Annotated in this window: 210 protein-coding genes, 2 pseudogenes and 1 riboswitch (2 of these 213 only partly in view); of the genes and pseudogenes, 105 read left to right on the top strand and 107 right to left on the bottom strand. The window is 75.5% G+C overall.

The window, feature by feature from the left end:
* On the bottom strand, positions 1–80 hold the 5' end (the start) of the coding sequence (locus KPL60_RS06580) for an acyl-CoA dehydrogenase family protein (protein ID WP_226365235.1). 1,117 nt of this gene lie to the left of the window's left edge; the window shows 80 of its 1,197 coding nt (coding positions 1–80); it begins with the start codon at positions 78–80; its stop codon lies off the left edge, out of view.
* A 31-nt stretch (positions 81–111) separates the two neighbouring features.
* A complete protein-coding gene (locus tag KPL60_RS06575; protein WP_226357002.1) occupies positions 112–1,329 on the bottom strand; it encodes a CaiB/BaiF CoA-transferase family protein in 1,218 nt (405 codons plus the stop codon).
* A 57-nt stretch (positions 1,330–1,386) separates the two neighbouring features.
* Between KPL60_RS06575 and KPL60_RS06570 the strand changes: the two genes are divergently transcribed.
* From KPL60_RS06570 to KPL60_RS06560, 3 genes are all read left to right on the top strand, one after another.
* Positions 1,387–2,097, top strand: coding sequence for an IclR family transcriptional regulator (locus KPL60_RS06570; RefSeq protein ID WP_226357003.1), 711 nt, complete (start codon positions 1,387–1,389; stop codon positions 2,095–2,097).
* Positions 2,098–2,143: 46 nt separating this feature from the next.
* A complete protein-coding gene (locus tag KPL60_RS06565; RefSeq protein WP_226365234.1) occupies positions 2,144–3,241 on the top strand; it encodes a hypothetical protein in 1,098 nt (365 codons plus the stop codon).
* Between the two features lie 68 nt (positions 3,242–3,309).
* Positions 3,310–3,789, top strand: a complete 480-nt coding sequence (locus KPL60_RS06560; protein ID WP_226357005.1) for an SRPBCC family protein — start codon at positions 3,310–3,312, stop codon at positions 3,787–3,789.
* Here the strand turns inward: KPL60_RS06560 and KPL60_RS06555 are convergent.
* Entirely contained in the window at positions 3,786–4,214 is a 429-nt protein-coding gene (locus KPL60_RS06555; protein ID WP_226357006.1) for a hypothetical protein, read from the bottom strand. The two genes, KPL60_RS06560 and KPL60_RS06555, sit on opposite strands and share 4 nt — an antisense overlap.
* An 88-nt stretch (positions 4,215–4,302) precedes the next feature.
* Here KPL60_RS06555 and KPL60_RS06550 point away from each other — a divergent pair, with 88 nt between their 5' ends.
* The 6 genes from KPL60_RS06550 to crcB all read left to right on the top strand — a co-directional run bounded on the left by KPL60_RS06550 (position 4,303) and on the right by crcB (position 7,925).
* Entirely contained in the window at positions 4,303–4,590 is a 288-nt protein-coding gene (locus KPL60_RS06550) for a hypothetical protein (protein WP_226357007.1), read from the top strand.
* Positions 4,591–4,939: 349 nt separating this feature from the next.
* On the top strand, positions 4,940–5,407 hold the full coding sequence (locus tag KPL60_RS06545) for a MarR family winged helix-turn-helix transcriptional regulator (protein ID WP_226365233.1): 468 nt from the start codon (positions 4,940–4,942) through the stop codon (positions 5,405–5,407).
* Between the two features lie 85 nt (positions 5,408–5,492).
* The gene (locus tag KPL60_RS06540) at positions 5,493–5,933 is read left to right on the top strand and encodes a MarR family winged helix-turn-helix transcriptional regulator (protein ID WP_226357009.1); all 441 of its coding nucleotides are present in this window, start codon (positions 5,493–5,495) and stop codon (positions 5,931–5,933) included.
* Positions 5,930–7,177 carry an MFS transporter gene (locus KPL60_RS06535; protein WP_226365232.1) on the top strand — a complete coding sequence of 416 codons (1,248 nt, stop codon included), beginning with the start codon at positions 5,930–5,932 and terminating at the stop codon, positions 7,175–7,177. The genes KPL60_RS06540 and KPL60_RS06535 overlap by 4 nt, the downstream gene beginning before the upstream one ends.
* Positions 7,174–7,560: a CrcB family protein gene (locus KPL60_RS06530; protein WP_226357011.1), complete on the top strand. Its 387-nt coding sequence runs from the start codon at positions 7,174–7,176 to the stop codon at positions 7,558–7,560. Before KPL60_RS06535 ends, KPL60_RS06530 begins: the two co-directional genes overlap by 4 nt.
* Positions 7,557–7,925, top strand: a complete 369-nt coding sequence (crcB, locus tag KPL60_RS06525; protein ID WP_226357012.1) for a fluoride efflux transporter CrcB — start codon at positions 7,557–7,559, stop codon at positions 7,923–7,925. The genes KPL60_RS06530 and crcB overlap by 4 nt, the downstream gene beginning before the upstream one ends.
* Before the next feature lie 27 nt (positions 7,926–7,952).
* On the opposite strand, the gene KPL60_RS06520 is transcribed toward crcB, so the two are convergent.
* Positions 7,953–8,876 (bottom strand): LysR family transcriptional regulator, encoded by a 924-nt coding sequence (locus KPL60_RS06520; RefSeq protein ID WP_226365231.1) that lies wholly within the window; start codon positions 8,874–8,876, stop codon positions 7,953–7,955.
* Between the two features lie 27 nt (positions 8,877–8,903).
* The gene (locus KPL60_RS06515; protein WP_226357014.1) at positions 8,904–9,419 is read right to left on the bottom strand and encodes a DUF664 domain-containing protein; all 516 of its coding nucleotides are present in this window, start codon (positions 9,417–9,419) and stop codon (positions 8,904–8,906) included.
* A gap of 17 nt (positions 9,420–9,436) precedes the next feature.
* Between KPL60_RS06515 and KPL60_RS35065 the strand changes: the two are divergent.
* Both KPL60_RS35065 and KPL60_RS35060 read left to right on the top strand, forming a co-directional pair.
* Positions 9,437–10,966, top strand: a pseudogene (locus KPL60_RS35065) (molybdopterin-dependent oxidoreductase); the annotation flags it as partial.
* A gap of 75 nt (positions 10,967–11,041) precedes the next feature.
* Positions 11,042–11,776, top strand: a complete 735-nt coding sequence (locus KPL60_RS35060) for a molybdopterin dinucleotide binding domain-containing protein (protein ID WP_374228660.1) — start codon at positions 11,042–11,044, stop codon at positions 11,774–11,776.
* Here KPL60_RS35060 and KPL60_RS06500 read toward each other — a convergent pair.
* The 7 genes from KPL60_RS06500 to KPL60_RS06470 form a co-directional block, all read right to left on the bottom strand.
* Entirely contained in the window at positions 11,757–13,154 is a 1,398-nt protein-coding gene (locus tag KPL60_RS06500; protein WP_226357016.1) for a sugar porter family MFS transporter, read from the bottom strand. The two genes, KPL60_RS35060 and KPL60_RS06500, sit on opposite strands and share 20 nt — an antisense overlap.
* 44 nt (positions 13,155–13,198) lie before the next feature.
* Positions 13,199–13,681 carry a DUF4188 domain-containing protein gene (locus KPL60_RS06495; RefSeq protein WP_226357017.1) on the bottom strand — a complete coding sequence of 161 codons (483 nt, stop codon included), beginning with the start codon at positions 13,679–13,681 and terminating at the stop codon, positions 13,199–13,201.
* A 63-nt stretch (positions 13,682–13,744) separates the two neighbouring features.
* Positions 13,745–14,929 (bottom strand): CaiB/BaiF CoA-transferase family protein, encoded by a 1,185-nt coding sequence (locus KPL60_RS06490; RefSeq protein ID WP_226365228.1) that lies wholly within the window; start codon positions 14,927–14,929, stop codon positions 13,745–13,747.
* Positions 14,930–14,940: 11 nt separating this feature from the next.
* Positions 14,941–15,951 carry an IS481 family transposase gene (locus tag KPL60_RS06485; protein ID WP_226365102.1) on the bottom strand — a complete coding sequence of 337 codons (1,011 nt, stop codon included), beginning with the start codon at positions 15,949–15,951 and terminating at the stop codon, positions 14,941–14,943.
* Positions 15,952–16,113: 162 nt separating this feature from the next.
* Positions 16,114–17,385 (bottom strand): HNH endonuclease signature motif containing protein, encoded by a 1,272-nt coding sequence (locus KPL60_RS06480; protein WP_226365227.1) that lies wholly within the window; start codon positions 17,383–17,385, stop codon positions 16,114–16,116.
* 154 nt (positions 17,386–17,539) lie between these two features.
* Positions 17,540–18,172 carry a hypothetical protein gene (locus KPL60_RS06475; protein WP_226365226.1) on the bottom strand — a complete coding sequence of 211 codons (633 nt, stop codon included), beginning with the start codon at positions 18,170–18,172 and terminating at the stop codon, positions 17,540–17,542.
* 107 nt (positions 18,173–18,279) lie between these two features.
* Entirely contained in the window at positions 18,280–18,639 is a 360-nt protein-coding gene (locus KPL60_RS06470; RefSeq protein ID WP_226365225.1) for a YchJ family metal-binding protein, read from the bottom strand.
* A 129-nt stretch (positions 18,640–18,768) separates the two neighbouring features.
* Between KPL60_RS06470 and cobT the strand changes: the two genes are divergently transcribed.
* Genes cobT through cobM form a run of 3 tightly spaced genes read left to right on the top strand, consistent with a single transcriptional unit; the run spans position 18,769 to position 22,493 of the window.
* The gene (gene cobT, locus KPL60_RS34560) at positions 18,769–20,487 is read left to right on the top strand and encodes a nicotinate-nucleotide--dimethylbenzimidazole phosphoribosyltransferase (RefSeq protein ID WP_308016673.1); all 1,719 of its coding nucleotides are present in this window, start codon (positions 18,769–18,771) and stop codon (positions 20,485–20,487) included.
* Positions 20,480–21,691 carry a precorrin-6y C5,15-methyltransferase (decarboxylating) subunit CbiE gene (cbiE, locus tag KPL60_RS06455; protein ID WP_226365224.1) on the top strand — a complete coding sequence of 404 codons (1,212 nt, stop codon included), beginning with the start codon at positions 20,480–20,482 and terminating at the stop codon, positions 21,689–21,691. Before cobT ends, cbiE begins: the two co-directional genes overlap by 8 nt.
* Before the next feature lie 10 nt (positions 21,692–21,701).
* Positions 21,702–22,493, top strand: coding sequence for a precorrin-4 C(11)-methyltransferase (cobM, locus tag KPL60_RS06450; RefSeq protein WP_226357023.1), 792 nt, complete (start codon positions 21,702–21,704; stop codon positions 22,491–22,493).
* Here cobM and zwf read toward each other — a convergent pair.
* Entirely contained in the window at positions 22,487–23,983 is a 1,497-nt protein-coding gene (zwf, locus tag KPL60_RS06445) for a glucose-6-phosphate dehydrogenase (RefSeq protein ID WP_224402564.1), read from the bottom strand. The two genes, cobM and zwf, sit on opposite strands and share 7 nt — an antisense overlap.
* A 140-nt stretch (positions 23,984–24,123) precedes the next feature.
* A complete protein-coding gene (gene galK, locus KPL60_RS06440; RefSeq protein WP_226365223.1) occupies positions 24,124–25,260 on the bottom strand; it encodes a galactokinase in 1,137 nt (378 codons plus the stop codon).
* Between the two features lie 122 nt (positions 25,261–25,382).
* Between galK and KPL60_RS06435 the strand changes: the two genes are divergently transcribed.
* Positions 25,383–26,120 (top strand): GNAT family N-acetyltransferase, encoded by a 738-nt coding sequence (locus KPL60_RS06435; protein WP_226357026.1) that lies wholly within the window; start codon positions 25,383–25,385, stop codon positions 26,118–26,120.
* Positions 26,121–26,125: 5 nt separating this feature from the next.
* On the opposite strand, the gene KPL60_RS06430 is transcribed toward KPL60_RS06435, so the two are convergent.
* Positions 26,126–27,304 (bottom strand): ROK family transcriptional regulator, encoded by a 1,179-nt coding sequence (locus tag KPL60_RS06430; protein ID WP_226365222.1) that lies wholly within the window; start codon positions 27,302–27,304, stop codon positions 26,126–26,128.
* Positions 27,305–27,443: 139 nt separating this feature from the next.
* On the opposite strand from KPL60_RS06430, the gene edd reads away from it, so the two are divergent.
* From edd to nhaA, 3 genes are all read left to right on the top strand, one after another.
* A complete protein-coding gene (gene edd, locus KPL60_RS06425; protein WP_226365221.1) occupies positions 27,444–29,285 on the top strand; it encodes a phosphogluconate dehydratase in 1,842 nt (613 codons plus the stop codon).
* A 9-nt stretch (positions 29,286–29,294) separates the two neighbouring features.
* On the top strand, positions 29,295–29,912 hold the full coding sequence (gene eda / locus KPL60_RS06420; protein ID WP_226365220.1) for a bifunctional 4-hydroxy-2-oxoglutarate aldolase/2-dehydro-3-deoxy-phosphogluconate aldolase: 618 nt from the start codon (positions 29,295–29,297) through the stop codon (positions 29,910–29,912).
* Between the two features lie 97 nt (positions 29,913–30,009).
* Positions 30,010–31,242 (top strand): Na+/H+ antiporter NhaA, encoded by a 1,233-nt coding sequence (gene nhaA, locus KPL60_RS06415; protein ID WP_374228658.1) that lies wholly within the window; start codon positions 30,010–30,012, stop codon positions 31,240–31,242.
* A gap of 6 nt (positions 31,243–31,248) precedes the next feature.
* Here the strand turns inward: nhaA and KPL60_RS06410 are convergent, their stop codons facing one another.
* Positions 31,249–31,476, bottom strand: coding sequence for a hypothetical protein (locus KPL60_RS06410; protein ID WP_226357031.1), 228 nt, complete (start codon positions 31,474–31,476; stop codon positions 31,249–31,251).
* Positions 31,473–31,655: a hypothetical protein gene (locus tag KPL60_RS06405; RefSeq protein WP_226357032.1), complete on the bottom strand. Its 183-nt coding sequence runs from the start codon at positions 31,653–31,655 to the stop codon at positions 31,473–31,475. The genes KPL60_RS06410 and KPL60_RS06405 overlap by 4 nt, the downstream gene beginning before the upstream one ends.
* A gap of 223 nt (positions 31,656–31,878) precedes the next feature.
* Here KPL60_RS06405 and KPL60_RS06400 point away from each other — a divergent pair, with 223 nt between their 5' ends.
* The 4 genes from KPL60_RS06400 (at position 31,879) to KPL60_RS06385 (ending at position 38,291) form a co-directional block, all read left to right on the top strand.
* Complete coding sequence (locus tag KPL60_RS06400) at positions 31,879–33,105, top strand: DNA repair exonuclease (protein WP_226365218.1); 1,227 nt, start codon at positions 31,879–31,881, stop codon at positions 33,103–33,105.
* Complete coding sequence (locus KPL60_RS06395; protein WP_226365217.1) at positions 33,102–36,653, top strand: AAA family ATPase; 3,552 nt, start codon at positions 33,102–33,104, stop codon at positions 36,651–36,653. The genes KPL60_RS06400 and KPL60_RS06395 overlap by 4 nt, the downstream gene beginning before the upstream one ends.
* Before the next feature lie 26 nt (positions 36,654–36,679).
* Positions 36,680–37,612, top strand: coding sequence for an aldose 1-epimerase family protein (locus KPL60_RS06390; protein ID WP_226357035.1), 933 nt, complete (start codon positions 36,680–36,682; stop codon positions 37,610–37,612).
* Between the two features lie 79 nt (positions 37,613–37,691).
* Complete coding sequence (locus KPL60_RS06385; protein ID WP_226365216.1) at positions 37,692–38,291, top strand: malonic semialdehyde reductase; 600 nt, start codon at positions 37,692–37,694, stop codon at positions 38,289–38,291.
* Positions 38,292–38,312: 21 nt separating this feature from the next.
* On the opposite strand, the gene KPL60_RS06380 is transcribed toward KPL60_RS06385, so the two are convergent.
* The 9 genes from KPL60_RS06380 to KPL60_RS06340 are packed head-to-tail and all read right to left on the bottom strand — an operon-like array spanning position 38,313 to position 46,569.
* Positions 38,313–39,896: an ABC transporter ATP-binding protein gene (locus KPL60_RS06380; protein ID WP_226365215.1), complete on the bottom strand. Its 1,584-nt coding sequence runs from the start codon at positions 39,894–39,896 to the stop codon at positions 38,313–38,315.
* Positions 39,893–40,756 (bottom strand): ABC transporter permease, encoded by an 864-nt coding sequence (locus KPL60_RS06375; RefSeq protein ID WP_226365214.1) that lies wholly within the window; start codon positions 40,754–40,756, stop codon positions 39,893–39,895. The genes KPL60_RS06380 and KPL60_RS06375 overlap by 4 nt, the downstream gene beginning before the upstream one ends.
* On the bottom strand, positions 40,753–41,727 hold the full coding sequence (locus tag KPL60_RS06370; RefSeq protein ID WP_226357039.1) for an ABC transporter permease: 975 nt from the start codon (positions 41,725–41,727) through the stop codon (positions 40,753–40,755). The genes KPL60_RS06375 and KPL60_RS06370 overlap by 4 nt, the downstream gene beginning before the upstream one ends.
* Positions 41,724–41,888, bottom strand: a complete 165-nt coding sequence (locus KPL60_RS06365; protein ID WP_226365213.1) for a hypothetical protein — start codon at positions 41,886–41,888, stop codon at positions 41,724–41,726. The genes KPL60_RS06370 and KPL60_RS06365 overlap by 4 nt, the downstream gene beginning before the upstream one ends.
* Positions 41,843–43,273, bottom strand: a complete 1,431-nt coding sequence (locus KPL60_RS06360; protein ID WP_226365212.1) for an ABC transporter substrate-binding protein — start codon at positions 43,271–43,273, stop codon at positions 41,843–41,845. The genes KPL60_RS06365 and KPL60_RS06360 overlap by 46 nt, the downstream gene beginning before the upstream one ends.
* 51 nt (positions 43,274–43,324) lie before the next feature.
* Positions 43,325–43,786 (bottom strand): thioesterase family protein, encoded by a 462-nt coding sequence (locus tag KPL60_RS06355; protein ID WP_226365211.1) that lies wholly within the window; start codon positions 43,784–43,786, stop codon positions 43,325–43,327.
* Complete coding sequence (locus tag KPL60_RS06350) at positions 43,783–44,766, bottom strand: 3-hydroxyacyl-CoA dehydrogenase NAD-binding domain-containing protein (RefSeq protein ID WP_226365210.1); 984 nt, start codon at positions 44,764–44,766, stop codon at positions 43,783–43,785. The genes KPL60_RS06355 and KPL60_RS06350 overlap by 4 nt, the downstream gene beginning before the upstream one ends.
* Positions 44,759–45,652 (bottom strand): 3-keto-5-aminohexanoate cleavage protein, encoded by an 894-nt coding sequence (locus tag KPL60_RS06345; RefSeq protein ID WP_226365209.1) that lies wholly within the window; start codon positions 45,650–45,652, stop codon positions 44,759–44,761. Before KPL60_RS06345 ends, KPL60_RS06350 begins: the two co-directional genes overlap by 8 nt.
* The gene (locus KPL60_RS06340) at positions 45,649–46,569 is read right to left on the bottom strand and encodes a TetR/AcrR family transcriptional regulator (protein ID WP_226357044.1); all 921 of its coding nucleotides are present in this window, start codon (positions 46,567–46,569) and stop codon (positions 45,649–45,651) included. The genes KPL60_RS06345 and KPL60_RS06340 overlap by 4 nt, the downstream gene beginning before the upstream one ends.
* A gap of 208 nt (positions 46,570–46,777) precedes the next feature.
* On the opposite strand from KPL60_RS06340, the gene KPL60_RS06335 reads away from it, so the two are divergent.
* Both KPL60_RS06335 and KPL60_RS06330 read left to right on the top strand, forming a co-directional pair.
* Positions 46,778–48,259 carry a mannitol dehydrogenase family protein gene (locus tag KPL60_RS06335; RefSeq protein WP_226357045.1) on the top strand — a complete coding sequence of 494 codons (1,482 nt, stop codon included), beginning with the start codon at positions 46,778–46,780 and terminating at the stop codon, positions 48,257–48,259.
* Between the two features lie 80 nt (positions 48,260–48,339).
* A complete protein-coding gene (locus tag KPL60_RS06330; protein WP_226357046.1) occupies positions 48,340–48,885 on the top strand; it encodes a dihydrofolate reductase family protein in 546 nt (181 codons plus the stop codon).
* A gap of 12 nt (positions 48,886–48,897) precedes the next feature.
* On the opposite strand, the gene KPL60_RS06325 is transcribed toward KPL60_RS06330, so the two are convergent.
* A complete protein-coding gene (locus KPL60_RS06325) occupies positions 48,898–49,521 on the bottom strand; it encodes a TetR/AcrR family transcriptional regulator (RefSeq protein WP_226365208.1) in 624 nt (207 codons plus the stop codon).
* A gap of 144 nt (positions 49,522–49,665) precedes the next feature.
* Between KPL60_RS06325 and KPL60_RS34555 the strand changes: the two genes are divergently transcribed.
* Positions 49,666–51,090: a carboxypeptidase regulatory-like domain-containing protein gene (locus KPL60_RS34555; protein ID WP_226365207.1), complete on the top strand. Its 1,425-nt coding sequence runs from the start codon at positions 49,666–49,668 to the stop codon at positions 51,088–51,090.
* Here the strand turns inward: KPL60_RS34555 and KPL60_RS34550 are convergent.
* The 5 genes from KPL60_RS34550 to KPL60_RS33585 form a co-directional block, all read right to left on the bottom strand.
* Entirely contained in the window at positions 51,059–51,355 is a 297-nt protein-coding gene (locus KPL60_RS34550; RefSeq protein WP_308016670.1) for a hypothetical protein, read from the bottom strand. The genes KPL60_RS34555 and KPL60_RS34550 overlap by 32 nt on opposite strands.
* 46 nt (positions 51,356–51,401) lie before the next feature.
* Positions 51,402–51,800 (bottom strand): hypothetical protein, encoded by a 399-nt coding sequence (locus KPL60_RS34545; protein ID WP_308016669.1) that lies wholly within the window; start codon positions 51,798–51,800, stop codon positions 51,402–51,404.
* A gap of 419 nt (positions 51,801–52,219) precedes the next feature.
* Entirely contained in the window at positions 52,220–52,633 is a 414-nt protein-coding gene (locus tag KPL60_RS06310) for a hypothetical protein (protein ID WP_226365206.1), read from the bottom strand.
* A gap of 46 nt (positions 52,634–52,679) precedes the next feature.
* Complete coding sequence (locus KPL60_RS06305; RefSeq protein WP_308016668.1) at positions 52,680–54,068, bottom strand: cation:proton antiporter; 1,389 nt, start codon at positions 54,066–54,068, stop codon at positions 52,680–52,682.
* Positions 53,966–54,673 carry a cation:proton antiporter gene (locus tag KPL60_RS33585; RefSeq protein WP_255655546.1) on the bottom strand — a complete coding sequence of 236 codons (708 nt, stop codon included), beginning with the start codon at positions 54,671–54,673 and terminating at the stop codon, positions 53,966–53,968. The genes KPL60_RS06305 and KPL60_RS33585 overlap by 103 nt, the downstream gene beginning before the upstream one ends.
* Before the next feature lie 105 nt (positions 54,674–54,778).
* Here KPL60_RS33585 and KPL60_RS06300 point away from each other — a divergent pair, with 105 nt between their 5' ends.
* The 5 genes from KPL60_RS06300 (at position 54,779) to KPL60_RS06280 (ending at position 57,666) form a co-directional block, all read left to right on the top strand.
* Positions 54,779–55,312, top strand: coding sequence for a YbhB/YbcL family Raf kinase inhibitor-like protein (locus tag KPL60_RS06300; RefSeq protein ID WP_226357057.1), 534 nt, complete (start codon positions 54,779–54,781; stop codon positions 55,310–55,312).
* An 11-nt stretch (positions 55,313–55,323) separates the two neighbouring features.
* On the top strand, positions 55,324–56,301 hold the full coding sequence (locus KPL60_RS06295; protein WP_226357056.1) for a hypothetical protein: 978 nt from the start codon (positions 55,324–55,326) through the stop codon (positions 56,299–56,301).
* Positions 56,302–56,376: 75 nt separating this feature from the next.
* Positions 56,377–56,634 carry a nitroreductase/quinone reductase family protein gene (locus KPL60_RS34540; protein WP_226365205.1) on the top strand — a complete coding sequence of 86 codons (258 nt, stop codon included), beginning with the start codon at positions 56,377–56,379 and terminating at the stop codon, positions 56,632–56,634.
* A gap of 32 nt (positions 56,635–56,666) precedes the next feature.
* Complete coding sequence (locus KPL60_RS06285; protein WP_226365204.1) at positions 56,667–56,843, top strand: hypothetical protein; 177 nt, start codon at positions 56,667–56,669, stop codon at positions 56,841–56,843.
* A 40-nt stretch (positions 56,844–56,883) separates the two neighbouring features.
* Complete coding sequence (locus tag KPL60_RS06280; RefSeq protein WP_226357054.1) at positions 56,884–57,666, top strand: LLM class flavin-dependent oxidoreductase; 783 nt, start codon at positions 56,884–56,886, stop codon at positions 57,664–57,666.
* Here the strand turns inward: KPL60_RS06280 and KPL60_RS06275 are convergent.
* Together KPL60_RS06275 and KPL60_RS06270 are read right to left on the bottom strand one after the other, a co-directional pair.
* On the bottom strand, positions 57,650–58,798 hold the full coding sequence (locus KPL60_RS06275; RefSeq protein ID WP_226365203.1) for a class I adenylate-forming enzyme family protein: 1,149 nt from the start codon (positions 58,796–58,798) through the stop codon (positions 57,650–57,652). The genes KPL60_RS06280 and KPL60_RS06275 overlap by 17 nt on opposite strands.
* A complete protein-coding gene (locus KPL60_RS06270) occupies positions 58,795–59,349 on the bottom strand; it encodes an AMP-binding protein (RefSeq protein WP_226365202.1) in 555 nt (184 codons plus the stop codon). The genes KPL60_RS06275 and KPL60_RS06270 overlap by 4 nt, the downstream gene beginning before the upstream one ends.
* 144 nt (positions 59,350–59,493) lie before the next feature.
* Here KPL60_RS06270 and KPL60_RS06265 point away from each other — a divergent pair.
* A pseudogene (locus KPL60_RS06265) lies at positions 59,494–60,414 on the top strand (AbrB family transcriptional regulator); the annotation flags it as partial.
* 167 nt (positions 60,415–60,581) lie between these two features.
* Here KPL60_RS06265 and KPL60_RS06260 read toward each other — a convergent pair.
* Positions 60,582–61,463 carry an ABC transporter substrate-binding protein gene (locus KPL60_RS06260; protein WP_226365201.1) on the bottom strand — a complete coding sequence of 294 codons (882 nt, stop codon included), beginning with the start codon at positions 61,461–61,463 and terminating at the stop codon, positions 60,582–60,584.
* A 54-nt stretch (positions 61,464–61,517) separates the two neighbouring features.
* Here KPL60_RS06260 and KPL60_RS06255 point away from each other — a divergent pair, with 54 nt between their 5' ends.
* The 5 genes from KPL60_RS06255 to KPL60_RS06235 all read left to right on the top strand — a co-directional run bounded on the left by KPL60_RS06255 (position 61,518) and on the right by KPL60_RS06235 (position 66,414).
* Positions 61,518–62,843: a phosphoglucomutase gene (locus KPL60_RS06255; RefSeq protein ID WP_226365200.1), complete on the top strand. Its 1,326-nt coding sequence runs from the start codon at positions 61,518–61,520 to the stop codon at positions 62,841–62,843.
* 428 nt (positions 62,844–63,271) lie between these two features.
* Positions 63,272–63,526 (top strand): hypothetical protein, encoded by a 255-nt coding sequence (locus KPL60_RS06250; RefSeq protein WP_305080653.1) that lies wholly within the window; start codon positions 63,272–63,274, stop codon positions 63,524–63,526.
* 79 nt (positions 63,527–63,605) lie between these two features.
* On the top strand, positions 63,606–64,601 hold the full coding sequence (locus KPL60_RS06245) for an iron ABC transporter permease (protein ID WP_226365199.1): 996 nt from the start codon (positions 63,606–63,608) through the stop codon (positions 64,599–64,601).
* Entirely contained in the window at positions 64,598–65,365 is a 768-nt protein-coding gene (locus tag KPL60_RS06240) for an ABC transporter ATP-binding protein (RefSeq protein ID WP_226365198.1), read from the top strand. Before KPL60_RS06245 ends, KPL60_RS06240 begins: the two co-directional genes overlap by 4 nt.
* Positions 65,362–66,414: an ABC transporter substrate-binding protein gene (locus KPL60_RS06235; RefSeq protein WP_226365197.1), complete on the top strand. Its 1,053-nt coding sequence runs from the start codon at positions 65,362–65,364 to the stop codon at positions 66,412–66,414. Before KPL60_RS06240 ends, KPL60_RS06235 begins: the two co-directional genes overlap by 4 nt.
* Before the next feature lie 54 nt (positions 66,415–66,468).
* Here KPL60_RS06235 and KPL60_RS06230 read toward each other — a convergent pair whose 3' ends face one another.
* From KPL60_RS06230 to KPL60_RS06220, 3 genes are all read right to left on the bottom strand, one after another.
* Positions 66,469–67,230: a glucose 1-dehydrogenase gene (locus KPL60_RS06230; RefSeq protein ID WP_226365196.1), complete on the bottom strand. Its 762-nt coding sequence runs from the start codon at positions 67,228–67,230 to the stop codon at positions 66,469–66,471.
* Between the two features lie 19 nt (positions 67,231–67,249).
* The gene (locus tag KPL60_RS06225; RefSeq protein ID WP_374228656.1) at positions 67,250–68,065 is read right to left on the bottom strand and encodes an iron-siderophore ABC transporter substrate-binding protein; all 816 of its coding nucleotides are present in this window, start codon (positions 68,063–68,065) and stop codon (positions 67,250–67,252) included.
* A 273-nt stretch (positions 68,066–68,338) separates the two neighbouring features.
* Entirely contained in the window at positions 68,339–69,097 is a 759-nt protein-coding gene (locus tag KPL60_RS06220) for a class I SAM-dependent methyltransferase (protein ID WP_226365194.1), read from the bottom strand.
* A gap of 166 nt (positions 69,098–69,263) precedes the next feature.
* Here KPL60_RS06220 and fabG point away from each other — a divergent pair, with 166 nt between their 5' ends.
* Positions 69,264–70,022, top strand: a complete 759-nt coding sequence (gene fabG / locus KPL60_RS06215; protein WP_226357064.1) for a 3-oxoacyl-ACP reductase FabG — start codon at positions 69,264–69,266, stop codon at positions 70,020–70,022.
* Between the two features lie 67 nt (positions 70,023–70,089).
* Here the strand turns inward: fabG and KPL60_RS06210 are convergent, their stop codons facing one another.
* The 13 genes from KPL60_RS06210 to KPL60_RS06150 all read right to left on the bottom strand — a co-directional run bounded on the left by KPL60_RS06210 (position 70,090) and on the right by KPL60_RS06150 (position 89,685).
* Positions 70,090–71,541, bottom strand: a complete 1,452-nt coding sequence (locus KPL60_RS06210) for a hypothetical protein (RefSeq protein WP_226365193.1) — start codon at positions 71,539–71,541, stop codon at positions 70,090–70,092.
* Between the two features lie 188 nt (positions 71,542–71,729).
* Positions 71,730–73,433, bottom strand: a complete 1,704-nt coding sequence (cydC, locus tag KPL60_RS06205) for a thiol reductant ABC exporter subunit CydC (protein ID WP_226357066.1) — start codon at positions 73,431–73,433, stop codon at positions 71,730–71,732.
* Positions 73,430–75,202, bottom strand: coding sequence for a thiol reductant ABC exporter subunit CydD (gene cydD / locus KPL60_RS06200; protein ID WP_226365192.1), 1,773 nt, complete (start codon positions 75,200–75,202; stop codon positions 73,430–73,432). The genes cydC and cydD overlap by 4 nt, the downstream gene beginning before the upstream one ends.
* Before the next feature lie 5 nt (positions 75,203–75,207).
* Complete coding sequence (gene cydB, locus KPL60_RS06195; RefSeq protein WP_226365191.1) at positions 75,208–76,272, bottom strand: cytochrome d ubiquinol oxidase subunit II; 1,065 nt, start codon at positions 76,270–76,272, stop codon at positions 75,208–75,210.
* A 16-nt stretch (positions 76,273–76,288) separates the two neighbouring features.
* A complete protein-coding gene (locus KPL60_RS06190) occupies positions 76,289–77,794 on the bottom strand; it encodes a cytochrome ubiquinol oxidase subunit I (protein WP_226365190.1) in 1,506 nt (501 codons plus the stop codon).
* 110 nt (positions 77,795–77,904) lie between these two features.
* Positions 77,905–79,356 carry a M1 family aminopeptidase gene (locus KPL60_RS06185; RefSeq protein WP_226365189.1) on the bottom strand — a complete coding sequence of 484 codons (1,452 nt, stop codon included), beginning with the start codon at positions 79,354–79,356 and terminating at the stop codon, positions 77,905–77,907.
* Positions 79,357–79,413: 57 nt separating this feature from the next.
* Positions 79,414–81,156, bottom strand: coding sequence for a heparan-alpha-glucosaminide N-acetyltransferase domain-containing protein (locus KPL60_RS06180; protein WP_226365188.1), 1,743 nt, complete (start codon positions 81,154–81,156; stop codon positions 79,414–79,416).
* Positions 81,153–81,854 carry a BPL-N domain-containing protein gene (locus KPL60_RS06175; protein ID WP_226365187.1) on the bottom strand — a complete coding sequence of 234 codons (702 nt, stop codon included), beginning with the start codon at positions 81,852–81,854 and terminating at the stop codon, positions 81,153–81,155. Before KPL60_RS06175 ends, KPL60_RS06180 begins: the two co-directional genes overlap by 4 nt.
* A complete protein-coding gene (locus KPL60_RS06170) occupies positions 81,851–86,572 on the bottom strand; it encodes a Pls/PosA family non-ribosomal peptide synthetase (protein WP_305080673.1) in 4,722 nt (1,573 codons plus the stop codon). Before KPL60_RS06170 ends, KPL60_RS06175 begins: the two co-directional genes overlap by 4 nt.
* A gap of 242 nt (positions 86,573–86,814) precedes the next feature.
* Positions 86,815–87,744 carry an alpha/beta hydrolase gene (locus KPL60_RS06165; protein ID WP_226357073.1) on the bottom strand — a complete coding sequence of 310 codons (930 nt, stop codon included), beginning with the start codon at positions 87,742–87,744 and terminating at the stop codon, positions 86,815–86,817.
* Positions 87,745–87,811: 67 nt separating this feature from the next.
* A complete protein-coding gene (locus KPL60_RS06160) occupies positions 87,812–88,540 on the bottom strand; it encodes an FAD-binding oxidoreductase (protein WP_226365186.1) in 729 nt (242 codons plus the stop codon).
* 2 nt (positions 88,541–88,542) lie between these two features.
* Positions 88,543–89,139 carry a sulfite oxidase-like oxidoreductase gene (locus KPL60_RS06155; RefSeq protein ID WP_226365185.1) on the bottom strand — a complete coding sequence of 199 codons (597 nt, stop codon included), beginning with the start codon at positions 89,137–89,139 and terminating at the stop codon, positions 88,543–88,545.
* A gap of 51 nt (positions 89,140–89,190) precedes the next feature.
* Positions 89,191–89,685, bottom strand: coding sequence for a DUF3237 domain-containing protein (locus KPL60_RS06150; RefSeq protein ID WP_226357076.1), 495 nt, complete (start codon positions 89,683–89,685; stop codon positions 89,191–89,193).
* A gap of 259 nt (positions 89,686–89,944) precedes the next feature.
* On the opposite strand from KPL60_RS06150, the gene KPL60_RS06145 reads away from it, so the two are divergent.
* The 4 genes from KPL60_RS06145 to KPL60_RS06130 all read left to right on the top strand — a co-directional run bounded on the left by KPL60_RS06145 (position 89,945) and on the right by KPL60_RS06130 (position 96,367).
* On the top strand, positions 89,945–91,876 hold the full coding sequence (locus KPL60_RS06145; protein ID WP_226365184.1) for a methylmalonyl-CoA mutase family protein: 1,932 nt from the start codon (positions 89,945–89,947) through the stop codon (positions 91,874–91,876).
* Complete coding sequence (gene scpA / locus KPL60_RS06140) at positions 91,873–94,083, top strand: methylmalonyl-CoA mutase (protein ID WP_374203881.1); 2,211 nt, start codon at positions 91,873–91,875, stop codon at positions 94,081–94,083. Before KPL60_RS06145 ends, scpA begins: the two co-directional genes overlap by 4 nt.
* An 82-nt stretch (positions 94,084–94,165) precedes the next feature.
* The gene (meaB, locus tag KPL60_RS06135; RefSeq protein WP_226357078.1) at positions 94,166–95,149 is read left to right on the top strand and encodes a methylmalonyl Co-A mutase-associated GTPase MeaB; all 984 of its coding nucleotides are present in this window, start codon (positions 94,166–94,168) and stop codon (positions 95,147–95,149) included.
* 54 nt (positions 95,150–95,203) lie between these two features.
* Positions 95,204–96,367 carry a VanZ family protein gene (locus KPL60_RS06130; protein ID WP_226357079.1) on the top strand — a complete coding sequence of 388 codons (1,164 nt, stop codon included), beginning with the start codon at positions 95,204–95,206 and terminating at the stop codon, positions 96,365–96,367.
* A gap of 4 nt (positions 96,368–96,371) precedes the next feature.
* Here KPL60_RS06130 and KPL60_RS06125 read toward each other — a convergent pair whose 3' ends face one another.
* On the bottom strand, positions 96,372–97,112 hold the full coding sequence (locus KPL60_RS06125; protein ID WP_226365183.1) for an HpcH/HpaI aldolase/citrate lyase family protein: 741 nt from the start codon (positions 97,110–97,112) through the stop codon (positions 96,372–96,374).
* An 89-nt stretch (positions 97,113–97,201) separates the two neighbouring features.
* On the opposite strand from KPL60_RS06125, the gene KPL60_RS06120 reads away from it, so the two are divergent.
* Together KPL60_RS06120 and KPL60_RS06115 are read left to right on the top strand one after the other, a co-directional pair.
* The gene (locus KPL60_RS06120) at positions 97,202–98,224 is read left to right on the top strand and encodes an iron-siderophore ABC transporter substrate-binding protein (protein ID WP_226365182.1); all 1,023 of its coding nucleotides are present in this window, start codon (positions 97,202–97,204) and stop codon (positions 98,222–98,224) included.
* Between the two features lie 40 nt (positions 98,225–98,264).
* The gene (locus tag KPL60_RS06115) at positions 98,265–99,107 is read left to right on the top strand and encodes an NAD(P)-dependent oxidoreductase (protein ID WP_226357082.1); all 843 of its coding nucleotides are present in this window, start codon (positions 98,265–98,267) and stop codon (positions 99,105–99,107) included.
* Between the two features lie 43 nt (positions 99,108–99,150).
* Here the strand turns inward: KPL60_RS06115 and fdhA are convergent, their stop codons facing one another.
* On the bottom strand, positions 99,151–100,365 hold the full coding sequence (gene fdhA / locus KPL60_RS06110; protein WP_226357083.1) for a formaldehyde dehydrogenase, glutathione-independent: 1,215 nt from the start codon (positions 100,363–100,365) through the stop codon (positions 99,151–99,153).
* 234 nt (positions 100,366–100,599) lie between these two features.
* On the opposite strand from fdhA, the gene KPL60_RS06105 reads away from it, so the two are divergent.
* Entirely contained in the window at positions 100,600–101,808 is a 1,209-nt protein-coding gene (locus tag KPL60_RS06105) for an acyl-CoA dehydrogenase family protein (RefSeq protein WP_073574915.1), read from the top strand.
* A 16-nt stretch (positions 101,809–101,824) separates the two neighbouring features.
* Here KPL60_RS06105 and KPL60_RS06100 read toward each other — a convergent pair whose 3' ends face one another.
* Both KPL60_RS06100 and KPL60_RS06095 read right to left on the bottom strand, forming a co-directional pair.
* Positions 101,825–102,178, bottom strand: coding sequence for a GntR family transcriptional regulator (locus KPL60_RS06100; RefSeq protein WP_062394920.1), 354 nt, complete (start codon positions 102,176–102,178; stop codon positions 101,825–101,827).
* Positions 102,172–103,101, bottom strand: coding sequence for a hypothetical protein (locus KPL60_RS06095; RefSeq protein WP_226357085.1), 930 nt, complete (start codon positions 103,099–103,101; stop codon positions 102,172–102,174). Before KPL60_RS06095 ends, KPL60_RS06100 begins: the two co-directional genes overlap by 7 nt.
* A 93-nt stretch (positions 103,102–103,194) precedes the next feature.
* Here KPL60_RS06095 and KPL60_RS06090 point away from each other — a divergent pair, with 93 nt between their 5' ends.
* The 3 genes from KPL60_RS06090 to KPL60_RS06080 all read left to right on the top strand — a co-directional run bounded on the left by KPL60_RS06090 (position 103,195) and on the right by KPL60_RS06080 (position 106,051).
* The gene (locus tag KPL60_RS06090) at positions 103,195–104,133 is read left to right on the top strand and encodes an alpha/beta hydrolase (RefSeq protein WP_226357086.1); all 939 of its coding nucleotides are present in this window, start codon (positions 103,195–103,197) and stop codon (positions 104,131–104,133) included.
* 203 nt (positions 104,134–104,336) lie between these two features.
* A complete protein-coding gene (locus tag KPL60_RS06085; protein ID WP_226357087.1) occupies positions 104,337–105,209 on the top strand; it encodes a DUF742 domain-containing protein in 873 nt (290 codons plus the stop codon).
* A 56-nt stretch (positions 105,210–105,265) separates the two neighbouring features.
* A complete protein-coding gene (locus tag KPL60_RS06080; protein WP_179759880.1) occupies positions 105,266–106,051 on the top strand; it encodes an LLM class F420-dependent oxidoreductase in 786 nt (261 codons plus the stop codon).
* A gap of 2 nt (positions 106,052–106,053) precedes the next feature.
* On the opposite strand, the gene KPL60_RS06075 is transcribed toward KPL60_RS06080, so the two are convergent.
* A complete protein-coding gene (locus KPL60_RS06075) occupies positions 106,054–108,198 on the bottom strand; it encodes a bifunctional diguanylate cyclase/phosphodiesterase (protein WP_226365181.1) in 2,145 nt (714 codons plus the stop codon).
* A gap of 132 nt (positions 108,199–108,330) precedes the next feature.
* Positions 108,331–110,880, bottom strand: a complete 2,550-nt coding sequence (locus tag KPL60_RS06070) for an RNA helicase (RefSeq protein WP_226365180.1) — start codon at positions 110,878–110,880, stop codon at positions 108,331–108,333.
* 160 nt (positions 110,881–111,040) lie between these two features.
* Here KPL60_RS06070 and KPL60_RS06065 point away from each other — a divergent pair, with 160 nt between their 5' ends.
* The 5 genes from KPL60_RS06065 to KPL60_RS06045 all read left to right on the top strand — a co-directional run bounded on the left by KPL60_RS06065 (position 111,041) and on the right by KPL60_RS06045 (position 119,279).
* Positions 111,041–112,870, top strand: coding sequence for a histidine kinase (locus KPL60_RS06065; protein ID WP_226365179.1), 1,830 nt, complete (start codon positions 111,041–111,043; stop codon positions 112,868–112,870).
* Between the two features lie 73 nt (positions 112,871–112,943).
* Positions 112,944–113,678, top strand: a complete 735-nt coding sequence (locus tag KPL60_RS06060) for a beta-phosphoglucomutase family hydrolase (RefSeq protein ID WP_226357092.1) — start codon at positions 112,944–112,946, stop codon at positions 113,676–113,678.
* Complete coding sequence (locus tag KPL60_RS06055; protein ID WP_226365178.1) at positions 113,675–116,059, top strand: glycoside hydrolase family 65 protein; 2,385 nt, start codon at positions 113,675–113,677, stop codon at positions 116,057–116,059. The genes KPL60_RS06060 and KPL60_RS06055 overlap by 4 nt, the downstream gene beginning before the upstream one ends.
* 89 nt (positions 116,060–116,148) lie before the next feature.
* On the top strand, positions 116,149–116,760 hold the full coding sequence (locus KPL60_RS06050) for a hypothetical protein (RefSeq protein WP_226357094.1): 612 nt from the start codon (positions 116,149–116,151) through the stop codon (positions 116,758–116,760).
* Between the two features lie 230 nt (positions 116,761–116,990).
* On the top strand, positions 116,991–119,279 hold the full coding sequence (locus KPL60_RS06045; RefSeq protein ID WP_226366040.1) for an ATP-binding domain-containing protein: 2,289 nt from the start codon (positions 116,991–116,993) through the stop codon (positions 119,277–119,279).
* Positions 119,280–119,298: 19 nt separating this feature from the next.
* Here the strand turns inward: KPL60_RS06045 and KPL60_RS06040 are convergent, their stop codons facing one another.
* The 3 genes from KPL60_RS06040 to recQ form a co-directional block, all read right to left on the bottom strand.
* Positions 119,299–119,868 (bottom strand): DinB family protein, encoded by a 570-nt coding sequence (locus KPL60_RS06040; RefSeq protein WP_226357095.1) that lies wholly within the window; start codon positions 119,866–119,868, stop codon positions 119,299–119,301.
* A gap of 70 nt (positions 119,869–119,938) precedes the next feature.
* Entirely contained in the window at positions 119,939–120,700 is a 762-nt protein-coding gene (locus tag KPL60_RS06035) for a gamma-glutamyl-gamma-aminobutyrate hydrolase family protein (RefSeq protein WP_226365177.1), read from the bottom strand.
* Positions 120,701–120,707: 7 nt separating this feature from the next.
* Positions 120,708–122,534, bottom strand: coding sequence for a DNA helicase RecQ (gene recQ / locus KPL60_RS06030; RefSeq protein WP_226366039.1), 1,827 nt, complete (start codon positions 122,532–122,534; stop codon positions 120,708–120,710).
* A 369-nt stretch (positions 122,535–122,903) separates the two neighbouring features.
* Here recQ and fgd point away from each other — a divergent pair, with 369 nt between their 5' ends.
* Complete coding sequence (gene fgd, locus KPL60_RS06025; RefSeq protein ID WP_226365176.1) at positions 122,904–123,908, top strand: glucose-6-phosphate dehydrogenase (coenzyme-F420); 1,005 nt, start codon at positions 122,904–122,906, stop codon at positions 123,906–123,908.
* A complete protein-coding gene (locus KPL60_RS06020; protein WP_226357098.1) occupies positions 123,905–124,684 on the top strand; it encodes an enoyl-CoA hydratase/isomerase family protein in 780 nt (259 codons plus the stop codon). The genes fgd and KPL60_RS06020 overlap by 4 nt, the downstream gene beginning before the upstream one ends.
* A gap of 62 nt (positions 124,685–124,746) precedes the next feature.
* Here the strand turns inward: KPL60_RS06020 and KPL60_RS06015 are convergent, their stop codons facing one another.
* The 4 genes from KPL60_RS06015 to KPL60_RS06000 form a co-directional block, all read right to left on the bottom strand.
* Positions 124,747–125,616 carry a BTAD domain-containing putative transcriptional regulator gene (locus KPL60_RS06015; protein WP_226365175.1) on the bottom strand — a complete coding sequence of 290 codons (870 nt, stop codon included), beginning with the start codon at positions 125,614–125,616 and terminating at the stop codon, positions 124,747–124,749.
* 218 nt (positions 125,617–125,834) lie between these two features.
* On the bottom strand, positions 125,835–126,785 hold the full coding sequence (locus KPL60_RS34535) for an ATP-binding protein (protein WP_226357100.1): 951 nt from the start codon (positions 126,783–126,785) through the stop codon (positions 125,835–125,837).
* Complete coding sequence (locus KPL60_RS06005; protein WP_226357101.1) at positions 126,782–127,699, bottom strand: MEDS domain-containing protein; 918 nt, start codon at positions 127,697–127,699, stop codon at positions 126,782–126,784. Before KPL60_RS06005 ends, KPL60_RS34535 begins: the two co-directional genes overlap by 4 nt.
* A gap of 295 nt (positions 127,700–127,994) precedes the next feature.
* On the bottom strand, positions 127,995–128,522 hold the full coding sequence (locus tag KPL60_RS06000) for an OsmC family protein (protein WP_062394956.1): 528 nt from the start codon (positions 128,520–128,522) through the stop codon (positions 127,995–127,997).
* Positions 128,523–128,711: 189 nt separating this feature from the next.
* On the opposite strand from KPL60_RS06000, the gene KPL60_RS05995 reads away from it, so the two are divergent.
* The 5 genes from KPL60_RS05995 to KPL60_RS05975 all read left to right on the top strand — a co-directional run bounded on the left by KPL60_RS05995 (position 128,712) and on the right by KPL60_RS05975 (position 132,099).
* Complete coding sequence (locus tag KPL60_RS05995; protein WP_308016743.1) at positions 128,712–129,350, top strand: CDP-alcohol phosphatidyltransferase family protein; 639 nt, start codon at positions 128,712–128,714, stop codon at positions 129,348–129,350.
* A gap of 10 nt (positions 129,351–129,360) precedes the next feature.
* Positions 129,361–129,753, top strand: a complete 393-nt coding sequence (gcvH, locus tag KPL60_RS05990) for a glycine cleavage system protein GcvH (RefSeq protein WP_224388041.1) — start codon at positions 129,361–129,363, stop codon at positions 129,751–129,753.
* Between the two features lie 183 nt (positions 129,754–129,936).
* The gene (gene garA, locus KPL60_RS05985; protein WP_062394962.1) at positions 129,937–130,389 is read left to right on the top strand and encodes a glycogen accumulation regulator GarA; all 453 of its coding nucleotides are present in this window, start codon (positions 129,937–129,939) and stop codon (positions 130,387–130,389) included.
* 381 nt (positions 130,390–130,770) lie between these two features.
* Positions 130,771–131,247: a bifunctional nuclease family protein gene (locus KPL60_RS05980; RefSeq protein ID WP_010224693.1), complete on the top strand. Its 477-nt coding sequence runs from the start codon at positions 130,771–130,773 to the stop codon at positions 131,245–131,247.
* 273 nt (positions 131,248–131,520) lie between these two features.
* On the top strand, positions 131,521–132,099 hold the full coding sequence (locus tag KPL60_RS05975; RefSeq protein ID WP_208623102.1) for a MerR family transcriptional regulator: 579 nt from the start codon (positions 131,521–131,523) through the stop codon (positions 132,097–132,099).
* A gap of 10 nt (positions 132,100–132,109) precedes the next feature.
* On the opposite strand, the gene KPL60_RS34530 is transcribed toward KPL60_RS05975, so the two are convergent.
* On the bottom strand, positions 132,110–132,277 hold the full coding sequence (locus KPL60_RS34530; RefSeq protein WP_308016667.1) for a YiaA/YiaB family inner membrane protein: 168 nt from the start codon (positions 132,275–132,277) through the stop codon (positions 132,110–132,112).
* Positions 132,278–132,409, bottom strand: a complete 132-nt coding sequence (locus KPL60_RS34525; RefSeq protein ID WP_308016666.1) for a hypothetical protein — start codon at positions 132,407–132,409, stop codon at positions 132,278–132,280.
* A 73-nt stretch (positions 132,410–132,482) separates the two neighbouring features.
* Positions 132,483–132,577: riboswitch (glycine riboswitch) on the top strand.
* Positions 132,578–132,745: 168 nt separating this feature from the next.
* Here KPL60_RS34525 and gcvP point away from each other — a divergent pair.
* Both gcvP and KPL60_RS05960 read left to right on the top strand, forming a co-directional pair.
* Positions 132,746–135,637 carry an aminomethyl-transferring glycine dehydrogenase gene (gene gcvP / locus KPL60_RS05965; protein ID WP_226365174.1) on the top strand — a complete coding sequence of 964 codons (2,892 nt, stop codon included), beginning with the start codon at positions 132,746–132,748 and terminating at the stop codon, positions 135,635–135,637.
* Between the two features lie 53 nt (positions 135,638–135,690).
* Entirely contained in the window at positions 135,691–137,076 is a 1,386-nt protein-coding gene (locus tag KPL60_RS05960) for a chloride channel protein (RefSeq protein ID WP_226365173.1), read from the top strand.
* Between the two features lie 6 nt (positions 137,077–137,082).
* Here the strand turns inward: KPL60_RS05960 and KPL60_RS05955 are convergent, their stop codons facing one another.
* The 3 genes from KPL60_RS05955 to KPL60_RS05945 are packed head-to-tail and all read right to left on the bottom strand — an operon-like array spanning position 137,083 to position 140,731.
* On the bottom strand, positions 137,083–137,850 hold the full coding sequence (locus tag KPL60_RS05955; protein WP_226365172.1) for a PrsW family glutamic-type intramembrane protease: 768 nt from the start codon (positions 137,848–137,850) through the stop codon (positions 137,083–137,085).
* 45 nt (positions 137,851–137,895) lie between these two features.
* A complete protein-coding gene (locus KPL60_RS05950; RefSeq protein WP_374228601.1) occupies positions 137,896–139,779 on the bottom strand; it encodes a TIM barrel protein in 1,884 nt (627 codons plus the stop codon).
* Between the two features lie 19 nt (positions 139,780–139,798).
* Positions 139,799–140,731, bottom strand: a complete 933-nt coding sequence (locus KPL60_RS05945) for a shikimate dehydrogenase (protein ID WP_308016664.1) — start codon at positions 140,729–140,731, stop codon at positions 139,799–139,801.
* 142 nt (positions 140,732–140,873) lie between these two features.
* Between KPL60_RS05945 and KPL60_RS05940 the strand changes: the two genes are divergently transcribed.
* Both KPL60_RS05940 and KPL60_RS05935 read left to right on the top strand, forming a co-directional pair.
* Positions 140,874–141,530, top strand: a complete 657-nt coding sequence (locus tag KPL60_RS05940; RefSeq protein ID WP_226365171.1) for a TetR/AcrR family transcriptional regulator — start codon at positions 140,874–140,876, stop codon at positions 141,528–141,530.
* A 153-nt stretch (positions 141,531–141,683) separates the two neighbouring features.
* A complete protein-coding gene (locus KPL60_RS05935) occupies positions 141,684–143,048 on the top strand; it encodes an MFS transporter (protein WP_226365170.1) in 1,365 nt (454 codons plus the stop codon).
* 37 nt (positions 143,049–143,085) lie between these two features.
* On the opposite strand, the gene KPL60_RS05930 is transcribed toward KPL60_RS05935, so the two are convergent.
* Positions 143,086–143,991, bottom strand: a complete 906-nt coding sequence (locus tag KPL60_RS05930; protein ID WP_226365169.1) for a LysR family transcriptional regulator — start codon at positions 143,989–143,991, stop codon at positions 143,086–143,088.
* 81 nt (positions 143,992–144,072) lie between these two features.
* Here KPL60_RS05930 and KPL60_RS05925 point away from each other — a divergent pair, with 81 nt between their 5' ends.
* On the top strand, positions 144,073–145,821 hold the full coding sequence (locus tag KPL60_RS05925; RefSeq protein WP_226365168.1) for an acyclic terpene utilization AtuA family protein: 1,749 nt from the start codon (positions 144,073–144,075) through the stop codon (positions 145,819–145,821).
* Positions 145,818–147,341, top strand: coding sequence for a CoA transferase (locus KPL60_RS05920; RefSeq protein ID WP_226365167.1), 1,524 nt, complete (start codon positions 145,818–145,820; stop codon positions 147,339–147,341). The genes KPL60_RS05925 and KPL60_RS05920 overlap by 4 nt, the downstream gene beginning before the upstream one ends.
* Before the next feature lie 37 nt (positions 147,342–147,378).
* On the opposite strand, the gene KPL60_RS05915 is transcribed toward KPL60_RS05920, so the two are convergent.
* A complete protein-coding gene (locus tag KPL60_RS05915) occupies positions 147,379–148,476 on the bottom strand; it encodes a DUF368 domain-containing protein (protein ID WP_226365166.1) in 1,098 nt (365 codons plus the stop codon).
* A 150-nt stretch (positions 148,477–148,626) separates the two neighbouring features.
* Between KPL60_RS05915 and KPL60_RS05910 the strand changes: the two genes are divergently transcribed.
* The 4 genes from KPL60_RS05910 to KPL60_RS05895 all read left to right on the top strand — a co-directional run bounded on the left by KPL60_RS05910 (position 148,627) and on the right by KPL60_RS05895 (position 152,335).
* The gene (locus tag KPL60_RS05910; protein WP_226365165.1) at positions 148,627–149,307 is read left to right on the top strand and encodes a DUF4232 domain-containing protein; all 681 of its coding nucleotides are present in this window, start codon (positions 148,627–148,629) and stop codon (positions 149,305–149,307) included.
* Between the two features lie 85 nt (positions 149,308–149,392).
* Positions 149,393–151,096, top strand: coding sequence for an ABC-ATPase domain-containing protein (locus KPL60_RS05905; protein ID WP_226365164.1), 1,704 nt, complete (start codon positions 149,393–149,395; stop codon positions 151,094–151,096).
* Positions 151,097–151,150: 54 nt separating this feature from the next.
* A complete protein-coding gene (locus KPL60_RS05900; RefSeq protein WP_226365163.1) occupies positions 151,151–152,011 on the top strand; it encodes an NAD(P)-dependent oxidoreductase in 861 nt (286 codons plus the stop codon).
* Between the two features lie 126 nt (positions 152,012–152,137).
* Positions 152,138–152,335, top strand: coding sequence for a hypothetical protein (locus tag KPL60_RS05895; RefSeq protein ID WP_226357117.1), 198 nt, complete (start codon positions 152,138–152,140; stop codon positions 152,333–152,335).
* A gap of 4 nt (positions 152,336–152,339) precedes the next feature.
* Here the strand turns inward: KPL60_RS05895 and KPL60_RS05890 are convergent, their stop codons facing one another.
* The 3 genes from KPL60_RS05890 to KPL60_RS05880 are packed head-to-tail and all read right to left on the bottom strand — an operon-like array spanning position 152,340 to position 155,740.
* Positions 152,340–153,293, bottom strand: coding sequence for a 3-methyladenine DNA glycosylase (locus tag KPL60_RS05890; protein WP_374228600.1), 954 nt, complete (start codon positions 153,291–153,293; stop codon positions 152,340–152,342).
* Between the two features lie 27 nt (positions 153,294–153,320).
* On the bottom strand, positions 153,321–154,382 hold the full coding sequence (locus KPL60_RS05885; RefSeq protein ID WP_226365162.1) for a hemolysin family protein: 1,062 nt from the start codon (positions 154,380–154,382) through the stop codon (positions 153,321–153,323).
* Entirely contained in the window at positions 154,379–155,740 is a 1,362-nt protein-coding gene (locus KPL60_RS05880) for a hemolysin family protein (RefSeq protein WP_226365161.1), read from the bottom strand. Before KPL60_RS05880 ends, KPL60_RS05885 begins: the two co-directional genes overlap by 4 nt.
* Before the next feature lie 313 nt (positions 155,741–156,053).
* Here KPL60_RS05880 and coaA point away from each other — a divergent pair, with 313 nt between their 5' ends.
* Positions 156,054–156,983: a type I pantothenate kinase gene (gene coaA, locus KPL60_RS05875; protein ID WP_226357499.1), complete on the top strand. Its 930-nt coding sequence runs from the start codon at positions 156,054–156,056 to the stop codon at positions 156,981–156,983.
* On the opposite strand, the gene KPL60_RS05870 is transcribed toward coaA, so the two are convergent.
* Positions 156,955–158,070, bottom strand: a complete 1,116-nt coding sequence (locus KPL60_RS05870) for a M20/M25/M40 family metallo-hydrolase (RefSeq protein WP_226365160.1) — start codon at positions 158,068–158,070, stop codon at positions 156,955–156,957. The two genes, coaA and KPL60_RS05870, sit on opposite strands and share 29 nt — an antisense overlap.
* Before the next feature lie 77 nt (positions 158,071–158,147).
* On the opposite strand from KPL60_RS05870, the gene KPL60_RS05865 reads away from it, so the two are divergent.
* Complete coding sequence (locus KPL60_RS05865; RefSeq protein WP_226365159.1) at positions 158,148–158,639, top strand: MarR family winged helix-turn-helix transcriptional regulator; 492 nt, start codon at positions 158,148–158,150, stop codon at positions 158,637–158,639.
* 16 nt (positions 158,640–158,655) lie between these two features.
* Here the strand turns inward: KPL60_RS05865 and KPL60_RS05860 are convergent, their stop codons facing one another.
* A complete protein-coding gene (locus KPL60_RS05860) occupies positions 158,656–159,486 on the bottom strand; it encodes a DUF427 domain-containing protein (RefSeq protein WP_226365158.1) in 831 nt (276 codons plus the stop codon).
* 73 nt (positions 159,487–159,559) lie between these two features.
* Positions 159,560–161,431, bottom strand: a complete 1,872-nt coding sequence (asnB, locus tag KPL60_RS05855) for an asparagine synthase (glutamine-hydrolyzing) (protein ID WP_226357123.1) — start codon at positions 161,429–161,431, stop codon at positions 159,560–159,562.
* 314 nt (positions 161,432–161,745) lie between these two features.
* Between asnB and KPL60_RS05850 the strand changes: the two genes are divergently transcribed.
* Positions 161,746–162,213, top strand: coding sequence for a MarR family transcriptional regulator (locus KPL60_RS05850; protein WP_226365157.1), 468 nt, complete (start codon positions 161,746–161,748; stop codon positions 162,211–162,213).
* Between the two features lie 125 nt (positions 162,214–162,338).
* Positions 162,339–164,402: a serine/threonine protein kinase gene (locus KPL60_RS05845; RefSeq protein ID WP_226365156.1), complete on the top strand. Its 2,064-nt coding sequence runs from the start codon at positions 162,339–162,341 to the stop codon at positions 164,400–164,402.
* A 45-nt stretch (positions 164,403–164,447) separates the two neighbouring features.
* Here KPL60_RS05845 and KPL60_RS05840 read toward each other — a convergent pair whose 3' ends face one another.
* Entirely contained in the window at positions 164,448–165,188 is a 741-nt protein-coding gene (locus KPL60_RS05840; RefSeq protein ID WP_226365155.1) for a sulfite exporter TauE/SafE family protein, read from the bottom strand.
* Between the two features lie 115 nt (positions 165,189–165,303).
* Between KPL60_RS05840 and KPL60_RS05835 the strand changes: the two genes are divergently transcribed.
* On the top strand, positions 165,304–165,909 hold the full coding sequence (locus tag KPL60_RS05835) for a DUF4232 domain-containing protein (RefSeq protein WP_226365154.1): 606 nt from the start codon (positions 165,304–165,306) through the stop codon (positions 165,907–165,909).
* Between the two features lie 7 nt (positions 165,910–165,916).
* Here KPL60_RS05835 and KPL60_RS05830 read toward each other — a convergent pair whose 3' ends face one another.
* Positions 165,917–167,419: a PucR family transcriptional regulator gene (locus KPL60_RS05830; protein WP_226365153.1), complete on the bottom strand. Its 1,503-nt coding sequence runs from the start codon at positions 167,417–167,419 to the stop codon at positions 165,917–165,919.
* A 176-nt stretch (positions 167,420–167,595) separates the two neighbouring features.
* Between KPL60_RS05830 and KPL60_RS05825 the strand changes: the two genes are divergently transcribed.
* The 9 genes from KPL60_RS05825 to KPL60_RS05785 all read left to right on the top strand — a co-directional run bounded on the left by KPL60_RS05825 (position 167,596) and on the right by KPL60_RS05785 (position 176,759).
* Positions 167,596–169,929 carry a xanthine dehydrogenase family protein molybdopterin-binding subunit gene (locus KPL60_RS05825; RefSeq protein ID WP_226365152.1) on the top strand — a complete coding sequence of 778 codons (2,334 nt, stop codon included), beginning with the start codon at positions 167,596–167,598 and terminating at the stop codon, positions 169,927–169,929.
* A 24-nt stretch (positions 169,930–169,953) separates the two neighbouring features.
* A complete protein-coding gene (gene pxpA / locus KPL60_RS05820; protein ID WP_226365151.1) occupies positions 169,954–170,679 on the top strand; it encodes a 5-oxoprolinase subunit PxpA in 726 nt (241 codons plus the stop codon).
* Between the two features lie 15 nt (positions 170,680–170,694).
* Complete coding sequence (locus tag KPL60_RS05815) at positions 170,695–170,940, top strand: acetyl-CoA carboxylase (RefSeq protein ID WP_020625095.1); 246 nt, start codon at positions 170,695–170,697, stop codon at positions 170,938–170,940.
* The gene (locus KPL60_RS05810; RefSeq protein WP_226357130.1) at positions 170,937–172,289 is read left to right on the top strand and encodes an acetyl/propionyl/methylcrotonyl-CoA carboxylase subunit alpha; all 1,353 of its coding nucleotides are present in this window, start codon (positions 170,937–170,939) and stop codon (positions 172,287–172,289) included. Before KPL60_RS05815 ends, KPL60_RS05810 begins: the two co-directional genes overlap by 4 nt.
* A complete protein-coding gene (locus KPL60_RS05805; protein ID WP_226365150.1) occupies positions 172,286–173,158 on the top strand; it encodes an allophanate hydrolase subunit 1 in 873 nt (290 codons plus the stop codon). Before KPL60_RS05810 ends, KPL60_RS05805 begins: the two co-directional genes overlap by 4 nt.
* A complete protein-coding gene (locus KPL60_RS05800; protein ID WP_226365149.1) occupies positions 173,155–174,126 on the top strand; it encodes a biotin-dependent carboxyltransferase family protein in 972 nt (323 codons plus the stop codon). The genes KPL60_RS05805 and KPL60_RS05800 overlap by 4 nt, the downstream gene beginning before the upstream one ends.
* A gap of 104 nt (positions 174,127–174,230) precedes the next feature.
* Positions 174,231–175,142 (top strand): hypothetical protein, encoded by a 912-nt coding sequence (locus KPL60_RS05795; protein ID WP_226366083.1) that lies wholly within the window; start codon positions 174,231–174,233, stop codon positions 175,140–175,142.
* Between the two features lie 138 nt (positions 175,143–175,280).
* Positions 175,281–176,078: a hypothetical protein gene (locus tag KPL60_RS05790; RefSeq protein ID WP_226365148.1), complete on the top strand. Its 798-nt coding sequence runs from the start codon at positions 175,281–175,283 to the stop codon at positions 176,076–176,078.
* Between the two features lie 69 nt (positions 176,079–176,147).
* On the top strand, positions 176,148–176,759 hold the full coding sequence (locus tag KPL60_RS05785) for a hypothetical protein (RefSeq protein ID WP_226365147.1): 612 nt from the start codon (positions 176,148–176,150) through the stop codon (positions 176,757–176,759).
* A gap of 6 nt (positions 176,760–176,765) precedes the next feature.
* Here the strand turns inward: KPL60_RS05785 and KPL60_RS05780 are convergent, their stop codons facing one another.
* From KPL60_RS05780 to KPL60_RS05765, 4 genes are all read right to left on the bottom strand, one after another.
* Positions 176,766–177,434, bottom strand: a complete 669-nt coding sequence (locus KPL60_RS05780; RefSeq protein WP_226365146.1) for a pentapeptide repeat-containing protein — start codon at positions 177,432–177,434, stop codon at positions 176,766–176,768.
* A gap of 19 nt (positions 177,435–177,453) precedes the next feature.
* The gene (locus KPL60_RS05775) at positions 177,454–178,410 is read right to left on the bottom strand and encodes a triacylglycerol lipase (protein ID WP_226365145.1); all 957 of its coding nucleotides are present in this window, start codon (positions 178,408–178,410) and stop codon (positions 177,454–177,456) included.
* A gap of 98 nt (positions 178,411–178,508) precedes the next feature.
* On the bottom strand, positions 178,509–178,940 hold the full coding sequence (locus KPL60_RS05770; RefSeq protein ID WP_226357137.1) for a hypothetical protein: 432 nt from the start codon (positions 178,938–178,940) through the stop codon (positions 178,509–178,511).
* 501 nt (positions 178,941–179,441) lie between these two features.
* A complete protein-coding gene (locus KPL60_RS05765) occupies positions 179,442–179,897 on the bottom strand; it encodes a GNAT family N-acetyltransferase (protein ID WP_226365144.1) in 456 nt (151 codons plus the stop codon).
* A gap of 112 nt (positions 179,898–180,009) precedes the next feature.
* Between KPL60_RS05765 and KPL60_RS05760 the strand changes: the two genes are divergently transcribed.
* A complete protein-coding gene (locus KPL60_RS05760) occupies positions 180,010–180,663 on the top strand; it encodes an antibiotic biosynthesis monooxygenase (RefSeq protein ID WP_226357139.1) in 654 nt (217 codons plus the stop codon).
* 53 nt (positions 180,664–180,716) lie between these two features.
* A complete protein-coding gene (locus KPL60_RS05755; RefSeq protein ID WP_226365143.1) occupies positions 180,717–184,133 on the top strand; it encodes an arabinosyltransferase domain-containing protein in 3,417 nt (1,138 codons plus the stop codon).
* A gap of 36 nt (positions 184,134–184,169) precedes the next feature.
* On the opposite strand, the gene KPL60_RS05750 is transcribed toward KPL60_RS05755, so the two are convergent.
* The gene (locus tag KPL60_RS05750) at positions 184,170–184,697 is read right to left on the bottom strand and encodes an Lsr2 family protein (protein WP_308016662.1); all 528 of its coding nucleotides are present in this window, start codon (positions 184,695–184,697) and stop codon (positions 184,170–184,172) included.
* A gap of 69 nt (positions 184,698–184,766) precedes the next feature.
* A complete protein-coding gene (locus KPL60_RS05745) occupies positions 184,767–184,916 on the bottom strand; it encodes a hypothetical protein (protein ID WP_224402494.1) in 150 nt (49 codons plus the stop codon).
* Between the two features lie 364 nt (positions 184,917–185,280).
* On the opposite strand from KPL60_RS05745, the gene KPL60_RS05740 reads away from it, so the two are divergent.
* Entirely contained in the window at positions 185,281–185,760 is a 480-nt protein-coding gene (locus KPL60_RS05740; protein WP_226365142.1) for a hypothetical protein, read from the top strand.
* Between the two features lie 4 nt (positions 185,761–185,764).
* Here KPL60_RS05740 and serA read toward each other — a convergent pair whose 3' ends face one another.
* Positions 185,765–186,964 carry a phosphoglycerate dehydrogenase gene (gene serA / locus KPL60_RS05735; RefSeq protein ID WP_226365141.1) on the bottom strand — a complete coding sequence of 400 codons (1,200 nt, stop codon included), beginning with the start codon at positions 186,962–186,964 and terminating at the stop codon, positions 185,765–185,767.
* 161 nt (positions 186,965–187,125) lie between these two features.
* Here serA and KPL60_RS05730 point away from each other — a divergent pair, with 161 nt between their 5' ends.
* The gene (locus tag KPL60_RS05730) at positions 187,126–187,368 is read left to right on the top strand and encodes a hypothetical protein (protein WP_226365140.1); all 243 of its coding nucleotides are present in this window, start codon (positions 187,126–187,128) and stop codon (positions 187,366–187,368) included.
* A 10-nt stretch (positions 187,369–187,378) separates the two neighbouring features.
* Here the strand turns inward: KPL60_RS05730 and KPL60_RS05725 are convergent, their stop codons facing one another.
* Complete coding sequence (locus KPL60_RS05725; protein ID WP_226357144.1) at positions 187,379–187,606, bottom strand: DUF3072 domain-containing protein; 228 nt, start codon at positions 187,604–187,606, stop codon at positions 187,379–187,381.
* A gap of 113 nt (positions 187,607–187,719) precedes the next feature.
* Here KPL60_RS05725 and ligD point away from each other — a divergent pair, with 113 nt between their 5' ends.
* The 5 genes from ligD to KPL60_RS05695 all read left to right on the top strand — a co-directional run bounded on the left by ligD (position 187,720) and on the right by KPL60_RS05695 (position 194,328).
* Positions 187,720–189,708, top strand: coding sequence for a non-homologous end-joining DNA ligase (gene ligD / locus KPL60_RS34520; RefSeq protein WP_308016661.1), 1,989 nt, complete (start codon positions 187,720–187,722; stop codon positions 189,706–189,708).
* Between the two features lie 5 nt (positions 189,709–189,713).
* Positions 189,714–190,481, top strand: coding sequence for a glycerophosphodiester phosphodiesterase family protein (locus KPL60_RS05710; RefSeq protein WP_226365139.1), 768 nt, complete (start codon positions 189,714–189,716; stop codon positions 190,479–190,481).
* A 63-nt stretch (positions 190,482–190,544) separates the two neighbouring features.
* Positions 190,545–191,870, top strand: a complete 1,326-nt coding sequence (locus KPL60_RS05705) for an MFS transporter (RefSeq protein ID WP_226365138.1) — start codon at positions 190,545–190,547, stop codon at positions 191,868–191,870.
* Positions 191,871–192,111: 241 nt separating this feature from the next.
* Positions 192,112–192,453: an RNA polymerase-binding protein RbpA gene (locus KPL60_RS05700; protein WP_020627709.1), complete on the top strand. Its 342-nt coding sequence runs from the start codon at positions 192,112–192,114 to the stop codon at positions 192,451–192,453.
* A gap of 105 nt (positions 192,454–192,558) precedes the next feature.
* Complete coding sequence (locus tag KPL60_RS05695; RefSeq protein ID WP_226365137.1) at positions 192,559–194,328, top strand: DUF885 domain-containing protein; 1,770 nt, start codon at positions 192,559–192,561, stop codon at positions 194,326–194,328.
* 24 nt (positions 194,329–194,352) lie between these two features.
* Here KPL60_RS05695 and KPL60_RS05690 read toward each other — a convergent pair whose 3' ends face one another.
* The 5 genes from KPL60_RS05690 to KPL60_RS05670 all read right to left on the bottom strand — a co-directional run bounded on the left by KPL60_RS05690 (position 194,353) and on the right by KPL60_RS05670 (position 198,794).
* The gene (locus KPL60_RS05690; RefSeq protein ID WP_226357148.1) at positions 194,353–195,129 is read right to left on the bottom strand and encodes a polyprenol monophosphomannose synthase; all 777 of its coding nucleotides are present in this window, start codon (positions 195,127–195,129) and stop codon (positions 194,353–194,355) included.
* Between the two features lie 201 nt (positions 195,130–195,330).
* On the bottom strand, positions 195,331–196,137 hold the full coding sequence (locus KPL60_RS05685) for a PIG-L deacetylase family protein (RefSeq protein WP_226357149.1): 807 nt from the start codon (positions 196,135–196,137) through the stop codon (positions 195,331–195,333).
* 271 nt (positions 196,138–196,408) lie between these two features.
* Entirely contained in the window at positions 196,409–196,603 is a 195-nt protein-coding gene (locus KPL60_RS05680) for a PspC domain-containing protein (RefSeq protein ID WP_226357501.1), read from the bottom strand.
* Between the two features lie 115 nt (positions 196,604–196,718).
* Positions 196,719–197,846 (bottom strand): Xaa-Pro peptidase family protein, encoded by a 1,128-nt coding sequence (locus KPL60_RS05675; protein WP_226357150.1) that lies wholly within the window; start codon positions 197,844–197,846, stop codon positions 196,719–196,721.
* Between the two features lie 129 nt (positions 197,847–197,975).
* Positions 197,976–198,794: a GAF and ANTAR domain-containing protein gene (locus KPL60_RS05670; RefSeq protein WP_226365136.1), complete on the bottom strand. Its 819-nt coding sequence runs from the start codon at positions 198,792–198,794 to the stop codon at positions 197,976–197,978.
* Positions 198,795–198,901: 107 nt separating this feature from the next.
* Here KPL60_RS05670 and KPL60_RS05665 point away from each other — a divergent pair, with 107 nt between their 5' ends.
* On the top strand, positions 198,902–199,867 hold the full coding sequence (locus KPL60_RS05665) for a 5'-3' exonuclease (RefSeq protein WP_226365135.1): 966 nt from the start codon (positions 198,902–198,904) through the stop codon (positions 199,865–199,867).
* Positions 199,864–201,201: a M20 family metallopeptidase gene (locus KPL60_RS05660; protein ID WP_226365134.1), complete on the top strand. Its 1,338-nt coding sequence runs from the start codon at positions 199,864–199,866 to the stop codon at positions 201,199–201,201. Before KPL60_RS05665 ends, KPL60_RS05660 begins: the two co-directional genes overlap by 4 nt.
* A gap of 2 nt (positions 201,202–201,203) precedes the next feature.
* On the opposite strand, the gene KPL60_RS05655 is transcribed toward KPL60_RS05660, so the two are convergent.
* Positions 201,204–201,806, bottom strand: coding sequence for a helix-turn-helix domain-containing protein (locus KPL60_RS05655; protein WP_224402489.1), 603 nt, complete (start codon positions 201,804–201,806; stop codon positions 201,204–201,206).
* Between the two features lie 66 nt (positions 201,807–201,872).
* On the opposite strand from KPL60_RS05655, the gene KPL60_RS05650 reads away from it, so the two are divergent.
* Positions 201,873–202,652 carry a cyclopropane-fatty-acyl-phospholipid synthase family protein gene (locus tag KPL60_RS05650; protein WP_226365133.1) on the top strand — a complete coding sequence of 260 codons (780 nt, stop codon included), beginning with the start codon at positions 201,873–201,875 and terminating at the stop codon, positions 202,650–202,652.
* Between the two features lie 25 nt (positions 202,653–202,677).
* Here KPL60_RS05650 and KPL60_RS05645 read toward each other — a convergent pair whose 3' ends face one another.
* The 8 genes from KPL60_RS05645 to KPL60_RS05610 all read right to left on the bottom strand — a co-directional run bounded on the left by KPL60_RS05645 (position 202,678) and on the right by KPL60_RS05610 (position 212,344).
* Entirely contained in the window at positions 202,678–203,943 is a 1,266-nt protein-coding gene (locus KPL60_RS05645; RefSeq protein ID WP_226365132.1) for a GNAT family N-acetyltransferase, read from the bottom strand.
* A gap of 68 nt (positions 203,944–204,011) precedes the next feature.
* Positions 204,012–204,884, bottom strand: coding sequence for a DUF4333 domain-containing protein (locus KPL60_RS05640; protein WP_226357157.1), 873 nt, complete (start codon positions 204,882–204,884; stop codon positions 204,012–204,014).
* Between the two features lie 63 nt (positions 204,885–204,947).
* The gene (locus KPL60_RS05635) at positions 204,948–207,854 is read right to left on the bottom strand and encodes an RNA helicase (protein WP_226365131.1); all 2,907 of its coding nucleotides are present in this window, start codon (positions 207,852–207,854) and stop codon (positions 204,948–204,950) included.
* Between the two features lie 73 nt (positions 207,855–207,927).
* Positions 207,928–208,674, bottom strand: coding sequence for a UMP kinase (pyrH, locus tag KPL60_RS05630; RefSeq protein WP_062395067.1), 747 nt, complete (start codon positions 208,672–208,674; stop codon positions 207,928–207,930).
* A gap of 102 nt (positions 208,675–208,776) precedes the next feature.
* A complete protein-coding gene (gene tatC, locus KPL60_RS05625; protein ID WP_226357159.1) occupies positions 208,777–209,787 on the bottom strand; it encodes a twin-arginine translocase subunit TatC in 1,011 nt (336 codons plus the stop codon).
* 61 nt (positions 209,788–209,848) lie between these two features.
* Positions 209,849–210,163 (bottom strand): Sec-independent protein translocase subunit TatA, encoded by a 315-nt coding sequence (tatA, locus tag KPL60_RS05620; protein WP_226365130.1) that lies wholly within the window; start codon positions 210,161–210,163, stop codon positions 209,849–209,851.
* A 160-nt stretch (positions 210,164–210,323) separates the two neighbouring features.
* Positions 210,324–211,355: a YafY family protein gene (locus KPL60_RS05615; RefSeq protein WP_226365129.1), complete on the bottom strand. Its 1,032-nt coding sequence runs from the start codon at positions 211,353–211,355 to the stop codon at positions 210,324–210,326.
* Complete coding sequence (locus KPL60_RS05610; RefSeq protein ID WP_226365128.1) at positions 211,352–212,344, bottom strand: YafY family protein; 993 nt, start codon at positions 212,342–212,344, stop codon at positions 211,352–211,354. The genes KPL60_RS05615 and KPL60_RS05610 overlap by 4 nt, the downstream gene beginning before the upstream one ends.
* Positions 212,345–212,518: 174 nt before the next feature.
* Here KPL60_RS05610 and KPL60_RS05605 point away from each other — a divergent pair, with 174 nt between their 5' ends.
* The 4 genes from KPL60_RS05605 (at position 212,519) to glsA (KPL60_RS05590) (ending at position 216,056) form a co-directional block, all read left to right on the top strand.
* Entirely contained in the window at positions 212,519–212,758 is a 240-nt protein-coding gene (locus tag KPL60_RS05605; protein ID WP_073574845.1) for a hypothetical protein, read from the top strand.
* Positions 212,759–212,821: 63 nt separating this feature from the next.
* A complete protein-coding gene (glsA, locus tag KPL60_RS05600; RefSeq protein ID WP_226357162.1) occupies positions 212,822–213,871 on the top strand; it encodes a glutaminase A in 1,050 nt (349 codons plus the stop codon).
* A 63-nt stretch (positions 213,872–213,934) separates the two neighbouring features.
* Positions 213,935–215,023 carry a sugar-transfer associated ATP-grasp domain-containing protein gene (locus KPL60_RS05595; protein ID WP_226365127.1) on the top strand — a complete coding sequence of 363 codons (1,089 nt, stop codon included), beginning with the start codon at positions 213,935–213,937 and terminating at the stop codon, positions 215,021–215,023.
* A gap of 37 nt (positions 215,024–215,060) precedes the next feature.
* Complete coding sequence (glsA, locus tag KPL60_RS05590; protein ID WP_226365126.1) at positions 215,061–216,056, top strand: glutaminase A; 996 nt, start codon at positions 215,061–215,063, stop codon at positions 216,054–216,056.
* A gap of 42 nt (positions 216,057–216,098) precedes the next feature.
* Here glsA (KPL60_RS05590) and pafA read toward each other — a convergent pair whose 3' ends face one another.
* A complete protein-coding gene (gene pafA, locus KPL60_RS05585; protein ID WP_226357165.1) occupies positions 216,099–217,460 on the bottom strand; it encodes a Pup--protein ligase in 1,362 nt (453 codons plus the stop codon).
* Between the two features lie 42 nt (positions 217,461–217,502).
* Between pafA and KPL60_RS05580 the strand changes: the two genes are divergently transcribed.
* The 4 genes from KPL60_RS05580 to KPL60_RS05565 all read left to right on the top strand — a co-directional run bounded on the left by KPL60_RS05580 (position 217,503) and on the right by KPL60_RS05565 (position 222,542).
* Positions 217,503–219,080 (top strand): phosphatase PAP2 family protein, encoded by a 1,578-nt coding sequence (locus KPL60_RS05580; protein ID WP_226365125.1) that lies wholly within the window; start codon positions 217,503–217,505, stop codon positions 219,078–219,080.
* 5 nt (positions 219,081–219,085) lie between these two features.
* Positions 219,086–220,618 carry an amidohydrolase gene (locus tag KPL60_RS05575; protein ID WP_226365124.1) on the top strand — a complete coding sequence of 511 codons (1,533 nt, stop codon included), beginning with the start codon at positions 219,086–219,088 and terminating at the stop codon, positions 220,616–220,618.
* Positions 220,611–221,246, top strand: coding sequence for a methyltransferase (locus KPL60_RS05570; RefSeq protein WP_226365123.1), 636 nt, complete (start codon positions 220,611–220,613; stop codon positions 221,244–221,246). The genes KPL60_RS05575 and KPL60_RS05570 overlap by 8 nt, the downstream gene beginning before the upstream one ends.
* A gap of 63 nt (positions 221,247–221,309) precedes the next feature.
* Complete coding sequence (locus KPL60_RS05565; protein WP_226365122.1) at positions 221,310–222,542, top strand: MFS transporter; 1,233 nt, start codon at positions 221,310–221,312, stop codon at positions 222,540–222,542.
* A gap of 4 nt (positions 222,543–222,546) precedes the next feature.
* On the opposite strand, the gene KPL60_RS05560 is transcribed toward KPL60_RS05565, so the two are convergent.
* Positions 222,547–223,458 (bottom strand): SDR family oxidoreductase, encoded by a 912-nt coding sequence (locus KPL60_RS05560; protein WP_226365121.1) that lies wholly within the window; start codon positions 223,456–223,458, stop codon positions 222,547–222,549.
* Positions 223,459–223,549: 91 nt separating this feature from the next.
* On the opposite strand from KPL60_RS05560, the gene KPL60_RS05555 reads away from it, so the two are divergent.
* A complete protein-coding gene (locus KPL60_RS05555; protein WP_226365120.1) occupies positions 223,550–224,095 on the top strand; it encodes a pyridoxamine 5'-phosphate oxidase family protein in 546 nt (181 codons plus the stop codon).
* An 11-nt stretch (positions 224,096–224,106) separates the two neighbouring features.
* Positions 224,107–224,709, top strand: a complete 603-nt coding sequence (locus KPL60_RS05550) for a TetR/AcrR family transcriptional regulator (RefSeq protein WP_226365119.1) — start codon at positions 224,107–224,109, stop codon at positions 224,707–224,709.
* Here the strand turns inward: KPL60_RS05550 and KPL60_RS05545 are convergent.
* The 4 genes from KPL60_RS05545 to KPL60_RS05530 form a co-directional block, all read right to left on the bottom strand.
* Positions 224,660–225,853, bottom strand: coding sequence for a 2Fe-2S iron-sulfur cluster-binding protein (locus tag KPL60_RS05545; protein WP_226365118.1), 1,194 nt, complete (start codon positions 225,851–225,853; stop codon positions 224,660–224,662). The genes KPL60_RS05550 and KPL60_RS05545 overlap by 50 nt on opposite strands.
* Positions 225,850–227,736: an NAD(P)H-dependent oxidoreductase subunit E gene (locus tag KPL60_RS05540; RefSeq protein WP_226365117.1), complete on the bottom strand. Its 1,887-nt coding sequence runs from the start codon at positions 227,734–227,736 to the stop codon at positions 225,850–225,852. Before KPL60_RS05540 ends, KPL60_RS05545 begins: the two co-directional genes overlap by 4 nt.
* A complete protein-coding gene (locus KPL60_RS05535) occupies positions 227,737–229,662 on the bottom strand; it encodes a molybdopterin oxidoreductase family protein (protein WP_226365116.1) in 1,926 nt (641 codons plus the stop codon).
* Positions 229,663–229,724: 62 nt separating this feature from the next.
* Positions 229,725–230,123 carry the 3' portion of a molybdenum cofactor guanylyltransferase gene (locus KPL60_RS05530; RefSeq protein WP_226365115.1) on the bottom strand. Its footprint extends 390 nt past the window's final position, so the window shows 399 of its 789 coding nt (coding positions 391–789); its start codon lies beyond the right edge, outside the window; its stop codon occupies positions 229,725–229,727.

Below are 230,123 nucleotides of genomic sequence, written 5' to 3'. Positions count from 1 at the left end.
ACCCGGGCGAGGATCTGCTGCTCCTCGGGGGCGAGCAGGTCGACGTAGCCGAAGAGGTCGGCGGGAAGCGGTGCGGTCATGACTCCTCCAGAGTGGCGGGCACGGCGGTCGTCATCGGGCGAGCACCCCCTGCTCCTGCAGGGCGGCGATCTCGTCGTCGGTGCGGCCCAGCTCGCGCAGCACGTCGGCGCCGTCGGCGCCCAGCGCGGGGGCGGGGGTGCGCATCCCGCCCGGGGTGGCGGTGAACCGGACCGGGAAGCCGATGGACCGGTAGCGGCCCTCGGTGGGGTGCTCGGCCTCGGTGAGCAGGCCGCCGTCGGTGACGTAGGGGTCGGTCTCGGCGTCGTCGACGGCGAGGACGGGCGCGAACGGGACCGAGTGCCGCGCACACAGCCGCGCCCACTCGTCGGTGGTGCGCTGCGGGGCCAGCTCGCCGATCAGCGCGTACAGCTCGGGCTGGTGCGCGGCCATCGCGGGGGAGGTGGCGAACCGCTCGTCGGCGGCGAGGTCGTCGCGGCCGGCCGCGGTGAAGAAGTCGGCGATGTTGCGCGGGGTGTAGGGCAGGATGCAGGCCCAGCCGTCCTTCGTCGCGACGGCCTCGTGCCCGGCGGCCATCGACCGGTTGAACCCGGTCGGGCCCTCCGCGGGCACGAAGGTGTGCCCGGACAGGTGCTCCACCAGGTTGAACGCGAGCAGCGTGTCGGTCATCGGGACCTCGACCAGCTGCCCCTCGCCGGTGGCCCGCTGGTGGATCACCGCGGCCAGCGTGGAGTAGGCGATCGTCAGCGCGCACACCTTGTCGGCCAGGATCGTCGGCGCGTAGGACGGGGTGCCGGTCGCCCGGCGCATCAGGTCCACCATCCCCGACGACGCCTGCACGATCTCGTCGTAGGCGGCGCGGTCGGCGAGCTCGGAGTCGCTGCGGAAGCCCTGCGCGCGGACCTGGACCAGGCGCGGGAAGCGCTCGGCGACCCGACCGGGGTCGAGCCCGAGCCGGTCCAGCGCACCCGGGCGCATGTTCGTCACGAGGACGTCGGCGGTGTCGAGCAGGTCGTCGAGCACCGCGCGGCCGGCGTCGGTCTTGAGGTCGAGCGCCACCGAGCGCTTGTTGCGGTTCACGTTCAGCGCGAGGGCGCCCATCCCGGGGTTGCGCTGCGGCAGCGTGCGGCGGGTCATGTCCCCGGCCGGTGGCTCGATCTTGATCACCTCGGCGCCCAGGTCGCCCAGGATCTGGCAGGCGTACGGGCCCATGACCACCGACGCCAGGTCGATCACCCGCAGCCCGTCCAGTGCGCCACCCATGTCGTGCTCCCCTCGGTCGCTCGCCATCACGTTCTCCATGAGCATGGCTAACTTCTCTCGCTCCTGCGAGCTAGTCTTACCCATATGCGTAACCACCACCGGACCGTGGACCGGGTGGCCGGTCTGCTGGAGGCCGCCGCACGCCGACCCGACGGCAGCACCCTGTCGGAGCTGGCCCGCCGCGTCGGCGCCCCGGTGTCCTCGGTGCAGAAGCTCGTCGACGGCCTCGTCGCCACCGGCTACCTCGACGACCGCGACCGTCGGTACACCCTGGGCCCCGCGCCGTGGATGCTCGCGGCGAGAGCGGGGGAACCACCCGTCCCGGCGATCCCGCACGAGGCGCTCGACCAGCTCGCCCGGCACACCGGGCTGCCGGTGCTGCTCGCCGCCCGGATCGGCGACGACGCCGTCTACCTCGACTGGGCGGGCGCCGACGAGGGCTTCGACGTGGCGCTGTCGGCCCGGGTCCGCGCACCGCTGCCCGACACCGCGGCCGGCCGGGTCCTGCTCGCCCACCTCGGCCCGGCCGAGCGCAAACGGGTCGCGCTCGCCGCGCACGAGGGCGACCCCGGCGCTGCCGCCGCGCTCCTCGACGCCTGCGCCCGGATCCGCGCCGACGGGTTCGAACGCGGCGCGAGCGGCACCCTGCTGCCCGGCGCCGTCGCCGTCGCGGTCGCGCTGCGCCACGACGGCCGCGTCACCGGGGCGCTCTCGGCCGCCGACCGCGGGTCCGGGCCGCTGCCCCCCGGGGTCGCCGAGGCCCTCGCCGACGCCGCCCAGGCCTGGTCGACCTGAGCCGGCGCGACGTTTGCCCCCCGGTGTGCCGGGAAGGCGACGGGTGATGCGTACCGACTGGATCCGACCCCTGAACGACAGCGACGGCCCCTTTGCGACCGTCGTGCTCGACGCCACCCACGACACCTCCGACGCCACCGAGCAGTACCGCCTGCGCTGGCGCGACCTGCGGGAGCGCCTCATCGACGACGGAGCGGACGAGTCGGTGCTCGCCGTCCTCGACGAGGCCGTCACCGCCGCCGACGCCCCCGACGGCACGGCCGGGCGGGTCCTCGTCGCCGACGCCGCACGGGTCCTGCTCGACCGGCACACCGAGTTCCCGCCCGAGCGCGGGACCGCGGCCTGGGGCTCGGTGCCGGACCTGCTGGGCGTGCTCGGCGCGGTGGGGGAGGACGTGGCGACCGTCGTCGTCTCGGTCGACCGGACCGGGGGCCGGGTCCGCGGTGTGGACGGCACGGTCTCCGAGGTGTCGGCCGACTCCGGCGGCCCGGTCCACAAGGCGAGCACCGCGGGCCCCGGCGAGGGCTCCGCGGACGCCCGGGTCGAGGAGACCTGGAAGCGCAACGCCCAGGCCGTCGCCGAGCGGGTCGAGAAGTCCGTCCGCGCCGGCAACGCGGGCCTGCTCGTCGTCGCCGGGGACGCGGAGTCCCGGGCCCGCCTGCGCGACGAGCTCCCGCCGGCCTCGGCCGGGATCATGGCCGAGATCGAGAACACCGGCGGCACGGTGCCCGAGCAGGTCGACGACACCGTCCGTGCCGCCGCCGACGAGGTCCGCGAGACCCGCCGCGGCGAGGCCCTCACGAGCTTCGCGACCGCGTCCGGGCGCGGCGACGGGCTCGCCGTCACCGGGCTCGGCGACGTCACCGGGGCCACCCGCGCGCACGCCGTCGAGACGCTGCTGGTCGACCCGGCCGCGGTGCCCGGCACCGAGCTGGTCGCCGGCTCCGACCCGGCCGCGGTGGGGGAGAAGGCCGACGAGCTCGTCGGCGACACCCCGGTGCTGTCCGGTCCGGCCGCGAACGTCCTGGTCCGCGCCGCCGCCGCGACCGGCGCCGCCGTCGTGCTGATCCACCCCGGCGACGACGTCACGCTCACCGACGGCGTCGGCGCCGTCCTGCGCTTCCCGGTCGGCCCCGCCTCCTGAGCGCGCCACCGTCGTGCCCCGTCCCCGTCCCCGGGCCGGACCGGCCGGGACGGGGCATGATCGGGTCCGTGAGCGACCAGCGGATCGAGACCTCGCGCATCGTCGACGCGAGCCCGGCCGAGATCTTCGCCGTGCTCCGTGACCCGCGCGGGCACGTGGCCATCGACAGCTCCGGGATGCTGATGTCGGCCGAGGGCGAGCCGGTCTCGGCGGCCGGGGACACCTTCGTCGTGCACATGGACCGCGAGTCGCTCGGCGACCGCCCGATGGGCCGCTACGACGTCACCGTGCACATCGCGAGCTACGTGCCCGACCGCGAGATCTCCTGGACCATCGTCGGTGTCATGCGCCCGCCGGTCGGCCACGTCTACGGCTACCGGCTGGAGCCGGTCGGCGAGGCCGACGGCGGCGGCACCCGGGTCGTCTCGTGGTGCGACTGGTCCGACATCCACCCGCAGTACCGCGACTCCGGCCTGTTCCCGGTGATCTCCGCGGCGTCGCTCAAGGCGACCCTGGGCATCCTCGCCCGGACCGTGCAGACGTCCTAGGCGACGCGGCGGCGGCCCCGCCGCAGCAGGACGCCGGAGCCGCACGCCCACAGGGCCCACACCACCAGCAGCGGCTGGACGAGCAGCCGGGTCGCACGGGCGCCGTCGCTGTCCAGGCCGAACGCGTCGGTGCCGGTGACGTACTGCGCCACGTTGCCGGGGAACACCAGCACGAACAGCGCCGCCGCGACCAGCCCGGCGTGCGGCCGCAGCCGGGCCGGTGCGAGGAGCACCGCGGCCCCGACCGCGATCTCGACGAGCCCGGACACGAGCACCACCGCGCCGGGCGCGGGCAGGAACGGTGGCACCTGGGCCAGGAACCGGGCCGGGACGAGCAGGTGGGCGACGCCCGCTCCGACGAGGAACGCGCCCAGCAGCAGCCGGGCGGTGGTGCGGACCGCGTGCACGGCGCCTCCGGACGTCATCGATTCTGGGTATCCGCGGCCCCCGGCCGAACCGGGGACCGGACGGGGCGCGGACACCCCGGGACCACCCTTCCACGGAGGCCCCGACATGACCGCTCCCGAGACCGTCCCGCCACCCGGTGACTACGGCGACGGCCCGGTGTTCCTGCGCGTGCACCGCGCCCGAGCCGCCGGGCACTGGCCGGTACCCGGTTTCGACCGCGAGGTGAACGACCGCGTCCTGGCCGCCGACCCGGACCACGACTGGGTCCGCGTCCCGCAGGGCAACAGCCGGTGCGGGCACGCCGACCGCGACCGGCTGCTCGCCGACCACGCGCTCCCCGGTGACGCGGTCGAGGTGGTGCGGTTCCGCCCGCCACCCGGCCGCCGGCGCTGACGGGCGGTCGCGGTACCGCCGTCGTACCGACCCGCCGTCACCCCGTTGCCGCAGCGGGGTACCGGCGACCGGGTCACGGTGCGCGTCCGCACTGGGCGCTGCGGGTGAACCACAGCCGTTTGCGATTGAGTCGCGCAGAGTCGGGGAAACTGCATGACACGAGCTTCTGCACGGACCGGGCGCTGGGGAGCCTTCCGGTCCGTCGGCCCCGGGTCCGGGGTGCGACCGCTTCGGGGGTGGTCGCGCCCCGGACCCGTTCCTCGCCTCCCCGACCTGCGGGCGCCGTCGCGGCGAGCCCGATCCTGCGGGCTCGGATGAACTCCCGACATCGAGCGCTTACCCTGTGGGAATGACCGAGCCCGGAACCGTTGCGCCGCTGGCGCTCGACGAGCAGCTCTGTTTCGCGCTCCACTCGGCGTCCCGTGCGATGACCGGGTGCTACCGCCCGATCCTCGACTCCATCGGCCTGACCTACAGCCAGTACGCGGTCCTGCTCGTGCTGTGGGCCGAGGAGACGGTGCCCCAGCGGGAGCTCGGCGAGCGGATGTTCCTCGACAGCGGCACGTTGTCGCCGATGCTGACCCGGCTGGAGGGTCACGGGCTGGTCACCCGCGCCCGTCGCCCGGACGACGAGCGCACCGTGCAGGTGTCGCTGACCGAGAAGGGCAAGGCGCTGCGCGAGCAGGCCGCCGCCGCGCAGGACCAGGTCATCAAGGCCACCGGCATGTCGATGGACGAGCTGTTCCGCCTCCGCGACGACCTGCAGCGGCTCGCGTCCCGGCTCCGGTCCGCCGAGTCCGAGGCCGCTCCCGCCTGACCGGGGCGCCGCCCCGTCCGCCCGCGCCCGGCGCGGATCGTTGCACGGGTATATGCTTGCTGACAGGCAAACATATGGAGTGTGCATGAGCGGCCTCGACCCCGACGAGCTGGCGCGGCTGCGCACGGACCTGGCCCGGATCGCCCGGGGCCTGGACCGGGCCACCCGCGGCTCCGACCTCACCCGCAGCGCCCTGTCGGTGCTCGGCACCGTCGCGGTCCGCGGCCCGATCGGGATGGGGGAGCTCGCGACCGTCGAGGGCGTCAACCCCACCATGCTGTCGCGCCTGGCCGGCAAGCTGGAGGCCGCCGGGCTGCTCGTCCGCGACACCGACCCCGACGACGGGCGCGCCGTGCGCGTCGCGGTCACCGAGGCCGGTGCGGCCGAGCACCGCCGGCGCCGCGAGGAACGCACCCGGCTGCTCGCCGCACACGTCGACGCCCTGACCCCCGACCACGCCGCACGGCTGCGGGCCGCGCTGCCCGCGCTCGACGCGCTCGCCGGCGCCCTGCGGGACGCCCGGTGAGCGCCGGTCCGGACCAGGCGTCCCGCTCGACGCTCGCCCGCACCTTCGCCGCGCTGTCCGGCCACAACTACCGGCTCTGGATCGGCGGCCAGTCGATCTCCCTGGTCGGCACCTGGATGCAGTCGATCGCCCAGTCCTGGCTGGTGTACGAGCTGACCGGGTCCGCTGCGGTGCTCGGCACCGTCGTCGCCGTCCAGACCGTGCCCACCCTGCTCCTCGGGCCCTACGCCGGGGTGTGGGTGGACCGCCTCGACCGGCGACGGCTGATGGTCGGCCTGCAGACGATGATGGGCCTGCAGGCCGCGGCACTCGCCGTGCTCACCCTCACCGGCACCGTCGCGCTCTGGCACGTCTACGTGCTGGCCGCGGTGCTCGGGCTGAACAAGGCCGTCGAGAACCCGGCCCGGCAGACCTTCGTGCACGAGCTGGTCGGGCCCGAGGACCTGCGCAACGCCGTCACCCTCAACTCGGTCCTGGTCAACGCCGCGCGCGCGGTCGGACCGGCCGTGGCCGGGCTGGTCATCGTCGCGGGCGGGACCGGGATCTGCTTCGCGGTGAACGCGGTCAGCTTCGTCGCCGTCGTGACCTCGCTGCTGCGCCTGGACACCTCCGCGCTCATGCCCACCGCTCCGGCGCCCCGGGCGCCCGGACAGCTGCGCGAGGGGCTCGCCCACGTGCGCGGCAACCCCGAGCTGCGCGTGCCGCTGGTGATGATGGCGCTGATCGGCTGCCTGGCCTACGAGTTCCCGGTGGTGCTGCCGGTGGTGGCCTCGCAGACCTTCGGCGGCGACGCGGCCACCTACGGCTGGCTCACCGGCGCGATGGGCGTCGGCGCGGTCGTCGGGGGGCTCGTCGTCGCCGGGCACGGGCGGACCGGGGTGCCGATGCTGGTGCGCACCGCGCTGCTGTTCGGCCTGGTCCTGGGGCTCGCCGCGGTCGCGCCGTCGCTGTGGGTCGCGCTGGTCGCGATGGGGCTGGTCGGGATGGCCAGCGTCGCGTTCATGGCCGGCGGCAACTCGACGCTGCAGCTGGCCTCGGCCCCGCACATGCGGGGCCGGGTGATGGCGCTGTGGTCGGTGGCCTTCCTCGGGTCCACCCCGATCGGCGGCCCGATCGCCGGGTGGGTCAGCGAGCAGTGGGGCGGTCGCGGCGGGCTCGCCCTGGGTGCGGTGGCCTGCCTGGTCGCGGCCGCGATCGGCCTGCCCACGGCGCGCCGCGCCGCCCGGGCGGAGGCCGCCGGGTGAGCGCGCCCGGCCGGCCGGCGGTGCTCGCGGCGGTCGCCGCCGGCGGGGTGGTGGGTGCCGAGGCGCGCTGGCTGCTCGGGCTCGTCGGCCCGCCCGCCCCGTGGACGACGCTGATCATCAACGTCACCGGCTGCCTGCTGATGGGGGTGCTGATGGTGCTGGTCACCGAGCGGTTCCGGGCCCACCCGCTCGTCCGCCCGGCGCTGGGCGTCGGGGTGCTCGGCGGGTACACGACGTTCTCCACCTACGCCGTCGACGTCGCCGCGCCGGCCTTCGGCTCGCCGGGGTCGCTGGCGCTGATGGTCGGCACCCCGGTGCTCGCCGTCGCCGCGACGGCGCTCGGCGCGACCCTGACCCGCGCGCTCGCCGGGGGAGCCCGGTGACGGCGCTGTTCGTCGCCCTCGGTGCGGCCGTCGGGGCGCCGCTGCGCTACCTCGTCGACACCGCCGTGAAGGCGCGCACGCCCTCGGCGTTCCCGTGGGGCACCTGGGTGATCAACGTGGCCGGGTCCTTCGTGCTCGGCGGCGTGGTGGCGCTGACCCCGCTGTTCGGGCCGGGGTTCGCCGCGCTGCTCGGCACCGGGTTCTGCGGGGCGTTCACCACCTACAGCACCTTCGGCTGGGAGACGCTGTCGCTGCTCGAACGCGGCCGCACCGCGCTCGCCGTGGGCTATGCGGCGGCGAGCGTGGTGGTCGGTGTCGCGGCCGCACTGGCCGGGCACGCGCTGCTCACCGCCGTCGCCGCCTGAGCCGGGTCGCGCCGGGGTCCGGCCGGGTCAGCGGATCCGGCCGCCGGTGGCGATCCGCAGCAGGTCACGGGCGGTGCCGCGGGGCGAGGTGCCCTCCCGCCAGACGGCGCGGAACTCCCGGGTCAGGTCGAGGCCGCGGACGTCGACGACGACCAGCGACCCGGCCGCGACGTCGGCGCCGACCACCGCCCGCCCCAGCACCGCGGGGCCCTCACCGGCGCGGACCGCGGCCCGCAGGGCGGCGTCCGCGGCGTACTCGCGCCGCGGCGGCACGGGCCCACCGGCACCGGCGGCGTCGAGCGCGGCCTCCAGCGCGGGCCGGGCCCCGGCACCGGGCGGCCGGGTGAGCAGCGGGGTACCGGCCAGCTGTGCGGCATCGACGCCGTCGGACCCGGCCCACGGGTGCCCGGGGGCGACGACGAGGACCAGCGGGTCCGATCCCACCGTCGCCGCGTGCAGGTCCTCCAGCGGGCCGGGCGTGGACACCACACCGACCGCCGCGTCACCGGCCCGGACCGCCGCCGCCGGGTCCGGGGTGTCGCGCAGCACGACCCGCCCGCCCGGACCGTCGCGCAGCTCGACCAGCCAGGCCTGCAGCAGATTCTCGGCGACCACCGGGTTCGCGGCCAGGACGACGGTGTCCTCCCCGGCCGGCTCGTCGCGCAGCGCCGCGACCGCGACGTCCAGGTCGGACGCGGCGGCCAGCAGCGGGCCCGCCCACTCCACCAGCAGGACCCCGCGGGTGGTGAGCCTGCTGGACCGCCGCCCCCGGCGGGCACGTTCGAGCACCGGGCCCCCGACCTGCTGCTCGGCGGCCCGGATCCGCGCGGACGCGGCCTGCACCGTCAGCCCGAGCCCCTCGGCCGCGGCGGACATGCTCCCGGTGCAGGCGATGTCACGGAGCAGGGCGAGAGCGGTCATGTCGGGGACGCGTGCGGGTGCGGTGGCCATCGGGACCAGCCTAGGTGGCGGGCGGGGTCACACTCCGAGCAGCCCGCGCAGGTAGGCCGCCTGACCGGCGTGCTGGAGGTCGTCGCCGAGCACGCTGACCAGGCGTTCGCCGAGGGTCACGTTCTCCCCCCAGGTGGGCGGCAGGACGCGGGACAGGTCGTCGTCGGCGAGGCCCGCGAGGTGCCCGACGGTGCGCTCGTGCACCGCCGCGCCGTAGCCGGCCAGCAGGTCCGCGGTGGTGCGCACGGCGTCGACCTGCGACGACGCGTGCCCGAACCCGGTGTCGGCGACGTCGAGGTCCAGGCCGAAGCGCTGCGCCCAGCCCTCGCCGGTCCAGACCTGGTCGGACCCGAATGCCTCGGCGACGTGGTCGTCCTGCACCCGCAGCAGGTGCCACACCAGCCAGCCGATCGGGTTGCCGGGGCCGTCCGCACCCTCCGGGCGGCGGGCGAGGTCGGCCTCGGACAGGCCGTCCACCACCTCGCGCACGAGCTCGTCGATCCGGCCGAAGTGGTCGGTCAGCAGTTCCGCGGTCGTCGTCATGGGGCGGGCTTTCCCGTATGCGGGCCCCGGCATGCGGGTTACGGTGGTCGGTGGTGACCGAGAACGTGAGGACCCACAGTGCGCACTGGGGCGTGTTCCACGCCCGCTGGGACGGCAGCAGGCTGCGGGTCCGCCCGCATCCGGGCGACCCGGACCCGTCCCCGGTGCTGGACAACATCCCCGCGGCCGTCGGGCACGCCGCCCGGGTCGCCGCGCCCGCGGTGCGCCGCGGCTGGTGGGACCGCGGCCCGGGCCGTGACCCCGGTCGTGGGCGCGACGGCTACCGCACCGTGTCCTGGGACGCGGTGCTCGACCGGCTCGCCGAGGAGACCCACCGGGTCCGCTCCACCCACGGCGACGAGGCCGTCTACGGCGGCTCCTACGGCTGGGCGTCGGCCGGGCGGTTCCACCACGCCCAGGGCCAGCTGCACCGGTTCCTGGCGCTGACCGGGGGCTACACCCGCTCGGTCAACACCTACTCCGGCGGCGCCGCCGAGGTGGTGCTGCCGCACGTGCTGGGCACCTTCGACGCGGTGACCCGCTAGGCGGTGACCTGGGACCAGGTCGCGGCGCACACCGACACCGTCGTCGCGTTCGGCGGGATGGCGCTGAAGAACTCCGCGATCGCCGCGGGCGGGGTCAGCCGGCACGTCGAGCGCGGGGCCATGCGCGCCGCCCGCGACCGGGGCGCGGTGTTCGTGCTGGTCAGCCCGCTGCGCCCGGACCTGCCGGAGGAGGTCGACGCCACCTGGCTGCCGATCCGGCCCGGCACCGACGTCGCGCTGATGCTGGCGCTCATGCACACCGTCGTCGAGGCGGGGCGGGCCGACACCGACTTCCTCGCCTCGCACTGCGACGGCTGGGACCGCCTGCACGAGTACCTGTTCGCCGCCCCGGCGAAGGACGCCGCGTGGGCCGAGGGCGTCACCGGCATCCCGGCGGCGACGATCCGCGAGCTGGCCTGGCGGATCGCGCACGGCCGTACCCTGGTGACCGTCGCGCAGTCGCTGCAGCGCGCGGAGCACGGCGAGCAGCCGGTCTGGGGCGGGACGGCGCTCGCCGCGGTGCTCGGCCAGATCGGCCTGCCCGGCGGCGGCTTCAACTACGGCCTCGGGTCGCTCGGGCACTACGGGCGCCCGCGCAACGCGGTGCCGGTGCCGACGTTCTCCCGGGCGCCGAACCCGGTGACCTCGTTCATCCCGGTCGCGCGGGTCGCGGACATGCTGCTGCACCCGGGGGAGACGTACTCCTACCAGGGTGTCGGGCACACCTACCCGCACGTGCGGATGGCGTGGTGGGCCGGCGGCAACCCGTTCCACCACCACCAGGACCTGCGCCGGATGCGGCGCGCGGTCGCCGAGCTCGACACGTTCGTCGTGCACGACCCGATGTGGACGGCCACCGCGCGGCACGCCGACGTCGTGCTGCCGTCGACGACGACCCTGGAACGCGACGACATCGGCGCCACCAGCTCCGACCCGCTCGTCGTCGCGATGAAGCAGCTGGTGCCCCGGCACGGCGAGGCCCGCGACGACTACGACGTGCTCGCCGACCTGGCCGTGCGGCTCGGGCACGGCGAGGCCTTCACCGAGGGCCGGACGTCGCACGAGTGGCTGGTCCACATGTACGACCGCACCCGCAAGGGCCTGGCCGACCGCGGGCTCGACGCGCCGTCGTTCGAGGAGTTCTGGGAGCGCGGCGAGCTGGAGCTGCCCCAGCGCCCCGACGACGGCGGGGTGCTGGCCCGCTTCCGCGCCGATCCCGTCGCACACCCGCTGCCGACGGCGTCCGGCCGCGTCCAGGTCGGGTCCGGCCCGGTCGCCGCGCTCGGGCTGCCCGACCACCCCGGCCACCCGGCGTGGATCGAGCCGACCGAGGTCCCCGACGACCGGCACCCGTTCTGGCTGGTCTCCAACCAGCCGGCGACCCGGCTGCACTCCCAGCTCGACTTCGGCGCCCACTCGGCCGGGTCGAAACGCTCCGGGCGCGAGGTCGTGCGCATCCACCTCGACGACGCCGCCCGGCTCGGCATCGGCGACGGCGACGTCGTCCGCCTCCACAACGACCGGGGCGCCTGCCTGGCCGCGGCGCGGGTCACCGACGACATCCGGCCCGGCGCGCTGCAGCTGCCGACCGGGGCGTGGTGGGACCCGCGCCCCGACCCGGACCGTCCCGAGCTCGGCGACGACGGCCTCTGCGTCCACGGCAACCCGAACGCCGTGACCCGCGACCGGGGGACGTCTGGCTTCGCGCAGGGGTGCAGCGGTCAGCTGTGCGCGGTCGCGGTCGAGCCGTACCGCCACGAGGCCCCGGAGGTCACCGCGCACACCCCGCCGGTCACGCCGGCTTCGCCGTGACCGGCTGGGCCAGGTCCCGCTCGATCTCCTCCAGGCTGCGGCCCTTCGTCTCGGGCAGCAGCCTGGTCGCGTAGACGTAGGCGGCCGCCGTCGTCACCGCGAAGAACAGGAAGTTCCAGCCCGCGCCGAACGCCTCGAGCAGCGACGGGAACAGCAGCGCGACGGTCATGTTGAACAGCCAGTTGAACGTCACGCAGAACGCGACCGCGCCGGCGCGGACCCGCAGCGGGAACAGCTCCGGCAGCAGCACCCACTGCACCGGGCCCCAGGAGATCGAGAACGAGGCGATGTAGACGACGATCCCGGCCAGGGTCAGCCCGAGCAGCAGCGGCCCCTGCTCCAGCCCGACCAGGTTCGTCACCGCGAGGACGATCATCGCCACGCACATGCCGACCGCGCCCCAGCGCAGCAGCGGGCGTCGCCCGGCGCGGTCGATCAGCCACATCCCGGGCAGCGTCATCAGCATGTTCACCGCGCCGATGCCCACGTTGGCGCCGATCGCGCCGGTCGCCCCGAAGCCGACGTCGGTGAGCAGGGTCGGCGCGTAGTAGATGATCGTGTTGATGCCGACGAAGTTCTGGAAGAACACCAGCAGCATCCCGATGAGGGTCAGCCGCCGCAGCCGCGGGGAGAACAGCGTCCCGATCGCGACCTTCTCGGTGTTCTCGCGCTCGACGCGCACGCTCTCCCGGATCTCCGACAGCTCGGCCTCGGCCGCCTCCGGGGTGCCGCGCAGCCGCTGCAGGACGACCCGCGCGTCCTCCTCGCCGCCGTCGGGCTTCTGTGCGACCAGCCAGCGGGGGCTCTCCGGCTGGGTGTAGATGCCGATCGCGAGGATGACCGCGGGGATCACGCCGAGCCCGATCATCCAGCGCCAGTCCCGGGACTCGGCGAAGGCGAAGTCGGTGACGTAGGCCAGGAAGATCCCGACGGTCACCAGCAGCTGCATCAGCGACGTCAGCCGCCCACGGATGCGGGCCGGGGCCAGCTCGGACAGGTACATCGGCACGACCACCGACACGATGCCGACGCCGACGCCCATCACGAACCGGAACCCGACGAGCATCGCGACGTTCACCCCGAGGGCGGCGCCGAGCGTGCCGATGACGAACACGATGCCGCCGAGCAGGATCAGCAGCCGCCGGCCGAGGGTGTCGGCGAGCTTGCCGGAGACGCCCGCCCCGAGCATCGCGCCGACCAGCAGCCCGGACACCACGGTGCCCTGCTCCAGCGACGACAACGGTATGTCGTCGGGAATGAACAGGATCGCCCCGGAGATGACGCCCGTGTCGTACCCCCACAGGATCCCGCCGAGTGCCCCGAAGAACCAGATCGCCCACTGTGACGGCCGCTTCGCCGTCTGCGCCCCCGAACTCATCGGCCGATCCTCCGGTGGCCCGTTACGGGCCGCAACAGGAGGCGTCAGGCGGCGTGCCGTGAGGCGTCCAGCCGGCGGCGGCCGCCGTCGGTGGCGGCGTCGATCTCCCGCACGCCCAGTGCCTTCGCCAGCCCCGACGGCGGCATGTCGCCGTAGATCGTCTCGAACTCCCCGGCCACGAAGGTCTCGTGCCAGATCCCGACGGCGCCGGGGTAGCGGCGGGCGCGGCGGTTGAACGCGGCCCAGGCCGGCCGGTGCGTCGCCGCGGTGTCGCTCGCGTAGGCGTAGAGGGACTCGCGGTCGCGCCAGTACTGGACGAGGAACGGGCCGCCGGGGCCGATCCCCGAGCGGGTCCCGAGCAGCCCGTGGGCGGGGTCGCGCTCCAGCTCGCGCAGCATCCCGGACATCGCGCTCACCACCGGCAGCCAGGCCCGGACCTTCCAGGGCCGGTTGAAGCGCATGCCGATGAGGAACACGACGACCGGCCCGTCGGCCGGCTCGTTGGTCGTGCGGGTGTACGGCGCCATCGGTCCACTCCCTCGTCACGGTGCTGTGTGGATACCGAGACTATCCGATGGTGGCGAGTGGCGCTATCCGTTCTGGTCGAGCCAGGCCCGGACCTCGGCGGAGTCGGCGCCCAGCGGCGGGGGAGAGCGGCGGTAGGACGGTGGGGTCACCGACCAGGTGACCGGGTTGCGGACGGTCGGGACGGCGGCGGCGTCGTCGGCCCGGACGACCGGGTCGAGGCCGAGCTCCTCGGCGAGGGCGACACCGCCGTCGACGGTGTTGATCGGGCCGCAGGGCACGCCGGCGGCGGTGATCGCGTCGTACCACTCCTGGGCGGTGCGGGTGGCGAGGCGGGCGCGCAGCCGCTGCTCGATCTCCTCGCGGTGGCCGATCCGGTCGGACATGGTCGCGAAGCGCGGGTCCTCGGCCATGGCCGGGTCGCCGAGGACGGTCGCGAGCTTGCGGAACTGGCCGTCGTTGCCGGCGATGACGATGAGGTCGCCGTCCGCGGTGGGCATCGGCTGGTACGGGAAGACGCTGGGATGGGCGTTGCCCATCCGGCGGCCGACCGCGCCCGCGGCGACGTAGGCCTCGGTCTGGTTGACCAGGGTGGACATCGCGACCGACAGCAGGTTGGTCTCCAGCAGCTGGCCCTGCCCGGTCCGCTCGCGGTGCCGCAGCGCCGCGCCGACCGCGAGTGCGGCGTGGAGCCCGGTGAGGACGTCGAACACCGCGACCCCCGCGCGGAACGGCGGCCCGTCGACGTCACCGGTCAGGCTCATCAGCCCGGACACCGCCTGGACGAGCAGGTCGTAGCCGGCCAGGTGGGCGCCGCCGCGGGCGCCGAACCCGGTGATCGAGCAGTACACGACCCCGGGGTTGCCTGCCGAGACACTGTCGTGGTCCAGCCCGAACCGCGCCGCACCGCCCGGCCGGAAGTTCTCGACGACGACGTCGGCCCGCCGCGCCAGCTCGCGTGCCGCCGCGAGGTCGTCCGGGTCGGTCAGGTCGAGCACCACGGACCGCTTGTTCCGGTTGATCGACAGGTAGTAGGTCGAGATGTCGCCCTGCTCGGGGTCGCTGACCACCGGCGGCTTCCAGGCGCGGGTGTCGTCGCCGCCCGGACCCTCGACCTTGATCACCGTCGCGCCGAGGTCGGCCAGCATCATCGTGGCGTAGGGCCCGGCGAGGACGCGGGAGAAGTCGGCGACCAGCACGCCGTCCAGCGGTCCGCCGGTGGGGTCGTCGCCGAGCGGGGAATGATCCACGTCCCGGCACGCTAGCTGTGATGCCCAGCCAGGTTGTTCAACCTGGTGATGGGTGTGGCCTTTCCGATTGCCGAGTGGGGCCTGTGGTGGTTGTAGTCGTGGACCCATGCTGGCAGAGCCGCGAGTCGGGCTGACTCGGAGTTGTAGAGCTTCTTGAAGGCCCAGCCCTCGGCCAGGGTCCTGTGGAAGCGCTCGATCTTCCCGTTCGTCTGCGGCCGGTAGGGCCGTGTCTTTTTCGGGGTGATGCCCAGCTCGGCACAGGTGTCGCGCCAGAGATGAGACTTGTAGCAGCCGCCGTTGTCGCTGAGCACGCGTTTGACCGTGACACCGCGGCAGGCGAACCAGGCGACCGCGTTACGCAGGACCGCGGCCGCGGTCTGCTTGGTCTCGTCCTCGTGTGCTTCGACATAGGCGACTCGAGAGTGATCGTCGATGACGGTGTGCAGGTAGCAGGTGCCCAGCAGAGGCTGGTGGTACCGACTCCTGGGCAGACCGGTTCGTGTCGAGGTCACCGCACGGTTCTTCTCGCCTTGTCGACGACCGACGTAGCGCCATCCGCCTCCGTCGGGGACCTTGCCGAGCTTCTTGACATCGACGTGGATCAAGTCGCCGGGCGCCTCGTGCTCGTAGCGGCGGATCGGCTCGCCAGTAGCCCGGTCGATGTGGGTGAGCCGGTTGATGCGACAGCGCACGAGCACGGCGTGCACGGTCGAGGACGCCATGTCGAGCCGGTCGCCGATCTCGACCGGTCCCAGGCGCTGCTTCCAGCGCAGGTGCACGATCTTGCGGACCACCGGCGCCGGCGTGCGGTTCGGCTGGTGACGGGGGGCCGAGGACCGGTCGTGCATCCCGGCCGGGCCTTCATCGCGGTAGCGCTGGGCCCACTTGTTCGCAGTCCGCCACGAGACGTCGTAGCGCTCGGCGGCGCGGGCCACAGACCAGCCTAGATCGACGACCAAGCGAGCGAGTCGGAGTCGGGCACGACAGGTGAGCGCGGCATTGGAGTGGGTAGCGTGGGACACGAAGGCCTCCTGGGTGCGGAGCGGTTCCTCGACAGCTCCACTCCACACCCGGGAGGCCTTCGCCCATCTACAGATCAGACCGTGTCGTCACACGATCTCGACCAACGTGCCTGGGCATCACAGCTAGCCGCGTCGCCACACCGGCGACAGTCGCGACGCGGCTCACGGTGGGTCGGGTGCGAGGTAGGTGTGTCCGGTCGGGGTCCTGGTGACCACAGTCCCGTCCGGGGCTCGGGCGATGTGCCAGCCGGGTTGTTCGCGGACGTGGTTGTGGAACTCGCACACTCCGCGACCGTTGTCGAGCTCGGTGCGTCCGCCGTCGGCGTCGCGGTGGATGTGGTCGAGGTGGCGGACGGGAGCGTCGCAGTAGGGCTCGGTGCACCGGTTATGCGCCCGTGCCTTGACCAGGGTGGCGAGCAGGCCAGTGAAAGTGCGCTGCCGGGAGTCGCCGCCGATGATCAGACCGTGGTCGGTGAGCAGGCGACGCAGGGACTTGGTGCCCTCGGGGTTCGCGAGCAGGTCAGCCGGGACCGGTCCGAGGCCGGGGATCTCCGCGGGGAGCGGGGACTGCAGGTCGAGCAGGGCCTGGATCGGGACGGTGACCTGCACTTCCAGGTTCACCGCCGTCGCGGTGACCTGTCCGGTGACGCGTTCGACGAGGGTGTCGGCCAGGACCTGGCCGCGGGTACGGGTCAGCGGTTCCGGATCGACCTGGACCTCGACGAAGGCCTTCTGCAGTGCGGCCAGACAGGCGGCGCCCTGCTCGACCGGCACGTAGGCGGTCAGATAGCTCATCGCGTCCGGCGCGGGCCGCAGGGTGACCCGGCGCTCCGCCTTGGCGGCGTGGACCCGGGCACGGAAGCGGTCGGGGGCGATCTCGGCGACGAGCCGGCGGGTCATGGCGCGGAGCCGTCCGATGCCGAGCCGGGTCAGGTCGTGCACGGCGAGGCGGGCATCGACCTGCCTGCGCCGGCGCGCATCGAGGTCGCGGCATTCGACGGCGATCGCGGAGACCTTCGCGGCGCTGAGCTCGCCGGCGATGTGCAGGTCCCGGACACGACCGAACCCGGCGTACAGGTCCCGGGCGTTCGCCACCCGGGTGCGGGCCTCGGCCGTGGAGACGCGGCAGGCGAGCTGGACCTGCGCGACCACGCTGCGGTGGAGCCCGTCGACGTCGGCCCGGTCGTCGGTGAGGCGGTTCTCGACCTGTGCCTGCGCGAACGCCCGGATGCGCGTCGCCTGGAGCGCGGCGAGGGAGGCCTGCAGGGACTCGATCTGCCGGATCTGGTCGATCAGGTCGGCCTCGGAGAGCACGGTGATGTCGTCGTCGACGACCTGGTCGACCAGGAGGCGGAGCAGGGCCAGGTCACCGGACGTGAACCCGCCGCCCGGCACGCCGGTGGCGTGGACGGGTGGTTCCTGGGTCGCGGTCACGTCGCCGATGGTACTCGAACAGATGTTCGATATCCAGCCCCTTGCGTCGGCGTGGACTCCGCACCCGGCGCTCGCCGGTGCGCGGTGTCGATGGGGCCGCCCACGGAGCCCCCGTCGTGTGGGTCGCACGCCGTCGGCGACGCGGCCCGCCCCCTCACCCCAGGGAGAGCCGGAGGTCCCCGTCCCGGACGGCGGCGTCGGTGAAGGTCACCTCGCCGCGGTGGCCCACCTCCACGGTGTAGAAGTCCGAGACCGGGACGTCGTCCACCGTGAACGAGAAGGCGCACCCGTAGCTGCTCCCCGTCCCGCTGCCCAGCGCGCCGACGCCGGCGATCGTGCCGGAGGAGTCCCGGACGGTCACGGTCGTCCCGGCGGTGATGTCGTCGTAGCCACCGGACAGGGTGCAGGCACCGTAGGAGGAGCCCGAATAGAGCGACCCCGAGCCGCTCACGACCGTCATGACCCCGGAGACGGTGCGGGTCGACGGAGCCCCCAGATCGGCGATCGCCGCGATCACGATCATCGCCAGGACCAGGACGATCCCGGACGAGGCGGCCATCAGCAGACGCCGGGCGGTGCGGGAGCCGAGCTGCACGTGACGCGGAGTAGGTACCGGGGCGGCCGCCGCGGCCCAGGGCACCCGCTGCTGCGGGACCGGAGACTGCGTGACCCGGGACTGCGCGATCCGGGACTGCGCGAGCCGGGACTGTGCGTGCTGCCATTCCTGGAAGCGGGCCCACTCGACGCGCTCCCGCTCCGACATGGACTGCCACTGCTGCACGTTCATGGTCTCCCGATCTCCGCCGCCCGGCCGCACCCGACTGGTCCGTTCGGTCGGCATGTCGAGGGCGGTGACCGGCGTGTTGCAGGGAGTCCCCAGTTCTGATGAGGCGCCTACCCGACGTCCCCGTCGACGTAGAACCACCGCCCGTCCTCCCGGACGAACCGGCTGCGCTCGGCCAGCACCCCGTCCGTCCGGTGGGCCCGGAACTCGACGGTCCCGTCGGTGGAGAACATCGTCCCGCCCGAACGCGCCACGATCTCCAGCCCCGTCCACACCGACCCCGGCTCCAGCCGCAGCCGTCGCGGACGCGTCGACGGGTGCCACGACGCCAGCAGGTACGCACGGTCGCCCCGCACGAAGGCGGTGTAGCGGCTGCGCATCAGCGCCTCCGCCGTGGCGGCGGGGCGCCCGGCGAGCACGGGGGTGCAGCAGGTGTCCTCGGGGCGGCCGGTACCGCAGGGGCAGAGCACGGTCGTCGAGCATGCCCCATCCGGCACATGTGAGGTGCCCGACCGACCCGAAGGGACAGTTGACCACCTCTACGGACGTGTGGTCGTCTCATCCGTCGCCGAGCCGTGTACCGCAGGAGGAATGCCGACGTGACGGACTTCTACGACGTCCTGCACTCCCGCCGCGACGTCCGCACCGGCTTCCGGCCCGACCCGGTCGACGACGACGTCCTCACCCGCGTCCTGCAGGCCGCGCACGCCGCCCCGAGCGTCGGGTTCTCCCAGCCCTGGGACTTCGTCCTGGTCCGCGACGCGGGCGTCCGCGAGCGCGTGCACGCCCTCGTCTCCGCCCAGCGCGACCGCTACGCCGCGTCGCTGCCCGCCGCCCGCGCCGAGGCGCTGCGCGCGATCCGGGTGGAGGCGATCCGCGAGACCCCGCTGAACGTCGTCGTGACCGCCGACGCCACCCGCGGCGGCCGGCACACCCTCGGTCGCCACGAACGCCCCGAGATGGGCCCCTACTCCGCCGCGCTCGCGGTGCAGAACCTGTGGCTGGCCGCCCGCGCCGAGGGCCTCGGGGTCGGCTGGGTGTCGTTCTTCGGCGACGACGGCCTCACCGAGCTCGGCGCGCTGCTCGGGCTGCCCGCGCACGTCGAGGTCGTCGCCTACCTGTGCGTCGGCCACGTCGACGCCTTCCCCGACCGGCCCGAGCTCGAGCAGCACGGCTGGGCCCGTCGCCGCCCGCTGGACTGGGCGGTGCACCAGGACACCTGGGGCGCCCGCGGGCTGCCCGGCGCCGCGCCCACCGCGCTGCTGGAGTCCACCGTGGACGCCGTCGCACCGGTCGACGACGTCGCCCGGTCCGCGGCCCGCGACCGGCTCGACCGGATGACCAAGCCGCGCGGCGCGCTCGGCCGGGTGGAGGACGTGGCCGTCGCGCTCGCCGGGATCGCCGGGGCCGAGGTGCCGCCGGTGCCGTCCCCGGCCGCGGTCGCGATCTTCGCCGGCGACCACGGCGTGCACGCCCAGGGCGTCACCCCGTGGCCGCAGGAGGTCACCGCACAGATGGTCGCGAACTTCACCGCGGGCGGTGCGGTGGTGAACGCGTTCGCCCGCCAGCTCGGGGCGGAGGTGCTCGTCGTCGACGTCGGGGTGGCCGCCGAGCTCGACCCGGTGCCCGGCCTGCTGCCCCGCAAGGTCGCCCGCGGCACCGCCGACATGACCACCGGCCCGGCAATGACCCGCGAGCAGGCCCGCGCCGCGCTCGAGCACGGCATCGAGGTCGCCCGCGACCTGGTCGCCGCGGGGAACCGCTGCCTGCTCACCGGGGACATGGGCATCGCCAACACCACCGCCGCGGCCGCGCTGGTGTGCGCGTTCACCGGCGCCGACCCGGCCGTCGCGACCGGGCGCGGCACCGGCGTCGACGACGAGACCCTGGCCCGCAAGACCGACGTCGTGCGCCGCGCCCTGGAGCTGCACCGGCCCGACCCGGCCGACCCGCTCGGGGTGCTCGCCGCCGTCGGCGGGCTGGAGCACGCGGGGCTGGCCGGGTTCGTCCTGGGCGCCGCCGCGCTGCGCACCCCGGTGGTGCTCGACGGCGTCATCGCCGGCTCCGCCGCCCTGGTCGCCGCCGCGTTCGCGCCGGACGTCGTCGGCTACTGCCTGGGCGGGCACCGCTCCGCCGAGCCGGGCGGCGCGCTCGCCCTCGACCACCTCGGCCTCGCGCCGCTGCTGGAGCTCGACATGCGCCTCGGCGAGGGCACCGGCGCGCTGCTCGCGCTGCCGGTGCTGCAGGGCGCGGCGCGGGCGATGGCCGACGTCGCCACCTTCGACGCCGCCGGGGTCACGGACAAGACCGGTGGGTGACCCGCTCACCGTCGTCGGGGTCGGCGCCGACGGCTGGGCCGGGCTGCCGGAGACCCACCGCGACGCGCTGCGCGACGCCGAGGTGCTGCTCGGCGGGCCCCGCCAGCTCGACCTGCTGCCCGCCGACGTGGCGGGGGAGCGCCGGGCGTGGCCGTCGCCGCTGGTCCCGGCGCTGCCGGGGATCCTCGACTCCCTCGCCGACCGGCGCGTCGCGGTGCTCGCCTCCGGCGACCCGATGTTCTTCGGGATCGGCGCCACGCTGGCCCGCGTCGCCGGGCCGGACCGGCTGCGGGTGCTGACCCACCCGTCGTCGGTGGCGCTGGCCTGCGCCCGGCTGGGCTGGGGCTCGGAGCACGTGGCGGTACTGAGCGTCGTCGGCCGCCCGCTCGACGCGCTGCGCCGCGCGCTGGCCCCGGGCGCCCGGCTGGTCGTGCTCTCGGCCGGAGCCGGGTCACCCACCGAGATCGCCGGGCTGCTCGCCGGCGCCGGATGGGGCGGCTCGCGGATGACGGTGCTGGAGCGGCTCGGCGCGCCCGACGAGCGCCGGGTGTCGGCCACCGCCGCGGCCTGGCGGGGCGACGCGGACGCGCTGAACGTCGTCGCGCTCGAGTGCGTCCCCGACGCCGGGCTGGTCCCGCCGGGGGAGACGCCCGGCCTGCCCGACGACACCTACGACCACGACGGTCAGCTCACCAAGCGCGAGGTCCGCGCCGTCACCCTCGCCCACCTCGCGCCGCGCGCGGGGGAGCTGCTGTGGGACGTCGGCGCCGGGTCCGGGTCGATCGGCATCGAGTGGATGCGGGCGCACCCGCGGTGCCGCGCGATCGCCGTCGAGACCCGCCCCGAGCGCGCCGACCGGGTCGCCGCCAACGCCGCGGCGCTCGGCGTCCCCGGCCTGCGGGTGGTGACCGGTCCCGCGCCGGACGTGCTGGCCGGGCTGGAACGGCCCGACGTCGTGTTCGTCGGCGGCGGGCTGACCCGCGCGGGCGTCCTCGACGCCTGCCTGGCCGCGCTGGGCCCGGGCGGACGTCTGGTCGCCAACGCGGTCACCGTCCAGACCGAGGCGGCGCTGGCCGCCGCCCACGCCGCGCACGGCGGGGACCTCGTCCGGGTGCAGGTCGCCCGCGCCGTCCCCGTCGGCGGCTTCCACGGATGGCGCCCCGCCATGCCCGTGACCCTGTGGAGCTGGAGGAACGTGCTGTGAGGACCGAGCTGTGACGGTGCACTTCATCGGGGCCGGACCCGGTGCGGTCGACCTGCTGACGCTGCGGGCCCGCGACCTCATCGCGGCCGCGCCGGTCTGCCTCTACGCGGGCAGCCTGGTGCCGCCGGAGATGCTGGAGATCTGCCCGCCCGGCGCCCGCACCGTCGACACCGCGCTGATGACGCTCGACGAGATCCTCGACGAGATGGTCCGCGCCCACCGGCACGGGCTCGACGTCGCCCGGCTCGCCTCCGGCGACCCGTCGGTGTTCTCGGCGATGGCCGAGCAGATGCGCAGGCTCGAGGCCGAGGGCGTGCCCTACGACGTGTGCCCCGGCGTCCCCGCCTACGCGGCGGCGGCCGCGGCGCTGGGCCGCGAGCTCACCGTCCCCACGGTCGCCCAGACCGTCACCCTCACCCGGATCGCGGCGCGCGCGACGCCGATGCCGGAGAACGAGGGACTCGACAAGCTGGGCGCCGCCGGCGGCACCGTGGTGCTGCACCTGGCCGTGCACCGCATCGCCGAGGTCGTCGACGCCCTGGCCCCCTCCTACGGCGGCGACTGCCCGGCCGCGGTGGTGGCGCACGCGTCGCGTGCGCACGAGATCGTGCTGCGCGGGACCCTGGAGCAGATGCCCAAGGCCGTCGACGAGGCCGGGATCCAGCGCACCGCCGTGATCATCGTCGGGGAGGCGCTGGCGGCCCGGCACTTCCCGGACTCGCACCTCTACAGCGACGGCCGCTGCCGTGCCCCGGAGACCGCGGTGTGGCAGCCCGCGGGGCAGGACGTCCCCGGTCAGTAGTCCTCGTGCCAGGCCCGGCCGTCGCGCTCGATCAGCGCGGTGGCCGAGGCCGGGCCGTGGCTGCCCGCGGTGTAGGGGCGCGGCCGCTGGTCGGTCGCCTCCCAGGTCCGCAGGATCGGCTCGGCCCACCGCCACGCGGCCTCGATCTCGTCGCGGCGCATGAACAGCGTCGGGTTGCCGCGCAGCACGTCCATGAGCAGCCGCTCGTAGGCGTCGGGCAGTCGGTCGCCGAAGGTGCGGGCGAAGCTCAGGTCCAGCGGCGCCGGGATCGGGCGGATCCCGCCGGGGCCGGGCTGCTTGGCCGTCATGTGCAGGCGCACACCCTCGTCGGGCTGCAGCCGCAGGACGAGCCGGTTGGCCGGGATCTCCTCGCCGAACGCCGGGAAGATCGAGTGCGGGACCGGCTTGAACTGCACCACGATCTCCGACGCGTGCGTCGCCAGCCGCTTGCCGGTGCGCAGGTAGAACGGCACCCCGGCCCAGCGCCAGTTGGCGACCTCGGCGCGCAGCGCCACGAAGGTCTCGGTGGAGGACCGCTCCCGCTCGCGCGGGGTCCCGGCGCGGGACTCGGCCAGCTCGGTGGCGTAGCCGGGCACCGCGGTGCCGTCGACGAGGCCCTCGGCGTACTGCCCGCGCACGGTGTCGCGCACGACGTCGGGGCCGTCGAGCGGCCGTAGCGACTGCAGGACCTTCAGCTTCTCGTCGCGCACGCCCTCGCCGTCGATCTTGGCGGGCGGCTCCATCGCGACCAGGCACAGCAGCTGCAGCAGGTGGTTCTGCACCATGTCGCGCAGCGCGCCGGAGCCGTCGTAGTAGTCGGCGCGGTTCCCGACGCCGATCGACTCGGCGACGGTGATCTGCACGTGGTCGATCTGCGAGGCGTTCCACAGCGGCTCGAACAGGGAGTTGCCGAAGCGCAGGACCAGCAGGTTCTGCACCGTCTCCTTCCCGAGGTAGTGGTCGATCCGGTAGATCTGCTCCTCGGCGAAGACCGAGCCGACCTCGTCGTTGATCGCCTGCGCCGAGGCCAGGTCGGTGCCCAGCGGCTTCTCCAGCACCACGCGGGTGCGGTCGTCGACGATGCCGGCGGCCGCGCTGCCGACGCAGATCCGCCCGAACAGCTGCGGGGCGGAGGCGAGGTAGAGCACCCGGGTGCGCCCCGGGGAGGGCGCCCCGATCAGGCCCGACAGCAGCGACCAGTCGTCGTCGGCGACGTCGAGGGTCACGTGGTGGAGCCGGTCCAGGAAGCGGTGGTGCTGCGCGTCGTCGGCGCAGGCGTCGGGGCCGGCCCAGCGCGGCGCGGTGCGCCGCAGCTCGGAGTCGACCTTGTCGCGGTAGCCGGGGTCGTCGAGCCCGGAACGGGACACGGCGACGATGCGGGTGTCGTCGGCGAGCTGGCCGTCGCGGTCGCGGAGGTAGAGCGCGGGCAGCAGCTTGCGCATCGCGAGATCGCCGGTGCCGCCGAACACGACGACGTCGGCGGGGTCCATGACGGGAAGGGGGTGCGGCACGAGCCGTCTCCTCGGTAAGCGAACGGGTGCGGGTCGAGCGGTGCCAGGGCCCGCGTGACGGGGCACTTCCGTACTGTACCGATTCCGTTCCGCTCGCGAAAGGCGGAAGGGGTCCCCGGTCAGGCCAGCCGGCCCGCCCCGTCCGACGGCGTGCCCGGGAACACGACCGGCTCGGCCCAGCCGCGCTGCGCGTAGGCCTCCCGCACCGAGGCGGTGACCGCGGCCGCCCCGTCGGCCTCGACCAGCGCGATCACGCAGCCGCCGAAGCCGCCGCCGGTCATCCGCGCGCCGGTCGCGCCGCCGTCGCGGGCCGCCTCGACGGCCACGTCGACGTGCGGGACGGTGATCTCGAAGTCGTCGCGCATCGAGGTGTGCGACGCGTCGAGCAGCGGCCCGATCGCCCGCGGGTCCGCGCCGCCGGACAGCAGCCGCACGGTCTCGGTGACCCGGGCGTTCTCGGTCACGATGTGCCGGGCCCGGCGGCGGATCCGCTCGTCGGCGATCCGGGGCAGGTCGTCCGGGCCCGCGTCCCGCAGGGCCGGGACGCCGAGGGCGGCGGCCGCGGCCTCGCAGTCGGCGCGCCGGGCGCCGTACTCGCCCGAGGCGTGCGCGTGCGGCGCCCGCGTGTCGATGACCAGCAGCTCCAGGTCGTGCGCCGGCAGGTCGAAGGGGACCAGCTCGACGGTGTCGTCGCGGGTGTCGAGGAACACCAGCCGGCCGGCGCGGCCGTGCATCGAGGCCATCTGGTCCATGCCGCCGGTGGGGGCGCCGACGAACTCGTTCTCCGCGCGCCGCGCGATCCGGGCCAGCGTGGTCGGGTCGACGTCGGCCCCGGCGAGCCCGGCGAGCGCGACGCCGACCGCGCACTCCACCGCCGCCGACGACGACAGCCCGGCCCCGACCGGCACGTCGGAGTCCAGCTCCAGCTCCACCTCGCCCACCGGGTAGCCGGCCTCGCGGAACGCCCAGCAGGTCCCGGCCACGTAGGCCGCCCAGCCGGGCACCTCGCCCGGCACCACCGACGCCGCGGAGAACTCCACCGGGGCGCCCGGCTCCTGCACCGAGCGGACCCGGCTGCGGCCCCCGGTCGCGGGTGCCGCGGCGACGACGGCCCGGTGCGGCAGCGCGAAGGGCAGCACGAAGCCGTCGTTGTAGTCGGTGTGCTCGCCGATCAGGTTGACCCGCCCGGGGGCGAACCAGACCCCGGTCGGGGCCGCCCCGTGACGGGTGGCGAAGGCGTCGGCGACGGTGGACATGGCGGCTCCGGTCGAACGAGGGTGTTGGTCGGGAGGTGGGTGCGCGGCGGGTGGCCGGGGGCGCGGGCACGGTAGCCGACCCCTGCGCCGGACGGCCGGGGCGCCGGGGCACGATGACGGCCGTGCCCGACGCCCCCGACTGCCTCGACACCGCCCTGACCGACCCGGTGGCCTCCGCCCTGCGCGGGCGGCTGGCCGGCTTCGGCGCGACCCGCGGTGCCGCGGTGCGCTTCGACCCGGAGGTGTCGCCGTTCGCGGCGCTCCCGCTCGACGCCGACGGGCACGGCCGCGCCGGGGACTGGGCCGATCTCGCGGCGCTCTGCGCGCCGGGCAGCGAGGTCGTGGTGGTGCGCGCCGCCGCCGGGCCGCCGCGGATCCCGGCGGGCTGGGAGCTGCTGCGCGCGTTCCCCGGGGTACAGATGGACGGCGCCGCGGTGCCGGGCGCGGCCGCGGACGACCTCGTCGAGCTGGGGCCGCCGGACCGGGCGGAGATGGCGGAGCTGACCGGCCGCACCCGGCCCGGGCCCTGGCTGGCGCGCACCGCCGAGCTGGGCCGCTACCTCGGCGTCCGCCACGACGGCCGGCTGGTCGCGATGGCGGGGGAGCGCATGCGCATCGGCGGCGACGGCGCCGCCGGGGCGACCGAGATCAGCGCGGTCTGCACCGACCCGGAGTTCCGGGGCCGGGGGCTGGCCCGCCGGCTGGTCGACGCCGTCGCCGCCGGGATCGTCGCCCGCGGCGAGCGCCCGGTGCTGCACGCGGCCGCGGACAACCACGGCGCGATCCGGCTCTACGAGGCGATGGGGTTCACGCTGTCGCGCACGATGCGGTTCGACCTGCTCCGCGCGCCGCACCGCTGAGCGGCTCAGGCCGACAGGGCGGCGTCGACGGAGCCGGGGGAGAGCACCTCGTCGAGCACCAGGATCGCGCAGCCCATCACGCCCGACCGCCCGCTGAGCAGGCCCGGCTCGATGCGCAGGTTCTGGGTGGCCGCGGCCATCGAGCGCCGGTAGATCGCCTCCCGCACACCCGCGACGAGCGGGTCGAACGCCCCGACCAGGTCCCCGCCGATCGCGACCAGCGCGGGGTTGACCAGGTTCACCGCGGCGGCGAGGACCTCGCCGAGCCGGCGCCCGGCGATGCGCACCAGCCGCACCGCGTCCGGGTCGCCCTGCTTGACCAGCGCGACGACGTCGGCGATCGCGGTGACCGGCTGCCCGCACTCGGCGAGGTCGCGCACCAGGGCGCGGCCCGAGGCCAGCACCTCCAGACAGTCGATGTTGCCGCAGCCGCAGCCGATGCCCGGCCCGTCGTGGACCGGGGTGTGCCCGATCTCGCCCGCCGCACCCCAGGCGCCGCGCTGCAGCACCCCGCCGCAGACGAGCCCGGCGCCGACCCCGGACCCGATCTTGACCATCAGCAGGTCGTCGACGTCGGGGTGGGCGTCGTGTTCGGCCAGGGCCATGACGTTCACGTCGTTGTCGACCAGCACCGGGGCGGGGAAGCGGGCGGTGAGCAGCGGCGGCAGCGCGATCCGCTCCCAGCCGGGCAGCGCGGGGACGCCCACCGACCAGCCCTGCGCGCCGTCCACGGTGCCGGGGACCGACAGCCCGATGCCGCGGATCGTCGCGTCGTCGACCCCGGCGGTGAGCAGCAGCTTCTCCAGCCGGATGACCGCCTCGGAGAGCAGATGCTCCGGCCCGGCGGAGGCGGGGATGTCCACGACCTCCTCGGCGAGCACGGCGCCGGACAGGTCGCACACGGCGGCCTTGGACCGGCTGACGCCGACCGACAGCGCCAGCACGGTGCCGCCCGCGGCGTTGAACTCCAGGCGCGCGGCGGGCCGTCCGCCGGTCGCGGCGGCGCCGACCACCTCGGTGACCAGGCCGTCGGCGAGCAGCCGGTCGACGCGCGCGGCGACCGCGGTCCGGGACAGGCCGGTCTCGCGACCGATCTCGGTCCGGGTCCCGGCCACGCCGTCCCGGACCAGCCGGAAGATCTCGCCCGCCGTGGCGGGCGCGCTGGTCGGGGTGCGTCCTCGCATTCGTCCAGTGAACCACAGGGCTTCGACCTGGTAGAACGCTGATCGGGTCTCACTAACGTCTTGTGAGTACATAAGTCAGTCGGTAGAGTGCTTATCGAACGGTTCGCCACGCACCCCACCACCTGGAGATCGACGTACCGTGACCGCTTCCGTCCCGCTGCACCCCGTCGTCGACGCCGTCACCCGGCGGGTGACCGCCCGCTCGGCCACCACCCGCGCCGCCTACCTCGAGCGCATCCGCGCGGCCGCCGCCGCGGGGCCCGCCGCCGGCCCCGGCCGCGCCGACCTCGGCTGCGCCAACCTCGCCCACGCCGTCGCCGCGTGCGGGCCGGACAAGCTGACGCTCACCGCGTCGCCCGCCCGCAACATCGGCATCGTCACCGCCTACAACGACATGCTCTCGGCCCACCAGCCGTTCGAGACCTACCCCGCTCGGATCAAGGCCGCGGCCCGGGCCGCGGGCGGGGTCGCCCAGGTCGCCGGCGGGGTCCCCGCCATGTGCGACGGCATCACCCAGGGCCGCGCCGGCATGGAGCTGTCGCTGTTCTCCCGCGACGTCATCGCCCTGTCCACCGCCGTCGCGCTGAGCCACGACATGTTCGACGCCGCGGTGCTGCTCGGGGTCTGCGACAAGATCGTCCCCGGGCTGGTGATGGGCGCGCTGTCCTTCGGGCACCTGCCGGTGCTGCTCGCCCCCGCAGGCCCGATGACCTCGGGCCTGCCGAACAAGGAGAAGGCCCGCGTCCGGCAGGCGTTCGCCGCGGGCGAGGCCGACCGCGCCGAGCTGCTCGAGGCCGAGTCGGCCAGCTACCACGGCCCCGGGACCTGCACCTTCTTCGGCACCGCGAACTCCAACCAGCTGCTGATGGAGGTCATGGGCCTGCACCTGCCGGGGTCGTCGTTCGTCAACCCCGGCACCGCGCTGCGCGACGCCCTGACCGACGAGGTCGCCCGCCGCGCGCTCGACGCTGCGGGCGACCCGGACAAGGCGATGGGTGCGGTCGTCGACGAGAAGGCCGTGGTCAACGGGATCGTCGCGCTGCTGGCCACCGGCGGCTCCACCAACCACACGATGCACCTGGTCGCGATGGCCGCCGCCGCGGGCGTGCAGATCACCTGGGACGACTTCTCGGACCTGTCCGCCGTCGTGCCGCTGCTGGCCCGGATCTACCCCAACGGCAAGGCCGACGTGAACCACTTCCACGCCGCCGGCGGCACGGCGCTGCTGATCCGCGAGCTGCTCGACCACGGCCTGGCCCACGACGACGTCCGCACCGTCGACGGCCCCGGCCTGTCCCGCTACACCCGCGAGCCCTTCCTCGACGGGGACACCCTGGTGTGGCGTGAGGGCACCACGGAGAGCCTGGACAAGTCGGTGCTGCGCTCGGTCGCCGACCCGTTCTCCCCGGACGGCGGGCTGCGCGTGCTGCACGGCAACCTCGGCCGCTCGGTGGTCAAGACCTCCGCCGTCGAGCCCGACCACCGCGTCGTCGAGGCCCCGGCCGTGGTCTTCGACGACCAGGACGACCTGCTGGCCGCGTTCGCCGCGGGCGAGCTCGACGGGCGTGACCTGGTCGCCGTCGTCCGGTACCAGGGACCGCGCGCCAACGGCATGCCCGAGCTGCACAAGCTGACCCCCGCGCTGGGGCTGCTGCAGGACCGCGGGCACCAGGTCGCGATCGTCACCGACGGCCGCATGTCCGGCGCCTCGGGCAAGGTCCCCGCCGCGCTGCACGTCACCCCGGAGGCCGCGCAGGGCGGACCGCTGCGGAACGTGCGCGACGGCGACCTGGTACGCCTGGACACCCTGAACGGCACCCTGTCCCTGCTGGTCGACGCCGACGAGTTCGACGCCCGCGAGCCCGCCCGGCCCGCCGGCCCGTCCGGTCCGACGACCGGCACCGGACGCGAGCTGTTCGCCGCGTTCCGCGCCGCCGTCGGGCCCGCCGACACCGGCGCGACCGTCGCCCTGCCCTACTGAGAGGACCCCGTGAGCGAGAAGCTGCTGGAGCTGGCCCCCGTCGTCCCCGTCGTCGTGCTGCCCGACGCCGCGACGGCCGTCCCGCTCGCCCGTGCCCTGGTGGACGGCGGGCTGCCGGTCATCGAGGTGACCCTGCGGACCCCGGCCGCGCTCGAGGCCGTCCGCCGGATCGCGGCCGAGGTGCCCGACGCCGTCGTCGGCACCGGGACCGTCCGCACCCCCGACGACGTCCGCGCCTCGGTCGACGCGGGCGCCCGCTTCCTGGTCAGCCCCGGTGCGACGCCGCGGCTGCTCGACGCGATGGAGGACTCCGGGCTGGACTTCCTGCCCGGCACCGCGACGATCTCGGAGATGATGGCCGTCGCCGAGCGCGGCCACACCGCCTGCAAGTTCTTCCCCGCCGAGGCCGCGGGCGGGCGCCCGTTCCTGAGGTCGGTCGCCGGGCCGCTGCCGGACCTGCGGTTCTGCCCGACCGGGGGGATCACCGTCGACTCGGCACCGGGCTACCTGGCCCTGCCCAACGTCTCCTGCGTCGGGGGCTCCTGGCTGACCCCGGCCGACGCCGTCGCCGCGGGCGACGTCGACCGGATCCGCGGGCTGGCGGCCGCGGCCGCCGCCCTCGGCTGACCGGCGCCCGGGGGCGGGACGAGGGGTCCGCCCCCGGGGCCGCGACGGTAGGGTCCCCTCCGGTGTGCCGGGAAGTCTGGTCGGCGAGCGATGCCTCCTGCCCGCCCGACCTCCCCGGAGCCCCGTGAACACCTCCCGTACCGCCCGCCGCGTCGGCGACGTGCTGCGCACCGAGACCGTCGGGGGCGTCCTGCTCGTCGTGGCGGCCGCGGTCGCGCTGCTGTTCGCCAACTCGCCCTGGCGCGACGCCTACACCGCGCTGTCCGAGCTGACCGTCGGGCCCGCCGCGCTGCACCTGGACCTCTCGCTCGCGACCTGGGCCGCCGACGGCCTGCTGGCGGTGTTCTTCTTCGTCGTCGGGCTGGAGCTCAAGCGCGAGTTCCTGGCCGGTGACCTGCGCGACCCGCGCACGGCGCTGCTCCCGGTCGCGGCGGCCGTCGGCGGCATGGCGGTGCCCGCGCTGATCTACGTCGCGATCAACCTCGCGAACCCCGGGGCCCTGGTCGGCTGGGCGATCCCGACCGCCACCGACATCGCGTTCGCGCTCGCGGTGCTCGCCGTCATCGGGACGCACCTGCCCACCGCGCTGCGGACCTTCCTGCTCACCCTCGCCGTCGTCGACGACCTGCTGGCCATCACGATCATCGCCGTGTTCTACACCGAGCAGCTGTCGGTGCCCGCGCTGCTCGGTGCGCTCGTCCCGCTCGCGCTGTTCACCCTGGCCGTGCAGCGCGGGGTCCGGTCCTGGTGGGCGCTGGCGCCGCTCGCCGCGGCCGCCTGGGTGCTGGTCCACTCCTCCGGGGTGCACGCCACCGTCGCCGGGGTCCTGCTCGGGTTCGCGGTGCCGGTCCTGGGGCGGCACCGGGTGCACGGGGTGTCGCTGTCGGAGCACTTCGAGCACCGGTGGCGCCCGTGGTCGGCCGGGTTCGCGGTGCCGGTGTTCGCGTTCTTCGCCGCCGGGGTGACCGTCGTCGGCGGTGACGGCGGGGGGATCGGCGCCGCCCTGCTCGACACCGTCACCCTCGGCGTCGTCGCCGGACTGGTGGTCGGCAAGACCGTCGGGGTCCTCGGTGCGACCTGGCTGGTGCAGCGGTGCACCCGGGCCCGGCTGTCCGACGACCTGTCCTGGTGGGACCTGCTCGGCCTCGCACAGCTGGCCGGCATCGGGTTCACCGTGTCGTTGCTGGTCGGCGAGCTCGCCTTCGGGACCGGGACCCCGCAGGACGACCACGTCAAGATCGGCGTGCTGTGCGGCTCACTGCTCGCGGCGCTGCTCGCGACGGTGGTCCTGCGCGCCCGCAACGCCCACCACCGCCGCCGGGCGGGCTGAGCCGGGTCAGCGGTGGTCGGCGCGGGCGGCGGCGTGCCGCACTGCGGCCGGCGACAGGCCACGACGACCGCGGTCCCAGTCACCGGTGTCCGGGCGCACGCACGGCAGGGCGTGCACGAAGCTGCGGGCCGGTCCGCCGTCGGCCGCGGTCCCGCCGTGGGTCCTCAGCCGCAGCGGCTCGCGGGTGGGGTCGATCGGGTTGAGGCAGCGCTCGCACAGCGCGTCCCGGATCACGCGGCCCACCGCCCGGCCGGGACGACGGTGCCCGCGGGGACACACGCCGCGACGTGCACGACGGCCTCGCGCCAGGTCACCTCGCCGGCCGCGTCGGCCGACTCGATGTGGGACAACCGGTAGACGCGTTCGGTCGCGGCGTCGACGGGGGCGAAGCAGCGCTCGCAGAGCTGGATCATCGGGCTCGACCTCGCGGCTCTCTCTCGGGATCGGACGGCCAGGATCTACCCACCGGCCATCATCCGGACACCGGAACGTGACCGGCGCCGCTGTGTGGCCCGCCCCACCTGACCTGCGACGTCGTCATCGGTGAGCGGGCGGGCGGTGTCGCGGCGGGGAACGGTGGGGGCCCCGTCCTAGACTCGGCGGTTCCCCGTACCCGACCGCTCCGGGAGTTCCTCCGTGCGCTTCGTGCACGCCGCCGACCTGCACCTCGACAGCCCGCTGCGCGGCCTGTCGCGGCTCGGCGACTCCGAGCTCGCCGCGACGCTGCGCGCGGCGACCCGGCGGGCCTGCGAGAACCTCGTCGACGCGGTCGTCGACTCCCGGGCCGAGGCGCTGGTGCTGCCCGGCGACGTCTACGACGGCGACTGGAAGGACTACGCGACCGGCGCGTTCTTCGTCCGGCAGCTGTCGCGGCTGCACGACGAGGGCCTCCCGGTGTTCCTCATCAGCGGCAACCACGACGCCGAGTCCGAGATCACCCGGTCGCTGCGGCTCCCGCCCAACACCCACCGGCTCTCGGTGGACGCCCCCGAGACCGTCGTCGACGACGACCTCGGCCTCGCCGTGCACGGCCAGGGCTTCGCCCGCCGCGCGGTGCTGGAGAACCTCGTCCCCGCCTACCCCGACCGCATCCCCGGCCTGGTCAACGTCGGGATGCTGCACACCTCGGTGCAGGGCGACGACCGGCACGACACCTACGCCCCCTGCCGCCCCGAGGACCTGTCCGGCTGCGGCTACGAGTACTTCGCCCTCGGCCACGTGCACGAGCAGCGCGCCGTCTGCGAGGGCCCGCACCCGGCCTGGTTCTCCGGGAACCTGCAGGGCCGCCACCCGCAGGAGCGCGGCGCGAAGGGCGCCCTGCTCGTCGACGCCGCCCCCGAGCGGTGGGCGACGGTCACCCCGCTGGTCCTCGACGTCGCCCGCTGGGAGCTCGTCGAGGTCGACATCGCCGGGCTCGGCGGCGCCGACGAGGTCTACGAGGCCGTCGAGTCCGCGCTGCGCGAGCGGTGCGCCGCCGCCGCGCCGCGCACCGTCGTCGCCCAGGTGACGCTGCACGGTGCCGGGCCGGCCGCCGCGGACCTCACCTCCGCCGAGGGGGTCCGCACCGAGCTGGAGCTGCTCGCCGAGCGCTGCGGCGCGGTGCTGGAGAAGGTCCGCAACCGCACCCGCCCGCCCGCCGGGGCGCTCGCCGTCGACCCGGAGCTGACCGCCGCGGTGTCCGCCGCCGCGGCCGGCCTGGCCGCCGAGCCGGACCGGATCCGCGAGCTCGCCGCCCCGCTGGAACGCGAGGTCGGCCGCCGGCTGCGCGAGGCGGGCCTGCTGGACCTGCGCGACGACGAGCGCCTCGCCGCGCTGGCCCGCCAGGCCGAGCAGCAGCTGCTGGCCCGGATGGCCGGGTCGTGAGCACGACCGCGCGGCTGCGCACCCTGGTCCTGGAGCGCTACGGCGCCTACGAGGGTCGCGAGCTGACCCTCGGCGACGGTCTGACGATCGTGTCCGGGCCCAACGAGGCCGGCAAGACCACCCTGCTCGACGCCCTGTCCGACCTGCTGTGGGGGATGCCCCGCCCGGTGCGCCACGCCTACGCCGTCGGCCCGTCGCGGCTGGCCGTGTCGGCCCGGGTCGCCGGTCCCTCCGGCGAGACCGTGCTGCGCCGCACCACCCGCGGCCTGCACGACGACACCGGCGCCGTCGCCGACGCGCCCTGGGGCGAGTCCGGTGCCGACGCCCGGCGCCGCTGGCGGGAGGGCTTCGGGCTCGGCCACGAGGAGCTGCGCGAGGGCGGCCGGGCACTGTGCGCGGGGGAGGGGGACCTCGCCGAGCTGGTCTTCACCGCCCGCAGCGGCCGCGACGCCCGCGCCCTGATCGCCGCGCTGGACACCGAGGCCGACGCCCTGTTCAAGGACCACCGGGGCAACCGGTCGGTCGAGGTGCGCGCGGCGTTCGCCCGGTTCACCGAGACCGAGAAGGCCGTGGGGGAGCGGGTGTCGCGGGCCGGTGAGGTCACCGCGCTGGCCGAGGAGATCGCCCGGCTGGAGCGCCGCGCCGCGGAGCTGACCCGCACCCGTCGCGGGGCGGCGGGGGCGGCGGACCGGGCCCGGCAGGCCGTCCGCGGCCAGGACCCGGCCCGGGAGCTGGCCGCGCTGCGCGCCGAGCGCGCCGCCCTGTGCGCGACCGGCGCCGCCCTCGACGCGGCCTCGCTGGAGGAGTACACCCACGCCACCGCCGCGCTGGCCGACGCCGAGACCGCCCGCGACGAGCACCGCGCCACCGCCGACGCGCTGCGGGCCCGCCGCGCCGAGCTCGACCTCGACGAGGACCTGCTCGCCGACGCCACCCGGGTCCGCGAGCTGGAGTCCGCCGCCCAGGCCCGCCGCGCCGACGCCGAGCGGGCGGCCCGGCTGCGCGCCGACGCCGCCGAGGCCCACCGCCGTGCCGAGACCGCGCTGGCCGGGCTGGTCGCCGAGGACGGGCGCAGCCCCGCCGACCGGCTCGCCGCCGTCCACCTGCCGGCCGACCGGGCCCGCGACCTCGACGAGCACGCCCGCCGCCTCACCGAGGCGCTCGCCGAGCAGACCCGCGCGGAGCGGCTGCACACCGATGCGCTCGCCGAGGTCCGCGAGGTGGCCGACGTCCCGGGTGGTCTCGACGCCGACCGGGTCGGCCGGGTCGCCGAGGTCCGCCGCGCGATCGAGGCCGAGGGCTCCGCCGCCGCGCTGTGCCGCTCCGCCGTCGCCGACCGTGACGGCGCCCGCACCCGGCGCGCCGAGGCGCTCGCCGCGGCCGGGTACCGCGGCACTCCCGACGGCACCCCCGACGGCCCCCCCGGCACCCGGGGCGTGCTGGCCCCGCCGCGCCGCGAGGTCCGGGAGCTGCGGGCCGCACTGCGCACCGCCGAGCAGGACCAGCGCGGCGCCGAGCGGGCCGCCGCGGACGCCGCGGACCGCGCGCACCGCGCCCGGGCCGCCCGCGACGGGGTGGCCGCCGACGGCCGCCCGGTCGGCGCGGACGCGCTCGCCGCGGCCCGCGCCGCCCGCGACACCGCGCTGGAGCAGCTGCTCGCCGCGGGCCCGGACGGCGCCGCCGCGGCCGCGGGCAGGCTGTCCGCCGCGCTCGCCGGGGCCGACCGGGTCGCCGACGACATGATCGCCTCCGCGGACCGGGTCGCCGAGCTGGCCCACCGCGACGCCGAGCTCGACACCGCCGACGCCGAGGCCGCCCGCACCGCGGCCGCCTCCGCCGCGGCCGGGGAGCGCACCGCCGCCGCCGGCGCGGCCTGGGCGACGCTGTGGCGGGCGCACGGCGTCGCCGTCCCCGACCCGGACGACGCCGACGCCGTCGTCGCCGCGCTGGCCGAGGCCGCCCGCGCCGAGGACGACGCCGCCCGCGCCGACGAGCGCCTGGCCCGGCTGCGCGACCAGGCCGAGGTGCAGGAACGGGCGCTGGGCTCCGCGCTCGCCGCGGCCGGGCGCCCGCGCGACGGCGCCCCGCTGGACGTGCTGCTCGTCGCGGCCGCCGACCTCGCCACCGAGGCCGAGCACGCCCGGGACCGGCGGGTGCTGCTGGCCCGGCTGCGCAGCGAGGCCGAACGCGCCGGGGGAGCGGCCGACGCCGCACGCCACGAACGGGAGCTGGCCACCCAGCGCTGGCGGTTCGCGCTGCGCGGCGCCGGGCTGCCCACCGACCTGGAGCCCGCGGGCTGGGACACCCGCCGCGACACCGTCGCCGACGCCCGCACCGCGGGGGCGCTCGCCCGCCAGGACGACGAGGAGGCCCGCCGCCTGGAGCGCTCCGTCGCCGCCCACGGCCGGGCCGTCGTCGCGCTGGTGGAGCGGCACCTCGAGCCCGCACCGACCGGCACCGCGGCCGCGGACCGGCTCGGCGAGCTCGCCGACCGCGTCCGCGAGGTCACCAAGGCCGCGGTGTCGGCAGGCCACCTCGACGACGGCATCGCCGCCGCCGAGGACGACGTCACCCGGGCCGCCCGCAGCGCGGCCGCGGCCACCGCGGTGCTGGACCGGCTCGCCGTCGAGCTGGCGCTGACCGAGGCCCCGGAGCCGGGCGGGCTGGAGGCCGCGGCACAGCGCGGCGCGCACGTCGCCGGGCTCGACGTCCGCATCGCCGAGCAGGAGCGGCTGCTGGCCGCCGCCGCCCCCGACCTCGACGCCGCCGAGCTGGTCGCCGCCGCCCCGGACACCGAGCCCGGCGCGCTGACCGAGGCGCTCGACCGGGCCGAGACCCACGAGCGCGACCTCGGCGCCGAGCAGGACGAGGTGCGCGAGCAGCTGGGCGGGCTGCGGGCCCGGCGCCGCGAGCTGGAGGAGGCCGAGGGGGCCGCCGAGCTGCACGCCCGCGCCCAGTCCGAGCTGGCCGGCGTCGCCGACGCCGCGGAGCGCTACCTGGTGCTGCACCTGCAGCGCGAGATCCTGCGCCGCGAGCTGGAGGCCTACGAGCGCAGCCACGCCTCCCCGCTGCTGGTCCGTGCCGGGGTGGTGCTCGAACGCCTCACCGGCGGCCGGTTCGTCGCGCTGCGGCCCCCGGCCGAGGCGGGCGGCGCCGGACGCAGCCTGGTCGCGGTACGCGCCGACGGCGAGGAGCTCGCCCCGACCCGGCTCTCGGAGGGCACCGCCGACCAGGTGCACCTCGCGCTGCGCCTGGCCGGGATCGAGCAGCTGCAGGCCGACCGGGTCGCCGCCGGGCTGCCGACGGTGCCGGTCGTGTTCGACGACGTCCTCATGACCTTCGACGACGAGCGCGGCGCCGCCGCCGTCGCCGTGCTGGGGGAGCTGGCCGCCACCGCGCAGGTGCTGCTGTTCACCCACCACGAGCACGTCGTCGGCCTCGCCCGCGACGCGGGCGTCGGGTTCACCGTCGCCGAGCTGGGGCCGCCCGCCCCGGTCGAGGTCGTCGGCGACGCCGACACCGCCCGCGCCACCCCGCTGGCCGGCTGAGCGGGGCGATCACGGAGACTGCCGACGTGGACGCGTGCGGTGAACGGTTCGTGATCGTCAGCGGCGACTCCCGGGCCGAGGTCGACGAGGTCGGGGCGGCGCTGGCCGGGTTCTCCCAGGGCGGCCGGGTCCGGGTCGAGCCGCACCCGCCCACGGCCCGCCCGCCGAAGGGCTCCGGCGCGGTGCTCGCGCCCTGGCCGAACCGGGTCCGCGGCGGCGCCTGGACCCACCGCGGGACCCGCAGGCAGCTCGCGCTGACCGAGCCGGACGCCGGCAACGCCATCCACGGCCTGCTGCGGCACGTGACCTGGACCCCGGTGGAGCGGGCGGGGGACCGGATCACGCTGACCGCCGTCGCGCCGGTGCAGCCCGGCTGGCCGCAGCCGGTGCGGGTCACGGTGACCTACGCCGTCGGCCGCGACGGGCTCACCGTCACCACCGAGGTGGAGAACCTCGGGGACGCGCCCGTCCCGTTCGGCCTCGGCTTCCACCCGTACCTGCGGGTCGGTGACGTGCCGACCGACGAGCTGGAGCTGACCCTGTCCGCGCGGACCGAGCTGCCGCTGCGCGACCAGCTCCCGGACGGCCCGGCGCGGCCGCTGGACGGCGCGGTCTCCCGGACCCGGCTCGCCGGGCTGGTCCTGGACAGCGCGTTCGGCGGCTGCACCCCCGGCGACGGCCCGGACGGCGGCGCCGACGGCCGGGTCCGGCACCGCGTCGGGTCCCGGGACGGCGGCGGCACCGAGCTGTGGGCCGACGCGGCGTTCGGCTGGGTGCAGGTCTTCACCCCGTCGGACTTCCCGCGCCAGGGCCCGGACGGGGTCGTGACGCCGTCGCGGGCGATCGCGGTCGAGCCGATGACCTGCCCGCCGGACGCGCTGAACTCGGGCACCGACCTGATCGAGCTCGTCCCCGGCGAGTCCCAGGTGCTGCGCTGGGGCGTCCACGCCACCGGGTGATCCGGATCATCCCCGGAGCGGAATACCGGAGAGGTCGTTGAACGCTCTACCGATCGTGACTGTCCAGACCGCTTCCCCGGTGCTCCTGCCCCGTCTCGACGAGGCCGGTCGCGCCGCCCTGTTCACCGAGGCCCGCACCGCCAACACCTTCACCGACGAGCCCGTCACCGACGAGACGCTCCGCGCGGTGTGGGACCTGGCCCAGTGGCCGCCGACCGCGGCCAACACCCAGCCGCTGCGCGTGACCTTCGTCCGCAGCGACGAGGGGAAGCAGCGCCTGCTGCCGCTGCTCGCCGAGGGCAACCGGGCCAAGTCCGAGGCCGCCCCGGTCATCGCGATCCTGGCCGCGGACCTCGACTTCCACGAGCACTCGGACACCACGTTCCCGGTCAAGCCCGGCTTCCGCGAGGGCCTGGAGTCCCAGGGCCGTGCGGGCCGCGAGCCGATGGCGCGGTTCAACGCCTCGCTGCAGATCGGCTACGTCCTGCTCGCCGCCCGCGCGCACGGCCTCGCCACCGGCCCGATGGCCGGCTTCGACGCCGACGCCGTGACCGAGGAGTTCTTCCCCGGCGGCCGGCACCGTGCGCTGCTCGTGGTCAACCTGGGCCACCCCGGTCCGGGCGCCTGGCACCCGCGGCTGCCCCGCCTCGAGGCCGGGCAGGTCCTCGACTTCGCCTGAGCGGGCCCACCCCCGCGGCCGTCACCGCACGGCCGTCATCGAGGGGGTGTGCTGCAGCAGGGTGCGCGTGTAGTCGTGCCGCGGCGCGGTGAGGACCTCCTCCACCGTGCCCTGCTCGACGATCCGGCCCTGCTGCAGCACCGCGATCCGGTCCGCGACCTCCCGGGCCAGGGCGATGTTGTGCGTCACGAACAGCATCGCCGTGCCCAGCTCGCGGCGCACCGTCGCCAGCAGCTCGACGATCGAGGCCTGCACCGACACGTCCAGCGCCGAGGTGACCTCGTCGCACACCAGGACGTCCGGGGCGGTGACCAGGGCGCGGGCGATCGCCGCGCGCTGACGCTCACCACCGGACAGCCCGCCCGGGTAGCGGTGGGCGAAGGACTCGTCGAGCCGCACCTGGCGCAGCATGTCCAGCACCCGGTCCCGGCGGGCGTCGGCGTCGAGGTCGGTGAGGTGGCGCAGCGGCACCTCCAGCGAGCTCGCGACGGTGCGCCGCGGGTTCAGCGACGCGAACGGGCTCTGGAACACGTACTGCACGCTGCGCAGCTGGGCGTAGCTGCGCGGGGTGGCCAGCGCCTCGCCGTGCAGGCTCAGCTCCCCGGCGTCGAGGGTCAGCAGCCCGGACAGGCCACGGGCCAGGGTGGTCTTCCCCGACCCGGACTCGCCGAGCAGCATCAGGCACTCCCCGGCGGCCAGCTCCAGGTCGACGCCGTCGAGCACGGGGCGGTCGCCGTAGCGCTTCCCGGCGCCGCGCACCCGCAGCACCGGCTCCCCGGCCGTCGTCGGCTCCCGACCACTGGCCCGGTGCAGGTCCGGCACCGCCGCGATCAGCGCCCGGGTGTAGGGGTGCTCCGGCGCGGTCAGCACGTCGCGCACCGGCCCGGTCTCGACGACCTCACCGGCCTGCATGACCGCGACCCGGTCGGCCAGCCCGGCGACGACGGCGAGGTCGTGGGTGATGTAGAGCGCGGCGGTCCCCGAGCGGGTCACCAGCTCGCGCACGGTGTCGAGCACCAGGTCCTGGGTGGTGACGTCCAGCCCCGTCGTCGGCTCGTCGAGCACGACGACGTCGGGCCGGTGCACGAACGCCGCCGCGATCCCGACCCGCTGCTGCTGGCCGCCGGAGAGCTGGTGCGGGTAGCGGCCGAGGAAGGCGTCGTCGCCGGGCAGCCCGACGTCGGTCAGCACCTCCCGCACCCGGGCGGTCACGTCCCCCTCCCAGCCGTGCGCGGTGAGGACCTCCGCGACCTGCGGCCCGATGCGCAGCACCGGGTTCAGCGACAGCGCCGGGTCCTGCGGCACGTAGGACACCAGCCGCCCCCGGACCCCGCGCAGGGTCGCCGGGGGCAGGCTCAGCAGGTCGTCGTGGGACTCGGTGTGCCCGGCGAAGCGCATCGTCCCGCCGGTGTGGGCCAGCCCGGCCCGAAAGTGGCCGAGCGCGGCCAGCGCCGCGGTCGTCTTGCCCGAGCCGGACTCGCCGACCAGGGCCAGGATCTCGCCCGGTGCGACGGCCCAGTCCACACCGTGCAGGACCTCCCGGCCGTGGGTCGTCGCGACCCGCAGCCCCGTGCACTCGATCGTCGGTGTCGCCGTCGGCGTCATGCCCCGCCCCCCGTCGTGTCCGCGGACTCCTTCGCCAGCGCGTCGGTGATCATGTTCGTGCCGACGGTGAGCACCGCGATCGCGAGCACCGGCAGCAGCACCCCCCACGGGGTGACGATCAGCGCGATCCGGTTCTCGTTGATCTGCAGCCCCCAGTCCGCGGCCGGCGGTTGCACCCCCAGCCCCAGGAACGACAGCGACGCCACGTAGCCGATGGAGTAGGTCAGCCGCAGGCCGAGCTCAACCATCAGCGGGCCGGTGATGGTGGGCAGGACCTCGGTGGCGAGGATCCGCCGCCGGGGCATCCCGTACATCCGGGCGGCCAGCACGTAGTCCTGCCCGGCGACCGACAGCGTCGCCTGCCGGGCGACGCGCGCGACCCGCGGGATGTGGGTGATGCCGATGACCAGCACCAGCAGCCAGCCCGACGAGCCGAGCACCGCGACCGCGAGCAGGGCCAGGACCAGCTGCGGGAACGACAGCAGTACGTCGCCGCCGCGCATGATCAGCGTGTCCAGCCTGCTGCCGGTGGTGCCGGAGTAGCCGGCGAGCATGCCCAGCGCGGCGCCGCCGACGATGCCGATCGCGGTCGCGGCCAGCGCGTAGAGCAGCACCGGACCGCCGCCGGCGAGGAAGCGGGTGAACACGTCGCGGCCCAGGTCGTCGGTGCCGGCGACGCCCTCGGCGCGGAACGGCCGCCCGGCGAAGTCGTCGACGCCGTAGCCGGTCAGCAGCGGGCCGAGGACCGGTCCGAGCAGCGCGACCGCCACCACGACCACGGTCAGGACGGCACCGATCCGCGCCTGGCGGCGGCGGAAGGTCCGGCGCAGCAGGCCGGAGGGGACGGTCGGGGCGCTCATGCGGAACCTCCGGTCGAGGAGTGCCGGATCCGCGGGTCGGCCAGGATCCCGGCGACGTCCGCGGCGAGGTTCACCACGACGTAGAACGCCGCGATGATCAGCGTGATCGCCTGCACGACCTGCACGTCCCGGTTGGCGACGGCGTCGATCAGCGCCTGGCCGATCCCGGGGTAGCGGAACAGGAACTCCACGACGACGACACCCCCGGCGAGCCAGGCCAGCTGCAGCGCGATCACCTGGGCGACCGGGCCGATCGTGTGCGGTACGGCGTGCCGGAACAGCACGGTGCGCTCGGGCAGCCCCTTGAGCCGGGCCATCTCGACGTAGCCGGCGTCGAGGGTCTCCGACAGCGTCGCGCGGGTCATCCGCACCACGTAGGGGATCACCACCAGCGCCAGCGTCACGACCGGCAGCACCAGCTGCTCGGGCCGCGCCCACACCGGCTCGCCGGGCCGGGCGATCGTCACCGACGGGAGGATCTGCAGCACCGAGGTCGCGAACAGCACGACCAGCAGCACACCGATGACGAACTCGGGCAGCGCCGCCAGCACCAGCGAGGCACCCGACAGCGCGGAGTCGGTTCGGGTGCCGCGGCGGACCGCGGCCCGTGCGCCCAGCGCGAGCGCGATCGGGGTGGAGACGACCGCGGTCAGCACCAGCAGCAGCGCCGAGGCGCCGATCCGGCCGCCGAGCAGCTCCGACACGGGTCCGCCGGTGGCGGCGGAGAAGCCGAGGTCGCCGGTCAGGACACCGCCCAGCCAGGTCAGGTAGCGCTCGGGCGCGGGCCGGTCGAGGCCCAGCTGCGCGGTCAGCGCCGCCACCCGCTCCGGGGTGGCCTGCTGGCCGAGGATGGCCCGGGCGGGGTCGCCGGGCAGCAGCAGCGTCGCGGCGAAGATCAGCACCGACACGACGAGCAGGATCAGCACCGACAGCGCGAGGCGCCGCAGGATCATGCGGACGAGCGGGCTCATGCGTCCACCCACGCCTTCCGGAACTCGTAGCCGGACAGGGACAGCCCGGTGCGGTTCGGGACGAGCCCGCCGACGTAGGCCTGGTGGGCGTCCACCCGGTCCGGGAAGCCCCAGATCAGGTAGCCGCCGCGGTCGAACTCGATCCGCTGCGCCGCGCGCACCAGCTGGGCGCGGCGCCCCGGGTCCAGCTCGGACCGGGCCCGGCGGACCACGCCCTGGTACTGCGCGTCGGTCCAGTGCGTCTCGTTGAACGGCGCGTCGGGCATCGACGACTGCGAGGCCTGCGGCAGGTAGTTGCGGGTGTTCCAGAAGCTCTGCGCGAACTCCCACTGCAGGTACTGGTCGGAGAAGAACGTCGAGGTGTCGACCCGGCGCAGCCCGATGTCGATCCCGGCGCCGCGGGCCTGGGTCGCGAGCACCTGCGCGGCCTCGCCGTGCCGGCCTGGATCGGGGAGGTCACCAGCTCCACCGCCAGGTTCGGCTTCCCGGCCGCGGCGAGCAGGTCGCGGGCCCGCGCGAGGTCCTGCTCGCGGGACGGGTCGAGGTAGTCCGGGTCGAAGCGGGCGTAGAGGTCGACGCCGGCGGCGCCCTGCCCGGACAGCACCTGGTTGACCAGCTCGCCGCGGCCGGTGACCAGGCGCAGCGCCTGGCGGACCCGGACGTCGTCGAACGGGGCGACGTCGACGCGCATCGTGAACGGCAGCCACGACCCGGTCTCCGAGGTCAGCAGCCGGATCGAGTCGTAGGAGCCGACCACCTCGGTCAGCGACAGCGGGACCTGGTCGATCGCGTCGACCTGCCCGGACAGCAGGGCGTTGATCCGGGCGTCGTCCTCGGAGAAGTTGATCAGTTCGAGGCGGTCGACCCAGGGCTGGTCCGGGCGCCAGTAGCCGTCGTGGCGGACGAACGCGCTCTGCTGGCCCGGGGTGAATGACTCGAACCGGAACGCACCGGTGCCGACCGGGCGCTCCAGGGAGAAGTCGGCCGGGACGATCCCGCACGAGTACTCGGCCAGGTACTGGTCGAACACCGGGGACGGCTCGGACAGCACGAACCGCACCGACCGGTCGGAGGCGACGACGACGTCGTCGAGGATCCCGAACTGCGACGCCCCGGACTTCGGGTCGGCCGGGTCGGTGATCCGCGCGAAGGTGGCGACGACGTCGTCCGGGGTGACCGGGCGGCCGTCGTGGAAGGTGATGCCGGCGCGGATCACCGCGGTCCAGGCCCGCGCCCCGGGCTCCGGCGTCACCGACTCGGCGACGGCCGGCTGCAGGGTGTAGGCGTCGTCCCAGTGCAGCAGCGGCTCGTAGAGGCTGAGCGTGCGGGCGATGTCGGGGTTCGTGGCGGGACTGTGCGGGTCCAGGGTGTCCGACGATCCGCCGCCGGTCACCCCCACCCGCAGGACGCCGCCGCGGCGCGGGGGGCCGGCGTCGCGGGCCGCGGCGGGGCCGCCGCAGCCGGCGAGCACGGCCGCCGCGGCGAGTCCCGCCGCGCCGCCCAGCAGTCGCCGCCGGGACAGCGGCGTCAGGGTCGGGCTGGTCATCGAGCTGTCTCCTCGGGGAGGGCCCCGCACCTGCGGGGCCGCGGTCGCGGGTCAGGTCGGGGGCCGGGGCACCTCCTGCACCGCGCGCCCGGCGTGCTCGGGGGCGGGGTCGCCGGTGACCAGCGCGTCGAGGTCGGCGGCGACGCCGTCCGGGAACGGCGTGGCGCCGCCCGGGCCGACGTGCAGGCACATCAGCTCCTCGGTGGCGCAGAGCCGGCCCGCGCTGCGCAGCTCGTGCCACAGCCGCAGCCGCTTCGCGTCGCGGCCGAGGACCCGGGTGGTGACCTCCAGGGGTGCGTCCGGGCCGATCTCGCGCAGGTACCGGACGTGCGCCTCGACCGTGTACAGCGAGCAGCCGGTCGCGTCCCGGTAGCCGGCGTCCATCCCGGTGCGCTCCATCAGCGCCGTCGTGGCGTCACCGAACACGAGCACGTAGTACGGCTCGGACAGGTGGCCGTTGTAGTCGATCCACTCGGGACGGACGACGTCGTGGTGCACCGGCGGCCCGCTCACCGGGTGCTCTCCCGGGGTGCGGCCCCCCGGGCCGCGGCGACGGCCCGGCGGACCGCGATCACGGCCCGGTCGCGCTCGGCCACCAGCTCCGCCATCGGCCGCCCACCGGCGGAGACCTCGGCGCCGGCGACCATGTCGTCGCGCAGCTGCGGGGTCAGCTCCGGGGCCTCCAGACGCGTCCACGGCGCCTTCAGCGACGGTCCGAAGTGGTCCAGCATGTGCGCCATCCCGCCCTGGCCACCGGCCAGGTGGAAGGTCAGGCAGGGACCGTGCACCGGCCAGCGCAGCCCCGGGCCGTCGGTGATCGAGCGGTCGATCTCCTCCGGGGTGGCCTCGCCCGCGGCGACCATGTGCAGCGCCTCGCGCCAGATCGCCTCCTGCAGCCGGTTCGCGATGAAGCCGGGCAGCTCCCGCTCCATCTCGATCACCGACTTGCCGATGTGCCGGTAGAAGTCCGCGGCCCGCGACGCCGCCCAGGCCTCGGTCCTCTCGCCGCCGACGACCTCGACCAGCGGGATCAGGTACGGCGGGTTGAACGGGTGCCCGACGACGAGCCGGCCCGGCTCGGCCGCGGTGGTCGCCATGTCGGTCATCGGGAACCCCGAGGTCGACGACGCCACCACCACGTCCGGACCGGCCGCCACCGCGGCGTCGGCCAGCTCGGCCAGCAGGGCGCGCTTGAGCTCCAGGTCCTCCGGGGCGCTCTCCTGCACGAAGTCGGCGCCCGCGACGGCCTCGGCCGCGGTCGGGTGCACCGTCAGCGCGTCCCGGTCGGCGCCGGAGGCCAGGCCCAGCTCGGTGAGCGCGGGCCAGGCGGCGTCGACCACCCGGCGCAGCTTCTCCCCGGCGTCCGGGGCGGGGTCCCAGGCCCGGACCCGCAGCCCGCGGGCCAGGAAGTACGCCGCCCAGCCGGCGCCGATCACCCCGGCGCCGATGCAGGCGACGGTCCGGATCTCCGTGACGGGACGCGGCTCAGGCACCGGTGCGCTCCTTCAGGCCGAGGATCTCCCGGGCACGGTCCGGCGTCGCGATGGTCGCGCCGAGGTTCTGCACGATCTCCACCGCCCGCTCGGTCAGCTGCTCGTTGGTCGCCTTCACCCCGCGCGAGAGGTAGAGGTTGTCCTCCAGCCCGACGCGGGCGTGCCCGCCGGCCAGCACCGACTGCGCCACCCAGCGCAGCTGGTCGCGCCCGATCGCGAACGAGGCGAAGTTGGCCCCCTCGGGGAGCAGGTTCACCTCCGCCGCCAGCACGCCCGGGTCGGCCGGGGCGCCGTAGGGGATGCCCATGCACAGCTGGAACAGCGCCGGGGCGTCGATCAGCCCCTCCTCGACCAGCACGGTGGCGAACCACAGCTGGCCGGTGTCGAAGATCTCCAGCTCCGGCTTCACGCCGAGCTCCTGGACCCGCCTGGCGCCGGTGCGCAGCATGTCCGGTGTGGAGATGTAGAGCTGGTTGCCCTCGCCGAAGTTGAGCGAGCCGCAGTCCAGCGTGCAGATGTCGGGCAGCAGCTCCTCGACGTGCGGGAGCCGCTCCAGGGCGTTGACCAGGTCGGTGCCGTCGATCGGCTTCAGCGGGTCCTCGGCGTCGATCACCAGGTCACCGCCCATGCCCGCGGTCAGGTTCAGCACGACGTCGACGCCCGAGTTCCGGATCAGGGTGACGGTCTCGCGGTAGAGCTCCACCGCCCGCGACGGGCTGCCGGTCTCCGGGTCGCGCACGTGGATGTGCACCACGGCGGCGCCGGCCCGGGCCGCGGCGATCGCGTCCGCGGCGATCTGGCCCGGGGTGACGGGCACGTGCGGGCTGCGGCCCACCGTGTCCCCGGCCCCGGTCACCGCGCAGGTGATGATGACGTCACGGTTCATCCGTTCTCCGTTCGCTCCGTGCGTGCCGGCGCCGCGAGCACGGCCCGGTCGATGAAGTCGTGCAGCAGGGCGCGCATCCGGTCGGTACCGGCACGCGGGGTCATGGCGAGCACCTGGATGCCGAGCCCGTCCACCAGCGCGGTGAGCTGGTCGGCCAGCGCCTCGGTGCGGCCGGACACGAAGACCCCGGCCTCCGCCCCGTCGGCGATCGTCATCGCGATGCTGCGGTACCAGCGGTCGTAGGCGTCCCAGTACAGCTCGCGCCGGGCCGGGTCGATCGCCGACTCCGCCCACACCTGGATCCAGATCGACCATTCGCGGCGCAGCAGCGCGCCGTCGGGGAGCTGCAGGTCGATCAGCCGCAGCAGCCGCTCGTGCGGGTCGGCGATCGTGTCGAGCTCGGCGACCTGGCGGTCGAAGGCGAGGCGCACGTTGTGCCGCAGCGCGGAGTCGAGCAGCTCCGAGCGGGTGGGGAAGTGGTAGTGGATCGCCGCCGGGCTGGTGCCCGCCGCCCGCGCGACGTCGGCGGTGCGGACCCGGTGGTAGCCGTGGTCGGCGATCAGCTCCCAGGCCGCGTCGAGGATCCGGCCGCGGGTGCCGTGGGTGCCGCCGGGCTCGCGGCCGGGGTCGGGCTCGGCGGCCGCGGCGGCGGCCCCGGTGGGGACCGCGGTCCGGGCGCGGGCGCCGTCGCGGCCGTGCAGCAGCCGGGCCACGGTCTCGCCGGTGACGTCGGCGATGCGGACGAGCTCGTCGGCGGCGAAGCGGCGGCGCCCGGCGAGCGACTTGGACAGCTTGGTCTCCTCCAGCCCGACCGCGGCGGCGAACCGGCGCTGGGTCCAGCCGTCGCGCTCCAGCAGGGCGCGCACCCGCCCGGCCACCGCGTCCTCGGCGGTCCGGGGGGCACGGGGGTCGGTCACCGGGCGACCGTAGGCCGGTACTTGCGATTAGCGCAAGCATCGGATCGGGATCGTCGCAGCGCACGAGGGTGCGACCCGGGCACGTCCGGTGCGTCGGCCAGTTCGCGGCTGCCGCTCGCGGAAGCGCTTGCGTCGGACAGTGTGAGCGGTAGGGTCGGCCTCTCACCCGACGGCGCCGTGGGGCGCCGGGGACGTGGCGAGGGGGACCATGCGTTCGCTGGACGAGACCGGGATCTGGACCGACGGGATCGAGGGCGTGGAGGTCCCCGGCTACGACCGGGCCGCCGTGGGCCGCGGGATCGTCCACATCGGCGTCGGCGGTTTCCACCGCGCGCACCTCGCGATGTACGTCGACGCGCTGCTCGCCTCCGGCGGGGCGCCGGAGTGGGGGATCTGCGGGGTCGGGGTGCTCGCCGCCGACGACCGGATGCGCGACGTGCTCGCCGCCCAGGACGGGCTGTACACGCTCGTGCTGAAGGAGGCCGACGGGACGCTGACGCCCCGGGTCGTCGGGTCGCTCGTCGACTACCTCTACGCCCCCGACGACCCCGAGGCCGTCATCGAGCGGATCGCCCACCCCGACACCCGGATCGTCTCGCTGACGATCACCGAGGGCGGCTACGCGATCGACCAGAAGACCGGCGAGTTCGACCCGGACTTCCCCGGCGTCCGCGCCGACCTCGACGCGATGGCCGCCGGCTCCGCCCCGACCGGGGCGTTCGGGCTGGTCGTCGAGGCGCTGGCGCGCCGCCGGGAGCGCGGCACCGGCCCGCTCACGGTCATGAGCTGCGACAACATGCAGGGCAACGGCGACGTCGCCCGCCGGGTGTTCACCGGCGTCGCCCAGCTCCGTGACGCCGACCTGGGCGCCTGGGTCGCGGAGTCGGTCACCTTCCCCAACTCGATGGTCGACCGGATCACCCCGGCCACCGCCGACACCGACCGCGAGGCCCTCGCCGAGCGCTTCGGGCTGCGGGACGGCTGGCCGGTCGTGTGCGAGCCGTTCACCCAGTGGGTGCTCGAGGACCACTTCGCCGCGGGCCGCCCGGAGTTCGAGCGGGTCGGGGTGCAGGTCGTCGACGACGTCGTCCCCTACGAGTTCATGAAGCTGCGCCTGCTCAACGCCACCCACCAGGCGCTGGGCTACCTCGGCTACCTCGCCGGGCACCGCTACGTGCACGAGGTCGCCCAGGACCCGACGTTCGCGGCGTTCCTGCGCGGCTACATGGACGACGAGGCCACCCCGACGCTGCGCCCGGTGCCCGGCATCGACCTCGACGCCTACAAGGACACCCTGCTGGAACGCTTCGCGAACCCGGGCGTCGCCGACACCCTGATGCGGATCAACTACGGCAGCTCCGACCGGATCTCGATCTTCCTGCTGCCGGTGGTGCGCGAGCAGCTCGCCGCGGGCGGGCCGGTCGAGCGGGCCGCGGCCGTCGTCGCCGGATGGTGCCGCTACGCCGAGGGCACCGACGAGCAGGGGCGGGAGATCACCCAGCAGGACCGTCTCGCGGAGGAGATGACCGCGCTCGCGCGGGCCGAGCGGGACACCCCGGGGTCGTTCCTGTCCCACCGCGGGGTGTTCGGCGACCTCGGCTCCGACGAGCGGTTCGCCGGTGCGTTCCGCTCGGCGCTGGAGTCGCTGTGGTCCCGCGGCGCCGCGGCGACCGTCGCCGACCTCGCATGACCGGCGTGGGGAACCGATGAGTTCCCCACGCGTCTGCGGTCGTAGCCGATGACCCCTCGCCTCGACCCCGGGAGACCACAGTGGGCACGATCGACGTGCACGAGTTCATCAGCCTCGACGGGGTCGTGTCCGACCCGTCCTGGACGGCGGAGTACGGCTTCACCGACGCGATGGGGGAGGCGATCGGCCGGCTGACCGACGCGGCGATCCTGCTCGGCCGCAACACCTACGAGATGTTCCACCCGGCCTGGTCGGCCCGCGGGCACGACGTCGAGTCCGGTGGCGCGTTCTTCAACGGCGCGCCCAAGCACGTCGTCACCTCCACCCTGGCCGACCCGCTGGAGTGGGAGAACTCCCGGGTGCTCGGCCCGTACGACCCGGCGCGGATCCGGCAGCTCAAGGACGCGACCGACGGCGGCATCTACGTCTCCGGCAGCGTCACCCTGGTCCGTGCGCTGCTCGCCGACGGGCTGGTCGACACGCTCAACCTGTTCGTCTACCCGGTGTCGCTCGGGGCCGGGCTGCGGCTGTTCGCCGAGGGCGCGCGGGTGCCGTTGCGGCTGCGCGAGTCCGAGGCCTACGAGAACGGTGTGGTCCGGCTGACCTACGGTCCGCCGCTCGCCTGAGTCCGGGCGCGCTCAGTCCGGCAGTGCCGCGAAGGCCTCCCGGGCGGCCGCCAGCACGTCGCCGTAGACCCGGCGGGCCGGTCGGCCCGCCGGGTCGGCCAGCCAGCCGGCGACGGCGACCTGCATCACCGCCATCGCACCGGCCGCGGCGAGCCGGTGGGCCGTCGCGGGGGTGTCGGCGCCGTCGCGTTCGGCGAGCGCCTGCGCGACGGTCTGCTCCACGGTCCGTCCGACGTGGGCGATCCGCGGGTGCAGCTCGGGGTGGGTGCGCAGCAGCTCCATCTGCCCGTGCCAGGTCGGGCTGGTCGTCAGCGCCACGCTGACCTCGGCGAGCACCGCCGTCGCCGCCCCGAGCGGTGAGGCCTCGGTCCGGGCGCGGACCTCGGCGGCGAGCTCCTCGAGGGAGGCGGTGTCCCAGTCGAAGAGCACCGCGTCCTTCGACGGGAAGTGGTTGAAGAACGTGCGCGGCGCGACGTCGACGTCGGCGCAGATCTCCTCGACGGTGAACGCGTCCGGGCCCTGGGTGCGCGCGCGTTCCAGTGCCGCGGCGCGCAGCGCCTGGCGGGTCCGCACCTTCTTGCGCTCCCGCAGCCCGTGGCAGCGCGCCTCCTGGTCGGTCAGCATCTCGCCGATCATGCCTGTCCCACCTCTCCCTCTGGTCCCGGCGCGGCTCGCACCCTCGAAACGTGCGGGGAGTGCAGTCGTGCAGTCACTGCAGTGTGCTTGTACATTCGTGAGCACCGCAAACTATTGCACGGCGCAAGCCCGCATGGAGGACGCGTGTCACAGGAGCAGGTGCAGGAACCGGAGCGCTCGCGCACGGCGAAGGACCTGGCCCTGGCCCTGTGGTTCCCCGCCTTCTTCGTGCTGGGGTTCATGCTGTTCTACCTGCTGCCGTTCCACGCCCCGGCCCCGCACGGCATCCCGGTCGGGGTCGTCGGGCAGCAGGCCGCCGCGACCGTGTCCGCCGAGCTGGCGCAGGCGTCGCCGGGCGGGTTCCACGTCACCCCGGTCGCCGCCGCGGCCGACATCCGGGACGCGATCTTCCACCGCGACGTCGTCGCCGGGTACGACCCGGCGGGCCACACGCTCTACATCGCCCGCGCCGACGGCCTGCAGCTCGTCCAGGTCGTGCAGGGGATCTTCACGCCGCTGTCCACCGGGTCCGGGGCGCCGCTGCGGGTGGTGGACCTCGCGCCGACCGCGCCCGGCGACGGCTTCGGCACGTCGCTGTTCTACATCGCGATGGCCTGCAACATCTCCGGCTACATCGCGGTCATGATGATGATGCAGGCCACCGCGCTGTCACGGCGCACCAAGCTGACCGCGCTCGCCGGGTTCGGCCTGTTCGCCACCGTGGTGTGCTGGGCGATCGGCACCGCGATCCAGGCGATCCCGTTCCACCCGGCGGTGCTGGTCGTCGGCTTCCTGCTGTCCCAGGCCGTCGCCTGGACGACGTTCGGGCTGGCCCCGTTCGTGCGCCGTGCGCTGCCCGGCGTCGCGATGGGCCTGTTCGTGCTGATGTCGATCCCGTCCTCGGGCGGGGCGATCCCGAAGGAGATGGTGCCGGGCTTCTTCCAGGTCCTGCACCACGTCATGCCGCTCGGGCAGGCCATCGACGCCGCCCGCGGCATCCTCTACTTCGACGCCACCGCGATCACCGTGCCGGTGCTCGGGCTGCTGGCCTGGTGGGCGTTCGGTGCGCTGCTGGTCGCGCTGGGTGCGTGGCGGGACCGGCGCGCCGCCGGGCGCGAGGCCGCGGCCGGGCCGGAGGAGGCGGCCGTCGACGCCGAGCGCGAGCGGGAGCACGGGATCGCCGAGGCCGTCGCCGACGAGGCCTCGGTCGGCGGCGCGCACCCGGACGCCCTCGCCGACGCCCGGCTGCTCGCCCACCCGGTCCCGACGCTGATCGGCCGGGTCGTCGACGACGCGGGCCGGCCCGTGCCGCGGGCGCGGGTGACCGTCGTCGACCACACCGGCGGGCAGGTCGACGTCGCCGCCGGGTCCGAGGACGGCCGGTTCGCCGTCCGTGGCCGCGCCGACGGGTGGGTCACCGTGCTGGTGTCCGCGCCCGGCCACGACCCGGTGTCGGAACGGCTGCGCCTGCACGGCGCGGTGTCGCACCGCAGCGTGGTCCTGCGCCCGGCCGCCGCGCCGGCACCGGGGGAGCCGGTCAGCCGTGCGCCAGCAGCGCTGCCCCGATGATCCCGGCCTCGTTGAGCAGCCCGGCCGGGACGAGCTCGGTGCGGGTCCGCACGTAGGGCGACCACTTCTCGAACTTCTTGCTCACCCCGCCGCCGACCACGATCAGGTCCGGCCACAGCAGGTTCTCGACGTGGGTGAAGTAGCGCTGCAGCCGCCCGCCCCACTCCTCCCAGTCCAGGTCCTCGCGCTCGCGGGCGGAGTCGGCGGCGCGCGACTCGGCGTCGAACCCGTCGATCTCCAGGTGCCCGAACTCGGTGTTGGGCACCAGCCGTCCCGTGGTTGCCGCGCCGACCCGGTGCCGGTCCCGAGGGTCACGACGAGCGCGAGCCCGTGGTGGTGGCCGGCGGCCGCACCGAACTCGGCCTCGGGCGACGCCCGCGGCGTCGGCGCCGGTGACCAGCAGCGCGTCCAGGGCCGTGCCCGGCGCAGGACCGCGGCGGGTCGCAGTCGATCCAGGCCCGGTCCACGTTGGCCGCGGTGCGGGTCACCCCGTGCTGGACGACGGCCGGGAACGTGCAGCCGAAGGAGTCCCGCCAGTCGAACTCGTCGAGGATCTGCTTGACGGTCTCGGCGACCGCCTCCGGGGTGGACGGCTGCGGCGTCGGGATCCGCACCCGGTCCCGGCCAGCGGCCCTTGTGCAGGTCCACCGGGCGCCCTTGTGCGAGCCGCCGATGTCGATACCGAACCCGAGTGCGTGCTTGCTGCTCACGCGCCCGATCCTTCCAGGGCCGCCGCGACCACGCCGCGCGCCTCGTCCGGCGATGCGCGTCAGGTGCTCCGGTCCGCGGAAGCACCCGGCGTAGACCTTGTACACGTCCTCGGATGCCCGAGGGGGGGCGGGAACCACACCGGCGCGGTGATGACCTTCAGCCCGCCGATCGCGGCGTCGTTGCCCGGGGCGCGGGTGAGCTTCGCGGTGATCGCGAGCCCGGCGAGCCGGGTGGCGGGACGGGCGTCGGCGGAACCTGTCCCGCAGCACCGCCAGCACGGCGCGGAGCTCGAGGCGGGCGCAGGTGCGCACCGGCGCAGAAGTGCGGGCCGTGTCCGAAGGTCAGCGGGTGCCCGACGGCCGGGCGGGCGTCGATCCCCCGGATGTCGACCAGCACCGGTGCCCCGGCGGGCAGCGGCTCACCGCCGAGGTCGGTGTCGGTCCGGGGAAGCGCCACAGCGAGAACGGGGCGGGCGGGTGGACCCGCAGCACCTCGACGACCAGCGCGTCGAGCTCCTCGGCGGTGCGGTCGGCGAGCCCGGAGTCCAGGGCGGGGCGACGACGTACCCGAGCGCGGCGTCGGTGGTGAGCTGCCCGGCGAATACCAGCCCGAAGACGAGGTAGCCGACCTGGGCGTCGGTGAGGTCGGGCAGGCCGGCACGCAGTCCGGCCGCGACGCCGTCGCCGGTCCCGTCGGTGACCGCGGCCGTGCCGATCGCCTGCAGCCGTCCGAACGCCGCTCCCGCCACCGCCGGGTCGGGACTCCACATCGCCCGGCAGGCGGCGACGGCGTCGTCGAGGAGCCCGGGTGGGGCGCCCACGACCTCGAGCACGACGGCCAGCGGGTAGCGGGTGGTGAAGTCCTCGGTCAGGTCGACCTCACCGGGGCCGAGGCCCTCGAGGAGGGCGGAGGCGAGGGAGCGGGCGCGCCCGTCGTACCGGGCGAGCGCGCGGGCGGACAGCAGCGGTGCGTGCGCGCGACGCAGCCGGGCGTGCCCGTGACCGTCGGCGGTGGTGAGCGAGAGCCGCTCGGTGGCAGAGGGTTCGAGGTCGGTGACGCCCGGAGGGGCGAGCGCGGGGTCCTTCGCGAACCGCGGGTCGGTGAGCACCCGCCGGGCGAGCGTTTCGTCGGTGACCACCCACACCGCGGCCCCGCCGGCCGGCGCCGTGCGCACGACCGGCCCTCCGGGAACCGTGGGATCGGGCTCGGACAGGGATCGGGTGCGGGCGCTGAACGGGCACGTCATGCGGTGAGCGTGACCGTCGACGCGGACACGTCCGGTCCTCAGTCGAGCAGCACCGTGCGCAGGTCGAGGCGGCGCAGCACCGGTCGACGGCGTGCGGGTCGACGCCGGGCTCGCGCCGGGCGGCGAGCACCTCGGTCCGGGCCGCGGCCAGCGCCGAGGCCTGGGCCTCGGCGAACGCGCGCCGGGACTTCTTCACCGCCGCGATCCGGGACCGTTCCTCCTCCGAGGGCGTCTCCCCCGACAGCACCCGCTCCAGCCGCTCGACCCGCTCGCGCATCGCGGTGCCGACCTCCTCGGGCAGGCCCCGCACCGTGCGTTCGAACTCCAGGGTCGCGACGGCGGCGCGGCGCGCCCGCAGCACGATCTCGCGTTCGGCGCGCTCCTCGGCGTCGGCCTCGTCGTCGATGTCGAGGGCGCGGACCAGCATGCCGAGGGTGAAGCCGGGCACGAGCAGCGTCACGAACAGCACCGACACGGCGATGAGGACGAGCTGGTCGCGGGCGGGGAACGGCGCCCCGGACGCGGTCTGCACCGGCAGCGACAGCGCGAGGGCGAGCGTGGCGAGACCGCGCATGCCGCACCAGGACAGCAGCACCGCCTCGCGTCCGGTGAGCGGCGCGGCGCCGGCCGCGGCGGAGTCGTCGGCGCTGCGGGACAGCAGCCGCCAGGCGACGACCATCCACAGCACCCGCACCGCGACGACGACCACGCACACGACCGCCGCGTGCGCGAGCATCGTCGGCAGCTCGTCGCCCGCGGCGAGCACGACCTCGCGCAGGTCGAGCCCGATCAGGCCGAACGCGAGCCCGGTGACCAGCAGCTCGACGACGTTCCACAGCGAGGACTGGGTGAGCCGCTCGGCGGCCTCGTCGGCGTCGGCCCCGGCGCGCAGCTGCAGCGCGAGCACGACGACGGCGATCACCCCGGAGGCGCCGAGCTCGTCGGCGGCCAGGTAGGTGGCGAACGGGAGGACCAGGGTGAGCGCGCTGCGCCCGGTGGCGTCGGTGAGCCTGCCGAGCACCCGGCGCGCAGCCAGGCCACCCCCAGTCCGATCAGGACCGCGCCGGCGGCGCCGAGCACGAACCGCAGGCCCAGCCCGAGGGGGCTCAGCTCGTCGCCGGAGACGGTCGCCAGCACCGCGGCCTGGAACACGACCAGCGCGGTGGCGTCGTTGAACAGCCCCTCGCTCTGCAGCACCGCCACCACGCGGCGCGGGATCGGGACCTGCCCGGCGACGGCCTCAACGGCGACCGGGTCCGGTGGGGCGACCATCGCCCCGAGCGCGACGGCGGCGGTGAGCGCGAGCCCCGGCACGAGCAGCCAGACCGTCCCGGCGACCGCGGTGGCGGTGACCAGCACCAGGCCGACGGCGAGCAGCGCGATCGTCCGCCTGCGCGCCCGGAACAGCGCCCACGACGTGCGCTGCGCCGTGGCGAACAGCAGCGGCGGCAGGAACAGCGGCAGGATCAGCTCGGGGTCGATGACGAACGCGTCGGGCAGCCCGGGCAGCAGCGCGACGACCACGCCGAGGACCACCATCAGCGCGGGCCAGGGCAGCCGCAGCCGGTCCCCCACCCCGACCAGGACGACCGCGGCCACCATCAGCCCGACGAGCACGAGCAGCATCTCCACGGACCGACACCCTGCCCTCCTCGCCGTCCCACGGCAGCCGACGCGCCGTGCCAGGATCACGGCGAAACCCACCGCCACCGATCCGAGGAGGTCCGCCCCGTGCCCCGCAACCCCTACGACGAGCTGCCCCCGGTCCCGTCGTTCACCCTGACCAGCACCGACGTGAACGACGGCGCCGCGCTCGCCACCCCCCAGCTGTCCGGCATCTTCGGCGCGGGCGGCGAGGACGTCTCGCCGCAGCTGTCCTGGTCCGGTGCGCCGGAGGGGACGCAGTCCTACGCCGTCACCTGCTACGACCCGGACGCACCGACCGTCGCCGGGTTCTGGCACTGGGCGGTGTTCGACGTGCCGGCCTCGGTGACGTCGCTGCCGTCCGGCGCCGGTGACGACAGCGGGTCCGGCCTCCCCGAGGGCGCGGTCCAGCTGCCCAACGACGCGAGCCTGACCCGCTACCTGGGCGCCGCGCCGCCGCCCGGGCACGGCCCGCACCGGTACTACTTCGTGGTGCACGCCGTCGACGTGCCCACGCTGGACGTGCCCGCCACCGCGACGCCCACGTTCCTGGCCTTCAACCTGTTCAGCCACACCGTCGGCCGCGCCGTCCTGGTCGGGACGCACGCGAACCTGAGCTGAGGCCCGCCGGCGTGGACACGGATGCGGAGCTGGACCGGCTGTACCGGGTCCCGCCGGAGGACTTCGTCGCCGCACGCGACGACGCCGCCGCCCGTGCCCGCGCCGATGCGGACAAGAACGCGGCCCGGGAGATCGCCGCCGCCCGGCGGCCGACCCGGGCCGCGTGGCTGGCGAACCTGCTGGTCGACGACGCCCGCGACGAGGTCGAGGGGCTCCTGGCTCTGGCCCCGGTGCTGGCCCACGCCCAGCGCTCCCTCGACGGCGCGGCCCTGCGGGAGGTGTCCGCGCAGCGCAACCGGCTGGTCGGGGCGCTGGCCCGACGGGCCGCGGCCCTCGGTCGCGCCGCGGGGGCCCGGGTGGGCTCCGGTGTGGAGCGCGACGTGCGGTGGGTGCTGGAGTCGGCGCTGGCCGACCCGGACCTGGCCGACCGGGTGCGGTCGGGGCGGCTGGAGCGCTACGAGCGGCACAGCGGCTTCGGGCCGCTCGGGGAGGCGGATTCCGGGGCAGCGGGGTCCACGGCGGACGCGGACGCTCCGCGTGGCGCCGGGTCCCCGCAGCCGGACGGGGGCGGCGAGGAACGGGACGGCGACGGGGAGCTGGCCGGGCGCCGGCGCGACGCCCGGCGGCGGGAGGCCGAGCGCCGCGCCGCCGAGGAGCGGGAGCGACACGAGACCGAGCAGCACGCGTGGGCGCTCGCCGAGGCGGAGAAGGCCGTCGAGACCGCCCGGCTGGCCGCCCACGACGCCGGCCGGGAACGCGACGACGCCCGCGACCGCGCCGACCGGGCCGACGGGCGTCGCGACGACGCGCACCGCCGGGTGGACGAGCTGACCGCCGAGCTGGACCGCGCCCGCTCCGCCGCCGAGGACGCCGACCGTGCCCGCGACGAGGCCGGCCGCGCCGCCCGGGACGCCGCGGGCCGGGCCGAGCGGGCCGAGGCGGACCTGGCCCGGGCCGAGGAGGCGCTGGACGGGCTGCGGCCGGACTGAGTCCCCTTTCCGACGCCCCGCACCCGCCCGCCGGCCCGTGGCATCCTGGCCCGGATCCGAGAACGAGGAGTCCCCGTGTCCGACGATCCCCGCCGTCACATCCGTGCCCCGCAGCAGATCAAGCACCTGAACGACGACCTGCTCGCCCGGCGCGACCGTGGCGAGCTGCCGTTCGAGCTGCCCGTCCTGACCGTCCCCGGCCGGCGCAGCGGCACGCCCCGGCACACCCCTCTGACGGTGTACGCGACCGGCGGGCAGCGGTTCGTCGTCGGCGGGTTCCCGGGCGCGGACTGGATCGTCAACGTCCGGGCCGCGGGCGGCTGGCCACGCTGAGCACGGGTCCCGACACCGACCCGGAGCCCGTGGTGCTGGTGGAGGTGCCGCCGGAGCAGGCGCGCCCGGTGCTGGAGGCGTGGCCGCAGGTCACCCCGGAGGGCGTCGGGATCATGGTGGAGAACGGGGTCGTCGCCGAGCCGACGCCCGCGGCGCTGGGCGCCCTGACCGGCATCTGCCCGGTGTTCCGCATCGACCCGGCCCGGTAGCCGTACGACGCCGGCGGCCGCGCGTGGCACGGTGACCGGTATGGACATCGGCATCGTCTTCCGGCCCGAGCTGCCCCCCGAGGAGCTGCCGGGTGTGGCCCGTGACGTCGAGGCCGCGGGGCTGGACCAGCTCTGGCTGTGGGAGGACTGCTTCCTGCACGGCGGGACCGCCACCGCGGCCGTCGCGCTGGCCCGCACCGACGCCCTGACCGTCGGCGTCGGGCTGTTCCCGGTGCCGCTGCGGAACCCGGCGGTCGTCGCCATGGAGACCGCCTCGCTCGCCCGGCTGTTCCCCGGCCGGTACCTGCCGGTCCTCGGGCACGGCGTGCTCGACTGGATGGGCCAGGTCGGCAACCGGGTCTCCTCGCCGCTGACCCTGCTCGCCGAGCACACGACCGCGGTGCGGGACCTGCTCGCCGGCCACGAGGTCACCCGCTCCGGGCGCTACGTCTCCCTGGACCGGGTCCGGCTCGACCACCCGCCGACGACCGTCCCACCGGTGCTGGTCGGCGGGCGCGGGCCGCGCACCCTGCGGCTGGCCGGGGACCTCGCCGACGGGGTCCTGCTCGACTCGGGCCTGTCCCCCGCCGACGTCCGGTCCTCGCTCGACGCGTGCGGCCCGGGCGGCGCCGCGGACGGGTTCCGGCGCATCGGCTACGTCGCGCTGCCGGAGCACCGGGCCGAGGTGGAGGCGGTCGTCCGGACCCACGCCGCGGCCGGGCTGGACACCGTCGTCCTGGTCCCGCCGGCCGGCGCCCCGGACCCGCGTCCCTGGCTGGACGTCGTGTCCGCGGCCCGCAGGACGCTCACGCCGGAGCGGTGAACCCCGAGCGCAGCTCCCGCTTGCGGACCTTCCCCGTCGCCGTCCTGGGCAGCGGCTCGTCGGTCCACCGCACGTGCGCGGGCACGGCGAACTCCCCCACCCGCGCGGCGACGGCGGCGCGGACGGCGTCGTCGTCGCGGGCCGCTCCGGGGCGGGCCCGGACCAGTGCGGCGACCTCCTCGCCCAGGCGCGGGTGCGGCACACCGAGCACCGCCACCTCCAGCACCCCGTCGACCTCGTGGATCGCCGCCTCCACCTGCGCGGAGTACACGTTCTCCCCACCGCGCAGCACGACGTCCTTCAGCCGGTCCACGACGTACACCCAGCCGTCGGTCACGTGCCCCAGGTCGCCGGTGCGGAACCAGCCGTCGACGAACGCCTCGGCGTCGGCGTCGGGCCGGTTCCAGTAGCCGCGGACCACGTTCGGGCCGCGGAACCACAGCTCGCCGACCTCGCCGTCGCGCAGTGCCTCTCCGTCCGGGCCGGCAACCCGCAGCCGGGCCCCCGGCGCGGGCCGGCCGACCGAGTCGGGACGGGCCCGGTACTCGGACCCGGTGTTCGCGCAGATCGCCGAGGTCGTCTCGGTCAGGCCGTAGCCGTTGGCCGCCCCGGCACCGAGGTCGCGCCCGATCCGCGCGACGAGCTCGGGCGGCACGGGTGCCCCGCCCATCCCGAGCGTCCGCAGCGACGCGAGGTCGGCGGGGTCGGCGCCGTCGAGCAGCTCCGCCGTCGTCGACGGGACACCGTTGGAGCGGGTCAGCCGCTCGGACCGGACGACGGCCCGCGCCGCGGCCGGGTCCCAGCGGTGCAGGGTCGCGAGCTTCGCCCCGCCGAGCACGGCGCCGACGAGGCCGTTGATCCCGGCGATGTGGAACATCGGGTACATCAGCAGCGTCCCCTGCTGCCCCGGCGGCGGTCCCACCCCGGAGTGCAGCGCGGTGGCGCGGGCCTGCAGCGCGACGTTGAGCAGGTTCGTCACGTGGTTGCGGTGGGTGCCGACCGCGCCCTTCGGACGGCCGGTGGTGCCGGAGGTGTAGAGGATCGTCGCGTCGTCGTCGGGGCCGGGCGCGGCGCCCCCGACCGGGTCACCGGGGCCGTCGGTGCGCAGCCCGAGGTCGTCCCACTCGGTCACCGGACCGGGCGCGGGCGCGCCGCCCCCGCGGACCCGTACGACCGGCACCCCGGTGCCGCTCCCACCGCACAGGGCGGCGCACCGTTCCGGGTCGGCCCGACGACCACCCCGCACCGGAGTCGGCCACCGCCCACGCCAGCTCGGGTGCGCTCCACCAGGCGTTCAGCGGCACGACGACCAGGCCCGCGACCTGTGGCGGCGAAGAAGACCGCCGGCCACTCCGGCAGGTTCCGCATCGCGATCGCGACCCGGTCGCCGGGGCGCAGCCCGAACCGTCCGGTGAGCACGCCGGCCAGGTCGGCGACCAGGCTCCGGTGCTCGCCGTAGGTGCGACGCCCGCCGTGGTGGACGGTGAACGTGCGCTCCGGCCACGCCGCCGTCGCCGCCCACAGCTCGGCCAGGGTGTGCGGGCCACGCCGGTAGACCCGCATCGCGACGCCGCGCACGTCGTCGTCGACCAGCTCGAACTCCCCGCCGGGCGCGGTCAGTGCGGCGATCACCGGGCCGAGCCCGGTGGTCGCGGCGGTGTCGTCTCCCGGGATGTCTCGCATCGGCGCACCTCCTCGTGCCCGTCCGTCCTACCCCGGCGGCCGCTCCGGCGGAAGCCGTGATCGTTCGCTCTCGACAACGATCGTGTCCCGACTCACCGCGCACCAGTACGCCCGTCCCATTTAGGCTCGGGTCGTGATCACACGGTGAGGTCCCGCCCGTCGCTGTCCGGATGGTGGCGCTGGCTGCTGCTCGCCGCGCTGACCGTGGTCGTGACCGCCGGGCTCGCCGCGGTCGACGTGCCCTCCCCCGCCCTGTTCGCCGGGCTGCTGGTCGCGACCGTGCTCGCCCTGTGCGGGCTCGGTCCCGCCCGGGTCGCCCGCCCGGCGACGTCGGGTGCGCAGGCGGTGATCGGCGTCGTCATCGGCCTGCTCGCCCGCCCGGACACCCTGGCCGCGGTGGCCTCCGAGTGGCTGCCGGTGCTGCTGATCAGCCTCGCGACGCTGCTGGTCAGCATGGGGTCCGGGCTGCTCATGGGTCTGCAGCGCGGGGTCACCCCGCTCACCGGGATGCTCGCGCAGACCGCGGGCGGCGCGTCCGGGCTGGTCGCGATCAGCCGCGAGCTGGGCGGCGACGAGCGCACCGTCGCCGTCATCCAGTACCTGCGGGTCGGGCTGGTCACCGCGACGATGCCGGTGGTCGCCGCGGTCGTCTACGGCGCCTCCCCCGGCGCACCGGCCGCCGCGGTCACCGGCCCCGGCGCGCCGTGGTGGGTCGGGCTCGCGGTGACCGCGGTGTGCGTGGGCGTCGGCGTCCCGCTGGGGAAGCTCGCGCGGGTCCCCGCCGGGTCGCTGCTCGGGCCGATGGTGGTGGCGCTGGTCGTCAGCCTGGCCGGGTTCTCCTTCGCCGCGTCGGTGCCGCTGCCGATCGTCGACGTCGCCTACGCCGTCATCGGCTGGCAGGCCGGGCTGCGCTTCACCCGGGCCGCGCTCGGCACCGTCGCGCGGGTGCTGCCGCTGGCGACCGGGCTGATCCTGGGCGTCGTCGCGCTCTGCGCCGGGCTGGGGCTGCTGCTGTCGTACTTCACCGGCATGACCCCGCTGGAAGGCTACCTCGCGACCACCCCGGGCGGGGTGTACGCGGTGCTGGCGACGGCGATCTCCTCCGGGGTGGACGTCACCTCGGTGGGTCGCGGTGCAGGTGCTGCGGGTGATCCTGATGCTGCTGGTCGCGCCGTGGATCGCGCGGGTGGTCGGCCGGCGGCTCGGCCCGGGCCCCGCGGCCTGAGGCCCGCTCAGCGGACCCGCGCGACCCGCCCCGGCGGCGGCGCCGGGACCGCACCGGGGTGCAGCAGGGCGGCGATCGCCTCGACCCCGTCGACCAGGCGCGGACCGGCCCGCACCACGAACGACGCCGAGTCGATCGCGTGCACCGGGACCCCGGCGGGCAGCCACGGCAGCGCCGCGCGGGCCTGGGCGAGCGCGTCGTCGAGGCCGAAGCCGCACGGCGCGACCAGCACGGCGTCGCACGGGGGCAGGTCGGCCGGGTCGACGGCGGTGCTGCGCCCGCCCGGGGCGGCCGCCACCGGGACGCCACCGGCCGCGGTGACCAGGTCGGGCACCCAGTGCCCGGGCAGGAACGGCGGGTCGGTCCACTCCAGCACCAGCACCCGCGGCGCCCGGCGGCCCCGCACCGCGGCGGCGACGGCGTCGAGGCGCGCCGACAGGCCCGCGACCAGCGCGGCGGCCCGGTCCGGCACCCCGGCCGCGGCGCCGACCGCGGTCACCGCGTCGAGCACGTCGGCCAGCCGGTGCGGGTCCAGCGACAGCACCCGGGCCCGGGTCCCCAGCTCGTCCTGCACCTGCGCGACGGTCGAGCCGGGCAGCGCGCACACCGCGCACAGGTCCTGGGTGAGGATCAGCTCCGGGTCGGCGGCGGCGAGCCGGGCGCGGTGCACCTCGTACAGCGGCAGCCCGGCCGCGGCCCGATCGCGGACGACGGCGTCGATCTCCCCCGGCGACGCGGCGGGCGGCAGCGCGGTGTCGACGACCACCGGCACCCGGTCCCGGACGCCCACCGGGTCGTCGCACTCGAAGGTGACGCCGACCAGGTCGGCGGCCAGGCCGAGCCGCCCGGCGATCTCGGTCCCGGCCGGGAGCAACGACGCGATCCGCACACCGCGGAACGGTAGGCGGTGGCGTGGGCCGCGACGAGGGGGAAGGATCGCGGCATGACCGTGCACGAGCGCGCCGGGACCCCGGCCCGCCCCGAGGACCTCGTCGACGTCGACGCGCTGCTGGCCGCGTACGCCGCGACCCACCCCGACCCGTCGGTCGACGTGCAGCGGGTCGCGTTCGGCACGTCCGGGCACCGCGGGTCGGCGTTCACCGCGACCTTCAACGACGACCACATCGCCGCCACCAGCCAGGCGATCGTCGAGTACCGGGCCGCGCAGGGCACCGACGGCCCGCTGTTCCTCGGCCGCGACAGCCACGCGCTGTCCGAGCCGGCCTGGCTCACCGCGGCCGAGGTGTTCGCGGCAAACGGCGTCGACGTCGTCGTCGACTCCCGGGACGGGCTGACCCCGACCCCGGCGATCTCACACGCGATCCTCGTGACCAACGCCGGGCGCGACGGCCGGCACCTCGCCGACGGCGTGGTCGTCACCCCGTCGCACAACCCGCCCGCCGACGGCGGCTTCAAGTACAACCCGCCGGACGGCGGCCCCGCCGGCACCGAGGCGACGTCCTGGATCGCCGACCGGGCCAACCAGCTGCTCGAGAACGGCCTGAAGGAGGTGCGCCGCGCCCGGTTCGACGCCGCCGCCGCGCACCGCTACGACTACCTCGGCACCTACGTCGACCAGCTCGACCAGGTGCTCGACATGGCCGCGGTCCGCGACGCCGGCGTCACCATCGGCGCGGACCCGCTCGGTGGCGCCTCGGTCGACTACTGGGGCGTGATCGCGCAGCGCTGGGGCCTGGACCTGACCGTGGTGAACCCCGACGTCGACCCGGCCTTCGGCTTCATGACCCTGGACTGGGACGGGAAGATCCGGATGGACTGCAGCTCGCCGTACGCGATGGCGTCGCTGCGGGCCCGGATGGAGGCCGACCCGGCGCCGTTCACCATCGCCACCGGCAACGACGCCGACGCCGACCGGTCGACGGCATCGTCACCGCGCCGACGGCGGCCTGATGAACCCGCAACCGACTACCTCGCCGTCGCGATCCCACGGCTACCGGTTCGCCCACCGTCCCGGCCGGCCCGGGGCCGCGGTGGGGTCGGTCACCGACGAAACGCTCGCCCGGCGATGCTCATCGACCGGGTTCGCCGAAGTGACCCCGCGCTCGCCCCTCCAGGCTGGTCGAGGTGCCCGTCTGGGTTCAAGCGGCTCTGCTCGGCCACCGCTCGACGGTCATCGGGCACGGCCCGGCTGAGAGCGCGGGCGCGTCGCTCCTGCGCCCGCGACGGCTCGCCGTGGAGCACCGACGGGCGCGCCTGCTGCTCGCCTCTGCCCTCCTCGAGGGCCTCGGCCCCGGTGAGGTCGACCTGACCGAGGACTTCACCACCCGCTACCCGCTGGCGTCGTGCTCGGTCGCCCCCACCCGGGCTCCTCGACCGACGTCGCCGCCTGCCGGGGAGGAGTCCCGACCCGGCGGTGGCGGAGCGGCGCCGACGCTGTCACCGCGATCGGCACGCCGGGGACGCGGGACCGGCGACGGCTCGCGGCCGGCTGCGTGCCGGCCGCCCGACCTCACCGGGCCCAGGTCGGCACCGACGCCGGGCTGGTTCGCCGCCCACCCCGACGCCGCGCCGGGTACGTCGTCGCCCACGCCCTGGACGCCGGAGCTCCGCGCACCGCCGAGCAGCTGACGCGCTGGTCCAGGTGCGCGGGTCCACCCGCCCGCGGCGTTCTCGCTGTGGCGCTTCGCCCGGACCGACACCGACCTCGGCGGTGAGCCGCTGCCCGCCGGGGCACCGGTGCTGGTCGACATCCGGGGGATCGACGCCCGCCCGGCCGTCGGGCACCCGCTGACCTTCGGACACGGCCCGCACTTCTGCGCCGGTGCGCACCTGGCCCGCCTCGAGCTCCGCGCCGTGCTGGAGGTGCTGCGGGACAGGTTCCCCGACGCCCGTCCCGCCGGCCCGGTGACCGGGCTCGTCGAGGTGCACCCCGGCGGACCGGTCGGGGCGCGGCTCGCCGCGTTACCGGTACGGCTGCATCCCGCGCGGTGATCCTTCCCGCATCCCCTCTCTAGCCATCACATGATGAACTGTGCATGTGTTCGAGCGACGGGTGGTGCGGTCCGCGACCGTGACCGCGGCACTCGCCGTACTGCTGGCGGTCGCGCTCGTGGGCTCGCTCGCGTTCGGCGCCGAGGTCCTCCCCGTCGCGGAGGTCGTCGACGCGGTGCTGCACGACCGGCCCGGCCCCGTCTCGACGATCGTCTGGGACCTGCGGATGCCGCGCTCGCTGCTCGCCGCGATCGTCGGCGCGGGCCTCGCGCTCGCCGGCGACGGGTTGCAGACCCTCGTGCGCAACCCGCTCGCCGACCCCTACCTGCTCGGGGTGTCCTCCGGCGCGAGCGTCGGCGCCACGGCCGTCATCACCACCGGGGTGCTGGGTGCGCTCGGCACCTGGGCGCTGTTCACCGGCGCACTCCTCGGGGCCCTCGCGGCCGGGGCACTCGTCGGGGCGATCGCCGTCGCCCAGGGCGGGCTCACCCCGATCCGGCTGATCCTCACCGGCACCGTCCTCGGCTCGGCGTTCTCGGCGACGGCGAGCTACCTGGTGTTCCGCTCCGGTGACCCGGCCGCCGCCCAGTCCGTGCTGTTCTGGCTGCTGGGGAGCCTGTCCGGGGCGCAGTGGGACCGGGTCGCGGTGCCCGCGGTGACCGTGGCGCTCCTGCTGGTGCTGCTCGTGGCGTTCAGCGGCTGGCTCGACGCGCTCACCGCCGGGCCCGACACCGCGGCCGCACTCGGCGTGCCGGTGACCGCCGCCCGGACCGCGCTGTTCACCGTGTGCGCGGTCGCGGTCGGCGTGCTCGTCGCGGTGTCCGGGGCGATCGGCTTCGTCGGCCTGGTCGTGCCGCACCTGGCCCGGCTGCTCGTCGGGTCCCGGCACCGGGTGCTGCTGCCGGTGACCGCGCTGGGCGGCGCGCTGTTCCTGCTCGTCGTCGACGTCGCCGCCCGGATCGCGGTGCGGCCCACCGAGATGCCGCTGAGCGTGGTCACCGGGCTGATCGGCGCCCCGGTGTTCCTGATCCTGATGGGACGCCGCCGCTACCGGACCGCCGGGAGCATGGCGTGAGCCTGCGTGTCGAGGGGCTCACCTGCGTGCTCGGCGGCCGCACCGTCCTGACCGGGGTCGACCTCGCCGTCGAGCCGGGGGAGGTGCTCGGCGTCGTCGGGCCCAACGGCAGCGGCAAGTCCACCCTGCTGCGCGCCCTCGCCGGGATCCGCAGGCCCGCCGCGGGGCGCGTGCTGCTCGACGGCACCCCGCTGACCGCGCTGCGGGCCCGGCAGCGGGCCCGGCGGATCGCGTTCGTCGGCCAGGAGGAGGACCTGCCACCCGACCTGTGCGCCGGGGAGGTCGTCGCGCTCGGCCTGGTCCCGCACCGGCCGCCGTGGGCGGGCGGCGACGCGGTCGAGCGGGCCGCGGTCACCGCGGCGCTGGCCGCGGTCGAGCTCGACGGTCTCGCCGACCGCCCGGTCGACCGGCTCTCCGGCGGTGAACGGCGCCGGGTGCTGCTCGCCCGCGGCCTCGCCCAGGACGCCGGTGTCCTGCTGCTCGACGAGCCCACCAACCACCTCGACGTCCGGCACGCACTGGGCCTGCTGGAGCTGGTCCGGTCACTGCGCCGGACCGTCGTGGTGAGCCTGCACGACCTCGACCTGGCCGACCGCTGGTGCGACCGCCTCGTCGTCCTGCACGACGGCCGGGCCCTCCCGGCCGTGTCCGACCTCGACCCCGACACCGTCTCACGGGTCTTCGGGGTCGCCGCCGCCCGTGTCACGCATCCGGTGACCGGGCGGTCCCGCCTCGTGTTCGACTCGCTCAGGGAGAGCTCGTGACCCGTCCGCTACGCCTGTCCGCCGTCCTCGCCGCGGGGGTGGTCGCCCTCGCCGCCTGCTCGGCGCCCGCCCCGGCACCCGCCGCCGCCGGTGACCCCGCCGGCACGGTCACCGTGCAGAACTGCGGTGCTCCCGCGCAGTTCCCGGCGCCCGCGCAGCGCATGTTCGTCAACGACGGCAACATGATCTCGATGGTCCTGGCGCTCGGCGCCCAGGACCGGGTCACCGCGGTGTCGAGCATGCAGCGCGACGCCGACACGCTGCGCCGCCACTACGGCGCCGCCGTCGACGGCCTGGCGCAGGCCGCGCCGGAGTACCCGACCCTGGAGACCGTCCTGGCCCGCGACCCCGACGTGATGGTCGCCGGCTGGAACTACGGCTACAGCGAGGAGAAGAACCTCACCCCGGCCCGGCTGCGCGAGCAGGGCATCGCCCCGTACGTGCTGACCGAGTCCTGCCGCCAGGCCGACGGGCAGAGCGCCCGCGGCATCGTCGACCCCTGGACGGCGCTGCGCGACGACCTGCACAACCTCGGCACCATCACCGGGCACACCGCCGACGCCGACCGCGTCGTCGCCGACCTCGACACCCGGCTCGACGCGCTGGGGAAGGCACCGAAGGCCGCGACACCGCCGACGGTGTTCCTGTTCGACAGCGGCACCGACACGCCCTTCTCCAGCGGCCGGTTCGGCGCCCCGCAGGCGATCATGGAGGCGGCCGGGGCGCGCAACGCGCTCTCCGACGTCGACGACACCTGGACCACGGTCTCGTGGGAACGGGTCGCGACGGCACAGCCCGCCGCGTTCCTGTTCGTCGACTACCCGCCGCAGACCTTCGCCGAGAAGGTCGCGGTCCTCAAGAGCCGTCCCGACACCCGCGACCTGCCCGCGGTGAAGGAGAACCGGTTCCTGAACCTGCCCTACGCCCTGTGGACCTCGGGCCCGCTCAACGTCGACGCCGCCGAGCAGGTCCGGGCGGCGCTGGAGCGCTGGAACCTCGTGCCCGCCTCCGGCCTGACCCCGGAGTCCGACGACGTGCCCCGCAGCTGAGCGCGGAGGTCCCGGGGGCACGCCGTACGGCGCCCCCGGGACCGGACCGGCCGGTCAGGTGATCGTGATGCCGCCGTCGACGGCCCAGGTCTGGCCGGTGACGTAGCCACCGGCGTCGGAGGCGAGGAACAGCACGGCCGCCGTCAGCTCCTCCGGGTCGCCCTTGCGGCCCATCGGGATCCGCTCGGTCATCCGCTCCAGGTAGCCGTCCTGGTACTGGTCGGTCATCTCGGAGGCGAAGAACCCGGGCGCGACCGCGTTGACCCGGATGCCCCGGCGGCCGGTCCACTGCTGGGCCAGGTCCCGGGTCAGGCCGACGATCGCCGCCTTGGACGCGGAGTAGGCCGCCTGCGGCAGCGACGCGGTGGTGAGCCCGAGGATCGAGGAGATGTTGACGATGCTCGACCCGGGCGCCATGTGGGCGGCGCAGGCCTGCGCCATCCAGTAGGAGCCGTTGAGGTTCACGTCGACGACGCTGGTGAACTGCTCCGGGGTCTCCTTCAGGGCGGGCACCGCGGTGCCGACGCCGGCGTTGTTGACCAGCACGTCGAGCCGGCCGAACTCGTCGACGGCGGCCTGCGCCAGGGCCCGGCAGTCCTCCGGCTCCGCCACGTCGGTGGCGACGGCCACCGCCCGCCGCCCGGCCGCCTCGACCAGCGCCACGGTGTCGGCCAGCTTCTCGGCCCGCCGCGCCCCCAGCACGAGGTCCGCGCCGGCCTCGGCGAGGCCCTTGGCGAAGGCCACGCCCAGGCCGGAGGAGGCGCCGGTGACGACGGCGACCCTGCCGTCCAGTCGGAATCGCTCGATCACGCTCACCCGGCGACCCTAACCCGGATCAGCCGCCGAGCTTCTCCGCGAGCTGCGGGACGAGCCGCTCCAGGGCGAACGGCGCGGACAGGACGGAGTTGTAGGTCATCGCGCCGCGGGTGTCGGCGTCGGGGACGATCATGTCGCCGCGGGCCACGACCGGGACCTGGCGCAGGACCGGGTCGGAGTCGACCTGCTGCTTCGCGGCGCCCTCGTCGGCCAGCATCACCAGGACGTCGCCGTCGAGCAGGCCGGCCTGCTCGGAGGAGACCTCGACGTAGAAGCTCTGCCGATCGTCGCGCTCGGCGATGGCCGGTGGCTGCGCGAAGCCGAGACCGGTCATGAACTGGCCGCGGGCGTCGGCGGCGGTGAAGGCGCCGTACATGCCGTCGAAGGGCAGCACCGTCGCCCCGACCTTCCCGCGGAACTGCGGGTGCGCGGTGACGGCGTCGGCGAACGCGGCGTCGGCGGTCCGGACCAGCTCCTCGCCGCGAGCGGTCTCACCCAGCGCGGTCGCGACGGCGCGCATCTGGTCGGTGCGGCTCACCCCGAACGCGATGGAGCCCGCGGGACGGGCGACGACCGGCGCGATCGCGGTCAGCCGGTCGTAGGCGGCCTGGTCGATGCCCGAGGACAGCGCGATGATCACGTCCGGGCGCAGCGCGGCGATCCGTTCCAGGTTCGGCTCGGGCTCGGTGAGCACCTGCGGTGCCTCACCCTGCACGAGCCCGCGGGCCCACGGGCCCAGCCCGCCGGTCTCCTGGTAGAAGGTGTAGGAGGCGACCGCGACCGGGGTCGTACCCAGGGCGAGGACGGGGTCGGCGTCGGTGACGCCGAGGGCGATGACCCGCTGTGGGCGGGCGGGGATCTCCGCGGTGCCGAAGGCGTTGTCGATGCGGACGGGGAACGCGCCGTCGGCGGTGGACGGGGCGGCCGTCGGGCCGGGACCGCCGGACGTACAGGCGGTGAGCAGGCCCACGAGGGCCAGCAGGGGGATCAGTCGTCGAAGCACATCGGGACAATAACTGAGGCTCACCTAACCCGGAATGTCCGGAAGGTCTCGCGGCGGCGCGTTCGCACCGGCCGACGCGTCGCGGACCGGTGCGAACGCGCGGGGTCAGCCGCGCGGGCGGCGCTTGCGGGCCACGACGGCCCGGTAGAGCAGCGGGTCGCGGCTGGTCGCGAGCCGGTGCCGGTAGACGGTCGCGGCGAGCTCCTCGAGCTCGCCGGACGCCAGCAGCGAGGAGATGAGGCCGGCGAACCCGGAGGTGTCGCCGTCGGTCAGGAAGTCGTCCCGCAGGGTGATCGCGACGAAGCCGTCGACCGCGACCATGTCGAACGCGGCACGGAACGCCGCGGGCGGGATGTCGCCGAAACCCAGCGCGGCGACGCAGGTCAGGGCGTCGAAACCGCCCGCGGAGATGTTCTCGGTGGTCTCGTCGTCGAGGTCGGTGAGGTCCACGACGTGGTAGTCGTCGTAGACCCCCGGGCGGTCCCGTTCGGCGGCGTCGCGGGCCTCGGGGAGGATGTCGATCCCCACCACCTTGCCGACGCCGCGGGCACGCAGCTCCTCGGCGACGATGCCGTTGCCGGCGCCGACGTCGAGGACCCGCAGCCCGGACGGGTCGACGCCGACGGCGTCGAGCTGCTCGGCCAGCGCGCCGGCCACCACGGCCGGGGACTGGCACTGCAGGATGTCGTAGAACAGCTTCTCGTAGAGGCCCGGGATCTTGAAGAGCTCGTCGTAGTCGTGGATGCGGTACTCGGTCCACCCGTGTCCGAGGTCCAGGACGCAGTACTCCGCGTCCTGCTCGAACGAGGTCGTGGGTTCCGGCAGAGCAAGCCGGTAGGTCGGTTCGGAACGCTCGACGGCCATGAAAATCCTTCCTGGTCGGGAACGGACACCTCGACGCTAGTGCACCCGACGCCTCCGATCGGGGGTGAGCGACGTCGCACGGGCCGCGATGTGACTCGGCGGTAGGTGGTGACACGATCGGCTGCGGGAGACACCCGGAGATCACCGTCGATCAGCGAGGAGAGACATGACCCAGCAGCAGAGGACCGCCGTCGTGACCGGTGGGGCGCGCGGCATCGGGGCCGCCACCGCGATCCGGCTCGCCGCCGACGGACACAAGGTCGCGGTGCTGGACCTGGAGGAGTCGGCCGCGAAGGCCACCGTCGAGGCCATCGAGTCCGCCGGCGGGACCGCGGCCGCGTTCGGTGCGAACGTCGCCGACGAGCAGGCCGTCGCCGCGGCCGTCGACGCGGTCACCGAGCGCCTCGGCGCACCGACCGTGCTGATCAACAACGCCGGCATCACCAAGGACAACCTGCTGTTCAAGATGACCGTCGACGACTGGGACGCCGTCATGGGCGTGCACCTGCGCGGTGCGTTCCTGATGACCCGCGCGGTGCAGAAGCACATGGTCGACGCCGCCTGGGGCCGGGTCGTGAACCTCTCCTCGACCTCGGCGCTGGGCAACCGCGGCCAGGCGAACTACTCCGCGGCGAAGGCCGGCATGCAGGGCTTCACCAAGACCCTCGCGATCGAGCTCGGCAAGTTCGGCGTCACCGCGAACTGCATCGCCCCCGGATTCATCGCCTCGGAGATGACCAAGGCGACCGCCGAGCGCATCGGCGTGGACTGGGAGGAGTTCAAGGCCGCCCGGGCCAAGGAGATCCCGGTGCAGCGCCCCGGCTCGCCCGAGGACATCGCCCAGACCGTGTCGTTCTTCGTCGACGAGCGCTCGTCGTTCGTCAGCGGCCAGGTCATCTACGTGGCCGGCGGCCCGAAGGCCTGACCCACCCACGACGAACGGGCCGGCTCCGCTGCTGCGGTGCCGGCCCGTCCGTCGTCGCGGGAGGGTGTCAGGAACTGCTGTTCATCGGCACGATCGCCCAGCCGGGGATGTCGTCCTGGCCGGAGACCGGCACCGCGTTCGCGGAGAAGTTGACGAGCAGCACCGACCCGTCCGCCGCGCGGAAACCACCCAGCGACGAGCCGTCGGTCGCCCGGCCCAGCTCGACGGTGCCCTCACGGAGCCGGGGCACCAGCCAGCGCCACGCCTCGGTCAGCGGGGTCGGCTGGCCGCCGTTCTCGTCGGTCGCGGGGGTCCACAGCGAGGAGTACTCGAGCGAGTTGCTGCCCTCGGGTCCCCACAGCAGCGAGCCCTGGGTGCCCGAGCGGGCCATCGCCTGCAGGGCGGCGATCGTCGAGACCGCGCTGGCGGGGGAGGCGAAACCGGCCTGGGCGTCGGCGGGGACGTTGGCGTAGAACTCGGCCCACCAGATCGGCAGCCTGGTCCGCTCCTGGATCCAGCGGTCGATCACCGAGAACTTCTCGGCGCCGACGTCGACCGGGGAGATCGCGTCCTGCTGGCCGCGGTTGGTGGTGGAGCCGTCGACGACGATGAAGTCCGCCCCGACGTTGTTCTTCAGCCAGTAGTCCAGGACGTCCAGCGGCCGCTGGTCGAGCGCGCCCCAGGGGCCGCGGATGTCCGAGGCGTCGCCCGAGTCGACCGGGACGCTGCTCATCACCACGTACGGGCCGCCGACCTGCACGTCGGGCCGGACCGACTTCACCGCGCGGTACACGTCGTTGTACATCGTGGTGTAGCCCTCGTAGTCCCAGCGGTTCTCGGCCTGGTTGTAGAAGCCCTTGAGCTCGTTCCACACCAGGACGCGGTCGACCTGCGGGTAGCGCTGCACGGCCTCCTTGGCCAGGTTGGCGAAGTCGGCGAAGTGCTCGGGCAGCGGCGCCTTCTCGAGCCGGTCCCAGCGGGTGTCGCCGCTGTCGCGCGGCGCGCCCTTCATCCAGTCCGGGGAGCAGCACAGGGTCAGCATCGCCTTGCCGCCGGTCTCCTCGGTGAGCTGCATCCGGCGGTCCAGCGAGCCCCACTCGAACTCGCCGGGCCGGGGCTCGGGGTTCAGCGTGCCGAAGCCCATGAGGTGGTGGTTCTGGTACTCCTGCCCGAGGCTCGACAGGATGTCGACGCCGCGCTGGCGGGCCTGCGCGGGCTCGGTGTCGTCGAGGCTGTCCTGGGTGTGGGTCACCCCGATCTCCATCGGGCCCGGCTGCTTGTCCCAGCGCCAGCCGTTCAGGTCGACGGCCTTCGCGGAGGCCTCCAGCGCCGACGACGGCACGGTGTCACCGGTGGTGCCGCCACCGCCGGTCCCCGAGGTGCAGGCGGCGAGGGCCAGGACCCCCGCGAGCAGCAGGGCCAGGGCCGGGGTCCGGCGCAGGCCGGGCCGGAACCGGGGGGCCCGCGACGGGGACCTCGGTCCTGACGTCGTCGGGGAGGGACGGCGTGACGCTCGCACGGGGTGGTGACCTCACGTTCTGACCGGACGCGGCGCCGGGCGGATGCCGTGGCGCGCGCGGGCTCGTACTGACTCCTGCACTCCTGCGCGGGACGGTGTCCCGGCGAGGTGCTCCCAGCGTGTCAGGGGCCTCCTGTGACCCGACTGAGAGAACCTCGCGAACGCCCGGAGCCGGCCGGGGCCCGCTCTCAGACGTTCGGAGCAGAGTAGGGCCGCGGTTCGCGAGGACCGCACGCAGCCCCGCTGCGCAGGTGAACCCTCTTGTCGCGCAGCGTGTACACCCGGTCGGCCCGCGGCAGCACCGCCGGGTCGTGGGTGATGACCAGCACGGCCCGGCCCGCCGCGGCGGCGAGCAGGTCGTCGAGGACGGCGTCACGGGTGTCCGGGTCGAGGTGCGCGGTGGGCTCGTCGAGCACCAGCACCGCGGGGTCGACGAGCAGCGCGCGGGCCAGCGCGAGCCGTCGGCGCATCCCGCCCGAGAGCCGGGCGCCGTGCGCGCCGACCTCGTCGTCGAGGGCCAGGCCGGCGAGCCCGACCCGGCGCAGGACGTCGCCGAGGTCGGTGTCGTCGGCGTCGGGGGCGGCCAGGCGCAGGTTCTCCCGGACCGTGGAGTCGAACACGTGCGGGTCGGCCGGCACCCCGGAGACCACCGCACGGACCTCGTCGGGCGGGCGCAGGGCCAGGTCGTGCCCGTCGAGCCGGACCGTCCCCGCGCGCGGGTCGAGGAACCGGAACAGCACCGCGGCCAGCGTCGACTTGCCCGACCCGCTGGCACCGACCAGCGCCACGACCTCCCCGCGGCCGACGTCGAGGTCCACCCCGTGCAGGACGGTGCGGCCGCGCCCGTCCGGTCCCGGCCCGGGCCAGGCGGCGGTGAGCCCGCGGACCCGCAGGTCACCGCGGCGCGGCAGCGGCTCCGGCCCCGGGTCGCGGTGTACGACGGCGGGTGCGGCGTCGAGCACCGGCACCAGCCGGGCCAGCCCGGCGCGGACCGCGGCGAGCCGGGCCGCGGCGGCCGGCAGCGGCGCGACGATCTCGAACGCGGCCAGCGCGGTCAGCACCAGCACGGCCAGCGGGACCGCACCCAGCGCACCGGCGTCGACGGCGGCGACGCCCAGCAGCAGCGTCCCGGCCAGGGTGAGCCCGGCGACCAGGGCACCGGACCCGGCGCCGAGGCCGAGCAGCGCGGCGTCGCGGCGGGCGGTGCGGGTCAGCTCGGCGTCGGCGCGGGCGACCGCGTCGACCGCGTGACCGGTCGCGCCGTGGGCCAGCAGCTCCGGGCCGCCGTCGAGCAGGTCGACCAGGGCGGTCGCGAGCCTGTCCCGTGCGACGCCGGCGCGCTCGGCGGGCCGCCGCGACAGCGCCGCGGCCAGCGCGGGCACCGCGACCCCGGCGAGCAGCAGCCCGGCGGCGAGCAGCGCCCCGCCGGGGACGTACAGCGCGGTGGCGAGCAGCACCGCCCCGGACCCGGCGACCGCGGCCGCGACGACCGGCAGCACCCCGCGCACCACCAGGTCCTGCACCGAGTCGGTGTCGCCGACCAGCCGGGCGACCAGCTCGCCGGACCGGAACCGGCGCACCGGCTCGGTGGCGGCGAGCCGGGCGTAGACGCGGCCGCGCATGTCCGACAGCGCGCGCAGCGCGGCGTCGTGCCCGACCAGCCGCTCGGCGTAGCGGGCCACCCCGCGTCCGACGCCGAGGGCACGGGTCAGCACGACGGCGACCGACAGCGCCGTCACCGACGGGTGCTGGGCGGCGGTGGCGAGCAGCCAGGCGGCCAGCGACAGCAGCCCGGCGCCGCAGGCAGTGGCGAGCGCGCCGAGCAGCGCGCCGCCGACGACGCCGCGCAGCCGGGGCGCCAGCACGCTGCGGGCGAGCGACCAGGGGCTCATCGCGGACTCCCGGCGGGTGCGGTCGCGACCGGGGTGATCGTGACGGTGCGGTCGGTGTGCTCGGCCCAGCCCGCGTCGTGCGCGACGACGACCGCGGTGCGCCCGCGCAGCAGCTCGGCGGCCGCGGTGCGGACCGCGTCGGCGGAGTCGGGGTCGAGGTGCGCGGTCGGCTCGTCGAGCAGGACCAGCGGGGCGTCGCGCAGGAACGCCCTGGCCAGCGCGACCCGCTGGCGCTCGCCCGACGACAGCTGCGCGCCGCCCTCGCCGAGCACGGTGTCCCAGCCGTGCGGCAGCCGGGCGACGACGGCGTCGAGCCCGGCGCGGCGTGCGGCCGCGCGCACGGCGTCGTCGGTGACGCCCGCGTGGTCGCGTCCGGCGCCGAGCCGGACGTTGGCGGCGACGGTGTCGGCGAACAGGTGCGGCTGCTGCGGCACCCAGGCCACCCCGCGGCGCCAGGCGTCGAGGTCCAGGTCCGCGAGGTCGGCGCCCGTGCGGTCGCGCCCGTGCACGGTGACGGTGCCGCCGGTCGGGGCGACCATGCCGAGCAGCACGCCGAGCAGGGTGGACTTGCCGGCCCCGGACGGGCCCCGTAGCAGCACCGTCTCCCCGGGGGCGACGCCCAGCGACAGCCCGGCGACGGCGTCGGCGTCCGCGCCGGGGTAGCGCACCCGCAGCCCGTCGACGGTCAGGCCGCGCCCGGCCGGGTCGGCCGTCGGCACCGGCGCGGTCCCGCCGGTCGCCCCGCCGGCCGGGCGGTCCAGCTCGGCGAACACCTGCCGGGCCGCGGCGACGCCCTCCATGCTGGCGTGGAACCGGGCACCGACCTCGCGCAGCGGCAGGTAGGCCTCCGGGGCCAGGACCAGCACGAACAGCGCGGTGGCGTAGTCGAGGTTCCCGTAGAGCAGCCGCAGCCCGACCTCGACCGCGACCAGGGCGACGGCGAGCGTCGCGAGGACCTCCAGCACGAACGCGGACAGGAACGCGACCCGCAGGGTGCCGGTCATGGCGTGTCGGTGCTCGTCGGTGGTCTCCCGGACCTTGCCCGCGACGACCTGCGCGCGGCGGAACAGCGCGAGCGTCGGCAGCCCCTGTACGACGTCGAGGAAGTGCCCGCCCAGACGCGACAGCAGCCGCCACTGGCGGTCGGTGCGGGCCCGGGTGTGCATCCCGACCAGGGCCATGAACAGCGGGATCAGCGGCAGCGTGACCGCGATGACGACCGCGGAGATCCAGTCGGCGCTGCCGACGACGACCAGCACTGCGACCGGGACCAGCACCGCGAGCACCAGCTGGGGCAGGTAGCGGGCGAAGTAGTCGTCGAGGGCGTCGAGGCCGCGGGTGGCCAGGGTGACGATCTCGCCGGAGGACCGCTGCGGGTCCGGTGCGGCGAGCACGAGCCGGCGCACGAGCTGCATCCGCAGCTGGGACTTGGCGCGGGCGGCGCTGCGCAGCGCCGCGGACTCCGCGCCGTAGGACAGCAGCGCCCGCGCCACCGCGACGACGGCGACGCCCCCCACCAGCCAGGCCAGGGTGTCGAGCCCGGCGCCCGGCCCGGTGCGCGCGCCGTCGAGGGTGAACGAGGGCGTCGCCCCGGCCACCACCCGCGACACCAGCCAGGCCTGGGCCAGGATCAGCCCGGTCGCGGCGACCCCGCAGACCGCGGCGACGGCCAGGTGCACCCGGACCGCGCTCGCCGTGCGCAGCAGCCGGGGGTCGACCGGCGGGCCGCCCGCGGGCGGCGCCCCGGCGGTGGTGGACGGGGTGGACACGGTCGTCATCGTGTGGCCGGTACCGCGGTGTCACCAGGGCCGGAGGGCCCGGCCGGGGCGACCCGCGCCCCGCCGAGACGGCGGCGGAACACCCAGTAGCTCCAGGACTGGTAGCCGAGCACCAGCGGCAGGAACACGGCCGCGATCCAGGACATGACGCCGAGCGTGTACGGCGCGGACGCCGCGTTCGCGACGGTCAGGGTGTGCGCGGGGTCGGTCGTCGAGGGCAGCAGCGTCGGGTACAGCTGCCCGAACAGCACGACCGACAGCCCACCGATCGCGAGCGCGGTGGCGGTGAACGCCCACCCCTCGCGGCCGACCAGCAGCGCCACCCCGGCGGCGGCGATGCCCGCGCCGGAGACCCAGGCGACCGTGGTGGTCCAGGACGGCTCGCGCAGCGCGAGCGTCGCGGCCAGGAACGCGACGGTCACCAGCAGCACCGGGACCACCGCGCGCAGCGCGAACCGCCGCGCCCGGTACCGCACCGGCCCGTCGGTCTTCAATGCCAGGAACACCGCGCCGTGCAGCAGGAACAGCGCCGTGGTGACGACGCCGCCGAGCAGGGCGTAGCCGTTCAGCAGGTCCCCGAGCGACGCGGTGACCACGGTGTTCTGCCCGCTGCCCGGGGCGCTGAGGACGGTGGGCAGGCCACGGACCAGGTTCGCGAGGACCATGCCCCACACGAACGCAGGCACCAGCGACCCGAGACCGATCATCAGGTCCCAGCGGGCCTTCCACGGCGCGTCGGAGCGCTTGTGCCGGTACTCCAGCCCGACCCCGCGCACGATCAGGCCCAGCAGGACCAGCAGCACCGGCAGGTAGAGGCCCGACAGCATGGCGGCGTACCAGGCGGGGAACGCGGCGAACATCGCGCCGACGGCGGCGATCAGCCACACCTCGTTGCCGTCCCACACCGGGCCGATCGCGCCGAGGGCGGCCTCGCGGTCCTCCTCGTCGTCGCGGCCCAGGACGCGGACCAGCATCCCGACGCCGAAGTCGAACCCCTCGAGCACCAGGTAGCCGGTCCACAGCACGGCCACGGCCAGGAACCAGATCGTGGGCAGGTCCATCGTCGTCCCTCCGGGGTCAGTAGCTGAACGCCGCGGGGCGGCGCTCGTCGGAACCCACATCGGCACCGGCATCGGCGCCGTCGGCGGGGTCGTCGGGGTAGGGGAGCGCGGCGCCGGGGCCCGCCTGCACGTAGCGGAACAGCAGCCGCACCTCGACGACGGCGAGCACCCCGTAGAGCGCGGTGAACGCGGCCAGGGAGAACGCGACCTGGCTCAGGCTCACGCCGGGGGACACGCTCTGCGCGGTGAGCAGCTCGCCGTGCACCGTCCAGGGCTGGCGGCCCATCTCGGTCAGCACCCAGCCGGCGATGTTCCCCGCCAGCGCGGCGGGCAGCGCGGCGACCACACCCCGGTAGGCCCACCGCTGGAGCCGCCCGGCCGGAGCCGGTGCGCCGTCGCGGGTGAACCCGGGCAGCCGGCCGCCGCGGGTCAGCCAGAGCCCGGCCGTCGCGACCGCGACCCCGGCCAGGCCGAGGCCCATCATCAGCCGGAACGCCCAGTAGAGGACGGCGATGTTGGGCCGGTAGTCCCCGGGCCCGTAGAGCGCCTCGTACCGCGCCTGCACGTTCTCGATGCCCTGCACCGGGCCCCACGGGCTGCCGGTGGCGAGGAAGCTCAGGACGCCGGCGATCTGCACGTTGATGTGGTTGCGGCTGCCCTGGACGTCGCCGACGGCGAACAGCGAGAACCCGGCCGACTCCTCGGTCTGCCACAGCGCCTCGGCCGAGGCGAGCTTCATCGGCTCGTAGGTGGCGGCGAGCTTGGCCTGGTGGTCACCGGAGGCGATGACCAGCACCCCCGCGACGAGGGTGACGAGGAACCCGGTGCGCAGGGTCTTCCGGAACAGCGCGTGCTCGCTCGGGTGCGGCGCCGCGTCGCCGGGACGGCTCCAGCGTTCGCGCATCAGCTTCCAGGAGCTCACCGCGGCGACGAACAGCCCGGCGATCAGGAACGCCGCGGCGACGACGTGCAGGTAGGTCGACCAGGCCTGCGGGTTGGTCAGCACGGCGCCGATGTCGGTGAGCCGGGCCCGGCCGGTGGCGCGGTCGACCTCGTAGCCGACCGGGTTCCGCATCCACGCGTTCGCGGCCAGGATGAAGTACGCCGACAGGTTGGACCCGATCGCGGCGGCCCAGATGCAGGCCAGGTGCACGCCCTTCCGCAGCCGGTCCCACCCGAAGATCCACAGCCCGATGAAGGTGGACTCCAGGAAGAACGCGATCAGCGCCTCCATCGCCAGCGGTGCGCCGAACACGTCGCCGACGAAGGTGGAGTAGGCGCTCCAGTTCATCCCGAACTGGAACTCCTGCACGATCCCGGTGACCACGCCCATCGCGAAGTTGATCAGGAACAGCTTCCCGAAGAACTTCGTGGCGCGCAGGTACTCCTCCCGGCCCGTGCGGAACCAGGCGGTCTGCAGCGACGCGACGATCACCGACAGGCCGATGGTCAGCGGCACGAACAGGAAGTGGTAGATCGTGGTGATCCCGAACTGCCAGCGGGCCAGGTCGAGCGCGTCCATCCGGACCTCCCGAGCGAAGTTCTACGTCCAGTAGTAGTTCTACCGGAAGTAGAAGATCGGTGGGGAACCGGGCCCGGTGGCCCTGGACACGCGGGTCGCGGCGGGGGTGCTCAGCCGCCGGTGCGCGGGTCGAAGGCGCCGTGGCGGCGCAGCACGTCGAGCACCTGCGGCAGGTCGGCGAAGGCCCGTTCGACGTCGGGCGGGGCGGCGACGCGGTGTGCGTTCGCCTCGACGTAGGCGCGGACCGCGGCGTCGAACCGCTGCGCGCCGACGGCGTCGCGGCCCGCGAACAGGGCGGCGGCACCCTGGTCGTAGACGCCGTCGACGAGGTCGGTGAACCCGCCGCGCGAGTCCCAGAACGACATGGGGGCGCCGATCGGGCCCGCGACGTCGCCGGGCCCGAAGCTGCCGATCCGGTACAGGTCGCGCTGGCCGGCGACCAGGGCCTGGGCCCAGGTCGTGAACGCCTCGTCCAGCCACGGGTCGCGGGCCTGGTCGTTGCCGACCAGCGCGTAGAACCAGGAGTGGGCGATCTCGTGCGCGGCCAGCGACGGGCGGGTGGCGTCGTCGACGTCGCCGAACTGCAGGTGGGTCGGGAACTCGACGCCGTCGCTCTGGGTGGGCACGACCGTCAGCCACAGGTCCGGGTACGGGTAGGGCCCCAGCAGCCGTTCCAGGGCGGGCAGGAAGCGGGCGACCTCGCCCTGCCAGTCCTGCGCGGAACCGCGGAGCTCCCCGCCGCGCCGGGCGCCCGCGCGGCCCGCGGTGGGCAGCGCGACGTGCACCCGGGTGGCGCCGACCGTGGATTCGGTGACCTCGTAGGCGCCGACGGCGACCGCGATGTCGCGGACCGCGTCGGCGGTGAAGGTGCGGGTGAGCCGCCCGCCGCCGGCGTCGCGGGTGCCGGTGGCCGTCCCGACCCCGACGACCTGCTGGTCCGCCGCCGCGGTGACGGCGAGCGAGGCGAGCCGGTAGTCCTCGGCGACGACGGTCTCGCCGGACATCCGCACCGCCGGGGTGCGGACCCAGCCGCGGCCGCGGACCCAGTCCAGCACCGGCAGCGGGCTGCCGAGCCAGGCGGTGCCCGCCGACGGGGAGTGCCCGATCCGTTCGGTGGAGTCCTCGCCGAGGGTCAGGGTGAACCCGAGCTGCGCGGTGACGGTGGTGCCCGCGTCGACGCAGGACGGCAGCGGCAGCTCGACGAGCGTGCCGGGCGCGCCGTCCGGGGCGCCCGCCTGCTCGGTGCGCGGGGTGACCGGGGTGCCGTCGACGCTCGCGTCGGTGACCCGGGACGAGCCGCCGTCGGCGACGACGGTCGGCCGGTTGGTCCAGAGCCGGAAGACCAGCTCGCAGATCCGGGCGTCGGGGGTGAAACGGACGGTCTGGCGGCCGGTGGCCGAGGACAGGTCCGGCGCGAGGTCCAGCGACGCGTCGACGACCGGGCGCTGCGGCCACGGCGCGGCCCGCTCGACCTGCGGCACGCCGGCCGCGCAGCCCCCCAGCACGGCCAGGACGACGGCGACGCCGACGAGGGCCCGGCGCCGCCGGGTCAGGTCGATCATGACGGCGAGGCTATCCGCGGTGCCCGTGGGCGGCGACCGGCGTGCGGCGCCGCCCGGCTACGCCACCCGATCGCGGACCCGGCCGCGCAGCCGGTCGCGGACGGCGTGTGCGGGCGCCGACACGGCGGTCTCCAGGGGTCCGCGCCCGACCGCGCGCCGCCACGCCAGCCCGATCCCGACCGCGACGGCGATCTGCCACAGGTAGCCCTCCCAGGGGCCCAGGTCGTCGAGCGGGGAGTTCATGAACAGGATCGAGCCGACGTAGAGGGTCAGCGTCATCGACCCGGCGGCGGCGAGCGGGCGCAGCAGGTGCCCCAGCAGCGGGCCGGCGCCGCGGACGGTGACCGAGGCCAGGAGCAGGACCGCGCCGAGCACGGCGAGCGCGGACCCGGTGGTCTGGACGACGTCGAGCGGCGTGCCCGAGTGCGGCGCGACGGTCACCAGCCACCACCACGTCGAGGTGGGGGTGACGCCGTCGGGGTAGCCGGTGACGACGTCGGCGATCGTCGGCGCGCTGTCGAGGATCTCCGGCGGGCTCACCGCGGCGATCGCGGCGTACCCGCCGCCCGGGCCGAGCAGCCACATCGACAGCCCGGTGGCCGCCGTCGCCGCGACGACGCCGCCGCCCAGCAGCGCCGCCGCCGTGCGCCGGTCCGAGAGCCGCAGGCGTCCGACGACGATCCCGACCGCCATGTAGGCGAGCCAGACCACCGCCGGGTAGGCGCCGGTCAGGGTCAGCTCCGACAGCAGCGCGCCGGGGTCGGTGACGAGGTCGAGCACCGAGGGGTTGCCGAGGTCGGGCACCGGCAGGAACGGGCGCACCAGGTGCGAGAGGACCGGCACCCCGAGACACAGCAGTACCGCGAGCGGCGCGAGGACCCGGGTCGGGAGCGCGACCAGCGGTATCGCGAGCAGGAACGCGATCGCGTAGTAGGGGAGGATGAGCGCCGCGATCGACGGGTCGGTCCAGCTCAGGGCCAGTGCCAGCACCATGAGGACACCGGCGCGGGTGGCGAGCATCGCCGCCGCGGCGCGCAGGTCCGGGCCGGTGCGGACCCGGGCGCGGCCGGTCATGAACGCGAACGAGACCCCGGCGAGGACGGCGAACAGCGCCGCGGAGCGGCCGCCGAACACGAGGTAGCTGGGCGTGGGGGCGCCGTCGTCGGTGGCCTCGACGAGGGCGTGCACGGCGATGATGCCGAGCAGCGCGACCCCGCGGGTGGCGTCGACGCCGAGCAGGCGCGAGCCCCGCTCACGGGGTGGCGCGGGCTCCGGCGCGGCCGGGGGAGCCGCGGGCGGGGCGGGCGCGGCCCGGGTGGTGGCCGGGAGCACGGTGGTGGTCTCGGTGGTGTCCGGTGGTGCGGCCGCGGCGCGCAGGGTCCGCGCGGGTACCGACGGGCCCTGCGGAGGACCCGGGCTGCGGGGGGCCGGGACGGCGACGGTCCTCCCGGGCGCGGCACCGGGCGGACCGGACGGCCGGCGCGGCCGGCTCGCGGTCCGGGTGGCGGCGGCGTCCGGGTGTCCCTCCGGGGCCCGGTGGGTGCCGGTGCCGCTGCGCCGGGGCGCGTCCGTCCGGAGTGCCGCGCTCGACGGGGCCGCGTTCGACGGGGCCGTGTTCGACGGGGCTGCGGTGTGCCGCTCCGCCGACGAGGCCGCGGTGTGCGGCGAGGCGGTGTGCGGCCGCGGTGGGGTGGTCGACGGCGCGCCCGGTGCGGGGACGAGGGCGGGCACCGGCGGGCGGGGCGGCGCGGGGCGGTCGGCGCCGCGGCGGTGGCTGCCGGGCGGCTGCGGTCGGGTCATGTCAGAACCTCGTCGATCAGCTGGTGCCCGAGGTCGCGGGCGTCGGCCGGATGCAGCCCGGCGTCGGCGAACCAGTCGGGTCCGGCCTCGGGATGCGGTCCGACGACGCCGACCCGGCCGTGCCCGAACGGGGTCACGGCGGCGGCGACGAGCCCGTCGGGGTAGCGGGCGAGGACGGTGCCGGAGTCGAGCAGGAAGTGCGGGCCGTCCTGGAAGAACAGGGTGCGGTCGCGGCCGCGCCAGTCGAGTCGGACCAGGGCGTCGCCGTCGTGGCCGACGGTGGCGCCGGGGGAGTCGATCCAGCGGTCGGTGTCGCCGGGCAGCAGGCCGAACCCGGGGGTGGCCCCGGCCAGGTAGCCGCCCAGGCAGAACCCGAGGTAGCGGCCGCCGTCGCCGACCCAGTCGCGCAGCGGGCCGGCCGCGGGCCGCATCGTGCGCCACGCCGCGGACAGGGTGCCGCCGCCGGGCTGGGCGTAGAGCGTGGCGCGGGCGAGGGTGTCCGCGGTGAGCGGGAGCCGTTCGCGCGGGCCGGTGTAGTGCACGTCGAACCCGTGCCGCGACGACCCCAGCAGCGCCGCCACCGACTCCGCGCACCCCGTCGGCTGCGACGCCGGTCCGCGGTAGACCAGCGCCACCGGGCGGTCGCCACCGGAGGGGGCCGGGTCGCGGCGGCCGAGCAGCCGCCCGAACAGGCTCACCGCGGGCCCGGCCCGGAGCGGACGGGGTGGTGGTCGCGCTGCTGCGGCACCGGAGGCGGGGCCGTCCCGGGTCCCGGCCGGGGCGGCACGGCCGGGAGGGCCCGTGCGGTGCGTTCCGCGGAACGCGCCGCGGGAGCCGGGCCGGGTGCGGCGGGACCCGCTCCGGTGGTCGGTCCGCGTTCCGCGGAACGCGCTGCGGGCACCTGGCCGCGTGCGACGGGACCTGCCCCGGTGGTCGGTCCGCGTTCCGCGGAACGCGCCGGGCGGCCCGGCCCGCCGTCGCCCGCACCGACGACCGCGCCCACGCGGTCGCCGTGGCCCGCGGCGGCGCGGCGGTGCCGCGCACGGGGCGTGCTGCCCGGCCCGGCGGGGGCACGGCGGCTGTGCCCGGCGCCGGCGGGCCCGGTCCCGGGGGCACCGGCCGTGCTGCCCGGCCCGGCGGGGGCACGGCGGCTGTGCCCGGCGCCGGCGGGCCCGGTCCCGGGGGCACCGGCCGAGCCGGCGGCCCCCGCGCGGTGCCGTCCGGTGCTGCCGCGGCGCGGGGCCTGGCGCCCGGCCAGGACCGAGCGCATCAGCAGCGTGCGGCCCGGGTCGTCGGCCCCCTGCACCCGGGTGAGGACCATCGTGCGCTCCGGGTCGACGGCCGCGACCCGCACGGTCCCGGCCACGGTCCCCGGCGCCGCGGCGGGCAGCACGGCGGGCGGCACGGCCGGTGCCGCGTCGGCCGGAGCCGCGTCGGGCACCGCGCGGGCGGTGATGCCCCGGTAGCGGGAGCCGGACGGCAGGTGCTCGCCCTTCATCACCAGCGACAGCGGGTCGAGCCGCGCCCCGGCGCCGACCACGGCGTCGTAGAGCACGATCGCCCGGTCCCCGACCGACGCGCCGTCCGCGACCGACACCGTCGACATCTTCATGACCCGGTCCTCGAACAGGTGGGTCTGCAGCGACACGTCCCGCCCGACGACGGCGTCGTCCCCGATCTCCACCAGGTCGTACTCGGTGAGGTAGGTCGTCGACACGCAGGTCCGGCGTCCGATCCGGGCGCCGAGCAGCCGCAGCATCGGCGGCAGCAACGGGGTCCCGGACAGCATGCTCAGCAGCCCGGGCACCGCGGAGGCCTCGTAGAGCCCGGTGACGAACTCCGAGCGGCGCACGAACCGGCTCCACAGCGGTTCGGTCCGCGGCCGGTAGGTGCCCACGACCAGCCACTTCACCGCTGCGACCAGCAGGACCAGCGCGAGCGCCGAGGCGAGCGCCAGCACCGGTGCCGCGAGCACGACCTGCCACGCGGCGCCGGTGCGGGCCACGTCGGACAGCCCCTGCAGGAACAGGTAGATCGACACCGAGATCGCCGAGGCGGGCAGCGTGGCCCGCAGGAACTCGATGCCGAGCCGCTCGGCGACGCGGCGCCGCGAGGGCGCGAACGTCAGCGACTCCGGGTGGTCCCCGGAGTCCTGGCGCACCGGCAGGTGCATCGCCGGGGACCCCAGCCAGGTGGTGTCGCGCGGCACGCCCGACGCCGGGGGCACCGTCGCGACGCCGACCAGCGACTCGTCGCCGAGCGTCGACCCGGCCGGGACGACGGCGGCGTTCCCGACGAACGCGCGCCGCCCCACCAGCGTCGGACGACGGACCATCCAGCCGTTGTGGAAGGTCGCGCTGCCCACGCTCGCCATGTCCGCGACGAAGCTGCCCTGGGAGATCGTCAGCATCTCCGGGTCGATGTGCGAGGCGGTGGACACCTCCGCGCCGCGCCCGATCCGGGCGCCGAGCAGCCGCAGCCAGCCCACCGTGTAGAGCGTCGAGTACAGCGAGTTGGTGTAGGTCAGGCTCATCTCGAGGAGCTTGTCGCCGAACCACTTGCGCAGCCCCAGCGCGGAGCGCGCCGGGAAGACCCCGGGCCCGGTGCGGGGCGCGACCGCCCACCGGCCGACGGCCACCAGCACGCACACCGTCACCACGAACACCGGCCCGACCAGGGCGGCGACGAGCAGGGCGGGGCCGTCGCCGAACAGCAGCAGCGACGACCACACCAGCAGCACCGCCGGGACCAGCGCCAGCAGCGACACCAGCTCCAGCGCGACGATCCCGGCCAGCGCGGCCGCCCGCTGCGGCCGCGTCCAGGACGGCGCCGGGCCGCGTTCGGTCAGCTCGGCGACCGCGGCGTCGGCGGCGTCGGGCACCGCGGGGGACCCGGCCCAGTGCTCGGCGGGCGGCACCACCTGGTCGGCGGCGAGCGCGGACTGCTCCCCGACGACGGCGTCCGCGCCGACCACCGCACCCGGTTCGACGACCGCGCTGGCGCCGACGTGGGCGCCCTCGCCGACCGCGATCGGGGCGACGGTCACCCAGCCGTCGGCCAGCGTCCAGGGCCGCAGCGCGGCGCCGTAGCCGACGGTGGCGCCGTCGCCGATCCGCAGCAGCGCGGGCATCGACAGCACCGAGGTGCCCAGGTGCACGTCGCGGCCCACGGTGGCGCCCAGCATCCGCAGGTAGGCCGGGGCGAGCGGGCCGCCGGACAGCACCGGCAGCGGCGACATCGACAGCAGCAGGTCCGCGGCCCACAGGCGCAGGTGCACCCGTCCCCACATGGGGTACCGGCCGGGTGCGACCCGGGCGGTGAGCGCGCGCACCGCGAGCGGGGCGAGCAGCCAGCGCTGCAGCAGGAAGATCGCGGTGGCGCCGAGGGCGAGCTGGGCCAGCACGTCCGGGGCGACCCGGCCGCCGTGCCAGGCGTACACCCCGGCCGCGGGCAGGGTCATGACCAGCATCAGCACGAACAGCGCGGCGCCCTGCGCGGTCCCGGCGGCGGAGTAGCGGCGCCGGGAGTGGCGCAGCGGCTCCGGGCGCGGGGGCGGGGGCACGGAGCCGTCGCCGCCGTCGCCCGCCGCGTCGGGGTCCAGCGCCGCGGCCAGGCCGCGGACCGTCGGGTGCTCGTACAGGTCGCGCACCGCGGGGGAACGGCCGACGCCGCGCTCGCGCAGCAGGGTCACCAGCCGGGCGGCGAGCAGCGAGTGCCCGCCGAGCTCGTCGAAGAAGTCGGCGGTGACCGAGACTTGGCCGGCGTCGAGCGCCAGCACCTCGGCGAGCACCGCCCGGACCCCGGTCTCCAGCTCCGTCGACGGCTCGACGTGCGGGCCGTGGGCCACCACGATCCGCGGCCCGGACGGGGCAGGCAGCTTCGGCCGGTCGACCTTGCCGCTGGGCATCATCGGCAGCGCGTCGAGCACCTCGACGTAGCCGGGCACCATGTACTCGGGCAGCCGGGTCCGCAGCAGCTCGTACAGCGCCGCCCGGTCCACCGGCCCGCCCGGTCCGGCAGCCGGGACGACGTAGACGGTCAGCTCCTCACCGGTGCCGTCGTCGGTCTTCGCGACCGCGGCCACGGCGCTCTCCACGTCGGCGTGCTCCAGCGCGACGGTCTCGATCTCGCCCAGGTCGACGCGGTGCCCGCGGATCTTGACCTCGTCGTCGGCGCGGCCCAGGTAGACGATCTCGCCGTGCTCGTCGAACCGGGCGAGGTCACCGGTGCGGTAGAGCCGCCCGTCGCCGTTCGCAGGCGCCGCGGGGTGGCGGACGAACCGGTCCGCGGTCTTCTCCGGCAGGTTGACGTAGCCGATGCCGACCCCGGGGCCACCGATGCAGAGCTCGCCGACCTCACCGCGGGGGACCTCGCGCAGGGTGTCGTCGAGGATCACCGCGGAGTAGGTCGGCACCGGACGCCCGATCGTGACCGGCTTCCCCGGGTGCAGCTCGCCCCAGGTGCAGGTCACGGTGGTCTCGGTGGGGCCGTAGGTGTTGAGCATCCGCCGCCCGGGGCGCGCCCAGCGCTCCACCAGGCCGGCCGGGCAGGCCTCGCCGCCGACGAGCAGGGTGCGCAGCGCGGGCAGCTCCCGCGGGATCGTCGCCAGCAGGGTCGGCACGCAGCACAGCACGGTGACGCCGGTGTCGGCGAGGAAGTCGCCAAGCTCCGCGCCGATCCGGCGCGAGTCCGTCGGCCCGACCACCAGCGTCGCCCCGGCCGCGAAGGTCGGCCAGATCTCCTCGATCGAGAAGTCGAAGGAGATCGTCATGCCCTGGTAGACGCGGTCGTGCGGGCGGACGTCGTAGACGCGGGTGATGACGTGCACGAAGTTGCAGATGCTCGGGTGGGCGATCGCGACGCCCTTGGGCCGCCCGCTGGATCCCGAGGTGTAGATGATGTAGGCCAGCGGCGCCGGGTCCGGGTCGACCGCGACCGGGGCGAGCGGGTGACGGGGCAGCGCGGCGACGGCGTCGACGCAGGTGTCGAGCAGCACCAGGCCGGGCGTGGGCAGCTCGCCCGCCAGGTCCGAGGTGGTGACCAGCAGGTCCAGCCCGGCGTCGTCGCGGATGTAGCCGACCCGGTCCGCCGGGGCCGCCGGGTCGATCGGGACGAACGCGGCGCCGGTCTTGCCGATCGCCAGCAGCACCGCGTAGGTCCGCCAGGTCCGGTGCAGCAGGATCCCGACGCGACGGCCCGGGCCCGCGCCGAGCCCGGCCAGGTGGCGGGCGAGCTGGTTCGCGCGCGCGTCCAGCTCGGCGTAGGTCAGCTCCAGGCCGCCGTCCTGCAGCGCGACCGCCCGCGGGGTCCGGGCGACCGTGGCCTCGAAGAACCGGTGCAGGCGGTCCGGGTGCCGCGCGGGCGCACCGGCCGGGGCCGGGCGCGCCACGGCGACCCCCGCGCGGGGCGGGGACATCGTCACGTGCCGTCATCTCCCTACACGGCGACGGAACGCTTCCTCCGGTCGAAGCTGGGGAGCACCCTGTGGGTTCAGGGGTACGGACCGGTGAGGCCGCCGTGGTCCCCCGTGACATCGCCACGGGGGCGGGGGCCTGTTACGGCGAGCGAGTAAGCGACAGGTACTCACTTTTACGGAGTGTGGCCGCTCACAGGCCGCGCTGCCCCAGCCGGGGCCTCCGGGTCCTCCGTCCGGCCCAGTCAGACGACGGCGAGCGTGCGGCGCAGGAAGTCCACCTGTGCGGTCACGGACCGCTCGAACATCGCGCCGAGGTAGATGTCGAAGTGCCCGCACGGCAGCTCCAGCACCTCCGAGCCCGCCCCGGCCCGCGCGGCCACCGCGCGCACCGACGCCGGCGGCGCGATCGAGTCCCGCGCCGCGACGACGACGAGGATCGGCGCCCGCAGCCGCGCCGCCGCCGTCACCGGCCGGTTCAGCGGGATCCGCAGCGCGCCCCGGGCCCGCATGGTGTTGCGGAACCCGGGCCCGGTGATCGAGGAGTAGCCGCTCTCGGCGTCGTGCGAGGTGATCGCCGCGGTCGACCCGGGCGGTCCGAACACCGCGATCCGGTGCGGCGGACGTCCGAGCAGCCCGGCGGCGGCGTCGCGCAGCCCGTGCCCGGTGAGGCGGGCCAGCTGCCCGGGCCCGGCGTAGCGCAGGATCTCCAGCAGCGCGGCGGTCCCGTCCATCGCCGCGCCCTGGGAGATCACCGCGGCGACCTGCCCGTCGCGGGCGGCGACCGGGACGACGTGCCCGCCGGAGTACGAGCTGCCCCACAGCACGATCCGCTCGGGGTCGACGCCGGGCAGCGTGCGGGCGTGCGCGATCGCGGCGTGGTAGTCGGCGCGGTGCCTGCCGTGGTGGACGTCCTGGTCCAGGCGGGGGTCGCCGGTGCCGTCGGAGGCGCCGAACCCGCGGTAGTCGAACACGAGCACCGCGCAGCCCGCGGCGGCGAAACGCTGCGCGAAGGGCAGCAGCCCGGAGTCGCGGGTGGCGCCGAAGCCGTGCGCCATGACCACGCAGGGGCGGCCGCGGTCGTTCGCGAGCGCGTCGCCGGCCGGGGCGAGGTGCCAGGCCGCACAGCGCAGCCCGCCGCTCGGGAACGACGTCTCGGCGGGGGTGACGGTCATCGTCGGCTCCTGCGGTGCGCGGGCGGGGCGGCGTCATCCTGCCGCACCCCCGCGGCGGGCCGCAGGGTCAGGCCCCGGTCGGCCCGAACTGCTCGATCCGGATCGCGTGGTCGGGGACCCCGGCGGCGGCGAGCAGGTCGGCCGCGGCGGCGGCGAACGCGGGGGAGCCGCACACGAACGCGGTCTCCCCGCCACGGACCAGCGGGGCGAGGTCGGCGAGGGTGAGCTGGCCCGCCGGGCGGTCCGCGCCGGGCGGGGCGGTCCGGGTGAACACCGTGGTGACCGGGGGACCGGTGAACTCCTCGCCGTAGAACAGGTCGTCGGGGGTGCGGACCGAGACCAGCATCCGGACCAGGTCGGGACGGCCGGTGGCGCGGGCGTGACGCAGCATCGCGGCCAGCGGGACCTGGCCGGAGCCGCCGCCGACCAGCAGCGCGGGGGAGACCCCGTCCCAGGCGAACCAGCCGCCGACCGGCCCGCGGACCTCCAGCACGTCCCCGACGACGGCGACGTCGTGCAGGAACTCCGACACCTCGCCGTCGTCGAGACGTTCGACGGTCAGCGCGATCTCCGGCCGCCCGTCGGGCGCGGAGGCCACCGAGTAGGAGCGCTGTGCGGTGTAGCCGTCCTCGGCGGTCAGGCGCAGCACGTAGTACTGGCCCGGCAGGTGCGTGGCGGGCTCGGCCAGACCGAGCCGGAACGTCCGCACCCCCGGGGCCTCGTCGTGCACCGACAGCACGGTCGCGGCCTGCCAGCGCAGGGTCCGGCGGGGGGTGGTTGCCGGGGTGGTGTCCACGGTCAGTCGCCCTGGAAGCGCTGCTCGGACCACGGGTCGCCGCGGTCGTGGTAGCCGTTGCGCTCCCAGAAGCCGGGCTCGTCCTCGGCGGTCAGGCGCAGCCCGGCGACCCACTTCGCGCTCTTCCAGAAGTACAGGTGCGGCACCAGCAGCCGCGCCGGGCCGCCGTGCTCGCGGGTCAGCGGCGCGCCCTGCGCCTCGAACGCCAGCCACGCCCGGCCGCCGGTGAGGTCGGACAGCGGCATGTTCGTGGTGTAGCCCGAGTGCGAGTGCGCGACGGCGAACTGCGCCTCCGGCAGCGGCCCCGCGGCCTCCAGCAGCGTGTCGACCGCGACCCCGCTCCAGCGCATCCCGAACTTCGACCAGGTGGTGACGCAGTGGATGTCGCCGTACCAGCGTTCGCGGGGCAGGGCGCGGATCTCGTCCCAGATCCACTCGACCGGGCGCTGCACGAGGCCGTCGATGCGGAAGGTCCAGCGGGCGGTGTCCAGGGTGGGGGCGCGTTCGGCGGTCAGCACCGGCCACTGGTCACCGGCGTCGTACTGGCCGGGTGGCAGCCGCCGGTCCCGCGGCCTGCGCCCGACGAATCCTCGGGTCACGGGGGCATGCCGACCACAATGCACCCCCACCCCCGGTTGTTCCCGCCCGTCTCAGGTCACGAGGTAGGCGACGTAGGCGACCGCGTCGGCGGTGCGGACCGCGGAGCCGACGAGCACCGCGGTGTTGAGCCAGGCCAGGTCCGGGTCGGCGGTCCGGGCGTCGACGACGACCCGGAAGTAGTAGCGGGCCGGGTCGACAGGCTCCCCGGCGAGCAGCGCGTCGAGGACCGGGGCCGGGCCGGTCCGGTAGCCCGCCGTCGCCAGCTGCAACAGGTGCCCCGACCGCAGCGCCACGGTGTAGCGGGTGTCGATCACGGCGGTGCCGTCGTCGAGCACCCGCTGGCGGTCGGCGCCGCCGCGGAGCACCTCGCCGTGCAGCCCCTCGCCGTCGCGGCCGGGCCCTGAGACCGTGCCGCCGACGATGGGGATCTCCCGCTCCCGGCCGAACGGGGTCCGGCCGACCTCCAGCGGCGGGTCGAGCAGGACGTGGACGCGGGCGACCTGGGTCAGCCCGGGGACGGCGGGTGCGGGTCCGGGAGTCGACACGGCCCCAGACTGGCGTCCGGGGCCGCCCGGGGCTACCCATGAGGACTACCGGCGGGGAACCGCCGGGTGTACGCCGCGAGGCCCCCGGACGGTCCCGCTGCGCCAGTCGGGTGCATCACAGGCCGTGCGCGCCTCGCCACAGCGCATGCCCCCGGCGGCACCGGCTCACTAGACTCCGCTGCACTTCGGTGGCGTCGACGACGGCGCCATCCGGCGGGCAACGAGGCCGCCCCGCGGGCCGGTGAGGAGAACAGAGCGGATGACGGACAGTGACCGCAGCGCGGTCGACCGCGCAGCCGGTCCGGAGGGCTCTGCCGTGGACGGTCCGGTGGAGCCGGAGGAGCTGGTCCTGGCGGGCGCCTTCGACCCGGTCACCCGCGACCAGTGGCTCGCCGCCGCCGACGCGGTGGTGCGCAAGTCGGGCCGGATCGGCGAGGACGCCGAGCTCGGGGCCGGGGTCGAGACCCTGACCCGCACCTCGCCCGACGGCATCCGTGTCGCGCCGCTCTACGCCGACGAGGACACCACCGACCTGCCGCCCACCGGCGTGCCGGGGTCGTGGCCGTTCACCCGCGGCGCCCGCACCGAGGGGCACGTTCCCGACGGCTGGGACATCCGCCAGCGCCACGCCGGCACCGACCCGGCCGCCGTCCGCGAGGCCGTGCTGGCCGACCTGGAGTGCGGCGTCACCTCGGTGTGGCTGCGCGTGGGCGAGGGCGGCGTCGCCGTCGCCGACCTGGCGCGCGGCCTGGAGGGCGTGCACCTGGACCTGGCCGGGGTCGCCCTCGACGCCGGGACCGAGCAGGTCGCCGCCGCGCACGCCTATCTGGACCTGGCCGCGCGCAACGGCGTCGAGGACGCCGAGCTGCTCGGCTCGCTGGGCGTGGACCCGATCGGGCTGCGCGCCCGCGCGGGGTCCGGCCCGGACGTCGACTCGGTCGTCGAGGTCGCCCGCCGCGTCCACGGCACCTTCGGCAAGGTCACCGCGGTCACCGTCGACGCGACCGTGATCCGCGAGGCGGGCGGCTCCGACGCCCAGGAGCTGGGCTGGTCCCTGGCCGCGGGCGTCGCCTACCTGCGGGTGCTCGACGCGGCCGGGATCGCCGTCGCCGACGCGGCCCGGCTGCTCGAGTTCCGCTACGCCGCCACCCCCGAGCAGTTCCCGACGATCGCCGCCCTGCGCGCCGGCCGGCGGCTGTGGGCCCGGGTGCTGGAGGCCTCCGGCGTCACCGACGTGCCGCAGACCCAGCACGCCACCGTCCCCGAGGCGCTGTTCACCCGCCGCGACCCGTGGGTCAACATGCTCCGCGGCACCGTCGCCGGGTTCGCCGCGGGCGTCGGCGGGGCCGACGCGGTCACCGTGCCGCCGTTCGACGCCGCCCTCGGCGTCGCCGAGCCGTTCTCCCGCCGCGTCGCCCGCAACACCCAGAACCTGCTCGTCGAGGAGTCGCACCTGGCGCGGGTCATCGACCCGGGCGGCGGCTCCTGGTACATCGAGCACCTCACCGACGACCTCGCCCGGCTGGCCTGGGAGTTCTTCGTCGAGATCGAGGCCGCGGGCGGCGCCGTCGCCGCGCTCGACTCCGGCCTGGTCGCCGAGCGGGTCGGCGAGGTCCGCGCCCGCCGCGAGGCCGACGTCGCGAGGCGGAGGACGCCGCTCACCGGCGTCTCGGAGTTCCCCGACCTGAACGAGAAGCCGGTCGAGCGCACCCCGCTGCCGCCGGCCGTCGAGCGCGGGGGGCTGCCGCTCTACCGCCCCGCCGAGGCCTACGAGGCCCACCGGGACCGCTCCGACGCGCTGCTGGGCGAGACGGGTTCGCGCCCCACCGCCTTCCTCGCCACCCTCGGCCCGCTCGCGGTCTACACCGCCCGCGCCGGGTTCACCCGCAACCTGCTGGCCGCCGGTGGCGTCGACACCGTCGACGCCGGCCCGACCGACTCCACCGCCGACGTCGTCGAGGCCTACGGCAAGGACGGCACGCCGGTCGTGGTGCTCTGCTCCTCGGACAGGCTCTACGACGAGCGGGCCGCCGAGACCGCCGCCGCGCTGCGCGAGGCCGGTGCCGCGCGCATCCTGCTCGCGGGGAAGCCGAAGGACGAGGTGCCCGGTGTCGACGGCTACCTGTTCGCCGGCTGCGACGCCCTCGCCGTCCTCGACGACGTGTACACCCACCTGGAGGGCTCGAAGTGAGCATTCCCGACTTCACCGGCGTGCCGCTCCTGGGCGACACCACCCCCGCGACCGCCTGGACCGGCTCCGCCGACGTCTGGGAGGCGCCGGAGGGGATCGGCGTCAAGCCGCTCTACACCGCCGACGACCTCGCCGGCGTCGACTTCCTGCACACCTACCCGGGCATCACCCCGTACCTGCGCGGGCCGTACCCGACGATGTACACCAACCAGCCGTGGACGGTGCGCCAGTACGCCGGGTTCTCCACGGCCGCGGAGTCCAACGCGTTCTACCGGCGCAACCTCGCCGCCGGGCAGAAGGGCCTGTCGATCGCGTTCGACCTGGCCACCCACCGCGGCTACGACTCCGACCACCCCCGCGTCTCCGGCGACGTCGGCATGGCCGGTGTCGCGATCGACTCGATCCTCGACATGCGCCAGCTCTTCGACGGCATCCCGCTGGACAAGATGTCGGTGTCGATGACGATGAACGGCGCCGTGCTCCCGGTGCTGGCGCTCTACATCGTCGCCGCCGAGGAACAGGGCGTGAGCCCCGAGAAGCTGACCGGAACCATTCAGAACGACATTCTGAAGGAGTTCATGGTCCGCAACACCTACATCTACCCGCCGCAGCCGTCGATGCAGATCATCTCCGACATCTTCAGCTTCACCAGCCGGAAGATGCCGAAGTTCAACTCGATCTCCATCTCCGGGTACCACATCCAGGAGGCGGGGGCGACCAACGACCTGGAGCTCGCCTACACCCTCGCCGACGGCGTGGAGTACCTGCGGGCCGGGGTCGACGCGGGCCTGGACATCGACAAGTTCGCGCCGCGGCTGAGCTTCTTCTGGGCGATCGGCATGAACTTCTTCATGGAGGTCGCCAAGATGCGGGCCGCGCGCCTGCTCTGGTCGAAGCTCGTGAACCGGTTCGAGCCGCAGAGCGCCAAGTCGCTGTCGCTGCGGACGCACTCGCAGACCTCCGGCTGGTCGCTGACCGCCCAGGACGTCTACAACAACGTCGTCCGCACCTGCATCGAGGCGATGGCCGCGACCCAGGGCCACACCCAGTCGCTGCACACCAACGCCCTCGACGAGGCCCTCGCGCTGCCGACGGACTTCTCCGCCCGGATCGCCCGCAACACCCAGCTGCTGCTGCAGCAGGAGTCGGGCACCACGAACGTCGTCGACCCGTGGGGCGGCTCGTACTACGTCGAGAAGCTCACCTACGACATCGCGAAGCGGGCGTGGGCGCACATCGACGAGGTCGAGAAGGCGGGCGGCATGGCCCAGGCCATCGACGCCGGCATCCCGAAGATGCGCGTCGAGGAGGCCGCGGCCCGCACCCAGGCTCGGATCGACTCCGGCCGCCAGCCGGTCATCGGCATCAACAAGTACGTCGTCGAGGCCGACGAGCAGATCGACGTGCTCAAGGTCGACAACGCGAACGTCCGCCGCGAGCAGCTCGACAAGCTCGCCCGGCTGCGTGCCGACCGCGACGACCGCGCCGTCGACGAGGCGCTGCGCGCGCTCACCGGCGCCGCGGAGAAGATCGCCGAGGGCTCGTCGCGCTCCGACGACGAGAACCTGCTCCAGCTGGCCGTGAACGCGGCCCGCGACCAGGCCACGGTCGGGGAGATCTCCGACGCACTCGAGAAGGTCTTCGGCCGCCACGCCGGACAGATCCGCATCATCTCCGGTGTGTACTCCGCCGAGGCCGGGCAGAACCCGGCGATCGACCGCGCCCGCGAGCTCGTCTCCGAGTTCGCCGGCCACGAGGGCCGCCAGCCCCGCATCCTGGTCGCGAAGATGGGCCAGGACGGCCACGACCGCGGCCAGAAGGTCATCTCGACCGCGTTCGCCGACATCGGCTTCGACGTCGACGTGGGGCCGCTGTTCCAGACCCCGGCAGAGGTCGCGAAGCAGGCCGCCGAGTCCGACGTGCACGTGATCGGCGCCAGCTCGCTGGCCGCCGGGCACCTCACGCTGGTCCCGGAGCTGCGCCGCGAGCTCGCCGAGCTGGGGCGCGACGACATCATGGTCGTCGTCGGCGGGGTCATCCCGCCCGCGGACGTGCCGGAGCTGCTGGAGATGGGCGCGGCCGCGGTGTTCCCGCCCGGCACGGTCATCGCCGAGGCCGCGGTCGACCTGCTCGGCAAGCTGGCCGCCGCGCTCGGCCACGACGAGCCGGACACGTCCGCGCAGGCCGGCACCGTCTACGCCGACTGAGCCACGCCCGCCGCCGTCGCCGTGCCCGGTGCGCCTCCCCGCGCACCGGGCGCGGTGCCGACCCGCAAGGAGAGTCCCGCCGATGGCCCCTCGCGTCCCCGACCCCGCGGAGCTCGCCCGCGGGGTCCTGGCCGGCGACCGCACCCTGCTCGCCCGGGCGATCACCCTGGTCGAGTCCAGCAGGCCCGACCACCAGCGGGCCGCCCAGGAGCTGCTCCTGGAGCTGACCCCGAAGGCCGGGCACGCGGTGCGGGTCGGCATCTCCGGGGTGCCCGGGGTCGGGAAGTCGACCTTCATCGAGGCGATGGGCTCCACGCTCACCGGCCGGGGCCACCGGGTGGCGGTCCTCGCCGTCGACCCGTCGTCCACCCGTACCCGCGGGTCCATCCTGGGTGACAAGACCCGGATGCCGCGCCTGGCCGTCGACCCGGACGCGTTCGTGCGGCCGTCGCCCTCGGCGGGCACGCTCGGCGGGGTCGCCCGCCGCACCCGGGAGACGATGGTCGTCATGGAGGCCGCCGGGTTCGACGTCGTCCTCGTCGAGACCGTCGGGGTCGGTCAGTCCGAGACCGCCGTCGCCGGGATGGTCGACACCTTCCTGTTCCTGACCATCGCCCGCACCGGCGACGCGCTGCAGGGGATCAAGAAGGGCATCCTGGAGCTCGCCGACGTCGTCGCCGTCAACAAGGCCGACGGCCCGCACGAGCGCGACGCCCGCGCCGCGGCCCGCGAGCTCGCCGGCGCGCTGCACATGATGACCCCCACCTCGGCGCACTGGCGCACCCCCGTGCTGTCCTGCTCCGCGCAGACCGGGAAGGGCCTGGACACCGTGTGGGAGAAGGTCACCGCCCACCGGGAGGCCCTCGACAAGGGCGGCGAGCTCGCGACCCGGCGCGCCGACCAGCAGGTCGAGTGGATGTGGCAGATGGTGCGCGACCGGCTCATGGACCGGGTGCTGCACGACCCGGCGACGGCCGAGCGGCTCCCGAAGCTCACCGCCGAGGTCCGCGACGGCGGCCTCACCCCCACCCTCGCCGCTCAGCAGATCCTCGACGTCCTGGGCTGAACCACCCGTTTCGGTCCCCGGGCGCAGCCCGGACGGTCGCTAACGTCGGCGACCGTGAACGACCGGATCATCCCCGGGGTGCTCGCGATCGGGCTCGGGTCGGCGCTGGTGCTGGCCGTGCTCGTCCCCGCCGTCGCGCTGACCTACCGCCGCCGCGGCCGCTTCGGGCCCGGCGAGCTGGCCGTGCTCGTCGCCGTCCCGGTGTACGGGCTGGCCATCCTCGGCTACACCCTGCTCCCGCTGCCCCAGGTCGACGCGGCGTTCTGCGCCGGGCGCACCGCGGCCGACTCGCTGCAGACCCGGCCGTTCGCCTTCGTCGGCGACATCACCCGGATCGCCGCCCGCCAGGACGCGACCGGGGTGCGGGCCTGGCTCGCGAACGCCGCGGTGCAGCAGGTGGTGCTCAACGTGGCGCTGTTCGCGCCGCTGGGCTGGTTCCTGCGCGGGGTGTTCCGCCGCTCGCTGCCGGTCACCGTGGCCGCCGGGTTCGCGGTGTCCCTGCTCGTCGAGGCCACCCAGTACACCGGCAACTGGTTCCTGTTCCCGTGCGCCTACCGGCTCGCCGACGTCGACGACCTCATCGCCAACACCGCGGGCGCCCTGCTCGGCGGGCTCGCCGCGATGCTGCTGCGGCCCCGCTCGTGGGACGCCACGGGCGACCCGGACCGCCCGGCGCCGGTCACCGGCGGACGACGCCTGCTCGGCGCGGTGTGCGACCTGATGGCGGTGTGGGCGACCGGGGCGCTGCTCGGGTCGTTGCTGCTCGGCGGGGCCACCGTCGTCGCCGGGCTGCGGGCACCGTTCCCGGACTGGTACGACACCGCCAACTCCGTCGTCGGCTTCGGGGTGCCGCTGCTGGCGTTCCTGGTCGTGCCGCTGCTCGGCCGCGGCGGCACGGTCGGCCAGCGCGCGGTGCGGCTGCGCCCGGCATTGCCCGGCGGCGGCGTCCCCGGCCGCGGACGCCGCCTCGCCCGGGCACTGCTCGGCACCGGTGGGTTCCTGCTGCTGTCCGGGCCGTCCGGCGCGCTCGGCGTGCTCGGGCTGCTGTGGGGGATCGCGGGCCTGGTCGGGCTCTGGCGCAGCACCGGCCACCGCGGGGTGGCCGGCCGGCTCACCGGGCTCACGATGGTCGACGCCCGGGAGCCCGCCCGCACCGCCCCGGACGACCGTCCCGCAGCGCCCGACCGTCCCGCGGCGCCCGACCGCTCCGCGGGCTGACCGCTCAGGGCCGGGCGTCGGCCAGCTTGTCCGCCAGCGCCGAGCGCAGGATCGCCTGCTCGGCGGCGAGCATCGTGAACGTGCACCCCAGCGCCCGGAAGCGGCGCACGTGCGCGGGGGAGTCGCAGTAGATCCCCACCGGCACCCCGGCCCCCGCGCACACCGCGGCGATCCCGGAGACCAGCTCGGCGTGCCGGTCGGACTCCGGGCCGCCGTCGCCCTGGGCGGCGAGCGGGAGCCCGTGCGCCAGCGCCAGGTCCGACGGCCCGACGAACACCGCAGCGACCCCGTCGACGGCCACGATGTCGGCGAGGTTCGCCACCGCCGCGACCGTCTCCACCATCACCACCGTGCGCGGCGGCGCGAACACGTCCCGGCCCTGCCACGACGGGCGGACCGGCCCGAAGCTGCGCACCCCGTCGGGCGGGTAGCGGCACGCCGCGACCGCCGCCGCGGCCTGCTCGGCGGTGTCGACCAGCGGGACGATCACGCCGTCGGCGCCCCGGTCCAGGGCCCGCCCGATGCCCTCGGCACCGTGGCCGGGGACCCGCACCAGCGACGGCGTCCCCGTCGCGGACAGGGCCTGCAGCATGCCCAGGAGGGTGTCGTCGCCGATCAGGCCGTGCTGGGTGTCGACGCAGACCAGGTCGAACCCGACGGAGCCGGCGATCTCGGCGACGGCGGGGGAGGGCAGCTGCAGCCAGCCACCGACCGCGTCGCCGGTGAACAGGGGATCAGGGGTCATGCGACGACCGTGCCGCCCCGCCCACCCGACACGCCAGTCGAGACCGTCGTCTCGTTGTGTGCCGCGCTCCGGTCGGCTGGGATGTGCAGGTGAGGCTCACCTTCCCTGTCCGTGTCGTGGTCCGTGCCGTGGTCGCCGCGCTGTGCCTGGTCCTGCTCGCCGGCTGCGGCGCCGGTGCCACCGAGACCCCCGCGCCCGCGGGCGGGGACGGTGCGGCCCCCACCGCGCTGCCCGCCGGGCAGGGCTCGCCCGAGCCCGACGGCGTCTTCCCGCGCACGGTCACCCACGAGATGGGCACGACGACGATCCCGGCCGAGCCCCGGCGGATCGTGGTCATCTCCACCGGGCAGCTCGACGGGCTGCTGTCCCTCGGCGTCGTCCCCGTCGGGTCCACCCGGGCCGACCAGGCCACGATGGTCCCGGGCTACCTCACCGCGGCGTTCCCGCAGTACCGGGCCGGGCTCGCGGCGATGGCCGACGTCGGCCTGCGCACCGACCCGGCGATCGAGGCGGTCGCCGCGGCGCGCCCGGACCTGATCCTGGCCAACGTCGCCGGGGCGAAGGACTTCTATCCCCAGCTGTCCGCGATCGCGCCGACCGTGATGACCCGGGGCAACGGTGTGAACTGGAAGACCGACCTGCTGCTGGTCGGGTCCGCGCTGGGCCGGGCCGGTGCCGCGCAGGCGCTCGTCGACGACCTCGCCGGGCGGGCCCGCGCCGTCGGCGCGCGCGCCGGGTCGGTCGAGGTGTCGCTGCTGCGCATCCAGTCCACCCGGGTCCGGGTCTTCGGCGTCGGCTCCTTCCCCGGCTCGCTGCTCGCCGACGCCGGGATCGCCCGGCCGGAGAGCCAGCGCTTCGCCGCGACCTCGCGGGACCTGTCCACCGAGGAGCTCGGCCGGGCCGACGGCGGATGGATCTTCTACGGCGTCCAGGGCGCGGCTCCCGGCGCCGCGCCCCCGGCCCTGCTGACCGAGGGGGTCGGGGCCTCGCTCGGCGCGGTCCGGGACCGGCACACCACCGCCGTCGACGACGACACCTGGTTCCTCAACGCGGGCCCGCAGGCCGCGCGCGTGGTGCTCGACGACCTGGCCGCCGCACTCGGGACGGGGTGAGCCCGCCGGGACGGGTGGGGCGGGGTGCCATCATCACCCCATGTCGTCGCCGTCCGCGCAGCCGGTGTCCCTGCCCGCCCGGCCGGTGGTCGGGGTCCTGCACCCCGGCGCGATGGGCGCCGCGCTCGGATCGGCGCTCAAGGCCCGCGCGGGCGCGGTGATCTGGGCCGACGCCGGCCGCTCGCACGCCACCGCCAAGCGCGCCGAGCTGGCCGACCTGCAGGCGGTGCCGACCGTCGCCGACCTCGCGGCCCGGGCCGACGTGATCGTGTCGATCTGCCCGCCGCACGCCGCGCGGGAGGTCGCGGGCCTGGTGGGCGCCGGGCTGGCCGGGCGCACCGACCGCCCGCTCTACGTCGAGGCCAACGCGGTGTCCCCGGACACCGTCCGCGGCATCGCGACACTGCTCGGCGACCGCGCGACGGTCTGCGACGGCGCCGTCATCGGCCCGCCCGCCTGGACGGCGGGCACCACCACGCTGTGGCTGTCCGGGCCCGGTGCGGACACCGCCGCCACCCTGTTCGAGCCCGGCCCGTTCGACGCCCGGGTGCTCGGCACCGCCGGGACCGACCTGGGCGCCGCGAGCGGGCTGAAGGCCTGCTTCGCGCTGCAGAGCAAGGCCGCACCGATGCTGTGGCTGGCGCTGGAGGAGGCCGCCGCGGCGTTCGGCGTCACCGATGCGCTGCACACCGAGCTGGACCGGGCCGGGGTCGACCACGCCGCCGCGCTGGTCCGCGCCCGCGAGCGGATGGCGGGGAAGGCGTGGCGCTGGGCGGGGGAGATGGACGAGGCGGCCGACGCGTTCGCCGCCGCCGGGGTGCCCGACGGCTTCTCCCGCGCCGCCGCCGAGCTCTACCGGCGCGCGGCCGGGGCGGGCGGGTGAGCCGGGCCCGGCACCGCGACGGCGGCGCCGGACCCGGCCGGTCTCACGCCGCGACGCTGCCGTGCGGGTCGATCACGAACTTGCGGGCCACGCCGCCGTCGAACTCCTGGTAGCCGCGCGGGGCGTCGTCCAGCGTGATCGTGGTGGCGTTGACCGCCTTCGCGATCTGCGCCCGGTCGGACAGGATCGCCTGCATCAGCTGCCGGTTGTACTTCTTCACCGGGCACTGGCCGGTGGTGAAGCTGTGCGACTTCGCCCAGCCCAGGCCGATCCGCACGCCGAGGGTGCCCTCCTTGGCCTTGTCGTCGGCGGCACCCGGGTCGCCGGTGACGTAGAGCCCCGGGATGCCGAGCGCGCCGCCGACCCGGGTCACCTCCATGACCGAGTTCAGCACGGTCGCGGGCGCCTCCCCGGCATCCTTGCCGTGCCCGCGGGCCTCGAACCCGACGGCGTCGACGGCGGCGTCGACCTCGGGCTCGCCGAGCAGCTGCTCGAGCTGCTCGGCCAGGGTGCCGTCGCCGGACAGGTCGACCGTCTCGCAGCCGAAGCTGCGCGCCTGCGCGAGCCGCTCGGGGATCATGTCCCCGACGACGACCGCCGCCGCCCCCAGCAGCTGCGCGGCGTGGGCCGCGGCCAGCCCGACCGGCCCGGCACCGGCGACGTAGACCGTCGACCCGGTGGTGACCCCGGCGGTCACCGCGCCGTGGTAGCCGGTCGGGAAGATGTCCGACAGCATCGTCAGGTCGAGGATCTTCTCCAGTGCCTGGTCGCGGTCGGGGAAGCGCAGCAGGTTGAAGTCGGCGAAGGGCACCATCACGTACTCGGCCTGGCCGCCGACCCAGCCGCCCATGTCGACGTAACCGTAGGCGGCGCCGGGACGGGCCGGGTTGACGTTCAGGCAGACGCCGGTCCGCCCCTCGTTGCACATCCGGCAGCGCCCGCAGGCGATGTTGAACGGCACCGAGCAGATGTCGCCGACCTTCGCGAACAGCACGTCGTCACCGACCTCGACGATCTCGCCGGTGATCTCGTGGCCGAGCGACTGCCCGACCGGTGCGGTGGTGCGGCCGCGGACCATGTGCTGGTCGGACCCGCAGATGTTGGTGGTGACGATCTTCAGGATCGCCGCGTGCGGAGCCTTCCGCTGGATGCCGAGACCGTCGACGACGTCGGACGGCAGCTCCAGCTTCGGGTAGTCGATCGACTCGACGGCGACCTCGCCGGGTCCCTTGTACACGACGACGCGGTTGTCGGGCATGGTGCGCTCCCCTCCTGCGTGGACGCGCGGACCGCGGTCGCGGCCGCGCGGCGGCGTCGCGGCCACACCGATCCCGCGCCCCCACGGGTCGGGCCGCGCCGCCCGCTGCCGACCCTCCCACCCCGTGCGGACATGCGCACGCGGCGATCCGTGACGCAGCGGTCCTGTGCCGAAGGTCGGGGCCGGACCGGTCGGGTCCGGGCGGGGGCGGCCGGGACGGGTGATACTGCGCCCATGGCCAGTGACGACCTTCTCGAGCCGCCTGTCCCGGTACTGACCGCGCCGTACCACACCCCCGAGCGCGAGGCGCTGCAGAAGCAGGCCCGTGAGTTCGCCGCGACCCGGGTGCTGCCCGTCGCCGACGAGCTGGACCCGCGCAAGGGCGAGATCCCGCGCGACCTGCTCGACGAGATGGGCGAGCTGGGCTACTTCGGCATCACCGTCGACCGTGAGCACGGCGGGCTGGGCCTCGGGGCGTTCGAGTACTGCATGGTCGCCGAGGAGCTGGCCCGGGCGTGGATGAGCGTCGGGTCGATCATCGCCCGCGCGCAGGGCGCCGGGACCGCCGTCACCGACCCGGAGCGCCGTGCGGAGCTGCTGCGCCGGTCGGCCCGCGGGCAGTGGATCGGCGCGATCGCGCTGTCCGAGCCCGACGCCGGGTCCGACCTGGCCGGGGTGGAGACCCGCGCGGTCCGCGACGGCGACGAGTTCGTGATCACCGGGCACAAGCGCTGGACCGGCAACGCCAAGGCCGCCGACTTCATCCAGGTGCTGGTGCGCACCGACGACCCTGCGCCGGGGGAGAAACGCTCCGCGGGCCTGGCGACGGTCGTCGTGGAGAAGGAGCGAGACACCTTCCCCGCCGGGATCACCGGCCGCCCGATCGACAAGATCGGCTACCACGGCTTCGTCACCTGGGACCTGGAGTTCGACGGTGTGCGGGTGCCGGTCGGCAACCAGCTCGGCGCCGGCGGCGAGGGCTTCGCCGACGCCCAGTCGTGGCTGAACATCGCCCGGGTGCACACCGCCGCGCGGGCGGTCGGGCTCGCCAGGGCCGCCGTCGAGGACTGCGTGCGCTACCTGCAGCGACGCCACCAGTTCGAGCACCCGATCGGCGACTTCCAGGCCGTCCGGTTCACCCTCGCGACGATGGCCGCCCGGGTCGAGCAGGCCCGCGCCTTCTACCAGAACGTGGCGCACCGGCTCGACCTCGGCGAGCCCTGCGAGCGGGAGGCGGCGATGGTCAAGCTGCTCGCCACCGAGATGGCCGCCGAGGTCACCGCGGACGGCATCCAGCTGCACGGCGGCAACGGCTACACCACCGAGCACCAGGTGGAACGGCACTGGCGCGACGCCCGGCTGACCACGATCTTCGAGGGGACCAGCGAGATCCAGCGCAAGATCATCTCCGACCGGCTGCTGCCGCGCAGCCCGCTCGGCTGACGGCGGCGCCGCGGCGTCAGCGGAAGGCGGCCCGCACCGCGCCGAGGGCGTCGGACTCGTCGAGCCCGAGCCGCCGGGCGAGCTCGGCCAGCTCACCGGCCTTGCGCTCCAGCTCGGCGCGTCCGCCGGTGGCCCGCTCGGTGAGCACGGCCCCCCGGCCGCGCCGCAGGTCGACCAGGCCCTCGTCGCGCAGCTGCTGGTAGCCGCGCAGCACGGTGTGCAGGTTGATCCCCAGCGCGCCCGCGACCTCCCGGGCCGGGGGCAGCCGGTCCCCGGCGGCGGCCCGGCCGTCGGCGACCGCCCGGCGGACCGAGGCCGCGACCTGGTCCCCGAGCGGCACCGGCGACGACGGGTCGACCCGGATCAGCACGACGGTGCGGCGCCGGCCGCGCCGTGCCCGGCGCGCCGGTCGAGCTCGGCGTTGACCAGCCCGGCCGCGGTGGCGGCGTCGGGCACCGTGACGACGAACCGGCGGTCGTCGGTGAGGTCGAGCACCAGCGCCTCCCCGGCCCGCCGGGCGCGGTAGCCGAGCACGGACGGCGACCGGCGCAGGACGCCGTACTCGTTCCAGCCGAACCGCTCCGGGTCGAGCTGCTCCGACCGCGCGCCGCGGACCTCGGCGAGCGGCGCCTCGGCCAGCGGCCGTCCGAGCAGCGCCTGCCGGACGTGCACCCCGTCGCCGTCGACGCGGACCCGGGCGACGGCGGTCAGTGCGGTCGAGACGACGGCGGCGGCGACGAGCACGACGACCAGCACCGCGCTGCCACCGGCCAGCAGCTGGGCGACCGCCGCCAGGAGCAGCACGGCCGCGACGACCAGGGTGGGGCGGGACAGCACGGTGCGGGCCCACAGGTAGCGCTCACCGGGCGCGAGCGGGGTGCGCACCGCGCCGGCCGGGGCGCTGCCGGTCGCCGACGGCCGCGGGGCGTCCGGTCCGGCCAGCAGGTGTCCGACGCCGTAGGCGGCGGCGACCGCCGCCAGGACGCCGACGGTCCAGGCCCAGCCGGGTACCTGCGGGGCCAGCCGGGTGCCGGGCACCCACCACACGATGACGGCGAAGGCCCAGGCGGTGCCGACGGCGCGGCGCTCCACGTCGGGCCGCCCGGAGCGCAGCCGCAGCAGCGGCAGCCCGATCGCGAGCAGGCCCACCACGACCACCGCGAGGGTGCTCGGGAGCGTCCGGCCGGGCGGCTGGGTGGCCACCAGGGTGGCCAGGCCCGCGACGGTCAGCGCGGTGGCCGGGGCGGTGGCGAGGAGCCGGCGACGGCTCGTGTGCGCGACGGGTGTGGTCATGACGTCCCTCTCGTCGAGTGATCCGAACTTGTTCGCAATGTACTAGAACAATCATGTCTGCGCATCCCCCGGGGACCGGCTAGCGTCACGACCATGGCGCTCGACCCCGCGTTCCGGACCGTGCTCGACACCCTCGCCGGGGCGGGGGCCCTGCCGCTGGTCCGCGACGGCGACCCGGTCGCCACCCGGGCCCACTACCGGTCGCTCGCCCTGGCCCGACGCGGTCCGGGGTTCGTCCCCGAGCAGGTCGGCCGGGTCGACGACGACACCGTCCCCGGCCCGGCGGGCCCGGTGTCGCTGCGCACCTACGTCCCCGAGGGCGACGACGGTGCGGCCGTGGTGCTCTACCTGCACGGCGGCGGCTGGGTCGTCGGGGACCTGGAGACCCACGACCCGGTGTGCCGGCGGGTCGCGAACGCGACCGGGGCGGTCGTCGTGGCCGTGGACTACCGGCTGGCGCCCGAGCACCCGCACCCCGCCCCGCTCGACGACGCCTGGGCCGCGCTGCTCGCCGTCGCCGGCCGGTTCCCGGCCCGGCGGCTCGGGCTGGCCGGCGACAGCGCCGGGGCGAGCATGGTCGCCGGGCTGGCGCTGCGCTGCCGCGACCGCGGCGGCCCGCGCCCGGCCGCCCAGCTGTTGTTCTACCCGGCCCTCGCGCCGGAGGGGGCGACGCCGTCGTACCGGGAGAACGGCGAGGGCTACTTCCTCACCGCCGCGGACATGCGCTGGTTCTGGGACAGCCTGCTGTCCGGCCCCGCCCCGGCCGACCCCGAGGTCGCGCCCCTGGGGGCCGCCGCGCCCGCCGACCCGTCCGGGCTGGCGCCCGCGGTGGTCGCCACCGCCGAGTTCGACCCGCTGCGCGACGAGGGCCGCGACTGGGCCGCGGCGCTGCGCGCGGGCGGGGTGGAGGTCACCGAGGTCGACGGCCCCGGTCTCATCCACGGCTACGTCGCGTTCCTCGGCGTCGTGCCCGCGGCCGAGCGCATCGCCGGGCAGGCCCTCGACGCGTTCACCGCGCTGCTGCGTCACTAGCCGGATCGGGTGAACCGCGGTGCCCGTGACCTGCGCCGACGGGGTCGCGTCACACAGATGTGACACGGGCGACACGGTGCGGTAGCCGTCCCGCGCCACCCTGTGGCTCCCCGGACGCGCATCGTGACGACGACCGCACCGCGGGACGGAACGGACGAACGCGGCGCCCGCGGGCCGCCGCGGCCGCGAGGCGCGGAGGGTGGATGGCACGGTCGGAGATCGGACGCACCGGGGCCCGGTTCGGGGCGCCCCCGTCCCGGCACGCCCCCGACCCGGAGTACCCGCACGGCAGGCCGCCGGAGCCGGACCCGGAGCCCGCCGTCGTGGCGGAGGAGCCGGAGGCCGGGCCGGAGAACCTGGTCGGGGTGACCGGGGCCCGGTTCGGCGGGCACTCCGCGAAGCGCACCCGGCTCAGCCGCCGCGAGCGGGCGGCGCGCCGTGCGGCGGCCCGCGCGGAGACGGACGGGCACCCGGCCGACGACACCGGGGTGGGCGGCACCGCGGCCGGAGACCCCGCGACGGCGGGCACCGGTCGCGGCCCGGACGGCGACACCGGCACGCCCGGGCCCGCCGACACCGCGCCGCTGCCCGTGGTCGCCGGCCGCCCCGCGCCGGGACCGGGTCGTCCGGCCGCGACGGCGGGCCCCGCGTCCTCCCCGTCCGCGCCCCACCACCCGGCGTCCCAGCACACCGCGTCCCGGCAGACCGCGCCGCCGGAGGCCGCGCCGCTCCAGGTCCCGGCGTTCGCCCCGGTCCGGCCCTACGTCATGACCGGCGGCCGTACCCGGGTCCGCGCCGAGCTGCGGCTGGAGACGCTGGTCTCGGTGCGGCCCGCCCCCGGCCCCGTCCCGCGCGCCGACTCGGTCGAGCGCGCCGCGGTGCTGCGGCTGTGCACCCGGCCCCGGTCGGTGTCGGAGGTCGCGGCGCTGGCCGCAGTGCCGCTGGGCGTCGCCCGGGTGCTCATCGACGACCTCGCCTCCGAAGGGCGCCTGGTGGTGCACGGTGTGTCCTCGGCGGAGGACGGGCCGAGCGTCGCGCTGATGGACCGGGTGCTGGCCGGGCTGCGCCGGCTCTGACCCGCCGGGCCCGCGGGTGTCCTGCGGGCCCCGGCCGCCGGGGCCAGGATGGGGACATGACCGATCCCCGTCCCGTCCGCATCGGACTGCAGCTGCAGCCCCAGCACGCCGACTACGCCGACATCCGCCGCACCGTGGCCGCCGCCGAGGAGGCCGGCGTCGACGTCGTCTTCAACTGGGACCACTTCTTCCCGCTCTACGGCGAGCCCGACGGCAAGCACTTCGAGTGCTGGACCATGCTCGGCGCCTGGGCCGAGGCGACCTCCCGGGTGGAGATCGGCGCCCTGGTGACCTGCAACAGCTACCGCAACCCCGAGCTGCTCGCCGACATGGCCCGCACCGTCGACCACATCTCCGACGGCCGGCTGATCCTGGGCATCGGCTCCGGCTGGTTCCAGCGCGACTACGACGAGTACGGCTACGAGTTCGGCACCGCGGGCGGCCGGCTGAACGACCTGGCCGCGGCCCTGCCCCGCATCCGGAGCCGCTGGTCGGCGCTCAACCCGGCCCCGACCCGCGACATCCCGATCCTCATCGGCGGCGGGGGCGAGAAGAAGACCCTGCGCTACACCGCCGAGCACGCCGGCATCTGGCACGGCTTCGGCGACGTCGACACCGTCACCCGCAAGAGCGGCATCCTCGACGGGCACTGCCGCGACATCGGCCGCGACCCGGCCGAGATCGAACGCTCGGTCGGCGTCGAGGGCACCCCGGAGGACGACGGCGCCGCCCTGTACGACGCCGGGGTGCGCCTGTTCACCGTCGGCCAGGACGGCCAGGGCGGCTACGACCTGTCCCGGCTGAAGGACTGGATCGCCTGGCGCGACGAGCGCAACGGCTGAGCTCAGAGGGCACGCAGGAACGGGTCCCGGATCAGGTCCGGGACCCGTTCGGCGACGACCGCCGGTGCGTAGTACCAGCCCTGTGCGTTGGCGCAGCCGTACTCGCGCAGCCGCGCCGCCTGCTCCCGGGTCTCCACCGCCTCGGCGGTGACCTCCAGGTCCAGCGCGGAGGCCAGGGAGATCAGCGTGCGCAGGATGACGTCGTCGCGCTCGGCGGTCCCGGCCAGGAAGTGCCCGGCCAGCTTGAGCCGGTGCACCGGCAGGTGCCGCAGATAGGCGAGGTTGGAGTAGCCGGTCCCGAAGTCGTCGATGGCGATCCTCACGCCGAGCCGGTCGAGCTCGCGCAGCGTGGCCAGCGGCCGGCCGGGGGAGCCCATCAGGTCGGACTCGGTCAGCTCGACCTGCAGCAGCTCCGGCGGCCAGTCGTGGCGCTCCAGCGTCGCCGCGACGTCGGCGACCAGGTCCGACTCGGTCACCTGCCGGGCGGCGACGTTCACGCTGATCGTCAGCGGCCTGTCCGGGTACGCGTCGGCCCAGACCCGGCCCTGCCGGCACGCCTCGTCGAGGACCCGGCGGCCCAGCGGCACGACCAGCCCGGTCTCCTCGGCGAGCGGGATGAACCGGTCCGGGCCCAGCAGCTGCCCGTCGGGCCGCTGCCAGCGCACCAGCGCCTCGACCCCGATGGTCTGCTCGTCGGCCAGGCGCACCAGGGGCTGGTAGACGACCACGAAGTCGTCGCGGCGCAGGGCCTCGGGCATCTGCGAGGACAGCTCGAAGCGGGCGACGTCGTCGCGGTGGCGGTCGCGGTCGTAGAGCACGTAGCGCCCGCGGCCGGCCCGCTTGGCCGAGTAGAGGGTGGTGTCGGCGGCGGCGATCAGCTCGTCGGTGCCCAGCTCGCCGTCGTGGCGCACCACCCCGACGCTCGCCGAGATCACGATGTCGCGGCCGTCGACGCGCACCGGGCGGCGCACGGTACCCAGCGCGCGGGTCGCGACCTCCTCCAGCTCGGCCCGGTCGGCGGTGCGCGGCACCAGCACGACGAACTCGTCGCCGCCCATCCGCGCGACGAGGTGCCCGCCGGGCTCCAGCGCGCCCCGCAGCCGGTCGGCCAGCACCTGCAGCAGCCGGTCCCCGGCCTGGTGGCCCAGGGTGTCGTTGACGACCTTGAACCCGTCCAGGTCCAGGTAGCAGACCCCCGGGCGGGCACCGGAGGAGCCCGCGTCGATCGCGGCGCCCAGGCGCTCGAAGAACAGCGACCGGTTCGGCAGCCCGGTCAGCGGGTCGTGCGACGCCTGGTGGGCCAGGCTCTCCTGCATCAGCAGCTGGTCGGTCACGTCGGACACGACCGCGACGAGCAGCTGCTCGTCACCGCCGACCGGGCCGAGCAGGGTGACCACGGCGTCGATCCACACGTCGCTGTCGTCGGCGCGCCGGACCGGGCGGACCACCCGGAGCCGGTCCAGGGATCCGTCGAGCAGCCGCGGCCGCTCCGCCCACACCTCCGGCGCCGACTCCCGGGGCACGAAGTCGGTGACCCGCATCCTCAGCAGCTGGGCGGGCGTGTACCCGGACATGACGGCGGCGGTCTCGTTGACCTCGACGAGCCGCCCGTCCGGCTCGAAGATCACGATCCCGACGGCCGCGGAGTCGACGACGGTCCGCAGCCGCAGGTCCGAGCGACGGCGGGCCTCCTCGGCGACGCGGCGGGCCTCCAGCGCGGCCCGGGTGACCTGCTCGTGCTCTGCGAGGACCAGGCTGCGGGTGGCCTCGGTGAACCCGCGGGCGAACGCCGCCAGCACGGCCGCGATCCGCCGGACCCGGGCGGCGGTGTCCGCGGCCGGCTCCAGGTGCGCCCCGAGCAGCTCCATCCCGATCTCCAGGCAGCCCGGCTGGTGGATCCGCGCCCGCACCAGGTCCCCGCCGGCGGCCGCCGGGAGGGCCGGGTCGTACCGCTCCGCCAGTGCGGCCTCCCGCAGCCGGCCGGTCACCCGGTCGAGGACCGGGCGCAGCTCGGTGACCGGCAGCACCGAGCGCCGGGCCAGCTCCGAGGCCCAGGGACCGGTGAGGTCGGCGGGGTCGGGGAGTGCTGCGGGGACGAGCGCCCGTCCGTGGTCGGCGCGAGCAGCGGCGACGTCGGCCTGCTGCATCCACCGCCCCCGTTCGCTCCGGTGGGAGGGACTTCCCTCATGATCGGGATGATCGGTGAACACCGTAACCGATCCGACCCGCCCGGTGGGGCCGACCGGGTTACGTCGGTGGCCCGCGACGGGCCGGTCGGGTCAGGCCGGCGACCCGTCGGTCACCTCCGTCACCCACACGACGGCCTCACCGGCCTCGTCGGAGGCAGCGAGGTCCACCTCGGCGGTGATCGCCCAGTCCCGGTCGCCCGCCGGGTCGTCGAGGACCTGGCGCACCAGCCAGCGGTCGGCCTCCTCGGTGAGGTCGAACAGCTCGGGCCCGCGCGCGTCCGGCCCGAAGCCGATCCGGTCGTGGATCGCGAAGTAGGGGGCCAGCGCGTCCCGCCAGCGGTCGGCGGTCCAGCCGGCGTCGGCGTCGAGGTCGCCCAGCTCGGCGTAGCGGCCCATCGCCGCGAGCTCCACCCGGCGGAACAGCGCGTTGCGCACCATGACCCGGAACGCGCGGGCGTTGCCGGTGACCCCGGTCGGCGTGGCGACGGCGACCTCGGCCCCCGGCGGCAGCACCTCCCCGTCGGCACCCGCCCCGGCGGCGAGCTTCTCCCACTCGTCGAGCAGCGAGGAGTCGGTCTGGCGGACCAGCTCGCCCAGCCACTCCACGAGGTCGGTGAGCTCCTCGGTGCGGGCGTGCTCGGGCACGGTCTGGCGCAGCGCCCGGTAGGCGTCGGCCAGGTAGCGCAGCACCAGGCCCTCGGAGCGGGCGAGCTGGTAGTGCGAGACGTACTCGGTGAACGTCATCGCCCGCTCGCTCATGTCCCGGACCACCGACTTCGGCGACAGGACGGCGTCGGCGACCCACGGTGCGCCGCGGCGGTAGGTCTCCAGCGCGGCGTGCAGCATCTCGTCGAGGGGCTTGGGGTGGGTGACCTCCTCCAGGCGGGCCATCCGCTCCTCGTACTCGATGCCGTCGGCCTTCATCGCCGCGATCGCCTCGCCGCGGGCCTTGTTCTGCTGGGCGGCGAGGATCTGGCGGGGGTCGTCGAGGGTCGACTCGATCACCGAGAGCACGTCGAGGGCGTAGGTCGGCGACTCCCGGTCGAGGAGCTCGAACACCGCCAGCGCGAACGGCGACAGCGGCTGGTTGAGCGCGAAGTCCAGCTGCAGCTCGTCGACCACCCGCGCCCGTGGCCGGGTCGCACCGTCCACGGTGTACTGCTCGACGACCCCGGAGGTCCGCAGCGCCCGGTAGATCGCGATCGCCCGCAGCATGTGCTTGAGCTGCCGCTTGCGGGGCTCGTGGTTGTCGGTGAGCAGGTGCTCCATCGCGGCGTAGGTGTCCCCGCCGCGCGAGACCACGTTGAGCAGCATCGCGTGGGTGACCTCGAAGTGGCTGGTCAGCGACTCAGGGCGGGCCTGCTGCAGCTTCTCGAACGAGGTCTCCGACCAGCCGACGAACCCCTCGGGGGGCTGCTTGCGCTGGACCTTGCGGCGCTTCTTCGGGTCGTCGCCCGCCTTGGCCAGCGCCTTGGCGTTCTCGATGTCGTGCTCGGGTGCCTGCGCGACGACGGTGCCGACGGTGTCGTACCCGGCCCGCCCGGCGCGGCCGGCGATCTGGTGGAACTCGCGGGCCTTGAGCGGGCGCACGCGGCGCCCGTCGTACTTGGACAGGGCGGTGAACAGCACCGTGCGGATCGGCACGTTGATGCCGACGCCGAGGGTGTCGGTGCCGCAGATGACCTTGAGCAGGCCGGCCTGGGCGAGGGTCTCCACCAGCCGCCGGTAGCGGGGGAGCATCCCGGCGTGGTGCACGCCGATCCCGTGGCGCACCAGGCGGGACAGGGTGCGGCCGAAGCCGGAGGTGAACCGGAACGCCCCGATCGTCTCGGCGATCGCGGCCTTGTCCTCCTTGGAGGTGACGTTGACGCTCATCAGCGCCTGCGCCCGTTCGACGGCGGCCTGCTGGGTGAAGTGCACGACGTAGACCGGCGCCTCACGTGTCGACAGCAGCTCGGTGATCGTCTCGTGCAGCGGCTCGACGACGTAGCGGAAGTGCAGCGGCACCGGCCGCTCCACCGAGGTGATCTCCGCGGTCTCCCGCCCGGTGCGCCGGGTCAGGTCCTCCGCGAAGAACGACGTGTCGCCCAGCGTGGCGCTCATCAGCAGGAACTGCGCCTGCGGCAGCTCGACGATCGGCACCTGCCAGGCCCAGCCGCGCGACGGGTCGGCGTAGAAGTGGAACTCGTCCATGATCACCGAGCCGACGTCGGTCCCGGGGCCCTCGCGCAGTGCGAGGTTGGCCAGGATCTCCGCGGTGCAGCAGATGATCGGCGCCTTCTCGTTCACCGCGGCGTCGCCGGTGAGCATGCCGACCTTGTCCGCGCCGAACACCTCGCACAGCGCGAAGAACTTCTCGCTGACCAGCGCCTTGATCGGCGCGGTGTAGAAGCTGCGCTCCCCGCGGGCCAGCGCCGCGGCGTGCGCGCCGATCGCGACCAGCGACTTCCCCGAGCCCGTCGGCGTCGAGAGGATCACGTTGGCGCCGGTGACCAGCTCCAGCAGCGCCTCCTCCTGCGCCGGGTACAGCGACAGACCGCGCTCGTCGAACGCCCACTCGGCGAAGGTGTCCACCAGCGCGGCGGGATCCGGGGGGTTCGCGGGGTCGGAGGAGCGCGGCAGCCGGTCGGTGAGCGTCATGATGGGACCGATCGTCGCAGACACCCCCGGCACCGGGCGCCGCAGCGCCGAGGTGGCGCCCGCACTCGCCCGTGCGGGGGATAGCGTGGATGCCGTGGTGGGGGGCGGTGCGACGCACGGCGCCGGGCAGGCGCGCGCCGGCGCGGGTCCTGCTGCGCCCATGCCCGACCTCGTCCCGCCGATGCTGCCCGCCGCCGGGGAGCTGACCGACGCGGGCGACCCGGACCGCTGGGCGGTCGAGTTCGCCTGGGAGGGCCACCGCTGCGTGGCCTACGCCCGGCCCGGCCGCGTCCGGCTGCTGTCCTCCACCGCGCGCAGCGTGACCGGGTCCTTCCCCGAGCTCGCCGTGCTCGGCGACCAGGCCCCGCCGGGCGGCATGGTGCTCGACGGCACCGTCGTCGCCCTCGACGAGGCGGGCCGCCCGTCGCGCGGTCCGCTGCTGCGCCGCACCGCGACGGTGTCCCCGGACGCGGCCCTGCGGACCGAGGTCCCGGTCGGCTACGTCGTCACCGACCTGCTGTTCTGCGACGGCCGCCGCACCCTGGAGCTGCCCTACCGGCGGCGCCGCGCGGAGCTGGAGGCGCTCGACCTGGCCGGGCCGAAGATCCTGGTGCCGCCCTCGTTCGGGCTCGACGAGGCCGACCTCGTGGTCCGCACCGCGGAGCGCTACGGCCTCGACGGGCTGCACCTCAAGCGGCTCGACCTGCCCTACCAGCCCGGGCGGCGCACCCGGAACTGGCTGCGGGTGCCGCTGCGCCGCCACCGGCAGGTGCTCGTCGCGGGCTGGGTGCCCGCCGGGGGCCCCGGCGGGGGCCGGGAGCGGATCGGCGCGGTGCTGCTGGCGCTGCCCGAGCCCGACGGGCTCCGCTACGTGGGCCGCGTCGGGATCGGCGCCGCCGACGTCGACGCCCGCACCGTCCTGCGCGTCCCCGCCACCGGGACCCCGCCGCTCGGGGTGCCCGACGGGATCGGCGTCGACGCCCGCTGGCTGGCCCCCGGCCTGGTCGCGGCGGTCGAGCACCGGGGCCGGACGGCCGCCGGGCGGCTCACCCTGCCGTCCTGGCGCGGTCTGGTGGTGCCCGCCGAGCACGACGACGACCTGGCCACCGCGATCGACGCGGCCCGCCGGGCGGCGTCGGCGGCCCGCCCGACCGTCGCGCTGCGCCGCCCGGGCCGCGGGACCGAGCAGGCACCCGGTCACGGCCCGGAGACCGTCGTCCTGCCCCGCGCCGGTGCCACGGCCGCACCGGCCACCCGGCCCGGGTCCGAGGACGGGGACGCCCCGCCGGGCACCCGCACCCCGGGCCGCGCCGGCACCGCGGACCCCGACCGGCCCGCCCGCGGCACGTCACCGGACGAGGGCCGCGTGGCCCGGCCCGGCGCGCACCGCGCCCCGGCCCCCGACGAGACCGTCCGCATCCGGGTCCGCGACGCCGTCCCGCCCGCCCCCGGGGCCCCCGCGCCGCCGGCCGCCGCCCCCGACGGCCCCTGGCACGGGCCGCTGTCGCGGCGGCTGGAGCAGCACTTCGTCTACAACACCCTCAACACCATCGCCTCGCTGGTGCGCACCGACCCGCCACGGGCCCGGGAGCTGCTGCTCGGCTTCGCCGACCTGTCCCGGGCCGCGGACCGGGCCGGGGAGCCGTCGATCCGGCTCGACGAGGAGCTCGCCGCCGTGCGAGCCTACCTGCAGATCGAACGGACCCGCTTCGGCGCCCGGCTGACCACCGAGCTCGACGACCCGTCCGGGGCCGGGGTCGACCCGTCGTCGGCGGTGCCGCCGCTGTCGGTGCTCGCCGCGGTCCGCCGCGGGGTGCAGGAGGAGATCGAGCCGCACAGCGCGGGCGGCGCGGTTCACGTGCGGCTGGACCCGGACGCCCCCGACGGGCCCGCGGCCCGGGTGGAGGTCCATCCGGCGGGCCCGGCGGAGCGGTCCGCCCGCGCCCCGCTCGTCCTGCTGGTCCTGCCGCTGGGCGTGCCCGTCGTGTGACACCCGTCGGCGGGGGAGTGGCGTGCACCGCCCGGGGCGACGGACCTTCATCGATCCGGATAGCGTGCGCGCCATGCTGGGGCTGCCCGAGGGCACACGCGCGTGCCTGTTCGACCTGGACGGCGTACTCACCGACACCGCGAGCGTCCACGCCGCGGCGTGGAAGCAGATGTTCGACGAGTACCTCCGTTCCCGCGACGGTGACGGGTACACCCCGTTCGACGTCAACGCCGACTACGGTCCGTACGTGGACGGGAAGCCCCGTCTCGAGGGGACCCGCAGCTTCCTCGCCTCGCGCGGGATCGAGCTGCCCGAGGGGTCCCCGGACGACTCCGCGGACACCGAGACCCTGTGGGGCCTGTCGACCCGCAAGAACGACCTCGTGCAGGAGCGGATCCGCACCGACGGCGTCGAGGTCTACCCGGGGTCGCGCCGCTACCTGGAGGCGGTGAAGGACGCCGGGCTCACCACCGCCGTCGTGTCCTCCAGCGCGAACGCCGAGCAGATCCTGCGGGTCACCGGGCTCGAGACCTTCATCGACCACCGCGTCGACGGCGTCACCGCCCGCGAGCGCGGCCTGCCCGGCAAGCCCGCTCCCGACACCTTCCTCGCCGCCGCGGCCGACCTCGGGGTCGACCGGTCCGCCGCGGTCGTGTTCGAGGACGCGCTGGCCGGCGTGCAGGCCGGCCACGCGGGGGACTTCGGCGCCGTCGTCGGCGTCGACCGTCTCGACCAGGCCGACGCCCTGCGTGAGCACGGCGCGGACGTCGTCGTCACCGATCTCGCCGACCTGCTGGAGCGTTCGTGAAGCCCGACCACCTGCCCACCTTCACCGTCGAGCCGTGGGTGGTCCGCGAACCGCGCCTCGACCTGGACGCGATGGGCCAGACGGAATCGGTTTTCGCGCTGTCCAACGGCCACATCGGGCTGCGCGGCAACCTCGACGAGGGCGAGCCGCACGTCCTGCCCGGCACCTACCTGAACTCCTTCTACGAGGTCCGGCCGCTGCCGTACGCCGAGGGCGGCTACGGCTACCCCGAGTCCGGGCAGACGATCATCAACACGACCAACGGCAAGCTGATCCGGCTGCTGGTCGACGACGAGCCGTTCGACCTGCGCTACGGCACCCTGCACCGGCACGAGCGGGTGCTGGACATGCAGGCCGGCACGCTGCACCGCGAGGTCGAGTGGGAGTCCCCGGCCGGGCGCCGGGTCCGGGTCCGCTCCACCCGCATGGTCTCGCTGACCCAGCGCGCGGTCGCCGCGATCTCCTACGAGGTCGAGCTGGTCAGCAACGGCAACGACGGCAGCGGCGCCGCCGGTGACGCCGCCCTGCTGGTGCTGCAGTCCGAGCTCGTCGCCAACGAGCAGCTGCCCGGCCGCGACGCCGACGACCCGCGCCTGGACACCGCGCTGGACAACGTGCTGGAGCCCGAGCAGTCCCGCGCCGGCGACGCCGGTGCCACCCTGGTGCACCGCACCCGCAAGTCGGAGCTGCGCTGCGGCGCCGCGATGGAGCACGAGGTGTTCGGCCCGGAGGGCGTCCAGGTGTCCACCGACGCCAACGAGGACCTCGCCCGCACCACCGTCATCGCCCGGGTCCAGCCCGGCCAGTCGCTGCGCGTGGTCAAGTACCTCGCCTACGGCTGGTCCTCGCGACGCAGCCTGCCCGCCGTCTACGACCAGGTGCGCGCCGCCATCGCCGCCGCCCGCTACACCGGCTGGGACGGCCTGGTCGCCGAGCAGCGCGACTACCTCGACGACTTCTGGGCCACCGCCGACGTCGAGATCGACGGCGACGCCGAGCTGCAGCAGGCCGTGCGGCTGGCGACCTTCCACATCCTGCAGGCCGGCGCCCGCGCCGAGCGCCGCTGCATCCCGGCCAAGGGCCTGACCGCCGACGGCTACGACGGCCACACCTTCTGGGACACCGAGACGTTCTGCCTGCAGGTGCTGTCCTTCGTCGCCCCGGAGGCCGCGGCGGACGCGCTGCGCTGGCGCAAGTCGATCCTGCCGCTGGCCTTCGAGCGCGCCGAGACACTCGGCCTCAAGGGCGCGGCGTTCCCGTGGCGCACCATCCGCGGCCACGAGTGCTCCGGCTACTGGCCCGCGGGCACCGCGGCGTTCCACATCAACGCCGACATCGCCGACGCGGTGAAGCGGCACGTGCACGCCACCGGCGACACCAAGTTCGAGCTGGAGGTCGGGCTGGAGCTGCTGGTCGCGACCGCGCGGCTGTGGCGCTCGCTGGGCAGCCACGACTCGGCGGGCAACTTCCGCATCGACGGCGTCACCGGCCCCGACGAGTACTCCTCGATCGCGGACAACAACGTCTACACCAACCTGATGGCCCAGCAGAACCTGCGCTACGCCGCCGAGGTCGCCGCGAAGCACCCGCGGTCCGCGTCGCGGCTCGGGGTGGACTCCGAGGAGATCGCGTCCTGGCGCGACGCCGCCGGCGCCATGTTCATCCCGTTCGACGAGCGCCTGGGCGTGCACCCGCAGTCCGAGGGCTTCACCGACCACCAGCGGTGGAACTTCGAGGAGACCCCGGCCGAGCGGTACCCGCTGCTGCTGAACTACCCGTACTTCGACCTGTACCGCAAGCAGGTCATCAAGCAGGCCGACCTCGTGCTGGCGATGCAGATCTTCCCGGAGGCGTTCACCGAGGAGCAGAAGCGCCGCAACTTCGCCTACTACGAGGCGATCACGGTGCGGGACTCGTCGCTGTCGGCGTGCACCCAGTCGGTGATGGCCGCCCGCACCGGGCACCTGGAGCTGGCCCACCAGTACCTCGCCGAGGCCGCCCTGGTGGACCTGCAGGACCTCGCGGGCAACACCGACCACGGCATGCACATCGCGTCGATGGCGGGGACCTGGACAGCGGTCGTGCTGGGCTTCGGCGGGATGCGCTGCGAGGCCGACGGGCTGTCGTTCGCGCCGGTGCTCCCGGCGTCGCTGTCGCGGATCTCGTTCGGCCTGAAGTGGCAGGGGCGCCGCATCCGGGTCTCGATCACCCCCGAGGAGACCGAGTACCGGCTCACCGACGGCGCCCCGATGCGGCTGCGCCACCACGGCGAGCCCATCGCGCTCGACGACGAGGGCCCGGCCACCGCGCCGACCCCCACCCCGGAGTGGGTGGAGCCGGTGGAGCAGCCATACGGACGGGCCCCGCGGGTCCGCGGCTGACCGCGCCGGGCCGGACTGCGTAGGACGGCGGATCCCGCCGCCGTCCCCGCAGTGGTCCGATGTCCGGTATGTCACCGGTGTGGAGGTCCGTGGCGGTCGCCGCCGGGATCGTCGTCGTGGTCGTCGTCGGGTACGTGCTGTGGGTCTCGCCCGGGTCCCCGCCCGACCGGGCCGAGGTGACCGGGCACGTCGAGCGGGTGCTCGCCCGCCAGGAGGGCGGCCCGGTCACGGCGACCTGCACCGAACCCGTCGGGTCCGACGACGGCACCCTGCGCGCCACCTGCACGCTCACCGCGGGCGTCGACCGCCGCGGCTGGGCGACGGTGACCGCGGCGCCCCGCTCCGGGGCGACCGAGCACCGCGGGGCCGGGACACGCACCTCGGCCGGCGCCTGGTGGCTCACCGTCGCCGGGGCCGTGCCGGTCGACACGGCCGGACGGGTCGACCACACCGTCGCCGTCGCCGGCACCGGTGGCTCGGCGTCGGTCGCGGCGACCGGCACCGTCCTGCACGCGCTGCGGGCGCTGGGCCACGACGGTGCGCCGCTGCTCGGCTGCCCGGACGGCGACGTCCCGGTCGGCGCGACCGTGACCTGCACCGCGACCGGCCCCGGTGCGGCGACGGTCTCCGCGGCGGGCGTCACTCGGGTCGACGCCGCCACGTTCCGGGTGCGGGCGCGGGTGCCGGCCGCGGGCGGCTGAATCCCGCCCCGTCGTCCACCGGATGGTCGTGCACCACTGGTAGCCTGGTCAGTCGCTCCGTCGGAGACAGGCTCGTCCTGCCACCGCGCGGACGTGTCGTGTACGTCCCCCCGGTGGAGGATCCCCGCGCCGTGCCCGAACCCACTTCCGCTGCCGGCTCCCCGGCTGCCGCGGCCGACCCCGCCGCGCCGGTCGACCCGGAGCTGGCCCACGAACAGTCCTACGTGGCCATGCTCTACGAGCAGCTCGAGGACCGCCGTCGCGACACCGCGCGCCGGCTGGCCGACACGCTGCGCGAGGAGACCGTCGGCACCCCGCAGGCCATCACCCAGCGCGACGCCGCCGCGGAGATGCTCACCGACCGGCTCGCCGGTCTGCGTGCCGCCGAGCACGGGCTGGCCTTCGGCCGGCTCGACGCCGACGACGGCGAGATCCGCTACGTCGGCCGTATCGGCCTGCTCGACGAGGACAACGAGTACGAGCCGCTGCTGATGGACTGGCGGGCACCCGCCGCCCGGCCGTTCTACACCGCCACCGCCGCGAACCCCGAGGGGATGCGGCGGCGCAGGCACCTGCGGACCCGGCTGCGGCAGGTCGTCGCGGTCGACGACGAGCCGCTCAACCTCGCCGAGATGACCGAGGCCGAGCGGGCCCGCTCGGGCTCCGGGCTCACCAGCGAGGCCGCGCTGCTGGCGGCGGTCTCCTCGGCCCGTACCGGGCGGATGGGCGACATCGTCGCCACCATCCAGGGCGAGCAGGACCGGATCATCCGGTCGAAGCCGTCCGGGGTGCTGGTCGTGCAGGGCGGGCCCGGCACCGGGAAGACGGCGGTGGCGCTGCACCGCGCGGCCTACCTGCTCTACACCCACCGCGACCGGCTGGCCCGGCGCGGCGTGCTCGTCGTCGGGCCGAACCCGACGTTCCTGCGCTACATCGGCCAGGTCCTGCCCTCGCTGGGGGAGACCAGCGTCGTGCTCGGCACCGTCGCCCAGCTGTTCCCCGGCCTGGACGCGCGACGCACCGAGTCCCCGGCGACGGCCGAGCTGAAGGGCCGCGCCGACATGGCGCCGGTGATCGCCGCCGCGGTGCGCGACCGGCAGCAGCTGCCGCGCACCCCGGTCGAGCTCGTCGTGGAGCAGCAGCGGGTCGTCCTCGACCGGGACACCGTCGCCCAGGCCCGCACCCGGGCCCGGCGCTCCCGTAAGCCGCACAACGAGGCCCGCCGCATCTTCCGCAAGGAGCTGCTGCGGCTGCTCGCCCAGCAGGTCGCCCGTCGCGTCGGCGGCGGCGAGTCCGGCCTGCTGGACCGGCGCGACGTCGACGACATCCGCGACGAGCTCGCTGAGTCCGCCGCGGTCGCGACGCAGCTCGAGGAGCTCTGGCCGACGCTGTCGCCCGAGCAGCTGCTCACCGACCTGTTCGCCGACCGTCGCCGGCTCAACTCGGTGGCCCGGCGGATCCCGGCGCCCGAGCGGGCCCTGCTGGAGCGCCCGGCGCCCGGCGCCGACGTGCCCCCGGACCTGCGCTGGACCCCGGCCGACGTCGCCCTGCTCGACGAGGCCGCCGAGCTGCTCGGCGACGACGGCGCCGCCCAGGCCGCCGCCGAGGCCGCCGCACTGCGCGAGGAGGTCGAGTACGCCCAGGGCGTGCTCGACGTGCTCGACCTGGAGGAGGACCTCGACCCCGAGCTGCTGCGCGCCACCGACATCATCGACGCCGACCGGCTCGCCGAGCGCATGCAGGTCTCCCGCTACGACTCCACCGCCGAGCGGGCGGCCGCGGACCGGGAGTGGACCTACGGCCACATCATCGTCGACGAGGCGCAGGAGCTGTCGGCGATGGCCTGGCGGATGGTCATGCGTCGCGCCCCCGCCCGGTCGATGACCCTGGTCGGGGACATCGCCCAGACCGGTGACCGCGGCGGCGCGGGCTCCTGGGACGAGGTCCTGTCACCGTTCGTGGCCCGCCGCTGGCGCCTGGAGCAGCTGACGGTGAACTACCGGACGCCCTCGGAGATCGCCGACGTCGCCGACGACGTGCTCGCCGAGATCGACGCGTCGCTGCGGCCGCCGTCGTCGGTGCGCTCGACCGGGGTGCCGCCGTGGGCGGCGGCGCTGCCCGCCGGGGCCGACGGCGACCGGGTGCTGGCCGAGCGGGTGGGCGCCGAGCGCGACGCCGTCGGGGACGGGCGCACCGTCGTCCTCGCCCCCGAGGGCCGCGTCGCCCACGTGCGCGCCGTGCTGGAGACCGCAGGCCTCGTGACGCCGGCCGGGCCCGACACCGAGGAGACCGCAGGCGAGTCCGAGCTCGACGCCCCCGTCGTCGTGCTCCCGGTGGCCGCGTCGAAGGGCCTGGAGTTCGACGCCGTCGTCGTCGTCGAGCCGCAGGAGATGCTGGACGAGTCCCCGCGCGGGCTCAACGACCTCTACGTGGCGATCACCCGGGCCACCCAGCGCCTCGGGGTCCTCCACTCCGGGGACCTGCCCCCGGTGCTCAAGCGGATCGGGCGGGCCGGCTGAGCCCGGCCCGGCGCCCGGCTCAGCCGGCCCGGTAGAGGTCGCGCAGCAGCGCGATCTCCGCGCCGTGGTGGATGGCCTCCCGGTGGATGTGCAGCACCAGGGTGGCCAGCGGCGCGTCGGCGTAGGGGCCCTCGGCCGGTCCGCACGGCCGGGCGAGGCCCTCGGCGCCGAGCGCGGCGACCCCGGCGGTCCAGCGGGCGTACTCGGCGTCGAGTGCGTCGAGCGCCTGTGCCGCGGTGCCGGGGTAGGCGTAGGAGTCGTAGTCGACGGCCGGGCCGCCGAAGTGGGAGTGCGAGCGCATCGCGAACACCCCGACCAGGAGGTGCCCGAACCGCCACGCGATCGTCGTGACAGGCGGCGGCTCCGGCGTCGGGAACGTGAAGTCGATCACCCAGTCGCCGGACCCGGCGCCCGGCGGGGTCACCGACTCCCCGCGGCGGCGCACGCCCCAGCAGCCGGGCACCGGCTCCCGGTGGTACTCGTCGTCGGTGAGCCCGGCCAGCCGCGGCCGCAGCAGGGTGTCCCAGTGGAACGTCAGCTGCGCGAGCAGCTCGGCGTTCCAGTCGAGGGTCGTGGTGGGTGTCGTCATGCCCCCGGAGGCTAGGGCCGATCGAGGACGGCCGCGGTCCGCGTCGCGGGGACGGGTGCGCCCGGCGCGCTCAGCCGGCGACGGCGACCGGGCGGAGCCCGGAGGTCCGCGCGCGCCGGGCCGCGGCGACCACCGCCCGCGCCAGGCGCAGGTCGGTGGTGTCGCGTTCGGGGTGGGACTGCACGCCCAGCACCCAGGGCGTGTCGGACCCGGCCGGCTCGGCCCACTCGAGGGCCTCGACCACGTCCCCGGCGCGGGCCGACACCCGCAGCCCGGCCCCGGCCCGGTCGACGCCCTGGTGGTGGTGACAGCGCACCCGCACCGGGCCCGGCCCCAGGATCTGCGCGGCCCGGGTACCGGGCTCGGTGGTGACGTCGACCGGCGCGTAGACCCCCGGCCCGGCCGCGTGCGCCGCCGCGGCCCCGGCGCCGAGCACGTCGGGCAGGTGCTGGTGCAACGTCCCGCCGAGCGCGACGTTGAGCAGCTGGTGGCCCCGGCAGATCCCCAGCACCGGGACGCCGCGGGCCAGCGCCCGGTGCAGCGCGGCGAGGTCGGCGGCGTCGCGCTCGGTGCGCGGCGGGTCGGTGTGCGCACCGGGCGGCTGCCCGTAACGGGCCGGGTCGACGTCGGGCCCACCGGCGACGACCAGCCCGTCGAGGACGTCGACGGCCGCGTCCCCGCCCGCCACCGGGGCCAGCAGCACCGGGGTCCCGCCCGCAGCGAGCACCATGTCGACGTAGGTGCGGGGGAGCAGCACGACGTCGTCGTCGCGCATGATCCAGTAGTCGGCGCGCTCGGCGTAGCAGGAGATCCCGATGAGCGGCCGGGTCATGCCGGCCTCACGAGTCCGCGCCGTGCAGCACGTCGATCACCTGGTCGCCGTAGCGGGCGAGCTTGCCCTCGCCGATCCCGGAGATCGTGCCCAGCGCGGCCCGGTCGGCGGGGGCGCGGGTCGCGATCTCGCGCAGCGTCGCGTCGTGGAAGATCACGTAGGCGGGGACGCCCTGCTCCTTCGCCGTCGCCGCCCGCCAGGCCCGCAGCCGCTCGAACACCGGCGCGAGCTCGGCCGGCATCTCCACGGCCGGCTTCGACCCGCCCCGCGACCGCGACGACCGCGCGGCGCGCTCCGGCTCGGTGCGCAGCATGACCGTCTGCTCGCCGCGCATCGCCGCCGGGGACTCGTCGGTGAACCGCAGCGTCGAGTAGTTCCCGCCGACGGTCAGCAGCCCGCGCGCGACGAGCTGGCGCAGCACGTTGCGCCACGCGACGTCGGTCAGCTCGGTCCCGACGCCGAACACCGACAGCTCGTGGTGGCGGTGCTGGTCGACCTTCGGGGTGCGCTTGCCCAGCAGGATGTCGACGACCTGCCCGGCGCCGAACTCCTGGTTGCGCTCCTTCTTCAGCCGCCACACCGTCGACAGCACCTTCTGCGCCGCGACCGTGCCGTCCCACGACGACACCGGCGTCAGACAGGTGTCGCAGTTCCCGCACCGCTGGGCGTCGGGCCTCTGCCCGAAGTAGCGCAGCAGCTGCGCCCGGCGGCACTCGGTGGTCTCGCACAGCGCGAGCATCGCGTCGAGGTGCTGGGCCAGGCGCCGCTTGTGCGCCGCGTCGCCCTCGCCGTCGTCGATCATCTTCCGCTGCTGGACGACGTCGGCGAGCCCGTAGGCCAGCCACGCCGTCGACGGCTCGCCGTCGCGGCCCGCGCGGCCGGTCTCCTGGTAGTAGCCCTCCACGGACTTCGGCAGGTCCAGGTGGGCGACGAAGCGGACGTCGGGCTTGTCGATGCCCATGCCGAACGCGATCGTCGCGCACATGACCAGGCCGTCCTCGCGCAGGAACCGGGACTGGTTCTCCCGGCGCACCGACGCGTCGAGCCCCGCGTGGTACGGCAGTGCCCGGATCCCCTGCGCGGTGAGGAACTCCGCGGTCTGCTCGACCGACTTGCGCGACAGGCAGTAGACGATGCCCGCGTCCCCGGCGTGCTCGGAGCGCAGCAGCTCCAGCAGCTGACGGCGCGGCTCGTTCTTCGCGACGATCCGGTACTGGATGTTGGGCCGGTCGAAGCTCGCGACGAAGTGCCGCGCCCCGGTCAGCTCCAGGCGCTGCGCGATCTCGGTGCGGGTCGCGTCGGTCGCGGTCGCGGTCAGCGCGATCCGCGGGACGTCCGGCCAGCGCTTCGGCAGCTCGGAGAGCAGCAGGTAGTCGGGCCGGAAGTCGTGCCCCCACTGCGCGACGCAGTGCGCCTCGTCGATCGCGAACAGGGCGATCCGGCCGCGCTCCAGCAGCCGCACGGTGGACTCGACCCGCAGCCGCTCCGGGGCGAGGTAGAGCAGGTCCAGCTCGCCCGCGAGGAACTCTTGCTCGGTGAGGCGGCGCTCGTCGGCGTCCTGGGTGGAGTTGAGGAACCCGGCCCGCACCCCGAGCGCGCGCAGCGCGTCGACCTGGTCCTGCATCAGCGCGATCAGCGGCGACACCACGACCCCGGTGCCCGGTCGGGCCAGCGCCGGGACCTGGTAGCACAGCGACTTGCCGCCACCGGTCGGCATGAGCACCAGCGCGTCCCCGCCGCCGGTGACCTGCTCGACGATCGCCTGCTGCTCGCCGCGGAACGCGTCGTAGCCGAAGACGCGGCGCAGGATCTCGTGCGGGTCGCTGCTGTGCACCCGCTCCGGGACCGGCTCCGGCTCCGGCGGCCGCCCCGGCCCGGCGGGCGCGGCGGCCCAGGCGTCCTCCGGTGGGGGTTCGTCGCCGTAGTCGTCCTCGGGCTCGGGCGGGAGCGGGATCTCGTCCGGGTCGGAGGCGTCGAACACGTCGTCGATCGTACGAGTCCCGCCGCGCGCGCCCCGCCCGGCACTCACCTCGCGGCACCGCCGACCGCGCGCGGGCCCCGGCCGGGGCGTGGTCCCGGTCACCGCCCGTGTGTCGCGGGCGCCGCGGTGCTGCGCCGGACGGCCCCGGGGTGTAGCAAGACCTGCAGGACCAACGGCGTTCGCAGACCGGGCGCCGGGCGATCACGCGAGAAGGACGGATCCGTGGATCTGAAGATCGGGTACAAGGCGTCGGCCGAACAGTTCGGCCCCCGCGACCTCGTCGAGTACGCGGTGTTGGCCGAGGAGCTCGGGCTCGACAGCGTCTGGGCGTCGGACCACTTCCTGCCCTGGCGGCACGAGGGCGGGCACGCCCCGGCCGCGCTGCCCTGGATGGCGGCGGTGGGGGAGCGCACGAAGCGGGTGCAGATCGGCACCTCCGTGCTCACCCCCACGTTCCGCTACAACCCGGCGGTGCTGGCCCAGGAGTTCGCCACGATGGCGCTGCTCACCGGCAACCGGGTCGTGCTCGGCGTCGGCACCGGCGAGGCGCTCAACGAGATCGCGGTGTCCGGGCGGGAGTGGCCCGAGTTCAAGGAGCGCTTCGCCCGGCTGCGCGAGGCCGTGAAGATGATGCGTGCGCTGTGGACCGAGGAGTCGGTCAGCACCGAGGGCGAGTACTACACCTTCGTCGACGCCATGATCTACGACCGGCCCGAGCAGCCGGTGCCGATCTACGTCGCCGCGGGGGGCCCGATGGTCGCCCGGTTCGCCGGCCGGTTCGGCGACGGGTTCATCTGCACCTCCGGCAAGGGCATGGACCTCTACACCGACAAGCTCCTCCCGGGCGTCGAGGAGGGCGCGGGCAAGGCCGACCGCGACGCGGGCGCCATCGACAAGATGATCGAGATCAAGATCAGCTACGACCGCGACCCCGACGCCGCGCGGGAGAACACCCGGTTCTGGGCGCCGCTGTCGCTCACCGCGGACCAGAAGAACTCCGTCGACTCCTCGCAGGAGATGGAGCGCCTGGCCGACGAGCTGCCGATCGAGCAGGTGGTGAAGCGCTGGATCGTCGCGTCGGACCCCGACGAGGCCGTCGAGCAGATCAAGCCCTACCTCGACGCGGGCCTGAACCACCTCGTCGTGCACGGACCGGGGCACGACCAGCGCCGGTTCCTGGAACAGTTCACGACCGACGTCGCGCCGAAGCTGCGGGCGCTCGCGTGAGCGCCGCGACGAGCGCCCCCGCCGTCACCCGCGAGGGGCGGGTGCTGCGCTGCCGGGTCTCCACCGGCCGCCACGGCACCCTCGACGGGCCCGCCATGGCCGAGGTCACCGAGGCGCTGCTGGCGCTCGACCCGGCCGAGACCGGCGCGGTGCTGGTGCACGGCGACGGCGAGAACTTCTGCACCGGCGGTGACGTGCGCGCCTTCGCCGGGGCCGACGACCGCTACGCCTACGTGCACGGCCTCGCAGACACCTTCCACTCCATGCTGCGCCCGCTGGCCGCCTCCCCGGTGCCCACGGTCGCGGCGGTGCCGGGCTGGGCCGCCGGTGCGGGCATGAGCATCGCGCTGGCCTGCGACCTCGCCGTCGGCGGGACCTCGACCCGGATGCGCCCGGCCTACCCCGGCATCGGGTTCTCCCCGGACGGCGGGATGACCTGGACGCTGCCGCGGCTGATCGGTGCCGCGCGGGCGCGGCGGGTCCTGCTCACCGACGAGGTCCTGGAGGCCGAGACGCTGGCCGAGCTGGGGCTGCTCGCCTCCGTCGTCGACGACGACCGGGTCGCCGACGAGGCCGCCGCGGTCGCGCACCGGCTCGCCCAGGGACCGACGGCCGCGCTGGGCCGCATCCGCGGGCTCCTGGCCGTGACCTGGGACCGGGGGCTCGACGAGCAGCTCGAGGCCGAGGCGGACTCCATCGCGACCTGCGCCGCGGGTCCGGAGGGTGCCGAGGGGCTCGCCGCGTTCGGCGAGAAGCGCCGCCCGCAGTTCCACTAGCCGCACACGACGAGGGGGGCGCGACCGTCCGGTCGCGCCCCCCTCGTCGTCGGTGTGGCCGGTCAGCGCCCGCTGGCCGGGCTCCCCGCGACGACCCGGCGCGAGCGCTGCGGGCCGCGGCCGGTGCCGGGCATGCCCACGGCGAAGCGCTGGGCCGGGCGGTGCAGGCCCGGGCCGAGCGGCCAGCCCGCGTCGAGCGGGGCGAGCAGGCGGTCCAGCTCGGAGTCCGGGGTGGCGCCGACGCTGTTGCGCAGCAGCCGCTGGAACTCCTCGTACTCGGCGAGGGCGTCGGCGACGTGCCCGCCGGCGAGCAGGGCCTCGACCAGGGCGCGGCGCGACCGCTCGCGGCTCGGTGCGGTGGCGACGGCCCGGCGCGCGACGGCGACGGCGTCGTCGTGCCGGTCGGCGGCGGTGAGCGTGCCGGCCAGCCCTTCCAGGGCGGACAGGCGCAGCTGGCGGAACCGCTCGCGCTCGACGGCGATCCACGCCGCGGTCCACGACGGGAGGATGTCGGCCTCCAGCAGCGCGGTCTCCGGCGCACCGATCTCGCGCACGGTGCGCAGCATGCTGGGCGCGGACAGCCCGCGGATCAGCAGCATGGCCTCGGTGAGGTCGACGACCACGTCGTCGCCGAGCTGCAGCCGGCCGAGGTGGTCGGCGTCGAGCAGGCCCGGTACGTCGACGCCGGCGACGGCCTCATCGAGCAGCCGGGCCGCGGGGACGGGACCGACCCCGGGCCACAGCGTCGCGGCGAGCGCCGCGGTCGGATGCGGCCGCCGGTGGACGGCGAGATAGGCGACCAGGCGACGGGAGTCGACCGGCAGCGGGACGGCGCGGTCACCCGCGCGCAGCCCGAACGAGCCCAGCACCCGCACGTGCGGGGCGGAGGTGGGAGTGCTCTGCTCACTGGATCGACAGTGATCGTCGGACATGGCCGTTTCCCCGGATCGGTCGTGGCGTGCGGCCCGCGATCGGGTCCGTGCGGAGCCGGGGCGCGCCGGGCGGGAGGGCCTCGGATCGCGGAGCGGGCACGACGGAACCGCACCGACACGGACGGCGGGCGGCGTCTCCGTGTGGTGTCGTGGGACGAGGATAGCCCAGCAGTGCCCACGGTGTGAGATCCGGGTACGGCCGGATTGTGAGATCTGCGTCAGGCCCGGGAGAGCAGCCGGACGTGGGTCCCGTCCGGGGCCCGCCACACGTGCAGGCTGTCGCAGAGCTGCCGGGCGATCCAGGTCCCGCGCCCCCGGGCCTGCGACGGGTGCGGCGGCGCGAGCCCGATCAGCGGCAGCGCGATCGCCCCGCTGTCCTGGACCTCGCAGACCAGCTCCCCGTCGCGCGCCCACACCGACAGCCCCGCCTCCGGGGACCCGTGCTCGACCGCGTTGGTGGCGACCTCGTTGACCGCCTGCACCATGTCCTCGCCGCGGGCGGTGTCGAACCGGCACACCCGGGCGGCCTCCTCGACGGCGTCGCGCACCCGGGACAGCTCGAAGGTGTTGTAGGACAACGTGACGTCCGGCGGTCCGAGCAGGTGCGGCGGCGCGATCGGCAGGGCCGCGAGCACCTCGGCGGGCGGGCGGTGCCGCGGGTTCTCGGTGAGCCCGGAGACACGCAGCCGCAGCGGGTGGTTGATCACCGCCGACTCGCCGACCGCGCCGTGCAGCGGCAACCGGGGGTAGGCGCACACCTGCAGGACCGGCAGCCCCGCGAGGGAGATGTTGAGCGCGGCCTCCAGCTCGACCCAGAACCCGCCGTCGACGCCGTCGAGGTCCGGGTCGTGCGCGCTCACGACGAACACCGGGCGGCCCGAGGAGGTCAGCGCCCGCAGCTCCCGGGCCCGCCAGGCGGCGACGGTCTGTCCGGACTCCCGGGCGGAGCTGGTCAGCGAGGTGAGCCTGCCGAGCTCGACCTCGTCGCCGAGCTCGTCGTGCAGCGCCTGCTCCAGCGGTGCGGGCAGGTCCAGCGCGACCCGGGCGCCGGTGTCGCGTGCCGCGGCCCGGGCGGCGGGGGCGACGGCGGCGAGCAGCTCCACCGGGTCGTCGGCGTGCACGAGGGCGTGCCGGAAGCCGGGCGGGCGGGGTGCGGCGTTGACCTTCACCGGAGCTGTCCTCCCGGGTGCACGACCTCGGGGGCCGGCGGGTGGTCGTCGAACACGAGCTGGGGGGAGAAGGCCGCGCCGCAGCGTTCGAGCACGCGCAGCACCCGCGGCCGGACCCGGTGCAGCACCAGGCGGTGGGTGGCCGGGAAGCCCTCGGCGGCGTGCACCAGCGCGACCGCGGTGGCGACGTCGACGAACCGCACCGAGGCCAGGTCCAGGCCGATGTCGGTGGAGGCGTCCGCGGAGCGCAGCGCGGCGTCCAGGGCCGACTGCAGCAGCGAGGTGATCTTCGAGCGGTTGCTGTGGTCGACCTCGCCGGCCAGCCGGGCGTGGCCGGTACCGAGGCGCACGATCCGGAGCAGGCCGTCGTCGTAGGCGGTGGAGCAGGGGACGTGGTCGCGGTGCAGCGCCCGCATGATGTCGATCTGCTCGGCCGGGAAGTGCTCGGTGTCGTAGGTGCACAGCGCGGTCAGCCCGCCCGCGCTCTCGCGGACCAGCCGGGCCAGCAGGCCGTCGTACTCGGGCAGGGTGCCCGCGGCGCCCGCATCGAGCACCGAGTGCATCTGCCCGGTCATCCGGGTGCCGTTCCAGCCGAGCTCGCGGGAGCGGGCGACCTCGCCGGACATCCCGGCGTGCACGTCGGACAGCGGGGTGCGGAAGGTGCGCCGGGTCCGCTCGGCGGGCAGGATCTCCAGCTGGCCGTGGCGTAGCGGGTCGTCGACCTCGACGCCGTCCTCGACGAGGCGGCGGAGCAGGACGTCGGCGGCGCCGTCGTCGTCGAAGTAGAGGATGCGCTCGCCCCGGTCGAGACCGTGCGCGACGTAGGCGGCGGCGAGCTCCCCGAGGTGCTCCGTGCTGTCCGGGACCGCGCACACGTGATCGCCGGACGTCAGCGCGTCCGCCAGCTTGATCACGTCTCACCTGCCGCGCGCGCCCCGCCACCGCACGTCGCGGCGCCGGGTACACCCCGTCACGAACTCCTGGACGGATCAACCGTACGGAGGCCCTCGGCGGGGACCGGAGACCTCGGAGCGTGTGGGGCGCCGAACCGACGGTGACGCGCGACGAGCGGATCGCCACCGGCGGGCGACCGGGGTCGGCAGACCCGGTCCGACCAGGACCTACGGCCGTTCGGCGCTGCCCGGTGCCCGCCGGACGGCGGTGGCACCCGGTGTCCGGGTGGTCACCGTCCGGCGTGCCGCGGGCGGGTCAGGCGGCCGGGTTGACCGCGACCGAGGTGGTCGCGCTGCCCTGGATGGTCTGCAGGACGACGCAGTACCGCTCGGTCAGCTTCACCAGGGTCGCGACCTTGTCCTCGGCGGCGGGCGCGCCGCCGTCGCGGATGTCGACGTCGAAGGACAGGCGGATCTCCCGGAAGCCGACCGGGGCGTCCTTCGCGACGCCGAGGGTGCCGCGGAAGTCGAGGTCGCCCTCGGCGCGCACGGCGCCGAGCACCTCGAGCTCCAGTGCGGTGGCCACCGCGCGCAGGGTCACCCCGGCACAGGCCACCAGCGCCTCCAGCAGCATGTCGCCCGAGCACAGCTGGGTGCCGTCGCCGCCGGTGGCCGGGTGCAGGCCCGCCTCGGCCATCGCCTGGCCGGTCGAGACCTTGCACGCCACCCCGGAGCCGAGCTCCCCGTCCGCCTTCAGGGTGATGACCGCCGACTCCGGGTCGTCGCGGTACTGCTGCTTGAGCGGGGCCTGGATGTCGCGCAGGGAGATGTTGGTGTCGGTCATGTCCCCATCCTCACCCCGACGGGGCGACCCGCACACCCCGACCCGACGACTAGGGTGCCCGGTGTGGGCGGGGAGAGCGATACCGGACGGGCGGCAGCGGTGCGCCGCAGCGCCCGCGAGGCCGCCGACTCGGTCCGCGAGGCCCGCGACACCGTCCGGGACACGGTGCGCGACACCGTCCGGGACTCGGTGCACGACACCGTCGGCCCGCCCACCGACGACGACCGGCTCTGGACCGTCCCGAACGCGCTCAGCATGCTGCGCCTGGCCGGGGTGCCGCTGTTCCTGTGGCTGATGCTCGGCCCGGAGGCCGACGGCTGGGCTGTCGCGGTGCTGGCGATCGGCGGGTTCACCGACTGGCTCGACGGCAAGCTCGCCCGCGTCCTGGACCAGTTCAGCCGGTTCGGCGCCATGCTCGACCCGGCCGTGGACCGCCTCTACATCCTGGCCGCGCTGGTCGGGCTGGCCGCGCGCGACATCGTCCCGTGGTGGGCGGTGGTCGCCCTGGTCGCCCGCGACGTCGTCCTCGCCGTCTGCGTGTTCGTGCTGCGCCACCGCGGCTACGGCCCCTTCGAGGTCGTCTACCTCGGCAAGGCCGCCACCTTCGTCCTGCTCTACGCCTTCCCGCTGCTCCTGCTCGGCGACGGGCCCTCGCCCGCCGAGGCCGTGGTCGGCGTCGTCGCGAACGCCTTCGCCATCTGGGGCGTGGCCCTCTACCTGTGGTCGGGGCTGCTGTACCTGGCCCAGTTCCGGCTGGCGCTGCGGCGCCCGGAGCCGGGCGTCCCGGCCCCGGCGACCCGGTTCGATCACGGCGGCGCCGCGGGATAGGCTCCGCGGCGTGAGCTCGGAGATTCCGTCGGACCTGTCCTACACCGAGGCCCACGAGTGGGTGCGCCGCAGCGGGGACGGGGTGGTCCGGGTCGGCATCACCGACCACGCCCAGTCGCAGCTCGGTGACGTCGTCTTCGTGCAGCTGCCGGCCGTCGGCGACACCCTCGCCGCGGGCGACGCCATGGGCGAGGTCGAGTCGACCAAGTCGGTGTCGGACATCTACGCCCCGGTCGGCGGCGAGGTCGTCGCCGTGAACGACGGGCTGGACGCCGGCCCGGAGCTGGTGAACTCCGCCCCCTACGGCGACGGGTGGATCGTCGAGATCCGCCTGGCCGAGGGGGCCTCGCTCGACGGCCTGCTCGACGCCGACGCCTACCGTCAGCTGGCCGACGGCGCCTGAGCCGGCCCGCCCGCCGCGCCACGCGGCACGGCGCGCCGACCTCCGTATCGCCCCGGCCGCCCCGACCGGTAGGTTCACATCCCCTGGACGTGCCGTCCGGATGGGACCGGGACACCGGCCCCGCTCAGCCCTGACCGCCCGGACGCCGTCCGGGTACCGCATCCGCGAGGAGGAGTCCCCGAGGTGACCACGAACGACCCGCGCGACGTGCCACCGGAGCGCGCACCGGAGACCACGTCGGTCTTCCGGGCGGACTTCCTCGCCGACGTCGAGCAGCCGGCCGCCGAGCCCGCCGTCTCGGGTGTCGACGGGCTTCCCGCCGGGTCGGCGCTGCTCGTCGTCCGGCGCGGTCCGAACGCCGGCTCCCGCTTCCTGCTGGACGTGCCGACCACCAGCGCCGGCCGGCACCCCGACAGCGACATCTTCCTCGACGACGTCACCGTCTCCCGGCGGCACGCGGAGTTCCGCCGCGACGCCGGTGAGTTCGTCGTGGTCGACGTCGGCAGCCTCAACGGCACCTACGTCAACCGCGAGCCGGTCGACACGGCGGTGCTCGCCAACGGCGACGAGGTGCAGATCGGCAAGTTCCGCCTGGTCTTCCTGACCGGGCCCCGCGAGCCGGGCGCCCAGGGCTGATCCCGGTTCCGTGCGGCGCCGCAGGCGCCGGTCACGGAACCCCGCGTACGACCGGCCCGTCGCGGCCGGGGGTGCTCCCGTACCCCCTGGTGCGACGGGCCTTCGGCGTGGGCGGGGACCGGCGGGTGTCGAGCCGACACGCCGTGCGCGACGGGCGTGTGACGATCGTCGAACGGACCCCGTCACTCCCCGTCCGGAGGCGCGCGTCGGGGCGGACCGCCGTGTAGCGTCATCAGGTGTCGGTGGCAGTGCGGTGGCAACGACACGGAGCCCGTCGGGGTCCGCCGCACGGGTCAGGGCGAGCAAGGCGATCAGGGCGGCCGGGGTGGCGTGTCCACCCGGGTGGCCCGACAGGCCCGACAGGGCCGGGGAGGCGGGCTGATGAGCGAGATGCGCGTCGTGGGCGTCCGGGTCGAACTTCCGGCGAACCAGCCGATCCTGCTGCTGCGGGAGACGAACGGCGACCGATACCTCCCGATCTGGATCGGATCGGTGGAGGCGACGGCGATCGCCCTGGAGCAGCAGGGGGTCAAGCCCGCGCGGCCGCTGACCCACGACCTGCTCAAGGACGTGATCGGGGCACTCGGGCGGCGGCTCGAGCAGGTGCGGGTGACCGACCTGCAGGAGGGCACCTTCTACGCCGAGCTGATCTTCGACGGCGGCGTCACGGTGTCTGCGCGGCCGAGCGACTCGATCGCGCTGGCGCTGCGGACCGGTGTCCCGGTGCACGCCGACGAGAGCGTCCTCGCCGAGGCGGGGCTGGTCATCCCCGACGAGCAGGAGGACGAGGTCGAGAAGTTCCGCGAGTTCCTCGACTCCGTGTCGCCGGAGGACTTCCGCGGGGCCCAGCCGGGCTGATCCGTCCGGGTGACCACCGCCGTCACCCGGCGGTGGGACCGGATGGACCACGGTTCGACCGTTCACCGACGTCACCGACCGTTCGGCGGCTGTACGCCCTCCGTACCCGGCAACCCGGGCGGGTGTCCGGTACGCCCGGGTCGGCGAGCCGCGTTGACCACCTCGGCCACTGGGCCTACCGTCATCACGACTGATGACATCCGTGGAACTCACCCACTACCCAGCGTCACATGGTAGGGGAGGGCCACGGTCCCGACCGAGGGAGACCGCGCGGTGCAGACGCCACCACCCGAGGGGCCGGGTCAGGGAGAGCTGTTCCCGGACCCGCTCGTCGGTGAGGGGCTCGACGGGGTGACCGACCGCCTGGTCGGCTTCCGCGGGCCGACCGCGTGCCAGGTCGTCGGCATCACCTACCGGCAGCTGGACTACTGGGCCCGCACCGGGCTGGTCGTGCCGTCGATCCGCGGCGCCGCCGGATCGGGCAGCCAGCGGCTGTACTCCTTCAAGGACGTCCTCGTCCTCAAGATCGTGAAGCGGCTGCTCGACGCCGGTGTCTCGCTGCAGAACATCCGGATCGCCGTCGAGCACCTGCGCCGGCGCGGGATCCGCGACCTGGCCGGCATCACCCTGTTCTCCGACGGCACCACCGTCTACGAGTGCACCTCCCCGGAGGAGGTCGTCGACCTGCTGCAGGGTGGCCAGGGCGTGTTCGGGATCGCGGTGTCCGGGGCGATGCGCGAGATCTCCGGCGTCATCAAGGACTTCCCGGCCGAGCGGGCCGACGGCGGCACCGTCGACGAGGCCCCCGAGGACGAGCTGGCCCGCCGCCGCGCGCGCCGCGCGATCTCCTGACCGGATCCGGTCAGGCCACGGCCCGGAACGGGTCGTGCTCGGCCAGGAGCTTCTCCATCCGCGCCTGGTCGACCCGGTTGACCACGGTCAGGCTGTCCTGCCGGTCCCGGACGCACTTCGCGAGGGTGAACGCCGAGGTGATCGCGTACAGCACGGCGATCGCGAGGAACGCCTTCACCTACCCGTCGACGGGCAGGTAGACGGTCCCGACGACGACGGCCGCGAGCGACACGCCGAAGGACAGCATCGCCTGCGTGTGGAACGCGGCGGTGGTGACCGGGGTGGTGTTCGGAGCGCTGGTGTTCGACATGGCAGGAAGTGTGACGAGCCGGCGCAGGCGGCGACGCCGCAGAACTACGCAGGTAGGCTGGCCCGGTAGTCGTCGACGCCGCGCGGGAGAGCCCCGGGGAACGTGCCCGGGCGCCGAAGGAGCAACCCCTTCCCGGAATCTCTCAGGCACACGGACCGCGCGGTCGAGGCGCCTCTGGAAAGCGACGGGTCGCACACGCACGCGGGGCACCCGTCCGCCGACGGGGAAAGCCGGAAGCCTCCGGTGAATCTCTCAGGCGCCCGTTCCGCGGGTACGGACAGAGGGGGAGGGGCGAGTTGCCCTGTCCCGATCCGCCCGACGACCTCCGGAGGCGCCGTGAGCCCGACGTCCGAGCACCGTCCCACCCTCGCCGAGCTGGAGCGGGGGCTCCCGTTCGCCGAGCGCCACATCGGGCCCCGGCCCGGTGACCTGGCCCGGATGCTGGAGGTGCTGGGCGTCGACTCCCTCGAAGCGCTCGCCGCCCGCGCGCTGCCCGACACCATCCGCGACGACGGACCGGTCGGCGCGTCGCTGCCCGCGCCGGTCGGCGAGGCCGAGATGCTCGCCGAGCTGCGCGAGCTGGCCGGGCGCAACACCGTCACCGTCCCGATGATCGGCTACGGCTACCACGGCACCCGCACCCCGTCGGTGATCCGCCGCAACGTGCTGGAGAACCCGGCCTGGTACACCGCGTACACGCCGTACCAGCCCGAGATCAGCCAGGGCAGGCTCGAGGCCCTGCTGACCTTCCAGACGATGGTGTCCGACCTGACCGGGCTGCCGGTCGCCGGCGCCTCGCTGCTCGACGAGGCCACCGCCGCCGCCGAGGCGATGACGCTGCTGCGCCGGGCCAACCGCTCGACCAGCCCGCGGTTCGTCGTCGACGCCGACACCGTCGCCCAGACCGTGGACGTGCTGCGCACCCGCGCCGAGCCGCTCGGCATCGAGCTGGTCGTCGCCGACCTCGGCGACGGCGTGCTGCCCGAGGGCGAGTTCTTCGGGGTGCTGCTGTCCTACCCGGGCGCGTCGGGCCGGGTCGCCGACCCGTCGGCGCTGGTCGAGGCGGCGCACGGGCGCGGGGCGCTCGTCGCCGTCGCCGCGGACCTGCTGGCCCTGACCCTGCTCACCCCGCCCGGGGAGCTCGGCGCGGACGCCGCGGTCGGGTCCACCCAGCGCTTCGGGGTGCCGCTCGGCTTCGGCGGCCCGCACGCCAGCTACCTCTCGGTCGGGCAGAAGCATGCCCGTCAGCTGCCGGGGCGCCTGGTCGGGGTCTCCCGCGACGCCGACGGCCACTACGCCCTGCGCCTGGCGCTGCAGACCCGTGAGCAGCACATCCGCCGGGAGAAGGCCACCTCCAACATCTGCACCGCGCAGGTCCTGCTCGCGGTCATGGCCGCCTGCTACGGGGTGCACCACGGCCCGGACGGGCTCCGCGAGATCGCCACCCGCACCCACCGGATGGCCGCGGTGCTCGCCGCCGGTCTGCGCTCGGGCGGGGTGGAGATCGTCCACGACGCGTTCTTCGACTCCGTGCTCGCCCGCGTCCCCGGCCGCGCCGACGCCGTCGTCGCCGCCGCGCACGACGCCGGGATCGCGCTGCGCCGCGCCTCGGACGACGAGGTCGGCGTCGCCACCTCGGAGATCACCACCGTGGCGCACCTGCACGCGGTGTGGGCGGCGTTCGGCGTCACCGGGGTGGACGTGGCCGCGCTCGACGGGGACACCGCCGACGCGCTGCCCGCGGGCCTGCGCCGCGCGAGCGAGTACCTCACGCACCCGACGTTCCACGAGTTCCGGTCCGAGACCGCGCTGATGCGCTGGCTGCGCCGCCTCGCCGACGCCGACCTCGCGCTGGACCGCACGATGATCCCGCTGGGCTCGTGCACCATGAAGCTCAACGCCGCCGCCGAGATGGAGGCGGTGACCTGGCCGCAGTTCGCCGACCTGCACCCGCTCGCGCCGGAGTCCGACACCGCCGGCACCCGGGAGATGATCGACCAGCTGGAGACCTGGCTGGCCGACCTCACCGGCTACGCCGCGGTGTCGCTGCAGCCCAACGCGGGCAGCCAGGGCGAGCTCGCCGGGCTGCTCGCCATCGCCGCGTACCACCGCAGCCGCGGTGAGACCGACCGCGACGTCTGCCTGATCCCGGCCTCCGCGCACGGCACCAACGCCGCCTCGGCGATCATGGCCGGGCTGCGGGTGGTCGTCGTCGGGACCGCACCGGGCGGCGACGTCGACCTCGACGACCTGCACGCGAAGATCGCCGAGCACGGCGACCGGCTCGCCGCGTTGATGATCACCTACCCGTCGACGCACGGCGTCTACGAGGCCGGGGTCCGCGACGTGTGCGCCGCGGTGCACGACGCCGGCGGCCAGGTGTACGTCGACGGCGCCAACCTCAACGCGCTGGTCGGGGTCGCCCGTCCGGGGGCCTTCGGCGGCGACGTCAGCCACCTCAACCTGCACAAGACCTTCTGCATCCCGCACGGCGGCGGTGGGCCGGGCGTGGGCCCGGTCGCGGTGGCCGAGCACCTGGCGCCGTTCCTGCCCGGGCGCACGCCCCGGTCCGACGGCGGTGTCGGCCCGGTGTCCGCCGCCCGCTTCGGTTCGCCCGGCGTCCTGCCGATCTCCTGGGCCTACCTGCGGATGATGGGCCTGGACGGGATGCGCCGCGCCACGTTGACCGCGGTGGCGGCCGCCAACTACGTCGCCACCCGGCTGCGGGAGCACTTCCCGGTTCTCTACGCGGGCGCCGACGGCACGGTCGCCCACGAGTGCATCCTCGACCTGCGCACGCTGACCAAGGAGACCGGGGTGACCGTCGACGACGTCGCCAAGCGGCTCATCGACCACGGCATCCACGCCCCGACCATGTCCTTCCCGGTGGCCGGGACGCTGATGGTCGAGCCGACCGAGTCCGAGGACCTCGCCGAGATCGAGCGGTTCGTCGCCGCGATGGTGTCGATCCGCGGTGAGATCGACCGGGTCGCCGCGGGGGAGTGGCCCGCCGAGGACAACCCGCTGCGGAACGCCCCGCACACCGCGGCCTGCCTGGCCGACGACAAGTGGGACCACCCGTACCCGCGGGAGCTGGCCGCGTACCCGACCGGGGTCACCCCGGGCGTGCACGACCGGAAGGTGTGGCCGCCGGTGCGCCGGATCGACGGCGCCCACGGCGACCGGAACCTGGTCTGCTCCTGCCCGCCGCCGGACGCCTTCGCCTGAGCCGGCACCGGCCCGCCGGGCGAATGTCCGGACAGGGCGGGGATCATGGCGGGGTGTCACGCCGACCGAGTGAGCGCCTCCGGGTCCCCGCCCCCGTCCTGCGGACGCGCGTCGGGTCGAAGCGGGCCGCCACCGACCAGCCCAACGTCAGCGGCGACGGCGCGTCGCCGCTGACCGTCCGGTTCTGGCTGCTGCTCGTCGTGACCGGGGTGGCCGCCGGGCTGTCCGGGATCGTGCTGATGGCGCTGCTGCACGCGGTGTCGGAGTGGGCCTGGGGGTCCGGGGCGGCGGAGGGCTTCCAGGCGGCGGTCGAGCGGGCCGACGCCTGGGGGCGGGTGTGGCCGCTGCTGGTGGCGGGGCTCGTCGCCGGGGTCGGCGGGTACCTGCTGCGCCGGTTCGTCCCCGGCCGCACCGACGTCGACGACGCGATCTGGACCGGCGACGCGCGGCTCGGGGTGCGCCGCAGCACCGGCACCGCGGCGCTGTCGGAGGTCGTGGTCGGGCTGGGCGCCTCGCTCGGCCGGGAGGCCGCGCCCAAGCTGATGGGCGGGGTGTGGGGCGCGGTCCTGGCCGGCTGGGGCGGTCTGTCGCTCGAGCAGCGACGGCTGCTGGTCGCCTGCGGCGCGGGCGCCGGGCTGGCCTGCGTCTACGACGTACCGCTGGGCGGGGCGCTGTTCACCGCCGAGGTGCTCGTCGGCACCGTGCGGCTGCCGGTGGTGCTGCCCGCGCTGGCCTGCACCGCGACCGCCACCGTCGTCGCCTGGCTGTACCTGCCCGCCGGGCCGGTCTACCCCGGCCTCCCGGTCCCGGTGACGACGCCGTCGCTGCTGGTGTGGGCGGTGCCCGCGGGCGTGCTGATCGGGGTGCTGGCGACCGGCTGGGTCCGGCTGATCGGGTTCGTGTCGCACCATGGCCCCCGGCGGACGTGGTGGCGGATCGCCGCCCCGGTCGTCGCGTTCGGGCTGCTCGGTGTGGCCGGGCTGGCGTTCCCGCAGCTCTACGGCAACGGCGCGGACCTGGCCGAGCAGGCCTTCCTCGGCGGCGGGGCGCTGCTGCTGTTCGCGGCGCTGGCCGTGCTGAAGCCGCTGGTGACGGCGATGTGCCTGGGCAGCGGCGCGTCCGGCGGGCTGTTCACCCCGACGCTGTGCACCGGCGCGGTGCTCGGGGCCGCGCTGGGCGGGGCCTGGTCGGCGCTGTGGCCGGGCACCCCGGTCGGCACGTTCGCCCTGGTCGGGGCGGCCGCGATGATCGGGGCCGGGATGCAGGCGCCGCTGGCCGGTCTGGTGCTGGTGCTGGAGCTGACCGGCACCGGGTTCGGGATCGCCGTCCCGCTGGTCGCCGCGACGCTGGTGGCGACCGCGGTGGCCCGGTGGCTCGACGGGTACTCGATCTACTCGGCGCGCCTGGCCGCGCAGCCCACGGCCGATCAGACCACCTGAGACGGGTCAGGCGGGCAGCGCGGTGCCCGGGGCGCGGTGCGGCAGCCGGTGCGCGAACCCGGTGAGCAGACCCAGGCTGACCACGGCGAGCACGCCGTAGGCGACGAACCCGCCGACGCTGTCCCAGGTGGTGTGCAGCGCCACGGCCAGCACGAACACCAGCAGCGCACGCCCGGCGGCCCGGCCGGTGCGCCGCCGTGCCGCGTACCAGAGCGCCGCCGCGGTGAGCCCGGTCCACGCCATGTGCGCGGCCGGGCTGAGCACGCCGCGCAGGAGCAGGACGTCGTCGACCGCGCCGAGGTCGCCGTTGGAACGGACCAGCACGACGAAGCCGTAGCCCATCGTCTCCAGCGCGGCGAAGCCCGCCCCGGACGCGACCCCGACCAGCAGGCCGTCCGCGGGGTGCCCGCGGCGGGCGGTCAGCAGCAGCACCAGCAGCGGCGCGACGAGCTTGGCCGACTCCTCGATCAGCGCGACGCCGAGCATCGGCAGCGTGCCGAGCGAGCGCATCGCGTCGAACTCCAGCAGCCCCGCCGCGACGACGCCGACGACCCCGCCGAGGAACGCGACCAGCGCGATCGGCCCGGCGCCGATCGAGTAGTCCAGCCGTCGCCCCAGCACGAAGGTCACGAACGCGGCCGGGGCGACCGCGGCCCCGAGCAGGATCAGCGACGGGACGAGGTTCGGGTTCTGGGTGACCAGCAGGACCCGTCGCACCGCCTCGAAGAGCACCAGTCCCACGACCAGGACGACCAGCCAACCCCAGCGACGCACCTGCGACTCCCTCCGCGACGGACGTCGGGACGGTAGCGGCGCCGCTCAGACCCGGGCGAGCCGGGACCGGCGGTGCGCCGCCATCCGCACCGGGGCGTCGGCCCAGCCGTGCCCGTCGTGGGTGCCGGTGCGCTGGACCAGGGCGAGGAACAGCCGCCCGCCGAGCAGCTCGGTGCACACCTGCAGGTAGTCGCCGTGGTCGTCGCGGTCGTGCAGGACGCCCAGCTCGCGGTAGACCTCGACGGTCGCCGCCGGCAGGTCGAGGCGGGCGGCGAGGTCGTCGTGGTAGTTCGCGGGCACCCGGAGCAGCGGCACCCCCGCGGCGCGGGCAGCGGCCGCGGTGGCGAGCACGTCGTCGCAGGCCAGGGCCACGTACTGCGGGTCGGCGACGGCCGGGCTCCAGCCGCCGCGCCGCAGCACCGACACGGTCAGGGCGAGCCGGACCCGTCGGTGGGGGTCGGCGAGGGCGCGGCTGCGGACCAGGCCGAACGGGGCCGCGTACTCGCCGTCGCCGACCGTGTCGAGGCCGAGCACGGTGCGGTGGAACAGCACCGCCTCGTCGAACGCGTCGTAGGGCTGGGTGAGCCCGATGTGGTCGATGCCGGTGATCCCGGTGCCGGGGGAGGGGGCCTCGTCGACGGCGACGAAGTCGTGCGGCCAGGCCCCCGCGGGGTCCCCGGTGGTGCGGCACAGGAACACCGCGGTGCCGTCCGGTGCGGTGATCCCGGCGAGGTCGGCCTCGCCCGGCCCGGTGACGCGCGGGACGGGGGCGGCGCACAGCCGGGCCGCGCGGCGGGCGGCGGCGTCCGGGTCGGCGGACTCGACGGCGATCGCGGCGACCGCGCCCGTGCCGTCGCCCGCCGCGTTCACCAGCAGCCGCGCGGCGCCCTGCTCGAAGCGCTCGACCTGCTTGGTGCGGTGCACCCCGGTGCGGCTGAACCCGAGCGCACGCAGCACCCGTCCCAGCTCGGGGCCCGCGGTGAGCTCGACGAACGCCGTCCCGCCCAGGGCGGGGGCCGCGGTGCCGACGGGGTCGGTCCCGGCGCCGGCGCGGGCGGTGGCCTCGGCGAGGGCGATCAGCGAGCGGCGGGCGTCGACGGCGGTGCGGACCGGGTCGGACTGGCGGAAGACGTCGTTGAACACCTCCAGCGACAGCGGTCCGGCGTACCCGGCGGCCAGCACGGGGGCGAGGAACGCGGGCAGGTCGAACCCGCCCTGGCCGGGGAACAGCCGGTGGTGACGACTCCAGGACAGCACGTCCATCGACAGCTCCCGGGCGTCGGCGAGCTGCAGGAAGAACAGCTTCTCCCCGGGGACCTCGGCGATCGGGGCCGGGTCCGAGCCGCGGGCCAGGATGTGGAAGGAGTCCAGGCAGAGGCCGAGCGCGGGGTGGTCGGCGGTGCGCACGGCGTCCCAGGAGGCGTCCCAGGTGTCGACGTGCCTGCCCCAGGCGAGCGCCTCGTAGGCGATGCGCAGCCCGCGCTCGTGCGCGCGGGCGGCGAGGGTGTGCAGCTGGGCGGCGAGCAGGTCGGCGTCGGCGGCGGGGTCGACGGCGTCGGGGGACACCGAGGAGCACACCAGCACGGTGTCGGCGCCGAGACCCGCCATGACCTCGAAGGTCGCGTCCGCGCGGCGCAGGTTCGCCGCGAACCGGCCGGGGTCGGTCGAGTCGATGTCGCGCAGCGGCTGGTAGAGGTCCACCGACAGGCCCAGGTCGCGGCAGCGGGCGCCGATCGCGGCCGGGGACCCGGGGTCGGCGAGCAGGTCCGGCGCGAAGATCTCGACGCCGTCGAACCCGGCGGTCGCGGCGGCGGCGAGCTTGTCCTCCAGCGTGCCGGACAGGCAGACCGTGGCCAGCGACAGGCGCGCGATCCCGGGCTGCGTGGTCTGCCCGGCCGGGGTCCCGGTGGGCACGGTTGCGGTGGGCACGGCTCCGGTGGGTGCGGTCTCAGGCGACACGGGCGGCCTCCTGCTCGGCGGTGATCAGCTCGGCGAGGTGGGCGAGCATCCGGGCCGGGTCCGGTGCGACGCCGGTGAACAGCCGGAACGCCTCCGCGGCCTGGTGCACGGCCATCGCGCCGCCGTCGACGGTGCGGCAGCCCGCGGCGCGTGCGGCGGCCAGCAGCGCGGTGTCCAGCGGCCGGTAGACGATCTCGGCGACCCACGGGCGGGTCGCGAGCAGCGCGGGGTCGAACGGCAGGCCGGGGTGCTCGGCCATCCCCACCGGGGTGGCGTGCACGAGGCCGTCGGCCCCGGGGAGCAGCGCGGCCAGCTCCGGCAGCGGGTGCCCGGTGGCCTGCGCGCCCGGGGCCAGGTGCGGGGTCACCGACGCGGCGAGCGCGGCGGCGCGGTCCCCGTCGACGTCGACGACCTGCAGGACGCCGACGCCCTCGCGGGCCATGGCGTAGGCGGCCGCGGCGCCGGCGCCCCCGGCGCCCAGCAGCACGACCCGGCCGGTCGCGGCGCCGGGCAGCCCGGCCCGCCAGCCGTCGCGGAACCCGGTCCAGTCGGTGTTGTGCCCGGTCAGCAAGCCGTCCGCACCGATGACGACGGTGTTGACCGCGCCGATCGCGGCGGCGTCCGGGGAGAGGGCGTCGAGGTGGCCGATCACCCGCTGCTTGCAGGGGTGGGTGACGTTGAGCCCCGCGTGGCCCTGGGCGCGCGCCCGGCGGAGCAGGTCGCCGACGGCGTCCGGGGACACCCCGAGGACGTCGAGGTCGAAGCGCTCGTAGGTCAGGTCCAGGCCGTGCGCGGCGCCCTCGCGCTCGTGCAGGGCGGGCGACAGCGACGGACCGATGCCGGCGCCGATCAACCCCGTCCGCACCCGTGTGCCGGTTCCGGTGGCGTCGGTGTCGCGCCGGGTCTCGCTGCTGCTCCGCACGGATCCCTCCTCGGATTTATGTACCGTACAGTTAGTTGTACCGGACGGCGGACGGATCGGCCAGGGGGAACGGCCGACGATCCGTAGAGTCCGGGGACGCCGCCGGGATCCCGTCGGCGCGGAGCGGCGGAGGGGGACCGCAGTGGCAGCGGCACCGGAGGACGGCGTCCGGCAGCGCGACGCCGAGCGCACCCGCACCGAGATCCTGGACGAGGCGACCGCGGAGTTCGCCGACCGGGGACTCGCCGGGGCGCGGGTCGACGAGATCGCCGCGCGCACCCGGACCACCAAGCGGATGCTCTACTACTACTTCGGCTCGAAGCAGGGCCTCTACCTGGCGGTTCTCGAACGCGCCTACACCGGCATCCGGGCACTGGAGCAGCAGCTCTCGGTGTCGGACCTCAACCCGGCACGGGCGGTGCGGGCGGTCGCGGAGCTGACCTTCGACCACCACGAGGCGCACCCGGACTTCATCCGGCTGGTCGCGATCGAGAACATCCACCACGCCGAGCACCTGCGGTCCTCCCCGCTGCGCGAGGGGCTCGCCGGGCCCGCGGTCGGCGTGCTCGAGTCCATCCTGGCCCGTGGCCGGGAGACCGGGCTGTTCCGCGACGACGTCGACGCCTTCGACGTCCACGTACTGATCAGCTCGTTCTGCGTGTTCCGGGTGGCCAACCGGCACACCGTCTCGGCGATCTTCGGGCGGGACCTGCTGGACCCGGAGCGGCGCGGGCACTACCGCCGCATGGTCGGTGACCTGGTGGTGGAGTACCTGACCGCCCGCGTCGGGCAGGACTGACGGCACCGGCGTCCATCCGGGTCTTGACACGTGTCGACGCGCAACTCACTATTCGGTACGTAACCAGACGGTACATAAGCGAGCGGCTCGCCGCCCGGGAGCCGTCGACCGTGACCACAAGTGCCTGCAACGTCGCACACGCCGGGAGCCACCGTGAGCCAGCAACCGTCCGCCGCCGCGCCGACCGCGCCGCAGGCGCAACCGACACGGGCCGCCCTGGCCGCGTGGATCGGCAGCGCCCTGGAGTACTACGACTTCTTCATCTACGGCACCGCCGCGGCGCTGGTGTTCAACAAGGTGTTCTTCCCCGACTCCAGCCCGGTCGCCGGCACGCTGCTGTCGCTGGCCACCTTCGGCTTCGGCTACGTCGCCCGCCCGCTCGGCGCGGTCCTGTTCGGCCACATCGGTGACCGCCTCGGCCGCAAGAAGGTGCTGGTCGCGACCCTGATGATGATGGGCGTCGCGACGCTGGCCATCGGCTTCCTGCCGACCTACGGCCAGGTCGGCGCGCTCGCCCCGGCGCTGCTGGTGACCTGCCGGCTGCTGCAGGGCCTGTCCGCGGGCGGTGAGCAGGCGGGCGCGAACTCCATGACGCTGGAGCACTCGCCGCAGCACCGGCGCGCGTTCTTCACCAGCTTCACCCTGTCCGGCACCCAGGGCGGGCAGATCATCGCGACCGCGGTGTTCCTGCCGATCGCGCTGCTGCCCGAGGACGCCCTGCTGTCCTGGGGCTGGCGGGTCCCGTTCTGGGCGAGCGTGCTCGTCATGGTCGCCGGTGTGCTGATCCGGCGGACCCTGCACGAGACCCCGGTCTTCACCGCCGAGGTGGCCACCACCGACGGTGCGCCGCGGAGCAAGGAGCAGCTCCCGATCGCCGCGCTGTTCCGCGGCCACTGGCCGAACCTGCTGCGCGTCACCCTCGCCGCGACCGTGGCCTCGGTCAGCACCCTGATGACGGTGTTCGCGCTGTCGTTCGCGGTCAACACCGTCGGCCTGGAGCGCTCGACCATGCTGTGGGTCGTCGTGAGCGCCAACGTCGTCGCCCTCGCCGCCATCCCGCTGTTCGCCACGCTCGCCGACCGGGTCGGCCGCCGCCCGGTGTTCGTCGCCGGGGCGCTGGGCAGCGCGGTGCTGCTCGCCGCCTACCTGTGGGCCGTGTCCACCGGGGTCTACCTGCTGGTCTTCGGCGTCGGCATCCTGCTGTCGGGGATCGTCTACAGCGCCGCCAACGGCGTGTGGCCCTCGTTCTACGGCGAGATGTTCCCGGCCAAGGTCCGCCTGACCGGCATGGCCGTCGGCACCCAGATCGGCTTCGCGTTCGGCGGGTTCGCCCCGACCATCGCGGCCGCCCTGGCCGCGAACAGTGTCAGCGGCTGGCTGCCGGTCGCCGTGTTCGGCGGCGTGATCTGCCTGGTCGCGGCGGCGGCGGCCTGGTCGGCCCGGGAGACCGCGCACCTGACCCTCGACGAGATCGAGGCCGGCTACGAGGCCCGCGACCGGGTCCCGGCCCGCGTCTGACCCGCACCGCAGCCGTCCCGCGGCGGGCCCCGTGGCGTCACGCCACGGGGCCCGTCGGCGTCCCGGCCGCGGCCGCCAGCACCCCGACGACGTCGCCGGGGTCGGCGGCCCGGTCGGCGCGCCACACCGCGTCGGTGCCCAGCCGCACCTGCGCCCCGGTCACCGGCAGCACGTGCACCGGCTCCCCGACGAACGCCTTGTGCGTCGCCCCCGACCCCAGCCCGACCAGCGTGAACGCCTCCCCGGCCGCGACGACGTGGGTCAGGTCGCCGGGGTTGTGGGTGTCGAGCTCGATCCGCCGGTGCACGCCGCGGCGGGCCAGCAGCTCCCCGGTGGCCCGGTAGACCGCGGGGGCGGCGTCGTAGCGGATGGACACGTACGGCAGCTCCGCCAGCTCCTCGAGGCGGACCTCGGTGCGGTCGTCGAAACCCCGCCCGTGCCCGACGGCGACGGCGGCCGGCCGGGTGTCCACCCGCCGTACGACCAGCCCGGGGTCGTCGCCACCGCCGTGCACGAACGCCAGGTCCAGCTCGCGGCGGGCGACCGCGCGGGCCAGCTCCGCGCTGGTCCCCGGGCGGATCCGCACCGCCAGCTCCGGGCGGGCGGCCCGCAGCCGTTCCAGGAACCCGTCGCGGACCGCCGCGGTCACGTCCGGCGCCATCCCCACCACGACGACCGGATGCCCGTCCGCGGCCGCCAGCGCACCGGGCAGCGCCTCCACCCGGGCCACGATGTCGCGGGCCCGCGGCAGCAGCGCCCGCCCGGCCGCGGTGAGCGCCATCCCGCGCGCGGAGCGGGTGAACAGCGGCGCGCCGAGCTCCCGCTCCAGGTCGCGGACCCGCCGCGACAACGGCGACGCGGCCAGGTGCAGCCGGGCCGCCGCCCGGGTCAGGTTCAGCTCGTCGGCGACGGCGAGGAAGTACCGCAGATGGAACAGCTCCACGGAGCATGACCCTAGAGGTCACGCCCGCCTGCACGCATCGGTCCTGGTCACGGCCCTGAACGGCGGCCTACCGTGACCGGCATGGCCTCCCGTCCCGTACGCATCGCGAACGTCTCCGGCTACCTCGGTGACCGGTACACCGCCGTCGACGAGGCGATGGCCGGTGACCCGGTCGACGTCCTGATGGGCGACTACCTCGCCGAGATCACCCTCGCCGCGCTCGCCGCCGCGGCCGGGCGCGGCGGTCCCGGCTACGTCGCCTACGCCCTGGACCAGCTCACCCCGCACCTGCCCGAGATCGCCCGGCGCGGGATCCGGGTCGTCACCAACGCGGGCGGGTTCGACCCGGCCGGGATGGCGCAGGAGCTGCGCGCCCGGATCGCGGCGGCCGGGCTGTCGCTGCGGGTCGCGCACGTCGCGGGGGACGGCGTGTACGACCGGCTCGCCGACTTCCACGCCGACGGCCACGGGCTGGAACACCTCGACACCGGCGCCCCGCTCAAGGACTGGGGGTTCGCCCCGATCACCGCGAACGCCTACCTGGGCGGCTTCGGGATCGCCGCGGCGCTGGCCGCCGGCGCCGACGTCGTCGTGACCGGGCGGGTCACCGACGCCTCGCTCACCGCCGGACCGGCCGCCTGGTGGCACGGCTGGGGCCCCGACGAGTTCGACGCGCTGGCCGGTGCGGTCACCGCCGGGCACGTCATCGAGTGCGGTGCGCACGCCACCGGCGGGAACTTCTCCGGGTTCCGGTCGGTGCCCGGGATGCTGCGCCCCGGCTTCCCGGTCGCCGAGGTCGCGGCCGACGGCTCCTCGGTGATCACCAAACACGCCCGCGACGGCGGCACGGTCACCGTGGACACCGTCACCGCGCAGCTGCTCTACGAGATCCAGGGACCCCGCTACCTGAACCCCGACGTCACCGTGCACCTCGACACCGTGCGGCTGAGCCAGGAGGGCCCGGACAGGGTCGCGATCGGCCCCGTCACCGGGTCCCCGCCGCCGCCCACGGCGAAGGTCGCGGTGTTCGCCCCGATCGGCTACGAGATCTCCACGATGCTGTTCTGCACCGCCCCCGACGTCGAGGGCAAGGTGGAGCTGTTGCGCAACCAGCTGCGTGCCGCGCTGGAGGGGCACGTCGACTCCCTCGAGGTCACCCCGCTCGGCGTCGCCGCGGTCGACCCGCCGACCCAGTGGGCGGCGACCGTCCCGATCCGGGTGATCGCGACCGCGCGGGAGAAGGAGCCGCTGCTCCGGTTCGCCCCCGCCGTCGGGTCGCTCTACCTGCAGGGGTTCCCCGGTTTCCACCACGACGGGCACGCGCCGCGGGCGTCGCAGCCGTGGCCGCGGATCGAGTACTGGCCCGCGCTGCTGGAGTCCGCGCTGCTCGACCACAACGCCGTCCTCGACGACGGCAGCCGGGTCGAGGTCCCGCGCGCCGGCCGGACCGCCACCCCGGAGGAGACCGCGCAACCGGTGCACCCGGACCCGGACCTGCCCGCACCGACCGGGCCGCGCGCCGAGCTGGGCGAGTACACGTGGGCCCGGGCGGGGGACAAGGGCGGCAACGCCAACGTGGGCGTCTGGTGCCGCGACCCCGCGCACTGGGAGTGGCTGCGTGCCACCCTGACCACCGAGCGGGCGGCCGCGCTGCTCCCCGAGGCGGGGGGCCGCATCGTCCGCCACGAGTTCCCGCACCTGCGCGCGGTGCACCTGGTGCTCGTCGGGCTGCTCGGCTCGGGCGGCTCGGCCAACCTGCGCGTGGACCAGATCGGCAAGTCCGTGGGCGAGTACCTGCGGGCCAAGCACGTGGAAGGACCCGCTGCATGACCAGCTCCGCCGCCACGACCGGCGACGCCACTGCCGAGCGCATCCTCGCGACCGTCGCGTCCCCCGCCGCCGACGACGCCTTCGACCCCGGCGCCGCGCTCGACGGGCTGCTGGGCTGCGTCGGGATGAGTGGCGCCGACGCCGGCGGGCGGGTCGCGTTCGTCGGCGCCGACCCGGTCGTGCCCAGCGCGCTGCGCCTCGGCGGCGGTGCGGCCGTCGCGCTCGCCGCGAAGTCGGTCGGGATGGCCGCGGTGCACCGCGACCGCGGCGGCGACGGCCAGGACGTCACCGTCGACGTGCGCCGCGCCCCGCACCGGCTCTGCCCGTTCTACGACCGCCGCTGGGAGCTCGTGAACGGCTACCCGGCCGCCGCCCCGGCGATCACCTCCCAGGAGCTCGGGTTCCGGTTCCACCGCACCCGCGACGACCGCTGGGTGATGCCGCTCAACCCCTACCCGGCACTGCGGGCCCGGGCCGAGACCTTCCTCGGGGTGCCCGAGAGCGGCGTCGCGGGCGCCGTCGCCCGGTGGGACGCCGCCGATCTGGAGGCGGCCGCGAGCGACGCCGGCATCGTCATGCCGATGGCCCGCACCCCCGCCGAGTGGCTCGCGACCGAGCAGCACGCGGCGCTGGCCGGCACCCCGCCGATCACCCTGCGCCGCATCGGCGACGCCCCGCCCGAACCGTTCCCGCGGCGCCGCCGCGCCGACCTGCCGCTGGACGGGCTGCGCGCGCTCGGGATGGGCCACGTCATCGCCGGCGCCGGGACCGGCCGGGCGCTGGCCCTGCACGGCGCGGACGTGCTCAACATCTGGCGCCCCACGGAGTTCGAGCACGACAGCACCTACGTCACCGCGAACGTCGGCGTCCGGTCCGCCACGGTGGACCCCCACACCGCCGACGGCGCCGCGCTGCTGCGCGGGCTGCTCGCCGACGCCGACGTGTTCTACGCCAACCGCCGCCCCGGCTACCTGGCCCGGCTCGGGTTGTCCGCCGAGGACGCCGCCGCGGTCCGGCCCGGCATCGTGCACGCCTCGAACACCCTGCACGGGCCGGTCGGGCCGTGGGCGCACCGCGTCGGGTTCGACCAGTCCGCGGGCACCCTGGTCGGGATGATGACCCTGGAGGGCGGCTCGGCCACCGACCCGACGGTGCAGCCCCGGCTCTCGCCGATCCTGGTCGTCAACGACTACATCGTGTCCTGGCTGACCGCCGCCGGGGTCGCGGCGGCGCTGCGCCGCCGCGCGGTGGAGGGCGGCTCCTGGGCGGTGGAGGTGTCGCTGGCCCGGGCCGCGCTCTGGATGCTGGAGCTCGGGGTCCTCGACCTCGGCTACGCCCGCGAGGTCGCGGGCACCGGCGAGCGCCACGCCTACCCCGACCCGGAGACGTTCACCGCGCAGACCCCGCTGGGGCACTACCAGGGGGTGACCGACCAGGTCACGATGAGCGCGACGCCGGGGGAATACCGCACGGTGCTCGTCCCGCGCGGCTCCGGACGCCCGGAGTGGCTGGAGCGCTGAGGCCGGCGCCCGGCCATCGGGGTCCGGGGCCCGCCGTTCAGCGGTCGCGGCGCGGCGGCGGCTCCACCCGGGGGATCGGGCGGGTCACGTCGGCATCGTCCACGGCGGAGTCCACGGTCCGGTCCACGGCGCGGTTCACGGCGCGGTTCCCGCCCGGGTCCGCGACGGGGCCCGGGACGCGGTCCATGACCTGGGTCGCGGCCTGGTCGGGGGCGTGCTCGGGGGCGTGGCCGGGGACGTCGTCCGGGGCGGCCGGCGCCGCCGACCCGTCCACCCGCCGCTCGACGGCCATGATCGCCAGGACGACCGCGGCGCCGGCCGCGGCCGGCAGCAGCATCCACCACCAGCCCGGGTCGGGCGCCAGGACACCGCGGGCGTCGTCCTGCCAGGGCCACAGCGCCCGCAGCGCCCCCAGCAGCACCCCGATCATGATCACCATCAGGGTGCGGCGGTGGTGCTCCAGCAGCCAGGTCAGCACCGACACGAAGCTCGCGAGCCCCAGCACGGCGCCGAGCCCGAACACCGCGATGTAGGCCAGGTCGAGGTCGCGCACCGCGCGCAGGGTCGGCTCGTAGAGCCCGAACACCAGCAGCAGGAACGACCCGGAGAAGCCCGGCAGCACCAGGGCGCACACCGCGACCGCCGCGGCCAGCGCGACCAGCGGCATCGGCGGGCGGCCGTCGCCGACGGCCGGGGGGAGCGCGCTGACCGCGAACGTCCCCGCGAACGCGACGACGACCAGCGCCCACTCCCGCAGCCCGCGCAGCCGCCCGGTGATCCGCAGCGGGACCGCCACCGACGCGGCGACCATCCCCAGGAACACCGCCCGGGCGCCGACGGGGTGGTCCTCGATCAGTCCCGGGAGCACCTGCGACGCCGCCAGGACCGCCAGCACCATGCCCAGCGCGACGGGCAGCAGCAGGTCCCAGTCCAGCCGTCGCAGCTCCTCGCGGGGCGCCACGTCACCGCCCGCCGCGCCCGGCAGCAGACCCCGGGCCGCGCCGACGAGGTGGGCCCCCTGGGCGATCAGGCGCTCGTAGATCCCGACGACCAGGGCCATGGTCCCGCCGCTGACCCCCGGGATGGTCTCGACCACGCCGATCGCGGCCCCACGGGCCAGATGGATACCGGACATACGCGACAACACAGGGCAGGACGGTACCGACCGGGCGACGATCGGGAACGGACGGGTGAACCCTCGTTCGCATCACGAAGGATCGGGGCAACCGGTTGCGTGCCGATACGTCCGAGGAGACGTACACACCATGACGATCGGGGGACTGACATGGACGGGTACGTCCTGCACCGCACCGCCCGCTGGGCCGTGACCATCGCCGCCTGCGGCGCCGTGCTGGCCGGCTGCGGGAGCGGCGGCGACTGGCCGGCGGCCGCCGGTTCCGGCGGCGCCTCCGCCACGCCGAGCGCCGCCGCGCCGACGACGAGCGCCCCGGTGTCCGACGCCGGGGGCACCGGGTCGGCCGGGGGAGCCGGGAACGGTGGCACCCACACCGGCACCGGTGGCGCCGAGGCGGGCGGCGACGAGCGCTGCCACACCTCCGAGCTCGCCGGCTCGGTCGCGGCCGACCCGGGCGGCGGCGCCGCGGGCTCGTCGTACGTGACGCTGACGCTGCGCAACCAGAGCGGCCGCACCTGCTACGTGCGGGGCTTCCCGGGCGTGTCCTACGTCGGCGGCGACGACGGCCACCAGATCGGCCCGGCCGCCGCGATGCAGGGCGGGCACGGCGACCCGGTGCGCCTCGCCCCCGGCGGGACCGCCGGTGCGACACTGCGGGTGGTGAACGTGCGCAACTTCGACGAGGCGGCCTGCCGCCCGACGGCCGTGCGCGGCCTGCGCGTCTACCCGCCCGGCGAGACCGACTCGCTGTTCGTCCCGATGGAGGGCACCGGCTGCGCCGCCACCCCGCCCGGGGACCAGCTGGTGATCCAGGCGTTCACCGCGCGCTGACCCGCGCCCGGGCCCGGTCCGCCGCGGACCGGGCCCGGCGGGGTCCGCGGGTGGCCGCCGCGACGGTGGAGGAGAGAACCCCCGCATGACCCCGCACGACCGCCCGGACGCGCCCCGCCGGCGTGGCGACGTCGCCGCGCTCGGCTACCGGCTGCAGGACCTCGACGGCGCCTCCTACCGCTCCTACAAGGGCCTCACCGGCGTCTGGATGGGTGAGGACGGCTACGACCTCGAGATCCGGACGGTGCAGGCCGACCCGTTCGCGCCGCCGTCGCGGCTGCGGGTGACCGTGCCCGCCCGGACGGCGGGACTGCCGCCCGGCCTGTACTACGGCCCCGTCCGCGCGCGTGCCCTCGGCGGGTTCCTCGCCCGCGCCCTGCGCCGCGCCGTGGAGCACAGCACCCTGCGGGTCGACGCGGGCGGCCAGGAGGTGCTCGACCGCAGCGCGGTCCGCATCCGGCCCGACGGCACGGTCGTCGCCGAGCTGTCGGTCCCGCTGCCCGGCCGCGGTCGCCGGATCGACGGCTGGGCCGCGGCCGCCGCGGTGACGGTCGTGCTGCCCCGCGCCGTGCTCGGCGCGCTGCGCTGGGAGACCGCCGACACCGCCGCGGCCGAGGAGTTCGTGGAGACCGTCGAGGACGCGGGTGCCCTGCGCGACGCGCTCGCCGGTCGTGGCCTGGTCGGGTTCGTCGCCGACGGCGCGGTGCTGCCGCGGGCCTCCGGGGTCGACGACCGTCCGCTGGCCGGCGGGGTCCCGTTCGTCTCCCCGCCGGAGCTGCGGGTGACCCTGGACGTCCCGCACCGCGGCACGGTGACCGGGATGGGCGTCCCCGAGGGGGTCACGCTGATCGTCGGCGGCGGCTACCACGGCAAGTCCACACTGCTGCGCGCGCTGGAGAACGGCGTGTACGACCACGTCCCCGGCGACGGCCGTGAGCTCGTCGTCGCCCGTGCCGACACGGTGTCGGTGCGCGCCGAGGACGAGCGCTCGGTGCAGCGCGTCGACGTGTCGGCCTTCGTCACCGGCCTGCCGTCCGGCAACCCCACCGACGACTTCTCGACGGAGTCGGCGTCCGGGTCGACGTCGCAGGCCGCCGCCACGGTCGAGGCCCTGGAGGCCGGCGCCGGGGTGCTGCTGATCGACGAGGACACCGCCGCCACCAACGCCATGATCCGCGACGACCGGATGCGCGCGCTGATCCCGGCCGAGCCGCTGGTCCCTTTCGTCGAGCGGGTCCGGCCGCTGCACCGCGGGCACGGGGTGTCCACCGTGCTCGTGATGGGCGGGTCGGGGGAGTACCTCGACCGCGCCGACACGGTGGTCCTGCTGCAGGACTACGCCGCCTCCGAGGTCACCGGGCGGGCCCGGGAGATCGCCGGACGGGCGGACGAGGCGGGCGACACCGCGTTCCCGGGGTTCGCGCGCCGCGAGTTCGACCCCCGCAGCGTGGACGCCTCGGTGCGCGGCCGGCGCAAGGTCACCGCCCGTGGCCGCGGCCGGCTCACCTTCGGCGCCGACGACATCGACCTGTCCGCGATCGCCCAGCTCGCCGACCCCGGCCAGACCACCGGCGTCGGGTACGCCCTGGCCGCCCTCGACCTGCGCGGGGTCACCCTCGCCCAGGCCCTGGACCGGCTGGAGGAGGCGGTGCGCCGCGAGGGGCCCGACGCGATCACCCGGGGCGCCCCCGTGGACGTCGCGGTGCCGCGGCGGCACGAGGTCGCGGCCGCCCTGAACCGACTGCGACCCGCTCGTGTGACCCACCTCCACAGAAACGGTCAGATCTGACTGTTACAGTGCGCTCCGAGCACGTGCACCGACGCACCGTCACCGGAGGACCCCATGACCGAGCCTGCCCAGCGGGACCTGAACAGCCGCACCATCGTCATGTCCGGCGGCAGCCGCGGCATCGGCCTCGCGATCCTGCTCGCGGCCGCCCGCCGCGGCGCCAACGCCGTCATCCTGGCCAAGACCGACCAGCCCGACCCGCGGCTGCCCGGCACCGTGCACACCGCGGTCGCCGAGATCGAGCAGGCCGGCGGCAAGGCCGTCGCCGTCGTCGGTGACGTGCGGGTCGAGGAGGACGTGGACCGCGCCGTCGCGACCGCCGTCGAGACCTTCGGCGGCGTCGACATCGTCGTCAACAACGCCAGCGCGCTGAACATGAGCGGCACCGCCGACGTCACGCCCAAGCGCTACGACCTCATGCAGTCGATCAACTCGCGCGGCACCTACCTGCTGACCCGGGCCGCGCTGGACCACCTGAAGGCCTCCGACGACGCGCAGGTCCTCACCCTGTCCCCGCCGATCAACCTCGACCCGAAGTGGCTCGGCGTGTTCCCGCCCTACATGCTCTCCAAGTACGGCATGTCGCTGCTGACCCTGGGCTGGGCGCACGAGCTCGCCGGCGACGGCATCCGGGCCAACTGCCTGTGGCCGCGCACCACCATCGCCACCGCGGCCGTGGTCAACCTGCTCGGCGGCGACGCGGCGGGGCAGCGGGCCCGCACCCCGGAGATCATGGCCGACGCCGCCGTGGCCGTCCTGACCGACCCGGCCCGCCCCACCGGGCAGACCTTCATCGACGACGAGGTGCTCGCCGCGCACGGCGTCACCGACCTCGCCCCGTACGGCGACTCCGAGCACAACGACATCGACTTCTTCATCGAGGGCACCGACCCGGCGGACCTCCCGAAGCACTAGTGCTCCGACGGTGACCGGTTGACCCCATCGGGTGACGCCGGGAACCGGCGGGACCGGGTGCGCGACCCCTCACGACGGCGCGGGCACCCGTCCCGCCACCCCGGACCGACGACGAGGAGCACCCGAGTGCGACACATCGCCACCTTCTGCGGCAGCTGCAACTGCGGATGCCCCGAGCTGTACGTCGACGACGCCGCCGTGCCGGAGAAGCGCATCGTGGTCACCGACGACTTCGGCCAGCGCGTGCAGATGAGCGTGGACCAGTTCGCCGACCTGGTCGCCTCGGCCCGCAACGGCCTGCTGGACGAGCTCGTCGCGAGCTGAGCCGCTACGCGGTCGCGGGGCCGCCGGGGACCTCCCCGGCGGCCCCGTCGTCGTTCCCGGGACGGTCACCGGCCCCGGCGAGGCGCCCCGCGAGGTCGATCAGGTCCGCGCGCAGCGGCGCCGCCCGCTCGGCGAACCCGGCCTGGGCGCGGGCGTACTCGGCGCGCCCGGCGGGTGTCTCGATCGGCACCGGGTCGAACCCGTGACCGGACAGGTCGTAGGGGGAGGCCCGCATGTCCAGCTCGCGGACGTCCGCGGCCAGGGCGAAGCAGTCGGCCACGACCTCCGACGGCACCGCCGGGGCGAGCTTGTAGGCCCACTTGTAGAGGTCCATCGTCGCGTGCAGACAGCCGGGCTGCTCCATCTCGACCTGCCGCTCCCGGGTCGGGACGAGCTCGTTGCGCGGGGCCGCGGCGTCGGTGAAGAACCGGTAGGCGTCGTAGTGGGTGCAGCTGATCCGCGCCGACTCGACGACGGCGTCGGTGCCCGCCCGCCCGAGGCGCAGCGGCACCGTGTCGCGGTGCCGGGTGTCGTCGGTGCGGTAGACCATCGCCCACTCGTGCAGGCCGAAGCAGCCCAGCCGCGGCGCCCGGGAGCGGGTCGCGGTGAGCAGCCGGTGCACGAACGCCGCCGTCGTCCGCAGCCGCGGCGGCGCCGTCGCGGGGTCGAACAGCACCGTGCCGTCGGGCCGGGTGACGTGACCGGGGCGGTCGGCGAGCTCCGCGGCGTCGGCCAGTGCCACTCCGGGGCCCGGGTCCCAGCGCTCCAGCTGGGCGGGGCGGTGGGAGTAGTAGGTGAACAGGAAGTCCCACACCGGGTGCGGCTCGCCGCGCCGGCGCCGCTCGCGGTGCGGCACGGTCCACACCGCGACCCGCTCCCGGTGCGCCGCCGCCCGCGCCCGCCACGCCGCGCCGTCGAGGACGGGCACGGCGGTGGCGGGGGCGGACGGGGTCGGCACGGTGTCCGACGGTACGACCCGCCCGGGTCAGGCCGGGGTGCCGGGGGCGTGGGTGGCGTCGCGGACGCTGCCGACGAACGCCTCGGTGAGGTCCTCCATGGTGACCACGCCGACGGTGGTGTCGTGCGCGTCGACGGCGCGGGCCAGGTGCGCCCGGGCCGCCCGCAGCGTCGCCAGCGCCTCGTCCAGGCGGGCCGAGGCCGGGACCGAGGGCAGGCTGCGGACCCGCTGCGGCGGGATCGTCGCCGACTCGGAGTCGGCGAGGTCCAGCACGTCCTTGACGTGCAGGTACCCGGTCAGCCTGCCCTGGGCGCCGCGGATCGGGAAGCGGGAGTACCCGGTCCGCTCCACGGCCTCGGTGAGCGCGGAGACCGTCGTCGACCCGCCGGGGCCCGCGTCGAGGCACACCAGGTCCTCCAGCGCGACGACGACGTCGGAGACGGTCGCCTCCGCCGAGTACAGGGTCCGCTCGATCCGGGAGCTCTCGGAGTCGTCGAGCAGGCCCTCCCGGCGCGAGTCGCCCAGCATCTCGGCGAGCTCGCCGGTGGTGAACGCGGTCTCCAGCTCGTCGCGCGGGGTCACCCCGACCAGACGCAGGGAGCCGTTGGCCATCGCGTTGAACAGGTCGATGAACGGGCGGGTGACCCGGGTCCACACCAGGAACGGCGGGACCAGCAGGATCGCCGCGCGTTCGGGGCCCGCGATCGAGATGTTCTTCGGCACCATCTCGCCGAGCATCATGTGCGCGACGACGACGATCATCAGCGACACCGCGAACGCGACCGGGTAGGCGAACGCCTCCGGCACCCCGACGGCGGCCAGCGGCCCGTCGATGAGGTGCGCGACGGCGGGCTCGCCGAGCCGGCCGAGCAGCAGCGAGGCGATGGTGATGCCCAGCTGGGAGGCCGCGAGCATCCGGGACAGGTCGTGCGAGGCGTCGAGCACGCGGCGCGCCCCGGCGGACCCGCCGTCGGCCATGGCCTCCAGGCGGTCCTTGCGGGCGGAGATCAGCGCGAACTCCGCGGCGACGAAGAACGCGTTCACCGCGAGCAGGGCGACGGCGGCGAGCAGTGCGATCAGGTCGTTCACGCCGACACCGCCCCGGAGACGGCCGTGTGCTCGTCGGCGCCGCGGGTGACGCGGACCTCGGCGACCCGGTTGCGGTCGCGGCGCAGGACCTCCAGGGTCCACCCGTCGACCTCGACGGCGTCGCCGACGTCGGGGATGCGGCCCAGCCGGGCCACGACCAGCCCGGCGAGGGTCTCGTACTCCCCGTGCGGCATCCGGAAGCCGGTGGCCTCGTCGACCTCGTCGTCGCGCATCAGTCCGGACAGCGCCCAGACCCCGTCGCCGAGGCGGCGCACCCGGTTCTGCTCGCCGCGGTCGTGCTCGTCGCGGACGTCGCCGACGATCTCCTCCACCAGGTCCTCCATGGTCACCAGGCCCGCGGTGCCGCCGTACTCGTCGACGACGACGGCGGTCTGCAGCCCGGCCGCCCGCAGCCGGGTCATGAGTTCGTCACCGTCGAGCGACGACGGCACGGTCTCGACCGGCCGGGCCAGGTCCCGTACGGCGGTGTCGGCGCGGCGGGCCGGCGGGACCGAGAACGCCTGCTTGACGTGCACCAGCCCCAGCGGGACGTCCGGGTCGCCGTCCACGACCGGGAACCGGGAGAACCCGGAGCGGCGGGCCAGCGCGACCAGGTCGGTGACGGTGTCGGTGGCGTCGATGGTCTCCACCCGCACCCGCGGGGTCATCAGGTCCTCGGCGACGCGGTCGGTGAAGCGCAGCGAGCGCTCCAGCAGCACCGCGGTGCCCGGGTCGATGCTGCCGCTCTCGGCGCTGGCCCGCACCAGCGAGCTCAGCTCGCCGGGGGAGCGGGCCGAGCGCAGCTCCTCGGCCGGCTCGATCCCGAACCGGCGCACGATGGCGTTGGCCGCGGCGTTCAGCCCGGTGATCAGCCAGCGGAACGCCGAGGCGAACCCGGCCTGCAGCCACACCACCGAGCGCGCCACCTCCATCGGGTGGGCGATCGCGAGGTTCTTCGGGACCAGCTCGCCGAACACCATCGACAGCACCGTGGCCAGGACCAGCGACAGCACGGTGGCGGTGCCCGAGGCGATCCCGGCGGGCAGCCCGACGGCCTCCAGCACCGGCCGGATCAGCTCGGCGACGGCGGGCTCGGCGATGTAGCCGGTGGCCAGGGTGGTGGCGGTGATGCCGAGCTGGCAGCCCGACAGCTGGAACGACAGCCCGGAGTGCGCCCGCTGCACCGAGCGGGTGCGGCGGTCGTCGCTGCGGGCGACGGCGGCGTCGATGCGGCTGCGTTCGAGCGCGGTGAGGGAGAACTCCGAGGCGACGGAGACGGCGGTTCCCAGGGTGAGCGCGACGACCGCGAGCAGCCCGAGACAGGAGAGCAGGACGGACACGGAGCTCAGGGCCTCCATCAGGGAGAAACGGTGCACGACGATACGGCCGCCGCGCCCGGCCCGCCCGACGGGAGCTGCGAGTGATCTCACGGCGTCCCGACGGTGATCCGGGCCGTGACCGGGGTCTAGGTTGGTCAGCCATGACCACGGCGACGTCGCCCTCCGCACCGCTCCCCGCGCCACCGGGTCCCCCGGACGGCCGCCGGGGGCCGGTGGCCGGGGCCCCGACCGCGGCGCAGCGGTGAGCGCCCCGCAGCCGACGCCCCCGTCGGAGCGCGCGACCCCCGCGGCCGCGGCGCCCCCGCAGTACGGTGGCCGGCGCAGCTCCGGGCTGGCCCGGGGGAGCGCCTCACCGTTCGTGGACTTCGACCGCCGGTCCTGGGCACAGCTCGCGTCCTCGACCACGGTGCCGCTGTCGGCCCAGGAGCTCGAGCAGCTGCGCAGCTACGGCGACTTCGTCGACCTCGACGAGGTCCGCGAGGTCTACCTGCCGCTGTCGCGGCTGCTCAACCTGCACGTCGAGGAGGGCGGGCGGCTCTACCGGGCCTACCGGCGCTTCCTCGGCTCGGGCGGGGCCCGCACCCCGTTCGTGATCGGGATCGCCGGCTCGGTCGCGGTCGGCAAGTCGACCACCGCGCGGCTGCTGCGCCTGCTGCTGGCCCGCTCCCCGGAGCACCCCGACGTGCAGCTGGTCACCACCGACGGGTTCCTCTACCCCAACGCCGAGCTGCAGGCCCGCGGGCTGATGGAGCGCAAGGGCTTCCCGGAGTCCTACGACCGCCGCAAGCTGCTGCGGTTCGTCTCCGAGATCAAGGGCGGCCGCCCCGAGGTGACCGCCCCGGTCTACTCGCACCTGGTCTACGACATCGTGCCCGACGAGCAGCTCGTGGTCCGCAGCCCCGACATCCTCATCGTCGAGGGCCTCAACGTGCTCCAGCCCGCGGTCGCGGGCGCGCTGACCGTGTCGGACTTCATCGACTTCTCGGTCTACGTCGACGCCGCCACCGCCGACGTCCGCCGCTGGTACGTGGAGCGGTTCCTGCGGCTGCGCCAGACCGCGTTCCGGGACCCGCAGTCGTTCTTCCGCCGCTACGCCGAGCTCGACCACGACGCGGCCGTCGCCCGGGCCGAGCACATCTGGGCGACGATCAACCAGCCCAACCTGGAGCAGAACGTGCTGCCCACCCGTTCGCGGGCCAGCGCGGTGCTGACCAAGGGGCCGAACCACGACGTCACGCGGGTGCGGCTGCGCAAGCTCTGACCAGCGCCGGGACCAGGGCGTCGGCGGCCTCGCCGACCCGGGCCGCGGAGCAGGTCTCGTCGGTGACGTGCGCCAGCTCGGGGTCGCCGGGCCCGTACACCAGCACCGCCGGGTCCCCGAGCGCCCCGACGAGCACCGACGCGTCGGTGAAGTAGGACGCGAACGCCGCCGGCCCGCCGTACCCGAGCGCCGTCGCGGCCGCGGCCGCCCGCGGGTCGGCCGGGTCGGTCCCGACGGCGGGCAGGTCCAGGCGGACCTCGACGTCCGGGACGCCGCGGTGGGGGGTGTCGGCCAGCGCGGCGCGGGCGATCCCGGCCACCTCGTCGCGGGCGGTCGCGGCGTCGAGGCCCGGGACCAGGCGCAGGTCGACCTCCAGCTCGGCGCGGTCGGGCACCAGGTTGGGCTGCAGCCCGGCGTGCAGCGTCCCGGGGTTGGCCGTGGCGGCGCCGTGCGTCGCGCTGACCGGCCAGGTGTGGTCGTGCAGCGCCGCCGCGACCCGCCCGAGCGCGACGAGTGCGTTGTCGCCCAGCTCGGGGCGCGACCCGTGGGCGCTGACCCCGTGCTGGACCAGCCGCAGCCACAGCACGCCCTTGTGGCCGTGCAGCACCCGGTTGGCGGTCGGTTCGGCCACCACCAGCAGCGGTGACGGCTCCAGGCCGGTGAGCAGGCGGGCGCCGTCGCCGCCGGTCTCCTCGCCGAAGGTGAACACCAGCTGCAGCGGGGTCGCCGGGTCGCTGTGCAGCGCCGCGACGACGAGCGCCGCGACCCCGGCCTTCATGTCGGTGCTGCCGCGCCCGCGCAGCCGCCCGTCGACGACGTCACCGGCGTGCGGGTCGAACGACCAGCCGGCCGGGTCGGCGGGGACGGTGTCGAGGTGCCCGGTGAGGGTCACCGGCGGGCGGCCGTCGCCGCGGCGCGCCACCAGGTTCGCCCGCGCCGGGTCGGCCGGGTCGGGCTCGGTCCGCACGGTGAAGCCGCCGTCGTCGAGCAGGCCGGCGAGCAGGTCGGCGGCCGCGCGCTCGCCGCCGCCCCGGGTGTCGAGGGCGATCAGCGAGCCGGCGAGCGCGACGGGGTCGGGGGTCTCCATCCCCGCGACCCTGCCACGACCCCGCCGCCTCCGAGGGCCGATGCCATTGCTCATCACTTCTTTGGCAGAATGGGGCGATGAGTGAGGGATCGGGCAGCGAGTCCGGCGGCTCCGGCGGCACCGTGGTGTCGAGCCGCTTCGAGACGAGCGACGACGAGGTGGCCTCCCGGCTACGGCTGGCCGTGGACCGGCTGAACCGCCGGATCCGCATCGACGGCTCCGAGTCGCTGCCGCCGCTGCAGCTGTCGACCCTGGTCACCGTCGAGCAGCACGGCCCGCTGCGCCTGTCGGAGCTGGCCCGCCGGGAGGGCGTGACCGCACCGACCATGTCCCGGGTGCTGTCCGCGCTGGACGACCAGGGCATGGTCGAGCGCGCCGCCGACCCGGGCGACGCCCGCGGCGTGCTCATCTCGATCTCCGCCGACGGGCTGGACCGGCTGCGCGAGGTCCGCAGCCAGCGCACCGCGCTGGTCGCCCGCCGGCTCGACCGGCTCGACGCCGCCCAGCGCGCCGCGCTGGAGGCCGCGCTGCCCGCGATCGAGGCCCTGATCGTCGCCGACGAGGACTGAGCGCTGCGGGGTCCCCTCAGGCCTCGGCGCCGTCGACGGTGACCACGACCCGGGAGCCGTCGTCCCGGCTGCCGCCCGCGACGGCACGCAGCCCCGCGACCCGCGCCGACTCCGGCAGCGGGTCGGGGTAGTGCCAGAACACGTCGGCCAGCCGGGTCCCGCCGGGCAGGTCGGCGTGCTCGTAGTGCGCCTCGCCCTTGTAGGGGCAGCGGGTGCGCAGCCCGCTCGGCGTGGTCGGGACGGCGACGTCGGCGGCGGGCAGGTACCAGCGGTTCGGCAGCCCGGTCTCCGACAGCACCCACGGGTGCTCCGAGCGGGCCAGGACCGTCTCGACGCCGTCGGTCGCGACGTGGGTGACCACGACCTCGCGGTGGGTCGGGCGCACGTCGACCCGGGTGTAGGGGTCGGTGAGGTGGGCGAAGACCTGCTCGTCCTCGTCGTACCAGGCGTCGGCGGCGTTCCAGTACAGCGCGGCGAGCCCGCGCAGCCAGGGCGCGGCCGCGACGGGCTCGGGGTAGTGCCAGACGGCGTTCTCCGCGGTCCGGTCGCCGAGGACGAGCGAGCGGTAGGACGCGTCGCCCTTGAACGGGCAGTGCGTGGTGTGGTCGGTCGCGACCAGGACGTCCTGGTCGAGGTCGGCCTCGGGGACGTAGAGCACGGGCAGCAGGTTCGACTCGTGGACGAGGAACCCGCCACGGGTGTCGAGCACGGTGCGCCCGGCGAACTCCGCCCGCACCCGCCTCGGGAACGGATGCATGAGCAGCTTGTGCGGCGGGCCGTCGATCGCGTAGTTCACCGTGGTCGGCGCGTACGGCGACAGCGGGCCGTCGGTGCGGGTCAGTCCCATGTGGCCTCACCTCGTGGGTGGTCGTGCGGGTCGGTACCCACACAACCACCCACGGGGCGAACCTGCCACGGGGCTACAGCGAGAGCTGCACGTCGTAGTCGCCGATCCAGGTGTTCAGGTCGATGATGCGCTCCAGCTGCATCCGGCGGCCCATCGAGTTGGCCTCGTGCCCGCCGCCCTCGTCGAGCCGGCGCTGCACCGCCGCCCGGTCCACCAGCGGCGCGACGGGCGCGTCGTCGCCCTGCCCGACGATCTCGGCGACCTGGTCGCGCAGCGACTTCTCGTAGGAGTCGTCCTGGGTGGAGGGGTAGGGGCTCTTGACCCGCTGGACCACCGACTCGGGCAGCAGGTCCTTGGTGGCGTGGCGCAGCAGCGACTTCTCGCGCCCGTCGAAGTTCTTGTGCGCCCACGGGGTGCCGAAGACGTACTCGACGAGGCGGTGGTCGCAGAACGGGACCCGCACCTCGAGCCCGACGGCCATGCTCATCCGGTCCTTGCGGTCCAGCAGCACCGGCAGCCAGCGGGTCAGGTAGAGGTAGCAGATCTCGCGCATCCGGCGCTCGTGCGGGTCGTCGGCGGCCGGGCCGGTCAGCTCGGGCACCTCGGCGAGCGCGGTCCGGTACTGGTCGTCGAGGTAGCCGGGGACGTCGAGCTTGTCCCACAGGGCCCGGTCGAACAGCCCGGGGTCGGACTGGTCGGCGTTCATCATCCGCCCGGCCAGCCACGGGAAGGTGTCCGCGGCGACGGTCTCCGGGTCGTGGAAGTCGCGGTAGCCGCCGAACACCTCGTCGGCGGACTCCCCGGACAGCGCGACCGTGGACTCCTTGCGGATCGCGGAGAACAGCAGGTACAGCGACGAGTCCATGTCGCCGATGCCGGCGGGCAGGTCGCGGGCGTGCACCGTGGCCCGGCGCACGGCCGGGTCCATCATGTCCTCGGTCCGCAGCACGATGTCGCGGTGCGCGGTCCCGACGTACTCGGCGACCTCGTGCACGTAGGGGGAGTCGGGGGTGCCGCGGGCGTCGTCCGCGACGAAGTTGTCGGCGTAGCCGACGAAGTCCACCGCGAACGACCGCACGGTGCCGTCGACGTGCTTGGCGGCCAGCGCGGTGAGCGCCGAGGAGTCCAGCCCGCCCGAGAGCAGCGTGCACAGCGGGACGTCGGCGTAGAGCTGGCGCAACGCGGTGTCCTCGAGCAGCTCGCGGACGTGGTGCACGGTGGTGTCGACGTCGTCGGTGTGCCCGGTGTCGGTGAGCTCCCAGTAGCGCTCCTCGCGGACGCCGTCGCGGGAGACCCGGACCACGCAGCCCGGGGGGACCTCGCGCATGCCGCGGAACACCGCGTTGGACATGTCGGAGACGAACGCCAGCGCCCGGCGCAGGCCCTCGGCGTCGACGACCCGCTCGGCCTCGGGGTTGGCCAGGATCGCCTTGGGCTCGGAGCCGAACAGCACCCCGTGCGGGGTGGGGTAGTAGTACAGCGGCTTGATGCCCAGGCGGTCACGCACCAGCACCAGCTCGTTCGTGCCGGAGTCCCACAGGGCGTAGGCGAACATGCCGTTGAGCCGGCGGGCGACGTCGCGGGGGTCCTTCGCGCCCCACTCGCGGTGCGCCCGCAGCACGACCTCGGTGTCGCTGGAGGTCCGGAACCGGTGCCCGGCGGCGGCGAGCTGCTCGCGCAGCTCGCGGAAGTTGTAGGTCTCGCCGGAGTAGACCATGTGCAGGGCGGGGGCCCCGCCCTCGTCGAGGGTCATCGGCTGGCGGCCGCCCTCGATGTCGATGACCGCGAGCCTGCGGTGGCACAGCGCCGCGGGCCCCTGGGCCCACACGCCCTGCTGGTCCGGTCCGCGGCAGGACATCGTCTCGTTCATCGCCGCGAGGGTGCGGGCGTGCTCGTCCGCCCCCAGGTCGTGTCGGTAGTCGATCCAGCCGCAGATTCCGCACACGGTTGAGCGCCTCCTCAGATCTCGTGGCCCGGACCGCGCCGCCCGGTAAGATCGATTGCAACGCTAATGATTGCAGGACGCAACACGTAGGTAACACGACGTGAGTGCTCCGTCCGGTAACGGGCGGTTCGTCCAGCACTTTCGACGACGGGCGTCGCTGATCACACCCGTTCGGCGCAGCATCGTTGCGTGAAGGCGCACGAACCTTTCGATCCGCTTACGTGATTGCGATCGTCAATGTTGCGGCCCGCAACGTGTGTAGCATGCGAATCATGACGGAACGTCCGATTGGCCCGATTGACGACGACGCAACCGTGACGACCGGCGGTCTCGCCACGGCGACCCAGGACCCGCTGCACTCGCTGGAGAAGCAGATCACGCTGCTGGTCCGCCGCACCATGGAGTCGGTGTGGTCGAACGGCTACGGCGCGAACGACGCCGTGGACCGCTACACCTACCCGGTCCTCATGCTGCTCGATGACGAGGGCGCCCTCTCGCTCACCGCGCTGACCGGCAAGCTGGGGGTCTCCAAGCCCACCGCCAGCCGCCAGGTCTCGCGCCTGTCGCGGGCCGGCCTGGTCGACGTGTCCCCGCACGAGCGCGACCCCCGCTCGGTCAGCGTCACCCTGACCCCGGCCGGGCTCGCCGCCCGTGAGCAGGTCCGCGAGGCCCGCCTGGCGCCGCTGCGCGAGGTCATCGCGCACTGGCCGACCCACGACCGCGACTCCCTGGCCGAGCTGCTCGACCGGTTCAACACCGACCTGGACCTCTTCGTGCGCTGACCCCGCTCCACCCGCCCGCGCGCGCCCCCGTGCACCCGCTGCTCCGCCGGGCCCCACCCGGGTGATGCGATAGTGGGCAGTCCGGGTGGCCCGCACCCGGAGCGAGTTCGGGGGTGAGGACGGGCGTGGACGCGCTGGTGGCGCTCGTCGCCGGAGTGCTGGAGGGCATACGCGGGCTCGGTGTGCCGGACGTGTGCCCGGGGGACTGGGCCTGGTCGGTCACCGCGCTCGGCGTGCTGACGGGGCTGCTGCCCACCGCCGGTGCTGCGCTGGTCGCGCTGCTGCGCCGTGGGATCGGCTCCGGGTCCTCCTCGGGCTACGGCTCGGCCGAGTCCGTGCTGCTGGCCGGGATCGGTGTGCTGTCGGCGGGCCTGCTCCCGCTGGCGGTGTTCGTCGGGGCGGGCGGGGTGTTCAGCCGTGCCACCGCCGGTGTGCCGGCCGTCCCCGGCCTGAATTCGTCGGCCACGTCGTCGATCCGGGTCGAGACCTGCAGCGTCGTCGGGACCCAGAGCAGCTACCTGGGCCGCGGCACCGTGGCCGGGTCCATCGGCGGGGACGTCGTCACCTCGGTCACCTCCGTCGCCCTGCTCGGCGTCGTGCCGCTGCTCGCGACCGTGCTCGTCGCGGTCCAGGCGCGCACCGCGCTGCGTCGCGGGCCCCGCTGGCCGGCCAAGTTCTTCTGGCTGCCGCTGTTCGCGCTGATCGTGCTGACCGGCGCGGTCCCCGCGGGCACCGCCGAGCACCTGTGGGTCGGCATCCTCGCCGCGAGCCTGGTCGGGGTGCTGGTCGTCCCGCTGTTCCCCGCGCCGTCGCGGGCGACGGTCGAGCGGATCCGCGCCGGGCGCGACGCGCCACCGCGCCGCGCCGAGCCGTCCGTCGCGGGACGCACCGGCACCGGGTCGTCGCGGGCCGGGCGCGGTGGCGGCGACGGGCTCGCCCCGCAGTCCGGCGCGGCCGCGACGCCCAGCGTCGCCGAGCGTCTCGCCCAGCGCTTCTCCGCCCGCGAGACCCCGGGCACCGCCGGGACGAACGGCACCCGCGGGCCGTCCTCGGTCGAGCAGTCCGCGCCCTACGCCGGGTTCGCCGCCGCGCCCCGCCCGCCGTCCGGGTACGGCGCGCTGCCGCCCGCCGGGTACGCCCCCGGCCCGGCCGGACGCCCGTCCGCCGGGCCGCCGCCGTTCACCGGCCCGGCCGCACACCCCGCCGCGGGTCCGCTGCGCGGCCCGGTGTCGGGAGCGGCCCGCGGCCCGGTCTCCGGTGCGGGACGCCCCCCGGCGGGGCCGCCGCGCCGGCCCACGCTCGTCGCACCCGTGGCGGGCGGTCCGCCGCGGGCGCCCCGGTTCCGGCTGATGCGCCGCCTCGGTGCCGGTGGTTTCGGCGGGGTCTGGCTGGCCCACGACGCGAAGCTCGGCCACACCGTCGCGGTCAAGTCCGCGCACGCCGCGGACCCGGAGACCGAGGAGCGCATCCGCCGGGAGGCCGCCGCGCTCGGCGCGATGCGCCACCCCTGCTGCGTGCAGATCTACGACCTGCTGCACGCCTCGTCCGACCCGGGCCTGCAGGGCATGGACGGGCTGGTCATCGTCATGCAGTACGTCGACGGCATGTCCCTGGGCCAGCTCGTCGGCGAGCAGGGCCCGGTGGACGACATCTCCGCGGCCCGCATCTGGACCGGCATCGCCGGCGCCCTGCACACCGCGCACCGCGCCGGGGTGCTGCACCGCGACATCAAGCCGGGCAACATCGTCGTCGACCCGCAGGGGCACCCGCACCTGATCGACTTCGGGATCGCGCGCAAGCAGGGCGACTCCACGCTGACCCAGACCGGCTACGTCCTGGGCACGCCCGACTACCTGGCGCCGGAGGCCGCGGCCGGGAAGCCCGCCTCGCCCGCCTCCGACGCCTGGCAGCTCGCGGCGGCGGTGTCGTTCGCGCTGAGCGGGCACCCGCCGCGCGGGGAGTCCGCCGACGCCGTCGCCGGGCTGCGGGCGGCCGCGGCGGGGGCGAAGCTCACCCACCTGCCGAGCCGCACCGCGCACCTGGCGCTGCTCAAGCAGGCGATGCGCACCGAGCCGCACCGGCGCCCGGACCTGCCCACGGTGCAGGGCAAGCTCGACGGCTGGCTGCGCCGCCACGGGCACCGCACCGACGGCCCGGTCACCGCGATGCTGGAGTACCGCCGGGGCTGAGGGTCCGGTCCACCCACGGCGCACCGCCGGGCCGCGCGGGACCGCTCAGAGCCAGGCCTGGACGAACAGCCGCACGGCCAGGCCGAGGCCCGCGACCGCGATGCCGATCCGGACCAGGCGGGCCGGGAGCCGCCGGGCCACGACCGGGCCGAGCCGCCCGCCGATGAGCAGACCCAGGGCCAGCGCGGGCACCGCGGCCCACGCGACGTCGCCGAAGACCGCGAAGCCGACCGCGGCGACCGCGTTCGCCGCCCAGGTCAGCACGTTCTTCAGCGCGTTGGCCCGCAGCAGGGTCGCGCCCGGCAGCGACAGCGTGAGCGCCAGCATCATCACCCCGGCCGCCGCGCCGAAGTACCCGGCGTAGACGGCGACACCGAACACGGCCACCGCGACGCCCGGCCCGGGCGGCCGCGGTTCGGCCGCGGGCCGGGGCGGGCGCAGGAGCAGCAGTGCCGCGACCGCGACCAGGAACGGCACGATCCGCTCGAAGCCACCGGCCGGGGTGAGCAGCAGCAGCCCGGCCCCGGCCGCGCCGCCGAGCAGCGCCGGGCCGATCCAGCGGCGCAGCTGCGGCCCGGCGCCGCGCAGCTCCGGGCGGGACCCGGCGACCGCGCCCGCCCCCTGGAACAGCATGCAGACGGTGTTGGTGATGTTCGCCGTCGTCGCGGGGAGCCCGACGGCCAGCAGTGCGGGGTAGGAGAACAGCGACGCGAGCCCGGCGACGGCGCCGACCAGGCCGGCCGCGACGCCGGCACCGAACAGCGTGAGCAGCTGCCACGGGGTCACGGGCGGAGCATGTCGTTGGCGATGCACAGGACCCTACCCGCCGCCCGGTGGGGGGCACGACCACGTCACAATGACGCCGATCGGCGCAGCGACCTGCGTCGGAACGGGGGTCACGGTGGTGGGTCCGCGCGAGGCCGGGGTGGGTGCCGCCCTGCTGCTCCTGCTCGCGGGCTGCGGCACCGCGGGCCCCGACGTCCCCGCCCCGCGCCCGCCCGTCCCGGCCCCCGCGGCCCCGGCACCCGTCGTCGCGATCCCGCCCCCGTCGAGCACCGCGTCCGCCCCGGCCGACGACGGCGGCCCGGCCGGTCCGTGCACCGGCGACACCCTCGACGTGTCCGCCACCGCACCCCGCACCGACGGCCCGGCCGCCGTCGCCGACCTGGTGTTCCGCAACACCGGCGGCGCCCCCTGCGTGCTCGACGGCTATCCCGGGGTCGCGTTCGTGGCGGGCAACGAGGGGACCCGCGTCGGGCCGCGGGCCGCGATCGACGGGCCCCGGGCGCGGGTGCGCCTGGCCCCGGGCGCCGTGGCGACGGCGCCGCTGCGGGTCCGGGCGACCCCGTCGTACCCGGAGGCGGACTGCGTCCCGGAGCAGGCGCGCGGGCTGCGGGTCGCCCCGCCCGGGGGCAGCGGCGGGACGTTCGTGCCGCGCCCCGGCCCGGTGTGCTCCGCGACCACCGAGCCGCCGCAGGCCACGGTGGGGTCGGTCGCCGCCCGGTAGCGCCTCCTCAGGCGGGGTCGGTGGTGTGCAGGGCGAACCACAGCTCGGCGCGGACGCCGGGGGAGTCGAGGTCGCGCTCCAGCAGTGCGGCGGCGCGGGTGATGCGGGCCCGCAGGGTGTGGCGGTGCACCCCGAGCCGGGACGCGGCCGGGTCCCACTGCCCGTGGTGGGCCAGCCACTCCCGCAGTGAGGCGACCAGGTCGCCGCGCCGCTCGGTGTCGTGGCGGACCAGCGGGGCCAGGACGGCGTCGGCGAAGGCGGTGGCGTCCTCGGGGCGCACCAGCGAGGCGAGCCCGCTGCCCGCGAGGTCGGCGAAGCGCAGCACCGCCCGGTCGCGGCGTTCGGCGGCGTCGAGCGCCCGGCCCGCCTCGCGCAGCGCGCGGCCCAGCTCACCGACCGGGGCCGGCGTCGACACCCCGGCCCGCACCCCGCGCACCTGTCCGGCGACCTCCAGCACCGCGGGCACCGACCCGGCACCGACGAGCGCGGCCACCTGCCCGTCGAGCTCGGCGTGGAAGGCGACCCCGGGGGCCCGTTCCAGGGCGTCGAGCAGGACGTCCGGCGGCGCACCGGTGGCCCGCCCGCCGAGCGCGACCGCGACCAGGTCCCCGCCGGGCAGCGGGCCCCAGGTCTCGGCGAGCACGTCCTCGGCGCCGCAGCCCGGCAGCGCGGCCAGCGCCCGCAGCACCGCGGTCCGCACCCGGCGCTCGGCCCGCCCGGCCGCGGCGCTGCGTGCGTGGGCCAGGGTCAGCACCGACACCGCGGACCCGATGAGCTGCCGGTCGACCGGGGTGAAGCGCCGGTCCCGCCCGACGACGAGGACCGCGGGCCCGATCAGGCGCACCGGCTGGAGCACGACCTGCCCGTCCCCGACGGCGACGGTGACGCTGGACGGCCCGGGGTGGTCCCGCACCCGGTCGATCTCGGCGCGGAGCAGGACCGCGCGCCGGGCCGCCCCGGCGGGCGCGGACCGGCGGACCCGGCCGTCGGTCCCGGAGATCAGCGCCCAGGCGTCGAGACGCTCGGTGAGCCGGTCGAGCACCCGGGCGGTGCCGGTGTCGGGGTCGTCCTCGCCCAGGGCGGCGGCGGTGAGCGCCCGCTGCGCCTCGTCGGTGCGGACGACCTCGGCGTAGCGGTCGGCGGCGCGGGCCTCGGCGACGGCCTTGGTCAGCGCCAGGAACGGGGTGCGCTCGGGGATCTCCAGCAGCGCCAGCCCGGCCCGCGCGCAGGCCTCGCGCAGCGCGGGGAGCAGGTCGTCGTGTCCCAGACCGCAGCCGAACCCCAGCCCGGCGAGGCCGTGCGCGACGAGCCGGTCCACGTAGCCGGCCGGGTCGGGCGCCGGTCCGAGGCCGGTGGTCAGCAGCAGCTCGTCGCCGTCGAGGTAGGGCGTCGGATCGGACAGTTCGCTCGAATGCACCCACGTGAGCGGTCGATCCTGATCCGCGGACGGACACGCGAGACGCAGTCCGAGACTGCGGCTCGCACACAGCGTGCGCAGCGTCAGCGCCATCGAACCCCCTGCCGGATCGGCGTGTACCGGACATCGAACTGGACAGTCCGGACACTACCGCCCCGGCGTGTTCCGGATCACGCTGTCCGGCACGGACCGCAGTCGTCGTCGGAAGGACAGCTTTGACCGCCACGCAGGAGACCGGTACCGCTGCGGCACCGTGGGTGGGAACCCGCATGCAGCGCAAGGAGGATCAGGCGCTGCTCACCGGCCGGGCCACCTGGACCGACGACATCGCCCCGCCCGGCACCCTGCACATGGTCCTCGTGCGCAGCCCGCTGCCGCACGCCCGGATCGTCGCGATCGACACCGCCGCCGCGGCCGCCGTCCCGGGGGTCCGCGCGGTGCTCACCGCCGCCGACGTCGACGACGAGTTCCTCGCCGGCATCCCGTGCGGCTGGCCGGTCACCGAGGACATCCGCATCCCCGACCACCGCCCGCTCGCCCGCGACGAGGTCAACCACGTCGGCGACGGCGTCGCGGTCGTCCTGGCCACCAGCGCCGCGGCCGCCCGCGACGGCGCCGACCTCGTCGACGTCGAGTACGCCGAGCTGCCCGCCGTGGTCGACATGGCCGACGCCCTCGCCGACGGCGCCCCCGTCGTGCACGCCGAGATGGGCACCAACCACTGCTACACCTGGCCGCTGGCCACCGGCGACGTCGACACCGCCTTCGCCGACGCCGACGTCGTCGTCTCCGGGCGCTACCTGCAGCAGCGGGTCGTCCCCTCGCCGATGGCGCCGCGCGCGGTGGTGTGCGTGCCGGACCCGGTCGGCGCCGGGTTCACCGTCTACACCGCCACCCAGGTGCCGCACTTCGTGCGCGACATCCTCGCCGCGGTCACCGGCATCCCGGACACCCGGATCCGGGTCGTCGCCCCGGACGTCGGCGGCGGATTCGGCGCGAAGCTCAACGTCTACGCCGAGGAGTTCCTCGCCCTCGTCCTCGCCCGCCGGCTGAGGACCCCGGTGAAGTGGACCGAGACCCGCTCGGAGCACCACCAGGCCACCACACACGGCCGCGGCCAGATCCAGGACGTCTCCGTCGCCGCCACCCGCGACGGGAAGATCCTCGGGATGAAGGTGGAGCTGCTCGCCGACATGGGCGCCTACCTGCAGCTGCTCACCCCGGGCATCGCCGTGTTCGGCGCGTTCACCTTCTGCGGGCTCTACGACTTCGGGCACTACTCGTTCACCGCGAAGGGCGTGTTCACCAACCTCACCCCGACCGACGCCTACCGCGGCGCCGGGCGCTCGGAGGCCGCCTACGGCCACGAGCGGATCATGGACGACCTGGCCCGCGAGCTCGGCATGGACGCCGCCGAGGTGCGGCTGCGCAACCTGCACCCGAAGTTCCTCGAGCCGCGCACCGTCCCGTCCGGGGTGCAGTACGACTCCGGGGACTACGAGACCTGCATGCGCCGGGCGATGGAGCTGGTCGGCTACGACGAGCTGCGCGCCGAGCAGGCCCGCCGCCGGTCCTCGTCGGACCCGGTGCAGCTCGGCATCGGGTTCGGCAACTTCACCGAGTCCGGCGGGCTGTCGCCGTCGAAGGTCGCGGCCGGGGTCCGGCTGCAGTCCGGGGGCTGGGAGCAGGCGACGGTCCGGATGACGACCAGCGGCAAGGTCGAGGTCGTCACCGGCACCTCCCCGCACGGGCAGGGCCACGAGACCGCCTGGTCACAGATCGTCGCCGACCGCCTCGGCGTGCACCCCGACGACGTCGAGGTCCTGCACGGCGACACCCTGGTCGCGCCGTTCGGGCGCGACACCTACGGCTCGCGCAGCCTCGCCGTCGGCGGCACCGCGGTGCACCTGGCCGCGGGCAAGGTGCTGGACAAGGCGATGCAGATCGCCGCGCACCTGCTGGAGGCCGACGAGAAGGACCTGGAGTTCACCGGGGGCCGGTTCTCGGTGGCGGGCACGGCCGGGCCGTCGGTGACCATCCAGGAGGTGGCGGGCGCGGCGTCGCTGGCTAACGACCTGCCCGAGGGCATGGAGCCCAACCTGACCGCGGACTCGGCGTTCGACCCGCCGAACTTCACCTGGCCGTTCGGGACGCACGTGTGCGTCACCGAGGTCGACACCGAGACCGGGTTCACCCGGATCCGCCGCTACGTCGCCGTCGACGACTGCGGGGTCGTGGTGAACCCGACGATCGTCGAGGGGCAGCTGCACGGCGGCATCGCCCAGGGCATCGGGCAGGCCCTCTACGAGCACGCCACCTTCGACGAGGCCGGCAACCCGACGGCGGGCAACCTGGCGTCCTACGCCGTGCCCGCCGCGACCGACCTGCCGCACTTCGAGCTGGAGCAGCTGGTCACGCCGTCGCCGACGAACCCGATGGGGGTCAAGGGGATCGGCGAGTCCGGCGCGATCGGGTCCTCGCCCGCCGTGGTGAACGCGGTGATCGACGCCGTCGCCCACCTCGGGGTGACCCACGTGGACATGCCCGCGACGCCGCAGGCGGTCTGGCGGGCGATCACCGCCGCGTCCGGCCAGACTGCCTGAACCCACCGGGAGGGAGACCGGGACATGGTGGACATCAACTGTGACATGGGCGAGTCGTACTCGATCTACCACTGCGGCGACGACGAGGGCCTCATGCCGTTCGTGACCGTCGCCAACGTGGCGTGCGGCTTCCACGCCTCCGACCCCCGGGTCATGACCCGGACCGTGGCGCTGGCGAAGCGGCACGGGGTGAAGGTGGGGGCGCACCCGTCGCTGCCCGACCGGGAGGGCTTCGGCCGCCGCGAGATGACGCTCGACCGCGAGGAGCTCACGGCGGGTGTCGTCTACCAGATCGGTGCGCTCGCGGGGTTCCTGCGCGCGCACGACATGGAGCTCAACCACGTCAAGGTGCACGGCTCGCTCTACGGCATGTCGGCCCGCGACCCGGAGGTGGCCGCCGCGATCGCCGACGCCGCCGACGTCTTCGGCGCCCCGCTGGTCGGCATGGTCGGCACCGTGCACGAGCAGGTCTGGGGTGACCGGCCCGCGGGGTTCGTCGCCGAGTACTACGCCGACCTCGACTACCGCGACGACGGCTCGCTGATCATCACCCGTGAGCACGAGGCGTTCGACCCGGTCCGTTCCGCGGAACGCGCCCTGCGCGCGGTCACCGAGGGGAAGGCCACCTCGGAGAACGGCAAGGAGCTCACCGTGCGCGCCGACTCGGTCTGCGTGCACTCCGACACCCCGAACGCCGTCGAGCTCGCCCGTGCCGTGCACGACGCGCTGAAGCCCCACCTGAGCAGCTGAGAAGGAGTACCCGCAGTGCCCCGACACGAGGTCGTCTCCCCGATCCCCGGCGTGTTCTACCGCCGTCCCGACCCCGGCAGCCCGCCGTTCGCCGAGGACGGCGCCGCCGTCACCGACGACCAGGCGATCGGCCTGGTCGAGGTCATGAAGTCCTTCCACCAGATCCCGGCGGGCGCCACCGGCACCGTCGTCGAGTTCCTGGTCGGCGACGAGGACGAGGTGGACGCCGGCCAGCCCGTGGCGGTGGTGGAGACGGCATGAGGCTGCTCGTCGCGAACCGCGGCGAGATCGCCGTCCGGATCATCCGGGCCGCACGGGACCTGGGCATCGGCACCGTCGCGGTGCATTCGAAGGCCGACGCCGACGCCCTGCACGTGCGCCTGGCCGACACCGCGGTGGCGATCGGGCCCTCGCCCGCGTCGAAGTCCTACCTGGTCGCCGACGCGATCCTGGCCGCGGCGAAGGAGACCGGCGCCGACGCCGTCCACCCCGGCTACGGGTTCCTGTCCGAGCGGGCGTCGTTCGCCGCCGCCGTCGCCGGCGCGGGCCTGACCTTCGTCGGCCCGGACGCCGCGACGATCGAGCGGATGGGCGACAAGGTCGCCGCCCGGGAGGTCGCCCGCGCCGCCGGGGTCCCGACCGTGCCCGGCACCCCCGGGGGGGTCGCCGACGCCGACGCCGCGGTCGCCGCCGCGGAGGAGGTCGGCTACCCGGTGATGCTCAAGGCCGCCGCGGGCGGCGGGGGCCGGGGCATCCGGGTCGTCGCCGACGCCGACGCGCTGCGCACCGCGTTCGGGCAGGCCTCGACCGAGGCGGAGAAGGCCTTCGGCGACGGCACCATGTACCTGGAGCGGTTCGTCGAGCGCGCCCGGCACGTCGAGGTGCAGGTCCTCGGCGACGGCCGCGACGCCGTCCACCTGTTCGAGCGGGAGTGCTCGCTGCAGCGCCGCAGGCAGAAGGTCGTCGAGGAGGCGGTGTCGCCGGGGATCACCGGCGCGACCCGCGAGGCGATGACGACCGCGGCGGTCGCGCTGTGCCGCGAGGTCGGCTACACCTCGGCCGGCACAGTGGAGTTCCTCGTCGACGACGAGACGGGCGAGTTCTTCTTCATCGAGATGAACACCCGCATCCAGGTTGAGCACCCCACCACCGAGCTCGTCACCGGCATCGACCTGGTCGCCGAGCAGCTGCGCGTCGCCGCGGGGGAGCCGCTGCGGTTCACCCAGGACCGGATCTCCCGGCGCGGGCACGCGATCGAGTTCCGGGTCTGCGCGGAGGACCCGGAGCGGGACTTCCTGCCCCAGCCCGGTGGCGTCGGGCGGGTCACGCTGCCGTCCGGGCCGTGGGTGCGCTGCGACACCTGGCTGGAGCCCGACGGGACGGTCCCGCCGTACTACGACTCGCTGCTGGCGAAGGTCGTGGTGTGGGGTGCCGACCGGACCGAGGCGCTGGCCCGGTCCCGGCGTGCGCTCGACGAGTTCTCCGTGGCCGGGATCCCGACCACCGCCGGGCTGCTCCGCACCCTGGCCGGGGAGCCGTGGGTCGCCGACGCCGACTTCCACACCGGGACCCTCGAACACTGGCTGGCCGAAGGGAAGGGGACCGCATGAGCGCCCGCTACAGCTGGGGCGGCGACGAGTTCGTGTTCGTCGAGCTGGCCGAGGAGATGAGCCTGCAGGCCAACTTCAAGGCCGTCGCGATCACCAACCTGCTCCGCTCCGAACGCCCGGGCGGCATCCTGGAGATCTGCCCGGCGAACGCGTCCTACCAGGTGCGCTACGACCCCGACGTGCTCGACCCGCACGCTCTGATGGCGCAGCTGAAGGAGCTGGAGACCCGGGTCGGCGACGCGCTCGGGGTCACCCTGGACTGCCGGGTCGTCGAGATCCCGGTGCTCTACCAGGACCCGTGGACCACCGAGACCCTGATGCGGTTCCGCGACCGCCACCAGGACCCCGAGGCCACCGACATCGAGTACGCGGCCCGCATCAACGGCTACGCCGGGGTAGACGAGTTCATCGCCGCGCACTCCGGCTCGCCCTGGTTCACCTCGATGGTCGGCTTCGTCGCCGGGCTGCCGTTCAAGTACCAGATGGTGCCCCGCGACCGGCAGATCGTGGTGCCGAAGTACCTGCGCCCGCGCACCGACACCCCCAAGCAGACCGTCGGCTACGGCGGCTGCTTCTCCTGCATCTACTCGGTGCGCGGCGCCGGGGGCTACCAGATGTTCGGCATCACCCCGGCGCCGATCTACGACCCGACCCAGACCAAGCCCGACTTCACCGAGCACATGGTGTTCATGCGGCCCGGGGACATGGTCAAGTTCCGCGGCATCGACCGCGACGAGTACGACCAGCTCCAGGCCGCCGCCGAGGCGGGGGAGTACCGGATCACCGCCCGGCCGGTGGCGTTCGACCTGCAACCGTTCCTCGACGACCCCGACGGCTACAACAAGCGCCTGCTGGAGGTGCTCGCGTGACACGCATCGAGGTCCGCAAGCCCGGTCTGTCCACCACCGTGCAGGACGGTGGCCGCTCCGGCTACTACCACCTGGGCATCCCGCCGTCGGGCGCGCTGGACCAGTACTCGCTGACCTGCGCGAACGCGCTGGTCGGGAACCCGGACGGCGCCGCCGCACTGGAGATCGTCTACATGGGCCCGGAGCTGGTGTTCACCGGCCCGGCGACGGTCGCGGTGGCCGGCGCGACGATCACGCCGACGGTCAACGGCGAGCCCCGCCCGGTGTGGGAGTCCTTCGACGTCGCCGAGGGCGACGTGCTGGCCTTCGACTACCTCAAGGCCGGCGCACGGGCCTACCTCGCGGTGTCCGGCGGGATCGACGTGCCGGAGAAGCTCGGCAGCCGCGCCACCTACGCGCTCGGCGCCCTGGGCGGGCTCGACGGCCGGCCGCTGGCCGAGGGCGACGTCCTGCCCGTCGGGTCCGGCACCGGCCGGGCCGGGCTCGTCGTGCCCGAGGACCTGCGGCCGTCGCTCGCGAAGGACGTCGAGGTCCGGGTCGTGATGGGGCTCTACGACCACCGGCTCACCGACCGCGGCCGCGCCACCTTCCTCGACACCACGTGGACGCTGACCCCGGTCGCGGACCGGATCGGGTTCCGCTACACCGGTGGCGAGCTGGAGACCGTCGACCGGGAGCCGCCGTTCGGGGCGGGCCAGGACCCGTCGAACATCGTCGACTCGCCCTACCCGATCGGCTCCATCCAGGTCCCGGGCGGTGTGGAGCCGATCGTGCTGCACCGGGACGCGGTGTCCGGCGGCGGCTACATGATGGTGGCGACGGTGATCTCCGGTGACCTCGACGTCGTCGCCCAGTCGGCGCCGCGCACCCGGACCCGGTTCGTGGCGGTCGACCTGGAGACGGCGCTGTCGCTGCGGGCCGAGCGGAAGGACCGGCTCGCGCGGATGCACAGCGCACTGGAGCGGTGACGCCGCTCCCGCTCACCCGTTCGGGCTGGCCCCGCAGCGCCGTCTGGTCCAGACTCGACGCTCGGTGACGCGAGGCGGTACCGGACGTGGGGGAGGACCGAGCGATGAGCGGCAGGCACCGGAGGACGGCGGGGGCCGGGCTGGTCAGGCGGGTCCTGGCCGTGACGGTCCCCGTGGTCGGGGCGATCGCACTCGCCGCGGCGGTCGTCGTCACCGTGACGCCGGGGGAGCAGCCCGTCGCGGGGCAGGGGGAGCAGACCGACCCCGGCCCGGCCGCGCCGCTCGCCGCCGGTCCCGCGGTGCCCGGCGGGGGCTCCCCGGCGCGGATGGCCGACCCGGCACCGCTCGCGCAGGCACCGGTGCGGGCGGCCGCCGACGCCGCGGCCGCCGCGCCCCGGAACCCCACTGCGGGATCGCCCCGGGAGCCGGGTGCGGCCACCGCCGGGACCGGCTCGGTCCGGTCCGGCGGGGGCGCCGCGCCGCGCTCCGCCGCAGGGCCGTCGACGACCGGCGGCGCGGACGTCCCCGCTCCGGCGGGCCCGGCCGGCGGCACGGCCGGTGACCGCACCGCGCCCGGCCCCCTCACTGTCGCGCCCAGCACGGGGACCGCGCCGGCACCCGGCCAGGTCACCGCTCCGGACGACACCGCCCCTGCCGACGACACCGCGCCGGGCGACGCCACCGCACCCGGCGACGACACCGGCCCGGACCGGGACACCGGGCGGAGCTGGGACACCGGGTGGTCCGCCCCGTCCCGGCCGACGGTCCCGCGGCCGGTGGTACCCGCCCCGCGCGTGGCCGTCCCGCCACAGGCCGCCCCCCGGTCCGCCGCGCCGCAGGACGAGGACCCGGCCGGCAGCGGTTCCTCCGGTGTCTCCCCGGGCACCGTCACACCGGCCGACCCGGACACCGGCGCCGCGGACGGGGCGCTGCTCCGGCTGCGCCTGCGGATCGCCGAGACCCCGCCCGTCGACGTCCGGGTGCCCGGACCCGCGCTGTCGCTGCTCGGTGGCTGAGCCCGGCCGCCCGTCCGGGCGGCGCGCAGTTCACCCCACCGGGACGGCCCGCGATGGCGACACACCCGTTCGGTGCATGGCCGTACCGCCGTCCGCCGGTGACGATCACCCCATGCGCACGGCGAGCGGCTCCACCACGTGACCGGCCGGCACCGGATGCCGGGCGAACCCGGCCCGGACCCGGCGGCGGTCGGGACCGAGGCGTGGCCGGGCTCCGCGGCCCGCTCCCGGGGCGCGACCGCGACGGCGCCCGCCGGCCCGTGGGACGCGCCACGACCGGTCGAGGGGCGGGCCCGGCCGCCGCGGGGCCGCCGGCGGCTCCGGGTCACCCTGGCCGGGGTCGTCCCGGTGGTGCTGGTCGCCGCGGTCACCGTCGCCGGTCTGCTCGGGACCGGGGTGCTCGGCGGGGTCGCTCCGGCGGACCAGCGGGTCGACGACCACGTCCCGGTACCGACCTTCGCCTCCGGCCCGACCGTCGACGACGCCCCGTCGATCCCGATGCCGTCGCGCTGGTACGGCTCGGGCACCGGGGTCGCGCCCACCACGGCACCGGTCGCGGCCCGCGAGACGCGCGCCGCCGCCGTCGCCGACGGGGCGGTACGGGCGGCCACGGCCCGCATCGCCGAGGACCGCCGGATCGCCGAGGAACGCCGGGCCGCCGAGGCCGCCGCCCGGGAGCGGCGGGCCGCCGAGCAGCGCGCGGAGCAGGACCGCGCCGCGCAGCGGGCCCGGGAGCAGGCCGACGCGCGCCGACGCGCCGCCATCCCCCCGACCGAGGCACCCACGACCCCGCCCGCCCCGACCACCACCCCGGCCCCGCCGACCGGCACCGCGCCCGACGACGCCCGGACCGCGTCCCCCACCCCGACCGGGGACACCCCGCGCACCGAGGGCGTCGTCTGCCGTGTCGTCCGCTTCGTGATCGTCCCCTGCTGACGCCCGGCCGGGCGATGCAGGTTTGAGCCCCTCCGGCTCCGGCTACCGACAGTGGAGGAGGCGATCATGATGAGCGGACGGCACCGACGTCCACGCACCACGCCCGGCCGCCTGGCCCTGCTCGGCACCGTCCCGCTGGTCGGCGGTGCCGGTCTGGCGGCCGCCCTCGCCGGTGGCGCCGACGGCACGGACCCGGCCCGGGACATCACCCCCACCGCCGCGGCCGCCGACGGCACGGCCGCGGACGCGACCGAACCCGTCGCGGTCCCCGGACGCGGCGAGATCGTGCTGGACGCCGTCGGCGGGGCCCGCGACGCCGCCACCCGGGCGGGCGACGCGCAGACCGCGGGCCGGGTCAGCACCGTGGCCGCCGAGCTGCGCGACCAGGCACGGTCCCGGGCCGACGCGGCCCGCGCCGCCGGGGACGCCGAGCTCGCCGCCTACCACCGCGACGAGGCGGCCCGGCAGGACCGGGTCGCGGACGCCTCGCGTCCCGTCGTCCCCGACGAGCCGACCGGCGACGACGACCTCACCGGCACCTCGCCGCTCTGCCGCGCCGCGGACGTCGTCCGGCTCGGCCCGCTCACCGCGACCGGGCCGCAGTGCGACGACGACCCGTGGATCGCCGGCCAGGTCGAGGACGCGATGCGCCGCGGCGGCCTCGACCGCCCCGTCGGCTGACCCGGCCTACGGCTCGAGCACCGTCAGCCCCAGCGCCGCGCAGATCGCGCCCGCCTGGGTGGGGGAGACGATCGCCCCGCGCAGCTCGCGCGGGGTGTCCGGAGTGACCTCGCCGAGGTCGCAGCCCCGCAGGTCGGCGCCCTCGAGCCGGGTGGACCGCAGCACCGTGCCCCGCAGCCGGCACCGCTCGAAACGGATGTCGCGCAGGTCGGCGCCGGACAGGTCGGCCTCGGACAGGTCGCAGTCGGCGATCCGCAGCCCGCGCATCGCGACGTCGCGCAGGTCCGCCAGCTGCAGCGAGCAGTCGTCCAGGACGAACGACGCCGTCAGCCCCCGCAGCCCGCGCAGGACGGTGCCGATCATGCGGCAGCCGGTGAACCGGGTGTCGCCGAGGGTCGCCCCGGCCAGCCGGGCCCCGGACAGGTCGACCCCGCTGAGCACGGCGTCGGTCAGGTCCGCTTCACGCAGGTCGGCCCCGGCCAGCGACGTCCCGGTGATCCGCGCCCGGTCCAGCCGCACGCCGCGCAGGTCGGCCCCGGCGAGCGAGCCGCCCCGCAGGACCAGCCCGGCCAGGTCGGTCTCCCGCAGGTCGGTCTCGTCGAGGACGGCCGAGCCGACCTCCACGCCGTCCCGGGCCGCCGCGAGCAGGTCCTCCGCCGTCGTCACCGCCGTCACGGGCGACAGCGTGGCACGGTCAGGACGCGGCGGGTGCGTCCGGGCCCACCGGCAGGCAGCGCACCGGGTTCGCGTGGGCCGGGTCGAGTGCGTTGAGCACGTGCTGCAGCGTGACGGGGTCGAACGCGACGGCGACGTGCTCGGCGAGGTCGGTGGGGCAGCCGTCCTGCAGGACGATGTTGTGCGCGCCGTCGAGCAGGCCCGAGGTGTAGGGGACGACCAGCTCGTCGTAGCGGGTGAGGATCATCGTGTAGTCGACGCCCTCGGCGCGGGGGCCGCCGTCGGAGTTCATGCGCTGCAGGAAGTCCGAGCCGTGCAGGAACTGACGGCAGGACGCGCACAGCGGGTCGAGGACGGTGCCGACGGCCGGGCCGAGGCCGAGCTGCTCGCCGGTGCGGTTGAGGAACGCCAGCCCGGCGGTGTTCGTGCCGTCCCAGAGCGGGGTGAGGCCGACGTAGCGCCGGACCTTGTCGGCGCCGCCGAGGAACCGGACGTAGTGGTTCGGCATCAGCGAACCCTCGGAGTGGCCGACGATGTCGACCTTCGCGGCACCGGTGGCCCCGCGCACCCGGTCGACGAACGCGGCGAGCTCGGCGGCGCTGTCCTCCATCGGGGCGAGCCCGCCGACCTGGGTCAGCGGCGGCGGGGCCAGGGGGTTGCGGCCGTAGGTCAGGGAGAACACGCAGTAACCGCGCTGGGCCAGCTGCGGGGCCATGTAGGCCCAGTTGTTCCCCTGGTTGGCCGAGAGGCCGTGGACGAGGACGACCGGCTCCGGGTGCGCCTCCGACGGCCGGCAGCCCCAGTCGTTCGACCCGGGCGGGGAGGGGTCCAGCAGGTCCTGCACCGACGCGACCTGCTCGGGCTCCGGTGCCGCCGCCTGGGCGGGCGGGACCAGCGCGAGGCCGACCGTGCACACCGCGACCGCGATCGAGACGACCGCCGCCCACCTGCGCCGGTCGTTGCCCTGTCCAGCCACCTGCCGCCTCCTCGGATGCCGTCGTCACGAGGATCAACGACGACGGTCACCGGAGGTTGCGCACCGTCACCGGACAGGGCCGTCCGGGGGAGGAGTGACTACTCCGTCCGATCCTGTCCGGTGCTGCCGTCCGGCTCGGTGGACCCGTCGTGCCGGGGGACCTGGTCCTGGCGGGGACGTCCGCCGCGGCGCATGTTCCCGTTGGTGGTCCGCCGGGTCGGGTCGACCAGGCGTTTCCACTTGGCCTGGGCCGCCTGACGGCTCGACAGCTGGGCCTGGACGGCGTCGGCCACCTCCTTCCAGGTCATCCCGCCGGCCCGCAGGGTGCGGATCAGGTCGCGCTCGTAGTAGTCGGCCAGCCGGCGCATCTCCTGCACCAGGGCGTACCAGGCGGCGGCCCCGTCGTGGGTGAGGACGCCGTCGGCCGCCCGCTCCTTCATCCCGTCCAGCTGTTCGGTGATGGACTCCCGCTTCTTCGCGATCGAGGGGTCGGCCCGTTCCAGCCAGCGCTGCGCTTCCTCGTACCTCATGATGTCAATGGTTCATTGACGCGGACGCGCGGTCAACCGTTCCGCGACACCGGCGTGTCGCGGGGGAGCGGGCCACGACGACGGCCGCGGTGCCGGCGAACGGGGTACGCGCCGGCGACACCACGGGTGCTCCGGGGTGCCGGTCGTCGCCGCAGGCTGCCCAGGAGGCGCTGGGAGCGCTCTGTACGGCCCTCTGCGGGCCGCCGCGGCGGGGGCGGACCATGCGGCGGCCACGCACGACCGAGCCGGTCCTGTGCCCGCTGAACCTCCCGGATGCGGCGGACGGTGCCGACCCCACGCCGGTCCGGTGGGCCAGGGGCGGGGCGACGCGAGGCGCACGCCCGGGCTTCGAGACCTGTTCGTGGTGAGGGTCCCGGGTCCCTGACGGAAGTGCGCCCTGTCCTTCTCTGGTCAATGTTTCATTGACGCGTTCTCGTAGTCACCGAAACGGCGACGACGAACCCGCCAGGACGCGGCGAGGCCGGCCCGGGGGAGCGGCCGTCAGGTCAGGGGGAGGCTGAAGCCGTCGTGGGTCCGGAGGAACCCGAGGCGCTCGTAGAACCGGTGGGCGTCGGTACGGGACCGGTCGGAGGTGAGCTGGACGAGCACCGCCCCACGTCGGCGGGCCTCGTCGACGGCGTACCGGACCATGGTCGCCCCGAGCCCGCCGCCGCGCCGGCCCGCGGCCACCCGGACGGCCTCGATCCGGGCCCGCAGGGCGCCGCGCCGGGCCAGGCCCGGCAACAGGGTGAGCTGCAGGGTCCCGACGACCGTGCCGTCGTCGTCGGCGACCAGGAGCAGCTGCCGCGGGTCGGCGTCGAGCTCGGCGAACGCGGCGAGGTAGGGCGCCAGGTCGTCCGGGGTCTCCCGGGTGGCGCCGAGCGGGTCGTCGGCCAGCAGCGCGACGACGGCGGGCACGTCACGGGCCGTGGCCCGGCGCAGGACGGGTTCGGGCACGGCGGGACCTCTCGACGTGGGACGGCGGGGGAGCGGGCTCCCCGAGTGTCCCGGAGTGATGTCGTGCGGCCGGGCTGGGAGTCCGCCGGGGTCAGCGGTCACCATGGCGGGCATGTCCCTCGACACCCGCGACCGGGCCGATGGCACCACCCCCGCCGCCGGCTCCGCTCCCGCACCGACCGGCGGCGACCCCGTCACGGTCTCGTTCACCCGTCGCGCCGACCCCGGCCACGCCGCGGAGATGACCGCCTGGATCCGCTCCGGCCTGCTCATGGCCGAGGGGTTCCCCGGCTTCCTCGGCGGCGGCTGGGTCCGCAGCCGGGACGGCTCCGACGAGTGGCACATGCTGGCCCGCTTCGACTCCCCGGAGTCGCTCGGGCGCTGGGAGGCCAGCCCGGAGCGCCGCTGGTGGCTCGGGTCCGCCCAGGGCCTGGCCGAGATGACCCGCGCCGAGCGCCGCACCGGGATCGAGGGCTGGTTCGACCAGCCGACCGCGGTGGAGACGGCGGGCCCGCCCCAGGTCACCCCGCCCCGCTGGAAGCAGGCGACGACGATCTGGCTCGTCTTCTTCCCGATGAACCTGCTGGCCACGGTGACCCTCGGCGCGCTGCTCGCGGACTGGCACGTCGTGCCGCGGCTGGCGGTCACGACGGTCGTCCTGACCCCGGTCATGGTGTACGTGATGCTGCCCTGGATCACCCGCGTGCTGGGGTGGTGGCTGCAGGGCCGCCGGTTCCGCGACCGGCACCACGTCCCGGTGGGCTGATCACCCCCGGGGGCTCCCCGGATCACGCGGAGCGAGGCCGCTACCGTCGTTCGGTGCTCACCTCCGAAGCGACGGTCGCCGCGCCGGCTCCGGTCGACACGCTCCGCGACCGTCGACGCCTGCGCTGGGCGGGCCGGCTCGGCCTCCTGGCGTTCGTGCTCGCCGTCGCGGTGCCCTTCCTGCCCGTGGTGCAGCACACGACCACGATCGTCTGGCCGTCGGTGACCGACGGCACCGCCGACGTCAACTCGCCGCTGGTCGCGCTGCGCCCGGAGACGATGTCGGTGGTCGTCCCCGCCGACGCGATCCGCAGCCTCGACGACCGCGCCGACGGCTCCGCCACGGTGCTGTCGACCGTCCCGCCGGAGTCGCCGGAGGGTGCCCGCTCCGGGATGGTCCTGACCGTCGCCGACGGCCAGCTGGCGCTGGTCGACCGCGGCCAGCAGCTCGCCACGGCGCCGCTGCGGGCCGGCCCGTCGGAGGTCCGGATCACCTCCGACGGCACGTCCACCACGATCGACCTGGGCTCGGGGGCACAGACCTTCGAGGGGGACCTGCGGCCGCAGGTCGTGGGGATCTACTCCGACCTGGACACCGCGCTCGACCCGACGGCGGGCACCGCGGTCCGGATCACCCCGGACACCCGCTTCGACACCAGCCCGTCGGTGTGGAAGACCGCGGCCACCGTCGTCGCCGCGGTGGCGCTGCTGGGCCCGCTGCTCGCGCTGGCCGGTGTCGACCGGCACCTGGGCCGCAGCCCGCACCGGGCGGGCCGCGACGCCATCGGCGGTCTCGCCGGCCGGTGGCCCCCGCGGCTGCGCCGCTGGTGGTCGCGCGCCCGGCCCCGGCCGATCGACCTGATCGTCACCGTGGTGCTCGTCGGGTGGGCCGCGATCGGGGGCCAGACCTCCGACGACGGGTTCACCCTCGGCATCGTCCGCGACGTCCCCACCTCGGGCTACGTCGGCAACTACTACCGCTGGTACGACGCCGCGGAGGCGCCGTTCGGCTGGTTCTACGACCTCTACGCGCTGTGGGTGCGGGTCTCGGACTCGCTGCTGTGGCTGCGGCTGCCCTCGGTGCTGATGGGGATCATGGCCTGGTGGCTGGTCTCCCGCGGCCTGCTCCCGCGCCTGGGCCGTCAGGCCCGCCGCTCCCGCGCGGCCACCTGGGCCGCGGGCATGGTGTTCCTGGCGTTCTGGATGGCCTACAACTCCGGGCTGCGGCCCGAGCCGGTCGTCGTCGTGTGCTCGCTGCTGGCGCTGGTCTGCGTCGAGCGGGCGCTGGCCCTGCAGCGGCTGCTCCCGGTCGCGCTCGGCCTGTTCGCGGCGTCGATGGCGGTCGGGGCGAACCCGGCCGGGCTGATCGCGATCGCGCCGTTCATCGCCGGCGTGCGGCCGCTGTGGCACCTGCTCGCGGCCCGCATCCGGGCCGTCGGCACGGTCCCGGTGCTCGCGCCGCTGCTGGCCTCGGGCACCGCGATCCTGATGATCGCCTGGGCCGACCAGAGCTGGGCCGCGGTGATCGACTCCACCCGGCTGCGGTCCGACATCGGACCGGACTGGCCCTGGTACACCGAGATCGCCCAGCGCTACGCGCCGTTGTTCGAGGGGCTCGCGGACGGCTCCATCGCGCGCCGGTTCCCCATCCTGCTGGTCATCCTCTGCCTGCTGGCGTGCGTGGTCGTGCTGATCCGGCGCAACCGGATCCCGGGCGCCGCGCTCGGGCCGGCCCAGCGCCTCATCGGCAGCACCGTGATCGCGCTGCTGATCTTCGCGCTGACCCCGACGAAGTGGACCCACCACTTCGGCGACCTGGTCGGCCTCGGCTCGGGCATGGTCGCGCTCGCCGCGATCGCCACCGGCTCGGACGTCCTGCGCTCGCTGCGCAACCGGCTCGCGTTCCTGTCCGCGGTGTTCCTGGTGGCGGCGCTGTCCGCGGCCGGGCCGAACCTGTGGTGGTACACGAACAACTGGGGCGTGCCGTGGGCCGGTGAGCAGGTCACCGTCGCCGGCTACGAGCTCTCCACGATCCTGCTGCTCGTCGCGCTGCTGCTCGCCGCGGGCGCCGGGGTCGAGCACCTGCGCGGCATCCGCGAGGAACGCCACCCCGACCAGCTGGCGGGCGTCGAGCGGGCGCTGGGCCGGATCCCGCTGCTGGGCCGCTGGGTCCGGGCCCGGGACTGGCGCCGCGACGCGTCGTCGGCGCTGCGGGCGACGCGGCGGCTGCGGCTGACCTCGGCGCCGCTGGCGGTGCTGTGCGGGCTGCTGGTCACGTTCAACGTGTGGTCGATGGTCTCGGCCATCCAGGACCGCTCCGGGACCTGGACGATGGGCGCCGACGCGCTGTCGCACCCGTTCGGCGGGTCCTGCGGGCTCGCCAGCCAGGTGTTCGCCGAGCGCCGCCCCGTCGACGGCGTGCTGCCCCCCGCCCCGGAACCGACCGGGATGGCCGCTCCGGCCCGCTCCGGGCTGCTCCCGACGGTCGCCCCGCCGCCCCCGCCGGGGGAGCCGACCTCGACCCCGGCACCGCTGCCGCCGGGCGTCGTCCCCGCGAACAGTCCCGACGCCCAGCTGCTCGACCCCAACAGCGGGGGCAGCGGCTTCGTCCGCAACGGCATCCCGCCGACCGGCGGCGGGACCGGGGCGTCCGGGTTCGAGTACGTCCTGTCCGGGGGTCTGGGGAGCGACGCGGCGCCCGCGTTCGGCAGCTACCTGCCCCGCGGCGACCGCAACACCGGCACCCTGCGCACCCCCTGGGTGATGCTGACCGCCGACCAGCGCGCGGGCACCACGCCGCTGGTCGTCACCGCGGCCGGGCGCCTGGGCAACGGGAACCGGCTCACCGTCCAGTACGCGACGCGGCTGTCCGACGGGCGGGTCCGCGTGGTGGAGCAGACCACCCTCGACGACGGCCGGGTGGAGGAGATGCCGTGGCGCGAGCTGCGGTTCGACCTGCCCGACACCGCCCGCGCGGCGACCGAGGTCCGGATGGTGGTGCAGGACAACTCGCTCGGTGCCGACGGGTGGCTCGCCGTCGCACCGCTGCGCGCGCCGCAGCTGGCGCCGCTGTCGCAGGTCGTGGGCGACCAGCCGATGTTCCTGGAGTACCCGGTGTCGCTGGCCAGCCCGTGCCTGCACCCGTTCCGCACCTCGGGCGGGATCGCCGAGGTCCCGGCCTACCGGCTGCAGGCCGACGGCAGCCAGATGCGCGGCGACGGCGAGGGCTGGTCCTCGCCGCAGGCCGGCGGCCCGCTGGGCTGGATCACCGTGATCGGCAAGCAGACGGAGCTGCCCACCTACCTCGAGGGCGACCCGGGCCGGGACTGGGGCAAGGTGCAGGCGATCCAGCCGTACCGGCCGAACGCGGTCGCGCCGACCCTGGAGCGTCGCGACGTCGACCGTTCCGGGCTCTACAGCTCCGGTCCGCTGCCGGCGCCGCCGCCGGGCATCCCGTCACCGAGCCGGTGACGGCGACCCCGGGCCGGACCGGCCCGGGGTGCGGGGTCAGCCGCTGAACTCGACCGCGGGGGCCGCCGAGGGCTGCCTGCGCTCCGCGGGCGCCTCGTCCCCGGTCTCGCCGGCCAGGACGGCCCGGGCGGCCGGGACGGCCTCGGCGGCGGGCTCGTCGGTGGCCGGTGTCTGCGGCGCGGTGCCCGCCGTGTCGCCGTCCTGGGCGCGGCGGTGGGCCTCGACGACCTCGGACGGGATGCGGCCCCGCTCGGACAGCGTCCAGCCGTTCTCCCGGGCCCAGGCCCGCACCGCGCGGTTGTGCTCGCGGGTCGCGGCGTCCGAGCCGTCCGCACCGCTGCGCCCGCCCGACGGCGCGGACACGCCCGCGTTGCGTCCGGTGCGCGGGGACCCCGCGGCACGCGCGACCCCGACGAACGGGGCGAGCGCGTCCCGCAGCGCCGCGGCGTTGTCCGCGGTCAGGTCGATCTCGAACCGGCGGCCGTCGAGCCCGAAATCGACGGTCTCGTCGGCGTCGCCGCCGGTGATGTCGTCGACCAGCCGGATCGTCTCGACCTTCGCCACTGCAGTTCCTCCCGGTTCGCCGTCCCGGATTCACCCGGGGTCGCCGGAAGCATAACGACGGAGGCCCTCCTAATCGTGGGCGCCCGGCCGGGCGGAACGGCGGAACTCCCGCGCCCGGACCACACTCGGCCTGGTCGGACGCACCTCCCGGAGCGTTCCGATCAGGACGGCGAGGCCGATCAGGACAATGACCAGCAGTACTGCGACGACTGCGCTCACGGTGTTCTCCTCGCCGGTCGGTACGCGGCCACCCGCCGCCGGTGAAAGTGCGATGTACCGACGATAGGAGCGTGCCGAATGGGTCGGCGCGGTATTTGAGCAATTCTTGAGCCGTGCCCGCCGGGGGAGAAGCCGGGGTGGGTACGCCGAGCGTGCACCACCGGGCCGTCGTGTGATCCGACGATCATGTGATCCCGCTCTCGCCCGGATGCCGGACGTGATCTAGAATGCTCTACGAGCCGTAGAACACGGTGCCGACGCCGGACCGTTCGAGGGTCCTCCCACCCGGGCGTCGGGCCCCACCGCGCCGCCTCAGCGCCGGAGGTCCGTCCCGGGACGCGGGGACGGAAATGAGGCCACGGGGATGACGGTCGAAGCCGGTCTGGTCAACGCCGACCTGCGCCGCAAGCGGTCGGTGGACCTGGCGCAGCTGATCCACGAGCAGCACGGGGGATCCGTGACCGCGCTGCGCGAGGGGCTGCTGACCTACCCCTACCCGCACCCGGTGGCCGACTGGCACCGCGCGCGGACCGTCGTCCCGGCGATGCGGGGGACCGGCGAGCTGACGCTGGTGGCCTCGACCGCACCGGACCGGAGCTCCCCGGCGACCGGCGTGGGGATCTGGGAGCTCGCCGTCACCGGGTCGGAGCCGCTGGCCCGCGGTGAGGCCGAGGGGTGGGCGCGGGCGCTGTTCGGGTACCGCTGCGCGCCGCTGGTGTACCGGCGCCGGACGGGCGGGTTGTTCCACCGCCCGACCGGCGTCGAGTTCGTCGTCTTCCACGGGGTGCACGGCCCGATGCACCCCTCCGACGTCGAGGAGTACGGCGCGAACGCCTGCGCCTGAGCGCTCAGAGCCGGTAGGACCGCAGCCAGACGGTCTGGGCGGCCCGGCGGAGCGCCGAGAGCACGTCCTCGGGCAGGACCTGGTCGGTGTCGGTCAGCACGTAGCCGAGGTCGCCGCCGGTGGACAGCGACTGCCCGACGACGTTCACGCCGGCGTCGGCCAGCAGCCGGTTGATGTCGGCGAGCACGCCGGGGGTGCTGGTGTGCAGGTAGGCGGTGCGGAACACCCCGGGCGGGTTCGGGGCGCCCACGTTGGGCAGGTTCACCGACAGGGGAGTGGCGCCGAGCTGCACGAAGTCGAGCAGCTTGCGCGAGACGAAGGTGCCGATGCCCTCCTGCGCCTCCTGGGTCGACCCGCCGATGTGCGGGGTCAGGATGACGTTGTCCAGGCCGCGCAGCGGTGAGTCGAACTCGTCGCCCTGGGCCTTGGGCTCGACCGGGAACACGTCGACGGCGGCGCCCGCGAGGTGCCCGGACAGGATGTTCTCCCGCAGGGCGTGCTCGTCGGTGACCATGCCGCGCGAGGCGTTGATGAACATCGAGCGGGGCTTCATCCGGGCGAACTGCTCGGCGCCGAAGAGGCCGGCGTTGCCCGGGCGGCCGTCGACGTGGATGGAGACGACGTCGGACTCGGCCAGCAGTGCGTCCAGGCTGGGCATCCGCCGGGCGTTGCCGTGGGCGAGCCGGTCGGCGGTGTCGTAGAACACGACCTGCAGTCCGATGGCCTCGGCCATGTTGGACAGCTGGGTGCCGATGTTGCCGTAGCCGACGATGCCCAGGGTGCGGCCGCGGAACTCGTGGGCGCCCTTGGCGGACTTGTCCCAGACGCCCTCGTGCATCCGCTGGGTCTTCTCGGTCAGCCGCCGCGCCAGGACGACGATCTCACCGATGACCAGCTCGACGACGCTGCGCGTGTTGGAGTACGGCGCGTTGAACACGGCGATGCCGTGCTCGGCGGCCGCGGTGAGGTCGACCTGGTTGGTGCCGATGCAGAAGCAGCCGACGGCCAGCAGGTCCTTGGCGGCGTCGAGCACCTCGGCGGTGATCGTGGTGTTGGAGCGGATGCCGAGCAGCTGCACACCGGCGAGCGCGTCGTGCAGCTCGTCGCCGCTGAGCGACCCGGGTCGGGTCTCGACCTCGAAGCCGTCGCGTCGGAACGCCTCGGCCGCGCCGGGGTGGATGTTTTCCAGCAACAGGACCTTCACGCGTCCAACCTAGGACGCCGGGAGGTCCCGGAGGCACCGGGGCCGGGTGATCCTTGCGGCATGACGCCGTACGGGGGGGTAGGACGGTCACCCCGGTGAGCGGGCCCGCAACGCTCGAACTGTCATAACTTGCATTATCGGCTCAACGCTGGGGTGGGTCGGTGACCGTCCTGGGACAGTCGCCGGTCGTCCACGGCGTGCACGACCGGACGCGTCCGGGCCTGAACCATCTGGCCCTGGCCGTGTCCGGTCGCGCCCGGCTCGACGCGCTGCGGGCGGACTGCGCCGCACACGGGTGGTCCGAGCTGTTCGCCGGGACCTACCCGCACGCCGGCGGACCGGACCACACCGCGTTGTTCGTGGAGAACGCCGAGGGCTTCGAGGTGGAGCTCGTCGCGCCCTGACCGGACCGGCTCAGTTGCCGCGGCCGGTGGCGTCCTGCAGCTCGTCGATCCGCTTCGAGGCCTCGGCCTTGGTGAGCTTGTCCAGGTCCTCCGGGGCGTCCTGCCCGGCCTGCTGCAGCAGCGTCTCCAGGTACGACCGCTGCGGGCCGGTCATCGGCTCGTCGCCGGTCGTCCAGTCCGCGGGGTCCTTCTCGGCCGTCCCGGGGTCGACGGCGTCGGTGCTGTGGTCGTTGGTCATAGGTCGAACGTATCTTCGACCGGCACTCCCCGCACGTCGAGCCGTCCCGGCTCCACCGCAACTGTCATAACGACGACCCGGTCGGTGTCGGTGCCGGTCACTACGCTGCCGCTGTGCCCCTGGACGAGTACCGCCGCCGGCGCGACGCGCGGCGCACGCCCGAGCCGGTGCCCGAGCACGACGCCGGGCCGCCGGGCGCCGTCGGCGACCGGTTCGTCGTCCAGGAGCACCACGCGACGGCGCTGCACTGGGACCTGCGGCTCGAACGCGACGGCGTCCTGGCGTCGTGGGCGGTCCCCAAGGGACTGCCCGAGGACTCCGAGACCGTCCGGATGGCCGTGCGCACCGAGGACCACCCGCTGGAGTACCTGGAGTTCTCCGGGGAGATCCCGCGCGGCGAGTACGGCGGCGGCGGGATGGCGATCTGGGACCACGGCCGCTACGACACCGAGAAGTGGAACGACCGCGAGATCGCGTTCGTCCTGCACGGCGGGCGCGTCCGCGGCCGGTTCGTGCTGCTGCACCGCAGCTCCGGCGGGCGGAAGGACAACTGGCTGCTGCGCCGCACCCGGGACCAGCCCGACGGCATGGACGCCGGGGGTGACCCGCTCCCCCACGACGTCGTCCTGGCCGTCCCCCGCCCCGCCGACCGGCTGCCCACCGGGGACGGCTGGACGGTCCGCCCGGTCTTCGGTGGCCGCCGGGTGCTGGTGCGGGTGGACGGCGGCCGGCTCTCCCTGCGCCCCGTGGACGACGAGGGCCGGGCCGGGGAGCCGTTCGACCCGCCGGGTGCGCTGCGGGGCCTGGGGCCCGCCCTGGGCGCCGGTGGGCACCTGCTCGACGCCGAGCTGACCGGCCGCGGCGAGCTGTGGGTGGCCGACGTCCTGCACACCGGCGGCCGCGACGTCCGGGCGCTGCCCGCCGAACAGCGTCGCGCGCTGCTGGAGGAGCTGCCGCTGGACGGGCCGCACCGGCGGGCGGCGCCGTCGTACCCGAACGCGGGTGCCCGGCTGCTCGACGCGGTACGCGACCAGGGCCTGCCCGGGGCGGTCGCCGTCCGGGCCGGTTCCGGGTACCCCGAGGGCGCGGGCGACGACTGGCGGGAGGTCCGGGTGGACGGTGCGAGCCGGAAGGCGGCGCAGCGCGGGTCGGCACGGCGTGGGACTGCACAGCGCGGGGCGGCACAGCGCGAGGGGTACGGGCGGGCGTCGCTGTCCAACCCGGACAAGGTGCTCTACCCGGCCACCGGCACGACGAAGGCCGACGTGCTGGGGCACTACCTGGCCGTCGCCGAGGTGATGGTGCCGCACCTCGACGCCCGGCCGGCGACGCTCAAGCGCTGGCCGGACGGGGTGGAGGGGCAGTCGTTCTTCGAGAAGAACGTGGCGCGGCACGCGCCGGGCTGGCTGCGCACCGCCCGCGTCGGGACGCCCGGCGGCCGGTCGGAGTCCGCGGACTTCGCGGTGCTCTCCGACGCCGAGGGGCTGGCCTGGGCGGCGAACCTGGCGGCGCTGGAGCTGCACGTGCCGCAGTGGCGCCTGGGCCCGCGCGACGGGCGCCACCCGCCGGACCGTGTGGTGTTCGACCTGGACCCGGGCGAGGGCACGACGATCGTGGACTGCGCCCGGGTGGCGCTGTGGCTGCGGGACCTGCTCGACGGGCACGGGCTGGCGGTGTACCCGTCGACGTCGGGCGGGAAGGGGATGCAGCTCTACCTGCCGGCGCGGGTCACCGACCCGGACCGGACCAGCGGGTTCGCCCGTGAGGTGGCCGAGCGGCTCGCCGAGGAGCACCGGCGCGAGGTGATCGCGGTGATGACCCGGGCCCGTCGGCGCGGGAAGATCTTCGTCGACTGGAGCCAGAACAACACCGCCAAGACCACCATCGCCTCCTACTCGCTGCGCGGCCGCGAGCGCCCCACGGTGGCGACCCCGGTGACCTGGGATGAGGTCGAGGGCTGCCGCGAGCCCGCGGACCTGGTGTTCACCCTCGACGACCTGCCGGCCCGGCTGGACACGCACGGGGACCTGATGCGTCCCCTGATCGACACCGAGGGTTTCCGGCTCCCCCGTGGTGGCGTGATCGGGCAGGTGCCAGGCTGACCGCCGTGCACCACCCGTACCTCGACGGTCCGCACCCCCGCGCCTACGCCCACCGTGGCTGGCACATCGGGGAGCTGGCCGGCTGTGAGAACACCGTCGCCGCGTTCACCGCCGCCGCCGACCACGGTCTGCGCTACGTCGAGATGGACGTGCACGCCAGCGCCGACGGAGTGCCGTTCGTGCACCACGACCCGACGCTGGACCGCACCACCGACGGCACCGGCCGGATCGACGCGCGCCCCGCCGCGGAGCTCGACACCGTGCGGGTCACCGGGGCACAGCGCGCCGAGCCGCTGCCGCGGCTGGCCCAGGTGCTCGCCGCGGTCCCCGGGGTGCGGGTGACGATCGAGCTGAAGTCGGCCGAGGTCGTCGCGCCGACGCTGGCGGTGCTCGACGCCGCCGACGCCTGGGACCGGGTGTGTCTGGGCTCGTTCTCCGCACGCTGGCTGGGCGTCGCCCGGACGCTGGCCGGGCCGAGGCTGTGCACGTCGATGGGGCAGACCGAGGTGGTGGCGCTGCGGGCCCGCGCGTGGGGCGTCCCGGGCCGGCTCCTGCCGGCGTCGGCGGGGGTGTTCGCGCAGGTCCCGCCGATGTTCGGGCCGATCCCGGTGGCGTCGGACCGCCGGTTCGTCTCCGCGGCGCACCGGGCCGGGCACGAGGTGCACGTGTGGACGGTGGACGAGCCCGAGCAGATGCGACGGCTGCTGGCCCTCGGGGTGGACGGGCTGCTGTCCGACCGGCCGGACCGGCTGCTCGACGTCGTCGGGAGCTGACCGGGTGGGCGCCTGCGTAGATGATCGGAGGCCGGGTCCCGCGGGCGTCGATACGCTCGCGCCGTGACCGCCTCGACCGCTCCGACCGCAGAGCCGGCCCCGCCCCGCCGATCCCGGCTGTGGGCCTGGGGCCTGTGGGACTGGGGCTCCTCGGGGTTCCAGCACATCGCGCTGACCTTCGTGTTCTCGGTGTACCTGACCGACGCCGTCGGGGCGGACCTGCCGGGCTCGGTCAGTGCGAACAGCTGGCTGGCGTGGTCGACCGCGGCCGCCGGGGTGCTGATCGCGCTGATGGCGCCGGTGGTCGGGCAGAGCGCGGACCGCACGGGGCGGCGGCTGCGGGCGACCGGGGTGTGGACGGCGCTGGTCGTGGTCTGCATGGCCGGGATGTTCTTCGTCCGCGACGACTGGTCCTACCTGTGGCTGGGCCTGCTGCTGCTGGCGCTGGCGTCGATCTTCGCCGAGCTGGCGGCGGTGTCGTACTACGCGCTGATGGCGCAGGTGTCGACGCCGGCGACGGTGGGGCGGGTGTCGGGCTTCGGCTGGGCGCTGGGCTACATCGGCGGGATCGTGCTGCTGCTCGGGGTGTACGTGTTCCTGCTGTCCGGCGACGGCGGGCTGCTCGGTGTCCCGACCGCCGACGGGCTGGACGTGCGGATCGCGGTGCTGGTGGCGGCCGTGTGGTTCGCGGTGTTCGCCGCGCCGATGTTCTTCCTGCTGCCCGAGACGCCGCCGGTGGCGCCGGACGCCCCGAAGCTGGGTGTGGCCGGTTCCTACCGCAGGCTGGTGACCGACCTGCGCGCGCTCTACCGGGCCAGCCCGCACACGGTGTACTTCCTCGGGGCGAGCGCGCTGTACCGGGACGGCCTCAACGCGATCTTCGCCTTCGGCGGGGTCCTGGCGGTGACGGTGTACGGGCTGGAGCCGGGCCAGGTGCTGATCTTCGGCGTGGCGATCAACGTGGTGTCCGCGGCCGGGGCGCTGCTCGGGGGCAGGCTCGACGACCGGTTCGGCCCGAAGGCCGTCGTGGTCGGCTCGCTGGCCGGGCTGGTCGTGGTCGGGGTGGTGCTGCTGCTGGTGTCCGGGCCGACCATGTTCTGGATCTTCGGTCTGGTGCTGGGGCTGTTCGTGGGGCCGGCGCAGGCGTCGTCGCGGTCGTACCTGCTGCGGGTGTGCCCGCCGCAGCAGGAGGGCCAGCTGTTCGGTCTGTACGCGACGACCGGGCGCGCGGTGTCGTTCCTGGCGCCGGCGCTCATCGGCCTGTTCACCTACGTGTTCGGCTCGGACCGGGCCGGGACGATCGGGATCGTGCTGGTCCTGGCGGCGGGACTGGTCGCGCTGCTGCCGGTGCGCTCCCCCGGCCGTGCACCGGTCCGGTCGACTGTGTGAACACTCGTCGACGCCCGGGTGAGCACCGTCACACATGGCTGACACGTCACATCGGAGTGTGTAACGGGCGGCGATAGGGAACACTGGTCAATCGGGCGCAGAGCGGGTTACCGCGAGGTAACTCGAGCGGGTCCGTTCTGCCCTGCCGCCGGAATACCGTAGCTCCACGCACGTTACACCCGGTGGCGGAGACGTAACCGTCGAGGTGCTCCCTCGACATCGCGCTACAGGAGGGTGACGCATGGCCGACCGCGTTCTGCGTGGCAGCCGGCTCGGGGCTGTCAGCTACGAGACGGACCGCAACCACGACCTGGCGCCGCGGCAGATGGTCCGTTATGTGTCCGAGTCCGGCTACGAGTTCCAGGTGCCGTTCGCGAACGACGCCGAGGCTCCCGCGACGTGGGAGTCCCCGCAGGGCGGCGTCGGTCGCCGGGTGGACGGGACCGAGCCGGAGCAGAAGAAGCAGAAGCCGCCGCGTACGCACTGGGATATGCTGCTCGAGCGCCGGTCGATCGCCGAGCTCGAGGAGCTGCTCGACGAGCGCCTGGAGCTGCTGCGCGAGCGGCGCGCCGAGATCGCCTGATCCCGGCCGCACCGCAGGCACACACCGGACCACCACCCGGTGACCACGGAGCCCGGATCCCGCAGGGGGTCCGGGCTCCGTCGCGTCCGGGCATGATGACCGGTGATGAACGATCAGCAGACCGGCACCGACAGCACCGACAGCACTGCCAGCACCGCACGCCCCGCCCGGGCGGTCCGCGACCTCGCCGACGACCACGTCCGGCGCCTCGCCGAGCTCGACCCGGTCCTCGCCGGTGACCTCGGCTGGACCGAGCGGCAGGACGAGCTGCCCGACCTCTCCCCCGACGGCACCGCCGCGCTCGTCGCCGCCTGCCGGGAGACCCTGGAGCGGCTGGACACCACCACGGGCGCCCGCGAGCCCGCCGACCCCGACGAGCGTCGCTGCGCGCGGCTGCTGCGCGAGCGTCTCGGCGCCCAGCTCGACCACCTGAGCTCCGGGGAGCCGCTGCGCGCGGTGCAGGAGCTGTTCGGGCCGCTGGCGACCCTGCGGACCGCGTTCACCCTCATGCCGGTCGACGGCGACGAGGACTGGGCCACCGTCGCCGCGCGGATGGCGCGGGTCCCCGAGGCCCTTGCCGGGTACCGGGCGTCGCTGGCCGAGGGACGCCGTCGCGGGCTGTTCGCCGCGCCGCGCCAGGTGGTGCGGGTGACCGAGCAGATCGACGCCTGGAACGGCGACGCGGGCGGCCGCGGCTGGTTCGCCGGGTTCGCCGCGGACGCCTCCGTCGGTGACGCCGTGCGCGCCGACCTGGACCGCGGTGCGCGGGAGGCGACGGCGGCGCTGGGCGAGCTGCGGGACTGGCTGGCCGCGGAGTACCTGCCGGCCGCGGAGGGGACCCCGGACGGCGTGGGCCCCGACCGGTACCGGATCGCGAACCGGTTCTGGAACGGCGCCGACATCGACACCGTCGAGGTCTACGAGTGGGGCTGGTCGGAGTTCCGCCGGATCCGCGAGGAGATGGCCGTCGAGGCCGCGCGGATCGTGCCCGGCGGCAGCGTGCGCGAGGCGATGGAGTTCCTGGAGACCGACGGGGGCTCGACCGGGGTCGTCGTCGGCGGGGAGGCCGCCCGGGCGCACCTGCAGAAGATCATGGACGACACGATCGCCGAGCTCGACGGTGTCCACTTCGACCTGTCCGGCCGGCTGCGGGAGGTCGAGTCCCGGCTGGCGCCGGCGGGCAGCGCGGCGGCGCCGTACTACACACCGCCGGCGCTGGACTTCTCGCGGCCGGGCCGGACCTGGCTGCCCGCGAGCGAGGACGACCGCTACCCGCTGTGGGACCTGATCAGCACCTGGTACCACGAGGGCGTCCCGGGCCATCACCTGCAGCTGGCGTCGTGGGCGGTGCGCAGCCGGGAGCTGTCGACGTTCCAGACGTCGCTGGTGGGTGCGGTGAGCGCGGACGTGGAGGGCTGGGCGCTCTACGCGGAACGGCTGATGGACGAGCTGGGCCACCACTCCGACCCGGGCTCTCGGCTGGGCTACCTCAACGCCCAGATGCTGCGCGCGGTGCGCGTGGTGATCGACCTGGGGATGCACCTGTCGCTGCCGGTCCCCGACGACTCCCCGGTCGGGCCCGGGGAGCGCTGGACCCCGGAGCTGGGGCGGGAGTTCTTCGGCCGGCACGTCGGCGGCGGGGACGCGATGGCCGACTCGGAGCTGCTGCGCTATCTCGGCGGACCGGCCCAGGCGATCGGCTACAAGCTGGGCGAGCGGGCCTGGCTGACCGGGCGGGAGCGGGCCCGGGCCGCGCACGCCGCCCGCGGGGAGGAGTTCGACCTCGCCGCGTGGCACGCCGCCGCGCTCGCGCAGGGCACGCTGGGTCTCGACGACCTGGTGCCGGAGCTGGCGGCCCTGCCGGCGCGCGCCTGAGCGCACCCGGGGGCGCCGCGCGGCTCAGCCGTGTGCGGCGCCCTCGGTGACCGGGCCCGCGGGGCGCTGGGGGGTGTCGCGGCCGAGCCGGTGCGACAGGCCCCAGCAGGTGACCCGCCACAGCGCCTCGGCGACGATGCCGCCGCTCATCTTGGAGGCGCCGCGCTCCCGCTCGGTGAAGGTGATCGGGACCTCGCTGACCCGGAACCCGGCCTGCAGGGCCCGCCAGGCCATGTCCACCTGGAAGCAGTAGCCCTGGGAGGCGACCGAGTCCAGCTGCAGCTGCTCGAGCACGGTGCGCCGATAGACGCGGTAGCCGCCGGTGATGTCGCGCAGCGGCACGCCGAGCGCGAGGCGGGAGTAGAGGTTGCCGCCGCGGGAGAGGACCTCGCGGTGCCAGGGCCAGTTCACGACGCGCCCGCCGGGCACGTAGCGGGAGCCGAGGACGACGTCGGCGTCGGACAGGGCGGCGAGCAGCGCGGGGAGGTCCTCGGGGGCGTGCGAGCCGTCGGCGTCCATCTCGACGACGACCTGGTGCTCGCCGGTCAGCGCGTGCCGGAAGCCGTCGAGGTAGGCGGCGCCGAGGCCGTCCTTGCCGGAGCGGTGCAGGACGCGGACCCGCTCGTCGGCGGCGGCGAGGGCGTCGGCGAGCTCTCCGGTGCCGTCGGGGCTGGCGTCGTCGACGACGAGGACGTCGGCGTCGGGCAGCGCGGCGTGCAGCCGCGCGACGGCGGGACCGAGGTTCTCCCGCTCGTCGTAGGTGGGAACCACGACCAGGACCGGGCCCGGCGGTTCGACCATTCTCGTCCTCTCCCCCGCCCGATCGGTGTCGACCGGACGACCCTACCCGTACCGACCGCACCTGCTCGGTCACCGCTCGTCGTAGTGCGGCGGAGCGCGGTCGTGCGGACAGCGTAGTGGAGCGCTGCGACCGTCCGACGCGGCGGCATCGGACGCGGGGCCCGATCCGGGGCCGGAGCGGGTGTGGGACGGGGACGGCGGTCAGCGGGTCCCGGCGAGCAGATGGGCGTTGCCCAGCGCCTCCAGGACACCGCCGCGGGCCCGGCCGCCGGTGTTCTCACCGGGGAGGAACCACTCGTAGCCGTAGGCGGCGGCGAAGCCCGCCTCGTCGACCGCGTCCGGGGCGATCTGGCTGGCGTGGGCGAGCATCGCGGCCCGCTTGACGGCGAGCTCGGCCGGTCCGCCCCCGACGGCGACGGCGATCTCGGCGGTGACCCGGCCGTAGCCGACGCCCGCGGCGTGCGCGGCGCCGTGGACGAGGTGCCGGTCGCGCGCGGCCAGCGCGAGGTGCTCGCGGTCGACGGTCATCCGGTAGCCGTGAGCGCCGGTGAGCGAGCAGGCGATGGCGCCCGCGGCGTGCGCGGCGCGGTGGTCGGGGTGGCCGTAGATGCCGGCGTCGTCGTCGTGCAGGACGGTGCCCGCGCCCTCGGCGTCGACGATCTCGGCGACCGCGCGGCCGAGCGCGACGGGGTCGGCGCCGGCGAGGGCGCGCGGGTGGCGCAGGCCGGGGCCGCCGGGCAGGCCGGAGTCGCGGTGCCCGAGCAGCACCAGGCGGTGCACGCCGAGCAGGGCGGCGGCGTCGGTGAGCTCGCGGCGGCGGCGGTCGGGGACGGTCTCGCCGGGTTCCAGGGGGAGGCGGGACTCGCCGAGGTCACCGCCGGTGGCCATGACGAGCACGACGCGGGCGCCGGCGTCGGCGAGGCGGCGCAGGGTCAGGCCGGTGAAGATCGACTCGTCGTCGGGGTGGGCGTGCAGGGCCAGGACGGTCTGGCCGGAGAGGGTGTGCACCTGGTGATCGCTTCGCGTGCGGGGCCGGGGCGGCCGGTACGGACACGGGTCCGGAGCGGGTCGGTACCCGGGCGGCGCGAGCGGTCCACGGACGGTGAGCCGGGACGGCGGTGTCAGCCGCGCGGGGACGGACCCCGACGACAGCGACATGCGGCGGCGCGCACGGGGCGCGCGGCGGCGGCGGTCGTCGGCTCGATCACGCGGGAGATGATGGCAGGGGCGCCGTCGCGGGTCCACACCGGGGCCCCGCGACGGCGCTCACACCGCTCGGTCAGACCGTGCTCCTCGGCATGATCAGCCAGAGGGCGAGGTAGATGACGAACTGCGGGCCGGGCAGCAGGCAGGACAGCACGAACAGGAACCGCACGGTGTTGCGGCCGAGCCCGAAGCGGTCCGCGAGCCCGGCGCACACCCCCGCGATCACCTTCCCGCTGCGGGGCCGGACCAGGCGCTGGGACTGGGGCATGCTCACTGCGTTCTCCTTCGTACTGCGGACTCGACCTCCCCCACCCTGGCACCACCGGGGTCCGGCGCGCTCGGGGAACACCCGGAGGGTGACCCCGAACGCGCCTCGGGGGTCGCTACAGGACGACGAGGTCGCGGGCGGTGGTGTTGAGCCGCTCCACGCCGTCGGCGGTGACGACGACGATGTCCTCGATCCGGGCACCCCACTTGCCGGCCTGGTAGATGCCGGGCTCGACGGAGAAGGTCATGCCCTCGGTGAGGACGAGGTCGTTGCCGCCGACGATGTAGGGCTCCTCGTGCACGTCGAGGCCGATGCCGTGCCCGGTGCGGTGGATGAAGTGCTCACCGTGCCCGGCGGCGGCGATGTGCTCGCGGGCGGCGCGGTCGATGTCGGCGGCGGTGGCACCGGGCCGGACGGCGGCGACGGCGCGCTCCTGGGCCTCCTGCAGCACCGCGTAGGTCTCCTTGACCTCCGGGCCGGGCTCGCCGCCGACGGCGTAGGTGCGGGTGCAGTCGGAGTTGTAGCCGCCGGGCAGCGGCCCGCCGATGTCGATGACGACGACGTCGCCGGCCTCGATCACGCGGTCGGAGACGTCGTGGTGCGGGCTGGCGCCGTTGGGGCCGGAGCCGACGATGACGAACGCGGCCTCGGTGTGGCCCTCGGCGACGATCGCGGCGGTGATGTCGGCGCCGACCTCGGCCTCGGTGCGGCCGGGGCGCAGGAACTCGCCCATCCGCCGGTGCACCCGGTCGATGGCGGCGCCGGCCTCGCGCAGGCGGTCGATCTCGGCGGGGTCCTTGCGCATGCGGAGCTCGCGCAGCACGGTGCCGCCGAGGTACTGCGGGACATCGGGGAAGGCGTGGCGCAGGCCGAGGACGTGGCGGGCGGGCATGTCGTCGTCGACCGACATCCGGGTGGGGCCGCCGGCGAGGTCGCTGACCAGCAGGTACGGGTCCTCGCCGTCGGTCCAGGTGACCAGGTCGATGCCGAGGGCCTCCAGCGGCACACCGGCGAACCCGGGCGCCTCCAGCGACGGGACGACGAGCGCGGGCGGCGCCCGGTGCCCGGCGGCCGGGACGATCAGACAGGTCAGGCGCTCGTGCGAGGACCCGTCGAACCCGGTCAGGTAGCGCAGGTCGGTTCCCGGGGTCAGGAACAGCACGTCGGTGCCCTGCTCGGCGGCGTGCTCACCGGCACGGCGCAGCCGGTCGGCGAGCAGCTCGGTGGGGACGGCATCGGTCATGACCGTGAGCGTAGGCGGGCACGGGGGGTACACGACCGCCACCCGGAGCACCGCGGCGTGGGCCGGGCGGATGCCGGTGGGCGTCCGGACGCGCTGCGTGACCGGACGCCTGCGGAACCGGCGGGCGGGTCAGTCGGTGTCGAGCGCGGTGGGGTGCGCGGTGACGGTCCCGGCGAGCTCGACGAGCTTGACGTTGAGGTCCTGGGAGGTGCGGCGGAGCACGTCGAACGCCTCCTCGGCGGTGAGCCCGCGGCGCGCCATCAGGATGCCCTTGGCCTGGCCGATCACGTCGCGCGAGGCGATCGCCTGGCGCAGCTGGGTCTCCTGGAGCCCGGAGTTGGACACGGCGACGCAGGTGGCCAGGGCCAGCGACGCGTGCGTGGCGAGCAGCATCAGCCGGTCGCGGTCGGCGGAGGTGAACGCCCGGCGGTCGGTGGCGTAGACGTTGAGCGCGCCGGGCAGCCGCGGCGGCTCGGCGTTGGGGATCAGCGAGACCGCCAGCACCGAGTGGAACCCGTGCCCGACGGCGGCGTGGGCGAAGTCGCTCCAGCGGCTCTCGGCGGCGAGGTCGTCGGAGGAGGCCAGCGCGGGGCCGTCGGCGCGGGCGGCCTCGACGCAGGGGCCGCGGCCGCTGGCGTACTGGGCCTCGTCGATCGAGGAGGCGGCGGGGTCGGTCTCGACGGGGGTGTGGAAGCGGCCGTCGTCGTCGCGGAGGGTGACGCTGACCATGTCCGCGCCGGGCACGACCCGGCGGACCGCGGCGACGACCCGGGCGAGGACGTCGGCGACCGAGCCGGAGGCGAGCAGGGCACCGGTGAGGGCGGCGAACTCGCGGGCGAGCGGGCCGGTCTCGGCGAGGGCGTCCTCGGCGGGCCCGCCGCGCTGCTCGGCGGAGACGAAGACGTCGCGCTCGGCGGTCCAGTCCCCGTCGCACCCGGTGGCCGCCACAGGTCCGCTGCTCGTAGTGGTTCCGCTGTTCTCCACACCGGGCATTCTGCACGGTCCGCGCGGGTGCGGCGCCCACCCGGGTACGGCGGCGGTGCCAGACTCGCGGCATGAGTGAGCGCCCGCTGATGCTGCTGGACTCCGCGAGCATGTACTTCCGTGCCTACTTCGGCGTGCCGGAGAGCGTCACCGCCCCGGACGGGACGCCGGTGAACGCGGTGCGCGGGTTCACCGACATGATCGCGCGACTGGTCACCGAGCACCGCCCGGTGCGGCTGGTGGCCTGCCTGGACCTGGACTGGCGGCCGGCGTTCCGGGTGGACGCGCTGCCGTCGTACAAGGCGCACCGGGTGGAGGCGGGCCGGGCCGGCGACGAGGTGCCGGCCGGGGTGCCCGAGGAGGTGCCGGACACCCTCGCCCCGCAGGTGCCGCTGATCATGGAGGTGCTGGCCGCGGCCGGGATCGCGACCGGTGGGGCCGTGGGCTGCGAGGCCGACGACGTGATCGGGACACTGGCCCACCGGGAGGCCACCGACCCGGTCCTGGGGGTGTCCGGGGACCGGGACCTCATGCAGATCGTGCGCGACGCCCCGCCGGTGCGGCTGCTCTACATCGGCCGCGGGCTGAACAAGGCCGAGAACCTGGGCCCGGACGACGTCGCGGAGAAGTTCGGGGTGCCCCGGGAGCGGGCGGGCGCGGCGTACGCGGAGATGGCGATGCTGCGCGGGGACCCCTCCGACGGGCTGCCCGGCGTGCCCGGGGTCGGCGCGAAGACCGCGGCGACGCTGGTGGGCCGGTTCGGCTCGTGGGCGGAGCTGCTGGCCGCGGTCGGCGACGGCGACACCCGGATCGGGCCGGGGCCGCGGGCGAAGCTGGCGGCGGCGCGGGACTACCTCGACGTCGTCGAGCCGGTGGTGCGGGTGCGGACCGACGCCGAGGTCGACCTGAGCCGCGACGACGTGCTCCCGGCGGCGTTCGCCGACCCGGCCCGGCTCGACGAGCTGGCACGGCGGTGGGGTCTGGAGTCCTCGGTGGGGCGACTGCGGAAGGCCCTGGACGCGGCGGCGTCGTCGTGACCTGCCCGGACCACGGGCTGCCGGTCCCGCCGTCGTCGGCGTACGACGAGGCCGTGGCCCGGGAGACCGCGGTGCGCGCGGCGGCGGCCGAGCCGATCACCTCCCCCCACGACGGCGCCCCCGCCGCGGTGCGGGAGGCGGTGGCGGACGCGGTCGAGGAGCTGCGGGACGAGCTGCTGGCGTTGTCGCACGACCTGCACGCCCACCCGGAGACCGCGTTCTCCGAGCACCGCTCGGTCGCCGCGGTGGCCGCGCTGCTGGCCGGGCACGGGATCGACGCCGCCGTCGGCGTGCACGGGCTGGACACGGCGCTGCGGGCGACACTCGGCTCCGGGGACGGCCCGACGGTCGCGGTGCTCGCCGAGTACGACGCGCTGCCCGGCATCGGGCACGCCTGCGGGCACAACGTCATCTGCTCGGCGGCGGTGGGCGCGTTCCTGGCGCTGGCGCGGGTGCTCGCCGCGCACCCGGTCGGCGGCACCGTGGTGCTGCTCGGCACGCCCGCGGAGGAGGGCGGGGGCGGGAAGGAGACGATGGCCCGCGACGGTGCCTTCGACGGCGTCGACGCCGCGGTGATGCTGCACCCGTTCGCCCACGACATCGCCGACCACCCGTTCCTGGGGCGCCGTCAGCTGGAGGTGACCTACCACGGGGTCGCCGCGCACGCCTCGGCCCAGCCACACCGCGGCCGCAACGCCCTGGACGCGGTCGTCCTGGGCTACCAGGGGATCGCGATGCTGCGCCAGCACATCCCCGACTCCGACCGGGTGCACGGCGTCGTCGTCGACGGCGGGCAGGCACCCAACGTCGTACCGGAGCGGGCGGCGGCGCGCTACTACCTGCGCTCGCAGCACCCGGAGACGTTGCGGGACCTGACCACGCGGGTGGAGGCGATCGCCGTCGCGGCGGCGGCGATGACCGGCTGCGGCCACACCCTGGAGTGGGACCCGCGCCCGCCGTACCTGCCGATCCGCCACAACCGGACCCTCGCCGCGCGCTGGGCGGTGCACCAGGCCGGGCGGGGGCGCACGGTGTACCCGCGCGGGGTGGTGCCGGAGTCCGAGACCGGGTCGACCGACCTGGGCAACGTCTCGCTGCGGGTGCCGTCGATCCATCCGATGATCGCGATCGCGGAGCCGGGCACCGCGCTGCACACCACCGGGTTCGCCGAGGCCGCGGCGGGTGCGGCCGGGGACCGCGCGGTGCTCGACGGCGCCGCCGGGCTGGCGACGGTGGTGGCCGACCTGCTGTACGACGCGGCGCTGCGCGGGGCGGTCGCGGCGGAGTTCGCCGAGGCGGGCGGCCCGGTGGACGTGCCCGCGTTCTTCGACTGAGCTCAGCCGCCGTGGCCTGCGGTGCGGCGCTCACGCGGCGCGGCGCGGGTGTGGACCTTCTCGCCCTGCGGGCCGAACAGGCTGAGCACCTCGACGGCGCGGTCGCGGTCGGCGGAACCGAACCAGTGCGGGACGTGGGTGTCGAACTCGGCGGCCTCCCCGGCGCCGAGCACGACGTCGTGCCCGCCGAGGACCAGGCGCAGCCTGCCGTCGAGGACGTAGAGCCACTCGTAGCCCTCGTGCACCCGCGGGTCGGGCTCGTCGCCGCGGAACGGGATGAGCATCTTGAACGCCTGCAGCCCGCCGGGGCGCTCGGTCAGCGGGACGACGGTCATCCCGTTGGCCCGGCGCGGCCGCAGCCGCACCCGCGGGTCGCCGACCGGTGGGGCGGCGACGAGCTCGTCGAGCGGCACCTGGTGGGCGGCCGCGATCGGGAGCAGCAGCTCCAGGGTCGGACGGCGCCCGCCGGACTCGAGGCGCGACAGCGTGCTCACCGAGATGCCGGTGGCCTCCGACAGGTCGGCCAGGGTCATGCCGTGCGCGGTGCGCAGACCGGCCAGCCGGGGGCCGACGCCGGCCAGGGTGTCCGCGATCGCCTCGTCCACACCGACAGTTTGCCACCCCGGCAACGATGTTTGCCAGCGTCGCGCCGTGGCGCGCAGGGTGGCGCCATGACCTCGTCTCCCGCAGACCCGTTCGGTGCCGCGTCGGAGCGCCGGGTCGCCGCGCTCGTCGCGGACGACCGGGTGCACGGACTCGCCACCGGCATCACCACCGCCGCTGTGCCCACCGCACCCACCACATCCACCGGAGGAGCCACCGTGACCGAGGACCGCTGGTCCGCGGCGTTCTGGGACGCCCACTACGACACCCGCCCGCAGATCTGGAGCGGCGACGCCAACGCCGCTCTCGTCGCCGAGGCCGCGGACCTGCCGGCCGGGCGGGCGCTCGACGTCGGCTGCGGGGAGGGCGGCGACGCGGTGTGGCTCGCCGCGCGGGGCTGGCGGGTGGACGCCGTCGACGTCTCCCCCGTCGCGGTGGAGCGGGCCCGGGCCGCCGTCGAGCGGGCCGGGTGGGCCGACGCGGTCACCCTCACCGCCTCCGACCTGCGCTCCGACCCGCCCGCCGCGGGCGTCTACGACCTGGTCAACGCCCAGTTCCTGCACCTGCCCCCGGACGTGCGCCGCCCGCTGTACGCCGCGCTCGCCGACGCCGTCGCCCCCGGGGGGACGCTGCTGCTGGTGCTGCACCACCCGCGCGACCTGGCCGCCGGGATCCCGCGCCCGCCGGAGCCGGAGCTGTTCCCCGACGAGCACGAGCTCGCCGGTGCGCTCGACCCGGACCGGTGGGAGGTCCTGGTCGCCGACGCGCGGCCGCGGCCGGTGACGCTGCCCGACGGCAGCACGGTGACCGGCCACGACGCGGTCGTCCGGGCCCGCCGCCGGGCCTGAGCGTCCGCGTCGCAGGCGGGGACGCTCAGAAGAACGTGCCGCACCACGGCGCCGGTCCGGGCACCGCGAACAGTGCGTCCGCCCGGACCCGGGCGCCGGGGGTGTGCTCGCGCCAGCGGCCCGCCGCCACCAGCGACGACGGCGACCGGTCCCCGAGGAACGCCGCCGCCAGCGCGTCGACGGCGCACTCCAGGTCCGGGTCGGCGCCGGCGGCGGGCTCGGCGGCGCCGTCGGCGAGACGCCAGGTGCCGGTGTCGCCCAGGAACGCGTCGTGCACCCGCAGCACGACCGGCCCGCCCGGACCCCAGGCGCGGGCCCGCAGCGCCGCGTCCGGGTCGAGCAGGCGCAGCCACAGGTCGTCGCCGCGGCCGGTGACCCGGTGGGCCCGGGAGTCGGCCAGCACCAGGTCGAGGTCCTCGTCGAGGGGGCGTGCCCAGCTCGTCACCGCGCCGGCCAGGTCGAGGCCGGTCAGGAACCGCCACAGCCCGGCCGTCGCGGCCGGCCCGGCGGCCCAGAGCTGCTGCAGCCGGACCTCGTCCGTGCCGCCGGTGGCCAGGTCGCCCTCCGCGACGCCCCACACCACGAACCCGTCGTCGACGCCGTCGGTGCCGGTGTGCACCGCCACGCCCTTGTACTCGCCGGCGGGCGGGCCCGCGGGGCGCAGCGCCCGCCGCCACCAGCGCGCGGAACGGGTCATCCCGCCCGGGCGGTCCGCGGCGAGGCGTTCCTGCAGGCCGGGCAGCAGCGCGGTCGCCTCGTCGGGGTCGAGCATCCGCACCGTGCCCCCGGCCGGGGCCTCCGGGCGCCACACGGCTCCCGCCGTGACGCGGACCTGGTCGGCGCGGGAGGCGACCCCGTAGCCGAAGCGGCCGTAGATGCCGGCCTCCGACGCGCGGAGCACGGCGGCGACGTCGCCGCGGTCGCGGGCCGCGGTCAGCTGGGCGCGCATGAGCGCGGTCAGGCGCCCGGCGCGGGTCCGGTCAGGTCGCACCCCGACGCCGCTGACCGCGGCGGCGGGGACCCGGGCCCCGCCGGGCAGGGTCAGCCGGGTCGGGAAGGAGTACGCCGACCCGACGAGCGCACCGGAGGGGTCGGCGACGCCGAGCCAGTGCTCGTCGGGGGCCTGCCCGTGGGCCTCCCACGCGTCGTCGGTGATCGGGCCGTGGTGCAGGGTGCCCAGGAACAGGTCGAACGCGCGGCGCCGGTCGGCGGGGTCGGTCAGGGTGCGGACCGTGTGGGGGGCGACGGTCGGCGGGGCGGGGTTCGGGGCGAACGGGTCATCGGGGCTCACATCCGACGAGCCTCGCGTCCGCGCGCCCCGCGCACCAGCCGATTACCCGGCCCGTCACCGCAGCCCGGTCAGACCCGCCCGACCTGGTAGTCGCCCTGGTCGCTGGTCACGACCACGGGGACCTCGACCTGCTCGCCGTCGACGACGGCCTGGCAGGTGAACTGTGTGCCGGCCGACACCTCGACGTCCTCCGGGCAGGCGATCGCACCGACCTGCAGCCCGTAGTCCTGGGTGAGGACCTGGTTGACCCCGGCCTGCAGCGCGGTGCGGTCGAGCCGGTCGCTGCCGAGCACGCCCGCCCAGAACAGCGCACCGACCACGAGTGCGGCCACCACCACGGCGCCGACCCCGGCCAGGACGTACAGCCGCGTCCGCGACGGGGAGCGGACCGCGTCCCGGGAGACCCAGGGCTCGTCCTCACCGGGGCCGGGGTTCTGCTGCCACCCGCCCGGCCCGGACCCGCCGTCGGCCGGGACGGCCGCGGTGGTCTGCGCGTCGGCCCAGGGCGACCCGGGCGACGACGCGGGGACGGCGTCGGTGGGGGCTCCGGCCTCGGCGGCCCGGCGACGGGCGCGGCGCCCGGTCGGGACGGCCCATCCGCCGTCGGTGCCGGTGTCGGCGCCTGCCTCGTCGCCCCACAGCGACTCACCGCGGGCCGGGTCCCCGGCGGACCCGTCGTGGGCGGCCCAGCCGCCGGTGTCGCCGCTGTGGCGTCCGCCCGCGGGCGGGACGGCGTCCCAGCCGCCGGTGCCCTGCGCGGGTGCGCCGCCGGCGTCGTGGGCGGCCCAGCCGTCACGGTCGTCGTGGTCGGGGGACCAGGCTCCGGTGGTCTCGGGGTCGGCGCCCCACCCGCCGGGCGGCGGCGTGCCCCAGGCGGGGATCTCCCCGGTCCGCTCCGCGGCATCCTCGGGATGCCGGTCCGGTCCCTGCGGGTTGTTCATCGCCTACTCGTCCGCCCGTCTCTCTCGTCGTGCCGTCGTGACTGCTGGTGCTGCTCGTGACTGCTACTGCATACCGGCCGCGACCACGCCGCGCCGGACCGCACCGGAGGCCCGGTGGGCCGCCTTCCCGACCGCGCTCGACCGCCCGGCGACCCCGGCGATCTGGTCGAGCAGGTCGAGGACCTGCCGGGTCCAGCGTACGAAGTCGCCCGCGGACAGCTCGTGCCCGTTCCGTTCGGCGGCCTCCAGGACCTGTGCCAGGGACTCGCCGCGCGCCCACCGGTGCATCGGCCAGGCGAAGGCCAGGTCGGGTGCGCGGGTGCGTTCGGCCTTGTGCCGGCGCTGGTCGGCGTCGAGCTCCTCCCACAGCCGCACGGTGCGCTCCAGGGCGTCGGACACCGGGCCGGTGGGCAGCCGCGGCATCGGTGCGTCGTCGCGGCGGGACTCGTAGACCAGCGCCGAGACGACCGCGGCCAGCTCGTCGGGCTCCAGGCCGTCCCAGGCGCCGTGCCGCAGGCACTCGGCGGCCAGCAGGTCCGACTCGCCCCACAGCCGGGCCAGGACCCGTCCGTGCGCGGTGATCTCCTCCTCGCCGGGCTCGGTCTCCCCGGCCGGGACGAGGTAGCCGCGCTCGGCGAGCAGCGCGCGGATCCGGTCGAAGGCCCGGGCCAGCGAGTGCGTCGTGGCCCGCACCTTCTGCCGCAGCGTCTCGGTCTCCCGCTCCAGCCTCGCGTGCCGCTCCGCCCAGCGGGCGTGCGCCTCGCGGTCGTCGCACCCGTGGCAGGGGTGCGCGCGCAGGGCCCGGCGCAGGGTCGACAGCTCCGGGTCGTCCTGCACCCCGGGCCGGCGACGACGCCCGAGGGCGCGCCCCTCCCCCAGCCGGGAGGCACGCAGCGAGGAGGCCAGGTCCCGGCGGACCTGCGGGGAGCGGTGCTCGACCCGCTTCGGCAGCTTGATCCGGCCCAGCACCTCCACCGCGTCCGGGAAGTCCGCCGCCGACAGCCGTCCCGCCCAGCGGTCCTCGGTGCACACCAGCGGCCGGGCCTCGGCGTCGCGGCCCGCGGCCGACACCGCCCCGATCCCCGGGTCGAGCACCACGGCGATCCCGGCGCGCTTGCCCGAGGGCACCGCGATCACGTCGCCGGGGCGCAGCTCGCGCAGCGACTCCGAGGCCTCGTCGCGGGCGGCGACGGTGTTCTGGCGGCGCAGCGACTTCTCCCGGTCGGAGATGCGCCTGCGCAGGTCGGCGTACTCGGCGAAGTCGCCGAGGTGGCAGCTCATCGCCTCCCGGTAGCCGTCCAGGGCCTCGGCGTTGCGGTCGATCCGCCGGGCCAGCCCGACCACCGAGCGGTCGGCCTGGAACTGCCCGAAGGACCGTTCCAGCAGCTCGCGGGCGGCGTCGGTGCCCAGGCGCCCGACCAGGTTGACCGACATGTTGTAGACCGGCCGGAACGAGCTGCGCAGCGGGTAGGTGCGGGTGGAGGCCAGCCCGCCGACCTGCTCCGGGTCCATGCCGGGTGCCCACAGCACGACGGCGTGGCCCTCGACGTCGATCCCGCGCCGCCCGGCGCGCCCGGTGAGCTGGGTGTACTCGCCGGGGGTGAGGTCGACGTGGGCCTCGCCGTTGTACTTGACCAGCCGCTCCAGCACGACGGTGCGGGCGGGCATGTTGATGCCCAGCGCCAGGGTCTCGGTGGCGAACACGCACCGCACCAGGCCGGCGACGAACAGCTCCTCGACGGTCTCCTTGAACGCAGGCAGCAGCCCGGCGTGGTGGGCGGCGACGCCGCGTTCGAGGGCCTCGCGCCACTCCCAGTACCCGAGCACGCCGAGGTCGGCCTGCGGCAGGTCGCCGGTGTGCTTCTCGACGATCCGGCGGATCTCGTCGACCTCCTCGGGCACGGTCAGGCGCACCCCGGCCCGCACGCACTGGCCGACCGCGGCGTCGCAGCCGGCGCGGGAGAAGACGAACGTGATCGCGGGCAGCAGCCCCTCGCGGTCGAGCCGGTCGATCACCTGCACCCGCGACGGCGGCCGGAACCCACCGCGCGACGGCCCGCCCCCGCGCGGCCCCCGCCCGACGACGGCCGTGGAGTCGGTCTTCCCGCCCCGGGTGCGGCCGCGCTGCGGACCGCCCCGGCCGCGCGGCCCGCGGTCGCCCGCCCGGTCCGAGGCGCGGGAGGTGGTGAAGTCCCGCCGCGCCATCTCGCGGGTGTAGCGGACCAGCTCCGGGTCGACGACGACCTCACCGGGCCCGCCGGGGGTGCTCCGCTCGCCGAACATGTCGAACAGCCGGTTGCCGACCATCATGTGCTGCCACAGCGGCACCGGGCGGTGCTCGTCGACCACCACGCGGGTGTCGCCGCGGACCTCGACCAGCCAGTCGCCGAACTCCTCGGCGTTGCTGACCGTGGCCGAGAGCCCGACGACCGCGACGTGCTCGGGCAGCTGGAGGATGACCTCCTCCCAGACCGCGCCGCGGAACCGGTCGGCCAGGTAGTGGATCTCGTCCATCACCACGTAGCCGAGGTGGTCCAGCCGCCGGTTCGCCGCCTTGTCGGAGTCCGCGTAGATCATGTTGCGGAGCACCTCGGTGGTCATCACGACCACCTGGGCGTCGCCGTTCACCGCGGTGTCGCCGGTGAGCAGGCCGACCGCGTCCGCGCCGTAGCGGGCGACCAGGTCGGCGTACTTCTGGTTGGACAGCGCCTTGATCGGCGTGGTGTAGAAGCACTTGCGGCCCTCGGACAGGGCCAGGTGCACGGCGAACTCTCCCGCGACGGTCTTGCCGGCGCCGGTGGGCGCACAGAGCAGGACGCCGTGGCCGTCCTCCAGGGCCTCGCACGCCTCGCGCTGGAACGGGTCCAGGTCGAAGGGCATCAGACCGGTGAACTCGGCCAGCCGCGGGTAGGCGGCGCGGGCCTTCGCCGCCGCGTACGCGGCGGCCGGGTCGGCGGCGGAACCATTCACGGCCCCAGGCTGTCACACGGCACCGACACCCTGCTCCGTCACGGCGTGAGCCGGGCCACGTGGCACCGCCGGGCTACTCCGGGTGGGCGAACTCCGCCTCGACGATGTCGGGGTTGATCTCCGTGCCGTGGTGCTCACCGCGGCAGATGGCGGCCATTAGGCCGTCCTTCTCGATGTCGAACACGTGCAGCGGCAGGCCGTGGTCGCGGGCCAGGATGAACGCGGTCTGGTCCATCACGGCCAGCCGGCGCGACAGCACCTCGTCGTAGGGCAGGCGCTCGTAGCGGCGGGCGTCGGGGTTGGTGCGCGGGTCGGTGTCGTAGACGCCGTCGGTGCCGTGCTTGGCCACCAGCAGCGCGTCCGCGCCGATCTCCAGGGCGCGCTGCACGCTCGGGTAGTCGGTGGTGATGAACGGCTGCCCGTTGCCGCCGGAGAAGATCAGGATGGCGTCCTTCTCCAGGTGCCGCTTGGCGCGCAGCCGCAGGAACGGCTCGGCGACGGCGTTGATCGGGATCGCGGTCATCACGCGGACGTTCTCCTCACCGCCCGCGGAGAGCTTGCCGCGCAGCAGGAGACCGTTGATCACGGTGCCGAGCATGCCGATGTTGTCGGCCTCGACGCGGTCGATCCCCCAGGTCTCGGAGCGGTTGCCGCGGAACACGTTCCCGCCGCCGACGACGACCGCGACCTGCACCCCCAGCGCGCGCATCTGCCGGATCTGGTCGGCGAGGTGGGACAGGGCCTGCGCGGAGAACCCGAAGCCGTCGGCACCGGCCATCGCCTGTCCGCTGAGCTTGATGACCACCCGGTTGTACTTCATCTGTCCCGACCCGCTCCTCAGTGCCGCCCGACCCGATCCGGGGGGCAAGCCTACGGAGCCGTGCCGGACGGGGCCGCGGGGGGATCCGCGGCACCGCCCCGGTCAGGTGATGTCGTCGTAGCGGGGCGGCTCGGGGGCGGTCCCGTTGGTCCCGGCACCCCCGGTGCGGCCGTTCGCCGCACCCGTGGTGCCGCCGTCCGGGGCGACGACGGGGGTCCGGGTGGTCGACACCGGCGCGGGGGCCTCGATCCGGGACGGCTCGATCCGCGACGGCCCCTCGATCGGCGACGGCGTCGTGTCCAGCGGCGAGGGCTCGTCCGGGTCCAGGGAGTCCCAGCCCTCGGCGGCGCGCCGGCGGGCCCGGCGGCGGTCGGTGATCCGGCAGACCTGGATGGCCGCCTCGAACAGCAGGGTCAGCGCGAACGCCAGCGCCAGCATCGAGATCGGGTCCTGGCCGGGCGTGGCGATCGCGGCGAAGCAGAACAGCCCGAAGATCAGCCCGCGCCGGGAGCGGCGGAGCACGTCGTAGGACACGACCCCGGCCGCGTTGAGCGCGACGACCAGCAGCGGGATCAGGAAGCTGACCCCGAAGATGATGATCAGGTTCACGACCAGCGAGAAGTACGACGTGCCGGTCAGCGCCGTCGTCTGGATCTCGCTACCGATCGTCAGCAGGAAGCCGAGCGCCTGCGGGATGATCAGGTAGGCGAGCACCGCGCCGGCGACGAACAGCACCGCGGCCACCGAGACGAAGCCCAGCGCGTAGCGGCGCTCCTTCTTCAGCAGGCCCGGGGTGATGAAGCCCCACAGCTGGTAGAGCCAGATCGGGCAGGCCAGGATCACCCCGGCCGTCGCCCCGACCTTCAGGCGCAGCATGAACTGGTCGAACGGGGTGGTGCCGAGCAGGGTGCAGGCGTTCGGGTCGGCCGTCAGCGACGCGCGCGCCGAGGGCGGCAGCGAGCAGTACGGCTCCTTGAGCAGCTCACCCAGGCTCGGGAAACCGAAGAACGAGACCTCGAACCAGATGTAGCCGAACACCGTCGTCACCACGATCGCGGCGAGCGAGATGCCGAGCCGGTTGCGCAGCTCGTAGAGGTGCTCGATCAGGGTCATGGTCCCGTCGGGGTTGAGCCTGCGCTTCCGACGGAACGGTGCCTTCACGGGAGGAGATGCCTCAGGCGGTCGGACCGGCGGGCCGGTCGGTGGCCTGCGCCGGCGGCTGCTGCGAGGCCTGCTGCGGGGCCGGGGCGGACTGCTGCGGGGCCGGGGCGGTCTGCTGCGGCGCCGGGGCGGCCGCGGGCAGCTCCTGGGCCGGCTTGGGCTCCTCGGCCTGCCGGGTGCGGGCGTCGTCGTCCTTGAGGCCCTTCATCTCGCCCTTGAACACGCGGGCGGACTGGCCGACCGACCGCGCCATCTCGGGCAGCTTCTTCGCGCCGAACAGCAGGAGCAGAACGGCGATGATGATCAGCCACTCGTAGCCACCGGGCATGGGGTCCACCTCGCGTCGATCGGGCCGGGTCGACACCGAGTGTAGACACGGGCGAATCGGTCGCCCGGTCCCCCCGTCCTGGGACGTGGCTCCGGTCACCCGGTGTTCATCCCGCCGTCGTCATCCTGTCGCATTCCCCCTTCGGGGCAGTCGAGATGACTCAGGGTGACGCGTCGGCGATCCGCAGGGCCTCCCGGGCCCGTTCGCGCACCGCCGTCGCCAGCTCCGGGGGCTCGACGATGCGGGCCGCGCCACCGAGCCCCAGCACGAGGCGGACCAGCCAGTCGTCGTCGGCGAAGCGGAGCAGCACCCGCAGCCGGTCGTCGCCGCCCGACGCGGCGGGCACCGGGTCCGGCGCGCCGGGCGGCGGGTCGCCCTCCACCAGCTCACCGGTACCGGTGCGCACCTCGTCGACCGGGTAGTACTCGGCGACCCAGTGCGCGTCCGGGTCGAGCTCCAGGACCGCGTACCGGTGCTCGGCGCGCGGGCTGAACAGCCCGTGCGAGACGTCGACGGGCCGGGCCTCGGGGTGGGCGCGGGCCGGTTCGTCGAGCTCCTCGGCCTGCTCCACCCGGTCCAGGCGGAACATCCGCACGTCCTCGGCGCGGCGGCACCACGCCTCCAGGTAGCCGCGCCCGCCGCTGACGACCAGCCGCATCGGGTCGACGTCGCGGCGGGACACCGCGTCACGGCCCGCGGTGAAGTACACGATGCGCAGCGCGCGCCCGCGGTCCAGCGCCCGGCGCACGACGGCGGTGGTGTCGCGCTCGCCGATCCCGGACTCGACGGTGACCAGACCGCCCGGGCCGGCCGCCTCCCCCACCGCGGCCTCGACCTTCGCGATGGCCCGCCCGACGGCGTCGGAGTCGACCACCCCGGCGGTCTGGTGCAGCATCCGCAGCGCCACGAGCAGTGCGGTCGCCTCGGTGGTGGTCAGGCGCAGCGGCCGGGTCAGCCCGGCGTCGAAGACGACGTCGACGGTGTCCCCGGCGAAGGACAGGTCGACCAGGTCACCCGGCCCGTAGCCGGGCAGCCCGCACATCCAGAGCAGCTCCAGGTCCTTGCGCAGCTGCCGCTCGTCGACGCCGAAGTCCGCGGCGGCCTCGGCGACCGGCACCCCGGGGTGCGCCCGCAGGTAGGGCACCAGCGACAGCAGCCGGGGCAGGCGCTGGGCGACGCCCTGGCGGCTCACGTGCGGGTCCCGAGGGCACCGGCGCCCAGCGCGGCCTCCCACAGCTCGCGGACCGCGCGGGCCAGCTCCGGCGGGTCGAGGACGGCGACGTCCGGGCCGTGCCCGGCCAGCCAGCGCGCGACGGTGCCCCGGTCGCGCAGGTCCAGCTCGATCTCCACGCCCGGCCGTCCGGCGTGCTCGCGCGGCCCGCGCTCGCGGCCGGTGCGGCGCAGCCCGGCCGCACGGCCCGCCGCGACCCAGACCCGTGCGGTGCCCGACACCGACTGCGGGCCCGCCGAGGCACGCACCAGCGCCCGCAGGTCGACGCCCTCGGGCACGGTGACCGCGCCCTCCGGTCCGACGGCGCGGACCGGGCCCTCGACGCGGGAGAGCCGGAAGCAGCGCACGTCGTCGCGGTCGCGGTCGTGGCCCACCAGGTACCAGCGGCCCCGGAACGACACCACGCCCCACGGCTCGACGGTGCGCCGCACCAGCTCCCCGGTGGGGCCGCCGCGGCGGTGGTCGAAGGTGACGACGCGGCCGGTGCGCACCGCGCCCAGCAGCGGCGCGAGGGCGGGCTCGCCCGCGGCGGCACCGGGGCGGATCGCCGCGGCCGGGGTCTCGGCGACCTCGACGCCCGCGGCGCGCAGCTTCACCAGCGCCCCGTGCGCGGCGCCGGCCAGCTCCGGGGAGTCCCACAGGTTCCCGGCCAGCGCGACGACGGTCGCCTCGTCCGGGTCGAGGTGGATCTCGCCGAGCTCGTAGTCGGCCCGGGCGATCCGGTAGCCCTCCACGGTGTCGAACACCGAGTTGTGGCCGGTCTCCAGGGGTACGCCCAGCTCGCGCAGCTCGGCCTTGTCCCGCTCGAACATCCGGAAGAACGCCTCGTCGCCGGTGCCGTCGGCGTAGCCGGGGACGATGGACCGGATCCGCTCCGCGGACAGGTACTGGCGCGTCGACATCAGGCAGAGCACCAGGTTGACCAGTCGCTCGGCGCGGGCGGAGGACACGACGGGCATCGTAGCCAGGCCGGACGGGACGGATCGGGCGCCCCGGGCCGCGGGCACCCGGGACCGCGCCGGGGTGTCTCATCCTGCGACAGGGTCGTTGACGGCGGCGCGCGGACGGCAAAGGCTCGACCCCGGGTGCGGCGCCGCGGCCGTACCGGCACGTGGAGGTGACGCATGTCCGGTGAGCAGGAGACGTTCAACCCGTGGACCGTGGTGAACCTGGTGTTCCACCACCTGGCCGACCAGGGTCTGCACCCGGTGCTCGGGGAGACCGGGGACCCGGCCGCGGCCGCGACCGGGCTGCTGCGGTCGATGGGGATCGCCCCGGCGCCGGAGAAGGCGGGTCCGGCCGACCCGGAGGTGCAGGACGAGCTGGCCGAGCTGCGCCGCCGGATCATGCCCGGGATCGAGTGACCCGGCACCGGTGATCTAGTTTGCGCTCCGCACCGGACGGACCGGTCCGCGAGAGGGGCGCCGATGGAGCAGCAGACCGAGCGCGCGATCGTGCAGCGGCAGCTCGAGGAGCTGCACGGGGCGGTCGGGAGCCCCGGCGGGGTGCCCGACGGGCGGGTCGTCGCGTACTACCCGCCGTCGATGGCCGGGCAGGCGCAGCTGTTCGGGCTGGCCGCCACCGACATCGAGGGCACCCAGTGGGAGGTCGGCGACGCCGGGGTCCGCTTCCCGCTGCACTCGATCTCCAAGGTGTTCACCTACGGCCTGGCGCTGGAGGACAACGGCCGCGAGGAGGTCCTGCTGCGGGTCGGGGTCGAGCCCTCCGGCGACCCGTTCAACTCGATCAGCTTCGACGAGGTCAACCACCGCCCGTTCAACCCGATGATCAACGCGGGGGCGCTGGTCGCGGTGAACCTGGTGCACGGCGCCACCAAGGAGGAGAAGGTCGAGCGGCTGCTGACCCGGCTGCGGATCTACGCGGGCAACCCCGACCTGGCCGTCGACGAGGACGTCCTCGCCGAGCAGCTGGTCTCCAACGACCGCAACGTCGCGCTGTCCTACCTGATGCGCAGCCTGGGGATGCTGCACGGCAACATCGAGGACAACCTGTACGTCTACCTGGCGGCCTGCTCGGTGACCGTCACCGCCGCGGAGCTGTCGACGATGGCGGCGACCCTGGCCCGGGGCGGGGCGAACCCGTTCACCGGGGTGCCTGCGCTGCCGCGGACCTACACCCGTGACGTGCTCAGCGTGATGAGCATGTGCGGCATGTACGACGCGGCGGGGCAGTGGGCCTACGAAGTCGGCATCCCGGCCAAGTCGAGCGTGTCCGGGGCGATCCTGGCGGCGATCCCGGACGCGATCGGGGTCGGCGTCTACTCCCCCGGGCTGGACCGGCACGGCAACTCGGTGCGCGGGATCGCGGTGTGCCGGGAGCTGTCGGACCGGTTCGGGCTGCACGTGTTCGCCGACCCGTCGGAGTCGCGGCTGGGCCGGATCGTGCGCCCGGGCCGGCGGGAGGAGGCGACCGAGATGTACCCCTCCGGCGACGGCTGGCTGCCCGACGGGCTCTAACGATCCGGCGCGGCGGACGAGTCCTCCGGGGACATCGTCGTCGACACCGGGAGCAGGGCACGCATGGCCACGTTGGACGTCGTCGCGGACCGGGCGCTGCGCCGGGCCGGGGCCATCCGGTTCCACCGCCGCCACCGCGGGGAGGCGGCGGCGCTCCTCGCCACGATCGAGGCCGAGCGCGGTCCGTCCGACCCGGCGCTGGCCCGGGCGTGCGACGCCTGGGCCGGCGACGTGCTGGGCTGGCGCGGCTACGCCCCCTGGCTGCGGGTCTACGCCGCGGTGGCCGGGGAGTTCCGGGAGGGCTGGATCCCCGACAACTACTACGGCCGGGTCGTGCTCCCCGCCGTGCAGGGGCCCTACGGCGAGGTCTCGAAGCTCAAGCCGCTGTCGCGGCGGCTGCTGCGGTCCGACCTGATCGCCGACGTCGCCTACTGGGTCAACGGCGGCCTCTACGACCGCGACCTGCGCCACCTCGACCGCGCCGGGCTCGCGTCGGTGCTGTTCGCCGGCTCCGACCGGGCGGTGTTCAAGTCCGACGACTCGATCCAGGGCGCCGGGGTGCGGGTGCTGCACCGGTCGGGGTTCGACCCCGCCGAGCTCGACGGGCTGCCGTCGGGGGTGTTCCAGAGCTGGGTCGACCAGCACCCGCTGCTGGCGGGGTTCACCCCGGGCTCGGTGGCGACGATGCGGGTCACCACCGTCGTGACCGACAACGGCGTCGCCTCGGTCCGGGCCGCCTACCTGCGGTTCGGGCGCGCCGCCGACACCCACGTGCGCTCCGACAGCCACGTGCGCGTCGCCGTGGACACCTCGACCGGCCGGCTCGCCGACCACGGCCTGACCCCGCGCTGGACGCGCGTCGACGCCCACCCCGACTCCGGTGCGGGGTTCGCGGGGACCACCGTGCCGGGTTTCGACGGGTGTGTCGCGGCGGTGCTGGAGCTGCACCGGGGGATGCCGTTCGCGCGCTGCGTCGGGTGGGACCTGGCCGTCGACGCCGACGAGCGGCCCGCCGTACTGGAGTGGAACGCCGGGCACAACGACATCAAGTTCTCCGAGGCCGTCCAGGGCCCCTGCTTCGCGGACATGGGCTGGGAGCGGCTGTGGCGACCCGTGGCCCGGATCCCGGCCCCGCGGCGGCCCGGGCAGTAGGTTCTGCGACCGGACACCCCCGACGAAAGGGACACCGATGGTCGCGCAGGCCGAACGCGAACTGGTCCAGCAGCAGTTCGAGGACCTCCGCAGCACCTGTACCGCCGGCAGCGGCAGCCTGCTGCCCGGCGAGGAGGTCGTCAGCTACTACCCGGCGTCGATGGAGGCCCGGGCCGAGGAGTTCGGCCTGGCCGGCACGAACGTCGACGGCACGCAGTGGCAGGTCGGCGACTGCGACGTCCGCTTCCCGCTGCACTCGATCTCGAAGGTCTTCACCTACGGGCTCGCGCTGGAGGACAACGGCCTGGCCGAGACGCTGCGCCGGGTCGGGGTCGAGCCGTCGGGCGACCCGTTCAACTCCATCACCTTCGACGAGACGCACAACCGCCCGTTCAACCCGATGATCAACGCGGGCGCGCTGGTCGCGGCGAACATGGTCAAGGGGGCCACCGGGGAGGAGCGCGCCGAGCGGCTCCTGGAGCGCAACCGGGTCTACACCGGCAACCCGTCGCTGGAGATCGACCGCGCGGTCCTCGACGAGCAGCTGGTCTCCAACGACCGCAACCTCGGGCTCAGCTACCTCATGCGCAGCCTGGGGATGCTGCACGGCGACATCGACGACACCCTCTACGTCTACCTCGCCGCCTGCTCGATCACGGTGACCGCGCCGGAGCTGTCGGCGATGGGCGCGACGCTGGCCCACGGCGGGGTCAACCCGCTGACCGGTGAACGGGCGCTGTCCCGCGAGCACCTGCGCACGGTGATCAGCGTGATGAGCATGTGCGGGATGTACGACGCCGCGGGCGAGTGGGCGCACGACGTCGGCATCCCGGCCAAGAGCGGGGTGTCCGGCGGGATCATGGGTGTGCTGCCGCGCTGGTTCGGGCTCGGCGTGTACTCCCCCGGCCTGGACCGGCACGGCAACTCGGTGCGCGGCGTCGCGGTCTGCCGGGAGCTGTCGTCGCGGTTCGGGCTGCACGTGTTCGCCGACCCGCAGGAGTCGCGGTTCGGCCGGATCGCCCAGCCCGACTGAGCCGTACCCCGGGGTGGGCGGCCGCCCACCCCGGGGCCGCGGTCAGAGCGAGGCGATCAGGCGGTCCACCCGCTCGTCGACGGCGCGGAACGGGTCCTTGCACAGCACGGTGCGCTGGGCCTGGTCGTTCAGCTTCAGGTGCACCCAGTCGACGGTGAAGTCCCGCCCGGCGGCCTGCGCGGCGGCGATGAAGTCCCCGCGCAGCTTCGCCCGGGTCGACTGCGGCGGGGTGTCCTTGGCCGCCTCGATCTCGCCGTCGTCGGTGACCCGGTCGACCAGCGCCTTGCGCTGCAGCATGTCGAACAGGCCGCGGCCGCGGCGGACGTCGTGGTAGGCCAGGTCGAGCTGGGCGACCCGGGCGCTGGACAGGTCCAGGTCGTGCCGGGCCCGGTAGCGCTCCACCAGCCGGTGCTTGATCGCCCAGTCGATCTCGCGGTCGATCTTCGACAGGTCCTGGGACTCGACGGCGTCGAGGGTGCGGCCCCACAGCTCGACGACGCGCGCCATCGCCGGGTCCGGGTGCCCGGTCGCCTCCAGGTACTCCACGGCGCGGGCGTGGTACTCGCGCTGGATGTCCAGCGCCGAGGCCTCCCGGCCGCCGGCCATCCGCACCGGGCGGCGCCCGGTGAGGTCGTGGCTGATCTCGCGGATCGCGCGGATCGGGTTGTCCAGGGTGAAGTCCCGGAACTGGACGCCGGCCTCGATCATCTCCAGCACCAGGGTGGCCGACCCGACCTTGAGCAGGGTCGTCACCTCGGACATGTTCGAGTCGCCGACGATCACGTGCAGCCGCCGGTAGCGCTCGGCGTCGGCGTGCGGCTCGTCGCGGGTGTTGATGATCGGCCGGGACCGGGTCGTCGCCGAGGAGACGCCCTCCCAGATGTGCTCGGCCCGCTGGGACAGGCAGTACACGGCGCCGCGCGGGGTCTGCAGGACCTTCCCGGCACCGCAGATGAGCTGGCGGGTGACCAGGAACGGCAGGAGCACGTCGGCGATCCGGGAGAACTCGCCCTGCCGCGCGACGAGGTAGTTCTCGTGGCAGCCGTAGGAGTTCCCCGCGGAGTCGGTGTTGTTCTTGAACAGGTAGATGTCCCCGCCGATGCCCTCGTCGACCAGGCGCCGCTCGGCGTCGACGAGGAGGTCCTCGAGGATCCGTTCACCGGCCTTGTCGTGCGACACGAGCTGGGTCAGCGAGTCGCACTCCGCCGTGGCGTACTCGGGGTGCGACCCGACGTCGAGGTAGAGACGGGCACCGTTGCGGAGGAAGACGTTGGAGGACCGGCCCCACGACACCACCCGGCGGAAGAGGTAGCGCGCCACCTCGTCCGGGGACAGTCGGCGCTGTCCGTGGAAGGTGCACGTGACACCGAACTCCGTCTCGACCCCGAAGATCCGACGCTGCATGCCGTTCAGGGTAGGCGCCCGACCCCCTCTACTGTCACGACTGTGAGTGGATGGTTCGAACGCGTCGCCCGCAGGTCCCGTCGTCTGGACCGCGGGGTGGACTCGGTGTCCCGGGCCGACCGGGCGGTCACCGAGTTCATCGCGAGCCGTCCACCGAGCCGGGTGGACACCTCGGTGCGCCGGCTCACCCGCACCGCCGACCACAGCGTGCTGTGGTTCGCGATCGCCGCGGCGCTGTCGGTGCGCCGGGGGGCCGGGCGCAAGGCGGCGATGCGCGGGATCGCGTCCATCGCGCTGACCAGCTTCACCGCGAACGCGCTGCTCAAGCCGTTGCTGCCGCGCCGGCGGCCGGCCGCGGCGGAGCTGCCCGCCTACCGGACGGTGGCCGACCCGCCGTCGTCGTCGTCGTTCCCGTCGGGGCACGCCGCCTCGGCCGCGGCGTTCGCGACCGCGGTGGTGATGGAGAACCGCCGGGCCGCGCCGGTCGTGGTGCCGCTGGCGGCGCTGGTCGGCTGGTCGCGGGTGCACGTGGGCGTGCACTGGACCTCCGACGTGATCGTCGGCGCGGCGATCGGCACCGGCGTGGCGAAGCTGACGAACCGCTGGTGGCCGGTGCGTCCCAGCGACGAGGCCCGCGCCCGCCCGATCGACACCGTCCCGGTCCTGCCGCAGGGCGAGGGCCTGGTCATCGTGTCGAACCCGTTCTCCGGGCCGCCCGACCACGACGTGTCCGACGAGGTCCGCGAACGGCTGCCCGCGGCGCACCACCTCGTCGTCGGGGACGGGGTGAAGGTCGAGGACATGCTGACCGACGCGATCGCACAGCGCGGGCAATGGGTGCGCGCCGTGGGCGTCGCGGGCGGGGACGGCACCGTCGCCACCGCCGCCGCGGTCGCGGACCGGCACGGCCTGCCGCTGGTCGTCGTGCCGGGCGGGACGCTGAACCACTTCGCCCGCGACGTCGGCGTCTACGACACCCAGGAGGCCGTCGACGCCACCCAGGCCGGGGAGGCCGTCGCGGTCGACCTGGCACTGGTCGAGGCCCACCCGGGCCGCCTCGACGACCCCGAGGACGTCTCGGTCACCCGCACCCGCTACTTCATCAACACCGCGTCGATCGGCTCCTACCCGGAGCTGGTGCGGCTGCGTGAGCAGTGGCAGCCGCGCTACGGCAAGTGGCCGGCGTTCGCCGCGGCGCTGATCACGGTGCTGCAGCGCTCGGAGAAGATCTCGGTCCGGATCGGGGACCGCTGGTACAAGGTCTGGTTCCTGTTCGTCGGCAACGGCCCGTACCACCCGCGCGGCGCGGTGCCCGCCTGGCGGCCGACGCTGGACTCGGGCCTGCTCGACGTCCGCTGGCTGCGCGCCGACGTGCGGTTCTCCCGGCTGCGGGTCGTCCTCGCGCTGATCCTGGGGGCCCTGGGGCACAGCCGGGTCTACCACCAGCGGGAGGTGCCCAGCCTCGACGTCGAGCTGCTGGAGCCGAGCATGCTGGCCACCGACGGCGAGGTCGTCGAGGAGGCCGGGCGTTACACCTTCCGGGTCGCCGAGAAGCCGATCCCGGTCTACCGCCGCGACGAGGACCGCTGGACCGGGCGGGACCGCCCGTTCCAGGGATGAGCGGCGTGCCGACGGGCACCCCGCCGACGGGCACCGTGCTGCTGCGGTCGGTGCGGCCGCTGCGGCCCGGCTGCGACGGCCTGGGCGACCCCGTCGACGTGCTCCTGGACGGGGGCCGGGTGCGCGCCGTGGGCGCCGGGCTCGACCCGGGCGGCGCCGAGGTCGTCGGGTGCGACGGGCGGGCGCTGCTCCCGGGGCTGTGGGACCACCACGTGCACATGGCGCAGTGGGCGCTGGCCCGCCGCAGGCTCGACGTGTCCGGCGCCCGCTCGGCCGCCGGCGCCGCGGCACTCGTCGCGGCCCGGATGGCGACCGCGCCGCCCGCCCCCGGTGAGGTGCTGGTCGGGTTCGGGTTCCGCGACGCGCTGTGGCCCGACGAGGCGCACCGCTCGCTACTCGACCCGGTCACCGGTGACACCCCGGTCGTGCTCGTGTCCGGGGACCTGCACCAGGGCTGGCTCAACGGCGCCGCGCTGGCCCGCTTCGGGCACGGCGGGCACCCGACCGGCCGGATCCGGGAGTCGGAGTTCTTCGCCGTCGTCTCCCCCGCGCTGCAGGACGCACCGACCGAGGCCCTCGACGGGTTCGTCGCCGACGCCGTCGCCGCGGCCTCGGCGCGCGGGGTGGTCGGCGTCGTCGACTTCGAGGCGCCGTGGTCGCTGCCGGACTGGCGGCGCCGGATCGCCGGCGGCACGACCGGGCTGCGGGTCGAGGCGTCGGTGTGGCCCGACCGCCTCGACGACGCCCTGGCCACCGGGCTGCGCAGCGGCGACGTCGTCGAGGGCACCGGGGGCCTGCTCACCGCGGGCCCGCTGAAGGTGATCACCGACGGGTCGCTCAACACCCGCACCGCCTACTGCTACGACCCCTACCCCGCGCCGCCGGAGAACCCCCTGGAGCACCCGTGCGGGCTGCTGCTGGTCCCGCCGGCACAGCTGCGGCCGCTGCTGGCCCGGGCGCACGCGGGTGGGCTCACCGCGGCCCTGCACGCCATCGGCGACCACGCCAACACCCTGGTCCTCGACGCGTTCGCCGGGACCGGGGCCCGCGGGCGGGTCGAGCACGCCCAGCTGCTCACCGGCGACGACGTGCCCCGCTTCGCCGGGCTCGGCCTGGTCGCGAGCGTGCAGCCCGAGCACGCCCTCGACGACCGCGACGTCGCCGACCGGCTCTGGGCGGGCCGCACCGACCGGGCGTTCGCGTTCGCGTCGCTGCACCGCGCCGGGGCCCGCCTCGCGCTCGGCTCCGACGCCCCGGTGGCGCCGCTGGACCCGTGGATCGCGCTCGCCGCGGCCGTGCACCGCACCGCCGACGACCGGGACCGCTGGCACCCCGAGCAGGAGATCGACCGGGCGACCGCGCTCGGTGCGTCGTTCGGGGTGGTCGACGGCTCTGCCGCCGCGGTCGTCGTGGGCGCGCCCGCCGACCTCGTGCTGACCGACGCCGACCCGACCTCCTGCGACCCGGCGACGCTGCGGGCCATGCCGGTCGCGGCGACGCTCGTCGGCGGCCGGTTCACCCACCGCGCCGGTGTCTGACCCGGGGGTGCACGAGCGGGTCGGGCTCCCGGGCGGGCCGCTGGACCTGCTGCGTCCCGCCGATCCGGACGCCGTCGCGTTCGACCCGGTCGCCGTCGACGAGGGTGTGGAGGAGCTGCACCCGCCGCACTGGGCGCGGCTGTGGCCGTCCGGGCGGGCGCTGGCGACGGCGCTGGACGACGCCGGTCCCGCCCTGCTGGCCGGACGCTCGGTGCTGGAGCTGGGTTGCGGGCTGGGTCTGCCGTCGCTGGTGGCCGCCCGGGCCAGGGCGCACCCGGTGCTCGCGACCGACCGCTCCCCCGCCGCACCGGAGTGGGTGGCGGCGACCGCGCGCCGCGCAGGGCTGCGGGTCGCGACCGCGGTCGCCGCGTTCGACGGCACCGGCGACGCCCTCGGCGGCCGCGGCTGGGACCTGGTCCTGGCCGCCGACGTGCTCTACGGCGCGGCCGCCGCCGACGCGCTCACCGCGCTGCTGCCGCGGGTGACCGGCCCGGACGGGCAGGTGTGGCTGGCCGACCCGGGGCGCCCCGAGACGCCGCGCTGGCTCGACGCGGCCCGGGAGACCTGGACGGTCACGACCCGCCGGCTGCCGGGCGGGGTGGACCTGCACGTCCTGCGCCGCCCCTGACCGTGCGGTCGGGGGCGCCGCCACTGCGGATGCCGTCGCACCGACCGGCTGCGATCATGGCCGGTGCACCGCGCAACGTCCTCCGGAAGGGGTTCCGCCATCCTCCGCCTGCCTCGGGCCGCCGCCTTCGCCGGCCTGGCCGTGACGTTCGCCGTGGTGATGCTCGGGGCGACGATGCCGACCCCGATGTACGCGCTCTACCAGCGCGAGCTCGGGTTCTCCCCCACCGTCCAGACCGTGATCTTCGCGCTCTACGCGGTCGGTGTGCTCGCCGCGCTGCTGGTCACCGGCCGGTGGTCGGACCAGCTGGGGCGGCGACCGGTGCTGCTGGCCGGGGTGGCGCTGTCGCTGGCGTCGAGCGTGGTGTTCCTGGTCGCGGGTCCGGTGTGGGTGCTGCTGGTGGGGCGGCTGCTGTCCGGGTTCTCCGCCGGGATCTTCGCGGGGGCGGCGACCGCCGCGGTCATCGAGGCCGCACCGGAGTCCTGGCGCGAACGCGGGGCCGCGGTCGCGACCGTCGCCAACATCGGCGGGCTCGGGCTCGGCGCGGCGCTCGCCGGGGTGGCCGTGGAGTACCTGCCCGCGCCGCTGCACCTGTCCTTCGCGGTGCACGCGGTCGCCGTCGCGCTGTGCGGGCTGCTCGTGCTGGGCGCCCCGGAGACGGTGACCGACCGGCCCGCGCACCCGGCGCTGCGGCCGCAGGTCCCCGAGGTGCCGCCCGCGGTGCGCGCGGTGTTCGTGCCGGCGGCGACGGCCGGGTTCGCCGGGTTCGCGGTGCTGGGCCTGTTCACCGCGCTGTCCCCGCGGATCGTGTCGGATCTGATCGGGATCGCGAACCACGCCGTCGCCGGGGCGATGTCGCTGCTGCTGCTGGGCGCCTCGGTGCTCGCGCAGCTCGCGGTCCGCACCGCGCCCACCGAGCGGATCCTCGCCCTGGGCTGTGTGCTGCTGGCGGCCGGTCTCGCGCTCGTCGCGCTGTCGGTGGCGCAGGGCTCGATGGCCGAGCTGGTGGCCGGCGCGGTGGTCGCCGGGGCCGGTCAGGGCATGACGTTCTCCAAGGGTCTGGCCGCGGTGAACGCGCGGGTGGAGGCCCACCAGCGGGCGGGGACGACGTCGTCGTACTTCGTGGTGGTCTACGTGGCGATCTCGCTGCCGGTCGTCGGCCTGGGCGCGGCGAGCCAGGCGTGGGGGCTGCGGACCGCGGGGATCGTGTTCTGCGTCGCGGCCGCGGTGCTCGCGCTGCTGGCGCTGGCGGCGCTGCTGGTCATCCAGCGGCGCGACGCGCGCGCGGCCGTGTGAGCCGTCACCGGTAGCCCGTCGTGTCGGCGGGCAGTCCCGCGTCCTGGACCTCGGTGACGTAGCGCCAGGCGTCGGGCCGGGACCCGTCGACGTCGTCGACCCCGTAGACCCGCCCGAGCTCGCCCGAGGAGGTGGAGCGGCCGTTCCAGCGGTGCCGGTCGGGGTCGGCGGCCAGCGCGGCGATCCCGCGGCCGACGAACCGCGGGCTCTCCGAGATCGCGAAGTGCGGCTCGGCCGCGCACGCGTCGCGCCAGGTGTCGGCGGTGACCCCGAACTGCTCCAGCATGATCTCCGAGCGCAGCCAGCCCGGGGTGACCGCGACCGCGGTCCCGCCGTGCCCGCGCAGCTCGTGCGCCCAGGACCGGGCCAGCCGGATGGGCGCGATCTTGGCGAGGTCGTAGAAGACGTTGAGCCGGTAGTTCTCGGCGTTGTAGGTGTCGGTGCCGTCGGTGACCTCGACGACGAGGCCGCCGGGTGTGCGGGAGAGCAGCCCCAGGGCGTGGTGGGCGGTGACGAGGTGGGTCTCGACCGCCAGGCGCAGCGTGCGCAGCCCGTTGTCCAGGTCGAGTTCCCAGACCGGGACGTCCCACTCGACCATCATCTCGCCGCCCCAGATGTCGTTGACCAGCACGTCGAGCCGGCCGTGGTCGCGCTCGACCCGCGCCACCAGCGCCGCGACCGCTCCGGGGTCGAGGTGGTCGGTGGGCACGGCGATGCCGGTGCCGCCCGCGGCGGTGACGAGATCGGCGGTGTCCTCGATCGTCTCCGGCCGGTCGTACTCCGAGCGGGCCGCGCGGGTGCTGCGGCCGGTGCAGTACACGACCGCGCCGGCCGCGCCCAGCTCGACCGCGATCCCCCGTCCGGCGCCGCGCGTCGCGCCCGCCACCAGCGCCACCCTGTCCCTCAGGTCCGTCATACCGGGCAGCGTGGCAGTGACCGGATTGTTTGTAAACGAGCATTCGGTTATGTTCATCGGAGCCGAGCCGACGAGGGGACCGACCCGCAGCATGTTCGAGACGACCACCGAGATCACCGACCTCCAGCGGCTGCTGGACGCCTCCGTCTCCGGAGCCGGGGACCACCTGCGCAGCATCGTCACCCCCGGGGAGCGGACGCTCACCGCCGAGCAGCTCGTCCGGGTCGCCACCGGCATCTGCACCCTGGCGCTGGCCACCACCACGCGGGGCGGCGAGCCCCGCGTCAGCGGCGTGGACGGGCACCTGCTGCACGGTGCGTGGGTCGTGGGCACCGACCCGCGCGCGGTCAAGGCGCGCCACCTCGCGGCCCGCCCCGCGGTCAGCGTCGCCCACCTGCGCGGCGACGACCTCGGGATCTTCACGCACGGGACGGCGCACCCGCTGAACCCGGCCGGCGGCCCGGAGCACCCGCGGTGGCCCGAGACCCTCGGCTACCTGAAGGACTGCTACGGACCGGACGGGTTCGTCTGGGACGAGGTGGTCTTCTACCGGATCGAGCCCACCTGGATGGTCGCCTACAGCCCCGACCCGGCCGGCCTCTCCGGATCCGCGGCGTCCGTGGCGCCGCCCGCCTGAGAGGGTGAGCCGTGCCCCGTCGCAAGCAGGTCCCCGACGCGGACGTCCTCGACGCCGCCCTCGACGTGCTGCATGCCCACGGCCCGCAGGCGCTCACCTTCGCCGCGCTGGCCGAGGCGAGCGGGCTGGCCCCTGCGACCCTCGTGCAGCGCTTCGGCGGCAAGTCCGACCTGCTGCGCCGGACCCTGCTGCACGCGTGGGACCGGCTCGACCGCCAGACCGCCGGGGACGGGGCCCGGGCGGAGCGCACGCCGGAGGGCGCCGTCGCGTTCCTGGTCGGGCTCTCCGGGCAGTACGGCGGGATCGACAGCTACGCCGACGCGCTGCTGGTCCTGCGCGAGGACCTCCTCGACCCCGACGTACGACGACGGGGCGCCGCCTGGCAGCAGGCACTCACCGACGTCCTCGACGCGTGCCTGGCCGGCACCCCGGGCGCCCCGGACGGCGCCGGCGCGCTCCTGGCGACCCACTGGCAGGGCGCCCTGCTGTGGTGGAGCTTCGACCCCCGGGAGCCGGTCGCCGAACACGTGGAGCGGGAGCTGACCCGGTTCGTGGCCGCGGTGCTCACGCCTCCGGCAGGTTCTGCACGTGCCGGAACCCGAACCGGCCCTTGATGCACAGGTGCCCGTGGGTGACCGAGTGGTCCGCCGGGCTGGTGACGTTGACGATCTCGCCCCGCTGCACGTGCAGCTCCAGGTTGCAGCCGACCCCGCAGAACGAGCAGATCGTCGTCGTGACGGTCTCCTCGTCGGGGTGCCAGTCGCCGGCCTCGCGACGGTCGTGCTCGGCGACGGACTTCAGCGCCCCGGTCGGGCAGACCCCGATGCAGTTGCCGCAGTAGACGCACGCCGAGCCGGGCAGCTCGACGTCGTGCTCGGTGGCGATGCGGGCGTCGAACCCGCGGCCCGCGGCGGCGATCGCGAAGGTGAACTGGGCGTCGGTCCCGCAGGCGTTGACGCACTTGTAGCACATGATGCAGCGCGAGTAGTCCCGCACGTAGAGCTCGTTGTCGATCTTCACGGGCTGGGCGACGGTCGCCCTCGTCGCCCCGTCGGGAGCCGGGTGGTGCCCGGCGTGGCGGCGGTCGCGCTCCCCCGCCGCGGCCGGCGGCGCGGGCGGTCCGTAGCGCTCGGGGTCGACGCCGTAGTCGGTCATCCAGCGCGCCACGTCGGCGCTCGCCTGGGTCATGTCCACCGAGGACGCCAGCAGCTCCAGCACCATCCGGCGGCTGTGCCGGACCTTGTCGGTGTCGGTCCGCACCTCCATGCCGTCCTCGCAGCGCCGCGCGCAGGAGGGCACCAGCGCGCGGGAGCCCTCGACCTCGACCACACAGACCCGGCAGGCGTTGACCGGGTCCATGTTCGGCGCCCAGCACAGGGTGGGGGTGTCGGCCTGGGCGGGCGAGCCCTCGCGGTGCAGGGCGTCGAGGATCGTCGCGTCCTCCGGGACCCGGACCTCGGTGCCGTCCAGCGAGACGGTGACGGTGCGCCGGATCGCGCCGAGCATCACCGGGCCGCCGGCGAGCCGTTCGGCCGGTCCGGGGCCGGAGCCCGCCGGGTCGGCCACGGTCACGCCGACCGCGCCGGCCCCGTTCGTGCGGTGCAGGGCGGCGACGCCCTCCCCCGCGCCGGGGCCGTCGCCGGGGGTGCCGTTGCCCGACGACGCGTCCGCCTCGGGCGCGCCGTCGACCTCCCCGGCCCGGGGCGCCCGCGAGCCGCCGCCCGGCCCCATCGGGCCCTTGCCACCGGTCGTGGTCATCGACGCCCCCCGTGTCCGTTCGACGAGTGCGACGGCGCCGCGATCAGTCCCAGGTCGAGTGCGGAGCCGACGGCCGACGGCGCGGTCTGCCCGAGCCCGCAGATCGACGCGTCGCGCATGACGCGGGCGAGGTCGTCGAGCAGGGCCAGCTCGGTCTCCCGCGACCCGAGCGGGGCACCGCGTTCCAGCCGGGCTAGTGCCTCCTCCTGGCGCACCGTCCCGACCCGGCACGGCACGCACTGCCCGCAGGACTCGTCGCGGAAGAAGGCCGCGATCCGGCGGAGGGTGGCGGTGAGGTCGGCGCGGTCGTCGAACACGAGCACGACGCCGGACCCGAGGGTGGCGCCGATGTCGCGGGCCCCCTCCAGGGTGAGGGTCACGTCGAGGTCCTGCGGGAGCACGAACCCGCCCGCGGCGCCGCCCAGCAGCACGGTGCGCAGCGTGCCGCGGGTGCCGCCGGCGAGGTCGAGCAGCTCGCGCAGGGTGGTGCCGAAGTCGACCTCGTACACCCCGGGGACGCCGACGGCACCGGACACGCAGAACAGCTTCGACCCGGTGGACCGGCCCCCGCCGACCGCGGCGAACGCCCCGCCGCCGATGTTCAGCACCTCCAGCACGTTGTAGAGGGTCTCGACGTTGTTGATCGCGGTCGGCCTGCCGAACAGCCCGGAGGTCGCCGGGAAGGGCGGCTTGTTCCGCGGCTCGCCCCGGTAGCCCTCGATCGACTCCAGCAGCGCGGTCTCCTCACCGCAGATGTAGGCGCCCGCCCCGCGGCGCAGGTCGATGTCGAAGGCGAAGCCCTCCCCCATGACGTCGTCGCCGAGGTGGCCGCGCGCCCGGGCCGCGGCGATCGCGTCCTGCAGCCGGCGGGTGGCCAGCGGGTACTCGCCGCGGACGTAGAGGTGCCCGACGGTGGCGCCGGTGACGTAGCCGGCGATGGTCATGGCCTCGACCAGGCCGAACGGGTCGCCCTCCATGAGCACCCGGTCCTTGAAGGTGCCCGGCTCGGACTCGTCGGCGTTGCAGACGAGGTGGTGCGGGCGCTCCGGGGACTGCGCCACACCCTCCCACTTGACGCCGGTGGGGAACGCGGCGCCGCCGCGCCCGGTGAGCGAGGCGTCCTTGAGCTCGGCGATCACCCGGGTGGCACCGAGGCGGACCGCGCGGCGCAGCGCCGCGTAGCCGCCGCGGGCGCGGTAGTCGTCGAGCGAGGTGGGGTCGACGACGCCGACGCGGCGCAGCAGCCGCAGGTGCTCCCCGGTCCGGGTCTGCGGGGCCGAGACGGTGGTGTCGGCGAAGGCCCGGTCGGCGTCGGCCGCCTGCTCCCCGGCCGGGTCGGCGGGCGCGTGCGCCGCGGCGAGGACGGCCTGCGGGGTCGCGGGGGCCTGGGACAGGTCGGGCTCGCCCGCGCGCTGGTGCAGCACCGCGGGCGCCCGCTCGCACAGTCCCAGGCAGGGGCTGCGCACCACGCAGGCGCGCCCGCCGTCGAGGTCGCGTTCCAGCGCCGCGACGATCTCCTCACCGCCGGACGGGCCGCACGCCACGTCGTCGCAGACGTGCACCACCCGCGGGGCTCGCGGCTCGACGGAGAACATCGCGTAGAAGGTGGCGACGCCGTACACCTCGGCCGGCGGGACCTGCAGCGTCCGCGCGACGTGGTTCAGCGACCCCTCCGACAGCCAGCCCGCCGCGTCGTGCACCGCGTGCAGCAGCGGCAGCAGCAGGTGGCGCCGCGAGCGGGCGGCGTGCCCGGCGTGCGCCGACCGGGTCGGCCGGTCCCCGGCGGTGGCGTCCGCGGCGGTGGGGGCGAGCAGCGCGAACGCGGCGTCGATCGTGTCCCGTTCGGCCGCGGTCGGTGCGGCGGTGGAGATGTGGAGATCCATTCACAGCCTCTCGATCCGCACCGCGGTCGCCTTGAACTCCGAGGTCCCCGACTTGGGGTCCCAGGCGTCATTGGTGAGCGCGTTGACGTCGACCTGCTCGGTGAAGTGCGGGGTGAACGACGCCAGCCCCGGCCGCAGCGACCGGTCGACCCACACCGGCGCCTCGACACTGCCGCGACGGCTGGTGACCCGCACCCGGTCGCCGTCGGTGACGCCGAGCGCGGCGGCGTCGGCCGCGTCGATGCGCAGCGACTCGCGGCGGCGCAGCGGCGAGGCGTAGCCGCCGGTCTGCACCCCGGAGTTGTAGGCGTCGAGCAACCGCACCGTGGTGAGCCGGATCGGGTACTCCTCGGTGAGCTCGTCGGCCGGCGGGACGTGCTCGACCGGGGTGAACGGCGCCGGCGTCCCGCGCTCGTCCGGGTCGTCGGCCCACAGCCGGGTGTGCATCAGCGGGGTGCCCGGGTGGTCCTCGGCGGGGCAGGGCCACTGGATGCCGCCGAGGGTGTCGAGGCGGTCGTAGCTCATGCCGTGGTGCCAGTTCAGCGACACCGAGCGCAGCTCGTCCCACACCTGCTCGGCGGTCGGCTCGCCCCAGTCGTGCCCGAGGCGCTGCGCGACGCCGCAGATGATGTGGGTGTCGGGGCGGGCCAGGCCCGGCGGGTCGAGGGCCCTGCGGACCCGCTGGACGCGGCGCTCGGAGTTGGTGACGGTGCCCTCGTACTCGCACCAGTCCGCGGCGGCGGGCAGCACGACGTCGGCGAGCTCGGCCGTGGCGGTGCGGAAGATGTCCTGAACGACGAGGTGGTCGAGGGAGGACAGCAGGTGCCGGGCGTGGGTGGCGTCGGCCTCGGACTCGGCCGGGTTCTCCCCGATGCAGTACAGCGCGCTCATCTGCCCGGCCTCCATCGCCTCGAACATCTGCGACAGGTGCCTGCCGGGACGGTCGGGGAACTCCACGCCGCCGTAGACGGCGTGGAAACGGGCGTGGGCCTCGGCGTCGCCGACGTCGTAGCCGCCGGGCAGCTTGGCCGGGATGGCGCCCATGTCGCCGCCGCCCTGCACGTTGTTCTGCCCGCGCAGCGGCACCAGGCCGGAGCCGTAGCGGCCGACGTGCCCGGTCAGCAGCGCGAGGTTGATCAGGGCGAAGACGTAGTCGGCGGCGTTGTGGTGCTCGGTGATGCCCAGGGTCCAGCAGATCTGGGCGCGGTCGGCGCGGGCGTAGGCGTGCGCCAGCTCTCGGATCGACGACGCCGGGACCCCGGTGATCTCCTCGGCGCGCTCCAGCGTGTACGGCTCCACCGCGGCCCGGTAGTCCTCGAAGCCGGTGGTGGAGCGCTGCACGAACGCGTGGTTCACCAGCCCGGCGTGGATGATCTCGCGGCCGACCGCGTTGGCCAGCGCGATGTCGGTGCCCACGTCGAGCCCGAGCCAGGAGTCCGCCCAGTGCGCGGTCGAGGTGTGGCGCGGGTCGACCGAGAACATCCGGGCGCCCTTGCGGATCCCCTGCAGCACGTGGTGGAAGAAGATGGGGTGCGTCTCGCGGGCGTTACTGCCCCACAGGACGAGGAGGTCGGCGTTCTCCGCCTCGACATAGGCGGAGGTGCCGCCGCCGGCACCGAACACTGCCGTCAGACCGACGACGCTGGGAGCGTGTCAAGTGCGGTTGCAGCTGTCGACGTTGTTGCTGCCCATCACCGCCCGGGCGAACTTCTGCGCGACGTAGTTCATCTCGTTCGTCGCCTTCGAGCAGCTGAACATGCCGAATCGGTCGCCCGGGACACCGGCGAACCCGGCCGCGGCACGGTCGAGGGCCTCGTCCCACGAGGCCGGGCGCAGCACCCCGTTCTCGCGGACCAGCGGCTCGGTGAGGCGGACGTGGCGGGGGCGGAAGCCCCGCCGCGATCCCTGTGGGCGGGTGGCGGTCATCGTCGACCTCCGGTGTGGTGGTGACCTTCGGCCCCCGCACCGTAGCAAGGTCGAGACCCCCGTCACACCCCTTCGAGCTCGTCGCCGGTCACCAGCGGGAACCACGGCGGCAGCGGCGTCGTCCCGCCCGCGACGACCACCGGGCGACCCAGCTCCCCCGCCGTGCGGGCGCGGACGGTGCGGACGCGCCCCCCGTCGTGCAGCCGCACGGCGGGCAGCGGGCGGGCCCGGGCCGCGGCCAGCTCGGCGGGTGTGTTGACGTTGGTCAGCGACGCCAGGTCCGGGTCGAGGCGGGCCAGCACCGGGTCGCTGCGCAGGGTCTGCTCGCCGATCCGGCGGACCGCGACCCTGTCGAACAGCGACGGCGGGCGGCCCTGCCCGGCCGCGGTCAGCCCGTCGATCACGGGGGCGAGCGCGGTGGCGTAGGCGGCGGCGAGCGGCTGGTGGTGCCCGAACGCCTC

Origin of the sequence: Pseudonocardia sp. ICBG162, assembly GCF_020496225.1 — a bacterium.
Classification (GTDB): domain Bacteria; phylum Actinomycetota; class Actinomycetes; order Mycobacteriales; family Pseudonocardiaceae; genus Pseudonocardia; species Pseudonocardia alni.
The sequence above is the reverse complement of the archived record's forward strand: the minus strand, read 5'-3'. Positions and strand labels throughout refer to the sequence as shown.

Coding starts and splice junctions, on each gene's coding strand:
- KPL60_RS06075 (WP_226365181.1), bottom strand. CDS start 108,198: ATGCAGCAGGCCGACGTCGCCGCTGCTCGCGCCGACCACGGACGGGCG.
- KPL60_RS05910 (WP_226365165.1), top strand. CDS start 148,627: ATGGACGGGTACGTCCTGCACCGCACCGCCCGCTGGGCCGTGACCATC.
- KPL60_RS05880 (WP_226365161.1), bottom strand. CDS start 155,740: ATGGAGGCCCTGAGCTCCGTGTCCGTCCTGCTCTCCTGTCTCGGGCTG.
- KPL60_RS06115 (WP_226357082.1), top strand. CDS start 98,265: ATGTCGTCGCCGTCCGCGCAGCCGGTGTCCCTGCCCGCCCGGCCGGTG.
- KPL60_RS05870 (WP_226365160.1), bottom strand. CDS start 158,070: ATGGAGACCCCCGACCCCGTCGCGCTCGCCGGCTCGCTGATCGCCCTC.
- KPL60_RS05545 (WP_226365118.1), bottom strand. CDS start 225,853: ATGACCACGACCGGTGGCAAGGGCCCGATGGGGCCGGGCGGCGGCTCG.
- KPL60_RS05810 (WP_226357130.1), top strand. CDS start 170,937: ATGAGGCTGCTCGTCGCGAACCGCGGCGAGATCGCCGTCCGGATCATC.
- KPL60_RS06045 (WP_226366040.1), top strand. CDS start 116,991: ATGCTCTACGAGCAGCTCGAGGACCGCCGTCGCGACACCGCGCGCCGG.
- KPL60_RS06280 (WP_226357054.1), top strand. CDS start 56,884: ATGGACATCGGCATCGTCTTCCGGCCCGAGCTGCCCCCCGAGGAGCTG.
- KPL60_RS35060 (WP_374228660.1), top strand. CDS start 11,042: ATGTACGACCGCACCCGCAAGGGCCTGGCCGACCGCGGGCTCGACGCG.
- KPL60_RS06475 (WP_226365226.1), bottom strand. CDS start 18,172: ATGAACGTGCAGCAGTGGCAGTCCATGTCGGAGCGGGAGCGCGTCGAG.
- KPL60_RS06570 (WP_226357003.1), top strand. CDS start 1,387: ATGCGTAACCACCACCGGACCGTGGACCGGGTGGCCGGTCTGCTGGAG.
- galK (WP_226365223.1), bottom strand. CDS start 25,260: ATGTCCACCGTCGCCGACGCCTTCGCCACCCGTCACGGGGCGGCCCCG.
- KPL60_RS05725 (WP_226357144.1), bottom strand. CDS start 187,606: ATGACCAACGACCACAGCACCGACGCCGTCGACCCCGGGACGGCCGAG.
- KPL60_RS05785 (WP_226365147.1), top strand. CDS start 176,148: ATGAGCGGACGGCACCGACGTCCACGCACCACGCCCGGCCGCCTGGCC.
- tatA (WP_226365130.1), bottom strand. CDS start 210,163: ATGCCCGGTGGCTACGAGTGGCTGATCATCATCGCCGTTCTGCTCCTG.
- KPL60_RS05665 (WP_226365135.1), top strand. CDS start 198,902: ATGAGTGAGCGCCCGCTGATGCTGCTGGACTCCGCGAGCATGTACTTC.
- KPL60_RS05675 (WP_226357150.1), bottom strand. CDS start 197,846: ATGACCGATGCCGTCCCCACCGAGCTGCTCGCCGACCGGCTGCGCCGT.
- KPL60_RS05825 (WP_226365152.1), top strand. CDS start 167,596: ATGCAGCGCAAGGAGGATCAGGCGCTGCTCACCGGCCGGGCCACCTGG.
- zwf (WP_224402564.1), bottom strand. CDS start 23,983: ATGGACCCCGCCGACGTCGTCGTGTTCGGCGGCACCGGCGATCTCGCG.
- KPL60_RS06125 (WP_226365183.1), bottom strand. CDS start 97,112: ATGACCCCTGATCCCCTGTTCACCGGCGACGCGGTCGGTGGCTGGCTG.
- fabG (WP_226357064.1), top strand. CDS start 69,264: ATGACCCAGCAGCAGAGGACCGCCGTCGTGACCGGTGGGGCGCGCGGC.
- KPL60_RS34525 (WP_308016666.1), bottom strand. CDS start 132,409: ATGTCGAACACCAGCGCTCCGAACACCACCCCGGTCACCACCGCCGCG.
- KPL60_RS05605 (WP_073574845.1), top strand. CDS start 212,519: ATGTCCGGTGAGCAGGAGACGTTCAACCCGTGGACCGTGGTGAACCTG.
- KPL60_RS06515 (WP_226357014.1), bottom strand. CDS start 9,419: ATGACGACGACCGCGGAACTGCTGACCGACCACTTCGGCCGGATCGAC.
- KPL60_RS05770 (WP_226357137.1), bottom strand. CDS start 178,940: ATGAGGTACGAGGAAGCGCAGCGCTGGCTGGAACGGGCCGACCCCTCG.
- KPL60_RS05650 (WP_226365133.1), top strand. CDS start 201,873: ATGACCTCGTCTCCCGCAGACCCGTTCGGTGCCGCGTCGGAGCGCCGG.
- KPL60_RS06105 (WP_073574915.1), top strand. CDS start 100,600: ATGGCCAGTGACGACCTTCTCGAGCCGCCTGTCCCGGTACTGACCGCG.
- KPL60_RS05640 (WP_226357157.1), bottom strand. CDS start 204,884: ATGAACAACCCGCAGGGACCGGACCGGCATCCCGAGGATGCCGCGGAG.
- KPL60_RS05760 (WP_226357139.1), top strand. CDS start 180,010: ATGTCCCTCGACACCCGCGACCGGGCCGATGGCACCACCCCCGCCGCC.
- KPL60_RS06335 (WP_226357045.1), top strand. CDS start 46,778: ATGCGTTCGCTGGACGAGACCGGGATCTGGACCGACGGGATCGAGGGC.
- KPL60_RS05700 (WP_020627709.1), top strand. CDS start 192,112: ATGGCCGACCGCGTTCTGCGTGGCAGCCGGCTCGGGGCTGTCAGCTAC.
- KPL60_RS05795 (WP_226366083.1), top strand. CDS start 174,231: ATGAGCGGCAGGCACCGGAGGACGGCGGGGGCCGGGCTGGTCAGGCGG.
- pxpA (WP_226365151.1), top strand. CDS start 169,954: ATGGTGGACATCAACTGTGACATGGGCGAGTCGTACTCGATCTACCAC.
- KPL60_RS06065 (WP_226365179.1), top strand. CDS start 111,041: ATGCCCGACCTCGTCCCGCCGATGCTGCCCGCCGCCGGGGAGCTGACC.
- KPL60_RS05920 (WP_226365167.1), top strand. CDS start 145,818: ATGACCAGCTCCGCCGCCACGACCGGCGACGCCACTGCCGAGCGCATC.
- KPL60_RS06500 (WP_226357016.1), bottom strand. CDS start 13,154: ATGAGTTCGGGGGCGCAGACGGCGAAGCGGCCGTCACAGTGGGCGATC.
- KPL60_RS06255 (WP_226365200.1), top strand. CDS start 61,518: ATGACCGTGCACGAGCGCGCCGGGACCCCGGCCCGCCCCGAGGACCTC.
- meaB (WP_226357078.1), top strand. CDS start 94,166: ATGGCCCCTCGCGTCCCCGACCCCGCGGAGCTCGCCCGCGGGGTCCTG.
- pafA (WP_226357165.1), bottom strand. CDS start 217,460: ATGCAGCGTCGGATCTTCGGGGTCGAGACGGAGTTCGGTGTCACGTGC.
- KPL60_RS06550 (WP_226357007.1), top strand. CDS start 4,303: ATGACCGCTCCCGAGACCGTCCCGCCACCCGGTGACTACGGCGACGGC.
- KPL60_RS06565 (WP_226365234.1), top strand. CDS start 2,144: ATGCGTACCGACTGGATCCGACCCCTGAACGACAGCGACGGCCCCTTT.
- KPL60_RS06170 (WP_305080673.1), bottom strand. CDS start 86,572: ATGTCCCCGCCCCGCGCGGGGGTCGCCGTGGCGCGCCCGGCCCCGGCC.
- KPL60_RS06165 (WP_226357073.1), bottom strand. CDS start 87,744: ATGACCGTCACCCCCGCCGAGACGTCGTTCCCGAGCGGCGGGCTGCGC.
- KPL60_RS05690 (WP_226357148.1), bottom strand. CDS start 195,129: ATGGTCGAACCGCCGGGCCCGGTCCTGGTCGTGGTTCCCACCTACGAC.
- KPL60_RS05540 (WP_226365117.1), bottom strand. CDS start 227,736: ATGGATCTCCACATCTCCACCGCCGCACCGACCGCGGCCGAACGGGAC.
- KPL60_RS05915 (WP_226365166.1), bottom strand. CDS start 148,476: ATGTCCGGTATCCATCTGGCCCGTGGGGCCGCGATCGGCGTGGTCGAG.
- KPL60_RS05560 (WP_226365121.1), bottom strand. CDS start 223,458: ATGACGGACCTGAGGGACAGGGTGGCGCTGGTGGCGGGCGCGACGCGC.
- KPL60_RS06430 (WP_226365222.1), bottom strand. CDS start 27,304: ATGCGAGGACGCACCCCGACCAGCGCGCCCGCCACGGCGGGCGAGATC.
- KPL60_RS06545 (WP_226365233.1), top strand. CDS start 4,940: ATGACCGAGCCCGGAACCGTTGCGCCGCTGGCGCTCGACGAGCAGCTC.
- KPL60_RS05805 (WP_226365150.1), top strand. CDS start 172,286: ATGAGCGCCCGCTACAGCTGGGGCGGCGACGAGTTCGTGTTCGTCGAG.
- KPL60_RS05900 (WP_226365163.1), top strand. CDS start 151,151: ATGACCGAGCCTGCCCAGCGGGACCTGAACAGCCGCACCATCGTCATG.
- glsA (WP_226357162.1), top strand. CDS start 212,822: ATGGAGCAGCAGACCGAGCGCGCGATCGTGCAGCGGCAGCTCGAGGAG.
- KPL60_RS06575 (WP_226357002.1), bottom strand. CDS start 1,329: ATGGCGAGCGACCGAGGGGAGCACGACATGGGTGGCGCACTGGACGGG.
- KPL60_RS05860 (WP_226365158.1), bottom strand. CDS start 159,486: ATGGGACTGACCCGCACCGACGGCCCGCTGTCGCCGTACGCGCCGACC.
- KPL60_RS06180 (WP_226365188.1), bottom strand. CDS start 81,156: ATGACCCGACCGCAGCCGCCCGGCAGCCACCGCCGCGGCGCCGACCGC.
- KPL60_RS06380 (WP_226365215.1), bottom strand. CDS start 39,896: ATGACGCCGACGGCGACACCGACGATCGAGTGCACGGGGCTGCGGGTC.
- KPL60_RS05925 (WP_226365168.1), top strand. CDS start 144,073: ATGGCCTCCCGTCCCGTACGCATCGCGAACGTCTCCGGCTACCTCGGT.
- KPL60_RS05680 (WP_226357501.1), bottom strand. CDS start 196,603: ATGCCCCAGTCCCAGCGCCTGGTCCGGCCCCGCAGCGGGAAGGTGATC.
- KPL60_RS06325 (WP_226365208.1), bottom strand. CDS start 49,521: ATGATCGGCGAGATGCTGACCGACCAGGAGGCGCGCTGCCACGGGCTG.
- KPL60_RS06090 (WP_226357086.1), top strand. CDS start 103,195: ATGGCGCTCGACCCCGCGTTCCGGACCGTGCTCGACACCCTCGCCGGG.
- KPL60_RS06145 (WP_226365184.1), top strand. CDS start 89,945: ATGACGGACAGTGACCGCAGCGCGGTCGACCGCGCAGCCGGTCCGGAG.
- KPL60_RS06060 (WP_226357092.1), top strand. CDS start 112,944: ATGCTGGGGCTGCCCGAGGGCACACGCGCGTGCCTGTTCGACCTGGAC.
- KPL60_RS06085 (WP_226357087.1), top strand. CDS start 104,337: ATGGCACGGTCGGAGATCGGACGCACCGGGGCCCGGTTCGGGGCGCCC.
- KPL60_RS06040 (WP_226357095.1), bottom strand. CDS start 119,868: ATGACGACACCCACCACGACCCTCGACTGGAACGCCGAGCTGCTCGCG.
- KPL60_RS06375 (WP_226365214.1), bottom strand. CDS start 40,756: ATGAGCGCCCCGACCGTCCCCTCCGGCCTGCTGCGCCGGACCTTCCGC.
- KPL60_RS05695 (WP_226365137.1), top strand. CDS start 192,559: ATGAACGATCAGCAGACCGGCACCGACAGCACCGACAGCACTGCCAGC.
- KPL60_RS05865 (WP_226365159.1), top strand. CDS start 158,148: ATGAGTGAGGGATCGGGCAGCGAGTCCGGCGGCTCCGGCGGCACCGTG.
- KPL60_RS06220 (WP_226365194.1), bottom strand. CDS start 69,097: ATGGCCGTCGAGCGTTCCGAACCGACCTACCGGCTTGCTCTGCCGGAA.
- KPL60_RS05555 (WP_226365120.1), top strand. CDS start 223,550: ATGTTCGAGACGACCACCGAGATCACCGACCTCCAGCGGCTGCTGGAC.
- pyrH (WP_062395067.1), bottom strand. CDS start 208,674: ATGAAGTACAACCGGGTGGTCATCAAGCTCAGCGGACAGGCGATGGCC.
- KPL60_RS06190 (WP_226365190.1), bottom strand. CDS start 77,794: ATGGACGCGCTCGACCTGGCCCGCTGGCAGTTCGGGATCACCACGATC.
- KPL60_RS06555 (WP_226357006.1), bottom strand. CDS start 4,214: ATGACGTCCGGAGGCGCCGTGCACGCGGTCCGCACCACCGCCCGGCTG.
- KPL60_RS06270 (WP_226365202.1), bottom strand. CDS start 59,349: ATGCGAGACATCCCGGGAGACGACACCGCCGCGACCACCGGGCTCGGC.
- KPL60_RS33585 (WP_255655546.1), bottom strand. CDS start 54,673: ATGCTGCTCGTGCTCGTCGGGCTGATGGTGGCCGCGGTCGTCCTGGTC.
- KPL60_RS06000 (WP_062394956.1), bottom strand. CDS start 128,522: ATGACCGACACCAACATCTCCCTGCGCGACATCCAGGCCCCGCTCAAG.
- KPL60_RS06185 (WP_226365189.1), bottom strand. CDS start 79,356: ATGATCGACCTGACCCGGCGGCGCCGGGCCCTCGTCGGCGTCGCCGTC.
- KPL60_RS06015 (WP_226365175.1), bottom strand. CDS start 125,616: ATGTCCGACGATCACTGTCGATCCAGTGAGCAGAGCACTCCCACCTCC.
- KPL60_RS06070 (WP_226365180.1), bottom strand. CDS start 110,880: ATGACGCTCACCGACCGGCTGCCGCGCTCCTCCGACCCCGCGAACCCC.
- KPL60_RS06405 (WP_226357032.1), bottom strand. CDS start 31,655: ATGATCCAGCTCTGCGAGCGCTGCTTCGCCCCCGTCGACGCCGCGACC.
- glsA (WP_226365126.1), top strand. CDS start 215,061: ATGGTCGCGCAGGCCGAACGCGAACTGGTCCAGCAGCAGTTCGAGGAC.
- KPL60_RS06540 (WP_226357009.1), top strand. CDS start 5,493: ATGAGCGGCCTCGACCCCGACGAGCTGGCGCGGCTGCGCACGGACCTG.
- cydC (WP_226357066.1), bottom strand. CDS start 73,433: ATGAGCCCCTGGTCGCTCGCCCGCAGCGTGCTGGCGCCCCGGCTGCGC.
- KPL60_RS05980 (WP_010224693.1), top strand. CDS start 130,771: ATGAGCGAGATGCGCGTCGTGGGCGTCCGGGTCGAACTTCCGGCGAAC.
- cydB (WP_226365191.1), bottom strand. CDS start 76,272: ATGGACCTGCCCACGATCTGGTTCCTGGCCGTGGCCGTGCTGTGGACC.
- KPL60_RS05740 (WP_226365142.1), top strand. CDS start 185,281: ATGACGGTCGAAGCCGGTCTGGTCAACGCCGACCTGCGCCGCAAGCGG.
- KPL60_RS06095 (WP_226357085.1), bottom strand. CDS start 103,101: ATGACCACACCCGTCGCGCACACGAGCCGTCGCCGGCTCCTCGCCACC.
- KPL60_RS05830 (WP_226365153.1), bottom strand. CDS start 167,419: ATGGCGCTGACGCTGCGCACGCTGTGTGCGAGCCGCAGTCTCGGACTG.
- KPL60_RS06370 (WP_226357039.1), bottom strand. CDS start 41,727: ATGAGCCCGCTCGTCCGCATGATCCTGCGGCGCCTCGCGCTGTCGGTG.
- KPL60_RS06080 (WP_179759880.1), top strand. CDS start 105,266: ATGACCGATCCCCGTCCCGTCCGCATCGGACTGCAGCTGCAGCCCCAG.
- fdhA (WP_226357083.1), bottom strand. CDS start 100,365: ATGCCCGACAACCGCGTCGTCGTGTACAAGGGACCCGGCGAGGTCGCC.
- KPL60_RS06495 (WP_226357017.1), bottom strand. CDS start 13,681: ATGGCGCCGTACACCCGCACGACCAACGAGCCGGCCGACGGGCCGGTC.
- KPL60_RS06345 (WP_226365209.1), bottom strand. CDS start 45,652: ATGAACCGTGACGTCATCATCACCTGCGCGGTGACCGGGGCCGGGGAC.
- KPL60_RS06035 (WP_226365177.1), bottom strand. CDS start 120,700: ATGACCCGGCCGCTCATCGGGATCTCCTGCTACGCCGAGCGCGCCGAC.
- KPL60_RS06360 (WP_226365212.1), bottom strand. CDS start 43,273: ATGACCAGCCCGACCCTGACGCCGCTGTCCCGGCGGCGACTGCTGGGC.
- KPL60_RS06520 (WP_226365231.1), bottom strand. CDS start 8,876: ATGGCCACCGCACCCGCACGCGTCCCCGACATGACCGCTCTCGCCCTG.
- KPL60_RS05905 (WP_226365164.1), top strand. CDS start 149,393: ATGACCCCGCACGACCGCCCGGACGCGCCCCGCCGGCGTGGCGACGTC.
- tatC (WP_226357159.1), bottom strand. CDS start 209,787: ATGACCCTGATCGAGCACCTCTACGAGCTGCGCAACCGGCTCGGCATC.
- KPL60_RS05595 (WP_226365127.1), top strand. CDS start 213,935: ATGGCCACGTTGGACGTCGTCGCGGACCGGGCGCTGCGCCGGGCCGGG.